This window comes from Lysobacter sp. yr284 (assembly GCF_900107375.1).
Classification (GTDB): Bacteria; Pseudomonadota; Gammaproteobacteria; order Xanthomonadales; family Xanthomonadaceae; genus Lysobacter.
In genome coordinates, this window is the sequence record NZ_FNPT01000001.1 from 911503 (window position 1) to 1137996 (window position 226494).

Genomic DNA, 226494 nt, shown 5'->3' on the forward strand with positions numbered 1-226494 from the left:
CGGGCCAGGCCTTCGACCAGGACGAGCTGGATGCGCTCAATGCGCGCTACCGCTGCTTCGGCTGGTACCGCACCGATACCGTCGCGGAAAGCGCGTGGTACGTCTACGCCGACGAGGACGGCCGCTTCGGCGCGCTGTACTACGACCAGGACGACTTCGGCGGCGTGCGCCGCGAGCTGCGCGCGATGCTGGCGGCGAGCCCGGCCCGGCAGACGCTGGAGGACGCGTTGTGCGAGGGCGTGGAGCGCGCGCAGCGGGCGATGGTCGAGTGGAACGGGGATGGCGACGAGGACGAAGGCGTCGTCTGATGCGTGCGGCTTGAGCGGTTGCGGGAAGGGCCTCAGCCGCGACGCTTCTGTGCCGGGTCGCCGCGACCGGAGCCGAAAGCGTCGGGACTGAAGTCCCTCCCACACGAGCGCTGAAGCCCCTCCCGCACGAGCGCCGAAGTCCGTCGCGCACGAGCGAAAACCGCTCCCCGAAAACGATCGCCCCCGCACTGGGCGGGGGCGAAGGTCTTACTCGGCCGAGGCCACCTTGGGCTGTTGCTGCGCCGGCGGCGTCTGGTAGATCAAGTACGGCTCGGACTTGTGCTCGATGACCGACTCGTCCACCACCACCTTGCTGACGTTCTCCAGCGACGGCAGTTCGTACATCGTGTCCAGCAGCACCGATTCGACGATGGTGCGCAGGCCGCGCGCGCCGGTCTTGCGCTTGAGCGCCTTCTTGGCGATCGCCGAGAGCGCGTCGGGGCGGAACTCCAGCTCGACGTTCTCCATCTCGAACAGCTTGCGGAACTGCTTGGTGATCGCGTTCTTCGGCTCGGTCAGGATCGAGATCAGCGCCGGCTCGTCGAGTTCCTCGAGCGTGGCGACCACCGGCAGGCGGCCGACGAACTCGGGGATCAGGCCGAACTTGATCAGGTCTTCCGGCTCGACCTCGGCCAGGATCTTGCCGATGTCGATCTTGCGCTCGGCGCTCTTGACCTTGGCGCCGAAGCCGATGCCGCCGGCCTCGGTGCTGCGCTGCTGGATGATCTTGTCCAGGCCGGCGAACGCGCCGCCGACCACGAACAGGATGTTGCGCGTGTCGACCTGCAGGAATTCCTGCTGCGGATGCTTGCGCCCGCCCTGCGGCGGCACGCTGGCGATGGTGCCCTCGATCAGCTTGAGCAACGCCTGCTGCACGCCTTCGCCCGACACGTCGCGGGTGATCGACGGGTTGTCGCTCTTGCGCGAGATCTTGTCGATCTCGTCGATGTAGACGATGCCCTGCTGCGCCTTCTCGACGTCGTAGTCGCACTTCTGCAGCAGCTTCTGGATGATGTTCTCCACGTCCTCGCCCACGTAACCGGCTTCGGTCAGCGTGGTGGCGTCGGCGATGGTGAACGGCACGTTGAGCAGCCGCGCCAGCGTTTCGGCGAGCAGGGTCTTGCCCGAACCGGTCGGGCCGACCAGCAGGATGTTCGACTTCGACAGTTCGACGTCGTCGTTCTTCTGCCGGCTCTCGATGCGCTTGTAGTGGTTGTACACGGCGACCGCGAGCGTGCGCTTGGCGCGCGTCTGGCCGATCACGTACTGATCGAGCACCTCGAGGATCTCGCGCGGCTTGGGCAGGTGGCTGCGCGCCGACTGCGCCTTCTCCTCGAGTTCCTCGCGGATGATGTCGTTGCACAGCTCCACGCATTCATCGCAGATGAACACGCTCGGGCCCGCGATCAGCTTGCGGACTTCGTGCTGGCTTTTACCGCAGAACGAGCAATACAGGATCTTGTTGCTGTCGCCCGTGCTGCGTCCTTGTCGTTCGTCGGTCATGCTTGGTTTGGCCCGTTGGTGCTCAGTCTTGTGGTGCGCGTTGGCTTCTTAATATGCCCAAAACGCCTGGGCGGCAAGCGCCGCCGAGGCTTGTTCAGGCGGCTCGGACCGAGGATAGCACAGCGCCCCGGACCGTCCCTTTCGCCAGTTACCGCAGTGCGATCAAGGGTTTGCGCGCTGTGTCGGCCCGCCCGGCGGCGTCCTTACGAGGCCTGGATGGTCTCGTCGGGACGGCGCTCGAGCACCTGGTCGACCAGGCCGTAGTCGCGCGCGGCCTCGGCGCTCTTGAAGTTGTCGCGCTCGGTGTCGCGGGCGATGGTCTCCAGCGACTGGCCGGTGTGCTTGGACAGGATCTCGTTCAGGCGCTGGCGCAGGGTCAGGATCTCGCGCGCGTGGATGTCGATGTCGGTGGCCTGGCCCTGGAAGCCGCCCAGCGGCTGGTGGATCATCACCCGCGAGTTCGGCAGCGCCAGGCGCTTGCCCTTGGTGCCGGCGGCGAGCAGCAGCGCGCCCATGCTGGCGGCCTGGCCGATGCAGATCGTGCTCACGTCCGGCTTGATGTACTGCATGGTGTCGTAGATCGCCATGCCGGCGGTGACCACGCCGCCCGGGGAGTTGATGTAGAAGTTGATGTCCTTCTCGGGGTTTTCGGCCTCGAGGAACAGCATCTGGGCCACGATCACGTTGGCGACGTGGTCGTCGACGCCGCCGACCAGGAAGATCACGCGCTCTTTGAGCAGGCGCGAGTAGATGTCGTAGGCGCGCTCGCCGCGGCTGGTCTGTTCGACCACCATCGGCACCAGATTCAGGGCTTTGGTTAGGTTATCCATGGGTTGAACGGCACCTGTGGCTGACGTAGGGGGGCGCTGGGTTGCTTGCGCGGTTCCGCCCAACTTGGGGCCGGTCGCGGCGCAGCGCAAGAGGCGCGATTGCCAAAAACGCGGCGCGGGCGCCGGCCGGCGGGGTTGCGTGCCGGACTTGCCCGCGATCCGGGCCGATGCCGCCGGCCGCGGCGGCGAAGGCCCTGGCGCGCAGGGCCCGAGGCGGGTGCGCCGGACGCGGGCCGCCGGACTGCGGCCTCCTCGCCCGGGGACCTCGCAAAGCAAGCGGCCCGCGGCGAAGGCCGCGGGCCGGTGCGATCGCTCAGTTCGGACGGATCGCGTCGCTGAACGACAGCGGCTGCTCGGTGTGCTGGGCGCGCTCGGCGATCCAGTCGATCACCTGCTCTTCCATCACTCGGTTCTGCAGGCCGGCCATCAGCTGCTGGTCGTTGCGGTACAGGTCGATCACCTGCTGCGGCTCCTCGTAGGTCGAGGCGATCAGGCGCAGGGTCTCGTTGACGCGCTTGGGCTCCAGGCGCAGGTCGTTGCGGCGGGCGATCTCGCCGACCAGCAGGCCGACCAGCACGCGCTTGCGCGCGGCGTCCATGTAGTTCAGGTGGGCGTCGTCCGGCGCGGTGACCTGGCGGCCCTGGCGGCGGGCCTGCTCGACGGTCTGCCAGACCATGTTGCGGGCTTCCTGCTCGACCAGCTTCGGCGGCATTTCCACCGACTCGTAGGCCTTGACCAGCTGCTCGCCGACTTCCTGGCGCAGGCGGTTCATCAGCGCGCCCTTGAGCTCGCGCTCCAGGTTGGTGCGGATGTCGGCGCGGAACTGCTCGGCATCGCCGCTGCGCACGCCGAAGCTCTTGATGAACTCGGCGTCGACCACCGGCAGCACCGGCTCGGACACGTGGTTGAGCTTGAGGTGGACGTCGGCGGTCTTGCCGGCGACCTCGGCGGCGCGCCAGTCGGCCGGGAACTCGACCTGGGCGACCTTCTCCTCGCCGGCCTTGACCCCGACCATGGCGTCTTCCAGCGGCTTGAACATCGCGCCCGAACCGATCTGGGTGCTGCCGTACTCGGCGCCCTCGGCCGGCATGCGCAGGCCGTCGATCTCGGTCCAGGTCTCGACCTCGACCACGTCGCCTTCCTGGGCGCCGCGCTCGACCGACTGCAGGGTGCGGCGCTGCAGGCGCAGGTTCTCGATCATCGCGTCGATGTCGGCGTCGGTGACCTCGGCGGCGTGGCGCACCACTTCCAGCTTGGCCATGTCGATGTCGCCGAAGTCCGGCACGACTTCGAAGGTGGCCACGTAGGACAGGGTGCCCTCGGCCTCGCCGGCCGGCTCGATGCTCGGGTTGCCGGCGATCTGCAGCTGCTCCTTGCGGATCGCGTCGCCGAAGCTCTCGCGCAGCATGCCGTCGAGGATCTCGGCGCGGACCTGGGCGCCGAAGCGCTGCTCGATGATCTTGGCCGGCACCTTGCCCGGACGGAAGCCCTTGATGTTGGCGCCGCGCGCGATCTCGCGCAGGCGGCCGCCGACCTGGTTCTCCAGATTTTCGGCCGGCAGGCTGAAGGTCAGTCGGCGCTCCAGCGAGCCCAGCGATTCCAGCGAAACTTGCATATCCACTCCTGCGACCGCGGCACCTGCCGCGGCGACGATGTTGTTGATCCGGTCCGGCCGCCGGCCCGGGGGTGAAGCTCGCCGGCCGGCGGAACTTGCTAGTTTGGCCGATTACGCGCTGGCCTGCCAGCGTTGCGGGGCGCAAAGGCCGGCGGGTGGCGGGTTTTGGGGTCGCGGGCCGGGTTTTGCGCAGGCGTCGCAGGAGGCGATGGGACGCGGCCGGGGCGTCGCCGCAGCCGGGAGCGTGGCCGATGCCGGGACGGAGCGGCGGGCCGGGCGGCAATGGCGCGGTTCGGGCTGGCGGCGAACGTCGTTGTGCGAGCGCCGGGACCAGCGGCCGCGCGCTCGTCGGCCGCAGCCAGGGACGCGGATGCCGGCGCCAGCGCCGGCGGACTCGTCCTGCCGCCGGGGCGGCAACGGCAGCGGTTTTTCCTGCGCGAGGCCTTGGTGCGAAAGGCGGGACTCGAACCCGCACGGTGTGAACCGCTGGAACCTAAATCCAGTGCGTCTACCAATTCCGCCACTTTCGCAAACGCCGGCGCGGGGCCGGGTCCGCATTCTAACGGCGCGCGGACGCAAAAGCCGAGTCCTCGCCGGACGGCCCGGCGGCGGCGGCGGGGAGCGAAAGGCCCCGGCGCCACGTCCCAGGCAGCGGCTCGGCGCAACGCCCGGACGCGGCCGCGAGCCCGCTGCGCGACGCCGCCGCAAGCGCCAGCGCCGGCAAGCCGGCGACCGGCGTGCGCGGCTATGCTGCCCGCCTCCCCTTCCGCCGGCGACCGCCATGCGCGAGCTGTATCCCGAGATCGAGCCCTACCGCACCCACCGCCTGGCCGTGGACGCGATCCACGAACTGCATGTCGAGGAATGCGGCCATCCCGACGGCCTGCCGGTGCTGTTCCTGCACGGCGGCCCCGGCGCCGGCGTGTCGCCCTATCACCGCCGTTTCTTCGATCCGGCCCGCTACCGCATCGTGCTGTTCGACCAGCGCGGCGCCGGCAAGTCCACCCCGCACGCGGAACTGCGCGACAACACCACCTGGGACCTGGTCGCCGACATCGAACGCATCCGCGCGCTGCTCGGGATCGAGCGCTGGGTGGTGTTCGGCGGCTCGTGGGGCTCGACCCTGGCGCTGGCCTACGCCCAGACCCACCCGCAACCGGTGATGGCGCTGGTGCTGCGCGGCATCTTCCTCGGCCGGCCGCCGGAACTGCGCTGGTTCAACGAACTCGACGGCGGCGCGCGCTGGATCTTCCCGGAGCGCTGGCAGCGCTATCTCGACTACATCCCCGAGGAGGAGCGCGGGCAGATGGTCGAAGCCTACTGGCGGCGGCTGGACAGCGACGATCCGCAGGTGCGGCGCGAGGCGGCGATGGCCTGGAGCGATTGCGAAGGCGGCAGCACCACCCTGCTGCACGATCCCTTCGAATCGGGCATCCACGGCGACACCGATTCGGCGGTCAGCGTCGCCCGCGCCGAAGCGCACTACTTCCGCCACGATGTGTTCCTGGAGCCCGACCAGTTGCTGCGCGACGTCGACCGCATCCGCGACATCCCGGCGACCATCGTGCACGGGCGCTACGACATCATCTGCCCGGTCAAGAGCGCGGTCGATCTTGCCGCGGCCTGGCCGCAGGCGGAGCTGCGCATCGTCCTGGCCGGGCACAGCGCGGCCGATCCGGCGATCGTGGATGCGCTGGTGACGACGACCGACGCGCTGGCGGAGCGCTTCGGCCCGCGCTGAGGCGGGCGCCGGCCGCAGCCAGCGCGCCGCCGACCGCGAACGCCGGCACGACTCGCGCGCCGGCGCGCCCGGCGCGATCGCGACGAGCGCAACGGCCGCCGGCGATCGCAGGCAGGCGACGCGGCAGGCCGCCGGCGCGCCGGGCCGAAGCCGAACCGGCAACGACCGGCTCCGGCCGCGGCAAGGCTAGGCCGACACCGCCGCCAGGATCGGCCACTGCGCCGCGCACGCCGGGCAACGGCCGCTGCCGAACAGGTGCGCGATCCAGGCCTGCAGCTCATCGTCGCCGTGGCCCTGCGCGCCGCGCCACAGCCATTCGCCCACCGGCGGCAGCGCGGCCGGATCGGCCGGCACGATCGGCGCGGAGCGCTCGTTCTTGCCATGCACCCATTCCTGGTCGGTCAGGAAAAACCCGTACTCGCCGATCACGACCATCAGATCCGTCGCGCAGGCCGGGCACGAGCCGTCGAGTTCGCCGCTCAGCAGACGATCGTAATGCTCCGCCCACGGCTCGCCGTCTAGCAGCAACACCGCCTGTTGCAGGCAGACGATGTCCGCGCGCGGCAACCCAGGCGCCTGCAGCGACTCGGCGGCCAGCGAACGCAGCTGCGCGGCCAGCGCCGCGTAGCGCTCGCGCTCGCCGGGGCCGGTTTGCGGCGAGGCGAGAATGGTCGCCGCCAGCGAAACCGGCATGACCCGCGCCGACGGCGCCCATCCGCGCGCGGCCTCGAACAAGAACGGCAGCGCCGGATAGCTCGCCGAATAGACCGTGCCCTGGTGGCAGATGCGCGACCACAGTTCGGTCCAGACCTGCGCGGCGGGGTCCGGGTCCAGCGCAGCCAACAGCGCCGGCACCTCGTCGGCAGGGCCGTAGGCGTCCTCCAGCGCGCTCCAATCGGTCATTCGCTCTCCTGTGCGCTGCGTGCGCGCAGCCGCTGGCGGAACCGCACGATACGCAAAAACAGCCGCTCGCGCCGATGTCCGGCGACGTCCGCCGCGGCGGCCGAACGCGCAGCCGGTGCGCTCGCGCAGACACGACCCGCAAACAAAAACGGACCTGCCGACTGCGCAGTCGACAGGTCCGTCGGTTACCGGAATCGCGGCCGGGCCGGCGCTCGCGCGTGCGGCGCGAGAACCGCCCTCGCCCTGCGGCGCGGCCGCAACCCGCGAAAACTCCGATCAGAACACGCAGTGTCCGCCGCCGACCGGGCAGGCCTTGACGAAGACCCACTTGTGGTTGCTGCAGGTGTAGTAGTTGCGCCAGCTGCCCTGCACGATGTTGGTCGTGGCGCCGTTCGGATTGCAGTACGCGCCGCCGATCTGCGCATTCGCCACGCCGACGCCGCCTACCAGACCCACCGCGAAAACCGCAGCCGCCAACTTCATCATCGTCCGCTTCATGAACTTCTCCTTTTCGTAAACATGATGCCGCTGGAGTTTCGCCGGCCTGCGCATGCGCAACGATGCGCGCGCGCCGGCCGGGGCGGACAGCCAGCGATTCTGTCCGCCGTTGGGGGATCGGTGCTTCTCGGTGGGGATGCAACGATGAAAGCCGGGGCTATCGAAGCCGCGCGGCCTGTGCTGCATGGATAACGGATTTCCCCTGCGCTGTCCGCAGATTCGCAGCCGATGTCGCAGCCGAACTGTGATCCGGCCCGACACTTCTCGCGCTTCATGCGGACCGGCCCGACGATCGGTCACAACCGCTTGCGGAACCACCGCGCATTCGCGATCCGCACCCGTTCGCACATCGCACGAACGGCGCGTCTATGCGGCCCTGGATCGCGAACGCTTGCGGCCAGCCCGGTCCCCACCGGGCCGACCGTCACGGCGAGCGGCGCCGATTACTGGTTCATGCACACCCATCGCGTGCCGACCCAGCCGCAGGTGCTGACCAACTGCCAGCCGCTGCCGTCGCATTCGTACTTGTAGGCGATGTCGCCCCCCCATTCGGTCCTGACCGCGCCGACATGCTCGCTGTCGCAGGTGCCCGGCGGGACCGCGCCCGCGCTCGCGCCCAACACCGCACCCATCGCGAACAACCCCATCGCGATGCCCTTGATCGTCATGTTCATGGATCCAGTCTCCCTTGTTCTGAATGGCCTGCGGCTGCGTTGCCCAGACTCGCTGCGTCCGGTCGGTGTCCCTGCGTCTAAGGCTGGCGCGACAACGCTAGTCGGTGAGCGTGTCGCGCGCACGCTGCGAGGCACAAAAATTGCGCCGAGAGGCCGCGCTGCGCACACGCACGATGAGGATGCAGCGCGGGGTTTGAGCGGCATCTCGCTTCGATGCGTTCGCGCGATGGCCGCTGTTCGAGGGCGGCAACGGTGCGTCGATGGCTGCGCGCGACTGCACATGCGGCGCGGACGAGGTCCAAACGTTGCGGCCGGATCGATGACTTGCGCAACGAGTACGACCTGCGCGATTCGGAGCGCGGCGCGGTCGGCGACGGCACGCGCGGCAATCGAAAGCGCAGTCGCCGCAGCGCCGGGCGAGCGCTCGCGAGTGGCGGCCGATGCAAACGGATCGACTCGCATCGCCCTCGCGCGGTCGTCCCGTCCGCGTCAGCGAGGAACCCGCGCGGAAACGCCCGCGAACGCTTTTCGCGAGGCAAAGAAAAAGGGACCTGGCATCGCTGCCAAGTCCCTTCTCTTTATTGGTGGGCCGTCAAGGATTCGAACCTTGGACCTATTGATTAAGAGTCAACTGCTCTACCAACTGAGCTAACGGCCCGGTAAAACCGAGGAGCGAAATCTTACACAACAACTTCGCTCCGCACAACACTTTCGTTACAACAAATTCCGTCGCAACGATTTTGATTGGGGTGGCTGAGGGGACTCGAACCCCCGACATCTGGAATCACAATCCAGTACTCTAACCAGCTGAGCTACAGCCACCACAGAAACACTTGCCAGCTGCGCATTATACCGCACAGCGCTTGCGAATTTGGCGCGCCCGGCAGGAATCGAACCTGCAACCACCGGCTTAGAAGGCCGGTGCTCTATCCGGTTGAGCTACGGGCGCCAGGAAAGTCGAATCTTAACTGACGGCCGGCCTGGACGATGGATGGTCGGGGCAGAGGGATTCGAACCCACGACATCCAGCTCCCAAAGCTGGCGCTCTACCAGGCTGAGCTATACCCCGGAACCGGGACTTCCGAAGCGCGCCAACGCCGCGAAAGGCCGCATAGTTTCGTCGCGGTTACCTGAACTGTCAATCCTGTCGCGCAATCCGCCCGCGCCGCCGGTCCGCGCCCGGCGGTCGCACACTTGGAAACATCCTGCCGCGGCCGGCCGCAAGCGCCGCCGTGTATGCTTTCGGCGGTCAGAAATCATTCTCATCCGCCGGCGCGGCCGGCGGTACGCGACGAAAAGGAGCTACACCGATGATGCGCAGCGGCAACCCCGCCCTCAAGGAATCCACCTTCCTCGACCTCGGCAGCGGCGCGGTCGTGACCGGCAACGGCCAGGCGATGACCCTGAACGGCACGGTCAACAAGACCGGCTTCCTGCTGCTGCTGACCGTGCTCACCGCCGCGTTCGCCTGGAACCAGATCGAGATCGGCCCGCGCGGCCAGGTCTCCGGCGCCGGCCTGTACCTGTGGGGCGGCCTGATCGGCGGCCTGATCATGAGCCTGGTGACCACCTTCAAGAAGGAGTGGTCGCCGATCACCGCGCCGATGTACGCGCTGCTGGAAGGCTTCTTCCTCGGCGCGATCTCCTCGATCTTCGAAGCGCGCTTCCCGGGCATCGTGATCCAGGCGGTGATGCTGACCTTCGGCACCCTGTTCGCGCTGCTGGCGGCGTACCGCACCGGCCTGATCAAGGCGACCGAGAACTTCAAGCTCGGCGTGGTCGCGGCCACCGGCGGCATCGCCCTGGTGTACCTGGCCTCGATCGTGCTGCGGATGTTCAACATCGAGATCCCCTACATCCACCAGTCCGGCATCATCGGCATCGGCTTCAGCCTGTTCGTGGTGGTGATCGCGGCGCTGAACCTGGTGCTGGACTTCGACTTCATCGAAAACGGCGTCGAGCAAGGCGCGCCGAAGTACATGGAGTGGTACGGCGCGTTCGGCCTGATGGTCACCCTGGTGTGGCTGTACATCGAGTTCCTGCGCCTGCTGTCGAAGCTGCAGTCGCGCAACTGATTGCGCAGCAAGACTCGCGAAAGGGCGCCTTCGGGCGCCCTTTTCGTTTGCGCGGCGCGCGTGCGCGCGGCTACAGCGGCAGTTCGTAGCTGCGCTTGACCACTTGGCTGGGCAAGTCGGTCTTGACGTTGGCGATGCCGTTGGCGCGGGTCAGGTGGGTGGTCTGGAAGCGGCGGTAACCGTCGAGGTCGGCGACCACCACGCGCAGCATCGCGTCGCATTCGCCGAGCACGATGTAGCACTCCATGACCTGCTCGAGCGCCTGCATCGCGGCGACGAAGCGGTCGATGGTCTCCGCGTCCTGGGTCAGCAGCCAGACCCGGGTGAACAGGGTCATGGACAGGCCGAGCCGGGCCGGCGCGAGCACGGCGACGTAGCGCTCGATCACCCCGGCCTCCTCCAGCAGCCGGACCCGGCGCAGGCACGGCGACGGCGACAGGCCGACGCGTTCGGCCAGCTCGGCGTTGGCGATGCGTCCCTCGCGCTGGAGCACGCGCAGGATGCGGCGGTCGGTCTCGTCGAGGCGCATCGGCATCTCCCGCGCCTATCGGCGCCAGTTGTGGCAGTTCCTGCCAATAATTCCGACAAACGCGGCATCCGCGCAACCCTGTGCCGGCCGGACTGGCCGACCATGGCGGGCATGGACCTGCACACCGCCCTGCTCTTCTGCGCCACCGTGTTCCCGCTGATCTGCACGCCGGGGCCGGACATGCTGTTCGTCGCCTCGCAAAGCCTCGGCGGCGGCGCCGCGGCCGGGCTGCGCGCCACCGCCGGGGTCTGCGCCGGCTACCTGCTGCATTCGCTGCTGGCGGCGCTGGGGTTGGCGGCGCTGGTCGCGGCTTCGCCGCTGCTGTTCCAGGCGCTGCGCTGGATCGGCGTGGCCTATCTGGCGTGGCTGGCGTTCAAGCTGCTGCGCGCGGCGCTGCGGCCCGGCGCGCTGGAGCTGCGCCCGGCCGGCGCCCGCGCCGACGCGCTGCGCCGCGGCTTCCTGACCGCGGCGCTGAATCCCAAGGGGATGATGATCTACCTGGCGATCCTGCCGCAGTTCATGCGCGCCGATGCGCCGGCCGCGCCGCAGGCGATCGCGCTGTCGGCGGTGTTCGTGGCGGGCTGCGGCCTGGTGTATGCGGCCTTGAGTTTGCTGCTCGGGCGCGGCGCGCGCGGCGGCGCCGGCGATCAGCCGAAACTGGGCGGACGGCGGCGGCGCTGGATCGATGGCGTCGCCGGCGGGTTGATCGCGGCGGCGGCCGGGAAGCTTGCGTTGAGTTGAGGCCGCGGTGCGACAGAAATCGCGTGGGCCGCGGTGCTGAAGGTCGCGCGGTATGTGCGGTGGCGCGGTCGCGGCTTGCGCCGCTCCTACAAACGGCGACGCGTGGGATCGGCACCATGAAAAACGGCGCCCCGAGGCGCCGTTTTTCGTATCGCGCTGCAGTGTCGCCGACGCGTCAGTAACGCTCGCCGTCGTCCGACTCGCGGCCTTCCACGCCTTCCGGCGGCGGCGGCTGGTCGCCGACGGTCCACAGGCGTTCGAGCGCGTAGAACTCGCGCACGCGCGGCAGCATGACGTGCACGACCACGTCGCCGAGGTCGACCAGCACCCATTCGGCCTCGCGCTCGCCCTCCACGCCCAGCGGCATGACATCGAGGTTCTTGGCGAACTTGACGACTTCGTCGGCGATCGACTTGACGTGCCGGGTCGAAGTGCCGGAGGCGATCACCATGTAGTCGGTGACGCTGCTCTTGCCGCGCACGTCGATTTCCACGACATCCTTGGCCTTGAGTTCTTCCACCGCGGCGTGGACCGTCTTGAGCACCAACTCGGTCGGCGGCGGCGGGTTCGGCAACTGGGTCTTGATGACTTGGGCTTGACTGGTCAAGAGGGTACGGCTCGTGGTTCGGAAGATGTGCGCCGATTATACCCAAGGCCCCCGCAGCGGCGCTGCGGACCGGGCGCCGGGGCGTTCAGGCGGGGGTCGCGCCGCGGCCGGCGACGACGCCGTAAAGGCCGCATTGCCGGATATAGGCGGCGACCGCGGGCGGCACGAAGGCGTCCCAGGGCCGGCCGGCGGCGATGAACTCGCGCACCTGGCTGGCCGATTCGGCGTGCAGCGGCTGCTTGAGCCGGTAGACGCGCCCGGCCGGGGCCTGGCGCAGGCTGGCCGGGTCGGCGGTCTCGCGGCCGGGTGCGATGGCTTCGATGCGGGCGGCGTCGAGCGGGCTGCCCGGTCGTTCGGCGACGACGAAATGGGCCAGCCCGAACAGCGCCTCCCATTCGCGCCACTTGGGCAGGTCGAGAAAGCTGTCGGCGCCGACCAGCAGCGCCAGCGGGCGCTCGGGGCCGAACTCCCGGCGCGCCTCGCGCAGGGTCTCGACGGTGTAGGAGCGGCCCTCGCGGCGCAGTTCGCGCCGGTCCACGGCCAGGCCGGCTTCGTCGGCCACGGCCAGGTCGAGCATGTGCGCGCGCTGCTGCGCGTCGGCGCCGGGCGCGGCGCGGTGCGGCGGGTCGGCGGCCGGCATCAGCCGCACCTGCGCGGCCAGCGCGTCGCGCGCGGCGCGGGCGACGGCGAGGTGGCCGTCGTGGATCGGGTCGAAGGTGCCGCCGTAGAAGACCGCCAGGCTCATCGCCGCCGCGCGCCGTTCAGTGCGCGGCGACCGCGAGCAGGCGCAGCGCGCGCGGCTCGGCCACCGCCAGCAGCAGCCGTTCCAGCGCGACCCAGGCGTCGCCGGCCTCGCGGCCCTTGGCCATGCGGTCCACGCGCCCGGCCTGGACCAGCAGCGCTTCCCAGCGGCGCGCGTCGTGGCGCTGCAGGGCGCGGCGGTACATCGGCTGCTTGGAATCCCAGATGCGCTGGGCCTTGAACTCGGACGACAGGTTGCCGCCGCGCGCCGAGACCCGCGCCAGCGCGGCGGTGCGCTGCAGTTCCATCACCACCATGCCCAGCAGCGCCGGCACCGCTTCGCCTTCGGCGCGCAACCCGGCGAGCATGCGCGAGACCTGCCCGCCCTGCCCGTTCATGGCCGCGTCGAGCACCCGGAACACGTCGAAGCGCGCCGCGTCGGCGACCAGCGCCTGCATGCGCTCGACGGTGAGGGTGTCGCCGTCGGACAACAGCGCCAGCTTGTCGACTTCCTGCGCGGCCGCGAGCAGGTTGCCTTCGACCCGGTCGGCCAGGCTCTGCACCGCGTCGCGGTCGGCGCGCAGGCCGCGCTGGCGCAGGCGGCGCTCGATCCATTCGGGCAGTTCGTGCGGCTTGATCGCCCAGGCCACGGCGATGTGGCCGCGGCGGCCGATGGCTTCGCTCCACTTGCCGCCGTGCTGCTTGCTCCATTCGCCGGCGGTGACCAGCAAGGTCGCGTCGTGCGGCGGATCGGCGCAGAAATCGGCGATGACTTCGGCCCCCTCTTTGCCCGGCTTGCCGCTGGGCAAACGCAGTTCCAGCAGGCGCCGGCTGGCGAACAGGCTCGGCGCGCGGAAGCTCGCCGACAGCGCGTTCCAGTCGGGCTCGCGCTGGTTGCCTTCGGCTTCGAACACTTCGCGCTCGCCGATGCCCTGGGCGCGCGCGGCGGCGCGCACGGCGTCGGCGGCTTCGAGCACGCGCAGCGGCTCGGGGCCGGCGATCAGGTAGGCCGGGCGCAACGGTTCCTGGTCGAGTTGGGCGACCAGGCGTTCGGGGGTGAGTTCCATGACGGCGGCCTCGCGCGTCGGGCGCAGCGCGGCGGGCGGCTCAGCGCCGCTCGACGACCGCGCCGCGCTCGGTCACCGCGCCGATCCGGCGCAGCACCGCCGAACTCATCTCGCGGCGCATTTCGCGCATGAGGATCTCGCGCTCGCCTTCGGTGCCGATCGCGTTGGTCGGGTTCGACACGTAGTCGCGCGACAGCTCGATGCTCTGGCGCGGCACCAGCGGCTTGCCGTCGGACTTGCGCAGTTCGAACACCACCGCGTAGCGCAGGCTGTATTCCTGCACGCGGCCGAGTTCGTCGAGCGCGGCCGGGGTGTCGCCCCAGCGTTCGGACATCAGGTCCAGCACCGCCACTTCGGTCGAGCCGTCCTGGGCCGGCACCGCGCCGGCGCGGGTCAGGGCCTGGGCCAGCGATTCGGCCAGCGGGCTGTAGCGGTCCACCGAGACCACCCGCACCGGGCCGAGGTCCGGCGGCAGGGTCAGGGCCTGGCGCAATTGGAAGCCGCAGGCCGACAGGGCCAGCACGAGAGCCGCAAGCGACGTGCGGGCGAGAAGGGAGCGAGGCGTCATGGGTCGAAGTCTGGACGAGGCGGCCGTGGGCAGCAATAGCGAAGGCTGAACCGTGCGACGCGGTGCGCGCGGCCGCCGCAGGGCCGCGCACGTGCCGGGCGCCGCCGCGGGCGGCAGCGCCCTTGCCGCGGCGCGGGCTCAGCCGGCGACGATGTTGACGATCTTGCCCGGCACCACGATCACCTTGCGCACGCTCAGGCCTTCCAGGTACTTGGCCGCGTTCGGCTCGGCCAGCGCCAGCGCCTCGATCTCTTCCTTGGCGGCGCCGACCGCGACCTCGATGGTGCCGCGCAGCTTGCCGTTGACCTGCACCGCCAGGGTCGCGCTGTCGCGGGTCAGCGCGGCCGGGTCGGCCTGCGGGAAGGCGATGTCCTCCAGCAGGGTCTCGGCGTGGCCCAGCGTCTGCCACAGCGCGTGGCTGGTGTGCGGGGTGATCGGGTTGAGCAGCAGCACGATCGCCTCCAGCGCCTCCTGGCGCAGGGCGCGGCCGTTGCCGCTGGCGTCGTCGAACTTGTACAGGTGGTTGAGCAGTTCCATCACCGCGGCGATCGCGGTGTTGAAGCTGTGGCGTCGGCCGTAGTCGCCGCCGACCTTCTGCACGGTCTCGTGGATCTGGCGGCGCAGGGTCTTCTGCGGCGCGGTCAGCGCGGCGGCGTCGAGCGCCGGCGCGGGGCCGGCGTCGGCGTGGCGCTGCACCGCGGTCCACAGCCGGCGCATGAACCGCGCCATGCCTTCCACGCCGGCCTCGTTCCACTCCAGCGACTGGTCCGGCGGCGCGGCGAACATCGAGAACAGGCGCACGGTGTCGGCGCCGAACTTGTCGACCATCAGCTTCGGATCGACGCCGTTGTTCTTCGACTTGGCCATCTTCTCGATGCCGCCGATCTCGACCGGCAGGCCGTCGGCCTTGAGCGTCGCGCCGACGATGCGGCCGCGCTCGTCGCGGCTCACCTCGACGTCGGCCGGGTTGAACCAGTCTTCCTTGCCCTTCGGCCCGCGGAAGTAGGTCTCGGCGATCACCATGCCCTGGGTCAGCAGGTTCACCGCCGGCTCGTCGCTGTCGACCAGGCCCTGGTCGCGCATGAGCTTGTGGTAGAAGCGGAAATACATCAGGTGCAGGATCGCGTGCTCGATGCCGCCGATGTACTGGTCCACCGGGGTCCAGTACTTGGCCCGCGCGTCGACCTGCTCGGCCGCGCCGGGCGAGGTGTAGCGCGCGTAGTACCAGCTCGACTCCATGAAGGTGTCGAAGGTGTCGGTCTCGCGCTCGGCGGCGCCGCCGCAGTTCGGGCAGGCGGTCTTGCGCCAGTTCGGATCGGCCTTGATCGGCGAGGCGACGCCGCTGAACTCGACGTCTTCCGGCAGCACCACCGGCAGCTGGTCTTCCGGCACCGGCACGTCGCCGCACTTCGGGCACAGGATCACCGGGATCGGGCAGCCCCAGTAGCGCTGGCGGCTCACGCCCCAGTCGCGCAGGCGGTAGTTGACCCGGCGGTTGCCGCGGCCTTCGGCCTCGAAACGCGCGGCCAGGGCGTCGAGCGCCTGCTGGAAGTCCATTCCGTCGTACTCGCCGGAATTGACCAGCCAGCCGCGCTCGGTCCACGGCCCGCGCTCGACGATGCCGCTGTGGAATTCCTCGACCACCTGCACCGCCGCGGCGGTGTCGTACACGTCCAGCGCCGGCGCGCCGCCCAGGGCGCTGGCCATCGGGTCGGCGTGCGCGGACAGGTCGCGGCCGATCTCGGCCAGCGCGTCGCGCACCGCGTCGGGCACGATCACGGTCTTGATCGGCAGCTGATAGCGCTGGGCGAATTCCCAGTCGCGCTGGTCGTGGCCGGGCACGGCCATGACCGCGCCGGTGCCGTAGTTCATCAGCACGAAGTTGGCCACGTACACCGGCAGGTGTTCGCCGGTGACCGGGTGCACCGCGCGCAGGCCGGTGTCGCGGCCGCGCTTTTCCTGGGTTTCCAGTTCGGCCTCGGACACGCCGCCCTGGCGCAGCTCGGCGATGAAGGCGGCGAGGTCGGAGTCGGTCTGCGCGGCGTGCGCGGCCAGCGGATGCTCGGCGGCGACCGATACGTAGGTCGCGCCCATCAGGGTGTCGGGACGGGTGGTGAACACCACCAGGTCGTTCAGCGCGGCATCGACCGGGCGGCCGTCGTCCTCGACCACGTCGAAGCGGATCTCCAGGCCTTCGCTGCGGCCGATCCAGTTGCGCTGCATGGTCTTGACCGCATCCGGCCAGCCCGGCAGCGCGTCCAGGCCGTCGAGCAGCTGCTGGGCGTAGTCGGTGATCTTGAGGAACCACTGCGGGATTTCGCGCTTCTCCACCAGCGCGCCGGTGCGCCAGCCGCGGCCGTCGACGACCTGTTCGTTGGCCAGCACGGTCTGGTCGACCGGGTCCCAGTTCACCACCGAGTTCTTGCGGTAGGCCAGGCCCTGCTTCATCAGCCGCACGAACATGCGCTGCTCGTGGACGTAGTAGTCCGGCGTGCAGGTGGCGAACTCGCGCGACCAGTCGATCGCGTAGCCCATGGTCTTGAGCTGCGCCTTCATGTGGGCGATGTTGGCGTAGGTCCACTTGGCCGGCGCGGTCTTGTTCTTGATCGCGGCGTTCTCGGCCGGCAGGCCGAACGCGTCCCAGCCCATCGGCTGCAGCACGTTGAAGCCGGTCATGCGCTTGTAGCGGCTGATCACGTCGCCGATGGTGTAGTTGCGCACGTGGCCCATGTGCAGCGCGCCGGAGGGATACGGCAGCATCGACAGGCAGTAGTACTTGGGCTTGGCCGAGTTCTCGTCGACCTCGAACGCGCGGGTCTGGTCCCAGTAGCGCTGGGCGGCGGCCTCGAGGGCGGCCGGCTCGAAGGGCCGGGAATCGTGCTGGGGGTCGTGCGGAGCGGGGGCGGCGGCGTCGGACACAGGCGTGGCGATGGCGATGGGGCAGGACCGGCAAGCCTACCGCAGCGCACAAAAGCCCGCCACGCATCGCGCCGCACGCGGCCGGCGCGGGACCGCCGGCGGCCGCGGCGCGACCGCCGGCGCGCCGTCCGCGCGGCGGCCCGGCCCGGGTATGGGAAGATGACCCGGTCGGACCGCCCCCGAGCCCGCCTTGGCCCAGCCTTCGCCGCCCGCGTCCCCTCCCCCGCCGCCGTCGCGGCTGGCGTCGCGCTATCGCGCCTACCGGCTGCCGGCGTTCGTACTGGCCGCGGCGCTGCTGGCCGCGGTCGGCGTGGCGACCGTGGCCGGCCTGCGCAGCTTCGCCAACAGCGCCGAGTGGGTCGAGCACTCCTACCAGGTCATCGCCGAGATCGAATCGACCCTGGCCGCGACCCGCACGGTCGAATCCAGCGCGCGCGGCTACCGCCTGACCGACCGCCCCGCCCTGCACGCCGAATACCTGGCCAGCATCCCCTCGGCGCTGAACCATTCCAGCGGCCTGATCGCGCTGACCCGCGACAACCCGCGCCAGCACCGCCTGGCCCGCGACGTCGAGCGGCGGGTGCGCCAGCGCCTGGCCGAGATCGACCGGCTGCTGGAAATGCACATGCGCGACCCGCAGCAGGCCCGGATCAGCAGCCAGACCAGCCACGGCGCCGAGCAGATGCGCGCGCTGACCGCGGTCGCCGACGCCATGCGCGAGTACGAGCGCGCGCTGCTGGCCGCGCGCGACGCGCGCACCGAGCGCAACGCCGCCCTGCTGACCGCGCTGGTGATCGGCGGCCTGCTGCTGGCGCTGAGCCTTTTGGCCCTGCTGATGCTCAACCTGTGGCAGGAGAACAAGCGCAGCCGCGCGCTCGAACGCGAGAGCCGGCAGGCGCTGGCCGAACTGGAGGCCTCCGCCGCCGAGCGCCAGCGCCTGACCGAGCGCCACCGCAGCCTGAGCCACTACGCCGGCCTGCTGCAGAGCTGCCAGACCCTGCAGGAAGCGATGGACATGACCGCCCACGTCATCGCCGACCTGATCCCGGAATTCGGCGGCCGCTGCTACATCCTGCGCGCCTCGCAGAACCTGGCCGAGACCGCCGCGCGCTTCGGCCGCGAGGCCATCGCCAGCGCCGACCTGCTGCACCCCGACGATTGCTGGGGGCTGCGCCGCGGCCGCCTCCACCGCAGCCAGGCCCACGACGGCGGCGTGCGCTGCGCCCACCTCGCCCGCGCCGACGCCGCTGCCGACGCCGCCGGCGGCGACCCGCGCTGGAGCCTGTGCGTGCCGCTGATGGCGCAGAACACCTCGCTCGGCCTGCTGTGCCTGAGCGGCGAGCGGCCGCCGCGCGAGGCCGACCTGGCCCTGATCCAGTCCATCGCCGAGCAGCTCAGCCTGGCGGTGGTCAACCTGCAACTGCGCGAGACCCTGCGCGTGCAGTCGCTGCGCGACCCGCTGACCGGGCTGTTCAACCGCCGCTACCTGGAAGAGAACCTGCAGCGCGAACTGCTGCGCTGCCAGCGGCGCAAGCTGCCGCTGTCGGTGCTGATGCTCGACGTCGACCACTTCAAGCGCTTCAACGATACCCACGGCCACGCCGCCGGCGACGCGCTGCTGGCGCGGGTCGGGCAGCTGATGCAGGAATTGGTGCGCAACGAGGACATCGCCTGCCGCTACGGCGGCGAGGAATTCACCATCGTCCTGCCCGAGGCCGACGCGGCGGCGGCGATGCAGCGCGCCGAGCAGATCCGCGCGGCGATCGCGGCGACCACCATCGTCCACCTGCGCCAGACCTTCGGCCCGGCGACCTGCTCGATCGGCCTGGCCACCAGCGCCGGCGACCGCGACACGCCGCAGCAACTGCTGCAGGCCGCCGATGCGGCGCTGTACCGGGCCAAGGCGGAAGGCCGCGACCGGGTCGTCGACGGCAACCGGCCCGCGGCGGCCCGCGCTTGAGCGCGGCCGCCGCCTGAGCGCCGCGACGCGCGGATGCGCGGGCGGCTGCAACCGTCGCGCTTTCGCGCCGGATCGCTGCGATACCGGGCGAACGCGCCGACGCTGAAACTTTTTCCGCGACGGCCCGGGGCGGCGAACCGCCCCGGGCCGGGATCGCGCGCCGCAGCGCGCTGGATCACACGCAGATGCGGGCGACCGGCTTGCCTTCCTTGTCGTACAGCAGCTTCTCGGTCTTGCCGATCGGGCACGGCACCGGCAAGGGCTTGAAGATCTGGGCGGCGGCGTGGGTGGCGAAGGCCAGCAGGCCGGCGGCGGCCAGGGCCGCGAAGAAACGCGATTTGCTCATGGGTGGTTCGACTCGCTGGGCGAACCGGAAATCTAGTGGCGATGACGTCGGAAGCCCCGGTCCGTATGGCCTCCCGCCGGCGCCCACCTTGCGCAAGCGCTGCCTTGCTGGCAAGTGCAACGGCTCAGGCGGACAGCGTTTTTTGGCAAAACCGGTTAAGGAAACGCAACCGCGCCGCCCCATCGCAAGCCAGCCCGCGACGGCTTCGCCGACCCTACGCCGGCGTGCGGCGACAACGCGCTCAGCCGGCCCGCGCCGGCGGCGGCGACGCGCTCGCCGCCCTGCAGGCCCACCGCAGCGAGCCGTCGGCCTGCGGCGCGGCGATGAGATGTTCGCCGCGGCGGCAGATCGCTGGTGTGTGCTTGGCCTGCTTGCCGCGGTCGGCGCCGCTGTTGCCTTCGCCGCTGGCCCAGGCCGCGCCGCAGGCCGCCAACGCCCGCAACGCGAGCGCCGCCACGGTGGTGTCGCGCATCGTCGTTCGCTCGCTCGAAGGCCGCGGCGGCCGCGGCGTGCGGCCAACCTGCGCGCCGGCGGCCGCAGCGGCAAGCGCCGGCGCGCGACAGCGGCACGCTGCCGCGCGGGCCGGCGCGCCGCGCGGGCGCCCTAGCCCGTTCGTCACGTTGACCCGCGGCCCGCGCGGCTTGCATGCTGGCCCGGCCCGGCGGCCGTGCAGGGGGATTCCGATGCGGCGCCGCGCGCCATGCTCCTGCGTTTCCACATCCGCGACGCGGCACGGACGGCGCCTCGCTGCCGCGGGCCTGCGCCCGCACGACGCCTCGCCCGCCCAAGACGGAACCGACCCGACCATGATCCGATCGCACGCCGCCGCACCGCTCGCCCTCGCCGTCCTGTCCTGCCTGTTCGCCGCCGCCGCGCACGCCGCGCCGGCGCCGGCCGAACCCACCGCGCTGCGCTGCGGCAAGCTGTTCGACGCGCGCAGCGGCAAGCTGCTGGGCGCGCACACCATCACCGTGCGCGACGGCAAGATCGCGCAAGTGCAGGCCGGCCTCAACGACGTCGCCGGCGCGCGCGCGGTCGATCTGTCGCAGCACACCTGCACCCCGGGCTGGACCGACCTGCACGTGCACCTGGGCGGCCAGTCCAGCGCGCAGAGCTATTCCGAAGGCTTCCGCCTGGACCCGGTCGACTTCGCCTTCCGCGCGGTCGGCTACGCCAACAAGACCCTGATGGCCGGCTTCACCAGCGTGCGCGACCTCGGCGGCGAAGTCAGCCCGCACCTGCGCGACGCGATCAACCAGGGCCTGGTCAGCGGCCCGCGCATCTGGGCCGCGGGCAAGTCCATCGCCACCACCGGCGGCCACGCCGATCCCACCAACGGCATGAACGATGCGCTGTCGCACCTGATCGGCCCGCCCGGCCCGACCGAGGGCGTCATCAACTCCATCGACGACGCCCGCCAGGCGGTGCGCCAGCGCTACAAGGAAGGCAGCGACGTCATCAAGATCACCGCCACCGGCGGCGTGCTGTCGTATGCAAAATCCGGCGACGCGCCGCAGTTCACCGTCGACGAGGTCAAGGCCATCGTCGACACCGCCAAGGACTACGGCTATCGCGTCGCCGCGCACGCGCACGGCGAGGAAGGCATGAAGCGCGCGGTGCTCGGCGGCGTCACCAGCATCGAGCACGGCACCTACATGAGCCCGGAGGTCATGTCGCTGATGAAGCAACGCGGGACCTGGTACGTGCCGACCATCTACGCCGGCCGCTTCGTCGCCGACAAGGCCAAGATCGACGGCTACTTCCCCGACGTGGTGCGGCCGAAGGCGGCGCGGATCGGCGCGATGATCCAGCAGACCGCGGCCAGCGCCTACAAGAACGGGGTCAAGATTGCGTTCGGCACCGACATGGGCGTGGGCCCGCACGGCGACAACGCGCGCGAGTTCGTTTACATGGTCGAAGCCGGCATCCCGGCGGCGGTGGCGCTGCAGGCGGCGACGATCCGCGCGGCCGAAGTGCTCGGCGTCGAGGACCAGGGCACGATCGAGGCCGGCAAGCGCGCCGACATCGTCGCGGTCAAGGGCGACCCGATCGCCGACATCAACACCGTGCTCGACGTGGCGTTCGTGATGAAGGACGGCACGGTGTACAAGCAGGCGCTGTAAGCCGCGCCGCATCCGCATCCAAACCCCGGTCGCGCAGGCGGCCGGGGTTTTTCGTTGCCGGCGCGAGCGGCGCGATCTGCGTCGAGAGCGTCGGGCCTGAAGGCCCTCGCGCAACGGCAGGCCAGAGCGTCGGCGTTTGTGGGAGGGCCTTCAGGCCCGATGCTTTGCGCTGCGTCCGCCGCGCCATTGCACACCGGCTTCACGCCCGCGATCCCAGTTCCGGCGATCGCGCCGCCGCCCGGCCCGGGCGCGTGCGCCCGGTCACGGCGAACGGCGGCGGCGCCGTGCCATAACCCAGTCGGCGCCCAGAGCGCGCCGTGCGCCGCAAGCCGCCTTCGCTCCGCATGCTCCCGCAGCCGCACCACCCGCAGAAACGGAATTCGCCGATGCCGCAACCGCGCGCCGCCGCGCCGTGCGGTCAGGACGGGTTCCCGCGCTGATCGATCGTTTCCATGCCGATGCCGCAGCAAGGTCCGCCGCGGGTGCGCCCGCGGCAGGCGCCGATTACGACCGACCTTGCTGCGGCGCCGGCGCCCGCCGCGGACGCCGCCCGCGTCCGCAGCGCATCGCCCGCCACCGCCCGCAACGAAAGGACTCGACCATGCAGCTGCGCCCTGCCTTCCCGCTGCGACGCGCGTCGGTCGCGCTCGCCGTCGCCGCGTTCGCCTGCGGCTTCGCCGCGGTGTCGACGGCCGCCGCGGCCTGTCCCTGCTTCGCCGAACAACGCCAGTGCCTGGCCGACGCGGCCTCGCCGCTGGAACGGCGCATGTGCAAGCTGGAATTCGACCGCTGCATGCAACGCGCCTGCCCGGCGCCGCGCGCGGGTTGAGCGCGACGCCTCAGCGCGGCGCGCGCGCCGCGGCGAGGTAGGCCGCCAGCCACGCCAGCAGGGCCACCCGCTGCGCCGGCGCCGCCGGCACCAGGCGCGCGTCGGCCGCGATCACCGCCAAGGCCACCACCGCGGCCGCGGCCAGCGCGATCGCGCCGAAGCGGCGCCACGCCGGCGCGGCCAGCGCGCTCCACGCCAGCAACGCCGCGCCCGGCGCGAACGCCAGCCACCACAGCAGCCAGGCCAGCGCGTGCAGGCGGCTGGCCTGCGCGTCGAGGTCCTGCGGGTCGAGCACGACGACGCCCTGCGCCGCCCACGCCAGCGCCGACCACAGCCACAGCCAGGCGCCGATCCGCGCCAGCGCGCGCTGGCCGCGCGCGGCCCCGGCCAGGCGCCAGGCCACCCAGGCCATCACCAGCCCCGGCCCGACAAAGCCCAGCAGGTTGAACGCCAGTGCGCGCGGAATGCCGCGCGCGCCGAGCAGGCCGGGCGGGTGCTGCCAGTGCGAATAGCCCTCCAGCGCCGCGCCGAAACCCAGCAACGCGGCCACGCAGCACAGCGCGGCGGCCAGCGCCAGCGCGAACGCGCGGGCGTCGCCGCCGGCGTTCGCGCCGATGGCGCTGGATCGTTCGGATTTCGAGCCGCCTGGGCGCGCGCCGGGAGAATCGGATGAGGCCTTCATCGCGACATGCTAGCGTGCGCGGCTCGCGGCGCGCTTGCCTCGCGCCGCCCGCGTCCCCACTTGTAGGGACGAATCCGCTATCGAGTCCACGAGCCCGCCGATGACCGCCAACGCCGCCACGCCCCACGTATTCGACGCCACCACCGAAGGTTTCCAGCAGGACGTGCTGCAACAGTCGCTGCAGGTCCCGGTCCTGATCGACTTCTGGGCCGAATGGTGCCAGCCGTGCAAGACCCTGGGCCCGATCCTGGAAAAGCTGGCCGGCGAATACAACGGCGCGTTCGTGCTGGCCAAGGTCGACGTCGAGGCCGAACAGCAGCTCGGCGCCGCGTTCCAGATCCGCTCGATCCCGACCGTGTACCTGATGAAGGACGGCCAGCTCGTCGACGGCTTCGCCGAAGCGCTGCCGGAAAGCGTGGTGCGCGAGTTCCTCAAGTCGCACGGCATCGAGCCGGCCGCGGCCGCCGAGCCGGAGCCGGTCGAAGCCGCGCCGGCGGACCCGCACGCCGAGGTGGTGCGCCTGCGCCGCGAGAGCGCCGAGCAGCCCGACAAGCCCGAGCTCAAGCTCGATCTCGCCCTGGCCCTGCTGGCCACCGGCGCCCAGGCCGAGTCGGAACAGCTGCTCGACGCGCTGCCGGCCAACCTCGCCACCGACGACCGCAGCGTGCGCGCCCGCGCCAAGCTCGGCTTCCTCGCCGTGGTCCGCGACGCGCCGCCGGCCGCGACCCTGGAAGCGACCCTGGCCGCCACGCCGGAGGATTCCCAGGCCCGCTACCTGCTCGGCGCGCGCCTGATCGCCGCCGGCCAGGACCAGGCGGGGCTGGAGCAGCTGATCGAACTGCTGCGCCGCGACCGCGGCTTCCAGGAAGGCCTGCCGCGCAAGGCGTTGATCGACGCGTTCCGGGTGGTCGCGGACGAGGACCTGGTCGGGGTGTACCGGCGCAAGATGTCGGCGCTGTTGTTCTGACGTTGAGGGTCGGCTCGGCCAAGCCCGACCGGGCTTGGCTGGCGGCTGGATCTGGTTCGGATCGTGCCCGCGTCCTGCGCAGCGGGATCGCCCGCTCGGCTCCGCGAGCGTCGTTGCGGCAAAAACCAGAACCCATTTCGACTTGGCGATGCTGTCTTCTGCCACTCGAAAGAGGCAATAGCTCAAGCCGTCCAGGCCGCCGCAAAACCCTGATTTTTATAGCCATAACGAAAGACGCGAGCTTATTCGCGCTTGCCCCGGCAACCGGCGCTCAAGCAAAGACCCACTCAAAATTGGATTTAGCTTTCGCCGCAACGGCGGTAGTCGGCGCGGCGGCAGAGGCCGGCCGGCTTGACCCCGCCTCGCCGCCACCGGCGACGCGGCGAACGCGCGCCGCCCAGCGCGCCGTGCCCGGACTTCCAACTATACGCATCCGTATGGCAGACTGACCGCGCCTCTCCCACGCCACGAGCGCATGAAAGCCAGCACCCTGCGATTCGGCCTCAACCTGTGGCCGCCGTTCCTGTTCACCGGCGTGCACGTCGCCGCGATCTCGCCGGACTACCGCCATGCCGCGGTCGAACTGCGCATGCGCCCGTGGAACCGCAACTACGTCGGCACCCACTTCGGCGGCAGCCTGTTCGCGATGACCGACCCGTTCTGGATGCTGCTGGCGATGAACGCCCTGGGCCGCGACTACATCGTCTGGGACCGCGCCGGCAGCATCGAATTCCTCAAGCCCGGCCGCGGCACCGTGACCGCGCGCTTCGACCTGTCCGACGAGATCCTGGACGAACTGCGCGCGGCGACCGCCGGCGGCGACAAATACCTGCGCTGGTTCGACAACGACATCGTCGATGCCGCCGGCGAGACCGTCGCCAAGGTCCGCAAACAGCTCTACGTGCGGCGCAAGCGCGACCGTTGAGCGGCCGGCGCCGCCGGCCAGGCGCATCCGCGACCCGCCTCGCCATTCCCGGTTGCGCCCTGCGGTATGGAAGCACTGTCAGAAACCACGCCTGGGCCCCACTCAGGCTTGTAAACGCGGGCACTTAAAAGCCACACTAATCGTCACGCGGGCACTGCCGCAGCGTTATGCTGCGCAGTCGCGACACGGGGCCGCGAATGTCCAACAGCACAATTCCATCCGATGCCCAACGCGCGCCGATGCCGGAGATCGCCGGCTATCGATTGCGCGAGATCATCAATCACGGCGGCTCGTCCACGGTCTACCTGGGCGAGCAAAGCGCATTGGGGCGCGAGGTCGCGATCAAGATCATGCTTCCGCACGCGCTGGCCGACGAGGTCAGCCGGCGCCGCTTCGAGAACGAAGTGCGCACCATCGCGCGGCTGGAACACCCGCACGTGGTCAGCATCCACGAAGTCGGCCGCACCCGCGACGGGCTGCCGTACTACGCCATGCCCTACCTGCCGCGCGGCCACCTGGGCAAGCGCATCGAGCAGGGCTTCGCCCGCGGCGAGGCCGACGTGGTGGCGATCGCCGAACCGCTGCTGGCGGCGCTGGAATACGCCCACGCCCGCGGCGTCGTGCATCGCGACGTCAAGGCCGAGAACGTCCTGTTCGACAACAGCGAACGGCCGCTGCTGGCCGACTTCGGCATCGCCCTGCGCCGCGGTTTCGGCGCGCGCATGACCGCCACCGGCCTGGCCGTGGGCAGCACCGCCTACATGGCGCCGGAGCAGGCCCGCGGCGAGGAAGTCGACGGCCGCGCCGATCTTTACAGCCTGGGCGTGCTGATCTGGGAAATGCTGACCGGCCGGCTGCCGTTCGAGGCGCCCGACGCGCTGTCGATGGCGGTGATGCACGCGCAGAACCCGATCCCGAAGCTGCCGCCGCCGCTCAAGCACTGGCAGCGCTTCATGAACCGCGCCCTGGCCAAGCAGCCCGAGCAGCGGTTCGAGCACGCCGCCGAGATGGCCCAGGCGGTGACCGAGATCAAGCAGCGCGGGCAGCTCAGCGGCGTCGGCCGCGCCCTGGTCGCGCTGCGCCCGCTCAAGCGCTGGGCCACCCCGGCCTGGGCCGGGCTGGCGGTGGCCGCGGTCGGCGTGGTCGCGGTCGGCTTCGGCCTCAACCAGGTCGAGAAGGACGGTTTCTTCCGGGTCGAGTCCAAGCCCGCCGCCAGCGCCGCGGCGCCGGCCGCGCCGGACCCGACCCAGGCGATGATGGCGCCGCTGCCGCAGGCGCCGCTGCAGGATTCGCTGCAGGCCGCGCGCAGCTACATCGCCGACGGCCGCCTGGCCGCGCCGGCCGACGCCAACGCCTACAACAGCCTGCTCACCGCCTGGCACCTGGACAGCACCAACCCGGAAGTGGCGGTGGTGGTCGAGGAACTCACCCAAGCCTTCGGCGAAGCGCTCGCGCGCGACCTGCGCGAGGGCCGCGACCAGCAGGCGCGCCAACACCTGGTCAACGCCACCGCGCTGGGCCAGCAGACCGGCACCGCCGACTCGGCCGCGCAGCGCGCGCTGCGCGAGAAGGCCGCGCAGGCGCTGCAGGCGCGGCTGGACCAGGCCGCGCGCCGCGGCGACGGCGGCGACGCCGGCAAGGTGATCGCGCTGGCCGACGAATTCGCCCTGCCGCGCACGGTCTCGACCAAGCTCATCGCGCAGGCGCGCGGCATCGCCGGCGACGGCACGGTCGCGCGCGGCGCGGTCGCGGCCGCCGCGGCGGCGCCGGCGGCGAGCGTGGCGGTCAGCTTCAACCCGCGCCCGGTCAGCCGCGGCGAGTTCGCCCGCTTCGCCAGCGCCAACCAGCGCTCGCCGGCGCTGTGCCGCGAACGCGCCTCGCTGCTGCGGGTGCTGGCGCCGAAGGACTGGAAGGCGCCGGGCTTCGACCAGACCGAATCCGAGCCGGTGGTGTGCGTGTCGATCGCCGACGCGGAAGCCTATGCGCAGTGGTACAGCCAGCAGACCGGCCGCCGCTACCGCCTGCCCACCGCCGAGGAAGCGCAACGCATGCCGCTCAGCGGCGGGCGCTCGCTGTCGATGTGGTCGGGCGACTGCGGGCGCAACTGCCAGCAGCGCCAGGTCGGCGGCAATTCCTGGCGCAGCGCGCAGGCGCAGCGGCCGCTGAGCGCGGGACGCGGGTACGACGACGTCGGCTTCCGCCTGGTGCGCGAGCGCTGAGGCCTGGCGGCGTCGGCAGGTGCGTGCGAAGCCCTCCCTCGCGGAGGGCTTTTGCTTTTGTGGCAGGGCCTTCAGGCCCGATGCCTTTCGCCCAGTTCGCGAAGGCCTGAGCGGAAAACATCGGGCCTGAAGGCCCTCCCACAACAGCGCGGCGCGACGACCTGGGCGAAAGGCTTCGGGCCTGAAGGCCCTCCCACAGAGGCCCGGGGCCTGAAGGCCCGCCGCAGGCAACTCCCGGCGCGCGCGCTCCCCTACAATCCGCGCCATGCGCCCGCCCAACCTGCAACGCCTGTTCCTCTCCGGCCTGTTGACCCTGCTGCCGATCTGGCTGACCTGGGTCGTGGTCAAGTTCGTGTTCGTGCTGCTGTCGGACATCAGCAAGCCGCTGGTGGAGCCGCTGCTGCGCGACGTCGCCCTCGCCCATCCGCAGGCGCTGGGCTGGCTCGGCGCGCAGTGGGTGCAAACCGCGCTGGCGCTGATCGCCACGGTCGCGGTGATCCTGCTCACCGGCGCGCTGGCCCGGCGCGTGGTCGGCCAGACCCTGCTGCGCTGGTTCGAATCGCTGATCCGCCGCATCCCGCTGGCCAGCACCATCTACGGCAGCGCGCGGCAGTTGCTCGACATCCTGCAGACCAAGCCCGACGGCACCCAGCGCGTGGTGCTGGTCGACTTCCCGCACACCGAGATGAAGTCGATCGGCTTCGTCACCAAGGTCATGCGCGAGGAAGGCAGCGGCCGCGAACTGGCCGCGGTGTACGTGCCGACCACGCCGAACCCGACCTCGGGCTACCTGGAGATCGTTCCGGTCGAGAAGATCACTCCGACCGACTGGAGCGTGGACCAGGCGATGAGCTTCATCATTTCCGGCGGCGCGGTGTCGCCGGCGACGATTCCCTTCTCCGTGCCCCCCGCGTCGGCCGCCAAGGCGGCCGCGCCCGACAAGGACGCCCCCCGATGACCCCACGTTCCGCGTTTTCGTTCTGCCTCGCCGCCGCGCTGGCGCTGCCCTTCGCCGCGGCCGCCGCCGCGCTGGCGCCGCATCCGGTCGCCCTCGACGACGGCCGCAGCTTCAGCCTCGACCTGCCGGCGGATCTCGAAATCGTGCCGGTGGTGCAAGGCCTCAAGCGCGTGCGCTTCTTCGCCCGCAGCCCCGACGGCCGCTTGTTCGTCACCGACCTGCACGACCTCAGCGACAACAAGCTCGGCCGGGTCTACGCGCTGGACGGCTGGGACGAAAAGAGCGAGCGCTACACCAAGGTCTCGGTGTACCTGGACAAGCAGCGCAATCCCAACAGCGTCGCCTTCCACACCGACGCCCGCGGCCAGCAATGGCTGTACGTGGCCAACACCGACAAGCTGCTGCGCTATCGCTACCGCAACGGCGACGTGAAGCCCTCGTCCGAACCCGAGACCCTGGCGACCTTCCCCGACTACGGCCTGAGCTACAAGTACGGCGGCTGGCATCTGACCCGCAGCCTGGCCTTCGGCGGCGGCAAGCTGTACGTGGCGGTCGGCAGCAGCTGCAACGCCTGCGTGGAAAAGGAAGAAGTGCGCGCGGCGATCGTGCAGATGAACCCCGACGGCAGCGGCCAGCGCACCTACGCGCGCGGCCTGCGCAACGCGGTCGGGCTGCTGTACCGCGACGGCCAGCTGTACGCGACCAACCAAGGCTCCGACCACCTCGGCGACGACAAGCCCGACGAGACCATGTTCGCGGTCAAGGACGGCGCCGACTACGGCTGGCCGTATTGCTACTTCAGCCGCGGCAAGGTCCTGGCCGATCCGAAGTTCCCGCGCAAGGAGGGCTGCGCAGCGGTGCCGAAAACCTTCGCGTATTTCCCCTCGCACGCCTCGGCGCTGGGGCTGACCTGGTTCCCGGCCAGCGACGGCGGCCAGCTGCGCGACGAGTTCGCGGTGGCGCTGCACGGCTCCAGCAAGCTCAAGCTCGGCCACGGCTACCGCATCGTCCGCGTCGGCGCCGACGGGCGCGCGCGCGGCGACCTGGTCAGCGGCTTCCTGCAGGGCGGCAAGTCCGTCGGCCGGCCCTGCGACGTGCTCGCGCTGGGCCGCGACAGCTTCCTGTTCACCGACGACAAGTCGGGGGTGATCTACAAGGTGAGGCCGAAGCGGTGAGCGCCGGCGAAAACAGCATCCCGTTCGCCACCGGCGAAGGCACGCGCACGCTGCAGGACCGCTCGCTGCGCTTGTTCATCGTGCTGTCCTCGTTCTTCTGCGTGAACGCGGCGCTGGCCGAGTTCATCGGGGTCAAGATCTTCGCCCTGGAAGACACGCTCGGGATCGCGCCGCTGCAGTGGAACCTGTTCGGCCAGACCGGCTCGCTGAACTTCACCGCCGGCACCCTGCTGTGGCCGGTGGTGTTCCTGATGACCGACGTCATCAACGAATTCTTCGGCCGCCGCGGCGTGCGCCTGATTTCGTGGCTGGCGGCGATGCTGATCGCCTACGGTTTCCTGTTCGCCTTCGCCGCGATCGCGCTGGCGCCGGCGGGCTGGTGGGTCACCGCGGCGCAGGCGCAGGGCGTGCCGGACTACCAGGCCGCGTTCGCGGCGATCTTCGGCCAGGGCATGTGGAGCATCGGCGGCTCGCTGGTGGCGTTCATGCTCGGCCAGCTGATCGACGTGGCGGTGTTCCACCGCATCCGCAGCGTCACCGGCGACAAGCACATCTGGCTGCGCGCGACCGGCTCGACCGCGGTGTCGCAACTGGTCGACAGCTTCGTGGTGCTGTACATCGCCTTCGTGCTCGGGCCGCAGCACTGGCCGATCCCGCAGTTCCTGGCGATCAGCACGGTCAACTACGGCTACAAGATGCTGGCGGCGTTCGCGATGATCCCGCTGATCTACCTGCTGCGGGTGTGGATCCACGGCTACCTGGGCCACGCGCGGGCCAAGCAGCTGCGCGACGAAGCCGCGGCGGACTGACCCAGAGCCGCGCTGGCAGGGGCTTCAGGCCCGGCACGAGGAAGCTTCGCACCGATGTGGGAGGGCCTTCAGGCCCGACGCCGTCCGATCCGACGGCCGCGATCCGCCATCGCGGCCGTCAGTAATCGCGCACCTCGTCGAACCACCGCTGCGCCTGTTCCTCGCTCACCCCCAGCGCCGCCACATGGGCGAGCTGGCTGAACTGCCACACCGCTTCGCCGATGTCCTCGCGCTCGCCGGTTTCGATGCCCTTGGCGCTGTTGAAGTGCGCGGCGAACGCGACGATGGCGGCCTTGGCCGCGTCTGCGTCGCGGGCCTGTTGCAGCGCCTGCAGCGCCGCGTCGTACGCGGCGTTCGCCGCCTTGGCGCTGCGGCCGCTCCAGCCCGCGAACGGCCGCCCGTATTCGCGCTGCCACCATTCGGGCTTGCGCAACTGGCTGACCGAGGTGTAGTCGCTCCACTCGCGCAGCTGCGCGCGCGCCTTGAGCTGCGCCTTCAACGATTTTCCGGCCGCCTCGTCGACGTTGTAGGCGATGAAACGGTCGAGCTTCGGCCAGCTCGCCAGCGCCGGCAAACCGCCCAGGTCGGGCGCGAAGCGGATTTCCAGGTTGTCCAGGTTCGGCAGTTCCGCCAGCGCCGCCCAGTCGCTGAAGCCGCCCCACAGCGACAGGCTCCGCAGCGCGGCGAAGCGCCCGATCCCCGCGAGCGAGATCGGCTGGCCCAGCGGGCCGGCGTGCAGCGACAGCGACCTGGCGCCGTGCAACAGGCCCAGCTCGGGCAAGACATACGGCGCATCGCTGCGGCGGCGCGACAGCGCCGGCAGCAGCGACAGCGTACCCGGCGCCGGACCCGCGGCGGTGAAGCGCGAAAGATCGCCGTACAGGCCCAGGCTGCCGCGTTCGGGCAGGGTCAGATGCAGATGCCCGGATACGCCGTCGAGCCGGATCTGCAGCGAGCGGATGTCGGCGCCGCCGCCATCGACGGCGCGCGCATCGGCGAACGCCGGCGCCCAGCTGAATTGCTCGATGCCGCGCTGCCGCGACCAGGCGAAGAAGCCGCTGTCGTCGCCGTGGTAGTCGATGTAGCGCGGCCACGCCGAGCCGGCCGGCGTGGCGAAAGGCTCGAACGCGCGCCAGTGGATCGGCTGGTCCGCGGCGACGTGCAGGTCGGCCTTCTTGCCCATGCGCGCCGGGCCGAGGATGAGATTGCCGCGACCGGGTTCGATGGTGAGGACGTGGCTGCGCGGCGCGGTCAGGTCGAGCAGGTAGCGGCCGACGTCGCTCACCGAGCCTGCGGGACGCGCGGACACATCGACAGGTGCGGGCATTGGGTTCTCCTTGGCGATGGCGCGATCGACCCGGCGGGCCGTGGGGACGCCGCGTTGCGGCATCGCCGCGCATGCGGATTTTTCGTCAATCCTCGGCCGTTGTCACGGCGCGCCCGCCGCTCCATCGCGCGACGCCGACGCGCCGGGCCGACGCCGCGCTTCGCGCCGACGCGAACGGCCATAGCAAGACGCCGGCCGCGCCTGCGCCGCGGCCGCCATGACCTTCGGCCCATGCCCCGCCCCTGCGCCCGCGCGAGCCTGCGGGTTCCTGTGTCCGGATCGACCTCATGACCGCCTCCCCGTTCCGCGCGTCCGCGCGTCCGGCCGCGCCGCTGCTCGGCGCGTCCCTGCTCGCCGCCGCCCTGGCCCTCGCCCTGCCCGTCGCGGCCTTCGCCGCGCCCGCCGCTGCCGCGCCCTCGCCCGGCGTCACTGTCGAAACCAAGGCCGCCAAGCTGACCCGCCTGTACGAGCAGTACTGGGAAGAGAACCTCAAGCTCAATCCGCTGATGGCCACCCAGCAGGGCGATCCGCGCTACAACGACCAGTTGCCGAACATCGCCGGCGCGCAGTACCGCCAGCAGCGGCGCGAATTCTTCCAGCGCTGGCTCAAGACGGTCGAGTCGGTCGGCGCGCAGGGCCTGTCCGCGCAGGACCTGCTGAGCTACGAGATCTTCGTGCGCAACGCCCGGCTGGAACTGGAATCGGACCGCTTCCCGAGCTGGCAGCAGCCGGTCAACCAGTTCCACAACTTCGCCGCCAGCGTCGCCCAGCTGGGTTCCGGCGCCGGCGCGCAGCCGTTCAAGACCGTCGCCGACTACGACAACTGGCTCAAGCGCGCGGCCAAGGTGCCGGCGATCTTCGACCAGTTCGTCGCCAACAGCCGCGAAGGCGCCAAGCGCGGCGTGGTCCAGCCCAAGGCGCTGATGGTCAAGGTGGTCTCGCAGCTCGACGCGCTGATCAAGGACAAGCCCGAGGACACCCTGTTCTGGACGCCGGTGGCGAAGTTCCCGGCCGGCTTCTCCGACGCCGACAAGCAGCGCCTGAGCGAGGCCTACCGCAGCGCGATCGCGACCGAACTGATGCCGGCGTATGCGCGCCTGCGCGACTACGTGCGCGACGATTACCTGGCCAAGGCGCGCGCCAGCGCCGGCCTGGGCGCCTTGCCGAACGGCGGCGAGTGGTACGCGTTCAACGCGCGCCGCTCCACCAGCACCGCGCTGACCCCGGCGCAGATCCACCAGATCGGCCTGGACGAGGTCGCGCGCATCCACGGCGAGATGGACAAGACCATCGCCGCGCTCAAGTTCAAGGGCGACCGCCAGGCGTTCTTCAAGTTCCTGCAGACCGACCCGCGCTTCACCTTCAAGGACGAGCCGGCGCTGCTGGCGCATTACCGCGGCCTGGAAGCGAAGATCGGCAAGCGCATCGCCGAGCAGTTCTCGCTGACGCCGAAGGCGCCGTTCGAGATCCGCCCGGTCGAGGCCTTCCGCGCGCAGTCGGCCGCCGGCGGCTCGTACATGCGCCCGAGCGAGGACGGCACGCGTCCGGGCATCTTCTACGTCAACACCTACGACCTGCCCACGCGCAAGACCTGGGACGCGGAGGACCTGTACCTGCACGAAGCGATTCCGGGCCACCACTTCCAGCTGGCGCTGCAGCAGGAACTCACCGACCTGCCCAAGTTCCGCCGCTTCGGCGGCGAGACCGCCTTCACCGAAGGCTGGGGCCTGTACGCCGAGTCGCTGGGCAAGGACCTGGGCGTGTACGAGAGCCCGTACGACTACTTCGGCTACCTGCAGAACGAACTGTGGCGCGCGATCCGGCTGGTGGTGGACACCGGCCTGCACAGCAAGGACTGGACCCGCGAGCAGGTGATCGAATACATGCTGGCCAACTCGGCCGAGAGCGAGACCCAGTCCACCGCCGAAGCCGAGCGCTACATGGCGATCCCGGGCCAGGCGCTGGCGTACAAGATCGGCGAGCTCAAGATCATGGAGCTGCGCAAGCGCGCGCAAACGGCGCTGGGGCCGCGCTTCGACGTGCGCGAGTTCCATGCGCAGATGCTCAAGGACGGCGCGGTGCCGCTGGAGATCCTGGAGCGCAAGATCGATCGCTGGATCCAGAGCAAGCGGGGCTGATCGCCGGCGGCGGCGGGCCTGCGCACCCGCCGCTCGCGCTGGGTGGGACGGTGTTCGGGCCCGATGCGTCCGGCTCGGTTCGCCGCGCGCGGACACGAAAGCGCCGGGCCTGCAGGCCCTTCCACCCAGGCCCGCCCGCGGCCCACCGACCGGAATGCGCGCGAGCCGCCGTTGCTGTGGGAAAGACCCGCCGCCACGCGTTCTTGCGTATGCCGGAGTCCTCGGCCCCGAAGCGTCTCCTGCGCGAGCGACTTCAACGCCGGCGCCTTGTTGTCGCAAGAGCTTCAACCCCCATGGCCTGTGTTGCAGGAGGAACGTCAGCCGCGAGGCTTTCTTGCAGGAGCAACTTCAACCCAAAAGCTTTCTTGCAGGACCAACTTCAGCCCCTAAGCATTGTTGTGGGAGGGGCTTCAGCCCCGACGCTTTCGTCTCCGCTCGCCATCGATCCGCATCGGCGGCGTCCCGCTGCAAGCGCCCGCTCGCACGCGCTACGATCCTGCGAAGGCACTTGAAGCACATCGAATACACAAGCTTTCGCGGCAGGAAGCCGCAGCGGACCGGAGCCGTCCAGCGACCGCCGCTCCCTCCAGATCCACCGCTCAACCGGCCCGAAAGCAGAAAAAATGTGACTGAGGGCGCATAATTAGGGGTTGCTGTGTCCCTCGCCCGCCGGCCGCGCGGCCGGTCTCCGCCGTCTCTCTCAGCCACGGATTACGGATGTCCCCCATCGCAGCCCCCGCCGCGTCCGCACCGTCCGCCGCATCGCCGGCCGCGCGCCCGCGCGCGCGCCGCTTCGTCTCCGCGCTGTTGGCGCTGTTCGCCCTGGCCGGCGCCTGCGCCGGCGCGCAGGCCCAGGACTGGAGCTACCGCGTGCGCCCCGGCGACACCCTGTGGGACCTCGGCGCCAAGCACCTCAAGACCGGCATCAACTGGCGCCGGCTGCAGGAGCACAACGGCATCGCCGATCCCTACCACCTGCCGCCGGGCACGCGCATGCGCTTCCCGATCGGCTGGCTGCGGATCCAGCCGGCCAAGGCTCGGGTGATCGCGGTACGCGGCGCGGTCAACTGGCTGGCCTCGGACGCCTCGCCGGCGCAACTGGTCGGCGAAGGCCTGCGCCTGGGCATCGGCAGCCGCCTGGAGACCGGGCCCGGCGCCAGCGCCACGCTCGAATTCGCCGACGGCTCGCGCATGACCGTGCAGGACAACAGCGCGGTGGTGTTCGACGAGCTCAGCAGCTACGGCAGCACCGGCATGGTCGATACGCGCATGCGCCTGCAGCGCGGGCGCGCCAGCAACCGGGTGATCCCGGCCCAGGGCCCGGCCTCGCGCTACATCATCCAGACCCCGTCGGCGACCTCGAGCGTGCGCGGCACCCGCTTCCGCATCGCCGCGGGCGAAGCCGGCGCGGCCGATGCGACCGAGGTGCTGGAAGGCAAGGTCGCAGTCGGCGCGCAACACGGCCAGGTGTTGGTGACGCCGGGCTACGGCACCCTCGCCGGCCGCGGCGCCGCGCCGTCGGCGCCGATCGCGCTGCTGGCGGCGCCGCAGCTCGATCCGGCCGCCACCGTGCTCGACCAACTGCCCGCGCGCGCCGGCTGGAACGCGGTGCCCGGCGCCAGCGGCTACCGGATCGAAGTGGTGCGCGACGATGCGCCGGAAGTCCTGCTGTTCGAGCAGTCCACCGCCGACACCCATGTGCGCATCGACGACCTGCCGCCCGGCCGCCAGCGCCTGCTGGTGCGCGCGGTCGCCGGCAACGGCCTGGGCGGCCACGACCTCGTCCAGGCCTTCACCGTCGACGCCGGCCCGGCGCCGCCACTGACCCTGGCCCCGCTCGACGGCCAGCGCGTGAGCGTGCCGCGGCCGCGCTTCGACTGGGCCAAGGTCGAAGGCGCCGCCGCCAGCCGCGTGCAGATCGCCCGCGACGCCGACTTCGCCCAGCCGCTGCTCGACGAAACCGTGCGCGGCCAGCGCTGGCGCCCCGAGCGCGCGCTCGACCCGGGCGACTACTTCTGGCGCGTAGCCTCGCGCGACGGCGACGGCCGCCTCGGCCGCTTCGGCAACGCCTTGCCGTTCCAGGTCAGCGATGCGCCGGCCGATCCGGGATTGCAGCCGCCGCAGTCGGCGCAGGGCAAGCTGACCCTGCGCTGGCAGCGCGGCGAGCCCGGCCAGCGCTATCGTGTGCAGATGTCCCGCAAGGCCGACTTCTCCCAGTTGCTGCTGGAGCGCGAGGTGGATGAGCCGCAGATCGAACTCGACCGCCCCGGCGGCGGCGCCTGGCACGTGCGCGTGCAGACCCTCGAAGACGACGGTTACGCCGCGCCGTACGGCCCGGCGCAGGAGATCCGCCTGCCCTGCCGCCTGTGCTACGCCGCCGGCGGCGCCGGCGCGCTGTTGCTGCTGTTGGCGCTGTAGCCCGGCCACGGCGATGGGCGCGAGCGCATGAAAACCGGCGCGCTGTCGATCGCGCTGCGCGTCGGCGCGGCGCTGGCCGCGGCCGCGCTGACCGCGCTGCTGACCGTCAGCGGCGCGAGCTGGCGGCTGGACGATTTCCTCTACGACCTGCACCTCTCGCACTGGGGCTACCCGCCCGACGGCGACGTGGTGGTGGTCGCCATCGACGACCGCAGCCTCAACGAACTCGGCCAATGGCCGTGGCCGCGCGACCTGCACGCGCAGATGTTCGATCGCCTGGGCTACGCCGGCGTGCGCGGCGTGGCCCTGGACCTGGTCCTGGCCGAACCCGACCGCAACGGCGACGACCGCGACCGCACCCTGGCCGCGGCGATGCGCCGGCTCGGCCGCGTCGCCCTGCCGGTGGTGACCGCGCCGCTGCGGCAGAACGCGCCGCCGGTGGAAGTGCTGCCGACGCCGGCGATCGCCGCCGCCGCCCGCACGCTCGGCCACACCGACATCGAGCTCGACGCCGAAGGCACCGCGCGCGGCCTCTACCTCAAGGCCGGCCTCGGCGACGCGCGCTGGCCGGCGCTGGGGCTGGCGCTGATCGGCCTGGACAAGAACGCCGCGCCCGATCCGCTGCCGGGCCTGCGCCGGCCGCCGTCGCAGCGCGGCTCGCCGTACCTGTGGACGCGCGACCACTACGTGCGCATCCGCTACGCCGGCCCGCCCGACACCTTCAGCCAGGTCTCCTACGCCGACGTGCTCGGCGGCCAGGTGCCGGTGGAATTGCTGCGCGACCGCTGGGTGGTGATCGGCGTGACCGCGACCGGCCTGGCGCCGCGCTACCTCACGCCGATGTCCGACGAAGTGCGCATGCACGGCGCCGAGTACCAGGCCAACGTGGTCGAGATGCTGCTGCACGACCGCGCGATCGTGCCGCTGGCGCCGCTGTGGCAGGCGCTGCTGGCCGCGACGATGCTGCTGGCCGTGGTGCTGGCGATGCTGCACCCGCGCCTGCAGCGCCCCGGCCTGGTCGCCGGCAGCGCCGTGTTGCTGGCCCTGGCCGGCAGCGTCGCCCTGCTGCGCCTGGCCGACCTGTGGTTCCCGCCGGCCGCGACCTTGATCATGATCGGCGCGGCGTACCTGGCCTGGCTGATCGTGCACCTGCGCCACTGGCGGCGCGAAGCCAACCTCGACACCCTGACCCAGCTCGGCAACCGCCGCCGCTTCGACCACGTCCTCCAGCGCGAACTCGCCAGCGCCCGCCGCACCCGCGCCCCGCTGTCGCTGGCGCTGATCGACGTCGACCACTTCAAGGCCTACAACGACGCCCACGGCCACCGCGCCGGCGACAAACTGCTGCAGAAGATCGCCGCCGTGATCGCCTCCCACGCCCGCCGCCCGCGCGACCTGCCCGCCCGCTTCGGCGGCGACGAATTCGCGGTGATCCTGCCCGACACCCACGTCGAAGGCGCCGCCCGCGTCGCCGACGCCATCCTCGCCGACCTGCGCAAACTCGACGCCCGCTACGGCGCGCGCGAAGACCAGCGGGTCAGTTTGAGCGTGGGTTTGTATACCTGCGTACCGGGACCGCATACGCATGCGCGCACGGTGTTCGACGGGGCCGACGCGGCGCTGTACCGGGCCAAGGAGAATGGGCGGGATCGGCGGGAGGTTACGCGGTTGGGGGAGGTTTGAGCGATGCCGCAGCCGCGTCGCCTACGCAATTCGTCGGTTGTCGGGCGGTTCGATCGCGGATCGCCTGAGTCCCGGAATTGAAAGCCGGGATGGCGCGCTGATGTCGTTGTCGACGTGTTGATGTAGCGGGACGACTCGAGTCGATCCTTCAGCGAACGATATTGGCTGGAAGAAGGAAGGATTCCGCCTCGACGACCAAAGCGTCTCCGGACTGCATCATGAGCGACATTCTGGAGAAACCGGCGTCGACTTCCACGGGACCGATTGCCTCATATACACGGGACCGATTGCCTCATATAGAGAACTGCTTTCGCCCCAAGCATGACTTCTCTCAAGCCGGAACGCACGCATTCCACTGGCTTTGATCTCGACCGGCGTGGATCTGGCATCCACGAGACTGATGACCAGCTCGCCCTTCGACCATTCGACTCCGATCTTGAGCAAAACCCAGTCGTGCATATTCATGGCCTCTCAACACCCCTGCCCTGCAGCCGATGTTCGATCATTGCACGTAGCGAAAGAAGATGACATCGGGGGACCACATCTGGCCGGACTAAAAATCAAAAGCCGGAACGCTCGCCGGTGAAACCCTTACCTCCACGTGGCGCCTTCCCTACGGACTGAAGCGCCAATGCATTCAGATTCCGGATGTAGTCGTCCGTCCCCCATCGCTGCGCTCGCTCCAACAACTCGTCCAACAGAACGTCGAAATCCTCGCGAGTGGAGCGACGGAGCAATCCCATCGGCAAGTTATGAAAAATATCGGAAATCTTCTTCGCCGCATTCAAGGATTCCGCCGCCCGAATTTCAACCAACGACACGTGCAGCATGTAAAGCAACACGTCGCGCTGGATCCGTGCCCCTGTCGCTTCGTCCATATCGAAGTCCATTGAAAATTAGACAAATCTTCGGTTCGCTTGCTCGTCGCCCTCCGACTTGGAGGGAAAATTGCACCGCATCAATTCCATCGTTGTCGCCAAACGAAGCAGCGCCCACTTCACAACCCGCGGCCATTAATCCGAGAGATGGGCAAAGCCCCTGCGCGACCGCCTCGCAAGAACGCCTCATGCAGTGCCGATGCGGATCCTTTTCCTGTGGGATTCGTCGAACGCAACCTCGGTCAACGCCACTCTTTCGTACCCGGACCGGTCCACGCCGAGCGGAATAGCGACACGGCCTTCGAACTGTCGCAAGGCTTCGTCCCATTCCAACCCGACGCATTTCATTATGAGGTGATCCCGATACTCGTCCGCCTCGTCGTCGAACGACCCGTCGAAGATCCAATACAGCCCCTGGCCGTCTCTGGCGAGGATGTATCTGGGGAAATCGTAGAAATCCCTATAAACCGTTATATCCAGCCAACCCGCGGGTTGTCGCTTCATCGTCACCTCCGTCGCTACCGACCGGACTCGCGGCCGAACGCCAAAACGAATGAATATTTCAACCCTAGGAGCGCAACGCCGACCTGCTCCGGGACCGCACCGCAAGAGTAGGCCTCAACACCGTAACTTCTCACTGAAAACCAGTCGAAGAACGCGGACACCAAAATTTCCAGGCGAGCGCTGTTGACCGCGATTTCGGAATAGGGAAGCAAGGCATGAAAAGCCTCTCATACGACCCCTCCATCTCTGTGGACACAAGAAAAATCCAATCAACTGATCGACGATTCGACCGTGTTCAAGCCCGCAGACGATGTCATGAGAGGTTAGATGCCTCATCACGACAGTTGAGGCGGCGAGTTGCCCATTTACCGGCCCGCGAAGTTGCCGATACAGATTAGCGCCCTCATTCGCCATTCCTTTTGACACACATAATAAACACTCTGGAGTTCACTGACTGTAGTTTTTTTTCAGGAATCACTGTAAGCGCCTCGCCCTTGAACTTTATGACAACCCCCTGCATATTTTTCTCACCGATGAACACGCCAACCGGTTTACCGCGAGAATCAAGAATAACTCTAGCTTCTGCTGGCTTGTCGAAACCCAGCGATCTGGAGTCCAAATCGAAAGGGATGGCATAGTCGCCAGGCATATCAATCTTGCCGTTACCCACCCGCTTCCATCGTGGCCCGGCGCTCATGGGTACGGCATCGGCCCAATTCATAACTCGTTCGGCGACACCTGGCCGCTTTATTATTTCCTGAAAATCGCCGCACCCTTGCTTCGCGCATGATGAGCAGACAAACCCAACAGCCAATAAAAACACCAGTTTAGTTTTCACGGCTGGGAATCGTCCTTTCGTAACTTATAGTATTCGTACCCGAATTCAGCCCATTGTCCTGCATGCGGGATTTGGCTGAAGTTGCGAACACCCTGCCCCATGATCCCTTGCGCTGCATTCCAGCCGGAAACCGCCCCATACATCGCTGGCTTCGAGTACCCGCCAGCAGCCCAAGACATGCCTTGCATCATGTAGTTAATGTCGGTACCAAGGTGCCTGCCACCAAACGCTCCAGGCACTCCTTCGACCACGAACATTTGCTCGGCCCAAAGCAGGAAAACACTGTCTCCATGCCCGCCCTGCACCTGACTTGCAAACGAGCGGAAAGACATATCCTTGTACGCGCCTGCATCCAATTCTCGCTGAGCAAGAAGCATCATCGAATGTTCTGCCAGAATGCCGAGCTCGCCAGCGGACAATTGGATATCACCCTGCGGCTTTGCATTAATATCCCGCGCGATCCTCTCGATGACCCCCTTAGACGCAACATTTCTATCGGCAACTGAAAACCCATTGACTGTTTGATCGCCCCCAGCCTTGGCAAAAGGCGAAGGCACGCAGTCTCTGGAACCGCTATCGCATGCATCTCGCCCGTCAGGATCGCGGAACCGATAGGGATTACCCTCGGCGTACCAGTACCGATTAAAATTGCCGACACCAATCGCACTCGCAGCAACCGGGTCACTGCTTAGAAAACGACCGACACTGGCATCATAATACCGCTGCTGCATGTAAGTGAGCCCACTGCGCCCATCCATCACATGCCCGGTATACCCCACCCCGTTATACGCCGGCTTCCCGATCGCCGCCCCATACGGCTCCCAATCGGTCCGCTCCACCACCTGCCCCGCCTCGTTCGTCACCGCCACCGGGCTACCTAGCGCATCGGTGTGGTAGTACTTGGTCTGAGCCGTCTGCGTCGCCCGATTCCAGTCGACCGTCGCCAGCAGACTGCCGCCCAAGTAGACATGCGGCCGGTTGATCTCGGGATAGTTGTCGTTCGTGGCCTCGTTGGCGTGGCCCTTGTAGCGGAACAGCAGTTGCCCGTCCAGGTTGTAGAACGAATTTACGAATGTCGTATCCGGTCGGTCGAACTGGCCCAAGCGGCGTCCGTGGGCGTCGTAGGCATAAGCTTCCTTGCCCACCACTCGGCGCAGGCGGTTGCCGTAGTCGAAGCGGAATTCCTGGCCGTTCTTGTTGCCCAGGTTGCCCTGATCGTCGTAACCCAGGCCGATCACGCTCGGGCCGGAGCTGCCGTCGCGGATGTTGGTCAGGTGGTTCTTGGCGTCGTAGACGTAGTGGTGGTTCTTGACGCCGGCCAGCGACCAGCTGCGCAGGTTGTCGATCGCGTCGTAAGTGAAACGATGCCAGCAGTCGCCGCCGAAGATGCATGAGCCGGCCGCGGTGAGACGGTCGAGGCCGTCGTAGCTCATCCAGCGGTTGTACTGGTACTGGCCCTGGCTTTCGCGCTGGCGATCGAGCACCTGGGCGGTATTGCCGTTGTGGTCGTAGCCCGTTTCCAGGTCGATCGTGCCTGCGTCGGTGCTGCGCGACGGCAGTTGCCGGGCGTTCTGCTGCAAGGTGTGGACGATGCCGTTGCCGTAGGTGAACTGCCGGATCGCGCCGTTCGGGTAATAGCGGACGTTGCTGGCGTAGGTCCTGCCGGTCGAACTCACGCCGGTCTGCTGGCCCAAAGCGTTGACCGCGTAGTTGACCTGCAAGCCGTCGGGAACGACATAGCTGATGCGATTGGCATTGGCGTCGTAACCGTTGGCGCTGTTCCACACCGTGCCGTCGCGCAGCGTGACCGACTCCGAACTCAGCAGGCGGCGCTTGTTGTACTGGTAACGATTGACGACGACGCCCTGCCCGTTGCCGTCGTTGTCGGTCGCGACCTCGCGGGCGAGGCCGTCGGGATGGTAGTTCCAGGCCTGGTTGCCGCGCCCATCCGGGAAGGCCATCGTCTTCAGACGGCCGAGCGCGTCGTAACTGCGTACGACCGCGCGCCCGGACGCCGCCGCCTCGGTGCGATTGCACGAAGCCGGATCGGGGAGACTCAAGCCCGCCGCCGTCCACGCGACATTGCCCGCGGCATCGTAGTCGACCACCGTCGCGCCGGTTTCCGGCTCGATCGTCTTGCACAGCCGCTGTTGGGCGTCGTAGACATAACTGCGAGCGACGCTCCCGGCGCCCACGGCGCCGACTACGACGGAAACGGACGCAGAGGTCGCGCTCGCTCCGAGATTGTCGGTGACCTTCGCGCTCAGCGCGTAGCTGCCCGCGGACAATTGATCCAACATCGCCGAGTAAGGCGCGCTGGTCGCCGTGGCGAACTTGGCGCCGTCGACGAAGAACTCGACCTCGCTCACCGAGCCGTCGCCGTCGGCCGCGTCGGCGGCCACCGCGAAACTGCCCGGCGCCGTGCGGAACGCACCGGACAACGGCGAGGTCAGCGCCACGGTCGGCGGCCGGTTGACGACGATCTGCACCGGCGCGGAATCGGTGTACGCGCCGCGGGTGTCGAAAGCGCGCGCGACAACGCTGTGCGTACCCGCCGAGGCCGTCCAGTGGACCTGGTAAGGCGGCGCATCCATGTTCCAGACCTTGACCCCGCTGATCAGGAACTCGACCCGCTGCACCGCGTCGTCGCTGTCGCTGGCGCTCGCCTGCAGCAACGGGAAGTCGCCGACGAGGAATATCTGCCCTTGCGCTGGCGAGGTCACCTGCACGGATGGGGGAATATTGACCGCAGGATTGGCGCGCGCATCCACATTGGCCAGCACCTGTCCGCCGTTCTTGAGTTGGAAACGCGAACCGGCCGCGGTGATCGAAGCGGCTTGCGACCCGCTGGCGCCCTGCGCGAACACGGTCGGGTTCTCACCCGCCAGACCACTGACCCACAGCTGCGCATTGGGCGCGTTGCTGCTCCACTGCACCGTGGCGGTACAAGCCGAACCGCCCCAGGGAATCGTGCACGGGTTCGGAGATGCGCTCAGCGCGCCGGTCGGCGCGGACACGGTGATGCGTACCGTCGGCGATTGGATCTGCCGCAAACGTTCGCTGCCGTTGACGTAACTGACCGCGACGCCTTTCACCACATAGTCGTAAGTGCCCACGGCCAGACCCGATTCGTAGCGGTCCTGGGACACATCCGGCTGCAACTCGATGAATTCGCCGTTACGAAGCAAGTAGATCGAGCTGGCATCCACGTCCTCCTGGACACCGTTATTGAAATCCCCCAGCAACTGGATACGCAGTCGAAACGACGCCGGAGCGACTTGATCGACGGCATCCAGCGCCGTGAGCCGGATGCTCGCCTGCGCCCAGGAGTTGGCGCTCGCCAACATCAGGGCCGCGAACAGGGCCAACGCGCGAAGAGCGTTCTTCCACCCGCAGTCCACCCAATCCCGCAAGCGGCGGTCTACAACGGCGCGGCCGGGCTTACTTTGCGGCGCGCTCATTGGCTGACTCCCGAACGGACGATCTTCAAGGGTTTTCCGTACGCGTCCCGATCGATTTCGGTATGCACGCCTTCAGGCTGGTCGACGCTCACCGGCCAATCGAAGACCGGTTCGTCGAACGCCATGTAGCGGGTCAGGGTGGCGTTGCCCTTCGGATCGGTCAGCTTGGTCTGGAAGCCAGGCAGATACTCGCGGACGGTATCGAGCGGCCCCAGTTCGGAGTCCTGGCGGGTGCGGGTGATGCGTCCGAGCACGTCGTAGCTGGTCCAGGTACCGCTCGCCGCCGGGATCGCGTCGGCGCTCGGATAGGATTGGAACATCACGCGTCCTTGGGTGTCGTAGGCCATGCTCGTCGCGCGCAGCGTCGCCGTCTTGTCGCTGCTGTCGTATTCGTGGGTCAGCACCGGCCGCCACATCGCGTCGAAGTATGTTTGCCTGGCGTAGTTGCCTTGCACGATCGATTCGCGCCACTGGCCGTCGACCACGCCCGGCGGCTTGGCATCGGCACCGGTCAGCGCCCGGAATTCGGCGCCCTTGGACGTCCACGCCACCGTGTCTCCGCTCGGGTAGGCGATGCTGGATACGCGTCCCATCGCGTCGTAACCATAGCCGGTGCTGTAACCGTTCTGGTCCGTGGTCGATGCCAACCAGCCGCGACTGTCGACGCTCGCGGTCTTGGCAGTACTGTCTGGGTACTGGATGGTCTGTGGATAGCCGCGCTTCCAACCCGACAGCAGCGCGGTGGTGTCCAAAGCGGCCGAATCGCGGCCATCGGACACGCTGGCGATGGTTCCGTCGGCGTTGTAGGTCAAGGTCTGCAGCAACGCGCCGAACGAATAGAAACGCACGGGCAGTGCCTTGGCGCTGTCGAACTCCTTGTTCAACATGACCTGGCCCGCGCAGCTGGCCGGCGCGGCGCAAGTGATCGTGCGCACCTGTCCCAACGTCCACTTGGCCAGATCGTCGTAGTAGGCGATCGTCTCGTTCCGGCTGTAGCCCAGCGAACTGAACTTGGCGATGCTGAGCGGCCGCGCGAAGTAGTCGAACGAATCGACTCGCTCGGAAAACCTGGCGCCTTGGAGGCCGATCTCGGTCGCGACCAGAGGGCGGTGGTACTCGCTCTGGAATCCGTCCTCGCTGAAACGGGTGCTGCGCCCATACCGCGCCGGATAGGCCTGGGGCGCGAGGCTCAGGTCGTATCGCTTCACTATCGTTTGCAGGATATGCGCTGCGTCGCTGCCGGCCTCTTCCTTGACCAGCTTGCCCTCGTTATAGCGGAAGGTGTTGCCGTAGCTGTAGCGCCGCCATTCGCCGTTCGGCCCGGTCACCGTGGTTACGCTGGCCCGTGCGCAGCTCTCCGAGGTGCACGGCGGCAATGCGCATTGGGCGACACTGCTGTACGGACAGACCGGATAGGCATCGGTCGTCCCGGGATAGCGCACGAAGCTGATGTTCGGTTCATAGGAGTAGTTCCATGTCGCCGCCTCCAACCCTGGGCCGGAAATGGTTTTCTTCTTCAAGGTGAAGTCGAATGCGGCTATCGGATAACGCGGTGTGTCGTCGGTTGGATCGTTGCCATAGCCCCAATACGGCGGATTGGCGCCTACCGAGGTAATGCCATCGCAATCCAGCGGCACGCTGCTGCGGCCGTGACGCTGAAGGTCGACGGTGAACGTGGCCACCGCACCTGAGGGATGCTGCACCGTGCCGGTCAGTTCCTGGATCGGCGTAGCCATGCTGTTGATGTAAGGCCCGGCGTATTGCTCTGTGCAGTCGCGAAAGATCTCCATCGGCAGGATCACTTCACCGACCGGAAACCCTTCCGAGTTCATCGGCGGGCTTTCGTACTGAGGCTCGGGGTAATGGATTTCAGCGCTGGCCAGACGTCCAAGGCCCAGTTGCCAGCCGCTACCGTCCGGTAAGGCAACGGTGGCCAGGGACCTCTTGAACCCGACGCCGCCGACCGTGTAAGTCCAACTGCGGGTACCGTCGCTGACGCTGGAAACGAAATCGCCGGTATAGCTCAAAGTGAGTCGGCGCCCGTCGCTGGCCTGGATCGCGGTCAACTTGGCCGGCTGATTCCAGGCGTTGGCATAGGTGTATTCGACGTAGTTGCCGAAGCGATCCTCGACGCGGGTGGCGTACAACGCATTCCTGCGGCGATCCAGCTTGCTCGAAATCGGCCCTTCGACGGTGTAACCGATGGTCTTCTTGGTCACGCCTTCGCTGTTCTGCGCCATCCAGTCCAGCCAATACCGCGTTCCATCCGCGGCGATGGCCAGAAACCCCTCGCCGCTGCCGTTCTTGATGCTGTCCAGGCACGACAGGTAGACCTGGTTGCCTGCCATCCAGACATAGTTGCTGCCATCAGCGGGCAGGGTGTTTCCCGGGGCGATGCTGAGCAATTCGCCGCCGCCGGGCACTTCAACCTGGATGCCCTGCCAGAAATCCCGCACGCGATACTTGCTCGGCACAGAAGGGTCTTCGCCTACCGAGCAACGTTTGAGTGCATTGGCGGGCGTGGCTGCGACCCAATCCGGGGCGAACACACCGTTGATATTGGGCGCCTCGATCTGCCAATCGGCCAGCATGCCGTCGTTGCGCATGTCCTTGCGGTCGCGCACGACGAAGCTGCGGGTCAGCGCCACCGGCAGTTTGTCGTTGCCCGGCAGGCTCACGTCCGTCACCGAGAACGAGAGCGCGCCGTTGGACAAGCGGACTTCGTCGCCGGCGAGATTCGGGCCGAGCGGCTCGACTTTCTGGCTGGCCTGGAGCCGCTTACCCAGTTCGTCCCAGACGAACTGGCCGGTTTCCAGCGCCGATGCGGCGTGGCTGAACAGCGCCATCGCCATGACCAAAGCCGCCCCTGCGGCGCGGCCGATGCAGACGCCGCCGTCGGCGGGCCGGATTCCGGCTTCACTGGTGTATTTCACGGCGTTTCCCCTGCTCGATCCTTGTGCGCGCTGCACGGCGCGCGAGCGCCAGTCTTGCGGCCGCTCCATCGGCGAGTAACAGTTCAGCGAGCCGCTTTCAGAGCGTCCGGCCGCAAGCGGCCGGCGAGAAGCAGCGTCGCAGTCCCCTGTCGCGACTACCGGTATGAATCGGATCCACAAACCTGTGCGTCTTTATAGCAGGGCAAGCATCGCGACGGATGACGCCGGTCGAATCCCGACACATACATAAACAGTGAGTGCCGCACTTACTCATAGCTTGCGCACACACTGCTTGATGCGGCGCGCATCCCCGCGCAAAGAAAAAGGCCGGCAATGCCGGCCTTTTTCATCTACAACCAAGCGCAGCCGGTCACCCCGCGCTGCGATCCCGGCGCTGGCCCTGCTGCTGGCCGCCGCCGTTGCCGCCGCGGTGCTGCTTCGGGCCGGCGTGCGCGTGGCGCGGCGCGGGCTTGCCGTGCGGACGGTGCGCGGGCTTGCGCGGGGCGTTGTTGCCGCGGTTGTTGCCGCCCGGGCCCGGACGGCGCGCGCCGGGGGCGTCGGAGCCCATGCGCAGCGGGCGCGAGGGTTCGAAGCCGGCGACGCTGACCATCTCGATATCGTCCTTGAGGATGCGCTGGATCTGCCGCAGCAGGCCGGCTTCGTCCGGCGACACCAGCGACAGGGCTTCGCCGGTGGCGCCGTTGCGGCCGGTGCGGCCGATGCGGTGGACGTAGTCCTCGGCCACCATCGGCAGGTCGAAGTTGATCACCAGCGGCAGGCTCGGGATGTCCAGGCCGCGCGCGGCGACGTCGGTGGCGACCAGCACGCGGGCCTTGTTCGCCTTGAAGTCGCGCAGCGCCTTCTGGCGCTGGGCCTGGCTCTTGTTGCCGTGGATCGCGACCGACTTCAGGCCGGCGTCTTCCAGCTGTTCGGCCAGGCGGTTGCAGCCGTGCTTGGTGCGGCCGAACACGATCACCTGGTCGTTCGGGCGCGACGCCAGGATCTGGATCAGCAGGTCGCGCTTGCGGCCGCCGTCGACCGGATGCACGCGGTGGCTGATCGCGTCGGCGACGATGTTGTTGGCGGCGATCTGCACCTGCTGCGGCGCGCGCATGAACTCCAGCGCGAGCTGCTTGATCTGGGTTTCGAAGGTGGCCGAGAACAGCAGGGTCTGGCGGCTGGCCGGCAGGCGGCCGAGGATGCGCTTGATCGCCGGCAGGAAGCCCATGTCGAGCATGCGGTCGGCTTCGTCCATGACCAGCATCTCAACGGCGTCCAGCTTGGCGCTGCCGCGCTCGAGATGATCGATCAGGCGGCCCGGGGTGGCCACCAGCACGTCGACGCCGCGGCGCAGCGCGTCGAGCTGCGGGCCCATGCCGGCGCCGCCGTAGATGGCGTGGACGTTGAGGCGCAGGTACTTGGCGTAGCCGCGCAGGCTGTCGCTGACCTGCAGGGCCAGCTCGCGGGTCGGCGCCAGGATCAGCGCGCGCGGCTTGCGCGGGCCGCCCTGCGGCGCGGCGGTGGCCAGGCGGTGCAGCAGCGGCAGGCCGAACGCGGCGGTCTTGCCGGTGCCGGTCTGGGCGCCGCCGAGCAGGTCGTGGCCGGCCATCGCCAGCGGGATCGCTTCGGCCTGGATCGGGGTCGGGGTGGCGTAGTTCTGTTCGGACAGGGCGCGCAGCAACGCGGGCGCCAGGCCCAGGGATTCGAACGTCATAGCTTGGAACTCCAGAAGTTCGCGCCGACGTGCCGGCCGCGCCATCGGCGCGCCGGACCGGAATCGGTCGCGTGATCACTCCAGCGTTCCCTTGAACCGCGCTGCGAGTATCTATTTTTGACGGCGCCGGAAGCTCCGGGCCGTGTCTGCGCGACGAAAGACGTGCGGGATAAGAAGTCGCGCCGCGGCCGTGTCAGGCGTATGCGGGGCGACGGGCAACCTGGGAAACGTACCCTTGCGGGGAGGCAGCCGTGCGCTGAACGGGGCGGACTCTACGCTAAAACAGTCGCTTACGCCAGTTGTGCCGGGGCCGGCGTCAGCCGGCGCTCATTCCGGCCAAGCCGAGACAAGCCCGGCGCGGCCGGTTTGGCGGGTCCGGGCGGGGCGGCAGGCGCCGCCGCCATCGCCCGCCCGGCGTCCCGGCCGCGCCCGGCAGCCCGCTCATCCGGGCCGCGCCAGGGCGGCCGGCCGGCTCACAGCTTCTTGCGATTGTCGGTCGGCACCCGGTCGATCAGCTTGTTGTAGGGGTCGAAGCCGACCTCGTACGGCGCCTGGTCGACCACCGCGGTCACGCTGAACTCGCCTTCGACGACGCGGCGGCGCTGCAGGTACAGCACCTTCTCGTCCTCCTCCTTGCCCGAGGCGCCGCGCGCGAACACCCCGATCTCGATCCAGTCGTCCATCCGCCCGGGCGTCTCGCGGCCCTTGCCGTCGGCGTAGCGCTTGGCCGCCTGCAGCTTCATCGTCACCTCGTACTTGCCGTCGGCGCGTTTCTTCGACGAGGCCGACAGCACCCGGTTGTCGTAGAAGCCGATCTTCTCGAACAGGTCGGCGATCAACGCCTGCTGGTCCGGCCGCGCTTCGCGGCGCAGGTATTCCAGCAGCTCGGCCGAATTGGTGTACGGCGGCTGCTGGTAGCCCTTGTCGAGCAGGAAACGCTTGAGCGCGCGGTTGACCGCGTCCTCGCCGAGTTCCTCGCGCAGCCGGTAGAACACCAGCGAGCCCTTGCGGTAGTGGATGTAGGGCTGGTTCTCGACCCGGTACAGCGGCAGCTCCTCGACCCGCTCGCCGGCGCGATCGGACAGGTAGCGGTCCAGTTCGTACTTGAGGAAGCGACGCATCTTGGCGCGGCCGTATTCCTTCTCCATCACCATCAGCGCCGAGTACTGCGACAGCGATTCCGACAGCACGGTCGAGCCCTGCTGGTCGGCGCCGATCACCTGGTGCGCCCACCACTGGTGCGCGACTTCGTGCGCGGTCACGTAGAACACGTAGTCGATCGCCGCCGGATCGCGCAGGTCGGCGACGAAGCCGATCGATTCGGAGAACGGAATGGTGTTGGCGAAGCTCTGGGCGAAGGTCTCGTAGCCGGGGAACTCGATGATCCGCACCTGGCGGTGCTGGTACGGGGTGAAGTGGGCCTGGAAATATTCCAGCGAACGCTTGGTGCCGGCGATCATCCGGTCGACGTTGAACTCGTGCTTGGGATCGTAGTAGATCTCGATCGCGATCCCGCCCGGATAGGTGTCGCGCTTGACCTTCCAGCGCGCCGATAGGTACGAGTAGAACGGCAGCATCGGCCGGTCCATCGCGTAGTCGAAGCACTTGCGGCCGCCTCGTTCGTATTCGCGCACCAGATAGCCCGGCGACAGCGCGATCTGGTCCGGCGCGGTGCAGATCGAGGTCTTGAAGTCGATCCAGTCGGCGTCGCTGGCGATGTAGTGGTGGGCGCGCGCGGCCTGGTCTTCGAGCTTGGCCATGCGCGGCACATCGCCCAGGCCGCGCTTGCGCCGCTCGTTGCGGTCCTGCAGCTGACGGCCGGGGTCGTAGCCGAAATGCGGGAACGCGCCGGAGTTGAAGAAGCTGCCGTTGCCGACGATGGCGTGCTGGCCCGGTTCGTTGCTGAAGCCGCGCACGGCGCTGGACTGGACGAAGTCCAGCTCTCGCCGCTCGCCCGGCTGCATCGGCCGGTCGAGGCGATAGATGCGGTAGCCCAGGCGCTGGTCGTCGCGCAGCAGCCTGGCGCCGCCGAACGCCAGCTTTTCGATCTTCGAGTCCGGATCGACCTGAATATGGAACTCGGCGATCGGCGCGGCGTGCGGGTTGACGATGGTGTAGCGGCCGGTGGCGCTGACGCTGAGGGTTTCCGGGCGCAGGTCGACGCGGTTGTCGACCGCGACGATCTGCGGCTGCGGCAGGTCCTTGTACTTGCGGTAGTCCTTCTCGTAGCGCGCGCGCTCGTCCATCGCCACGTCCGAGGGCACGTAGCGGTTGAGCACGTTGGTGTTCCAGAAGATCCACGCGCCGGTCGCCGCCCACGCCAGCAGCGCCGCGGCCAGGGCCAGACGCGGCCCGCCGCGCAGGCGCTCGCGTGCCAGCCGCACCCGCTCGCGCCAGCCGCCGGGGATGCCGCGCACCCAGAACGCCGCGGCCACCAGCAGCAGCGCGCCCAGGAACAGGCCCCAATAGCCCTGGAACCACAGCCGCCCGGCGAGGAAGTGGCCGTAGCCGTTCATGTCCGAATACGGCGCGTCGGGCGCGTTGGCGTAGTTGTAGAGGTTGTGCTCGAAGTGCAGCATCCCCAGCGTCGCCTGCGCGACCACCACCGCGATGGTCAGGCCGTAGCCGATGAAGCGGTTGTTGCACAGCACCTGCAACACCAGCGCCAGCCCGCCCATCAGCACGAACGGGATCGAAGCCAGCAACAGGCCCTTGAGGTACAGCAGCGGTTCCAGCGCGGTATAGCCCTTGAACAGCTGCACGCCCATCGCCGCGACGCCGCCGATGGCCTGGAACGCCAGCACCACCGCGACCAGGGCGACGAACTTGCTCAGCATCGGCACCCAGTTCGGCACCGGCATCGCGTCGGTCACCTCGCCGAGCTTGGCGCTGCGTTCCTTGAACACCAGGTCGCCGGCGTAGAACATCGCGATCAGCACCAGCATGTAGCTGTAGCTGCCCTGCAAGGCCTGCAGCATCAGCGCGGTGGTCGGATAGACCTGGGTCCCGAACAGGCGCTGCATGCTGCTGGCGCCCATGATGAAGTTGAACGCGGCGAAGGCCAGCATGATCAGGAACGGCACGCTCTTGAACACGCCGATCGCGTCCAGCCGCACGCTGCCCCAGAACTGCGCGCGCACGGTCGCCGCGTCGAACGCCGGGCGCACCGGCGCGACCCGCGCGGACGCCGCGCGCGGCGCCGGCGCCGCGGCGGGCTTGGCCTTGCGCCGCAGCCAGCCGCGGCCGGTGCCGGTGCGCTGCGGCTTGAACAGGGCGAAGGCGGCGGCGATCATCGCCGCGCCCACGCTCAGCCACAGCGCGCGGTTGAGCAGCAGGTAGCCGGCCAGCTCCGGCAGCCGGCTGTTGAGTTCGGGCGCGGTCCAGTAGCGGGTGGTGCGCGCGAACGCGGTCAGGCCGAACGGGTCGATCATCGCCGAGAGCAGTTCGTTGTCGAGATCGCGCACCAGCGCGCTGGCCAGCGAGCGCAGCACGAAGAAGCCGATCACGCCCAGGTACACCACCAGCAGGCTGCGCCCGGTCACCGCCAGCAGCGCCAGCAGCGCGCCGATGAACACCAGGTTCGGCAGCACCAGCACGCCCATGCTCCAGGCGTAGGGGTACAGCGAGAACGCGCCGAGCCGCTCGGGGTCGATCCACGGCATCGCCGGCGCGATCATCAGCCCCAGCGTGACCATCGCGTAGACCAGCAGGCACGCCGCCATCGCCCCGGCGAAGCGGCCGATGAGGAAGTCGCGCTTGCGCATCGGGCTGGAGAAGAACAGGTCGGCCGTGCCCATCTCGAAATCGCGCAGCAGCGCGTTGGAGACGAAGGCGGCGATCACGAACAGGCTCAGCAGGCTCATGAAGCCGTAGAACATCGCGATCGTGGTCGGCGCGTTGCGGTTGACGTTGCCGACGCCGCCGCCGATCTGCACCGCGTCGCTGCTGGCGGCGGCGAAGGTCATCAACCCGAACATGATCGCCAGCACCCACAGCAGCGGCGAGCGCAGCTGCTGGCGCAACTCGAAGCGGAAGAATTCGTAGGTCATCGTGCGCGCCTCAGGCCGCGACGCGGGAATGCTTGCGCAGGCGCTGGAAGTACACGTCCTCCAGGTCCGGCGCGACCGGCTCGAAGCCCTCCTCCGGGGCGTCGGCGCTGAACACGTGGATCACCGGCTGGCCGCCGACCAGGCGGGTGGACAGCACGGTGAAGCGGGTCTCGTAGCTGTCGAGCTCGGACTTGGGCACCTGCCGCCGCCACACCTGCCCGGTCAGCGCGGCGATCGCCGCGTTCGGCTCGCCGCTGAGCAGCACCTTGCCCTTGTTGACGATGGCCATGGTCGGGCACAGGTCGGTGACGTCCTCGACGATGTGGGTGGACAGGATCACCGCCACGTTCTCGCCGATCTCGGCCAGCAGGTTGAGGAAGCGGTTGCGCTCCTCCGGGTCGAGGCCGGCGGTGGGCTCGTCGACGATCACCAGGCGCGGATCGCCGAGCAGCGCCTGGGCGATGCCGAAGCGCTGGCGCATGCCGCCGGAGAAGCCGCCGAGTTTCTGCTTGCGCACGTTCCACAGGTTGACCTGGTGCAGCAGGCCCTCGACCACTTCGCGCCGCTGCTTGCGTTCGCCCAGGCCCTTGAGCACGGCGAAGTGATCGAGCAGATCCAGCGCGCTGACCTTGGGATAGACGCCGAAGTCCTGCGGCAGGTAGCCCAGCAGGCGCCGCACCGCGTCCTTCTCGCGCAGCACGTCGATGCGCTGGCCGTCGGTCTCCAGCACCGCGCTGCCGCCGTCGGCCTCCTGCAGCGTCGCCAGGGTGCGCATCAGCGAGGACTTGCCGGCGCCGTTGGGGCCGAGCAGGCCGAACATCCCGCGCGGGATGTCCAGGCAGATGCCGTCCAGGGCGCGCACGCCGTTGGCGTAGGTCTTGGTGAGGTCGCGGATGGTCAGCATCGGATGGGGTCTCGGTCGGGCGGCGGACGGGCGGGGCGGAGGCGGCGCGGCGGCAGGCTCGGCACGATGCTAGCGGCGGGCCGGGACCGGCCCATGGCCGATTGGGGGGGATGACCGATGGCAGGGCCGGCGGCGGGCGTGCCCGGAACGGTGCGGTGGCGGCGATGCCGGGCGTTCGCGGCGGTGGGGTCGGCGCGTTGGGAGGGATCGGCGCGAGCGGATCGGAAGGCGTCGGGACTGAAGCCCCTCCCACAAAAGCCGCGGCTCCAGAACCTACGCACCGTCATCCCCGCGAAGGCCGGGATCCAGGGCCTCATCGCGGCAGGACGCTGAAGTCTCTGGATCCCCGCCTTCGCGGGGATGACGGCACACGGGACCCGCAGTGCCCGGCTCTTGTGGGAGGGACTTCAGTCCCGACGCCCCGCGATCGGCTCGCGACGATCCGCCCCGGACGCCCGTCCCGGACACTGCCTCAGCCCTGCCGCCGGAACTCGTTCGGGGTCAGCCCATAGCGTTTCTTGAACACCGCCGACAGGTGGCTGTGGCTGGAAAACCCGCTCTCCACCGCGATGGTGGCGATGTCGTCGCCGCTCTCGCGCAGGCGCAGGCAGACCCGGCGCAGGCGCTGCGCCAGCACGTACTGGATCGGGGTCAGGCCGAAGGCCTGGCGGAACGCGATCAGCAGCTGGTGGGTGCTCAGCCCGCCGAGCCCGGCCAGTTCGTCCAGGGTGATGCGCCGGTCCAGGTGGGCCTGGATGTGGTCCTCGATCCGCCGCCGCGCCGGTTCGGCCAGCCGCACCGGCGCCGGGGCCGCGCGCGCGGCCGCGCCGGCGCCGTGTTCGCGCAGCAGGTGCAGGCACAGCGCCTGGCCGAGCGACTCGCGCAGCATCGCGGCGAGGTCGTCGCGGGCCTCGCTGAGGTGGGCCAGGCGCGCGGCGATGCCGTGCACGAACGGGTCGCGGTGCTTCATCCGCGCCGCCAGCCCGGCGTTCTCGCCCAGGCCGGGCGCGAGCGCGGCGAAGCCGGCCGGGTCGATGTTGAGTTCGGCATAGGCGATCTCGCCGCCGAGCGCGCGGCCGAGGTAGCGGCGGCCGGCCGGGATCAGCCACCAGTCGCCCGCGGCCGGCGCGGCGCGCAGGCGGCCGGCGCCGTCGATGCGGGTCTCCAGCCGGCGCATCGGGCCGTCGAGGTGGACGATCAGGGTGTGGCGCGCGTGCTCCAGGCTCCACTGGGTGGGCTGGGCGATGTTCTCGGTAGCGAAGGCGAACTGCAGGCCGTGGCCGAGTTCGACCTCGTGGCGACGCTCGACCCGGCGCTGGCGCGCCCAGCCCTGCCCCGCCGCCTCGCCCAGCGCCGCGGCGCCGTCCAGACCGGCGCGCTCGGCCTCGCCGGCGCGCGGAGAAATTGACAGTGCCTCGGACATGTTGAAAGCGCAGCGGACCTGGGCCGATGTAAACATGACTTCGCTCACAAATGCGTCAAGGCGGTGTGTTTTCGATGCACGACTCGATCGGCCCCGCCCGCCTTCGCCTCCCGGTCCGGCCCGGCGCCCGCGCCTTCGCGCCGGCGTTGGCGCTCGCCGCCGCCCTGGCCGCCGTCGCGGCCCGCGCCCCCGCCCAGGAACCCGCAGCCATGCCCGCCCCCACCCTGCCCTCGCCCGTCGCCGAGTTCGTCGCCGCGGTCAACCGCGGCGACGCCGAGGCCGCGCTGGCCTTCTTCGGCCGCGACGGCGTGGTCGACGACTGGGGCACGCGCCATGCCGGCGCCGCGGCGATCGCGCGGTGGAGCGCGCGCGAGTTCGTCGGCGCCAAAGGCCGGCTGACGCCCACGCGGGTCGGCCGCGACGGCGCACGCATCGTCGTCGACGCCGGCTGGACCAGCGAGTTCTACAGCGGCGACAGCCGCTTCGTGTTCACCGTGGACGGCGCGCGCATCCGCGAGATGCGCATCGTCGGCCACTGACTGCGCGCCCCACCCTCACCCCAAGGAGATTTTCCATGCCCGACCGTTCCCTCACCGGCAAGCACGTCGTCATCGGCGGCGGCGCCAAGAACCTCGGCGGCCTGATCTCGCGCGAGCTCGCCGCCGGCGGCGCCGCCGGCATCGCCGTGCACTACAACTCCGACGCCACCCGCGCCGCGGCCGAGGAAACCGTGGCCGCGGTCAAGGCCGCCGGCGCCGACGCCTTCGCCCACCAGGGCGATCTGACCAAGCCGGCCGAAGTGGCCAAGCTGTTCGACGCGGCCAAGGCGAAGTTCGGCAAGCTCGACATCGCCATCAACACCACCGGCATGGTCATCAAGAAGCCGCTGGTCGAAGTGACCGAAGCCGAGTACGACACCATGTTCGCGGTCAATTCCAAGGCCGCGTTCTTCTTCATCCAGCAAGCCGGCAAGCAGCTCGCCGACGACGGCAACATCTGCACCATCGTCAGCTCGCTGCTGGCCGCGTACACGCCGTTCTATGCGGTGTATCCGGGCAGCAAGGCGCCGATCGAGCACTTCACCCGCGCCGCGTCGAAGGAATTCGGCGAGCGCGGCATCTCGGTCAATGCGGTCGGCCCGGGGCCGATGGACACGCCGTTCTTCTACCCGGCCGAGTCCACGGAATCGGCGGCCTACCACGCCACCGCCGCGGCGCTGAGCAACCGCACCAAGAGCGGCCTGACCGAAATCCGCGACATCGCCCCGCTGGTGAAATTCCTGGTCACCGACGGCTGGTGGATCACCGGGCAGACGATCTTCGCCAACGGCGGCTATACCACGCGCTGAGCCCGGGCGAGGCGTTCGTTGCGGACTGGCGGCGGCGGGGCGCGAGCGCTCCGCCGCCGCCGTCCGGCTGCGCGGATATGCCCGGCGAGGCAGGCGCCGATCTGCACGCGGCTTGCACGCGCGGCATCGAAAGATGCGCCATCGTTGCGGCGAAAGCCGGAATCCTTTCAGGCTTCGCCCCGGCTTGCTCCTCGCGGCGGGGGCGACAGCAAAATGGATTCCGGCGTTCGCCGCAACGACGGGGGCGTAATCAATCGCAGGGGCGTAATCGTCGGGGAGGCCTCCCCGCCGGCACCGCTTCAGCCGCATCGCCGCGAGACGCAGCGCCATCCAACGCACGGCTTTCCAACGCACCGCCATCGAACCCAGGGGAACCCGCATGCACACCGTCCTCGTCATCCTCGGCGGCTTCGTCCTGCTCGCCGTGTGCCTGCTCGCCGGCCGCGGATTCGGCGGAGCGGGCACGGCGCCGCTGATTCTGGCGATCAAGGCGTTCCTGCCGCTGTGGCTGCTCGGCGCGGGGCTCAACATGTACATCGGCGTCGCCCGCGCCGGCTACACCGTGGCCGAAGAGTTCCCGATCTTCCTGGGCGTGTACGCGGTGCCGGCCGCGGTCGCCGGCCTGCTGTGGTGGCGGCTGTCCAAGGCCGGATGACGGCCCTGCCACAACCGCCCGCACCGCCCGGCCTTCCCCTGCACACCGCCTGCGCGGACAACCGCGCTAGTGTGTCCCCGCCTTGTCCCCGACCTGCCCGCCCATGACCCTCTCCCGCCCCAGCCTGCTGCGCGTCCGCGAAGGCCAAGCCAAGGTCGGCTTCGCCGAACTGTTCTTCGACCTGGTGTTCGTGTTCGCCGTCACCCAGCTCTCGCACACCCTGCTCGAACACCTCGACCTCGCCGGCGCGCTGCGCACCGGGCTGCTGTTCCTGGGCGTGTGGTGGCTGTGGATCTACACCTCCTGGGTCACCAACTGGCTCGACCCGGAAAAGGTGCCGGTGCGGCTCATGATCTTCGCGCTGATGCTCGGCGGCCTGCTGCTGTCCTCGTCGCTGCCGGGCGCCTTCGCCGAACGCGGCCTGGCCTACGGCGCGACCTTCGCCGCGATGCAGGTCGGGCGCACCGCGTTCATGCTGTGGGCGCTGCGCGGCGGCCGCAGCCCCGGCAACTTCCGCAACTTCGTGCGCATCCTGATCTGGCTGTGCGTGTCGGCGGTGTTCTGGCTGCTCGGCGGGCTGGCCGAACCCGAGGCGCGGCTGTGGTGGTGGCTGGCCGCGGTCGCCATCGAATACCTCGGCCCGATCTCGTTCTTCCGCGTGCCCGGCCTGGGCCGTTCGTCGCTGACCGACTGGGACATCGAGGGCGGCCACCTGTCCGAGCGCTGCGGCCTGTTCGTGATCATCGCCCTCGGCGAATCGATCCTGATCACCGGCGCCACCTATGCCAAGCTCGACTGGAACCCGACCACGCTCGCGGCCTTCGTGACCGCGTTCCTGGGCAGCGTGGCGATGTGGTGGATCTACTTCGACAGCGGCGCGGCGCGCGGCGAACACCGCATGGTCCACGGCGGCGACGCGGCGCGGCAGGCGCGGCTGGCCTACACCTACCTGCACCTGCTGATCGTCGGCGGCATCATCGTGTGCGCGGTCGCCGACGAACTGGTGCTGGTGCACCCCGGCCACGCCGACGCCGGCGGGGTCGCCGCCATCGTCGGCGGCCCGGCGCTGTACCTGCTGGGCTGCGCGCTGTTCAAGTGGGTCACCAACACCCGCAGGTTCCCGCCGCTGTCGCACCTGGCCGGGCTGGCGATGCTGCTGGCGCTGTGGTTCGCCGCCGGCCCGCTGCACCTGTCGGCGCTGGCGCTGGGCGCGGCGACCACGACCGTGTTCGTCGTCGTCGCCGGCTGGGAAACCGCGGCGCTGCGCCGCGGCAACGCGGCCGCGCCGGCGCACTGAGCGCGCATGACCCAGAACATCTACGACGACGACGCCTTCTTCGCCGGCTACGCGCAATTGCCGCGCTCGCAACGCGGCCTCGCCGGCGCGCCGGAATGGCCGGCGCTGCAGGCGCTGCTGCCGCCGCTGGCCGGCGCGCGCATCGCCGACCTGGGCTGCGGCTACGGCTGGTTCTGCCGCTGGGCCGCCGAACAGGGCGCCGCGCGCGTGCTCGGCTTCGACGTGTCGCAGAAAATGCTCGAACGCGCCGAGGCGCCGCCGCGCGACAACCCGCCGTACGACCGCGTGTTCTACCAACGCGCGGACCTGGAGACCCTGCGCCTGCCGTCGCTGTCGTTCGAACTGGTCTACAGCTCGCTGACCCTGCACTACCTCGACGACCTCGCCGGCCTGGTCCGCAACGTGCGCGCGGCGCTGGTGCCCGGCGGCCGCTTCGTGTTCTCGATCGAGCATCCGCTGTTCACGGCGCCGTCCGCGCCGCAGTGGGCGCGCGGCCTCGACGGACGCCGCTGCTGGCCGCTCAACGACTACCAGCGCGAAGGCGAACGCATCACCGACTGGCTGGCGCCGGGCGTGCGCAAGCGCCACCGCACCCTGGCGACCGTGTTGAACCTGTTGATCGATGCGGAGCTGGCCATCGCGCGCGCGGTCGAATGGGCGCCGACGCCGCAACAGCTGGCGCAGCAACCCGAACTGGACGAAGAACTCGACCGGCCGATGCTGTTGCTGGTGTCGGCGCAGCGCTGAAGCGCCCGGCTGCAGCGGTTGTGGGAGGGACTTCAGGCCCGATGCTCTTGTGTCCGATCGCGGTGAGCTGAAACAAAAGCATCGGGCCTGAAGGCCTTCCCACACCAGCCGCGCAGCCTCGCAGCCGCACGCGGTCTTCGCGATGTGAAGGCCGAAAACGCGGCGTTTGCTACCATTGCCCGGTTCCGCATCCCGCACCGGACCCTCGCGTCCGCTTGCGCCGCCACCGCCGCGGCCATGGCTCGCGTCGCGGAACGCCTCCGTCGGTCCCTCATCGCCGCTGCCTCAGTCGGCTGCGCCCGCGTTCGCGGGCGTCCGGGCCGTGTCCGTCCGCTTCCGCGCGTTCCGCGCAGCGGCGCCCTGCGCGCGACCCGTTCGCGCGCCCGCATGGAGAGAGCCCTTTGGTTTTCCGATTGTCCATCGTCCTGCTCGCCGCCCTGGTCGCCGTCGGCGCGCTGATCCCGCAGGAATTCAACGCCGCCGCGCAATTCGCGCTGGCGCTCACCGTGGCCAAGGCCGGCTGGCTGTACCTGATCGTGGTGTTCGCCGCGCTGCTGTTCCTGCTGTATCTCTCGCTCGGCCGCTTCGCCGACCTGCGCATCGGCGGCGACGACGCCGAACCCGAGTTCTCGCGCACCAGCTGGCTGTCGATGTTGTTCGCCGCCGGCATGGGCATCGGCCTGGTGTTCTGGGGCGCGGCCGAACCCATCTCGCACTACCGCCACCCGCCCGAGGGCCTGACCCCGGAAAGCATGCAGGCCGCGCGCGCGTCGATGCGCTATGTGTTCTTCCACTGGGGCCTGCACCCGTGGGCGATCTACGCCCTGGTCGGGCTGGCGATGGCCTGGTTCCAGTTCAACCGCAACGGCCGCGGCCAGATCAGCGACCTGCTGCAGCCCGTGATCGGGCGCTGGCACCGGCGCTGGCCCGGCAAGTTGGTCGACGTCGCCGCGGTGGTCGCCACCGCGATCGGCGTGGCCACCACGCTGGGCTTCGGCACCATCCAGATCAGCGCCGGCCTGTCGCGCGTGTTCGGCCTGCAGGTCACCGCGGCGCTGCAGCTGTGCGTGGTCGCGGTGGCGTTCGTGCTGTACATGGCCTCCACCCTCACCGGCCTGCACCGCGGCATCAAATGGCTGAGCAACCTCAACCTCGCCCTGGCCGCGCTGTTGCTGGCCTTCGTGCTGGTGGCCGGGCCGACCGCGTTCGTGTTCGAGACCTTCACCACCACGCTGGGCAGCTACATCAACCAACTGCCGAACATGAGCCTGCGCATGGCCCCGTTCTCGCGCGATCCGTGGGTCGGCGAATGGACGATCTTCTACTGGGCCTGGTGGATCGCCTGGGCGCCGTTCGTGGGCAGCTTCATCGCCCGCATCTCGCGCGGCCGGCGCATCCGCGAGTTCGTGTTCGGGGTGGTGCTGGTGCCGTCGCTGATGAGTTTCCTGTGGTTCGCCACCTTCGGCGGCACCGCGCTGTGGGCGCAGATGTTCGCCGGCGCCGACCTCGGCGGCGCGCTGGCGCAGGGCTACGAACAGGTGCTGTTCTCGCTGCTCGACCAGTTGCCCGGGGCGCACCTGCTGGCGGTGGCGGCGATCGCGCTGCTGATGATCTTCTTCGTCACCTCGGCCGACTCGGCGACCCTGGTGCTGGCGAGCATGTCCAGCGACGAACGCGAAGACCCGCCTTTGTGGCGGCGCGCGGTGTGGGGCGCGATCCAGGCGCTGATCGCGGTGACCTTGCTGCTGGCCGGCGGGCTGGACGCGCTGCAGGGCGCGATCACCGTCGCCGCGCTGCCGTTCGCGCTGTTGCTGGCGCTGATCATGTGGTCGCTGTACCGCGCGCTGGATCAGGAATACGTACGCCAGCAGCGCGAAGCCGCGCGCTTCCGCCATGCGATGCAGCGCTGGCTGCAGCGCGAGGACGCCGGCGCCGAGGCCTCGGCGCAGCCGCCGCGCGGGTCCGCGCCGGCCGGCGCGTCCGCATGAAAAACGGCGGGAGCCGCGCCAGGCTCCCGCCGCGTCCGACGCTTCGATCTGCGCCCGGCCGCGACGGCCGGGCGCAGGCATCGGTTTACTGACGCGCCTCGCAAGTCGCCTGGTTCTGGTCGACGCGGACCTTGCGCTCCTGCGCGGTCAGTTGTTCCTGCAGGAAGTCGATCACGTTGTCGCGGTAAGCCGCGGCGGTGAAGCAGGCGTCGGCGTTGGCGTGGAAACGCACGCGCCCGTAGCCGTAGCTGCCGTCGAGGCCGGCCGCGCCGAGGTCGTTGCCGCCGCTGCGGCCGATCTGCTGCAGGCTGTCGCGGGTGGCGTTGGCCAGCGCCAGGCGCTTGGCCGCGGTGTCCTGCACGTCCGGCGGCGTTTGCGCGTCGCCCTGCGCCAGTTCGATCTGCCGCTGCAGCACCAGCGCGGCCAGGCCGGCCACGTGCGGCGTCGCCGAGGACGTGCCGTTGAACTCGCCCGGCCCGTAGGACACCGTGTCGACGTTGGCGAAGCTGGCGGCGTTGGGCTTGGGATTGGCGTCCGCGCCGTTGCCCGGCAACGCGCCGCCGGCGGCCAGCGCCGGCCCGCGCGAGCTGTAGTCCTCCAGCGCCGAATCGCCGACGTTGAGCGCGGCGATGGTCAGCACGTCGGCGGTATCGGCCGGGAAGCTCAGGCTGCGTTCGGGCACCGAGCGGCTGATGCCCCAGTTGGCGAACAGCTGCAGGTTGTTGTTGGCGCCGGCGGTGTTGCGGCCGACCCGCACCGCATACACCGCGCCGCGGTTGTTGCACTCGCGCGTGGCCTGGTTGGCCGGCGGCGCATAGTTGAAGCGCTCCACCGGCTCCTGGCCGGCGCCGCCGTTCTGGCGCGCGTCGACCGAGCCGACCAGCACCCACGACGCCACCCCGCGCGCGTTCGGATTGCCGCGGCGGTACAGGTGCAGGGCGTAGTCCTGGTCGGTGAGGTTGGCGGCGTTGGCGCCGCCGGCCCAGTCGTTCCAGAACAGCGACGCCGACAAGGTGTATTCGCCCCCCACCGGGAAGCACTGGCCGCTGTTGAGCAGGTTGTAGGTGTCGCCCGCCGCGTTCCAGCGCTGGAAGCCGTTGGCGTCGACGTTGGTCGCGCCGCCCCAGTGCTTGAGCGCTTCGTTGCCGGCGGCGTTGAGCACCACCACGCCGTTGGCGCGGGCCGCGCGGATCGCGTCGTAGAGCCCCTTGAGGAAGCCCAGGCGGCCGCTGCCGTCGCCGATGCTGCCGTTCTCGAAGCCGAGCGAGGCGGTGATCACCTGCGCGCGCGGGCGGCCCTGGGCGACGTTGTTCGCGTCGAGGTTGGCGGCGTGGCGCACGGCCGCGGCCCAGTCGTTGTTGTCGCTGGTGTCGTAGGCGATGAAGCTGGCCTGCGGGGCGAGGTCGTAGGCGATTTCGAGCACGGCGTTGCCGTGGCTGGAATCGTCGGAGCCGAAATCGCCGGCGGCGTCGCGGCGCTGGGTCAGGTGCTCGGCGTCGGGCCACTCGCCCGCGGCCTGCAGCGCAGCCACTTCGCCGTCGGTGTCGTCGAAGCCGTCGATCACCGCGATGGTGATGCCCTCGCCGTTGAGGCCAAGATCGTGCAGGCGCTGCACTTCGCTGGCGGCGGCGCCCTGGGTGGTCACGCGCTGCGGCGCCGCCTGGGCGAAGTTCGGCAGGGTCTTGAGATCCACGCGCGCGACCAGCGGCTGCGCGGCGACCCACTCCATGCGGTCCAGCGGCACGCTCGCGTCGAGCACCGCCGAGCCGGCGATCTGCTGCGCGCGGATGCCGGCGCGCTGCAGGCTGTCGGCCAGTTCGCCGCCGAGCCGCGCGAGCGCTGCGGGGCGTTCGATCTGCTCGGGCGTGGCGGCCAGGTCGATGTGCACCGACACGCGGTTGTCCTCGCGCAGTTTGGCCGGCACGCCGGCTTGGACCAACGCGGCGATCTGCACGGCCACGCTGGGCGCGGCGGCGCCGGCAGCGCCGCGCGCGCGGCCCGCGCCCGGCGCGGACGCGGCCGCTGCGCCCGGCGCGGCGGCGGCGCTGGCTTCGGCGGCCTGCAACGCCTGCAGCAACTGGCCGCCGAGCTTGGCCTGGGCGTCGTTGCGCGGCTGGGCGAAGGCGTTCAACGCCACCGCCAGCAGGCGCCCGGCCGGCGCCGGCGCGGCGCCGGTCGCGCTCGCGCCGCCGGCCGCCGCGCCCGCGGCGGCGACCGACGAAAGCGACGACGACGAGGACGAGGACAGGCCCGACCACAGCGCGCCGAGGCCGACCGCGACGCCGAGGGCGAGTGCGGCGTGACGGCGTTTTCCAGAGGGAATCTTCATGCAGGTGCGGCTCCGAAAGGGGAAGGTCGAAAAACGCCGGGCGCGCCCCGCTGGGGGTTGGCGCGGGTCACGCCCGACGTGATGAAAGGACATAAAAAGCGCGCCTTTCACTCGATCTAACGTCGCCCGCGAAGCCCCTCCCTACACCGATCTGAAAAAAAATCCAGAACTTTTTCTTATATCGAAAACACCCTACGTCGCCGCTGGCGACAGCGGCCGCCACAATGCGATGGACTGCGCAATTCGCGTCGTTGCCGCGGCCGCGCCAGCGATGCCGGATCATCGGCGGCGCCGCCGCCTCAGGCCCGTCCCAACCGCCGCAGCGCGATGCCCAGACCGAGGCGGTAGCTCGCGGCCAGGTCGCCGTTGATGACGATGGTCGCGATCGGCGCGGCGCGCGCGCGCAAGCGCTCGTCGAGCGTGGTGGCGCTGTCGGCATGCACTTCGATGTAGTCGCTGGGCAGTTCGTCCAGCGCCTGCCGCAATGGCTCGGGGCGGGCCAGCGCCTGCGGCGCCAGTTCGCCCGGGTCGAGCAGGACGAACTCGCAGCCGCGCCGGCGCGCCGCGCGCAGGCTGCCGATCAGTTCGCGCAGGTCGGCGCAGGGCCGCAGTTCGAGGTGGCGGCCGACCGCTTGCGCGAGCCGGCGCAGTTCGGTCAGCAGTTGCGATTGCAGCGGCGGCGCAGCGCGATGGCGGCCTTGCAGGATCAGGATGCTCATGCGTTCGTGGACACGACGGGACTGCGCGCAGCTTGCGCGCCGCGCGCATAAAGCCGCCATGCCGGCGACGGCGGCGCGCGTAAATTCTTCGCAATCGCCGCATCGCAACGCACCGATCGCGCGCTATCGATCGCGCCGGCATCCGCTCGCGTCGTCGCCGCGCCGCGGCGCCGGCTTGGCCGCTTCGGCGGCTGCGGCCTGGCGCAGCATCAGCGACTGTTGCGGCGTCGTCCGGTACGCGCTGCAATCGATGGCCTGCACCGGCGAGCCGCGGTTGCGCCAGATCTCGCGGTCCAGCGGCGCCAGGCTGCCCTCGAACACGATGTCCGCGTCCTCGTCGCGGCCGCCGGGCAATCCGTCGCGCCCCAGCGAGAACAGGGCGAAGCGGCCCTGGCGGTCGTCGGAGGCGTAGTAGAGCGCGCGGCCCCAACTGTCGGTCAGGTCGTACTCGTTCGCGTAACGGCCGTAAGGCAGGTCGCCGGCGGTCAGCGTCGACAGCGCCGCGGGCAGGACGCCGACGTCGCAGCGGAAGGCGCGGACCTTTTCGCCGAGTATCGCCACCTGCGCCCGCACCCGCGCATGCGGGGTGCAATGCGGTCCCAACAACAGGTGCAGCAGCCACAGGATCAAGACCACCGACCCGACCGCGACGGCCGCGCCCACGACGCACTTGCGCAACCGCACGTTCATGCCTGCCTCCTGCGATCCGTCCGCTTCCCTGCCCCCGCGCGCGCCGCGCGCCGCTAAACCAGCAGATCCTCGTAGAACGCCCCGAACGGCCGCTCGGGGTGGGCGATCTGGATTTCCAGGATCCACAGCCCCGGCGCTGGCGTGCCGGCGAATTCGCCGAGGTCGCCGGCGCGGTACACCGCATGCGGGAAGTCGCTGACCCGGTGGCCCTGGATGTCGAGGTTGAGCCGCCAACCCAGCGCCTGCGCGCGCTGCTGGGCGTAGCGGTACAACTCGGCGCCGCGCCAGCCCTCATGGCGCCAGCCCTCGCGCACTTCGTCGAACAGCATGCGCGCGCCCGCGGCGCAGGCGTGCATGTCGGCATCGTCGCCGACCACGAAGGTGTCGCCCGAATCGCCTTCGTGGCCGTCCCAGACCACGCCCATGTCGATGAAGTAGATGTCGTTCGCGCCCAGTTCCGGATCGTCCTGGGAACGCTCGCGGAAGGTCTTGAGGGTGTTGGCGCCGAATCGGATCAGCAGCGGATGCCAGATCCGGCCCATGCCCATCTCGACCAGGGTGCGCTGGCCCAGCTCGCGCGCCTGCGACTCGCGCATGCCCGGCGCGATCTGCGCGCGGATGCGCTCCAGCGCCTGCCAGGTCAGCTCGCGCGCGCGCAGCATCGCATTGGCGTCGAACGCCGCGCCGACGCGCTCCTTCGGGTCGATGCCGTCGGCACCGCTCGTGTTCGCAGGGGTATCGTTCATGGCTGGGTTCAAACCTCCAACGCCAGGCCCGGCCGCGCCAGCACCGCGCGGGTGCCGTAGCGCTGGCCGATCTCGCCGGCCAGCGCCTCGCGCGCCTTGTCCTCGCCGTGCACCAGCGCCAGCGGCGGATGCCCGGCGATCGCGCCGTACCATTCGATCAGGCCGTGCTGGTCGGTGTGCGCCGACAGCCCGCCGATGGTGTGGCGCTGCGCGCGCGCGCGGATGTCGCGGCCGTGGATGCGCACCCACTGCGCGCCCTCGACCAGGCGCCGGCCGATCGTGCCTTCGGCCTGGTAGCCGACGAACACCACATGGGTCTGCGGCTTGTCGAGGTTCTGGCGGAAGTGGTGCAGGATGCGGCCGGCGTTGGCCATGCCGGAACCGGCGATGACGATCGCGCCGCGTTCGATCGCGTTGATCGCCATCGAGTCCTGCGCCGATTCGGTGAAGCGCAGGTTCGGCAGCTCGAAGGGATTGGGTTTTTCCTTCCACACCTTGGCCGCGTCCTCGTCGAACAGTTCGGCGTGGCGGTCGTAGACGGCGACCACTTTCGCCGCCATCGGGCTGTCGAGGAAGATCTTCCAGCGCGAGAGCTGCCACTCGTCCCAGTACTTGGCGAACCAGTACAGCAGCTCCTGGCTGCGGCCGACCGCGAACGCGGGGATCAGCACGTTGCCGCCGTCGTTCCAGGCCGCGTCGAGGATGCGGCCGAGTTCGAGGATGGTTTCGCTGCGGTCCTTGTGCAGGCGGTCGCCGTAGGTCGATTCCATCAGCACCAGGTCGGCGGCGGCGATGGGTTCGGGGTCGCGCAGGATCGGCGTGCCCTTGGGGCCGAGATCGCCGGAGAACACCAGGGTGCGGCCGTCGGCGCGCAGTTCGACCACCGACGAGCCCAGGATGTGCCCGGCTTCGCGAAAGGTCAGCTGCACGCCGGGCAGGATTTCGCTGGCCGCGCCGTAGCGCAGCGGGCGCACCCGGCGCATGGTCGCTTCCACGTCCTCGCGGGTGTACAGCGGCTGCAGTTCCGCTTCGCCGGCGCGGCGCCTGCGGTTGCCGCGCTCGGCTTCGCTTTCGGCGATGGACGCCGAATCCAGCAGCATGATCCGCATCAGGTCGGCGGTGGCTTCCTGGGCGTGGATGTCGCCGCGGAAACCGCGCTTGAGCAGCAGCGGCACCCGGCCGATGTGGTCGATGTGGGCGTGGCTGATCACCAGCGCGTCGAGCGCGGCGGCGTCGAAGCCGAACGGGTCGAAGTTGCGGCGCTCGGCCTCGGGGCTGCCCTGGATCATGCCGCAGTCGAGCAACAGGCGATGGCCGGCGGCTTCGACTTCATGCAGCGAACCGGTGACCTCGCCGGCCGCGCCGTGGAAATGCACTCGCATCGGATTCGGCTCCTGCGCGCGGCGATGGGCCGCGGCGTGGGCTGAAATTACCACGCCGGTTTCGCCCGCTCGCGCGCGGCGCGTGCGCTGGCGGGCGCAGGCTTCAGCTTTTGCGGGACGGGCTTGAGCCCCGACGCTGTCGTTCCAGATCGCGGCGGCCGCGCGAAAGGCGTCGCGGCCGAAGCCCTGCCGCAAACGCCGTCCCCGCAGGCGCGGGGCCGGCCGCGCAAAACCACCGCCAGGGCAAAGCCGCCCGCCACCCCACGTGACTGAAGACACCCTCCCGCGGCCGCCGGCGGGTCCATCATCGCCGGGTCGCGCGCGTTCGCCGCGCCCGTTCCATGCCTCCAGGGAGTTCCAGCGATGACCGTCCGCCCCCGCCACCTGTTGCTGCCGCTGGCCCTCGCCGCCGCCGTGGCCGCCTGCGCCAAGCCCGAACCGACCGCGCCGGCCGCCGCGCCGCAGGCCGCCGCCGCGCCCGATGCCGGCGCCGCGCTCAAGCTCGACGAATCCAAGCTGCCGCAGCCGGTGCGGTTCGCCGCGACCGACCTGGACCCGGCCCGCAACGCCTGCGACAGCCTCACCGGTTACGTCAACGACAAGTGGTTCGCGGCCAACCCGATCCCCGGCGACCGCTCGTCGTGGGGCGTGTCGGACGTGCTCGCCGAGCGCTCGCTGGCGATCCAGCGCCAACTCGCCGAGCAGGCCGCCGGCGACGCCAAGGCCGCCGGCGTGGAGAAGCTGATCGGCGACCTGTGGGCCACCGGCATGGACGAGGCCAAGATCAACGCCCAGGGCCTGGCGCCGCTGAAGGACGAACTGGCGGCGATCGACGCGGTGGATTCGCCCGAGCGCGTGTCGGCCTACCTGCGCGACAGCGCCGCGCTCGGCCGCAACGTGCTGTTCGACTTCTCGCCGGAAGCCGACTTCAAGAATTCCGCGGTCAACCTGGCCTACGCCGTGCAGGGCGGGCTCGGCCTGCCCGACCGCGGCTATTACTTCGACGCCGACAAGCGCGACAAGCTCGCCGCCTACGGCAAGCACATCGCCAAGGTGCTGGAACTCGCCGGCGCCAACGCCGCGGATGCGCAAACCCAGGCCAAGGCCGTGCTCGAGTTCGAGACCCGGCTGGCGCGGGTGTCGCTGTCGAGCGAGCAGCTCTCGCGCGACGTCGCCCTGTACTACAACCCGATCAGCCCGGCCAAGGCCGACGAGCTGACGCCGAACTTCTCCTGGACCCGATTCTTCCAGGCCCAGGGCGTGGCCACGCCGAAGACGTTCTCGCTGGCCATGCCCGGCTTCCACCAGGAAGTCAGCAAGATGATCGCCGACGTGCCGGCCGCGACCTGGCGCGCGTTCCTGCGCTACCACGCCGTCGACAACGCCTCGCCCTACCTCGGCGACGCCTTCGTCGCCGAGAGCTTCGAGTTCCACGCCAAGACCATGCTCGGCCAGAAGGAGCCCAAGGCGCGCTGGAAGCGCGTGCTCGGCGGCATCGACGACCAGGCCGGCGAGGCGATGGGCCAGCTCTACGTCAAGGTCGCGTTCCCGCCGGACGCCAAGGCCCAGACCCAGGCGCTGGTGCAGCAGCTGCGCACCGCGCTGAAAGCGCGCATCGAGAACCTGTCGTGGATGAGCGCCGACACCAAGAAGAAGGCGCTGGAGAAGTGGGCCAGCTTCACGCCCAAGATCGGCTACCCGGACAAGTGGCGCGACTGGAGCGGCCTGGCCAGCGGCCGCGACAGTTACTACGCCAACGTCATGGCCGCCAACGAATTCAACTACAAGTGGCGCCTGGGCAAGATCGGCCAGCCGGTCGACAAGACCGAGTGGAACATGAGCCCGCAGACGGTCAACGCCTACTACAACCCGCTGCAGAACGAGATCGTGTTCCCGGCCGCGATCCTGCAGCCGCCGTTCTTCGATCCCAAGGCCGACGCGGCGATCAACTACGGCGGCATCGGCGCGGTGATCGGCCACGAGATGACCCACGGCTACGACGACCAGGGCGCGCGCTTCGACGCCCGCGGCAACCTCGCCGACTGGTGGACGCCGGCCGACGCCAAGGGCTTCGCCGCGCGCAGCCAGAAGCTGATCGAGCAGTTCGACGGCTACGAGGCGGCGCCGGGGCTGAAGGTCAACGGCAAGCTGACCCTGGGCGAGAACATCGCCGACCTCGGCGGCCTGGCCACCGCCTACGACGCCATGCACCTGGCCGTGGGCGACACGCCCGACCCGAAGACCGACGGCTTCAGCCGCGACCAGCGCTTCTTCATGAGCTATGCGATGAGCTGGCGCGACCGCTACACCCCGGACCTGCTCAAGGTGCTGGTCGCCTCCAACCCGCACGCCCCCAGCGACCAGCGCGCGATCGGCGCGCCGTCGAACCTGCCTGCGTATGCCGCCGCGTTCTCGTGCAAGCCCGGACAGGCGATGGTGCGCGACGGCGACCGCCAGGTGGTGATCTGGTGAGCGGCCGGGAATGAGGGCAACCAGGGAACCGCCGGATTCGCGCAATCATGAACAGGCTAAACATCCCGCGTTCGCCCTCGTTTCCACCCGGTCTTCGCGGCCCTGCCGCAACATTACGAAGCCGTCACACATGACCTTCGACACCCTGCGCGCGACCCGCGCGGGGCTATCGTCCGGCCGGTGTCCGGGCTGCGCGGCTGCCGCGCCGGCCCAGAATCGGCCACAATTCCCGCCTCGTTTCACGCCTACGCCTTACGGCCGGAGCCCGCTGTGACCCTCAAGAAACCGCAAGTCCTGTTGCTGTCCGTCGCTATCGCCACCGCCGTGGCGGCCTGCGGCGGCAAAACCGAAGCCCCGGCCGCGAACGCGCCGGCCGCCGACCAGGCCGCCGCCAAGCCGGCCGAGCCCGCCGCGCTGACCCTCGACGAGGGCAAGCTGCAGAAGGTCAACCGCTTCGAGATCGCCGATCTGGACAGCAGCAAGGACGCCTGCGTCGACTTCGCCGGCTACGCCAACGGCAAGTGGCTCGCCGCCAACCCGATCCCGGGCGACCGCACCTCCTGGGGCGCGTTCGAAATGCTCGACGAGCGTTCCAACGACGTCCAGCACCAGCTCGCCGAGCAGGCCGCGGCCGACACCAAGGCCACCGGGGTGGAGAAGATCGTCGGCGACCTGTGGGCCACCGGCATGGACGAGGCCAAGATCAACGCCCAGGGCCTGGAGCCGCTGAAGGCCGACCTGGCCAAGATCGACGCCATCGACAGCCCCGAGAAGATCGCCGCCTACCTGCGCGACACCGCCGCGACCGGCGACAATCCGCTGTTCGGCTTCGGCGCCGAGGCCGACTTCAAGGATTCGGCCAACAACATCGCCTACGCCTCGCAGGGCGGCCTGAGCCTGCCGGACGCGCCGTACTACACCGACGCCAAGTTCAAGGACAAGCTGGCCGCGTACGAACAGCACGTGGCGAAGGTGCTGGAACTGGGCGGCGCGAAACCCGAGGACGCCGCCAAGCAGGCCAAGGACGTGATCGCGTTCGAGACGCGCCTGGCCAAGGCCTCCAAGACCCGCGAGCAGCTCTCGCGCGACGTGTCGCTTTACTACAACCCGCTCAGCCCGGCCAAGGCCGACGAGCTGACCCCGAACTTCTCCTGGACCAAGTTCTTCGAGTCGCAGGGCGTGGCCACGCCGAAGATGTTCTCGCTGGCGGTGCCGGGCTTCCACCAGGAAGTCAGCAAGATGATCGGCGACACCCCGGCCGCCGCGTGGCAGGCCTACCTGCGCTTCCACGCGATCGACGGCGCCTCGCCGTTCCTGTCCGACGCGTTCGTGCAGGAGAACTTCAACTTCTATTCCAAGACCCTGCGCGGCCAGAAGGAAATGAAGGACCGCTGGAAGCGCGTGCTCGACACCGTCGAGGGCCAGGCCGGCGAAGCGATGGGCCAGCTGTACGTCAAGGTCGCGTTCCCGGCCGAGTCCAAGCAGCGCATGCAGGCGCTGGTGGAGAACCTGCGCCAGGCGCTGAAGGTGCGCATCGAGAACCTGTCGTGGATGAGCGCCGACACCAAGAAGAAGGCGCTGGAGAAGTGGGCCAGCTTCACCCCGAAGATCGGCTACCCGGACAAGTGGCGCGACTGGAGCGGCCTGGCGACCAGCCGCGACAGCTACTACGCCAACGTCAAGGCGGCCAACCAGTTCAACTACAAGTGGAACCTGAGCAAGGTCGGCAAGCCGGTCGACAAGACCGAGTGGGGCATGAGCCCGCAGACGGTCAACGCCTACTACAACCCGCTGCAGAACGAGATCGTGTTCCCGGCCGCGATCCTGCAGCCGCCGTTCTTCGATCCCAAGGCCGACGATGCGGCCAACTACGGCGGCATCGGCGCGGTGATCGGCCATGAGATGACCCACGGCTACGACGACCAGGGTTCGCGCTTCGGCCCGACCGGCAACATGGAAGTGTGGTGGGCGCCGTCCGACGCCAAGGCGTTCTCGGGCCTGACCGGCAAGCTGATCAAGCAGTTCGACGGCTACACCGCGATCGGCGGGCAGAAGGTCAACGGCACCCACACCCTGGGCGAGAACATCGCCGACCTCGGCGGCCTGGCCACCGCGTACGACGCGATGAAGAAGGCCGCGGGCGAGACCCCGGACCCGAAGACCGACGGCCTGACCCGCGACCAGCGCTTCTTCCTCAACTGGGCCACGGTGTGGCGCCGCAACTTCACCCCGGACGAGGAGAAGATGCGCCTGCAGACCGACGAGCACGCGCTGGCCAACTTCCGCGCGATCGGCGCGCCGTCGAACCTGCCGTCGTTCGCCGCCGCGTTCTCGTGCAAGCCCGGCCAGCCGATGGTGCGCGAAGGCGACAAGCAGGTGATCATCTGGTGATCGCGGCGGCGCGATGACTGCGCCGAAGCCGATGCATCGACGAAGGCCCGGGATTCCCGGGCCTTCGTTGTTTCGGGATTCGACAGCGGCTAGCCGCAACGTCGCGTCAAGAACGTCATCCCCGCGAACGCGGGGATCCAGAGACTTCAGAGTCATGTCGCGACGACGCCCTGGTTCCCCGCCTTCGCGGGGACGACGGCCGGTGGGCGCGCTGGCGTCCTGCCTGGACCCCGGACGCTCCGCCCGATCCCGAATCCCGGCCCCCGATCCCCGCCCCCGAACCGCAACCCCGTTCACCGCCATCCCACGCCGGATTGTTAAACTCCCGCATCCTCCGGATGGACTACGCGATGCTGACCCTACGCCCGCTTGCCTGCGCCCTCGCCCTGAGCCTGATCGCCGGCCTGGCCTCGCCCGCCGCCGACGCCGCCAAGAAGAAGGCGCCCGCCAAGCCCAAGGCCCCGGCCGTCGCCAACGCCTGCACCGACTTCTACGGCAACGCCAACGCCGACTGGCTGCGCGCCAACCCGCTGGCCGGCAACGCCTCGGTCTCGGCGCTGGAGACCCTGGCCAACAACGCCCGCCGCCAGCAGCTGGAACTGCTCAACACCGCGATGACCGCGCCGCAGGGCAACGTGCAGAAGCTGCTCGGCGACTTCTGGGCCAGCGGCCTGGACGAGGCCGCGGTCGAACGCGACGGCTCGCAGCCGATCGCCCCGCTGCTGGGCCGCATCAACGCGATCAAGAAGTCCAAGGACATCCCGGCCTCGATCGCCGCCCTGCACCAGGTCGGCATCCCGGTGCTGTTCAACTTCGGCGCCGACATCGACCTGCAGGACCTGGAACGCCACATCGGCTACTTCAGCCAGGGCGGCCTGGGCCTGCCCGACCCGGCCTACTACACCCGCACCGACAACGACACCCGCCAGCTGCTGGCGCAGTACAACGTCTACGTGCAGAAGATCCTGACCCTGACCGGCACGCCGAAGGACAAGCTCGCCGCCGAGTCGCAGTTGGTGATCGACCTGGAAACCCGCCTGGCCCGCGCCTCCAAGCCGCTGGCCGACCTGCGCGATCCGCGCGCCAACTACGCGCCGGTCGCCACCAACACCCTGGGCAAGACCTACAAGCGCCTGCAGCTGGGCGATTTCCTCAAGGCCCAGGGCGTCAGCGACGACAGCGTGTCGATGGCCAACCCGGCGCTGTTCGCCGAGATGGACAAGCTGATCGACCAGCTCAAGCCCGAACAGTGGAAGACCTACCTGCGCTGGCGCATCGGCGACTCGATGGCGCCGTACCTGGCCAAGCCGTTCCGCGACGCCGAGTTCGACTTCCGCGGCAAGATCCTGCGCGGCCAGCGCGAGCAGCCGGCGCGCCCGCAGGCGGTGCTCGACGCGATCACCCTGGCCGCCGGCCCGATGGTCGGCCACGAGTACGCCGCGCGCTACCTGCCCGCCGCCACCGACCAGCGCGCCGAGCAGATCGCCCAACAGGTGCGCGACGCGCTGGGCAAGGCCATCGACGCCGACACCCGCTTCGGCGAGGCGGTCAAGAACGAGGCGCGGGCCAAGCTGGGCAAGCTCAAGATCGAGATCGGCACGCCCAAGCGCGACCTCGACTACACCGTGCAGCCGATGGGCCGCGGCAGCTTCGGCAGCAACATGCTGGTCGCCTCGACCTGGCGCCACCGCGAGGAAATGAAGCGGATCGGCCGCGGCAACGCCGACCGCCGCTGGGACGTGCTGCCGCAGGAGCCGTCGCTGGCCTACGACATCGCCCAGAACCGGCTGATCGTGACCGCGGCGATGCTGCAGGCGCCGGTGCTCGACATGAGCCGCCCGGAGTCCGCGCAGTACGGCTCCTTCGGCGCCCTGGTCGGCGCCGAGCTGACCCACGGCTTCGACAGCCGCGGCCGCTACGTCAACGCCAAGCAGGAAGTGCGCGACTGGTGGACCCCGGCCGAAGTCTCGGCCTGGGACGCGCTCGCCGCGCGCGTGGCCGCGCAGTACAGCGCCGAATCCTGGCCGGGCCTGGGCTCGGTCAAGGTCAACGGCAACCAGGTGCGCGACGTCGCCGTCGCCGACCAGGCCGGCGTCGAACTGGCCTGGAGCGCGTACCGCGCCGCCCAGCCGGCCGCGAACAAGGACGCCAACCAGTCCTTCTTCAAGGCCTGGGCCGGCGTGTGGGCGCAGCAGCTGAGTCCGGAAGCGGCGGCGCAGCGCGCAGCCTCGGGCATCCACGCCCCCGGCCAGTGGCGCACCAACCTGCCGCTGTCGAACCTGCCCGCGTTCGCCGAGGCTTACGCCTGCAAGGCCGGCACCGCGATGACGCGCAAGGCCGACCAGCAGATCAAGGTTTTTCCCTGATCGCGGCATCCAGGCATGAGCGATGAAAAAGCCCGGCGCCTGCCGGGCTTTTTCTTTGCGGCGGCCTCCGACGGCGCCGATGTCGCGCCGCCTCCCGCAGCCGCGGCGCGAGCCGCGAGCAACCGCAAAGATTCGCGCAAGCGCCATTGCCGAAGCCCGGCCAACCGGCGCAGCGCGCAGCCCGCGCCACGCGAAGGTTTTTGTAGGAGCGCAGCGAGCCGCGACCGCGACGATGTAGCCACGACGCAGCGTTCGGCGCAGTGCTTTGGCGCGTTCGCGGCTCGCGCCGCGCCTACACGGGACTGCGCAACCTCACCCCAGCCGCGCGCTGCGCACCTGCGAGGTCTCCGTCGCGATCGCCATCGCCCGGCCCTCGTCGTCGAACAGCACCAGCCGGTCGGACTGCTCGCGCGCGCGCAGCCGCGCCTGCGGCCAGTCGATCCGCGCCACGCAGCGCGCGAGTTCGTCGTTGCCGCGGCGGATCAGGTAGGCGCGCATCCGGTAGGCGCCGTGCAGCAGCACCAGGAAGCCGCGCGCCAGCGGGATCAGCGAGCTTTCGCACTCGCCGCTGCCCGGCTCCGGCGGTTCCAGGTCGATCGCGCAGGGGCGGCCGTTGAAGCGGAACGAGACGCGCACGCCGCCGTCGTCGTTGGCGCCGGTGGCGAGATCGGCGACGGTGTTGTGCGGGTCCAGCAGCATCCAGCCGTGCGCCGGCACTTCGACCGGTTCGCGCGAGACCAGCGCGCGGTTGGGATGGGTGCGGTAGTGCCAGACCGTGGTGGCGCCGCGGCCGGCGACCAGGAACAGTTCGTCGTGGCGCAGGAACCGCGCCTGGACGATGTCGCCGCCGAGGTCGCCGACGCTCCACAGCACCTGCAGCGGCCGTCCGCCCTCGCCGACCGGGCCGGCGTCGAAGGCGACGATGCGCTGGCCCGACACCGCCGCCCAGGCGACGCCGTCGAAGCGGTCGGCGAAGAACTGCAGCGGCAACGCGCCGAGGTCTTCGATGCGGTGTCCGGTCAGGTCGAGCCGGGCGATGCGCCAGACCGATTCGCGCCGCGCCAGCGCCAGCGCGACCTCGCCGCTGTCGCCGATCACCAGCCGGTGCGCGGGCACCGCGTAGCGCCTGAGGCAGCGCCCGGCGGCATCGAACATCGCCGCGCCGGCCTCGCCGAACGCGGCCAGCCAGCGGCCTTCGCCGAGCGCGGCCAGGTCCAGCGGCGCCTGCAGGCCGGGGTCGGCGTGCATGCTCGCCTGCAGCGTCGCGCGCCGTTCCCACAGCGGCAGCGCCGGCGGCGCCGGCGGCACGCCCCACGCGGGCAGGTCGGCGTCGAGCCAGGGATCGGCGGCGAGCATGCGGATGCGGTCGAGCTGGGCGCGTTCGAGCGCGTTGGCGCCGCTGGCGCGATCGGCCGCCAGCGCCGGCAACGCGCGCGCGGCCATCCGCGCCAGCGCGTCGTTGCGCTGGGCGTGCGCGATCGTCGCCAGGGCCAGGCCGAGCGCTTCGCGCGGCGCGGCCGGCGCGTCCGGGTCGGCCAGTTCGGCGACGCGCCCGGCGTAGTGCTGCAAGGTGTCGGGCAGCAGCGCGGCGCGGCGCACCAGCGCGCGCGCCGACAGTTCGGCGCCGCCGGCCTCGGCGGTCTGCAGCCAGCGCCCGGCCTGTTCGCGCGAATCCGGGTCCGGCCATACCGCTTCCACCGCTTCCAGCCAGCGCCCTTGCGCGGCCAGCGCGCGGCCCCATTCGCGGCGCAGGCCGCGCGCCTGCGCGCGGTGCCCGGACCCGCCTTCCAGCAGCGCCAGCGCCGTGGCGAAGGCGTTGTCGCGGCGCGCCACCAGCACCGCGCGTTCGGGATCGCCGGCCAGCATCAGCAGGCGGATGATGGCGTCGGCCGGCATGTCCCAGCCCAGCGCCAGCTCCGCCGCCTGCGCCGCGCGTCCGTGCTTGACCAGGTAATCCAGCGCTTCCTGGCGCGCGTTGAGCAGTTCGGCCAGCACGAACACCGCTTCGTCGATCTTGCCCGCGCCGTCGAGCCGCTCGAACGCGCGGCGGTAGCGCTGGCGCAGCAGCTCGCGGATGTCGTCGCCGGCGCCGATGCTCGAGCCGGCGCTGCGCTGCGTGCTCAGGCTGAAGTCGTCGCGGCGGCCGGGCGTGCCGAAGGACTGGCCGAGCGAATCGGCGCTGTCGCCGTCGATCGGCAGGGCATGGCGCAAGGCTTCCAGCGTGTCGCCATGGTCGAACTGTTCCAGCAGCCGGCGCAGGTACGCGCCCTGGCGCAGGCCGATCAGGCGCGCCGCACCGCTGGCCGCGGCCATGCGCGCGAGCGCGGCGCGCCAGCGCTGCGGCAGCGCGCGGCGGCGGCGCGCGGCGATGCCGCCGGCGGAAGCGGACGGCGCCGCATCGGCGCCGCCGCCGAATTCGAATCCGAATCCACCGCCAACACCGCCGCCGCCGAAGCCGACGCCCAGCCCGGGAAACCGGCGCAACAGCCACGCCGCGGCGCCGTCGCGCACGCCGGTCGCGCGTTCCATCAGCCCCGGCGTGCCGTCGCCGGCGTCGTCGCGGTTGCGGCCCAGCGCGCGCAGGAAGCGCTGGCGCTCCTCGCTCGGCGGCGCGATGCGTTCGCCGAGCAGTTCGCGCACCGCCTTGCCGGCGATCTTGTCCGGCTGCAACTTGGGCAGCGCGCGGTCGCAGGCGAAGGTGTCGTGCAGGGCGTAGTCGTCGAGTTCGATCGCCAGCGACGGATCCAGCGCCTCGCCGTCGGCCAGATCCAGCGCCAGCAAGTGTCCGCCCAACACCAGGCGCACGTCGGCCGGCGCCAGGCCTTCGCGTTCGCGCGCGGTCAGCGGGCCGGCGTAGAGCCCGTGCGCGCCGATCCGGCACAGCGGCGTGCCGCCGGCGGCGTCGCAATGCAGCGAGCGTTCGGCCTCGAAGCGCAGCAGGTCGCCGCGGGCCGGGCCGCGGTCGAAGCGCCAGGCGCGGCAGCCCGGCGCCCACCAGCGCAACAGGCGCTCGCCGCGCTGCTGCGCGCCGAGCAGGTCCGCCGGCAGCCACAGGCCGGCCACGGCCTGCTGGCCGCGCCACACCGGATACCGCACCTGCGCGCCCTGCGTGTCACTCATCTGCGCTCCCCCCGGCGTAGATCGTGGTGCCGGCGCCGCGTTCGTGCAACACCACCAGACGGCCGTCGAGGTCGACCAGGGCGATGGTCTCGCCGCCGCCGGCGACGCTGCCGACGCTGAGCCGGGTCGCCGATTGGTACAGGGTGCGGCGTTCTTTCTCGCCGATCGCCAGCAGCGCGGTGCGGTCGGGGTTGATCGCGATCAACGCGGCCGCGCCTTCGGGCGCGGCGTCGACCCCGATCACCTTCCACTCGCTCGGCAGGATGATCTCGAAATCGGCGGTCTTGTCCTGGTCCAGCCACTGCAGCACGCGCCACAGGCCGGCGCGATCGCCGCCGTGGCCGCCGATGCGCAACTCCACCGCGGCGGTGCGCAGGTAGCGACGGTCGACGCGCTCGGCGTGCAGCCAGCCCGACACCGGCGTGCCCGCGCATTCGGCCTTGGCCAGCACCTGCCCGCCGAATCCGGCGCGGGTGCAGCAGACCTGCAGTTCGTTCTCGCGCACGCGCAGGTAGTCGGCCCAGGCGCCGTTCATCGGCACGAACGCCAGCACGTTCTCCGAGTACGGCCCGTTGCCGAAACTGGCCGCGCGCGCGGCGTTCGGCTCCTGGCGCCAGCGCCACAGCTTGCCGCCGGCCAGCATCAGCAGTTCCGCCGGCGGCGAGGCGTCGTGGGCCTGGCGCTCGGGCTGCACCCGCGCCAGCGGCAGCCAGCGGCCCTGGCCGGGCGCGCTGTTGAGTTCGTCGGGACGGTCGCCGTGGCTGAAGCCGCTCAGCGACCAAAACACCAACCCCGCCGCGCTCGGCACCGCGCCGCCGAACTGGTGCTTGTGGATCGTCGCCGCCAGCAACGAGCGCGCCGAGCCCCAGCGCACCAGGCTCGGCGCGCCGAGCCGGCGCTTGCCGCTCAGGCGCTGCACATAGGCCGCGGCGTCGTCGAGCAGCGGCACCGCCACGTCGTGGCCGTCGGCCGAGAACAGCGGCGGCTGCTTGAGCGAGATCCGCTGCGGCAAGCGCACGATCCGCACCGGGCCGTCATGCTCGATCGCCGGCGCCAGCGCGGACGCGCGCGCCAGCACGAACTGCCCGCGCAGCAAGCGCGTCGCGCGCGCGGGATCGGGCAAGGCCAGCCTCGCCTCGCGCCGCGCCCGCGCCGCGCTCACCGTCACCGCCAGTTCGCCCGCCTCCGCCGCGCCGATGCCGACCCGATGGCCGAGCCCGTGGCCCGGCCCCGGCGCGCCGATCGACCAGCGCTCGCCCGGGCTCGGCTCCAGCGCGTCCAGGTGCTGCGCCCATTGTCGTTCCAGCGCCGCGCGCGCCTGCGCCGAGCCGGCATGGCCGGCGTCGGCGCGGAACCGCCATGCGCGCGCATCCAGCAGTTCGCGCAGGCGCTGCGCCGAATCGGCTTCGTGCAGTTCGCCGGGAACGCCGAGCACGCCCCACGCGAACCGCGCCCGCGCCGCCTGCGCGCGCTGCGCCAGCAGGATCCACAAGGCCAGGTGCAGCAGCCGCGGCGCGCCGAGCTGGGCCGGGCCGCTGTCGAACACCGCCACGGTCAGCGCGTCGGCCTGGCGCGCGACCAGCTTCGGGCTCAGGAACAGGTGCTCGCCGCCGGCGGCGCGGCGGTCGAATTCTTCCGGCGCGGCGTCGGCCAGCGCCCACTCGCTCAGCAGCAGGCGCTCGTAACTGCCGCGCCGGCGCAGGTCGTCGATGCCTTCGGGTTCCAGTTCGCCGCGCTGCGCGCGCAGGCGGAACGCGCCCAGCAGCGGATGCAGGCGCAGCAACAGTTCGCCGAGCGCGCCGGCCAGGTCCGGATCGAACCAATCCAGCCAGGGCCGCCAGGGCGCCAGGGTCGCGGGCAGGCGCATGCGCTCAGTCCTGCCAGCGCGCGCGGATCTGCGCGATCAGTTCGTCGCTGGCCGGCAGCGCGCGGTGCAGCGGCACCAGTTGCGCCGGCTCGCGCAGCATCAGCAGCGGCGATTGCCGATGCCGCCGCGCCAGCGCGCGCTGCAGCAGGTCCAGCGGCAACTGCGGGCGTTGCGTGGTCGGCAGCCACAGCGCCGGCGCGGGTTCGCGCGGGGCGATGTAGAGCACGCCCTCGCACCACGGCAGCGCCTCGGCCGGGCCGGTCGCGACCAGCACGTCGGCATTGGCGCTCAGCGCGAGCGCGCCGCGCCGCGCCGGCTCCAGCGCCTGCACCGCGGCCAGCAGCGCGCGCGAGACGGCGCGGCCGACGCCGGCCGCGCCCTGCGGCGGCGGCGGTTCCGGCTCCGGGCCCCACGACCACTTCATGCCGCCGCCGACACCCGCTCGGCCAGGCGCGCGCGTTCGCCGGCCAGTTCGGCCGGCAGCGCGTCGGCGTCGAAGTTGGCGTCGATCTCGCGCAGCAAGGCCTCGGCGATCGTGACCGCGCCGGGCGCATCGGCGGGGCCGGCCAGGCAAGCGCGCGCGGCTTCGAGCAGGCGCGCGACCCGCGACACCGGCTGCAGCGCGGCATGCTCGACCGCCGCGCGCAGGGTCGGGTTGGCCGCGGCGGCGAGCGAATCGCGCAGCACGTCCTGCGCCGCCACCTGCGCCTCGCGCGTGGGCAGCACGTAGAACAGCGGCCACAGGTCGGCTTCGGTGGCGTGGTCGCGCCCGGCCAGCACCGCGGCCGCGGCGATCAGGCGCTGGGCCTTGACGATGCGCCGGTCCGACAGGCTCAGACCGGCGCCGCGCAGCTTGCGGATCGCATCGGCCAGCGCGCCGCGCGCGCGCTCCATCGCCACCGCCGGCACCCGCCGGCTGAGTTCGTCGATGTCGCTCAGTTCGGCCTGGTGCGACAGGGCCAGGCGCTCGGCCTGCCAGCCGCCGGCCAGCAGGGCTTCGAGCTGGTGGTCCGGCACCGGCTCGACGAACAGGTGCAGCAGGAAGCGGTCGGCGAAGGCGGCCAGCGACTCGTCGTCGGGCAGTGCGTTGGACGCGCCGACGCAGACCCGCAGCGGGCACGCGATCTGGGTGTGGCCGCGGCGGAAGCGGCGCTCGTTGAGCACGCCCAGCAAGGTGTTGAGGATCGCGGTCGAGCCGAGGAACACTTCGTCGAGGAAGGCGACTTCGGCCTCCGGCAGCATGCCGCTGACGTCGGTCTCGACCACGCCCTCGCGCAGCCGGCGCAGGTCGACCGGGCCGAACAGTTCCGACGGCTCGGTGAAGCGGCCCAGCAGGTACTCGAAGTAGCGCCCGCCCAGCGCCGCGGCGACCCGCCGCACCACCGCGCTCTTGGCGGTGCCGGGCGGGCCGAGGATCAGCAGATGCTCCTGCGCGACCGCCGCCAGCACGATCAATTCGGCCAGTTGCTCGCGCTCGATCAGGCCGGTGGTGGCCGCATGCACGGCATCGCGGACGCGGGCCGCGGCGTGGTGCGCGGCGGAGGCTTCGGAACTGGAAGTCATGGCGGGAGCGGCCTGGGTCCTTGGCGGCGCGCGCGCGGCGGCGTTGCCGGCGCGGCGGGCGGGCGTGGAATCGGTAAGGGGTCGGCCGCGCGCGGGTGCCGCGGCCACAGCGCGCACTGTAGGCGCGGGCCGCGCGAAACCGCAACTGCGGTCGCGTTAGGATCGTGAGCGGCGCAGCGCTCGCGCGCCGTCGCCGCTGCGCGCGGCGGTTGGTTACCCTATCGCTCCCCTGCTCCATCAACCCGCCTCGCCGCGGCCCGGATGTCGCCATGCCCGATACGCCACCGAATGATCCCACCGCCGGCCTGCTCGCCGCGCTCGCCGCCGGCCCCGACAATCCGGCGCTGGCCCGGCTGGTGGTCGACGCCTGCCTGGCCGCCGCCGACGCGGCGGCGCTGGGCCGCGCGCTGGACCTGTCCGGCCCGGCCCTTCTCGCCGATCCGGCCCAGCGCGACGCCGCGCTGGCCCTGCTGCTGCGCGCCGGCGACGACGAACGCGCGCTCGCGGTCGCCGCGCCAGACTCGGCCGCCGCGCTGTACGCGCAGGCGCGGCTGAAGCTCGGCGAAGGCGCGCGCGACGAGGCCCGCGCGCTGTACCAGCGCGCGCTCGCGCTGAACCCGGCGCTGGAAGACGCGGCGCTGGCCTCGGAACTCAGCGGCAAGGTGGTCTCGTTCGCCGCCGCGCGCCGGCCCAGCCCCGGACCCGGCGCGCAGACCAGCATCGCCAACGCCGACACCGACGCCGACGACGTAGTGCGGCTGCTGCAGCCGGCGCAGGCGCGCATCGACTTCGCGCAGGTCGGCGGGCTGGACGAGGTCAAGCAGCAGATCCGCCGCCGCATCGTCACCCCGTTCCTGAAACCCTCGCTGTTCGAGCGCTTCAAGCGCCGCTCCGGCGGCGGCATCCTGATGTACGGCCCGCCCGGCTGCGGCAAGACCCTGCTCGCCCGCGCCACCGCCGGCGAATGCGGCGCGCGCTTCTTCAACGTCGCCATCACCGACGTGCTGGACATGTACATCGGCGAATCCGAGCGCAAGCTGCACGCGATCTTCGAGACCGCGCGGCGGCAGGCGCCGGCGGTGGTGTTCTTCGACGAGGTCGAGGCCATCGGCGGCAAGCGCCAGCACTCGCGCGAGGCCGGCGCGGCCAAGCTGGTCAGCCAGTTCCTGACCGAACTCGACGGCTTCGCCCAGAACAACAGCGGCGTGCTGATCCTCGGCGCGACCAACGTGCCGTGGGCGGTCGACGCCGCGTTCCGCCGCCCCGGCCGCTTCGACCGGGTGCTGTTCGTGCCGCCGCCGGACGAACCGGCGCGGCGCACGATCCTGCAACTGCTGCTGCGCGAGCGGCCGCAGGCCGACGGCCTCGACGCCGGCGAACTGGCGCGGCTGACCTCGGGCTACTCCGGCGCCGACCTGGGCCACCTGGTGGAGACCGCGGTCGACGAAGCCATCGAGGAATCGATCGAGCAGGGCCGCGAGGCGCCGCTGACCATGCAGCACCTGCGCACCGCGCTCAAGGACACCCGCGCGACCACGCTGGAATGGCTGACCACCGCGCGCAACCACGCGCGCTACGCCAACCAGGGCGGCCAGTACGACGAGGTGCTGGACTTCCTCAAACGCCACGGAGCCGGCTGATGGCCGAACGCGCCCTGTACCGCCTGCCCGACGAACCCTTGCCGTCGGGCCTGAGCCGCTACGCCACCGATCCGCTGTGGCCGCTGCTGACCCTGATGCTGGCCGGCGGCGGCTTCGGCCTGGCCTGGTTCGCGTTCAATTCCGCCGCGCTCGGCAGCCCGACGCGCACGCGCGAATGGAGCTGCGTCGCGCTCAGCCTGCTCGGCGCGCCGGCGCTGGTGATCGCGGTGACCGTCGCGGTCGGCGCGGGCTGGCTGAGCCCGGCGGCGGCGCCGTACGCGCTGCTGTCGGTGCTGCTGCTCAAGGTTACGGTGGCCTACGCGCTGTACCTGATGCAGCAACGCACCTTCGACATCTGGGAGCACTACGGCGGCGAGCCGCGCAACGGCATGCCGCTGACGATCCTGCTGGCCGTGGTCGGACGCGGCGCGCTCGACCTGTCGGCGCTGCCGCCGCTGCTGCGGGCGGCGCTGCAATGAGCGCCTACAGCCCCGACGCGCTGTACCGCATGGCCGAGCGCTACTACGCGCACGGCCAGATCGACTCGGCCATCGACGCGCTGCTGCGCCTGCTCGGCGAGGACCCCGACCACAGCGACGCGCACGCGTTCCTGGCGCTGTGCCTGGTCAAGCGCAAGCGTCTGCACGCGGCCGCGCTGGAAGCGCAGCGCGCGCTGGAGCTGACGCCCGAATCGGCGTTCGCGCACCTGGCCGCGGCCAGCGCGGCGACCGCGCAGCGCCGCTTCGCCGACGCCGAAGCGCACCTGCAGGCGGCGCGCGAACGCTCGCCGGAGGCGGCGCCGGTGGCCGACGCCTTCGCCCGCCTCTACCGCGCCTGGGGCCGCGACGCGCAGGCGCTGGAACACGCGCGCCGGGCCTGCGCGCTCGACCCCGACGATCCCGACTACCCCGCCCTGCTGGCCTGGCTGGAACTGCGCCGCGGCGACCGCGCGCAAGCCGAGCGGCTGGCGCGCGACGTGCTCGCCGGCCATCCCGAACACCTCGACGCGCTGTGCGTGCTCGGCCACTGCGAACTCGCCCGCGGCCGCGCCGACAGCGCCCGCGAGCACGCCGCCTGGGCCTTGCAGATCGACCCCACCGACGCCGACGCGCTGACCCTGATGGCCGCGGTGAAGGCGCGGCGCAGCCCGCTGCTGGGGCTGTGGTGGCGCCTGCAGAGCTTCCTCAGCGCCGGCTCGCGCACGCGCATGGTGTTGCTGCTGCTGGGCATGTTCCTGCTCTACCGCATCGCCCTGATCGCGCTGCCGCAGCAAGGCCTGGCGCAATGGGTCGGCCCGATCTCGTACGCCTGGCTGGCGTTCTGCGCCTACACCTGGGTCGCGCCGACGCTGTTCTGGCGCTCGGTCAAGAAGGAACTGGAACAGGTGCGGTTGCGCCCCGGTTTCTGAGCGACGCTTTTATGTAGGAGCGGCGCGAGCCGCGACCGCGACAACGCAACCATCGCGCAAGTTGCGGCGTAGGTGGGTTGTCGCGGTCGCGACTCGCGTCGCTCCTACAGGGAAACTGCCGCGGGTTACTTGACGGCGCGCAGCTTCGACGCCTTGCGCCGCGCGCGCAGCGCTTCGGCGCGCGGGTCGCGGCGCGGGCCGCCGCTGCCGCCGCGCGGCGGGTGCGAGCGCCACCAGCGGATCAACAGCCAGCCCACCACCATGCCGCCGAGGTGGGCGAAGTGGGCCACGCCGGTGCCGGTGGTGAACACGCCGTAGAACAGCGACGCGACCACGTACACGATCACCAGCGTGCGCGCCTTGAGCACGATCGGGAACGGCAGCAAGGTCACCTTGCGGTTCGGGAACATCACCCCGTAGGCCAGCAGCAGGCCGTAGATCGCGCCCGACGCGCCCAGGGTCAGCACCAACTGGCCCTGGTAGATGGCATAGGTGGCCGCCGCCAGCTGCAGCAAGGCCGAGCCGAGCAGGCAGACGACGTAATAGATCGTGTAGCGGCGCGCGCCCCATTCGTGCTCGATCGACGAGCCGAACATCACCAGCGCGAGCATGTTGAACACCAGGTGGCCGAGCCCGCCGTGCATGAAGCCGGAGGTGATCAACTGCCACGGCATGAAGCCCGGCCCGTCGACCTCGTACGGCGCCGGCACCCACGGCCACAGTTCGAACCACAGCGGCCAGGCGCGCGTGGCCTCGCTCGCGCCGGCGATGGACTGCAACAGGAAAACGGCCACGTTGGCGATCAGCAGCTTGCGCGTGACCGACGGGATGCTGGAAAAAAGCCTGGAAACCATCGCGACTCCTCGGATCGGGCGCTATGGTAGCCGCGCCCGGCCGCCGCGGAGGTGAGCGCGGCGTGCAGGCCGCGCCGCTCGTTCAGATCGGAATGCGGCGGCGGTCGCGGTCGCCGCGACCGCGCCGACGCGGCCCGTCCGCACCGCGCCGGTTCAGTCGCCCGGCCCCCAGATCTGCTCGTCCACGCTCGCCGCCGCGCGCTGGCCGCGCACCCGCCCGTTCTCGACCTTCACGCCTTCCGCGCGCAGGCGTTGGGATTGTTCGCGCCAGCCCTTGGAACCGTCGGGGAAGGCGATGCGGCCGTCCGAGCGCAGGACCCGGTGCCAGGGCAGCTTGGCGTCCTCGTTCTCGCCGAGCAGGCGCGCGACCAGGCGGGCGCGTCCCGGCAGGCCGGCGCGGCGCGCGACCTCGCCGTAGCCGGCGACTTCGCCGCGGGGAATCGCGCGGATCGCGGCGTAAATGCGTTTGGCGGCAGTTTCGCTGTCCATCGCGGTAGCATATGCCCTGTTGCGCGCAGGAGTCGCCCCCATGCAGTTCGACCGTATCCACAAGCATTTGACCCAGGCCGGATTCCGCCTGTCCGTCCACGACAGCGTGATCTGCGTCGAGCTCTCGCTCGAACAAGGCACCCGCCACCAGTCGATATTCCTGTCCGAACAAGAGGACGACGACGGCCGCGCGTTCCTGCGGGTGAGCACCGCGATCGCCCCGACCACCGGCCTGGACGCGCGCCGCGCGCTGGCGTTCAACTGGGAAAGCCACGTCGGCTACCTCGCCATCGGCAACCTCGACGGCGTGCCCTACCTGCAGCTGTGCGAGAACCGTCCGCTGGAAACCCTGGACGCGGCCGAAGTGCAGCGCCTGGTGCTGGAGATCGGCGGCGTCGGCGACAGCATGGAGCGGGTGCTGTCGGCGAACGGCGATTTGCTCTGATTCCACGCGAAGGGCGGTTTCGTCGTAGTTGAGTTTTCGCGGTCGCGGCTCGCGCCGCTCCTACAGGGGCTGCGGACGCCGCATGGGCTGCCTGTAGGAGCGGCGCAAGCCGCGACCGCGACACCGCAACGGCGACGCAACCCGCTGCCCAGGCGAAAAAAAGGCCCGCATCCGCGGGCCTTTTTCGTATCCGTCGCTGGCGCCGGACCTCAGATCCAGCCGAAGAACCGCATCGCCTCGAACAGGCCATAAGCGATGCCGCCGGCCGCCGGGATCGTCAGGATCCACGCCCAGATCATCTTCTCCACCACGGTCCACTTGATCGAGTTGAAGCGCTTGGCCGTGCCCACGCCCATGATCGCGGCGGAGATGTTGTGGGTGGTCGAGACCGGGATGCCCAGCGAGGACGCGGCCATGATCACCGAGGCGGCGCTGGTCTCGGCGGCGAAGCCGTGGATCGGGTGCAGCTTGACCAGCTTGTGGCCGAGGGTCTTGATGATGCGCCAGCCGCCGGCGGCGGTGCCGGCCGCCATCACCACCGCGCAGGTCAGCTTGATCCAGGTGTCGATGTCGTTGTTGGCGATCGCGCCCGGCGAGGGGTGCAGGAACGCCAGCCACGCCGGCAGGTTGTCGAGGGTGCCGGCCTGCTGCGCGCTGATCAGGGCCAGGGCGATGATGCCCATGGTCTTCTGCGCGTCGTTCATGCCGTGGGCGAAGCCCATGCCGGCGGCGCTGAGCAGCTGTGCCTTGCCGAAGAACCCGTTGACCCAGCGCGGCCGCGCGATCCGCCGCAGCACGCCGCCGCTGGCGGCCATCGCGGAGATGACCGCGAACAGCACGCCCATGACCAGGAAGCCGGCGGCGAAGCCGAGCAGCGGCGAGGTGAACATCGGCACGACCACCTTCCACAGCACGCCGGCGCTCTTCCAGATCGGTTCGGCCGGATGCGACCACACCACCGCGTGCCAGTTGTTGGAGGCCGCGGCGATCGCCGCGCCGCACAGGCCGCCGATCAGCGCGTGCGAGGACGAGGACGGCAGCCCCAGCCACCAGGTGATCAGGTTCCAGATGATGCCGCCGAGCAGCGCGCACAGCAGCAGCTGCGAGCCGACTTCGACCACGCCGGCGTCGATCAGGCCCGAGGCGATGGTCTTGGCCACCGCGGTGCCCCACAACGCGCCGACCAGGTTGGTCGAGGCCGCCAGCATCACCGCCTGCATCGGCGAGAGCACCTTGGTCGCCACCACCGTGGCGATGGAATTGGCGGTGTCGTGGAAGCCGTTGACGTATTCGAAGATCAACGCGGCCAGGATCACCACCAGGACGAGCGTAAGCATCGCGCGCGCCTCAGGAGTTTTTCAGGACGATCTGGTAAGCGACCACGCCGGCCTCGCGGCAGCGGTCGATCGCCTTTTCCAGGATCTCGAAGAACTCCTTGAGCAGGAACATCTGCAGGTTGTCGAGCTGGCCGGAATAGATGTCGCGGTACAGCTCCAGCATCAGCCGGTCGGCCTCGTTCTCCAGCGCGCGCAGTTGGTCGTTGAGCGCCTTCATCGGCTCCAGCTTCAGGTGGCGCAGCTGGTGGACCATCTTCACCACCACGCTGGCGGCCTGTTCCAGCATCGCCGCGCGCGGGGCGAAGTCGATGTGCTCCAGGTGGCGGGTGGCCAGCGAGTAGCGGTCGGCGAACTTCTCCACCTGCTTGGGGATCTTGTACAGCGCCGAGGACAGCGCCTCGATGTCCTCGCGCTCGATCGGGGTGATGAAGCTGTCGACCAACTCCTGGCTGATCTTGTCGGAGGTCTCGCGCTCGCGCTGGCGGGCCAGCTTGAACGCGTCCAGCGCCGGCTGGCGGTCGGCGGCCTTGAGCATCTCGTGCAGCGCCTTGGTCGCGTCGTGGGCGGCGACGGCCGCCTCCTCCAGCAGGGTATAGAACTGGTTGCCTTGGCCGAAAATCGTCTGCAGGGAGAACATGCGGGGAGCCTCTGGGCCGGTCGCGGCGAGGCCGTCCGGCGGGTTCGAATGGGGGTCGGCGACCGGCCCGGCCGGTGCCGCGCGCCGCCGCGCCGGGGACCGGAACGGGGCGTGCGGGCGCGATTATGACGCTTTGAAGACGGCCCGCCCACCTTGACGGGCCATCCGGGCGCCCCCAGAAGAGTACGGATGCGCACCGAGTTGGCGGTTCCGCGCGCCGGCCCGTCTTTCACGAAGGGGCGCCGCGCGGGCCTGCTAAGATCGGCCCCGCCCTGTCCCGCGCCCCGTGCGCCGGCCGCGGCGACCCTTCCTTCCCACGCACCACACCATGGACGACGACCCAAAACCGCCGCCCGGCCGCGCCCTGTCGGCCCCCCCGTACCACCCCGCCCCCTTCCGTGAATCCACCGGCCACAGGAGGCGCTGCCGATGCTGGAACTTCTGATCGTCGTGGCCCTGATCGTCGTCAACGCGTTCTTCGCGATGTCGGAGATGGCGCTGATGACCTCGCGCAAGCTGCGGCTCAAGCAGATGGCCGAGACCAGCCAGGGCGCGCGCACCGCGCTGGCGCTGGCCGAGCAGCCGGACAACCTGCTGTCGACCGTGCAGATCGGCATCACCCTGATCGGCATCCTGACCGGCCTGTTCGGCGGCGAGTCGATCGGCCTGATCATCGCCGGCTGGTTCGACTTCCTGCTGCCCGGCGACGCCACCCGCTACGCCCACACCCTGGGCATCGGCACCGCGGTGGTGCTGATCGCATCGGCGCAGGTGATCTTCGGCGAGTTGGTGCCCAAGCGCCTGGCCCTGACCAACCCCGAGCGCATCGCCAGTTCGGTGGCGATCGTGCTCAACGGCCTGGCCCGCGCGGCCAAGCCGGCGGTGTTCGTGCTCGGCACCATCAACCGCTTCGTCCTGCGCCTGCTCGGAATCAAGGACGACGCGCGCAGCGAGATCAGCGAAGAGGAGATCCGCCTGCTGGTCAGCGAAAGCCACGAGCAGGGCGTGATCGACGCCGACGAACGCAAGATGGTCAACCGCGTGCTCAGCCTCGGCGACCGCACCGCCGACAACCTGATGACGCCGCGCACGCGTATCGCCTGGCTCGACGCCGCCGCCTCGCTGGAGGAGAACCTGGCGATCATGCGCGAGTCGCCGTTCTCGCGCTTCCCGGTCTACCGCGGCAGCGACCAGGACGTGCTCGGCGTGCTCGAGGCCAAGTCGCTGTTGGCCGAGCTGGTCCAGGGCCAGGTGCCGGACCTGTTCGGCCAGCTCAAGGAAGCGCTGTTCGTGTCCGAATCCACCCACGCGCTGAAGCTGCTGGAGATCTTCCGCGAGGAACAGCAGTCGCTGGCGCTGGTGGTGGACGAATACGGCGACGTCACCGGCCTGATCACGGTCAACGACCTGATGGGCGCGGTGATCGGCCGGGTCCAGAACGCCGACTCCGACGACCAGCCCGGCCCGGTGGTGCAGCGCGAGGACGGCAGCTATCTGGTCGACGGCGCGCTGCCGGTCGAGGAGTTGCGCGAAGTCGTCGGCGGCGGACGCCTGCCGAACGAGGACGAGCACGACTTCAACACCGTCGCCGGCATGGTCATCGCCCACTTCGGCCGCATCCCGCACGTGGGCGAGCATTTCGCCTGGACCGGATGGCGGATCGAGGTGATCGACCTGGACGGCCCGCGCATCGACAAACTGCTGCTGCAGCCGCAGCAGCCCAAGCCCGCGGAATCCGGCGACGATGACGCCACCAGCGGCTGATCGCGACCCGCCCGGTCGCGGCGACGGCGGCCCGCGCCGCCGCGCCGGCGCGGGCGCCGCGCACGAGGCCGGCACCCGCGCGTTGCTCGACGCCATCGTCGCCGGCGATCCGGACGAGGCGGTCAAGTTCGGCGACGTGTTCAACGGCCTGGGCAACCGCTCGTTCGGCATGTTGCTGTTCGTCTCCACCCTGCCCGCCTTCATCCCGATCCCGGGCGTCGGCGGCGCGATCAGCGGCCCGCTGGTGATCCTGGTCGGCCTGCAGCTGCTGATCGGCCTGCGCAAGCCGTGGCTGCCGGGCTTCATCGCCCGGCGCGGCCCGCACCGCAGCGCGCTGGCCAGGTTCCGCAACCTGCTGGCGCCGTGGCTGACCCGGCTGGAACGCTTCGTCAGCCCGCGCCTGCCGGCGCTGCTCGACCACCGCGCCGCCAGCGCCTGCACCGGCCTGCTGGTGGTGCTGGTCGGCGTGCTGCTGTCGCTGCCGATCCCGTTCACCAACTTCCTGTTCGGCGCGCTGCTGCTGTTGTTCGCCTTCGCCCTGCTCGAACGCGACGGCAAGCTGATGCTGATCGCCTGGGCCGCCGGCGCGGCGGCGGTGGTGGTGTTCGGGATCCTGTCCGGCAGCCTGGTGCAGGCGATGACGGAGTGGATCGCGCTGGCTCGGGACAAGCTGGGCTGAGGACGTCGCGCAGGAAGCTTGCGACGTAGTCGGATTTGCGCAGTCGCGGCTCGCGCCGCTCCTACATGGGCTACCTGTAGGAGCGGCGCGAGCCGCGACCGCGAACCGACACCAACGGCGCAACCCGCCTACTTCGGCAACTGCGCCAGAAACTCCGCCGCCGGCACCGGGTGCCCGAGCCAATACCCTTGCGCCAGGTCGCAACCGCGCTCGCGCAGCACCGCGTACTGGCCTTCCTTCTCCACCCCTTCGGCCACCACGATCACGCCCAGCGAGTGGGCCATGGCGATGATCGCGGTGGTCAGGGCGAGGTCGTCGGGGTCGCGCAGCACGTCGGCGATGAAGCTGCGGTCGATCTTGACCCCGTCCACCGGCACCCGGCGCAGGTGGCTCAGGCCGGAGAAGCCGGTGCCGAAGTCGTCCAGCCAGACCTTGACCCCGCTCGCGCGCAGACGCGACAGCAAGGCGCTGGCGTGGACTTCGTCGCCGATCACCGCGGTCTCGGTCAGCTCCAGGTGCAGCCGCCACGGCGGCAGCTGGGTTTCCTGCAGGCAGGCGGCGACCACGTTGGGCAGGTCGCCGTTGCGCAGTTGGCGCGGGGAGACGTTGACCGAGACGAACAGCGGCTCAGCCTCCGGACGCGCGCGCTGCCACGACACCGCGTCCTCGCAGGCCGCGCGCAGCACCTGCGGGCCGAGGGTCTCGATCTGCCCGCTCTGCTCGGCCACGTCGATGAACACCGACGGCGCGATCAGGCCCTGCTCGGGATGCTTCCAGCGCAGCAAGGCCTCGGCGCCGACCATGACCCCGTCGCCGAGCCGGTACACCGGCTGGTAGGCCAGGCTCAGCTCGCCGCGGTCCCAGGCGCCGCGCAGCGCGTGTTCGAGCTGCACCCGCCGCTCCACCGCCTGGTCCATCGCGCGGCTGTAGAAGCGGTAGCAGTTCTTGCCGGCGACCTTGGCCTGGTACATGGCGATGTCGCCGTTCTTCATCAGCGAGGTCGCGCCGGCGGCGTCCTCGGGATACAGGGTCACGCCGATGGACGTGCCCAGGAACACCTGCCGCTCGTGCACCGCGATCGGCTGGCCGAGCTCGGCCACCAGCGCCTCGGCCAGGCGGGTCGCGGCCTCGCGCGCCGCGCCGGGCCGGCCGGCCTCGCCGCCGCCCTCCACCAGCATCACGAACTCGTCGCCGCCGAAGCGCGCCAGCAGCGCGCTGTCGCCGCCGACCCGCTCGACCGTGGCGGCGATGCGCTGCGCGCACTGCAGCAGCACCTCGTCGCCGGCGTCGTGGCCGAGGGTGTCGTTGACCCGCTTGAAGTCGTCGATGTCGGCGAACAGCAGCGCCAGCTGGCCGTGGCCGCCGTCGAGCTGCTGCAGGCGCTGGTCCAGCGCCTCGCGGAACGCCAGCCGGTTGGCCAGCCCGGTCAGCGAGTCGGTGTAGGCCATGCGGCGGATGTCGCGGTCGTGGCGCGCCAGCGACTGGCTCATGCGGCTGAAGGCGCGCATCAGGTCGCCGACTTCGTCGTTGTGGCGGGCCGCGTCGGAATCGTCGAACTGGCCGAAGCGGCCGTCCTCGATCGCGTGCGCGGCTTCGGCCAGTTCGCGGATCGGCCGCACCAGCCAGCGCTGGATCAGCCACAGCATCGCCGCGCCCAGCGCCAGCAGGCCCAGGCTCAGCAGCCCCACCCACAGCAACTGCAGCCGGCCGAGCGCGTCCAGGCGCTGGCGCAGTTCGTCCAGCGCGCTGTCCTGGTAGGCGCGCATGGCCTTGAGGTCGTAGCCCACGCGCACCCCGCCCAGGCGCTGCTGGCCGATCTTGATCGGCGCGGACACGTCGAAGTTGTTCTCGCCCCACTGCGCGAGCAGGCGCTGCGAGGCCACGATCCGCGCCGCCATCGCATCGTCCATGCGCTTGCCGTAGCTGGGGATCGCCTCGCTGCCGTCGTGGACGATGTTGCCGTCGTTGTCGTAGACCACGACATAGCGCACGCCGGGGTTGGCCATGGCCGCGCGGCCGAGTTCGCCGATCGCGTCGAGGTCGAAGTAGTACAGCGGATTGGTCAGCGAGCCGGCGAGCTGGGCCACCTCGCCCTCGCCGTGGCGGCGCAGGCTGGCGACGAAGCTGTCGCGCATCGCGTCGCGGCTGACCCCGACCACCGCGCTCTGGATCCGCTCCTGGCGCAGCAGCAGCAGGGTGATCAGCACCGCCACCACCAGCAGGGCCAGGCCCATGATCGACAGGAACTTGGCCTGCAGGCCGCGCGGCGATTTCATTCCACCTCCGCGCGCACCTGCGCCACGCCGTGGCCGATGCGGTCGAGCGCGCGCTGCGAGGCCGGATCGACCGGCATGAAGCGGGTGGTCTTGAAGAAACGCAGCAGCGCCTCGCCGGCGTCGGGATCGCCGGCCGCATCCAGCAGCACTTCGCGCAGGCGCGCGCTGACCTTCGGGTCCAGGCCCGGCCGCACCAGCTCCAGCGCGCGCGGGTAGTCGGCGCTGCGGCCGATCAGCACCAGGTCGCGGCGGAACGCCTCGGGCACCCGGCGCGGGTTGTCCCAGTCCAGGTTGCTCATGACCCCGGCATCGACCAGGCGCTTGTGCACCCAGGTGGCGATGTTGAGTTCCGAGCGCGCGAACAGGTAGCCGACCGCGCCGCGGTTGATGCGGTCGGTCGGCGACAGCAGGATCTCCAGGCGCAGGCCGCGTTCGAGCAAGGTCGCGGCGGGCACGAAGTAGGCGCTGGTCGAGGACGGGCGCTGGAAGGCGACGTTGTGGCCGCTGAGATCGTCGAGCGAGCGCAGGCCGCTGTCGCGGCGGGCGAAGAACACGCTGTGGTAGTGGCTCACGCCGTCGCGCTCGGTCAGCAGCAGCGGCTGCGCGCCGGCGCGCTGGCGCAGCAGCATCGCGGTGCCGGCGGTCTCGCTGACCCAGTCGACCCGGCCGCGGCGCAGGTAGCTGCCCATCTGCTGGGCGTCCTTGGCCATCAGGATCCGGCCCTCGCGGATGCCGACCCCGGCCATGCGCGGGACCACGTAGTCCAGCAACGGCTTGAGCTGCTCGTAATGGGCCTTGGGATCGTCGCTGATCCGGCCCAGCACCAGCACGTGGGCGTCGGGGTCGTCGCCGTGGCCGTGGCCGGCGCGCTCGTGCGGCGCCGGCGACGCGGCGGCCGGACCCCAGGCCCCGGACAGGACCAGTCCGAACAGCAACGCCAAACGCCAAGCTCTAGCGACCAATCGCATCATCCTCGCCGAGCGGATCGGCACACCGCAGCGGCAGCGTAATCGAAACGGCGGGGCGGCCGATAGTTCGGCCGCGCCGGCCCGCAGGGCGCGGCGCCGCGACCGGCGTCGCGGCGACCGCGGGGCCAACGCCGCCGGCGCGTCAGCGCTTGTTCGCGGCGGCCAGCAGCATCGCGGTGCGTTCCACGTCGGCCAGCACGCCGCGCAGCAGGCGCACCTCGCGCTCGTCGAGCTGCGCGCGCAGGAACAGCCGGCGCAGCTTGTGCATCGCCGCCTCGGGCGTGCGCCCCTTGTGGAAGTCGATCGCGTCCAGAGCCTGGCCGAGCTGGCCGAAGAAGCCTTCCATCTGGGCGTGGCTGGCCGGCGGCTCGCGGCGGTCGCCGCCGTCGCCCACGACCGCGGCCGCGACCGACGGCGCAGGCGCCGACGCGGACGCCGGCGCGGTCGCCGCCAGCGAGGCCATGCGCAGCTCGTAGCTGAGCACCTGCACCGCCGCGGCGAGGTTCAGCGAGCTGTAGGCCGGGTTGGCCGGGATGTGCACGGCGGCGTGGCACAACTGCAATTCGTGGTTCTCAAGGCCGGTGCGCTCGCGCCCGAACACCAGCGCGACTTCGCCGCCGGCGCGGGCGCGGGCCTCGCACAGCGCCGCGGCCTGGCGCGGGTCGAACTGCTCCAGGGCGATGCGCCGGCTGCGCGCGGTGCAGCCGAGCACGAAATGGCAGTCGGCCACGGCGGCGGCCAGGTCCGGGACGATGGCGGCCGCGGCCAGGACGTCGTCGGCGCCGGCGGCCAGGGCGTAGCTGTCGCGGTCCGGGGCCTTTTCCGGCGCCGCCAGGATCAGCCGCGACAGACCCATGGTCTTCATCGCCCGCGCCGCCGAGCCGATGTTGCCGGGGTGCTGGGTGCCGACCAGGACGACGCGGATCCGGGCCAGGGCCGGGTCGACGGCGGCGGGTTCCTCGCCGCCGGCCGGGCCGGGCGCGGGCGCCGGCGCAGCCTCGGGCGGGTTGGCGTTTTCGGTCGCCTGGGCGGCCGGGAAGGGTTCGCGGGGATCGTGATTCATGCGCAGATGGTAAACTCCCCGCCCCGGCCACAGGCGCCGGCCCGCTCTTTCCCCCCGTCAGCCGTCCCCACCTCATTCCGTCCGAGGCCGTAAAGCCATGCAGAAACCCGCCGTCACCCTCATGGTCAAGGCCGCCCGCGCCGCCGGCAACATCCTGTTGCGCCACATGCACCGCCTGGACGCGCTCAACGTGGTGGAGAAGGACCGCATGGACTACGCCAGCGAAGTCGATCGCTTGGCCGAAGCGGAGATCATCAAGGAATTCCGCCGCGCCACGCCCGACCACGCCATCCTCGGCGAAGAGCACGGCCCGATCGGCCAGTCGCGCAACACCTGGGTCATCGATCCGCTCGACGGCACCAGCAACTACCTGCACGGCATCCCGCATTTCTGCGTGTCGATCGCGCTGTGCGAAAACGGCGAGCCGACCCACGGCGTGATCTTCGACCCGCTGCGCAACGACCTGTTCACCGCCAGCCGCGGCAGCGGCATGCAGCTCAACGAAAAGCGCGTGCGCATCGCCGACCGCAAGGACCTCGGCGGCGCGATGCTGATCACCGGCTTCCCGCCGCGCGAACGCGCCCGCGCCAGCGCCCACCTCAAGTGCCTGGACAACCTGCTGCTCGACGCCGAGGACGTGCGCCGCACCGGTTCGGCCGCGCTCGACCTGGCCTACGTCGCCTGCGGCCGCGCCGACGCCTACTTCGAAGCCGGCCTGAAGCCGTGGGACGTGGCGGCCGGCGTGCTGATGGTGCGCGAGGCCGGCGGCAAGGTCACCGACTTCAAGGGCCGCGGCACCGGGCCGATGGACAACCGCGGCTTGCAGCCGCGCCAGATCGTCGCCGGCAACCTGCGCGTGGCCGAGGCGCTGCAGCAGCGGATCGTGAACACCGGCTACGCCGCCGCGTTCGACTGAGCCGGCGCGCCGGTCTGGCGCCATCCACGCGAAACCGAAACGCCGCGCCCGTCGCGGCGTTTTTCGTTGCCGCGCAGCTCAGCGCGGGTGCGGCGCGTCGGCGTCGTCCGACCGCAGCGAAGCGCCCGCGCCGGTCGATTCCGATTCATCGCCGAATCCGGTCCGCGCCATGGCGCCTCACCCCGCCCGCGCCGTCACCACCCAGATCGCCCCGCCGACTTCGAGCCCGTGGTCGTCGGCCAGTTCCAGCAACGAGGCGCGGATCGCGCCGCGCGCCTGGGCCTGGACCTGCTCGCTCTGCGGCTCCAGCAGCCGCGCGATCGGCCCGACCCGGAACACCTGCTCCATCGCGTCGTCGGCCATCGCCTCGCGGCTGGCGCCGCGGCCGAGGTAGAACGGCGTGGCGAACGGCGCCAGTTCGACCTGCGCGAAACCGGCCGCGGCCAGCACCTCGCGGATGTGGTCCGGATCGCTGAACGCGAACGGCCCCGGCTGGCGCGTGTCCACCGGCGCGCGCTCGAGGATGTGCGCGATCGCGGCCAGCGGCCGCTCGTACCAGTCGTTGAGTTGCGGGTCCTGCCAGCAGGCGAAGGCGATGCGGCCGCCGGGCTTGAGGGTCTTGTGCAGTTCGGCGAAGGCGGCCGCCGGGTCGTCGAAGAACATCACGCCGAAACGCGAGAACAACAAATCGAAGCGCTGCGGCGCGAACGGCGGCCGGCTGGCGTCGGCCTCGAGGAATTCGACCGCCAGGCCGAGCGCGGCGGCGCGTTCGCGCGCGCGGCCGAGCAAGGGCGCGGAGATGTCGATGCCGGTCGCCGCGCCGTCGGGGCCGACCGCGCGCGCCAGTTCGAACGTGGTCGCGCCGGCGCCGCAGCCGATGTCGAGTACGCATTCGCCGGGCTGCGGCGCGGCCGCGGCGAACGCGGCGCGGCCGTAGGCGGCGGTGCGTTCGTCGAGCCAGTCGTTGTAGGCCAGCCAGCGCAGGCCGACCGCGCCGTTCCAGTACTCGATCTGTTCCGCGTTCGGCGGCGCGTCGGGGATGGGCGTGTCCAAGTCGGTCTCCGTTGGCGCTCAGCGCTTGAGGGTGCGGGCGTGGGCGAGCAGCCCCGGCGTGGCCCGGATCCAGCCCACGCTGTCGTCGGTCAGGTACCAGCGCCCGTCGGGCGTGCGGCTGAGGTTGAGAATGTAGTCGCCGCCGTCGGGCGGCCGGCTCGGCTGCTCCTGGGTGACTTCGAAATCGAATTCGCCCGGCGGATCGCCCTTGAAGGTTTCCAGCGCGCGGGCGCGGATGCGGAACGTGCGATACCCCAGGCGGCCGTCGCTGCCGTGATGATCGGCGACGGCCTGCGCGCCGAGCAGGCGCGCATGCACGCTGAGCGCCGAACGTTGCTGGAAATAGGCGATGTCGCGCTTGAAGAACGCCTCGTCGTGCGCTTGCGCGAACGCGGCGCCGGCCGCGGCGAACGTCGCGGCGGCCAAGACCCAACCCAGCGCGTGCGCGCGCCCTCGCATCGCCGTCGTATCCGACTTCATACCGATCCTTGTGCGGCCGTAGCCGAAGCAGTCTTTCGCGAAGCGGCGGCGGGGTCAATCGCAGCGACGCCGCAGGCCAGCGACGGCCTCGCCGCGCAAGCCGCGACCGCGCAGCCCACGCTCGCGGCGAAAACCGCGCCGCAGCGGTGCCGTCGCGGTCGCGGCTCGCGCCGCTGCTACACCGGGGCGGCGGCTGCGTTCACTCGGCCGGGTCCTCCGTGCGACCCGGCCCCTGGCGATCGCGCTCGTAACGCCGGGTATGCGCGAACGCCGGCAGCCAGGATTCGCGGCGGATCGTCCACAACTCGTAGGTCGGCACGAACCGGTCCGGCGCGTCCATCGCGCCCAGGTGCACCTCGATCTCGTCGCCGGAACGGCCGAACACCGACGAGCCGCAGTCCGGGCAGAAGTGCCGGCCGGCGTAGGCGCGCGTCTGGCCCTCGATTGCGACGGCGGTGTCGGGGTAGATCGCCGAGGCATGGAACAGCGCGCCGTGGTGCTTGCGGCAATCCAGGCAGTGGCAGACGCCGATGCGGTACGGGCGGCCGCTCGCGACCAGGCGGACCTTGCCGCACAGGCAACCTGCAGTGACTGGGTCCATGGAGGCGCCTTCCGATCGGACGGCCCGCAGGCCGGTGCCGCCACCATAGCGCCGCCGCGATCGTGCGTGCGGGCCTGCGCCGCAGAACGGCCGCGCTAGGCAAACGCGGGCAGGGCCGCCATCCGCCCGCGCCAACGAAAAAGGCCGCGCTTGCGCGCGGCCTTTTCCGGGTTACGGATGCGAACGCCGCTTACGGCCGGCGCGCCAGCGCCGCGTCGTCCTTGGCTTTCGGCATCAGGTCCTGCTTGGAGACCTTGAGCAGGCCCAGGGTCAGCAGCGGACAGGCGACGAAGATCGAGGACACGGTGCCGATGATGATGCCCAGCATCTGCGACTCGGCCATGCCGCGCAGCGAGCCGCCGCCGTACAGGTACAGCGAGACCACGGTCAGGAAGGCCACGAACGAGGTGATGATGGTGCGCGACAGGGTCTGGTTGATCGACTTGTTCAGCACCGTCTCGGGGTCGGCGCGCATGGTGCGGAAGTTCTCGCGCACGCGGTCGAACACCACGATGGTGTCGTTGATCGAGTAGCCCATCACCGACAGGATGCCGGCCAGCACGGTCAGGTCGAACTCGTGCCCGCTGATGGCGAACCAGCCGGCCACCACGATCACGTCGTGCAGGGTGGTGATGATCGCCGCCACCGCGAACTTCCATTCGAAGCGGAAGGCGATGTAGATCAGGAAGCCCACCACCACGAACACCAGCGCGTACAGGCCCTTGAGCGCCAGTTCCTTGCCGACCTGCGGGCCGACGAACTCGTTGCGCACGATCTTGGCGCTGCCGCCGTTGCTGGCGATGGCCTTGGTCACCGCCTCGGCCGCGTGCGCGGTGGCGGCGTCGCCGCTCTCGCCCTCGCGCGGCTGCAGGCGGATCAGCAGTTGGTTGCCGGAACCGTAGGTCTGCACCTGGGCGCTGTCGTAGCCGTCGGCGGCGAGCTTCTCGCGCACCGCGTCCAGCGGCATCGCCTTGTCCAGCTGCGCCTCGATCAGGTTGCCGCCGGTGAAGTCCAGGGCGTAGTTGAAACCGCGCGTGCCCATCGCGCCGATGGCGACGAACATGATTATCGCCGCGACCGCGATGGAGATCCATCGCAGGCGCATGAAATCGATGTTGGCGTCGTTGGGCAGCAGCGTCAGCGGGAAAATCTTCATGTCAGGGTTCTCCCGTCAGATCGCGATGGACTTGAGCTTGCGGCGGCCGCCGTACACCAGGGTGGCGATGCCGCGCGACACGGTGACCGCGGTGAACACCGAGGTCAGGATGCCGATGATCATGGTCATCGCGAAGCCCTGCAGCGGACCGGTGCCGAACGCCCACAACGCGACGCCGGCCAGCAGCGCGGTCATGTTGGAGTCGAAGATGGTGCCGGAAGCCTTGTCGTAGCCGGTGGCGATCGCCGCCTGTGGCGGTACCCCGGCCCGCAATTCCTCGCGTATGCGTTCGTTGATCAGCACGTTGGCGTCGACCGACATGCCCACCGACAAGGCCAGGCCGGCGAAGCCGGGCAGGCTCATGGTGGCGCCCATCAGCGACATCAGCGCGACCACCATCAGCAGGTTCAGCAGCAGCGCCAGGCAGGTGATCAGGCCGAACACGCGGTAGTAGATCAGGAAGAAGCTCAGCGCGAACACGAACGAGTACAGCACCGCGGTGGTGCCGCGCTTGACGTTCTCCGCGCCCAGGCTCGGGCCGACCACGCGCTCTTCGACGAACACCATCGGCGCGGCCAGGGCGCCGGACTTGAGCTGGTTGGCCAGCGACTTGGATTCTTCCGCGCTCAGGCCGGTGGTGCGGAAGCTCTTGCCGAACACGCCGCGGATGGTCGCGGAGTTGATCACCCGCTCCTCGGTGCGGATCGACTGCACTTCCTTGCCGTCGACGATGCTGGTGGTCGGGATCTGCTCGACGTAGACGATGCCCAGGCGCTTGCCGACGTTCTCCAGCGTGTGCTCGAGCATGCGCTGGCCGCCGACGCTGTTGAGGTTGATGTCCACGCCCTGCTCGCCGGTCTGCGAGTCGGTGATCGGCTGGGCGTTGACCAGCTGATCACCGGAGACCAGCAGGCGCTTGGACAGCAACAGCGGGACCTTGTCCTGGGTGTAGTAGACGCGCGAATCCGGCGGGATGCTGCGGTCCTTCAGCGCGGCCTCGGCGGCGCGCTCGTCGCCGGTCACGGCGCGGAATTCCAGGGTCGCGGTGGCGCCGATCTGGCGCTTGGCCTCGACCGTGTCCTGCAGGCCCGGCAGCTGGATCACGATGCGGTCGGTGCCCTGGCGCTGGATCACCGGCTCGGCCACGCCGAAGGCGTTGATGCGGTTGCGCAGGGTGTTGAGGTTCTGCTCCACCGCTTCCAGCGCGATCCGGCTGAGTTCGGTCTGCGGCACTTCCAGGGCGATCGTCTGGCCGTCGAGGTTGATCGCCAGGGTCGGGAACGCGGTGCGCAAGCGCTGCTGCGCCTTGGCCTTGTCGGCGTTCTGGCCGAGGGTGGCGACCAGCGCTTCGTTGCCGCGGCGCACCACCGAGGTGTAGGGCACGCCGGCGTCGCGCAGGGTCGAGCGGATGTCCTCGACGTAGGCGTCCAGGCGCTTGTCGAGCGCGGCGTTCTGGTCCACCTGCATGACGAAGTGGACGCCGCCCTGCAGGTCGAGGCCGCGCGGCATCGGCTTGGCGGCCAGCGCTTCGAGCCACTTCGGCGCGGTCGGCGCCAGGCTCAGCGCGACCACGTAGTCGCCGCCCAGGCGCGGGCGCAGGGTGTCGGCGGCGCGGGTCTGCTGCTCGGTGTCGGCCAGGCGCACCAGCAGGTTGCCCTGCTCCTCCACCAGCACCGACTTGGCCGGAATCTTGGCCTCGGCCAGGATCCCTTCGATGCGCTTGGCCAGCGAGGCGTCGATCGCGGTCGTGCCGGTCTTGGCGGCGGAGACCTGGACCGAGGGGTCCTGCGGATAAGCGTTGGGCAGCGCGTAGATCACGCTGAGGATCAGGACCGCCAGGATGGCGAAGTATTTCCAGCGCGCGAAGGTCAGCATCGAAAACCCCTGCGACGGCCTCCCCGGCCGCCGCTTCTCAAGATGGCGTGGCGTCGGCTCAGGCCGACTTCAAGGTGCCCTTGGGCAGCACGTTGGCGATCGCGCCGCGCTGGACGCGGATGGCCACGTTCGGAGCGATCTCGACGGTGATGAAGTTCTCGCCGATGTTGGTGACGGTGCCGGCGATGCCGCCGTTGGTCAGCACCTCGTCGCCCTTGGACAGCTTCTCCAGCATCCCGCGGTGTTCCTTGGCGCGCTTCATCTGCGGGCGGAAGATCAGGAAGTACATCACCGCGATCAGCACCAGCGGCAGGACGAGGCCGCCGAAACTGCCGAGCGGGCCGGCCGAGGGCGCGGCGGCGGCCTGGGCGTAGGCGGGGGCGATCAGGAGGTCGAGCAGGTTCATCTGTGAAGTCCTGGAACTAAAATAGCCGGGGATTATGCCACGGCCGGGCCGGGGCTACGGCCGGCCCCGATCCGGGCGGAGCCGGGTCGAATCTGGGCCGGGGCGCACGCTTTCGGGGCGGGCCGGGGGCCGGCGCGGCCCGCGCCGTCCCTGTACGGGGCGGCGGGCGACGACGGCTGGGAGACCCTTACCCCTGCCCTCTCCCGCGGACGGGAGAGCAGGACAGAGAGTCCGCCCGCGGTGCCGGCGGACGGCGTCTTACATGCGTGCGGCGTAAAAGGACTCGCGGAAGGCGGCAAAGGTTCCCTGCTCGATCGCCGCGCGCATCTGCGCCATCAGCCGCTGGTAGTAGCGCAGGTTGTGCAGGGTGCCCAGCATCGGCCCGAGCATCTCGTTGCAGCGGTCCAGGTGGCGCAGGTAGGCGCGGCTGAAGCCGTTGGCGCAGGCGTAGCAGTCGCAGCCCTCCTCGATCGGGCGCAGGTCGCGCTCGTACTTGGCGTTGCGCACCCGCACCGTGCCCTGGGCGGTGAAGTAGTGGCCGTTGCGGGCGTTGCGGGTCGGCATCACGCAATCGAACATGTCCACGCCGCGCGCGACCGATTCGACCAGGTCCTCGGGCCGGCCCACGCCCATCAGATAGCGCGGGCGGTCTTCGGGCAGCTGCGGGCAGGTGTGTTCGAGCATCTCGTTGCGCTCGGCCTCCGGCTCGCCCACCGCCAGGCCGCCGACGGCGTAGCCGTCGAAGCCCAGCGCCTTCAGGCCCTCGGCCGAGCGCGTGCGCAGGCCGTGGTGGACGCCGCCCTGGACGATGCCGAACAGCGCCGCGTCGTTGCCTTCGTGGGCTTTCTTGGAACGCTCGGCCCAGCGCAGGCTCAGCTCCATCGACTTGCGCGCGACGTCCTCGGTGGCCGGATACGGCGTGCACTCGTCGAAGATCATGACGATGTCCGAATCCAGCACGCGCTGGATGTTCATGCTTTCTTCCGGGCCCAGGAACACCTTGCTGCCGTCCACCGGCGAGGCGAAGGTCACGCCCTGCTCGGTGATCTTGCGCCGGTGCGCGAGCGAGAACACCTGGAAGCCGCCGGAGTCGGTCAGGATCGGCCCGTTCCAGCGGGCGAAGCCGTGCAGGCCGCCGTGGTCGCCGATCACGTCCAGGCCCGGACGCAGGTACAGGTGGAAGGTGTTGCCGAGGATGATCTGCGCGCCGAGGTCGCGCACGTGCTCGGGCATGATCCCCTTGACCGAGCCGTAGGTGCCGACCGGCATGAACGCCGGGGTTTCGACCGTGCCGCGCGGGAACGTCAGGCGGCCGCGGCGCGCGGCGCCGTCCTGGCCGAGGAGTTGGAAGGACATGCGGCTCATGCGCGGGTTCCTTGGGTGGGTGGCGGGCGCATGGGCGACTCGCGGGGGATTCAGGGGGGCGGGTGTTCGGAATTCGACCGGCGCCTGAGCCGGACCTCCCGACTCCGTCATTCCGGCGAAGGCCGCCATCCATTCTGCCGTCGCTCCCGATTTGCGGCGGCAAGCGGCAAATTCAAAGCGGCGACGGCTGGGTTCGGGTCTTCGGGTACGGCGGCGGGGCTAAACCTCTGCGCTGGGCCACAGCAACATCGCGTCCCCGTACGAGAAGAACCGATACCGCTGCGCGATCGCATGCGCATAGGCCTCGAACACCCGGCCCTTGCCGGCGAAGGCCGAGACCATCATCAACAGGGTGCTTTCGGGCAGGTGGAAGTTGGTCACCATCGCGTCGACCGCGCGGATGCGATAGCCCGGCAGGATGAACAGCCGGGTCTCGCCGGCGTAGGGCTGCAGTTCGCCGCCGCCCTGGCGGGTCGCGCTTTCCAGCGCGCGCACCACGGTCGTGCCGACTGCGATCACCCGGCCGCCGGCGGCGCGGGTGCGGCGGATCTGCTCGACCAGGCCGGCGCCGACGTTGAGCCATTCGCTGTGCATCACGTGCTGGCTCAGATCGTCCGCGCGCACCGGCTGGAAGGTGCCGGCGCCGACGTGCAGGGTCACCTGGCCGAACTGCACGCCGCGCTCGCCCAGCGCCTGCAGCAACGATTCGTCGAAATGCAGGCCGGCGGTCGGCGCGGCCACCGCGCCGACTTCGCGCGCGAACACGGTCTGGTAGCGCTCGGCGTCGTCGCGGCCGGGCTCGCGCTGGATGTACGGCGGCAGCGGCAGGCGCCCGGCGTGCAACAGCCACTGCTCCAGCGATTCGGACACATGGAAGCGCAGGCGATAGAACTCGCCGTCGCGGCCGAGCACCTCGGCCTCGCCGCCGGCGTCCAGGGCGATGCGCGCGCCCTCTTTCGGCGATTTGCTCACGCCGAGCTGGGCGCGCGCCTCGTTGGCGCCGAGCAGCCGCTCGATCAGGATCTCGACCCGCCCGCCGGTGCTTTTCTGGCCGAACAGCCGCGCCGGGATCACCCGGGTGTCGTTGAACACCAGCAGGTCGCCGGGCTGCAGCAACTGCGGCAGGTCGCGGACGTTGCGGTCCTCGAGCGCGGCCGGCGCCGGCGGCACCCGCAGCAGCCGGCTGGCCGAACGTTCGGACAGCGGCGCCTGGGCGATCAACTCGGGCGGGAGGTCGTAGTGGAAGTCGGACTTTTTCAAAGGGAACCGGAGTGATTGAGCGCCAAGCGCCGCCCCTGCGAGGCCGGCCAATCGGCCGCGCTCCCGGCCGCGGGGCCGGTTCGGATCGGGGAGGAGAACGGGCCATTATCCGGGCTAATGCCCGCGAGCGCCAAAATCCGGGGCCAGGCCCGTCGCGGACGTAGCCCCAGGCGGCATCGAAGCCGCGCGATCTACCTGTAGGAGCGGCGCAAGCCGCGACCGCGGGGCTGCCGCTCGCGGCGGACGTTGCGCCGTAGTCGGATTGTCGCGGTCGCGGCTCGCGCCGCTCCTACAGGGGCTTGCGGCGCGGCTTACAGCCAGCCGTTCTGGCGCGCCCGCCGGTACGCCTCGATGCGGTTGCTGCTGTCGAGCTTGCCGATCGCTTCGGACAAATAGTTGCGCACCGTGCCCTGGCTCAAATGCAGGCGTTCGCCGATCTCCGCCGTCGACAGCCCCTCGCCCGCCAGCCGCAGCACCTGGCGCTCGCGCTCGGTCAGCGGGTCTTCGTCGCTCCACGCCGCCACCGCCAGTTGCGGGTCGATCGCGCGGCCGCCGCGGTGGACCTGGCGCAGCGCTTCGGCCAGTTGCCCGGCCGGCGCGTCCTTGAGCAGGTAGCCGCGCACGCCTGCGTCCATCGCCCGGCGCAGGTAGCCGGCGCGGCCGAAGGTGGTGACGATCACCACCCGCGTCGGCATGCCCGAATCGCGCACCCGCATGGCCAGGTCGATGCCGGTCATGCCGGGCATCTCGATGTCGGTGACCACCACGTCCGGCTGCACCCGCTTGACCGCCTCCCAGGCCTGGGCGCCGTCGCCGGCCTCGGCGATCACCTCGATGTCGGGTTCCAGGTTCAGCAGCGCGGCCAGCGCGCCGCGTACCAGGGCTTGGTCTTCGGCCAGGAGCAGACGGATCATGCGGTACCTCGTTCGAGCAGCGCCGGTTGGCGCACGGACCCGGCGGGAGCGGCCGACGCCGGCAGCCGGCGCGCGGCGCTGAGCGCCTCGCGCGACACCAGCAGGCTCAGGCGCGTGCCCGCGCCGGGAGGGGATTCGATTTCCAGCACGCCGCCGACCGAACGCAGGCGCTCGCGCATGCCGGTCAGGCCGTGGCCCTCGGCGGACACGCCGCCGCGGCCGTCGTCGACCACGCGCAGGACGATGCCGCCGCGCGGGTCTTCGGTCAGTTCGACCTCGACCCGGCGCGCGCGCGCATGCCGCAGCACGTTGGTGACCGACTCGCGCAGCGCCAGCGCCAGCGCGGTCTCCACCGCCACCGGCAGGTCGATCGGGTCGAGCCGCTGGTCCAGGCTGATCTCGCCGCCGAGCAGGGCCAGCCGCGCCGCCGCCAGTTCGGCCTGCAGGCCGTTGGCGCGGATCCCGGCGACCGCCTCGCGCACCTGGGTGAGCGCCTCGCGCGCGACTCGCTCGACCTCGCTGATCTGGTCCTGCGCCGCGCACTTGTCGTGCTCGATCAGGCGCGCGGCCAGCTGCGACTTCAGCACCACCACCGACAAGGTGTGGCCGAGCAGGTCGTGCAGGTCGCGGCCGATGCGCTCGCGCTCGGCCAGGCTGGCCAGCCGGCGCACTTCTTCCTGGGTCAGGCGCAGTTCGGCGTTGCGGCGCTCGCGCGAGCGCGCCGCCAGCACGCCGGTGAACACGATCGCCCCGACCAGGGCCTGGATCAGCACGCTGAACACCGGCGCGCCCTGCGCCGGCAGGGTCGCGATCGACTCGGCCGCGAACAGCGCGAACAGCGCCGCGGTCAGCGCCAGCCCGCGCCACAGCGGCAGGAAGCTGGCGATCATGCCGGCGGCGAAGATCAGGTAGGTGCCTCCGCCGATGCCGAACGGCACGGTGGCGAAGCCCAGCGCCGCCACCGCCAGCACCAGCCACAGCCGCAGCGTGGCGCCGCCGCGGTAGAACGCCCAGTACAGCGGCAGGAACACCAGCACCGAGCCGATCGCCAGGGCCAGGATCCACCACGGCGCCGGGAAGTTGAACACCGGGATGAACACGAAGCTCAGATAGAGCAACGAGGCCAGGTGCCACCCCAGCAGGTTGTCGTGGGCGTCGAGCGGTGGGCCGGGCGTGCGCATGAAGGCGGTGATCCTGGAAGTCGGGCGCGACCGGCCGGAGCGTGGGTCCGGCGTTCCGCCATAGCGGGCGGCGATCGCGGCGACCATCGCGGTGAATGGGGCGCGGACCGGCGATCCCTCCTCGGCGCGCGGCGCGGTAGCGGGAAATGAACGGTTCGGATGCACGCTGGCCACGAACGATGCGGACTTTAGCCGAGTTCGGCCACATCGGCCGCAACCGGGCGCGGCCCGGCGCAGACGATCACGACACGCTCCGCACGGCCGCCGCGGCCGTGCGCGCCGCCGCCGGCGCATGCGCCGGCGCGCGCTCGGCCCCGCGCACGCCGCGCGCCGGGGCCGGCACCGCGCGCAGCAGCGGCTCGGGCCGGGCCCGCCGCGCGATCGCGGCGACGACGTGATGAAAAGGATGGATCGCGCTCATGGGCTGCCTCGCCGGGGTCGACCCGCTGTGGCCGATGTTCGCCGCCACTGTCGGTTCCGCCGCCCGGGGCGGGCAGTGCAGCCCGCCACCGATCGCCGGTGACAAGCGTCATCCGCCCCTCCCTGCCCCGCCCGACAGCGCCACGCCAGCGGCCCGGCGCAGGGGGTTATCGACGCTGGACGGACGTGCTAGACTTCGTTAAATCATTGAAATGAAAAGAAAAATCATCAAAAGCCCTAGGGCTTGCGCAAAAATCTTGCGCGGTTTTTCGGCATTTCAACGAGTTAGCCCGAGTTAGCCGAAGCCTGGTCCGACGCGCCCGCCGACGACTCGGCCCGGCACCCATTCCCGTTGTGAGAGATGGCGCTTGGCGGCCGGGGAGGCCGTTGCAACTGCGAGGGTCCGGCCCACGGGGCGGACCGGTCTGCTCACGCAACAACCGGCAGGACGCCGACGAAACCGACACGCAGGAGATCCGCCATGACCCAGTTGCTCGCCACCCTCGCGCCGCTGCGCGCCCACGCCGGCAAGCGCCGCACCATCGGCCTGGACGACGACATCGTCGCCCGCTTCGCCGTCACCCACCCGGAACTGGGCGAGGCCATCGCCGCCGCCGCCGCCGAGTACGCGCTGATCCGCGAGCTCCACGCCGACCTGCTCGACCTCGACGAGGACGCGCAGATCCAGGCGATCCAGGCCGGCTACGTCAATTTCTACCCCGACGACGGCGTCAACCCCTACGTCGCCCTGACCGCGCGCGGCCCGTGGGTGATCACCCTCAAGGGCGCGGTGCTGCACGACTCCGGCGGCTACGGCATGCTCGGCTTCGGCCACACCCCCTCGGCGGTGATCGCCGCGATGGCCAAGCCGCAGGTGATGGCCAACATCATGACCCCGTCGCTGTCGCAGCTGCGCTTCGAGCGCGCCCTGCGCGGGGCCATTGGCGGCGAACGCGGCGGCTGCCCGTACGAGCGCTTCTTCTGCCTGAACTCGGGTTCCGAGTCGGTTTCGCTGGCCGCGCGCATCGCCGACGTCAACAGCAAGCTGATGACCGACGCCGGCGCCCGCCACGCCGGCCGCGCGATCAAGCGCCTGGTGATCAAGGGCAGCTTCCACGGCCGCACCGAGCGCCCGGCGCTGTACTCGGATTCCTCGCGCAAGGCCTACACCCAGCACCTGGCCAGCTTCCGCGGCGAGGACTCGGTGATCGCGATCGAGCCCTACGACGCGCAGGCGCTGAAGCAGGCCTTCGCCGACGCCGAGGCCAAGGGCTGGTTCATCGAGGCGATGTTCCTGGAGCCGGTGATGGGCGAAGGCGACCCGGGCCGCGGCGTGCCGGCCTCGTTCTATGCGCTGGCGCGCGAACTGACCCGCGACCACGGCTCGCTGCTGCTGGTCGATTCGATCCAGGCCGGCCTGCGCGCCCACGGCGTGCTGTCGATCATCGACTACCCCGGCTTCGAAGGCCTGGACGCGCCGGACATGGAGACCTACTCCAAGGCGCTCAACGCCGGCCAGTACCCGCTGTCGGTGCTCGCCGTGGGCGAGCGCGCGGCCTCGCTGTACCGCAAGGGCCTGTACGGCAACACCATGACCAGCAACCCGCGCGCGCTCGACGTCGCCGTCGCCGTGCTCGAACAGGTCGCCCCGCAGCTGCGCGCCAACATCCGCGCGCGCGGCGCCGAGGCGATCGAGAAGCTCGAGAAGCTCAAGGGCGAACTCGGCGGCCTGATCACCAAGGTCCAGGGCACCGGCCTGCTGTTCTCGTGCGAACTGGCCCCGCAGTTCAAGTGCTTCGGCGCCGGCTCCACCGAGGAATGGCTGCGCGAGCGCGGCATCGGCGTGATCCACGGCGGCGCCAACTCGCTGCGCTTCACCCCGAACTTCACCATCGGCAGCGACGAGCTGGAACTGCTGGTGTCGATGGTCGGCCGCGCCCTGCGCGAAGGGCCGCGGGCGCAGCAGGCCGCGGCGGCCTGAGGGCCGGCCGTCGGCGCATGCAAACCGGAGCCGGCGAAACGCTGGCTTCGGCTTTCGCCAGCGCCTATCTTTGCCGCTCGTCTCGCATCGTTTGAAGGATTGGCAATGATCCGTTTGTCCAACAAGGAAACCGGCGCCGACATCGGCGAGATCAGCGAGGAAGAACTGCAGATCCTGGTGCTGGCGCTGGAAGAGGAAGACAGCAAGGACCAGGACTACTGGATCGACCACGCCACCGTCGACATGATCGAGATCGACCATCTCAACGCCGGTTCGCTGATCACCGTGCTGCGCGCGGCGCTCGGCGACAGCGACGGCGTCGAGATCCGCTACGTGCGCACGGCCTGAGGCCGACGGCGCGCGCGCCGGCCGCGGCGACGCCGCGCGCCGGTTCGCGCCGCCCCGGCCCCGCACCGCCTGTCCGTCCATGGCGCTCGACCTGATCCAGGCCCGGCACGAACGCGAGATCCATCTCTCGCGCAAGCTGTTCGCCATCGACGAGTCGTTCCATGCGCAGTTGTTCGCCCGCGCGCCGTCCCAGCGCGAGTACCCGCTGCTGCACAAGCTGCGCGACTACTACGCCGACGCCACCTTGCTGCTCGGCGAACTGCCGCGGCTGCAGGCGGAACTGGAACGGATAAGCGAGCGGTTCGCCGAGCGCACGCAGATCCGCGCGTTCTCGCGCTTCGTCGGGCAGGCCATCGCCGACGGCGACAATCTTTACGCCAGCGCCGACTGAGCCGCTCCGGCGGCGCGGGCCATCGGCGGCAACCGCGATGCCGCAACCCTCGCAGGCGCGGCCGAGCCGGGCGCCCGGCTTTTCGCCTGCAGGACGCGCCCGCGACCGCGCCGGGTCGCGGATTGACACGCGCAAACCCCGCTGATTCCATCCATCGACGGCCCGCCGCCGCCCGCTGGAACCGCCAAGGAACCCAAACGCATGAGAAAGGCCCCCTCTTCCGCCCGCACGGCCGGCCGCCGCGGCACCACCCATCGCCTGCGTTGCGCGGCGCTGGCGCTGCTCGGCGCATCGCTTTGCGCCGCCGCCATCGCCGCCCCGGCCCGGAACGTACGCGATGCGGCCTATTGCGCGCGCGCGGGCGAATGGGCGGCGCGCGAATTCGACCTGCGCGTGCGCGACCGCAAGCGCACGCCGCAGGACGCCATCGACGCGCTCAAGCCGGAACAGCTGGCGTCGAAGGCGTTCTTCGCCAACTACGCCAGCCGCGTCATCTACGACGAGAGCTTCGAGGTCTACGACCGCGTCGCCAAGAGCGGCGACGCGCAAGGCGCCAAGAAACTCCTGGACTTCAAGCGCGACAGCATCCGCGAGGTCGCCCAGGAACTGTGCCTGGAGCCCGACGAGGGCTGAAACGCCGCAAGCCGCCTCGCCGCGCGCTTGCGCGCGTCGGCGTAAGCGCCGATCTTCTGCGGCAACCGCCGCCCAACCTTCTGATCCAGCCACGCCCATGAAAATCGTCGAAGTCCGCCACCCGCTCGTCCAACACAAGCTCGGCCTGATGCGCCGCGCCGACAACAGCACCAAGTCCTTCCGCGAACTGGCCTCGGAAGTGGCCACCCTGCTCACCTACGAGGCCACCGCGGACCTGGAGACCGAGGAAGCCGTGGTCGAGGGCTGGGCCGGGCCGGTGACCACGCGCAGGATCAAGGGCGCCAAGGTCACCCTGGTGCCGATCCTGCGCGCCGGCCTGGGCATGCTGCCGGGCGTGCTGGAACTGATCCCGGCGGCCAAGGTCGGCGTGGTCGGCCTGCAGCGCGACGAAGAGACCCTGCAGCCGGTCGGTTACTACGAAAAGCTCAGCGGCCGCATGGACGAGCGCACCGCGCTGATCCTCGACCCGATGCTGGCCACCGGCGGCAGCCTGATCGCCACCATCGACCTGCTCAAGAACGCCGGCTGCAAGCGGATCAAGGGGCTGTTCCTGGTCGCCGCGCCGGAGGGCCTGAAGGCGCTGGAGGCCAAGCACCCGGACGTGGAGGTGTTCACCGCCTCGGTCGACGAACGCCTCAACGAAGTCGGCTACATCCTGCCGGGGCTGGGCGACGCGGGCGACAAGATCTTCGGGACCAAGCACTACACCTGAGCGCGGCGCTCGCTCCCGCAGGAGCGGTCCGCGCAAGGCCGAGCCGCATCGGACACCGCGGCTTTCGCCATTCCCGCCGCGAACCCGCGGCCGCCGCCTGTAGGAGCGGCGCAAGCCGCGACCGCGGGATTGCAGCTTGCCTCGTATGCGCAGTGTCGCGGTCGCGGCTCGCGCCGCTCCTACAGGGGGCGATCGGTCCAGCGCGGGAGGGCGAGGCAAAAATCGAAATGGGTTCCGACTTTCGCCGGAACCCATTTTCCTAAGCGCTGCATCGGTTCGCTTGCGCCCTGCCCGCCTACGCCGCGCGCCTGCGCCGCCCGCGCAACCACATCAACGCCGCCACCGCCGCGACGACGCCCGCCACCAGCCACGCCCACGACCAGCGCTGGTCCTGCGGCAATTCGCCCAGCACCGTCGCGCTCGGCCGCGCCGGCGCGGCGTTGAGCGCGGCCGCGGCCGCCTCGGGCTTGAGCTGCCATGCGCCCTCGCGCAGTTCCAGCTTGCCTTCCAGCGCCGGCAGGCGCAGTTCGCGCCAGCTCACGCGCAGGTCGCCGATCTGCGGCGCCAGCGGATTCTCGGAACTGCCCAGGCCGTCGCCCTCGGGCTGGAACGTCGCCGCCAGGTTCGCCGGCAGGCGGCTGAAATTCGGCCGGAACACGCTCCATTCGCCCAGCGCGCGCAGCACTTCGCTGTCGAGCGGCTTGCCGTCCAGGGTCGCCGACTCCGACCACCAGCGCTTGTTCTCCAGCGGCAGGCGGGTCGGATTGACGTGGCCCGGCGCGAACTGCGAGGAATCGATCGGCGCCGAATTCCAGATCCGTTCGTAGCCGCCCTGCTCCGCGGCCGGGTCGGCGGTGCGCCGCCATTGGTACATCTCCACCCGCCGGTCCAGGCCGAACTGGCGGGTCAGCACGCCGAAATCGCGGTCGCGCAGGTCCTTGCCGGCGACCGGCTCGCCGATCGGCTCGCCGCTGTCCTCGTCCTGCGCCGCGGCCGGCAGCGCCGCGCAGCCCATCGCCGCGAGCGCGAATGCGAACAACGCGCGCGCCGCGACGCGACCAATCATGCCGCCAGCGCCCTGGCCTGCAGCTCGGCGACCTCGTGCGCGGTGCCGAACTTGCCCTTGTCGTCGCGCACCACCTGGGCCAGCGCGCAGCCGGGGTCGTGGGTGAAGAACAAATGCACGTTGCGCGCGAGCTTGTCGCTGAGGAAAGCGCGTTTCTCGTCGATCAGCAGTTCGGCGTTGCGGTCGTAGCCCATGGTGATCGGCACGTGCACCCACGGCCGGCCCGGGATCAGGTCGGCGCAGAACACCACGCCGCCGTGCGCCTGGCCGTCGACCGCGTCCGGGCCGACGATCTCGGCCAGCATCAGCCCCGGCGTGTGGCCGTCGCTGTAGTGGAAGCGCACGCTGTCGCCGAGCAAGCGCGAATGCCCGCCCTCGACCAGTTCCAGCCGGCCGGTGGCTTCCAGCAGCGCCGGAAGCTCGGGAATGAAACTGGCGCGGTCGCGCGGATGCGGGTGGCGCGCGCGCTCGTAGTGCTCGCGGCCGATCAGATAGTGCGCGTTGGGGAACAGCAGGCGCGGCGCCTCGCCCTCGGCCCACGGCGCCAGCAGGCCGCCGGCGTGGTCGAAGTGCAGGTGCGAGAGCACCACCACCTCGATGTCTTCGGGCTTGAAGCCGGCCTGCGCCAGCGAATCGACCAGCACGTGGCGCTCTTCGACCACGCCGTAGCGCTCGCGCAGCTTGGGTTCGAAGAACGCGCCGATGCCGGTCTCGAACAACACCGTCTTGCCGGCCAGCGGCGAGGCCAGCAGCGCGCGGCAGGCCAGGTCGATGCGGTTGTGCTCGTCCGGCGGCGCCCACTTGGACCACATCGCGCGCGGCGCGTTGCCGAACATCGCGCCGCCGTCGAGTTTCTGCGAATTGCCCAGGATCGACCAGAGTTTCATGGCTGCATCGCCCTCGCGGGCGTCGGCTGAGTGTGGGCTCGATTTTAGGCGGCGCGGCGTTAAGCGGGAAGAGAATCGGGTGCGGAAGGCCGCCGAGCCAGGGAATCCGGGAAAAACGGAACGAGAGTGAACGCGATCGCGCGCCGGTCCCTATCCCCGGTTGCGCTGCCTCACTGCGGCGTCGCCGCCGTGGCGAAGTGGAAGATGAACTCGCCGTCGCGCGGATCGGCCGCGACCACCTTCACCGGCGCCAGCGCGCGCTCGGCGACCAAAGTCGCGGTGCCGCTCGCCGACAGCTTGCTGATCAGCCCGCCGGAGCGGCCGCTGATCTTCACCAGCATTTCCTGGCCCGGCACCAGGGTGACCCGGCCCATCGACGGATCGCTGGTGCGCGGCGTGGCGATGCGGCTGTCCTCGGCGTCGTTGTAGTCGCGCGCGGGCAGCTCGAACAGGTCCTGGCCGCCGGCGCTGACGTCGAAGGTCCACGAGGTGCTGCCGCTGGTGCCGTCGTTGACGACTTCGATCTTCTCCAGCGTCAGCACCACCGAGTAGCGCGACGGCGCCTTGGGTTCGGCCGGCTTGACCTCCGGCGCCGGCGTGGCCGGCGCGGCGACGGCGACGGCCGGCTTCTTCTCCTTGAGCCCGCCGATTTCGCGCACGTTGTTGATCAGCGTGGTCAGGGTCACGAGGAAGGCGACCATCGCCACCGAAATCGTCGGCAGCCGGGTGTACCAGCGCTTGTCGTTGTCGTCGCTCACTGCCGTGGTCCCCTGTGCGGCCGCGTCCGGGTGCGGCCCATGCGGCGCAATCTACCTTGCGAAGGCAGAATCGGGAATGAGGGGAACCCGGCGGAACGAAGGCCACGGCCGCAGCCGCGAGGCGCCGCGCCCCCTCATCGCTTTCATCGCCTGCCGGTCAGGGCGTCAGCAGCACATCCGCCTGCCCCACCGGGTTGCGCGGATCGGTGCCGCCGGACAGGGTGCCGGCGGCCTTGTCCCACATCACCGTCTGCAGGTTGCCCCAGGTCGATTCGCCGGCGTTGACCTTGTGTCCCATCGCCTGCAGCTTGGCCACGGTGTCGGCGTCGAGCGCGCCGGCCTCGGCGGAAATGACGTCCGGCATCCACTGGTGGTGGATGCGCGGCTGCGCGGCCACCTGCTGCGGCGCCAGGCCGGCATCGTAAGCCAGCACCGCCAGCAGCACCTGGGTGATGATGCGGCTGCCTCCGGGCGCGCCGAGCGCGATCACCTTGTCCTTGGACTCCATGAAGCTCGGCGTCATCGAGCTGAGCATGCGCTTGCCCGGCTCCGGCGCGTTGGCGGCGAAGCCCATCACGCCGAAGGCGTTGGGCGTGCCCGGGCGCAGGGCGAAGTCGTCCATCTCGTTGTTGAGCAGCACGCCGGTGCCCGGCGCGACCATGCCCGAGCCGTACAGCAGGTTCACCGTCTGGGTCGCCGACACGCGGTTGCCCTGCGCGTCGATGATCGAGAAATGGGTGGTCTCGTCGTCTTCCAGCGGCGCCGGCTGGCCCGGCAGCAGGTCGCTGGGCGTGGCCTTGTCCGGATGGATGGTCGCGCGCAGGCCCGCGGCGTAGTCGGCGCTGGTCAGGCGCCGCAGCGGGATCTTCACGAAATCCGGATCGCCGAGGTAGATGGTGCGGTCGCGGTAGGCGCGACGCATGGCCTCGGCGAGGATGTGGGTGCGGTGCGCCGGGTCGAGCTTGGCCAGGTCCCAGCCTTCGAGCATCTGCAGGATTTCGGCGAACGCGACCCCGCCCGACGACGGCGGCGGCGCGGTGACGATGTCCCAGCCGCGGTACTTCAATCGCAGCGGTTCGCGCTCGACTACCTTGTAGCCGGACAGTTCCTCCGGCGTCCACTGCCCGCCCTCTTCCTTGACCGCGGCCAGCAGCTTGGCGCCGACGTCGCCGCGATAGAAGCCGTCGAAACCCTTGGCCGCGAGCAGCTCCAGGGTGCGCGCCAGGTCGGGCTGCTTGAGGATCTCGCCGGCCTTGGGCGGGTTGCCGTCGGCGAGGAACACCTCGCGGGTGCCGCGGTAGCGCTCCATCACCTCGCGCCGGCTGCCGTAGCCCTTCTCCAGGCGCGGATACACCTGGAAGCCTTCGCGGGCGATGCGGATCGCCGGCGCCAGCGAGGTCTTCAGCGGCAACTTGCCGTACTTCTGCGCCAGGTGCGCCAGCGCCGCCGGCAGGCCGGGAATGCCGGCCGACCACGGGCCGTTGGTGGCGCGGTCGCGGTTGAGTTCGCCCTTGTCGTCGAGATACGCCGCCGGGGTGGCCGCGGCCGGCGCGGTCTCGCGCGCGTCGAGGAACACGTCGCGGCCGGTCTTGGCGTCGTGCAGCAGGAAGAAGCCGCCGCCGCCGATGCCGGAGCTGATCGGCTCGACCACCGACAAGGCCGCCGACACCGCGATCGCGGCGTCGAAGGCGTTGCCGCCCTGGCGCACGATCTCCAGGCCCGCCTGGGTCGACAGCGAATGCGCGCTGGCGATGGCGGTGCCCGGCGGATGCGCGGCGGCGGTCTTGGCGGCCGCCGGCTTCATGCCCTTGGCCGGGGCCTCGCAGTACGCGGGCGCGGCGATCAGCAGCAACGCGGCCAGCAACCACGGGGACATCAGACCGGCTCGCGGCCGCAGCGCCTTGCGCATCGGGTTCACTCCTGTTGTAGGCGGCGCAGCTTGTCGAGCAACTGCGTTTCGGATTCGACGAATTCGGGATCTTTGTCGATGCACTCCACCGGGCACACCATCACGCACTGCGGCTCGTCGTAGTGGCCGACGCATTCGGTGCAGCGCGCCGGATCGATGACATAGATGGTTTCGCCCTGGGCGATGGCCTGGTTCGGGCAGGCCGGCTCGCAGACGTCGCAGTTGACGCAGAGCTCGTTGATCTTCAGCGACATGGCGTTCCGGGGGCGCCGGCGCTGTCGCGCGATTCGCGCTGCCGGCTCAGCGGCCAGTTTAGGCGCCCGCCGCCCCGGGGCATAGCCGCGCGCCGGGACGCAGCGTGCCGCGACGGGCGAATCCGGGCGCTGGCGCGGGCTTTCGCAAGGAAGCCGTGGCCAGCGACGGCCCAGGCCGCGCGGGCGCTTCGCGCGATTCGGGCCGCGCGCCAGGCGCCTTGGGCACCGCAAGACGATCCGGGCCGCGCGGGGCGGCTGCGTGCGTCGCGCAAGCGTCCGGGCCGTGCAGAACGGCCCGGCTGCCCTGAAACGACTCGGGCCGCGCAAGGCGGCCCGGGTTCTCCTAAACGATTCGGGCCGCGCAAGGCGGCCCGAATCGGCAAACCGGTCGCTCGCCGCAACGGCGGCGGTGCGGGCGGCTTACTTCGCTTCGACGAAGGTGTAGTTCACGCCGGCCGGGGTCACCGCGGCCTTGACCCGCTCGCTGTCGGCGGCGTCGCCGACGAAGATGAACTTCACGCCCTTCATGGTGTTCGGGTCGACCTTCTCGAACGAGGCCACGGCGAGGTCGGCCGACTTGGCCGAACTCGGCGAGCCGAACGCCACCAGGTTGCCTTCCAGCACGCCGCGGCTCATGTCGGCCTGGGCCTTTTCCAGCATGCGGTCGTAGTCGCCCTGAAAGGTCGGCGCGTCCGGCGCCGGCAAGGTGTAGACGTAGGTGCTGCCGGTCACGCCGTCGAGATTGCGCTTGATCACGTCGGTCAGGTACGCGCTCCAGGCGTTCTCGTCGCTGGTCTTGGGCGCCGACAGCGGCGCGGCCTGCGCGGCGACCTCCTTCTTCTCCTCTTTCTGGCAGGCGGCGAGCAACGGCAGCGCCAGGCAGGCGATCAACAGCAGACGGGAGGAAGTTTTCATCGGTAGGCCCCTTGGGTATCGGTTCGGTGTGGCTTGGGTGGAATAGGAATACGCGACGCGGCGGCGGCTCAGGGCTGCCTGCCCTGCCATTCGTCCTGCAGCGCCTGCACGACCGCCGGCGGCACGAAGCCGGAGACGTCGCCGCCCAGGCGCGCGATCTCGCGCACCAGCGAGGAGGAAATGAAGCCGTATTGCTCGGCCGGGGTCAGGAACAGGGTCTCGACGTCGGGAATCAGGTGGCGGTTCATGCTCGCCAGCTGGAATTCGTATTCGAAGTCCGAGACCGCGCGCAGCCCGCGCAGCAGCACCCCGCCGCCGACTTCGGCGACGAAATGCGCGAGCAGGCAGTTGAAGCCGCGCACCTCGACATGGGCGTGGTGGGCGACGGCCTTGCGCGCCAGCTCCACGCGGATGTCCAGCGGCAGCGCCGGGCCTTTGCCCGGACTTTCGGCCACGCCGATGATCATGCGCTCGAACAGCGGCGCGGCGCGGTCGACCAGGTCGATGTGGCCGTTGGTGATCGGGTCGAACGTGCCGGGATAGACGGCGGTACGCAGGCGGGCCGAGCTCATTCGTGGGGTCGTTCTTCGCGGGAAAGAGCGGGAGGCGCGCGGGCCGCCGCGCCGGTTGCGGCGCAGTGTAGCAGCCGTCCGCGCGGCGGGAACCTGCACGGGCGGGCGGATCGGCGCGGCCCCGGGCGGGGCCGCCGCCGGCCGCCGGCGCGCGCTCAGCCGGCGCGGCGGTACAGCGCGTAGCGCACTTCGCGGGTGGCTCCCTCGCGGTGCGGCAGCCACGGCGCGGGCAGCGCCAGCGGCGCGGCCAGCGGCGCTTCCACGTACAGCCAGGCCGCAGGCGCCAGCCTCGGCACCAGCGCCGGCCACACCGCATCCCACAATCCGGCGGCGAACGGTGGGTCGACGAAGGCCAGGTCGAAGCCGGGCGCGGCGCCGCCCTCGCCCGCGGCGACGGGTTGCTGCGCCAGCCACGCCAGCGCATCGGCCTGGACCACCTGGGCCGCCTCGCCGCCGGGCAGGCGCGCGGCCAGCGCGCGCAGCTGCGCGGCCAGGGCCGGATCGCGTTCCACCAGCACCGCGCCGGCGGCGCCGCGCGAGAGCGCCTCCAGGCCCAGCGCGCCGCTGCCGGCGAACAGGTCGAGCGCGCGCGCGCCGGGCAGCATCGGCTGCAGCCAGTTGAACAAGGTCTCGCGGACCCGGTCGGAGGTCGGGCGCAGGCCCGGCGCGTCGGCCACGTCCAGGCGGGTGCCGCGCCAGCGCCCGCCGATGATGCGGACCTTGCCGGCCGGGCCGCGCGCGGACGCGCCGGCGCCGGCCTTGTCGGCGACGGCGTTGGACGGGCCCGGGGATCGTGCGCCGGAGCGGCCGCGCTTGGACATGTTCATCTCGGACCGTGGTTCATCGGGGGCGGAGGGGGGCCGGTGCTAGCATGTGCGGATTCTCGCGCATGCCCCCATCTTCCGTCTCATGCTCAGTTTTTTCCGCCGCAAGAAGCCCGACGCCGGCAAGCCGTCCGAGCGCGAATACAGCATCGAGGAACTGGCCGCCGCCATTCCCGGCGCGCAGCCGCAGGCGCCGGCCGATCCGGCCCAGGCCGGCGAAGCCGAGCCAGCGGCGCAACCCGCGCAAGCCGCCCCGGCTGCGCAGGACGACGCCCGGCCCGCCGCGCCGCCGGCGGTCGAAGCCGCGCCGGCCGAAGCCGCTGCGGCCGAAGCCGCTGCGGCCGAGGTCGCGCCGGCCGCGGTTCGGCCGGCGGACGTCCAGCCGGACGAAGCGCGAGCCGCGCAAGCCGCGCCTGCGCCGCCCGCACCACCGCCCACCGCGACCCCGCCTGCGCCCGCGCCTATCAACGCGCCTGCCGCGAGCGCGCCGGCTGCGGTCGCCCTCGCGCCGGCCGCACCGGCCCCGGCAGAACCGCCGAAGCCGGCGCCGAGCGCGCCCGCAGTCGCGGCGCCCGCCCCGGCCGCACCGCCGCACGCCGCGCCGGCCGCGACCGCTGCGGTCGCAACCGCGCCGGCCGCGCCCGCCCCGGTGCCGGCCGCGCCGGCCGAAACCGCCCCGATCGAGTACGTCGACAAGCCCGCCGCCCCCGCCGGCAAGAGCGGCTGGCGCGAGCGCCTGCGCAACAGCACCTTCGCCCGCAGCTTCGGCGGCCTGTTCTCGCGCAACCCGCGCCTGGACGACGACCTGCTCGACGAGATCGAGACCGCGCTGATCACCGCCGACGTCGGCGTCACCGCCACCACCGCGCTGGTCGAGAACCTGCGCAAGCGGATGAAGTCGCGCGAGTTCGCCGACGCCAACGCGCTGCTGTCGGCGCTGCGCGCCGACCTCATCGGCATGCTGCAGCCGGTGGCCAGGCCGCTGGCGATCGACACCGCCGCCAAGCCCTTCGTGATCCTCACCGTCGGCGTCAACGGCGTCGGCAAGACCACCACCATCGGCAAGCTGGCCAAGCGCTTCCGCGACGAAAACCGGCCGCTGATGCTGGCCGCCGGCGACACCTTCCGCGCCGCCGCGGTCGCCCAGCTGCAGGCCTGGGGCGAACGCAACGGCGTGCCGGTGGTGGCGCAGGGCCAGAACGCCGACGCCGCCTCGGTCGCCTTCGATGCGCTGGCCGCGGCCAAGGCGCGCGGCACCCAGGTGCTGATCGCCGACACCGCCGGCCGCCTGCACACCCAGCAAGGCCTGATGGCCGAGCTGGGCAAGATCCGCCGAGTGCTGGCCAAGGTCGATGCGACCGCGCCCCACGAAGTGCTGATGGTCATCGACGGCACCACCGGCCAGAACGCGCTGTCGCAGCTGCGCCAGTTCCACGCCGCGGTCGGCGTCACCGGGCTGGTGGTGACCAAGCTCGACGGCACCGCCAAGGGCGGCGTGGTGTTCGCGCTGGCGCGCGAGTTCGGCATTCCGATCCGCTTCGCCGGCATCGGCGAGCGTCCGGAAGACTTGCGCGTGTTCGACGCCGAAGCCTTCGTCGACGCCCTGCTGCCCGAAGCGCTGGGCGGCTGAGGCGCCGCGCATGGCCGCCGCCGGAACGACGGCGCCGCCACGCCGCTCGCGCAAGCGGCTCTGGATCGCCCTGGCGCTGCTGCTGGCCGCGCTGATCGGCCTGCGCTGGGTCTCGCGGCCCAGCCAGGTCGGCTGGATCGTGCTGAGCCAGACCGGCCGCGCGCTCGGCCTGGAGATCAGCGCCAGCGGCGCCAGCGAGTACCGCCTGCGCGGCACGCCGATGCTGGAAGTGCGCGACCTGGTCGCGCGCGTTCCCGGCAGCGACACGCCGCTGCTGCGCGCCGGCCGGGTCTACCTGGCGGTGCCGTGGACGACGATCCGCGCCGCCGGCGCCTCGCTCGACGTCGAGCGGGTCGAACTCGACGCGCCGCAACTGGACCTCGGCGAACTCCAGCGCTGGCTGGCCTCGCGCCCGGCCTCGACCGAACCGCTGAAGCTGCCGCGCCTGAGCCGCGGCGCGCGCGTTCGCGACGGCCGCGTCGCCGGCGAGGGCTGGTCGGTGCAAGCCATCGGCGTGGAATTCGCCGAGCTCGATCCGGACAAACCCGTGCGCGGGCGCCTGCGCGGCCGCGCGCTCGCCGACGGCGTCGAGGTGCCGTTCGATCTCTACGCGACCCTGCAGCGCCCGGCCGCCGCGCGCGGCCTCGGCCTGGCCGGCGCGGTCGCGGTGCAGGCCAAGGACTGGCGATTGCCGATGCGCGTGCGCGCCGGCGCGCGCCTGCACGCCGGCGACGACGGCCTCGGCCTGGACGCGCTGCGGCTCGGCGCGAACGCGCGCTATCGCGCCGGCAGCGGCGCCGACGCCACCGCCCTGGCGTTCGCGTTCGGCGTGGCCGGGCCGCTGCGCTATCGCGACGGCGACCTCAGCCTGGCGCCGATGGGCGCCGCGCTGCGCGCCGCCGCCGACAGCGCCGTGCCCAACCTCGACGCCGGCGGCCGCTTCGGCTTCGGCCAGGCCTTGCATCTGCACTGGCGCGGCCGCATCCAGGCCTGGCCGCAGGCCTGGCCCGCGCTGCCGCCGCCGCTGGGGCAATCGGCCGCGCCGCTGTCGTTCCAGCTCGATTACGACGGCAAGGCCGACTTCTCCGACAGCGCCGAGCTGCGCACCCAGCGCGAGCAGACCGTATTCGAGGGCCGCTTCCGCCTGCCGCAGGTGCTGGCCTGGATCGATGCCAAGGACGGCCCGCCGCTGCCGCCGCTGGCCGGCCGCCTGAGCACGCCGAAGATCGAGATCTCCGGCGCCACCCTGGAAGGCGTGGAGGTGCAGATCGAAGACGATCCGCCCGCCGCCGCGCCCGCGCCGGCCTCCTGACACCGCAGCCGCAATGAACGCCCGTAGCCAAAGCGCCAACGCCCCCGCCCGCTCCCGCCGCAAGCCCGCGACCGCGGCCGCCGCAACCGCGCCGGCCGCCGCCGGCGACGACGCCTTCGCCGCGCGCCTGCTGGCCTGGTTCGACGTCAGCGGCCGCCACGACCTGCCCTGGCAGCATCCGCGCTCGCCGTACCGGGTGTGGCTGTCGGAAATCATGCTGCAGCAGACCCAAGTCAAGACCGCCGCGCCCTACTTCGAGCGCTTCGTCGCCCGCCTGCCCGACCTGCCCGCGCTGGCCGCGGCCGAACAGGACACCGTGCTCGGCCTGTGGTCGGGGTTGGGCTACTACGCCCGCGCCCGCAACCTGCACGCCGCCGCCAAACTGTGCGTGGAGCGCCACGGCGGCGAACTGCCGCGCGAGCTCGACGCGCTGACCGCGCTGCCCGGCATCGGCCGCAGCACCGCCGCGGCGATCGCCTCGCAGGCCTGGGGCGACCGCCACGCCATCCTCGACGGCAACGTCAAGCGCGTGCTCGCGCGCTACCACGGCATCGACGGTTTTCCCGGCCTGCCGGCCGTGGAAAAGCAGCTGTGGGCGCTGGCCGAATCGCACCTGCCGACGGCGCGCATGACCGACTACACCCAGGCGCAGATGGACCTGGGCGCGACCCTGTGCACGCGCGCCGATCCGGCCTGCATCCTGTGCCCGCTGCAAGCCGATTGCCGCGCCCGCATCGAAGGCCGCACCGCCGAACTGCCGGTGCCCAAGCCAGGCAAGGCGGTGCCGCAGCGGCATGCGCAGGTGCTGTGGCTGCTCGACCGCAGCGGCCGCGTGCTGCTGCAACGGCGCCCGCCGACCGGCATCTGGGCCGCGCTGTGGACGCTGCCGCAGCACGACGACGAGGAACAGGCCGAGCGCTGGTTCGAAACCCACCTCGACGGCGAATACGCCGACGGCGAAGCGCTGGCGCCGATCGCCCACGCCTTCAGCCACTACAAGCTGGAACTGCAGCCGCGGCGCTGGCGCGCGGTCGCCTTGCGCGCGCGGGTCGGCGACAATGACGGCCTGCGCTGGTTCGCGCGCGAGGAACTGGCCGCGCTCGGCATCCCCGCGCCGATCCGCAAGCTGATCGAAGCGGCGGGCTGAGCGCGGCGGGTCGCATCCCCGCCCGCTGCCGCCTCGCCGTTTCGTACCGTCCCCCTTCGCCGCCACCCCAGGATTGCCGATGAGCCGCAGCGTTTTCTGCCAGTACCAACAGCGCGAGACCGAAGGCCTGGATTTCGTCCCCTGGCCCGGCGAGATGGGCAAGCGCATTTTCGCCGGCATCGGCAAGGCCGCGTGGGCGGCATGGCTGGCCCACCAGACCATGCTGATCAACGAGAACCGGCTGTCGCCGATGAATCCCAAGGACCGCGCCTTCCTCGAAGCCGAGATGGAGAAGTTCCTGTTCGGCGGCGGCGCCGACAAGCCGGCCGGCTACGTCCCGCAGGCCTGAGCGCGCGAACCGCGACCGCGCGCCCGCCGCGGAACTGCGACAACGCTCACATCGCATACACGCTCGCGCCACAGCGGCTTTCGTGTTGAATCCAGGTTCCGGTCCCCTCGGCCGGACATCCAGACGCGCAGGGAAGCGCCGTATCGCCGCAGCCGCGGCGGCGTCGCGCCAGGCGCACCAACACAAGGAAGAGTCGATATGCAAAAGCCGTCCAAGAGCAAGCTCGCCCTGATCGCCTTCGCCGCCGGCATGACCCTGTCGCTGGCGGCCAACGCGCTGCCGTATCCGAATCCGGGCGAAAGCTACATCCAGACCTACTACAGCGACGCCACCTACACCGAGGTGGTCGGCGAACGCGGCTATGGCGATTGCCTCAACCCGCGCTGGGGCGTGAGCACCCGCTACGTCAGGCTGGTCCGGGTCGCCTGCCCGGTCGTCGAATAAGTTCATCGCGACGGCGGACCCGGTCCGTGCCGGGTCCGCCGCTCGCCTCGCGGCGCGCCGTCGCGCCGCGTAGTTCTTCGCTACGCCGCGTCGATACCGAACGCGGCCGGATAACGCACTTCGCCGGCCTCGCCGCGCAGGCCGCCTTCGGCCAGTTCCAGCGCCATGAACGCCTCGCCGGCGAACGGCGAAACCAGCTTGGCCGCCAGCGCCGCGCTGAAGCCGAAGCGCGGGTAATAGCCCGGATGGCCGAGCACGATCGCCGCTTCGCAGCCATCGCGCGCCAGCCGCGCCAGGCCTTCGCGCACCAGCGCCGAGCCGACGCCGGCGCCTTGCCAGTGCGGGTGCACCGCCATCGGCGCCAGCGCGACCGCATCGACGTCGCGCCCGTCGATCCGGGTCGGCAAGCCGGTGAACAGGATGTGGCCGACGACCTCGTCGTCGTCCACCGCCACCAGCGACAGCCGCACCAGGCCGTCCGCGCGCAGGCGTTCGACCAGGTCGGCTTCGTCGGCGCGGCCGAAGCCGGCGCGGTTGAGCGCGTGCACCTGCGCGCGCTGGGCAGGGGTTTCTTCGTGGATTCGCATGGATTCCTCCTGTGCGCACGGCAACGGGCCGCAACGGCCGGCATCGAACATGAGCAAGCTCAACATAGTCGTCACCGATTGTCGGGTTGCGGACGCACGCTGCGGCGCCCGAGTTGGCTGATGCGGTACGGCTGCCCGTCGTGCGAGCAGATCAGGCCGCGTCGTTTGAGTTTCTTGAACACCGCCACGCTGCAGTCGGTCAGGCGCAAGCCGTCGCGGTTGTAGCAGTCCACGGCGAGGATGGCCGCGCTTTCGTCGGCGCGGCGATGGTGGATGGCACCACCCTGAGCCAGCGCGTGCAGGACGCGCTGCTCGGATTTCGAGAGGTTCATGTCGCAGGTCGGTTGTGGCCGGAACGAACGCGACGGCGCGCACCCGCGTTGCGCGGATGGCGAACAGACTCGACGCGTTACCCACCTTCACTGAAAGCGAAGGTCAGCGGGTGGCCACAATCTCCGACATGCTTCCCTCTTTGACCGCCGGTCGGCGGGAGTACGGGGAAGCGAACCCTAGTTCGGCGCCATGCGCGTGTCAACCGCGCCGCCGGCGGCGTCCGAACCGACGCCGCGCCGCTCCCGCGAGGCTGCGGCCGCCCGCGCCGCCGGTCGCAGCGACCGCGCCGGCGATGCCGCACAATCGCAGGCGGCGCCCGCCCCGGGCCGGCGCCGCGGCGGCGGCCCCGTTCCGCCGCCGCGCAAGCGCAGTCCAATCGTCCGTTTACCAAGGAGAGAACGAATGAAAGGCTTGTCTGCCCGATCCACCCTGCTGTTCGTCGCCGTCGCCGTCGCCGCGTTCGGCTTCTCGGCATCGGTCTACGCCGCGTGCCAGGACCGCTGGTGCACCAAGAACTACAACCAATGCCGCCTGGATGCGCGCGCCGACGGCGTCATGACCGACGCCGAGTTCCAGAAGTGCTTCGACGAATGGAGCAAGTGCCTGCTGGCCAACGGTTGCCAGGCGCCGTAAGCGCCGTTGTCCGTCGACGTCCGGGCTTGCGCGCTCGCGCGCAAGCCCGGCGTCTGCGCAGCCGAAAGCTTTCGTTTCGCAAGAGCCCATGGCCTTGATCGCCAGTCCGCCGACCATCTCCGGGCGCCCGCGAACGCCTGGCATCGCGCCCGCAGCGCATCCCGCGAACGACACCCGACCCAGGTAACGCCCGCGCGCAGACCGGCGGCGCGCGGCTTGAATGCCTCCCTCCTTGCATTCGCCGTCGGGTGGCCACGCAATCCTGGGGCGGGTACTGTTGCGAGATCCCAGGGACTTCGGCCCGGCCCATGTCCAGAACCAGCGTGTTGGCGGTCGGCATCGCGTGCCTGAGCGCGGGGTTCGTGCTCGGCAACTTCGCCAGCCACGGCCGGACGGACGCTCATCCGTCGCAACGCGCGTCGTCCGACGCAGATGCGCCTTCCCCAAAGGACCCCGCGCAATCGTCGCGGGACGCAACCCCGCAGCCCATCGGCTCGCAACCGGTTTCGAGAGCCGACGCCAGTGCCGATTCTTCCGGCCGCCCTGCCGACCTGCGTGCGCTCGCGACTTGCGCCAGCCGCACAGAACCGAAAGCCGCAGAGCGTTGCCTGCAGCAACTCGACGCCATCGGCGTTCAGGACCCTGCGGTGCGCAGAACCTTCCTGCAATTGATTTCAACGCAGCAAGATCCGACCGCCAAGGCGCGGATCTTCGAGAACATCACGCCTGCGCCGCTACCGCCGGAAGACTTGATGCCGTTCCTCAAGGAACTGGAGTCGGTGCGAGGATCGTCCGACCCGGAAGTCCGCGCCGACGGCTTGATCCGTACCGCCGCCTGGGACCGCAGCGACGCCATTGCCGGCGTGCTCAGGGAGGGCTTGTACGACCCGAATGCGGAAGTCGTTCGCGCCGCAGCGACTGCGGTTCTTGTTTCGAACGTACGCACGCAAGACATAAAAGAGGCCCTGCTGGCACTGGCATCCGACGCAACGCCCGATTCGCAATTGCATCGCAGCGCACTGGAAGCGTTGGGCGACTTCTCGTTGAACCGCGAGGAGTACCTGATCTACCGGGCGGCTCGGGATCGCGTCGACGCCAAGTCACGTAGGTAAATCATTCAGCTCCCGCCGCACGGCCGTGTTGTTGCAGCGCTTGCGATGCTCTTATGCTTTTTCCCGTTGGGGATGCGCATCGCCCGATCTTCGTCGCCGCCGGTTTCGTCCGGCACGCACGCTTGCGAGCCCCGGCCTACGCAGCCGCGAAACGGCCGATGCAATGGAACGCACGCAGCCTCGAGCACTCGCTCCGTTCGCGCTGCTTTTCACGAACTGTCTTACGGAGGCACAAGGATATGCACCGATTGATCTGCTCCTTCGCTATCGTGCTGGCAGGCATCGCGTTCAGCGGTACCGCCCTGGCCCAGAGTTGCCCAGGAAAGCTCGTCGGGCTCAAACCGATCAAAAATCCGTCCGGACAGAAACTTGCGGAATTGCAGCTGTACTACGATGCGAATTCGGGAAAGAACTGCGCCCGCACCATGCATTCGAGCGCGACCTGGGGCCAGAACCGGCACACCACGGTGCTCTTGCAAACCTGCAAACAGGAAAACTTCCATCCACGCAACGGCTGCAGCAAACCGCTTCTCTATAACGAGGACTGGGGAAACCGCAAATACCAGGCCGGGCCGGTTTCTGTGGCGGGCGAGAACCGATGCGTTTTCGTCCAGGGCGGCATAGTCATGCCCGTCGCCGGCGGGCAGAAGGCCTACCGGGTCGAGATCAGCGGCCACTGCGGATAAGGCCGTCCGCGACACGACGGCGCCCCTGCCCGAGAGGCGGTGGCTACCAGCGCAACCCACTGGTCGCCCTGCCGGCGCGGCTTTTTCGAACCATGCCTGAGCCGAAGTTCGAGCGCCCGAGACAAGGAGGCACTCATCTCGCGCGTGACGGCAGAGAAGAGGCGCGGGCTTGTGCGATCGATCCCGACAGCTGCGGGGGATGGGGGCAGGATCGACGGCTTGCCGGCGATCGAGCTCTCAGAGAGTGGAAACCGAAGGAAAGCTGCCGTTGGCCGACTTACGACGAGACCCGTAGGCTCTATGCGGAGCTGGCGGCGCATTTTGCGGCCGCCTTCCTTTTCGCGCTGGCGACTGGGTGGCGCGTCCCGAACGTTTTTCGCCTTGAGTGGCTGCGAGCCGGACTTGGCGCCACCTGCGCCACACCTGGGCACATTGGTACGTCGCGGCCGCACTTGGATCCTTGATGGAACTTGGCGGCTGGAAGTCGCTGCAGTCGGCGCTGCACTACGGACACCTCGCGCCGGATCATCTCGCCCTGGAAGCGCCGCGAGTCGCCTCGGCGAACATCCGCGCAATTTCCGTGCGAGCTAAAAAAACAAAGGGCCTAGCTCGAAAGCTAAGCCCTTCTCGTAAATGGTGGCCGGGGAGGGAATCGAACCCCCGACACGGGGATTTTCAATCCCCTGCTCTACCAACTGAGCTACCCGGCCATTTCACGGGCAACCCGTGAGAGAGGCGGCATGATACGGACGGATGCAGCCGATGGCAAGCCTCCCCTGCGCTGAACGATGCCGGCGGGCGCTGCGCCCGTCGCGCGCACCGGGCGCATCATGCGGGCGATACCCCAGCGGCGGCGATGCCGCCATAAGGAAACGTCGATGAAACGCTCGCTTACCGCGATCCCGCGCGGCCGCGCCGCGCCGTTGTTGGCCGCCTGCCTGGCGGTCGCCGCGCTCGCCGGCTGCGCCAGCGCCGGTCCCAAGCTCGACGACGCCCAGCGCCTGGCGTTGTACCGGCAACATGTCGGCGCGCCAGTGGACAGCTTCCAGTACTTCGGCCGCATCGACGGCTGGACGCCGCTCGGCGACAGCACGCTGGGCCTGTGGACCAAGCCCAACCAGGCCTACCTGCTGGAGCTGCGCGGCAGCTGCCCGGGCCTCGACTTCGCCCAGGCGATCACGGTGACCAACCAGATGGGCCGCGTGCACCAACGCTTCGACAAGGTCGTGGTGCTCGATCGCCAGTCGATCAAGATGCCGTGCTTCATCGACCGCATCCTGCCGCTCGACGTCAAGGCGCTGAAACAGGCGCAGCAGGACCTGCGTTCGGCCGGGACGATGCCGGCAGACTCCAATCCCTGAGCGCGGCGATGCGCGGGCCTGCGGCGCGAGTATCGCGAGCGATGACTGCGCGCCAGGCCGGCATCGCACTGCCTGTCCGGCGCTCGCGCCGGTCGCGACGCCGGATCGCGGCCGCGTCCCTGGGCCGGCGCTTTGCGCATTCGCCGCGTGACACGTGTCAGAAAATTCCTACACGGCGCCGGGCCGTCGGCCTACTGCGCCGGCCCGGCCGGCGGGCGCAATCTGTGCGGGCCCCGGCAGCACGGCCATGCGACGACACGGACGCCGCTCAGCAATGGAACGAGGCCGCCGCCTTGAGCAAGCGCACCTGCGGAGCCTGGGGCTACTGATTACAGAAGTTGGGGAAGCGGTAATGCACTGCGAACAGGATGTTGCGCCGGCGGCCCGGATGGCCGGCCGGTTGCCCCCGCAGGGAATGCGCGGGGCGAGTGCATGAAGGCAGCGAATTGGGTCCAGGACACGTTCCGCGCGCTGCCACGCTATCTCTTCGTACTGACCGCCGTCTCGGCCCTGGCGTTGTTGGCCCGAGCGGCGGCTCCTTCTTTTCCGCGCGCATCCGTCGCGCACTCCGAATCCCTCGTCTCCGTTTCCGCGCCCCGCGCGTCTGTCGCTGCGCCGGCTTCGGGCGATGCCTCTTTGGCCGATGCCGCTTCGGCGGGCGCCGTGCCGGCGTATATCGCTGCAACGAACACGGCTTCGACGAATACGTCCCGGATGCACAGATCCCCGGCGGGCACAGCGCTGGCGGATACGATCGTCGCTGGCGCAGCCGCATCCAGACTCGTCGCCCAGGCGCGCCTATCGAAACCGGCGCGCTTCGGATCGCATTCGCCTGCGTCACGCGACTTTCCCGCCGAATCCCAGCTCAAGCGCGCGCACGCCATCGACTGACGCAACTGCCGGCATCCAGGGACAGCCGCGAATTTTCCGACCTTGCGCGCGACGACATCGATGCGCTCTAACGCTTTTGCGACGCGCCGCGGCGGCATCGCCACCGTCCATTCCCGCTTCCCACTACCGCTTCGATGCAGCCATCGCCGGCCGGCGCAGGCGCGCGATTCGACCGACCTTCCGACGACGCCGCGACGCACCTGGGGCCGGTCGCAGTCAGAGGCTCGGCCCCCGCTTGGGACCGGCCGGCTCCTGCGCCACGCCCTGATGTTCAAGCTGCTGAGCCTGGGCCTGCTGAGCCTGCTGCTGGTTGAGCTGCTCCACCCGATCCAGGCTTCTCTGCGCGGGAATCCGGGCGGCGTTGCCGGCGTCGATCGCCAGGTGATGGTGCGGCCCCGCAGGCCCGTGGGGCGAGGCGTACCCGATGAGGTTCGTGGCCCCATCCGCCCCTGTGCCGATCACGACCCCGGCGAGGTTCGTGCCCACCGTCGGGTCCGCCTTCACCGCCGCCACGCCGGCCGCGGCGAGGTTGCGCGCCTGCGCTTCGCTCCACCGGCCGTCCGCCGTGATCGCAGCATGGAACATCTGGAAGGCCCGATGGTCGGGATGACCGGGACCGTCCGCCCGCACCGCAGCTTTCTCGGCCACGGTGTCCTTAGGCATCTTGTCCACGCCTGAACTCGAGTCCCGGGCGGTCCGCAGCTCGAGCTTGCCGTGACTGGTGTCCGTGAAGCCCAGGCTCCTGCCGGGGCCGCCCAGGTCCAGGCCGTTGCGCTCCATCTGGCGCAGGTCGAGCTTCAGGCTGGCCAGGTCCAGGCGGACTTCGGGCAGGGCCTGGGTGCCGGACTGGCCCAACTCCGCTCGACGGGCCGCGATCGTCTCCAGCACGGTCCCGCCGTAGTAGTTGCGGTAGTTGGAATTGCCCTCGCGCCCCAGGCCGGCGCTCTTGTCGTAATGGCACGCGGCGACCGCTTCGACCGCGGGGCTGTCGAAGCGGTCGCCGGTGAGCTGCATGCCGTCGTTGCGCAGGCGGATCCCGGGCGCCAACGCCGGCGGCCGGTTCTCCCTGGGCTGATCGACGCAACGCGTCGTCGGCGCCGCGCGTTCCAGAAAATCGTCGACGTCGAACCGGCCCGGATGCGCGCCCGTCACCCGGCTCGCCAGGGCGTTCATGCCCACCAGTTCGGCGAGCGCTTCGTCCCTGCGGGTGAAGTCCAGGTAACGCTGCGCGTCGCGGGTCAGGTCGACATAGGACGCGTTGCCGGCGGCCTCGCGCAGCGCGATTCCGGTCGCGGCGGACAGGCGTTCGATCTCCATCGCGCGCGCCGACGCCGTGAGCGCGTGGCCGACCTCGTGCCCGATCGCGCTGGCGACGTTGTCGATGCGCGCCTGCGGTTCGATCGACTGGTGGGCGAACGCGTCGGCGCTCACGAACACCGTCTTCGAGGCCGTGTCGTAATGGCCGCCCTCGTGGGGCTGGTCGGTCACGCGCAGGCGGCTGAGCCGCCCTTGGTTCATGGCGTCGACCATGACGCTCGACAGGTAGGGCGAGGTGGCGATCGCCGCCTGCATGTCGGCCACGGCGGATGGCGGCAGGCCTTTCTGCTTCGCCAGGCCCTCGATCAACGGCCTCAACTCCGGGCGCACCTCAGCCATGGCTCAGATCCGCGCTGTCCGCGTCGATCTGCACGGAGAGCACGCAAGCGCGGCCCTCGGCTGTGCCGTCCTGGGCGCGGTAGAGGTTGGCCTTGATGTAGAAGGCGATGGCGTTGCGGGGGAAATCCTTGCGGAACGACCAGCGTTCGCGCTGGTGGGTCGGCCCGCGGGTGCGCGAGTAGCCCAGCTCGACCAGCGCATCGCTCAGCGGCTGGAAGGCCAGGCCGCAGGCGGTCGGCGCGCGCTCGGGATCGCGCGGGTCGCCGCGCCAGCCAGGCGGGATGAAGCGGACCTCGACGCGGCGCCCAGGCACGTCGGGATAAACCGAGCCGACCACGACGTGGTAGCGCCCGCCTTGCCCCAGCTCGCCCTCGGCGATCAGCCGATCCGGGTTCCGCGGGTCCGCGGCCAGCGGCGTGCCCAGCGCCTGCGCGACCTGCGGGCCTTCCGTCTGGACTGCCGTGCTCAGGCCTGCCACGAGCGTGAGCAGCCGCGTCTGCAGTTCGTCGGACGTCAGGGCAGGCCCGTCGGGAATCGAAACGCGTGCGGGAGCCGGGGTGGCGGGCGCCGCCCGGGGCGCCTGGCCCGCGGCCCGATCGGCTGCCGCCGCGGCGGCGTCGCCGGCCTGCTCCGGCGTGGTCGGGTGGGCGTGGTCGGAACCGGGGGCCGTCATGGCGGACTTCTCCTTGGGGGTGGCCGGGGCTGGGTCGGTGGCGGGCTGGACGCACGCCGTCAGCCCGGCCAGGGCCAGCGCCAAGAGGCGCCAGCGACTGCGCGAGCGGTGTTCGAGGGGGTGAAGGCCATCCGCGGGGCGGACGGCCGCATTGCCTGTCACGTCGGGGTCCGTCCTTCGCCGCGTCCAGCGCCTGGGCGCCCAGTGACGCCAACGATGCGCAGCCAAAGGTTGCACATCAAGTCCGCTTTTGAGGAGGCGATCAAGCCAGTAACGCGATGCGGAGCGCAGATCGAAAGGCCCGTTCGAGACACGTGTCCGTCAGGCACACGGGGTGCGCCCGGCGGCAAACGGGCCTGCGTGATCGGCCAAGGCCCGATCCGGATCGTCCGGGGTCGGGAACGGCTCACTCGTTGGTTTCGAGGTCCGCTGCCCCGCGCGAATCCGCCCCACCCCCTAGCCCGGCGTTGGCCGGTTGCGGCCACCGCTTTTCCCGCGGATAGCGAGGGCGGGCCCGTTCCGCGGGCGCGGAGCTGGGATTGATACGCAGCCCGGCGGTCGGTCGACTCGACGACGGTCGATGCCGCAAACCCCGCTCGCTTCCGTTCGGCAGCACAGGTCGAGGACAGCGCGATAAAAAAACGGATGCCCGAAACCTTCCCGGGCATCCGCTCATGACAAACGTTCGACGACTCGCTGGAGAGACCGCCCGCAGCGCCGGGGACGCGGCGCTGCGGGCGAAGGACGGACGGGGTTCGCCACCCGCCCGAACCGGTGACGGCCGGCCGCGTCGGCGCGGGCGCCGCGCGCGGCCGGTCCGGATCGATCAGTAGGCGTTGGCGACCCCCACCGCTTCGTAGGCGTCGACATGGCCGCTGCCGACTTCGAAACGCTGCCGCCCCGGCATCGGATCGGCGGTCTGGCTGAGGATCTGCTTGACCTCCAGCGGTTGCAGCGACGGCTTGGCTTCCAGCAGCAGGGCGACGATGCCGGCGACGTGCGGCGTGGCCATCGAGGTGCCGCTCATGTGGGTGTAGAACGGCGCGCGCGCGCCGAGCGCGGCGTCCTGCTGCGCCGCCAGCAACGGCAGCGCGCCGGTCGGCGCGCGGGTGGAGACGATGTCCACGCCGGTGGCGACCAGGGTCGGCTCGTTGACGTAAGTCCAGCGCTGTCCGTCGGGCATGACGAAGCTGCCGCTCTCGCCCGGATTGCCGCGCGAGGAGAAGTCGGCGAGCGTGCCGTCCTTGTTGCCGGCGCCGACCGAGATCACCCACGGCGCCTGCGCGTAGGGGTTGTGGGTGTTGGCGCCGGGGCCGTCGTTGCCGGCGGCGAACACGCTGACGATGCCGTGCTTGTAGGCCTCGTAGCTGGCCAGGTTGACCGGATCGGTCGGGTCGAACGCGCCCGAGGTGCCCCAGGAATTGGAGATCACCCGGATCGGCGAGGCGAAGCTGTTCTTGTGCGCGATCGCGTAGTCGTAGCCGCCGACCGCGTCGAGGATCGAGATCACCGCGCCGGAGCCGTAGCCGACCAGATCCGCGCCGGTGGCCACGCCGCGGTACAGGCCGGCGGAACGCGCGCCGCTGCCGCCGACGGTGCCGGCGCAATGGGTGCCGTGGCCGGAGCTGATGTCGGTGTTGAGCTGGTTCTCCAGCACCGTCACCGGCAGGAAGTCCAGCAGCGAATGCAGGTTGGTCAGCGCCTGCACGTTCTGCACCACGCGCTGGCCGTACTTGAGGTCGGCGTGGGTGGCGTCGATGCCCGAGTCGTTGATCATCACCGCCACGCCGCGGCCGGTGAACGGCACGCTGCGGCCGAAATCGCCGGGATGGGCCTGGACCCGGTTGACCCCGGACAACTCGCGCGCTTCCTGGTTGTAGTAGCGCAGCGGCCGGTTCAAATGGATCGAGCGCACGTCGGCGCGTTGGGCCAGGGCGCGGATCTGCGCCGGGGTCGCCAGCGCGCCGGCGATCGGCAGCGCGCGCATGCTCACGCCCTGGCCGATGCCGAGCAGTTGCAGCGCCTGCACCTGGGCCGCGCGCAGCGGGCCGGGCTGGTCGTAGGACACCACCACTCGAGCGGGGCGGCATCCGCGGCGCCGGCCAGGGCGCGCTCGAGCGCGGCGTCGAGGCGGGCGGCGGCGAGGCCGACGCCGCTGGCGGCCAGGCCCAGGGCCAGCGCGGTCAGTTTCAGAAGGGTGCGACGGTTGCGTTGCATGTCGTGCGGACTCCCTGCGTGCCCCCGGGGACCGGGTGGCCCACCTTGGCCCGGCGCGCGGGCGCGGCGACATCCGGGAGACCGCCCAGCCGGCGTGAGGGAAAACCCCTACAGACCGGCGACCGGCCGCACAGTAGGCTCGGATCGGCGTCGCCCTGCGCCGGCCCGATGGGCCGTCCGCGGGCCGGCGGCCGGTTCATGCGCGCGCGACGGGTTCCGGGTTACCGTCGCGACGGCCAGGCCGCCGCGGCCCGGCGCTGCCAATCCGCGACGGACAGGGGACGACACCGACATGCGCCACACCGACTCGATCCCGACCGGCTCGACTTCGATCGCCGCGCTCCTGCGCGCCGCGCGCCGCGCCCTGCCCCGGCTGGCGGCGTGGGTCGCCGCGGCGGGGCTCTCGCTCGGCAGCGGCGCGGCCGCGGCGCAGATTCCGTTGCCGGTGACGGTGGCCGCCACCGGCAACCACGCCGAGGCGACCGTGCGCCTGCCGTTCCTGCCCGGCTGGCCCGGCCCGGTCGTGGCCGAACTGCTGCTCGATTTCGAAGACGCCAGCGGGCTCAGCCCGGCCGCCCTCGGCGTCTCGGCCAAGACCGTGAGCCTGTACGACCCGAACCTGATCGCGCGCCTGCCCGATACCGACCTCACCACCTTGCCGGGCAGCCTGCCGATGCTGGTGACGGTGCAGCCGCCGCTGTCGGGCGGCCTCAAATTCAAGGGCAGCGGCCGGGTCGAGATTCACACCCACTGGCTGCCCTACGCCGCCGGCACCCGCCTGCGCCTGTTCAAGGCGCCGCTGGGCGGCGCGTTCTACGACGTCACCGACGAGATCGCCGCCGGCAGCGTGCGCGCGCGCGGCACCTACGGCGGTTTCTCGCAGTTCCTGATCCTCGCCGACGCGCGCCCGACGCCGCTGGTGATCGCCTCCAAGCTGCAGCGCCTGCGCGCGCGCGTCGACCTGCTGGCGCCGGCCGAGCGGCCCGGTTTCGACGCCCTGCTCGACGACGTCGAAACCGCGCTGGCGGTGCCCGACTACGCCGCCGCGCTGGCCGCCGCCGACGCCGTGCGCACGCGCGCGCAAGCCCGCGCCGGCGTCTACATCGACGACGAATGGCGGGCCACGCGCACGCACCGCAACGATGCCGGCGAACTCGCCGCCGGTGCGGCGACCCTGCGCTTCAGCGTCGCCTACCTGCGCGACTACGGCCCCTGAGCGCGCCGCCGCGTCCGCGCCGCGCCGGCATCGACGCGGGCGCGGGCGTTCCAAGTAAGATGCGGCCATGCCGGCGCGCCTGATCGTTTACCCGCCCGAAGCCGCAGCCATCAGCCGATGGATCCCCGCCGGTTCGCGCCTGCGCATCGGCCGCGATCCCACGTGCGAGCTGCGCATCGACCACCCTTCCGTCTCGCGCCAGCACGCCGAACTGGCGCACGGCGCGGACGGCTGGCGCTTGCTCGATGCCGGCAGCAAGAACGGTTCCCACGTCGACGGCATCCAGGTCGCCCAGGCGGTGCTCGAACGCAGCGAAGCCTGGCTGCGCTTCGGCGATGTGCTGTGCGAGTTCTCGCTGCACGACGAGGACGAGGCCCAGGCCTGGCAGGAACGCGAGCGCGAGCGCCGCGCGCTGTCGCAGGCCTGGACCCGGCGGCTGGAGGCCGGCGCCGCGCCGTCGGCCGAAGCCGCGGCGGCGGGCGGATTCGACGACGGCCTCGCCGCCGCCGACCTGCCCGGCGACATCCTGCGCGGCGTGGTCGAACTGGCCGGCTGCAGCCGCGGTTTCCTGCTGCTGGCCCAGGGCGAGGAATTCCTGGTCCAGGCCAGCCTGTCGCTGGAGCACGAGGACCTCAGCGCGCGCGCGTTCTCCGGCAGCGTCGGCGCGGTCCAGCGCTGCCTGCGCGAACGCCAGCCGGTGGTGGTCAACTGGATCGACGACGACCCGTGGCTGGCGCAGCGCTCCTCGGTAATCACCGGCGGCCTGCAAAGCCTGGTGTGCCTGCCGCTGCTGCACACCGGCCGGGTCCTGGGCGCGGTCTACGCCGACCGCCGCGGCGCCGGCGAGGCGATCAGCCAGTTCGACATGGAACTGCTGGCCGCCTTCGCCGACAGCGCGGCGTTGTGGCTGCTGGCGCAGCGCGCGTTCGACGCGCTGCAGCCGGCGGCCGCGCCGCTGCGCTGGAACCGGGTGCTGGGCGCGCAGGCCACCGCCTCGTGAGCGACACCACCGCGACCGGCCTGTACGCGGGCCGCGGGCTCGCGCCCGGCAGCCTGCTGGCCGGGCGCTTCCGAATCGAGGCCATGCTCGGCCTGGGCGGCATGGGCGAGGTCTACCGCGCCCTCGACACCACCCTGGGCATCCAGGTCGCGCTCAAGCTGCTGCGCCCGGAGCTGGCCGCGCGCGGCGACGCGTTCGAACGCTTCCGCCAGGAACTGCTGACCGCGCGCCAGGTGTCGAGCCCGCGCGTGGTGCGCATCCACGACCTGTTCCGCCATGAAGGCCAGTGGCTGATCGGCATGGACTGGATCGACGGCGAGGCGCTGGACCGGCGCCTGGACCGCGACGGCGCGCTGCCGATCGACGCCGCCGTGCGCATCGCCCGGCAGATCGCCGAGGGCCTGGCCGCGGCGCATGCGCGCGGCGTGGTCCATCGCGATCTCAAGCCGGCCAACGTGCTGCTCGACCGCAACGGCGAGGCGCTGATCGCCGACTTCGGCGTGGCCCGCTCGCTCGCCGGCAGCGGCCTGACCCAGACCGGCGCGATCGTCGGCACGCCCGATTACCTTTCGCCCGAACAGGCGCGCGGCGAAGGCGCCGACGCGCGCAGCGACCTGTACGCGCTGGGCCTGATCCTGCACGAAATGCTCAGCGCGCAGATGCCGTTCGCCGGCGGCACCGCCAGCGAAGTGCTGGCCCAGCGCATGCTGCGCACGCCGCCGCCGGTGAGCCGGCTGCGCGCCGACGCGCCGGCCTGGCTGGTGCGGCTGACCGACCGCCTGCTGCGCCCGCAACCGGCGCATCGGTTGGCCGACGCGGCGGCGGTGATCGCCGCGATCGACCGCCGCCACGTGCCGCGCGACTGGCGCCCGCGCCGGCGCGCCTGGATCGGCCTGGGCGTCGCCGCGACGCTCGCCGCGGCCGCCGCAGGCGCGTGGTGGCTGCGGCCCGCGGCCGCGCCCGTGGCGGCGCCGGCCGCGACGGCGCTGCCGGCCGCCGCGCCGCTGCAGCGGCTGCTGGTCGCGCCGCTGCAGGCCGCCGGCGACGACACCGAACGCCGCTACCAGCGCGCGCTCGCCGCGGCCCTGCGCCAAGCGCTGGCGGCGCGCGGCGCGGCCGTGGTCGACGACGAACGCAGCCAGCAGGCGCTGCGCCAGCTCGACCCCAGCGGCGCGGCGCCGCCGGCCGCGCAGCAAGCCGCACGGCTCGCCCGCGCCGAGCGCACGCTCGGTTTCGCGCTCGCGCACGACGGCGCGCAGTGGCGCCTGCGCGCGCGGCTGCAGGCCGGCGCCGGCCCGGCGCGCGAGTTCGCCGCGCAAGGCGCGACGCCGACCCAGGCGCTGGCCGCACTGCTGGACGCTGCGGCCTTGCGCGACGCGCTCGGTCTCGCGTCCGCCTCCGCCGCCGCGCCGCCAGCGGCGGCCGCCATCGCAGCCGAACCGCCCGCCGCGCTGGAAAGCTACGGCGCCGGCCTGATCGCCCGCGACCACGGCGATCTCGCCGCCGCGGTCGCCGCGCTGGAACGCGCCACCGCGGCCGCGCCCGGCTTCGCCGCCGGCTGGCTGGCGCTGGGCGAGGCGCGCAATGCCGCCGGCGACGCCGACGGCGCCTATGCCGCGTTCGAAAGCGGCGAACGCGCCGCGGGCGCGCCGCCGGCGGGCGCGACAGCGGCCGAAAAGGCCACAACGCACGGCGCCGCCAAGGACGCCGCGCCGAACGACGCCACCGCGGACGGCGCCGCATTTCGCCGCCGCTTCGCCGCCGAACGCGCGCTCCTCGACGGCGACGCCGAAGCCGCCGCGGCGTACTGGCGGCAACGCGCCCAGGCCGCCCGCGACGACACCTACGCGCAACTGGCGCTGGCGCGCGCGCTCGGCGCCGGCGGCGACGCGCCCGCGGCGATCGCGCAGTCGCGCGCGCTGGCCGCGCGCGACCCCGACGACCCGCGCGCCTGGTTCGAACTGGGCAAGTTCTCGATCCTGCACGGCCAGGCGCAGCCGGCGGTCGACGACTACCTGGTGCGCGCGCTGGTCCAGTACAAGCGCGGCGGCAACCGCTACGGCGAGGCCGAGACCCAGAACGCGCTCGGCATCGGCTACGCCCGCCTGGGCCAGAACGATCACGCGCTGGCCCAGTACCGCAGCGCGGTCGAACTGCGCCGCGCGGTCGGCAACCGGCGCGGGCTGGCGACCAGCCTGCGCAACCTCGGCAACGTGCTGGCGCTGACCGGCCGCTTCGACGAAGCCGCGCGCAGCCTCGGCGACGCGCGCGGACTCTACGCCGCGCTCGACGACCGCCACGGCCTGGCCGCGGTCGAGAACGAACTCGGCCTGCTCGCCGAGGAACGCGGCGACTACCCCGCCGCGCTGGCCGCGTTCCGGCGCGCGCTGGCGGCCTGGCAGCAGGCCGGCGACGCCGCCGGCACCGCCCAGGCGCTCAACGACATCGGCTTCGCCCACTACCAGCTCGGCGCCTACGACGACGCCCAGGCCTACCTGGTGCAGTCGCGCGAGGCCTACGCCAGGCTCGGCGACGAGACCGGCCGGGTGCGCACCGCGCAGAACCTGGGCCTGCTCGCCGCCGCGCGCGGGCAGTGGCCGCAGGCGCGCGAACTGCTCCAGTCCTCGCTCGACGCCGCTTTGGCCGCGCAGATGATGGAAGAAGCGGCGGTGGCGCGGCGCAACCTGGGCGAACTGGAACTGATGCAGGGCCGGATCGGCGCGGCGCTGGCGCAACTCGATGCCGCGCAGGCGCTGTTCGCCCAGCGCGACGACGCGCGCGGGCAGGCCGACGTCGGCCTGCTGCGCGCGCAGGCGCTGGCCGCCGCCCACGCCGGCGCGCAGGCGCGCGCGACCCTCGACGCGCTGGCGCCGCAGCTGGCCCAGGCCTCGTCCGAACAACGCGGCATCGCCGCGCTGCTGCGCGCGCAGCTCGACCGCGCCGGCGGCGAGCGCAGCGGCGAGCGCGCCGCGCTGGGCCAGGCGCGCCAGCACGCCGCACGCTCCGGCGTGCGCCTGCTGCAGTTGCAGGTCGCCGTGCAGGCGGCCGAGGCCGATGGCCGCTTCGAACCGGCGCTGCAACGCGACATCGACGCGCTCGGCCACGCCGGCCTGCGCCTGCAGGCCGCCGGCGCGCGCATGCGCCTGGCGCTGGCCGCCGCCGACGCCGACGCCGCGCTGCGCGCCTATCGCGACGCGCAACCGCTGCTGCGCCGCGGCGATCATCTCGAAGCGGCGACGCTGCACGCGCTGGCCGCGCAGGCGCAGCGCGCGCGCAGCCTCGATGCGGCCGCGAGCGAAGCGCGCGCGCTGGCCGAGCGGCAACGCCTGCGCGAACAACTGCCGCCGGCCCTGCGCGCGGGCTACGACCCGGCCCGCGCCCAGGCCGCCAACGCCGCCGCGCCCGCCGAGCCGGCGCGATGAGCGATCCGTCCGACCTGCGCACGCTCTACCAGGAACTGCTGCAACGGCTGCAACGCAACGAACGCGAGTTCCGCCGCCTCGGCCGCGCGGTGTGGCGGGTGCAGGAGGACGAGCGCCGCCGCATCGCCCGCGAACTGCACGACGGCGTCGGCCAGAACCTCACCGCGCTGAAGCTGCGCCTGCACGACATCCAGTCCGCGCTGGAACCGCAGCAGGCCGCGCTGCGCGACGGGCTGGCCCAGGCCCTGGCGCTGTGCGGCGACACCCTGGAAGACACCCGCGAACTCTCGCGCCTGCTGCGCCCGCCGATCCTCGACGACCTCGGCCTGGAAGCGGCGCTGCGCTGGCTCGCGCGCAGCCACGACGGCCGCGGCGGCGCGCGGGTCGAACTGGAACTGGGCGCGCTGCCCGAACTCGACGGCGAACTGCAGACCGTGCTGTTCCGCACCGCCCAGGAAGCGCTGGCCAACGCCGCCCGCCACGCCCAGGCGCGGCGGGTGCGGATCGGCCTGCACTGCCGCGGCGAGGAACTGCACCTGGACGTCCGCGACGACGGCCGCGGCTGCGATCCGGCCGCAGCCCTGGCCAGCGGCGGCAACGGCCTGAGCGGCATGCGCGAGCGCCTGCGCCTGTATGGCGGCCGCCTGGAGATCTCCGGCGCGCCCGGCGCGGGCCTGCGCCTGAGCGCCCGCCTGCCGCTCGACTACGCCTGATCGCGCGCGCGCTGCGTCCGACGCCTGCCCGCCCCGCCCGGACTTTGCCCACTGCCGGAGCGGGCGCGCAGTTGCAGCCGGGCGCGCCTGCAGCCACCCCGCGTCCGCGCCCGGCTTGACGCCCCGCGCCGCCCTGCGCACCCTGCGGCCATGCCCGAATCCAGCGTGCGCGTGCTCATCGCCGACGACCACACCATGGTTCGCGAGAGCCTGGCCGGCCTGCTGCGCGGCGCCGGCATCGACGTGGTGGCGCAGGCCGCCGACGGCGTGCAGACGCTGCAGCGCGCGCAGGAGCTGCAGCCGGACGTGGTCGTCACCGACCTGTCGATGCCGGGCCTCAACGGCCTGGAGGTGGTCCGCCGCCTGCGCGAACTGGCGCCCGCGCCGCGCGTGCTGGTGCTGACCATGCACCAGGAGGACGAATACATCCTGCAGGCGGTGCGCGCCGGCGCCGCCGGCTACGTGGTCAAGGACAGCCCGGCCGCGGAACTGCTGGCGGCGGTGCGCGAAGTCCACGCCGGCCGCGGCTACTTCGGCCCGCAGGCCGCGCGCGCCCTGGCCGAGCAACTGCGCCACCCCGGCCGCGACCTCGGCGATCCCTACGGCCGCCTGACCGCGCGCGAACGCGAAGTCTTCCACCTGATCGCCGACGCCCTGACCACCAAGGAGATCGTCCGGCGCCTGGCGATCAGCGTCAAGACCGCCGAAAACCACCGCGCCCGCGTGCTCGACAAGCTCGGCGTGCGCAACAGCGCGGAGCTGGTGCGCTATGCCTCGCGCAAGGGGCTGGTGGACTGAGTCGGCAGGCGTTCGGCCTTCGGCGCAGTTGGGTTGTCGCGGTCGCGGCTCGCGCCGCTCCTACAGTCGCAAACGAGCCGGCCGCAGTTCCTGTACGAGCGGCGCAAGCCGCGACCGCGCCACTCCAGCCACGGCGCCGCCCGCCCCTGCGCCGACGCCACAGCCGGCCCCGTCCGCCACACCGGCCGCCGCCCCGCTTCCCCGCCCCCGAACCGCCCGCCCCGAGGTCGCGACCGCCCCACCATTCGCCGTAGTATCCTCGGCATCCCAACAAGCGTTTTAACGGAGCAGCGGCATGAAGGCAGGCGTCTGGGTGCGGGTATTCGGTCTGGCGCTGCTCCTGGCGCTGCTGGCGGGCTGCAAGACCGGCCCGGTGCGGCGCGTGTCCGAGCCGGCCGCGCGCATCCAGCAGCTCACGGTCAAGACCGACGGCAGTTGGTCGGTGGACCTGCGGATCGAGAACTTCAGCAGCATCCCGATGCAGTTCGACCGCCTCGACCTGCAGCTCAAGCTCGGCGAGGAAACCGCCGGCCAGCTGCAGGCGCAGCCGGCGCTGTCGATCGGCCCGGAATCGGCCGACGTGGTCACCCTCGCGCTCAAGCCCGCCAGCGGCGCGCGCCTGGCCATCGCCGACGCCCTCGCCGGCGGCCGCAGCCTCAACTACAGCCTCAAGGGCGACCTTCTCGCCACCCCCAGCGAAGCCAAGCAGCGCACGTTCCAGATCGAGCGCAGCAGCGCGCTGAGCCCGGCGCCGGGCTTGCCCGGCGTGATGCGCTGAGGCCGGCATAGGGAACAAGCGATCGGCTAGCGCCGTCGCTTCCGGTTTCCGTCCCGCTCCTGCGTCCGCGCACCCGACTCCCAACTCCCATTCCCTTTCCGAACGAGCCCATGAGCACTTACAAAGCCCCCCTGACCGACATGCGTTTCGTCCTGTTCGACGTGCTCGGCGCCGAAGCGCAGTTCCAGCGCCTGGGTTACGCCGACGCCACCCGCGACGTGCTCGACGCGGTGCTGGAGGAAGGCGCGCGCTTCAACGAGACCGTGCTCGCCCCGCTCAACGCGGTCGGCGACCAGATCGGCTGCAAGCACGACAAGGCCACCGGCGCGGTGACCACGCCGCCGGGCTTCAAGCAGGCCTACGACCAGTTCGTCGACGGCGGCTGGTCCGGCCTCACCGCCGAAACCCAGTTCGGCGGCCAGGGCATGCCGCACGCCGCCGGCGTGCCGCTCAAGGAAATGATCGACGCGGCCAACCTGGCCTGGGGCAACTTCCCGCTGCTCTCGCACGGCGCCACCGAGGCGCTGCTGCACCACGGCGAGCAGTGGCAGCAGGAAGTGTTCCTCAAGCCGCTGGTGGAAGGCCGCTGGACCGGCACCATGTGCCTCACCGAACCGCACTGCGGCACCGACCTGGGCCTGCTCAAGACCCGCGCCGAACCGCAGGCCGACGGTTCGTACTCGATCAGCGGCACCAAGATCTTCATCACCGCCGGCGAGCACGACCTCACCGACAACATCATCCACCTGGTGCTCGCGCGCCTGCCGGACGCGCCGGCCGGCAGCAAGGGCATCTCGCTGTTCATCGTGCCGAAGGTGAAAGTCGCGCGCGACGGCAGCGTCGGCGACGCCAACGCGGTGCGCTGCGGCAGCCTCGAACACAAGATGGGCATCCACGGCTCGGCCACGTGCGTGATGAACTTCGACGGCGCCCAGGGCTATCTGATCGGCGAGCCGAACAAGGGCCTGATGGCGATGTTTACCATGATGAACACCGCCCGCCTCGCGGTCGGCCTGCAGGGCCTGGGCCTGAGCGACCGCGCGCTGCAGAACGCGCTGCGCTACTCGCGCGATCGCCTGCAAATGCGCGCGCTGTCGGGCACCAAGTTCCCCGAGCTGCCGGCCGACCCGATCATCGTCCACCCCGACGTGCGGCGCATGCTGCTGACCTGCAAGGCGCTGGTCGAAGGCGGCCGCGCGATGGGCTACGACGCCGCGCTGCTGGTCGACATCGCCCACGCCTCGCCGGACGAGAAGGAACGCGTCGAGGCCGACGCGCTGATCGGCTTCATGACCCCGATCGTCAAGGCCTGCCTCACCGAATGGGGCGTGGAATGCACCTACCACGCGCTGCAGTGCTTCGGCGGCCACGGCTACATCGCCGAACACGGCATGGAGCAGCTCGCCCGCGACGCGCGCATCACCACCTTGTACGAAGGCACCACCGGCATCCAGGCGCTGGACCTGCTCGGCCGCAAGGTCATGCAGCTGCAAGGCGCCGGCCTGCAGGCGATGCTGGCCAAGATCGAGGCCTTCTGCGCGCAGAACGAGAACAACGCGGCGGTGTCGGAATTCGTCGCGCCGCTGCGCAAGGCCTGCGGCGAGTGGCTGCAGCTGACGATGTCGGTCGGCAAGCGCGCGGCGGCCAACGCCGACGAGGTCGGCGCGGCTTCGTACGACTACCTGTTCTACTCGGGCTACGTCTGCCTCGCCTACTGGTGGGCGCGCAGCGTCGCCGCGGCCGAGGCCTCGGGCCAGAGCCAGGCGTTCAAGGACGGCAAGCGCGAGACCGCGCGTTTCTACTTCGCCCGCCTGCTGCCGCGCACCCAGGCGCACAAGGCCGCGATCGACAGCGGCACCGCGCCGCTGATGGCGCTGGCGGCGGAAGGCTTCGACGCGTGATCGCGCGCGGCGCGCGCGCGCAGCCGGCCACGCGCCGGCTGCGCGCCTGCGTCGCGATCATCGCCGCTGCGATCCTCGCGGCCTGTTCGCAACCGGCGCCGCCGCCCACCGAGTTTGCGGGCGGCATCGCCATACCGGCCGGCGCCGCCGGCCTGCGCGAGCACGTCGACGACGGCTTCCGCAGCATGACCGCGTACTACCGCTTCGAACTGCCGCCGCAGCAGTTGCCGGCGCTGACCGTGGCGCTGCGCTGCAGCCTCGGCGATGCCGGCACCGGTCCGCGTCCCGCGGGCGCCGGCGACCCCGCCTGGTTCGCGCCGGATCCGAGCCATCCGCATCGCCGCTGCCAGAGCCAGCTGGCGTCGGGCTGGTTCTACGAACTCGAGGTCGACCTCGCCCGGCCCGAGCGCTACGTCGTCTATCTGATCGCCTTCAGTTGAGCCGCCCGCGGCGGCCCGCAAAAACGCGTTCCCGACCGCTCGCGCACCGACCGCCGGCACGCCCGTCTACACAAAATGTAACCGACAGGGTATAAGCTCACTCTCCGATGGAGACCGATAGAGCGAAGATCCGCCTGGTCCGCACCGGAACCCACGCTGAAATGCTTCAGCGTGAGCCGGAAGTCTCCGGTGTCGGCGAGCCCTACTCGCCCTGGACCGGTCCGCGCGCAGTGCCGCGCAATCCCCTGGAACGCCTGAATTCGGTGCGGCTGCTGTCGCTCGATGCGCATGGGCGCGTGCTCGACTGGATGAACTGGCAGGACGCCGCCTGCCTGTACGCGCGCGGCGCGGTCGCCTGGACCCTCGGCGACCCGTGCCTGCAGGTGCACGGCGGCATCAACCGCTTCACCGGCGAGCGCAGCGTGCTCGAACTGCACCCGATCGTCGCCGCGCGCGGCCACGCCCGCCCCGGCGCGCTCGACCCGACCCCGGCGCTGACCAACGCCGCGCTGTTCGCGCGCGACGGCCACCTGTGCATGTACTGCGGCCACGATTTCCACCGCCCGCACCTCACCCGCGACCACGTCGTGCCGGTGTCCAAGGGCGGCCGCGACATCTGGGAGAACGTGGTCGCCGCCTGCTTCGGCTGCAATTCGCGCAAGGGCAACCGCACCCCGCAGCAGGCCGGCATGCCGCTGCTGGCGGTGCCGTACCGGCCGAGCTGGGTCGAGCACCTGATCCTGTCGAACAGGAACATCCTGGCCGACCAGATGGCGTTCTTGAAAAACCAGCTGCCGAAGAACTCGCGCCGGCTCGGATAGAAGCCGTGAACGCGGTCGCAGTATCGCGGCCGGCGTCACCGCCGATGTGCCGGTGTACGCGCATAAGCGACGCAAAACGCTCGTTGACGACATTACGGTCGTCCCGGACACTCGTCGCCATCGACTTACGGACACATTCGCGATGCCTTTGACCCTCGGTCTGACCGGAATGGACCCGGCGACGGAGTCTGCGCTGCAGACCGCTTTCAAGGTAGCCAACACCCGCCTGGGCAGCCGCTGGAGCCTGGTGCCGGAGCAGCAGGCCGATTTCGTGGTGGTCGACATGGACAGCATGTACGGACCGATGAGCTGGCTGCGCCTGCATGCCGCGGGCAAGTCGGTGATCGCGCTGACCGCGGCCCAGCGCACCCAGGCCGACTTCCTGCTCGGCCATCCCTTCAGCGCCGACACCATCGCCGAGCTGCTGGGCGAGATCGCCGGACAGAACGGCGAGCCGCTGCCGGCCGTCGCCGCGGCGCCCAAGGCGGTCGAGATCCCGCAGCAGCCGCGCACCGACCCGACCGCGGCGCTGCCCGACGTGGTGGTGGAACTGCTGCAGACCGACCTGGCCCAGGCCAAGGCGGCGGCGCCCGCGGCTGCGGCCGCAGCGGCCGCGCCTGCGGAAACTACGGCAGCGCCTGTCGCGCCGCCCGCACCCGTTGCGCCTGCCGCACCGGTCGCAGCGCCCGCCGTGGCCGCCGCGCCCGCGACGCCCGCCCCGGCCGCGCCCGCGACACCGGCCCCGGCCGCGCCGGCTCCGGGCCCGGTCGCGCCCGCCGCCGTTGCCGGCATCACCGCCCGCGGCGACGGCCTGCTCGACTGGCTGGTCGCCGGCCGCCTGCGCGGCTTGCTGCGCGTGGGCAGCGGCGAGGAGCGCCTGCTGATCGACGCCGACCAGCGCCGCTACCACGGCCCGGCCGCGCTCAAGCCGCTGGCGGGGCTGTTCGAACGCGGTTTCGCTTCGTCCGAATTCGAACTGCTGCCGGCCGCGCAGTGGGACGCCGCCGCCGCGCAGTTGGGCGCGCCGATGCCGCTGGCGCGGCTGGTGTGGTTCGGCAACCTGCTCGCCGGCCGCGGCCGCCTCGCCCCGGGCCACGACCCGGCGCGCCGCTACCGCATGACCAAGTGGCCGCAGACCGAGCGCGAGTACCCCAAGCACTTCCGCATCGCCACGGTGATGATGAAGGGCCTCTCGCACCTGTCCGAGATCGCCGAGGCCAGCGGCGTGAGCGAGGCCGAAGTCGCCGATTTCATCAACGCCAACCTCGCCACCGGCTTCGCCGAGCCCGAGGGCGATCCGCCGCCGGCCGAACAGGCCAAGTCCGGCGGCCTGTTCGGGCGCCTGCGCGGCCGCTGAGCGGCTGCGTCCGGGCGTCGCAGGCCTCGGTCGGGGGGGGTTCTCGCGAATGCCGGCCAACGCGCGCCAACGGCGCGCTACGGTCGTCAACAGCGGTATGGCGGGCTTGGCGCGCCGGCCTGACGAAATCTGGCCGAAGGCACCAGTCTGAACCTGGAATCGTCACACTTCTTGCCCGCCTCACACGTCGGCGGGACAATGCCCGACCAGCTGAACGCCCGTGGTCGTAATGATCGATTCGCAGCGCTACCCGCGTCTTTCCCGCATTCAGGTCCCCGCCGACCTGCGCCGCTTTCCTGAAGAGGAACTGCCGGCGATCGCCGAGGAACTGCGCGCCTATTTGATCGAGCAGGTCGCCCTGGTCGGCGGCCACTTCGGCGCCGGGCTCGGCGTGATCGAGCTTACCGTCGCCTTGCACTGGTTGTATGACACCCCGCTCGACCGCCTGGTCTGGGACGTCGGCCACCAGAGCTATCCGCACAAGATCCTCACCGGCCGCCGCGACAGCATCCACACGGTCAAGCAGAAGGACGGCGTCGCGCCGTTCCCCAAGCGCGACGAATCCGAGTACGACACCCTCGGCGTCGGCCACAGCTCCACTTCCATCTCGGCCGCGCTGGGCATGGCGGTGGCGCTGCAGCGCCGCGGCGACGACCGCAAGGTGGTGGCGGTGATCGGCGACGGCGCGATGACCGCCGGCATGGCGTTCGAGGCGCTGGCCCACGCCGGCGGCATGAGCGATCCGGAGCCGAACCTGCTGGTGATCCTCAACGACAACCAGATGTCGATCTCCGAGAACGTCGGCGGCGTCACCAAGATGCTCGGCCGGCTCACCAGCAGCCGCACCCTCAACGCGATCCGCGAAGGCGGCAAGCGCCTGCTCGGCGACAAGCGCAAGAAGCCCGCGGCCAAGTTCGTGCGCCGCTGGGAAGAACACTGGAAGGGCATGTTCGTGCCCTCGACCTTCTTCGAGGAAGTCGGCTTCCACTACACCGGCCCGATCGACGGCCACGACCTGCCGGCGCTGCTGGGCGCGATGAAGACGCTCAAGGGCCTCAAGGGGCCGCAGCTGCTGCACATCATCACCACCAAGGGCAAAGGCTACGAGCTCGCCGAGGGCGACCAGATCGGCTACCACGCGGTCGGCCCGTTCGATCCGGAGAAGGGCCTGATCAGCAAGCCCGGCGCGAAGAAGCCGAGCTATACCGACGTCTTCAGCGACTGGCTGTGCGACATGGCCGCCGCCGACGAGCGCCTGATGGGCATCACCCCGGCGATGCGCGAAGGCTCCGGCCTGGTGCGCTTCAGCAAGGAATACCCGCAGCGCTACTTCGACGTCGCCATCGCCGAGCAGCACGCGGTGACCCTGGCCGCGGGCATGGCGATCGAAGGCGCGAAACCGGTGGTGGCGATCTACTCGACCTTCCTGCAGCGCGGCTACGACCAACTCGTGCACGACGTGGCGATCCAGGACCTCGACGTGCTGTTCGCGATCGACCGCGGCGGCGTGGTCGGCCCCGACGGCGCCACCCACGCCGGCAACCTCGATCTGTCCTACCTGCGCTGCGTGCCGAACATGGTGGTGATGGCGCCGGCCGACGAGGACGAGTGCCGCAAGATGCTGTCGACCGGCTTCCAGTACCGCGGCCCGGCCGCGGTGCGCTACCCGCGCGGCACCGGCCCGGGCGCGGCGATCCAGCCGGGCCTGGACACCTTGCCGATCGGCAAGGCCGAACTGCGCCGCAGCGGCAAGCGCATCGCCCTGCTCGCGTTCGGCGCGATCGTGCCGGCGGCCGAGCAGGTCGCCGCCGAACTCGGCCTGACCCTGGTCAACATGCGCTTCGTCAAGCCGCTGGACCGCGCGCTGATCCTGGAGCTGGCGCAGAGCCACGAAGGCTTCGCGACGATGGAAGACAACGTCGTCGCCGGCGGCGCCGGCAGCGGCGTGGCCGAGTTGCTGGCGGCCGAGGGCATCGTGCTGCCGGTGCTGCACCTGGGCCTGCCGGACGAGTTCCAGCACCACGCCAGTCGCGAGCAGCTGCTGGCCGAGGCCGGGCTGGACGCCGCCTCGATCCGCGCCAGCCTGATCAAGCGCTGGCCGCAGTTGGCGGCGCAGCCGGCGCCGCAATCGGCCGCGGGCTGAGCGCAGCGCGCAACCCAAAACGCCCGGCGCTGAGCTGGGCGTTTTCGTTTGCGGCCCCTGATTCGGTCGCAGCCTTTGTGGGAGGGACTTCAGTCCCGACGCTTTCCGCTCCGGTCGCCTTGTTGCCCAGCGATCTGATACCAGAGCGTCGGGACTGAAGTCCCTCCCACAAAAGCCGGGCTCAGCCGATCCAGAACGGCATCGCCACGAACGCGCTGACCAAGGCCGCCATCGCGATCTTCGTGCTCGCCTTCGGCGCCATCGTCATCACCAAGGTCCACGCCAGCGCCGACACGATCAGCGCCGCGGTCCAGAAGATCAGCCCCTGGGCCCAGCCCCAGCCGCGCACGAACAGGCCGAAATCCAGCGCCAGCAGCGCCCAGCCGGCGCCGCGCAGCAGTCGCGCGCGCGCCGGGCGGAACGCGCCGGCGAACACCTGCTGATGGTGCTTCTCCAACCCCAGGCTCAGCAGGCACCACGCCGCCACGCCCAGACACAGTCCCAACCAAAGCATCGATGCACGCTCCTCAGCGATCGGCCAACGCAGGATTGCCGCCGGCGGGCCCGCCGGCGCGTTCGCGCCGCGGCTTGCGCTCGGGTACCGGCTGGCGCGCCTTGACGAAGCTGCGCCGCGCCAGCAGCGCGAAACCCAGCGCCAGCGCCAAAGCGGTCAGGTCCACCGCCGCCAGCGTCCAGTCGCCGCGCGCGAGGGTCGCCAGCAGGTGGCTGTTCGGCGCGGTCGCGAAATTGACCAGCGGCACCAGCGCGAACGCGACGGCGTTGAGGGCGAAGAACTGGCCCCAGCCGCGCTTGTGCACCGCCGGGATCGCCGCGTACAGGGTCGCCGCGATCCACACCGCGCAGAACACGGCGATTTCCGCGTTCGCCCGCGCGGCGGCGTCGGCCGGGATCAGGCGGTTGCCGATCACCATCGCCGCGCTCGCCAGCGGCAGGCCGCCGACCACGCCCAGGTTCAACGCCTGCACCAGGCCGTAGCCCGACAGGCTGCCGGCCTCGGCGATCTTCTTGGCGCGCTTGTTGACCCACACCTGCATGCCGCTGGCGATCATCACGCAGCCGGCGATGCCCATGACGAAGTACAGCCAGCGCAACGCGCTGCCGCCCCACTGCGCCATGTGCATGCCGCCGATGAAGGTGTAGGTCTTGTAGCCGGCCGCCATCGGCCCGCTGACGTGCAGGAAGCGGCCGTCGTTGGCGTCGTAGAACACCTGACGGAAATTCCAGGCCACGTCCTTGCTGTGGTCGCCGCCGAAGGAGATCGTGGCGCTGGTGTCGTCGGGATGGTGCACGCTGGCCCAGGTCACCGGCTGGCCCAGGCGCGTGCGCGCATCGGCGATCAGCGCGTCGAGCGAATGGATCGACTTCAGCGGCTGGTGGGTTTCCGGCCGCTCGTAGCTGTCGGAGGCTTCGACGAAGAATTTCTCGACATCGCCGTTGAAGGCCGAGTACAGCCCCGCCGGCATGTAGTTGGCGACGAAGATCGCCACGCCGGTGTAGGCGATCATCAAATGGAACGGCAGCCCGAGCACGCCGGTCAGGTTGTGCCCGTCGAGCCAGGCGCGCTGGCCGCCGTTTTTCGGGCGGAAGGTGAAGAAGTCCTTGAAGATGCGCTTGTGGATCACGATGCCGGTGAAGATCGCGATCAGCATGAACATCCCGGCCAGGCCGACGATGTACATGCCCCAGGTCGGCGAATGCAGGTTGAAGTGCAGGGTGAAGAAGAACTCGCCGCCGGCGGTCTCGGGCACCGGCTTGCCGGTCGCCGGATCGAGGTTGAACAGGTCCGGGTCGCCGACGTCGTAGTAGACACCGCCCTGCAGCGACTTGCTGCGCTCGCCCGGCAGGGTGATGTAGTAGGCGTGCGGATGCTCCTTGGACACCTTCTGCAGCTGCGCGACCGCCGCGTCCAGATCGACGCTGTCGGCGCTGCGCTCGTGGCCGTGCAGCGCCGGCTGCATCCAGTGGGTGAGTTCCTTGTCGAAGCAGGCGATGGTGCCGCCGACGAAGATCACGAACAGCAGCCAGCCGATCGTCAGCCCGGCCCAGGTGTGCAGCCACGCCATCGCTTGCGAGAAAGTGTTCTTCATCGTCCCGCCTCAGGCCGCCGGCGCCGCGGCGGCGGAAAACAACGCGGCCGCGCCGCACAGCTTGGCCGCCCCCAGCAACAGCGCCGCGCCCAGCGCCGGCGCCCAGCACGCGCGCCAGGCGCTGCGCGCGGCGAAGGCGTACATCGCCACTGCGCACCAGACGAAGAAGCTCAGCAGGCTCGCCGCGATCACGCTGTCCACCCGCGAGAACGGCAGCGCCAGGCTCAGCAACGCGGTCAGCGCGTAGGCGAACAGGTAGCCCAGCACGATCGCCGCGAACGCGCGCGCCGCGACTTCGCCGCGGTAGCGCCACGACAAGGCCGGGCGCGGCTTGCGCGCCGGCGCGGCGGCGCGCGGGTCGGGACCGGCGCGCATGGCGGCGACCGGAGTGGCGGAGCGTTGCGTCATTGCGGCGTCGGGTCGTGGGGCGGCCGGTGGCGTCCTGCCGGGCCGGGGTGGTGCGGGAAGCCGGAAACGGCGCCGGGGCGCCCGCCTGGGGCGCGCCGGCCCGCCCAGTCTAGTTGGCAATGGTTCTCATTTGCAAACCACGCCGGCGCGCGGCGAACGGCCGCGCCGGCACCGCCGAAGCGCCGGGGCGTGTTACGCATGGCGCATACCACCGACGCGGCAGACCGGCTACGATCCGCTCGCCGACACCGTCGCCCTCCCCCACCTTCCAGAGAACGCCAAGGATGCGCCGCGCCCTCACCGCCCTCGCCCTGTTGGCGCTGCTGCCGGCCGCAGCGGCGCAAACGCCGACGCCGCCCGCCGCCGGCGACATCCGCGACCTCGACACCCTGGTCGTCACCGGCGAACAACCCGGCCCCGGCCTGTGGAAGGTGACCCGCGGCGGCCACGTGCTGTGGATCCTCGGCACGGTCACCCCGCTGCCCAAGGACATGACCTGGCTGTCGCGCCAGGTCGAGGCGACCATCGCCGATTCGCAGGAAGTCATCGCCCCGCCCTCGGTCAGCTTCGGCACCGAGTTGGGCGTGTTCCGCACCATGATGCTGATCCCCACGGCGCTGAAGGCGCGCAAGAACCCGGACGGCAAGACCCTCGAGGAAGTCGTGCCGGCCGACCTGTACGCGCGCTGGAGCGCGCTCAAGGCGCGCTACATCGGCCGCGACGGCGGGGTCGAGAAATGGCGGCCGATCTTCGCCGCGCAGGAACTCTACGAAGCGGCGATCAAGCAATCCGGGCTGTCGCTCAAGGGCGTGGTCCAGCCGCTGGTGGAGAAGGCCGCCAAGCAGCACGGCGTGCCGGTGATCGAGGCGCGGGTGACGCTGAAGATCGACGACCCCAAGGCCACGCTCAAGGAATTCGCCGACAGCGCGATGGACGACCGCGAATGCTTCGCCAAGACGCTCTCGCGCATCGAGACCGACCTGGAAGCGATGCGCGCGCGCGGCAACGCCTGGGCGGTCGGCGACATCGCCACCCTGCGCACGCTGCCGCAGGGCGACCAGTACCGCACCTGCCTGGAAGCGCTGGCCGCGACCGGCGTGGCCCGGCGCCTGAACCTCGGCGACCTGCGCCAGCGCGTGAGCGCGAACTGGCTCGAACGCGCGCAGGAGGCGATCGCCAGGAACAACAGCACCTTCGCCTCGCTGCCGGTGGCGGATCTGCTGGAGAACGGCGGGCTGCTCGACAAGCTGCGCGATGCCGGATACACGGTCGAGGATCCCTGAGTTTCGCGCGACCGGATCGGAAAGCATCGGGCCTGAAGGCGCTCCCACTAGAGCCCATCGCGCCATCGGCGAAGCGGGCTGTCGTGGGAGGGCCTTCAGGCCCGATGCTTTCCGCTCAGCCGCCGCGGCCCTGCCGGCTCAGCCGGCCGCCTCCGGCCCGCTCCGCCCGAACACCTCATAGATCCGCCGCAGCAACGCCGGCGTGTCGTCGAACACTTCATGGCGCAGGCGCAGGCCTGCGCCTTCGCGGGTCCAGAACTTGAGCACCCAGCCGTTGTCGGTGCGCTCGAATTCGCCGGTGCGTTCCAACGGCGTCGGGGTCATCGGGGCTTCCTCGCAGCGCCGGCATCGGGCCCCGCCGGCTCGGGGACGCGGCCTGGCGGCCGGTCCGCCATGGTCGCGCGCGGGCTTCGCAGCGGCTGCGATGCCGCCTCAGGGAAGCTGCAAGCCGCGTCGCCGCGGAGCCCAACGCATCGGGCCTGACGGCGCCGCAACGGACAGCCTGCCCCGGAAACGAAAAACCCCGGCGTTCGCCAGGGTCTCGGTACTGCGTTTCGCAAGATGGTCGGGACAGCCGGATTTGAACCGACGACCCTCTGCCCCCCAGGCAGATGCGCTACCAGGCTGCGCTATGCCCCGACGTCGCTTGCAAGGTCCGCTCGTGCGAGCGGGCGGCAAGTATAGCCGCTTGTGGCTTGAATGGGGAACCGGAACCCAAGCGCGGGACCGATGCCCGACCGGCGCTTCCGGCTTCCCGGCGTTTCAGCGCCGCAGCAGCTGCAGCACTTCTTCCAGTTCCATGCGCACCTGCTTGACGATCTGCGACGACAGCGCCGATTCGTCCTTGGCCGCCTCGCCTTCCAGGCGCAGGCGCGCGCCGCCGATGGTGTAGCCCTGTTCGTACAGCAGGCCGCGGATCTGCCGCACCATCAGCACCTCGTGGCGCTGGTAGTAGCGGCGGTTGCCGCGGCGCTTGACCGGGTTGAGCGTCGGAAACTCGGTCTCCCAGTAGCGCAGCACATGCGGCTTGACGTCGCACAGCTCGCTGACCTCACCGATGGTGAAGTAGCGCTTGGCCGGAATCGGCGGTAGTTCGCGGTTACTGCCCGGATCCAGCATGTTCGCCTCCGCTGTACGCCTCGACCCGCTCCTTGAGCTTCTGGCCCGGGCGGAAGGTCACCACTGTGCGCGCGGAAATCGGGATCTCCTCGCCGGTCTTCGGATTGCGGCCCGGACGCTGGTTCTTGCGGCGCAGATCGAAGTTGCCGAAACCCGACAGCTTGACCTGACGCCCCTGCTCCAACGCTTCGCGCAACGCATCGAAGAACGCGTCGACGAACTCCTTGGCCTCGCGCTTGTTCAGTCCGACTTCGTCGAACAGACGCTCCGCCATTTCCGCTTTGGTAAGTGCCATGGTGACCTCTGAATAACGTCCGGACCGTGACGGCCGCGCGAGGCGTCAGGCGCGCAGCCTGGCGCCATGTTCGCGCTCCACCGCGGCGGTCACTTCGGCCACCACGGCATCCACGTCCCGGTCGGTCAGGGTGCGCGATTCATCCTGCAGAATCAAGCCCATAGCGAGACTCTTGAATCCGGTTTCCACGCCCTTGCCCTGGTAGCGGTCGAACAGCACCAGCTCGCGCAGGCTCGGCCCGGCGGCGGCCTGGACGGTGGCCTGAATGGCCGCCCATGGCACCGTATCGGCGACGATGAACGCGCGATCGCGGCGCACCGACGGGTACTTGGACTGCGCCCCGGCCTTGGCCACGGCGCGCTCGACCAATCCGGCCAGGTCCAGCTCGAAGGCGAGCACCTCGGCGTCCAGGTCCAGCGCGCGCTGCAGGCGCGGATGCAGCTGGCCGATCCAGCCCAGGCGCAGCTCGCGGCCGCCGTCCACGCGCCAGACATCGGCGCTGCGGCCCGGGTGCGCCCAGGACGGCGCCGCCGGACGGTAGTCCAGGCGCGCGCCGGCCGCGGCGGCGAGACTGTCGAGGTCGCCGCGCAGGTCGTGGAAGCCGACCGGCTGCGCCGCCCGCCCCCACTGCTCGGCGCGGGCGTCGCCGCAGACCGCGGCGGCGATGCGCTGGGTCTCCAGCGGCGCGCCGGCCGCGGCATGGAACACGTTGCCGAGCTCGAACAGGCGCACCCGCGCCTGCTGGCGCGCGGCGTTGCGCGCGAGCGCGGCGACCAGCCCCGGCAGCAGCGTCGTGCGCATCACCCCGAGCTCGGCGCTGAGCGGGTTGGCCAGCGCCACCGCGCCCTCGCCCGCTTGCCACAGCTGCAGCCAGGCGGCGTCGACGAAGGCGTAGTTGACCGCCTCCAGGTAGTCGCGCGCGGCCATCTGCCGGCGCACCGTCGGCGCGTCGACGCGGGTCTCGCTCGGCGCGATCAGGCGCGAGGCGCCGCCCGGCAGCGTGGTCGGGATGCGGTCGTAGCCGTGGATGCGGGCGATCTCTTCGATCAGGTCCTCTTCGATGGCAATGTCGAAGCGGCGGCTCGGCGCGGTCACCCGCCAGCCGTCGTCGCTGCGCTCCACCGCCAGGCCCAGGGCCTGCAGGATGCGTTCGACCTCGGCGTCGGCCACGCTCAGGCCGAGCACGCGCGCCAGGCGCGCGCGGCGCAGCGCCACCGGCCGCGGTTGCGGCAGGTGCTCGGGCAGCGCCGATTCGACCAGCGGGCCGGCGGCGCCGCCGGCGATGTCGAGGATCAGCCGGGTGGCGTACTCGATCGCGGTGCGCGGCAGCTCCGGGTCGACGCCGCGCTCGAAGCGGTGGCCGGCGTCGGTGTGCAGGCCGAGCTTGCGGCCGCGGCCGATGATCGCGGCCGGGGCGAAGTGCGCCGCTTCCAGGAATACGTTGCCGGTGGCGTCGGTGACGCGGCTGTCGTAGCCGCCCATGACCCCGCCGAGCGCGACCACGCGCTGGGCGGCGCCGGCGCCGTCGGTGATGACGATGAACTGTTCGTCCAGCGCCACTTCCTGGGCGTTGAGCAACTGGGTCGCCTCGCCCTTGCGCGCGCGCCGCGCGCCGACCGGGCCGGCCAGGGTGTCGCGATCGAAGGCGTGCATGGGCTGGCCGATTTCGAGCATCACGTACTGGGTGACGTCGACCAGGAACGACACCGGGCGCACGCCGCTGCGGCGCAGGCGCTCGGCCATCCACACCGGCGTCGGCGCGGTCGCGTTCACGCCCTCGATCACCCGGCCGCAGTAGCGCGGCACGTCCGCGCCGGCGTCGAGCTCGACCGCCAGGGCCGAGTCGATCGTCGCCGGCACCGGCTCGATCGCCAACGGCGCGACCTGGCTGCCGGTGGCGGCGGCGACGTCGAAGGCGATGCCGCGCACGCTGAAGCAGTCGGCGCGATTCGGGGTCAGCTTGATCTCGATGCTGGCGTCGGGCAGGCCCAGGTACTGCGCCAGCGGCTGGCCGACCGGCGCATCGGCCGGCAGTTCCAGCAGGCCGGACGCATCGGCGTCGATGCCCAGCTCCTTGGCCGAGCACAGCATGCCGAAGGACTCCACGCCGCGCAGCTTGGCCGCCTTGATCTGCAGGCCGCCGGGCAGCGACGCGCCGACCGTGGCCAGCGGCGCGACCAGACCGGCGCGCGCGTTCGGCGCGCCGCAGACGATCTGCACGGTGCCGCTGCCGGTCTCGACCGAGCACACTTGCAGGCGGTCGGCCTCGGGATGCTTTTCGGCGCTGACGATGCGCGCGACGACGACGCCGTCGAGCGCCGCGCCGAGCGCGGTCACTTCTTCCACTTCCAGCCCGATCGCAGTCAGGGTCGCGGCGAGCTCATCGCGCGTGGCGGCGGTCGGGACGTGCTGGCGGAGCCAGTTTTCGCTGAATTTCATGGGGATGGGCCGTGAATCGAAAATGGGGGATCTAGCAGCGGTCGGCGGTACGCGTAATCGGGAGGGATCGCCGGAATCGAAGCGCTCGCGCTTGCGACTCCCATGCCCGCTCCCGATTCGCGCCTCAGGCGAACTGCCTGAGGAAGCGCACGTCGTTCTCGAAGAAGCTGCGCAAGTCGTCGACGCCGTAGCGCAGCATGGTCAGCCGCTCCACGCCCATGCCGAAGGCGTAGCCGGTGTAGCGCTCCGGGTCGATGCCGACATTGCGCAGTACGTTCGGATGGACCATGCCGCAGCCCAGCACTTCCAGCCAGCGGGTGCTGCCGTCGGCCTGCTGCCAGGCGATGTCGACTTCGGCCGAGGGCTCGGTGAAGGGGAAATAGCTCGGGCGGAAGCGCATCTCGAAGTCGCGCTCGAAGAACGCGCGGACGAATTCGGCCAGGGTGCCCTTGAGGTCGGCGAAGCTGGAATGCTCGTCGATCAGCAGGCCTTCGCACTGGTGGAACATCGGCGTGTGGGTCTGGTCGCTGTCGCTGCGGTAGACCTTGCCCAGCGCGATCATGCGCAGCGGCGGCTTGTGCTGCAGCATGTAGCGCACCTGCATGCCCGAGGTGTGGGTGCGCAGCAGGCGGGCGACGCCGGCGCCGTCGGGCGGGAAGTAGAACGTGTCGTGCATCGCCCGCGCCGGATGGTGCGGCGGGAAGTTGAGCGCTTCGAAGTTGTGCCAGTCGTCCTCGATCTCCGGGCCGTCGGCCAGTTCGAAGCCGAGCCGGCCGAAGATGTCGGCCATGCGCTCCATCGTGCGGCTGACCGGGTGCAGGCCGCCGCGCGCGGCGTCGATGCCCGGCAGGGTCACGTCGATGGTTTCGGCGGCCAGGCGCGCGTCGAGCGCGGCGTCGTCGAGCGCGCCCTTGCGCTGCGCCAGCGCGTCGGTCAGCGCGTCGCGGGCCGTGTTGATCGCCTCGCCGGCGGCCTTGCGCTGCTCCGGCGGCAGCGCGCCGAGCTGCTTGAGCTGGGCGGTGACGCTGCCGGACTTGCCGAGCAGCGACACGCGCAGCGCCTCGATGGCCTCGGGGGAATCCGCCGCCGCGATCTCGGCCAGCGCGTGCTGGGTCAGTTGCTCGATCTGCGCCATGTGCTCAGGGTTCCTTTCACTTGCCTTGCGTTGAATTGCCTCGCGATCGCCGGCCGCGGAGCTCGTCCGCCCAGGTCCGCGCCTGTTCGCTGCCCGCCTCGACCGACTGCCGGGCCGCATCGTCGCAGTTCGCCGCCGATGCCGGCTCGCCGGTCGCGACCGTCGCATTGAGCGCCACCCCGAGCAGTTGCTGGGGCGACACCCGCTTCTCCAGCTTCTTGAGGATCGCGGTGACGTCGTCGTCGAGCTGTTTGGTGCGCGCTTCGTCGAGCACCTTGCACTGCTCGTTGCGGCCCTTGGCCAGCATCACCCCGGCGAAGCGCTCCAGGGTCTGCGCCTGCTCGGCCGCGCTATCGCGCGCAACCGCGGCCGTCGAACCCGCCATGCCGCCCAACAGCGCCAGCATCCACGCCATGCGCCGGCCGCGCCTGGAAATTCCGTTCATCGCATCCTCCTGGGTGGAGCCGACGGCCCGGCGTTTCGGGCCCAGAAACGACAATGGGGAAGGACTCGCGCCCTTCCCCATGCCTTGTGGTTCCTCTTCAAAAGCCCGCGCACGGATGCGCGGGCTCTTGCGGAGGGACCCGCATTAAGCCGCGAGCGCGCTCTTCGCCTTTTCCGCCAGAGCCGCAAAACCCTTCGCGTCGTGCACGGCGATGTCCGCCAGCACCTTGCGGTCGAGGGTGATGCCGGCCTTCAGCAGGCCGTTGATGAAGCGGCTGTAGCTCATGCCGTTGATGCGGGCCGCCGCGTTGATGCGGGTGATCCACAGCGAACGGAAATTGCGCTTCTTCTGCTTGCGACCGATGTAGGCGTACTGCAGGGCCTTCGTGACCGCCTGCTTGGCGACGCGGAAGACCTTGCGGCGGGCGTTGTAGTAGCCCTTGGCCTGCTTCAGGATTTTCTTGTGACGGCGACGCGCCGTAACACCACGCTTAACTCGTGCCATTTTTCAGTCTCCTCACAAATACGGAAGCATGCGGTCCAGACGGCCCGCGTCCTCGGCACGAACATGGTTCGTCTGCCGCAGGTTGCGCTTCCGCTTGGTCGCTTTCTTGGTGAGGATGTGGCTCTTGTTGGCGTGGCCGCACTTGTACTTGCCGGAAGCGGTCTTCCGGAAGCGCTTGGCCGCCGCCCGATTGGTCTTGATCTTGGGCATTGCGATGTCCTTTCGGATGGTTTTATGTCACTGGCCTGGGCGGTGGCTGGGCACGGCATGCGTGCGGCCACTCTTTCCGTCCTGCCCTTGCCGGCTTGTAAGTCGCTGATTTACAAAGAATCTACGACAGGTCCGTGCATCTGCATACAACAAACCCGGCGAACCGGGCCGCATAGTATGCGGGCTGGAAGCCGGGCTTGCAAATATCTTCAGGCAAATCAGGGGATTGGGAGGCGCGCTCCCACCCCGACCGCGTCCGCAGCCCTTCCCCGGGGACGGGGAAGGACCCGGTTCAGGTCTTCTTCTTGGGCGCGATCATCATGACCATCTGCCGCCCTTCCAGGCGCGGACGCGACTCGACCACGATGTCCTCGCCCAGATCGGCCTCGATCCGCGCCGCCATCTCGCGACCGAGCTCCTGGTGGCTCATCTCGCGGCCGCGGAAGCGGATGTTGACCTTGACCTTGTCGCCCTCTTCCAGGAAACGGCGCATGTTGCGCAGCTTGATCTGGTAGTCGCCCTCGTCGGTGACCGGACGGAACTTGAGTTCCTTGATCTCGACCTGCTTCTGCTTCTTCTTGGCCTCGTTGGCCTTCTTCTGCTGCTCGAAGCGGAACTTGCCGAAATCCATGATCTTGCAGACCGGCGGATCGGCGTTGGGCTGGATTTCGACCAGATCCAGGGCTTCCTCTTCGGCCATGCGCAGGGCTTCGTCGCGCGTGAGCACGCCGATCATCTCGCCGTCGCTGCCGATCACGCGCACGCGCGGGACGCGGATTTCCTGGTTCTTTCGATTCGGCTTCTCAGGGGTACTGATTGTTGCAATCTCCAATAAAAACGCGATGTTACGCGCCTAGGGCCGTCCCGGCCTGACCGGGACGGAGGTTGTAGCGCTGCGCGCGGGCGGCGGCTGGCTCTGGGTCAGGCTCGCTCGCTCATAAGACGCGAAGCGAACTCGGCGACGGTCATCGTCCCCAGGTCCTCCCCACCCCGCGTGCGCACCGCGATCGTGCCGGTTTCCTTCTCGCGGTCGCCAGCGACGAGCAGGTACGGCACGCGCTGCAGCGTGTGCTCGCGAATCTTACGGCCGATTTTTTCGTTTCGCAAATCGGCCTCGACCCGGAACCCTTGATTTGCAAGGAGTTTCCTGACCTCCTCCACATAATCGCCCTGGGCATCGGTGATATTGAGCACCGCGGCCTGGATCGGCGCGAGCCAGGCCGGGAACTGGCCGGCGTGGTGCTCGATCAAGATGCCGATGAAACGCTCCATCGAACCGACGATCGCGCGATGCAGCATCACCGGCGTGCGCCGCTGGCTGTGTTCGTCGACGTACTCCGCGCCGAGGCGGCCCGGCATCATGAAGTCGACCTGCATCGTGCCGAGCTGCCAGGTGCGGCCGATCGCGTCCTTCAAGTGGTATTCGATCTTCGGGCCGTAGAACGCGCCTTCGCCCGGCAGTTCCTGCCACTGCACGTCGCACGCCGACAACGCGCTGCGCAGCGCGCCTTCGGCCTTGTCCCAGGTGGCGTCGTCGCCGAGGCGCGACTCCGGGCGCAGCGCGATCTTGATCTGGATGTCGTCGAAACCGAAATCGGCGTACACCGCCAGCGCCTGCCGGTGGAACGCGGTGACTTCGGCTTCGATCTGGTCTTCCAGGCAGAACACGTGGCCGTCGTCCTGGGTGAAGCCGCGCACGCGCAGGATGCCGTGCAATGCGCCGGAGGGTTCGTTGCGATGGCACGAACCGAATTCGCCGTAACGGATCGGCAGGTCGCGGTAGCTGTGCAGGCCCTGGTTGAACACCTGCACGTGGCCCGGGCAGTTCATCGGCTTGAGCGCGTAGGTGCGCTTCTCCGACTCGGTGAAGAACATGTTCTCCTGGTAGTTGTCCCAGTGGCCGGACTTCTGCCACAGCGACACGTCGAGGATCTGCGGGCAACGCACTTCGCCGTAGCCGCTGTCGCGGTAGACGCGGCGCATGTACTGCTCGACCACCTGCCAGATCGACCAGCCCTTGGGATGCCAGAACACCAGGCCCGGCGCCTCTTCCTGCAGGTGGAACAGGTCCTGCTGCTTGCCGATCTTGCGGTGGTCGCGCTTCTCGGCCTCTTCCATGCGCTGGATGTAGGCGGCGAGCTGCTTCTTGTCGGCCCAGGCGGTGCCGTAGATGCGCTGCAGCTGTTCGTTCTTGGAATCGCCGCGCCAGTACGCGCCGGAGATGCGGGTCAGCTTGAACGCCTTGAGGAAGCGCGTGTTGGGCACGTGCGGGCCGCGGCACATGTCCACGTATTCCTCGTGGTAGTACAGGCCCATCGCATTCTCGTCGGGCATGTCCTCGACCAGGCGCAGCTTGTAGTCCTCGCCGCGCGACTGGAACACCGCGACCACTTCCTCGCGCGGCGTGACCTTCTTGATCACGTCGTAGTCCTTGTCGATCAGCTCGATCATGCGCGCTTCGATCGCGGCCAGGTCGTCCGGGGTGAACGGGCGCTCGTACCAGATGTCGTAGTAGAAGCCTTCCTCGATGACCGGGCCGATCACCATCTTCGCGGCCGGGTACAGCTGCTTGACCGCGTGGCCGACCAGGTGGGCGCAGGAGTGGCGGATGATCTCGACGCCTTCGGGGTCCTTCGGCGTGATGATGCGCAGCTTCGCGTCGTGGTCGATGCGGTCGCTGGCGTCGACCAGCTTGCCGTCGACTTCGCCGGCGACGGTGGCCTTGGCCAGGCCGGCGCCGATCGAGGCGGCGACGTCCATGACGGAAACGGGGTGGTCGAATTCGCGGCGGCTGCCGTCGGGGAGGGTAATGGCGATCATGGCTTCGTGGTTCGCAGGGCGTGGGTCGGGGGCGCCGGCGCGCGCGGCCGGAGTTGCGGCGCGGCGGGCGGGGGCGCGGCTTGCGCCGCGGCCACAGGGGCGTTCGGTGTATCCAGGGAACCGGACAAGAAAAAAGCGCCGCGAGGGCGCCTGCGTGAGCGGGGCCTGCGCGGGGATCAGCGGTGGGTGCGGGTAGTGTCCATGTCGCACGCTCGGCCGGCGCGTTGGCGCGGGCCACCTGGGCTCTCGTGAGGACACGGCCGGATGCCGCGTCGCAGGCGCTAATAGTTGGGGACGCGGCGGGGGCAAGTCAACCATGCCTGGGCGGTAAAACCGCCAGGGGCGGCGCGGCGGGGACCGCGACGGGCCGCACACGGAAAGCGCGCGGCGTTGCGTTAATGTGGATGCATCAAGGACGCCATCTGCGTGGGGACGTGATGGAAATCAGGGAAGCCGGGCGCGCCTGGCGCGGCCGCGCGGCGCCGCGGCCGGCATCGATGTCGGGCCGCTGCGCGCTCGTTCGCGACGGCACCGGGCACGCCCAGGCGCGGTCGCGCCGGGCCGCTTTCAATCCGCTCGCCTTCGCGCGATCCGCTACCCAGCGGGCGGTGCCCGGCGCGACCGCCTGCGCGCGGCAAGCGTCCAGCCATCCGCGTCGCGATCGCGCGCCCCGACCCGGCGCCGCCCCGGGCCGCGCCGCCGATCCGTCCGCCACCTGGACGACGGCGCCCGCCGCCGGCCTGCTCCCAACGCCCCCGCGCGACGGCGGCCGATGAGCGCCGAGACGCCCGCCCCCTCCTCCGCCGCGCCGACCGCCAGCGCCTCCGCCTTCGCGGTGCTGCGGCGCCTGCTGCCGACCGTATGGCACTACCGCGGCCGGCTCATCGCCGGGCTGCTGCTGGTGCTCGGCACCAAGGCGACCCTGGTCGGGCTGCCGCTGCTGCTCAAGGAACTGATCGACGCGCTCGACCTCAAGCCGACCCCGCTGACCGTGCCCGCGGCGCTGCTGATGGCCTACGGCGCGCTGCGGCTGGCCTCCTCGGTGCTGCAGGAACTGCGCAACGTCGTGTTCGCGCGGGTGATGGCGCGCAGCTCGCGCGAGGTCGCGCTGCGGGTGTTCGAGCACCTGCACGCGCTGAGCCTGCGCTTCCACCTGGACCGCCGCACCGGCGCGGTCGGCCGCGACCTGGAGCGCGGCATGGGCTCGATCTCCGAGCTGCTCGACACCGTGCTGTACATGGTCGTGCCGACCCTGGTCGAACTGGCGCTGATCGTCGCGATCCTGGTCGCCGGCTACGACCTCTCGTTCGCGGGGATCACCCTGGCCACGCTGGCGGTGTACATGGCGTTCACCTACCGCATGACCGAGTGGCGGCTGCGCTGGTACCGGGAAATGAACGAGGCCAACACCGAGGCCAGCGCCGGCTCGGTCGACTCGCTGCTCAACTACGAGACGGTCAAGTACTTCAACAACGAGGCCTTCGAGACCGAACGCTTCGACCGCCGCCTGCGCACGCTGGAGGACAGCGCGGTGCGCAGCCTCAAGGCGGCCTCGCTGATGGGCATCGGCCAGTCGGCGCTGATCGCGGTCGGCCTGACCGCGCTGCTGTGGCGCGCCACCGACGGCGTGGTCGCAGGGCGCATGAGCCTGGGCGACCTGGTCCTGGTCAACGCCTACCTGCTGCAGCTGGCCGCGCCGCTGAGCTACCTGGGCGTGGTCTACCGCGAAGGCAAGCAGATGCTGGCCAACCTGGAGCGCATGTTCGCCCTGCTCGACGAACCGGTCGAAGTGCTCGACCGCCCCGGCGCGCCGGCGCTGCAGGTGCGCGGCGGCGAGGTCCGGTTCGAGAACGTGTCGTTCCGCTACGGCGAGCGCGAGATCCTCGCCGGCATCGACCTGATCATTCCCAGCGGCCATACCGTGGCGGTGGTGGGCAGCACCGGCGCGGGCAAGTCGACCCTGGCGCGGCTGCTGTACCGCCACTACGACCCCGACGGCGGGCGGGTGACCGTCGACGGCCAGGACCTGCGCGAGGTGACCGCCGACTCGCTGCGCCGGCGCATCGGCGTGGTCCCGCAGGACACCGTGCTGTTCAACGAATCGCTGTACTACAACATCGCCTACGGCCGCCCCGGGGCCAGCCGCGAGGAAGTGCTGGAGGCCGCGCGCGCCGCGCGCATCCACGACTTCATCCAGACCCTGCCGCAGGGCTACGACACCGGCGTGGGCGAGCGCGGGCTCAAGCTCTCCGGCGGCGAGAAGCAGCGCATCGCCATCGCCCGCACCCTGCTCAAGCGGCCGGCGATCCTGATCTTCGACGAGGCCACCTCGGCGCTGGACGCGCACACCGAAGGCGAGATCCAGCGCGAGCTGCGCCAGGCCGCGCAAGGCCGCACCGCGCTGGTGATCGCCCACCGCCTGTCGACCGTGGTCGACGCCGACCAGATCGTGGTGCTGGAGGCCGGCCGCATCGCCGAGCGCGGCGACCACGCCGAACTGCTCGCCGCCGGCGGCCGCTACGCCGCGCTGTGGGCGATGCAGCAGCGCCGCCCGCCCGGCCCCGCGCCCGCGCCCAGCGACGACGGCGCGCCAAGTGCCCGGTACGCCGACGAACACCCCGCCCTTACCGATTGAAGGAAACCCGCATGACGACATTGATTGTCTCCGACCCCTGGGACATCCACGCCAGATCGGTGGCCTGGGCGCTGGAGAACGAAGGCGAACGCGTGCACGTGTGGTACACCCACGACTATCCGCAAAAACACGGCGTCAGCCTGCGCACCGGCGGCGGCCCCGCGGCGGTATCGCTGTATTGCCTGCGCCACGAGCGCGACTTCGATACCGCCGACGTCGATACGGTGTGGCTGCGCCGCTGGTACCAGCCCGAGCCCTCGGCCCAGCTGCACCCGGCCGACATCCGCTTCTCGCAGCTGGAATCCACCGAGTTCGTGCGCGCCACGATCAACCTGCTCGAAGCCCAGCGCGAGCGTTTCTGGATCAACCCGATCCAGGCCAAGGCGCTGGCCGACCGCAAGGCGGTGCAGTTGCACCACGCCGCCGCCGTGGGCCTGGACACGCCGCCGACGCTGATTTCCAACGATCCCGGGGCGATCCGCGCGTTCTACCGCGAGCACGGCGGCCGCGCGATCTACAAGCCGATCACCGCGGCGGCCTGGATCAGCGAAGGAGAAGAAAAGGTGCGCGGCACCTTCACCACGCCGCTGACCGAGGAACTGCTGCGCGAAGACGCCGCGCTGTCGAACGCGCCGGGCATCTACCAACCGTTGCTGGACAAGGCCTACGAGCTGCGGGTGACGGTGATGGGCCGCACCGCGATCGCCGCGCGCCTGCACTCCCAGCGCGAGGGCGACTACCTCACCGATTGGCGCGCGAACGAATTCGACGAACGCATGGGCTGCGAGCGCTACGCCCTGCCCGAGGCGGTGCAGGCGCGCTGCCTGCAGGTCATGGCGCGGCTGGGACTGGTGTTCGGCTGCATCGACATCGTGGTCACCCGCGACGGCCGCTACGTGTTCCTGGAAGTCAACGAGATGGGCCAGTTCATGTGGCTGGAGGCGATCAACCCCGGCCTGCAGCTGATGGACTGCGCGGTCGAATTCATCCGCAGCCGCGACCCGGGCTTCGTCTACGACTGGCGCGAACCGGCCTATCGCTACCGCGACTACTGGGAATCGCGCGGCGAACGCGGCGAGGCCGAGCCGGACGCGCGGCGCCACGTGCCGCTGCCGCAGGTGTTCCAGATGCGCGAATGAGCGCCCGGCGGCGCGCAGTCGCCGCGCGCCGCGCCCCCGTACAAACGAACGGGCCGGGAGGCGTCGCCTCCCGGCCCGCTTTGTTTCGCGTAGTCCGGCGTACCGGGTCGCGCCCGGCAGGCGCGTACCGGATTACGGGATCTGGTCGCCGTTGTCGGCGAAATCGATCTCGTTGAACGGGCTGGTGCGGCGATAGGTCGTCGCGGCCACGAACGCGGCATTCTGCTCGGCGCCTTCCATCTGCTCGGATTCGATCGCGACCATGCGGCCGATCAGGCGGGTCTGTTCGCTCATAACCTACTACTCCGTTAGCAAGGCGGCGGATCGCCGCCATCCGAAGATAGGAAGCCGCGTTCGCAGGCGGCAAGACGCCCGCGCCTGTCAATTGTTCCAGCACGCGCCGGCGCGCCCCAAAAAAGCACGATGGGGCAAGCAGTTAGCCACAACAAAAGCACCCAATCCGCAAGCCAAACTCGGCAAAGAAAGCCACCACAATGCTTGCCGACCGTGAAGAAAAAGTGACGGTCGTTGAGGGCTGCGCGAACGCCGGCCGCGGCCGGGAAAACCCCAGGTTTTCCTGAAAAAACCCGGCCGCGAGCGGGGCCCCGGCCGGCACGCGGCGGCGGCCCGGGGGCCGCGCGGGCGGCGGCACGCCGCTTCGGGATCGCCCCGGACTGCGGCGCCCCGGACCCGGCCGCGCACAGCAAAACGGCGAAGCCCGAGGGGCTCCGCCGTTCGCTTTCCAAATTGGTGGGCGATACAGGGTTCGAACCTGTGACCCCTACCATGTCAAGGTCCCGTAAGTAGAGGGATTTCAGCGACATAGCGCGACACGAAAAGACAGGCGGAAACAGACGGATCAAGCACTTACACCCCATCTCGATGCCAGACTGATGACACCCCGCGCAGCACGCCCGGGGTGTCATCGCTACCCTTTGAAGCCGGCCGTCACGTTGAACAGGTCTCTCGCCACCCCTGCGAGGGCTTCCGAGCACTGCTCACGGGCAGCTTCCAGTTCCTGCTGCTTTTGTCCGAGGGCGTCAAACTCCTTCGCAATCAGTTGCTCGTTTTCCGGCTTCTGACGCGACCAGAAATAGCATGCGATTGCCATTCCTGGTAGCGCCTCTACCGCAAGCTGGAAAGCCTCTAACGATGCCCCAAGCTCGGGGTAGTAGAGCTTTTGCAGAGTTCGAAGTCGAATTGATACTCCGGTGCCGAGGTGGGTCAGATCTTCTTGCGAACCAGTTAGGGTGGCGTGCACCGCCGTCTGAGCGTCTTCGTAGCTCTGCTGGAGTCCAGCCTCGAAAGTCTCGAGGTTGCGAATTCGAGCCGCCTTCCACTCCCGCGCTATCCAGTCGTCATGGGCGACTGCTGCCCGCGTCTCCTCAAAGCGCTTGAGCTGCCTTACCGCTTCGACCAGGTCCTCCTTGGTGGCTAGGTTCTCGCCCTTTTTTCTGGCGTAAGCATCGCCGCCAGCGGCTATGCGCTTCAGAACCCACTGCAATGCAATAACTGCAACCACTGCTCCGGCCCCGAGCCCAAACGGCGCCGCTAGCAGCGCAACTACGTCTTTCAGTTCCATGCCCTGTCCCTAGTTATGGCTGGAGTTTCCAGATTCGATATTTTTCGGCTGAATGGCGTAAGCGAGACGCTAAGGCATTGTTTGAAAGGCCGTCGCGGATTCGATCCTTGGCGTTATTTATTAAGAGTCAATGGATCAGAGCCGTAAAAACAATAACTTAGCCACCGGAATTTTCAGGAGTTCCGATTCTGATGCCTATGCGCGCCAGGGCTGGCGCATTCAATTTTTAGGGGCCTCAGGCGGCCTACCGAAGATCTGTCGGATGACCTGGACAGCAGCCGCATCCAGCTCAGCGCGCCGCTGTACAACCAATTTTCGCGCGCGCATGATCCCCGCGTTGTGCTGCTGCATGAGGAGGTGCGAATCGAGGCCGCCAGCTTCGGCATTCGCTAATGCGAAGTCGTAAAGGGTCATCGCCGCATCTCGCGCGCATTTGGCGAAAACACTTGCCGGCACTTCGAGTTCGGGAAAGTACAGCGCCGCCAAGACTTCGAACTTGTCCAGCGGCATGATCGGCACTCTGTGAAACTGCTGGGTGGTCAGTTGCCCGCGGTGGTGATCCAAGAACGCTTCAACAGCCCCCGCCTCGGCAAGCATTTCCTCCAGTTTTCGCTGCCGGATAGATTTCCACTCGCGCGCCGACCAGTCTTGGTGCCCCAGATTGGTCCGAATCTGCTCGGTGGCCTGGGTGGTCAGCTTCACCTGGTCGAGAAGCTGGGTGAAGTCCTCTTTCGTGGCCAGGTTCTCGCCCTTACGCTTGGCGTAGGCCTCTCCAGCTGCCGTGAAACTGTCGACCGCCTTCTTCGCCAACCACCAACCGACCAAGGCGATGATTCCGATCAGCGATCCGCCGGCCAGCAGGTTGTTCAGTATTGCGTCCACGCCACCCCTGTTCATCCTCCGGGCAATCCCGGTTTCGTGGGGATTTTCACCGTTTAGGACGCCCGGCGATAGCACCGCCGGCATGCCCTCAATACCGATTAGCCCCTAAGCGCCCGAGCACGCGACCGAAGCATCAAGCTCGTATTCACCCCCGACACCGGCCAGGACATGGCGATCGCCTGCCTGTAAGCGCACCGGGTCAACCCGGACCGACGGCGACATCCTGTGGTCATTCGCCTTCGTCACGACGGATCTGGCGCCGAAGGTCGCCACAGCCGCGCACGACCGCTGCATCATGCTGATCAGACCCGAGAACATCGACCGCTGGCCGCAGCCGGCGCCTAACGACCTGGCCAAGTTCTACGAGATCTTGGAAGATCGTGAGCGCCCTTACTACGACCATGCGGTGGTCAAGGGAATCGACTAACTAAAGCTCTCAGGGAGGAGCACTTTCCATGATGAGAATTATGTGCGCTTGCGCTACTTGCCTCGCATCTGCAACGAGCGGCAGTCCCGCAGACCAACTTGATGCTTTCGCAGGATCCACCTCCCACGTACCCACAATGGGATTCTTGCTCCCCGAGAACGATGGCGTCTACCGGTTCACCTGCCCTCGCGGCCACGAGAACATTTACCTTCACCAGTCAGAGAAGTTTGAAACACTTTTTGAAATCTCGTTGCACGCAATCATTGACGGCTATTACCGCGAGGCGATTGCGACTTTCGGGGCTGCCCTCGAGCGATTCTATGAAGCGGCGATTGACGTACTCCTAATTGCACGCTCCATACCGGACAATGAGCGTTCCGTAAGTTGGAACAAGATCAAAAAGCAATCGGAGCGACAGCTCGGGGCGTACGTTTTCACATGGCTTGCAGTTGCGGGCGATCTCCCCCAGACACTCAGCGACAACGACGCAAGCTTTAGAAATGAAGTTGTGCATCAGGGAAGGATCTGCACAAAATCCGAGGCAATCAGGTTTGGCAACCTTGTGAGAGTAATCATCGAGCAAGGAATCGAATCCCTTAAATCCAAGTTTAATGATGCAGTCGAACAGCGACAGTTCGAACAGAGCGCCAAGCTGCGCAACATCGCAGGCGTCAACAACGCCGTTGTGACCAGGAGCACTGGCGCAGTTTCACTCTCGGGGCAGGTGTCTAAAACCGTAGAAGAGTGGCTGAAGGACCGGTGGGCCTATCGTCAGGTGACCGACGAGGCCATGCGCGCCCTGACACCTCTCGGACTGATAATTCAGCCTTCTCCAGATCCTTCATTTCCTAGCGCGAATGATTGAGAGCTACTCATCCCCGACAGCCTCACGCACTTGGGCCGCCAGGCGCGCGTTGAGCACCACGCCCCCTCCGCTTTCGCGCTGTAACTGGCCCGCGCCCCGAGGCTCCGGATGATCGAGGTGTTGCTGATCGCGATCGCCGGGTTGGCTTGGTTGAACGCGCGGATCTTAGCCAGCACGGCAACGCTGTCGTCGCCGGTGTGGCAGGCCATCGCCAGGATATCCATCAGGTGAGCACGGCGATTAAGCAAGGCCTGCTCGTAGTTCTTAGGCGCGCTGTTGCGCTTGTATCGTTCCGAGACCTTGTTGGACGTAAAGCCGTCGAGCTGCAGCAGAGTGTCGTACAAAGTGCCGTCGTTGATCAGCGGATCCCCGCGGAGCGTGTTGACGCCCTCGCTGGCGTACCGGGCGTCCTTCATCATGTCCTTCAGCGACTTCGGCAGCATGGTCTCGACGCCGCGCCACGGGTGGCCGTCGTCGATCAGCCCTTGCTACGAGCTCGCTCTTCAGGACGCCCCCATCGGCCCGGCCGCCTGCTCCAGCAGGTTGTAGTAGGCCCCGCGTCCTTCGAGCTCGCGATCGGCATCGCGGAACCACAGATCGGACAGCCCGACGCGGCCGGCGATGTCGGCGCCGGTGACCTGGTTGACCAGTCCGCGCAGGATCGTCGCGGTCGTGGTCTGGCCGAGCATCCTCGACATGAACGCGCGCATCTCGGTCTCGGCGTCCCAGGGCTCGCTGCCGCTACCCGCACCGGGCTTCAACGTGCGCGAGCTGCGCCTGGCCTGGGACCGCGACCAGGCCGGAAGCGATGCCAGTTCGATGACACCCAGGCCCGCAAATGAAAACGGCGGGACCCCGAAAGGCCCCGCCGTTCAATCACTTAAATTGGTGGGCGATACAGGGTTCGAACCTGTGACCCCTACCATGTCAAGGTAGTGCTCTACCGCTGAGCTAATCGCCCGTCGCCGAATCTTGCGTGAAGCTCCCCGGCGAAGGGAGCGCAGTCTAGCCCAGAGCCCGGCGCGGGACAAGCGTTTTTTGCGTCGCCGCATCCTTGCGGCCGTCCTCGCCCCGCCGCCGCACGCCGACGGCGAAGCGGCGGATCAGGAGCCGAAGCCGGCGTCCTTGAGCTGGCGCAGTTGGTCGCGCACTGCCGCGGCCTGCTCGAACTCCAGGTCGCGCGCGTGCTGGTACATCTGTTGTTCGAGCTGCTTGATCCGGGCCGAGAACTGCGCCGGCGACAGCGCCGCGTACTCGGCCTGCTCCTCCGCCGCCCGCCGCGCCCTGCCGCGCGCCTTGAGCGCCTCCGGATCGACCCGCGCGCCTTCCATGATGTCGACCACGGCCTTGGCCACCGACTTGGGGACGATGCCGTGCTGCTCGTTGTACTCGACCTGCTTCTGCCGGCGCCGGTCGGTCTCGTCGATCGCCTTGCGCATCGAGTTGGTGATGCGGTCGGCGTAGAGGATGGCCTTGCCGCGCAGGTTGCGCGCGGCGCGGCCGATGGTCTGGATCAGCGAGCCGGTCGAGCGCAGGAAGCCTTCCTTGTCGGCGTCGAGGATCGCCACCAGCGACACCTCGGGCATGTCCAGGCCCTCGCGCAGCAGGTTGATGCCGACCAGCACGTCGAACTTGCCCAGGCGCAGGTCGCGGATGATCTCCACGCGCTCGACCGTGTCCACGTCCGAGTGCAGGTAGCGCACCTTGACCCCATGCTCGCCGAGGTACTCGGTGAGGTTCTCGGCCATGCGCTTGGTCAGGGTGGTGATCAGCACGCGGTCGCCGATGGCCACGCGCTCGCGGATCTCGCCGAGCACGTCGTCGACCTGGGTCGCGACCGGGCGGATCTCGACCTGCGGATCGACCAGGCCGGTCGGGCGCACCACCAGCTCGGTGATCTGGTCCTCGGACTTGCGCAGCTCGTATGGCCCCGGCGTGGCCGAGACGAAGATCGAGCGCGGCGAGCGCCCTTCCCACTCCTCGAAGCGCAGCGGCCGGTTGTCCAGCGCCGAGGGCATGCGGAAGCCGAACTCGACCAGGGTTTCCTTGCGCGAGCGGTCGCCTTTGTACATCGCGCCGATCTGCGGCACGGTCACGTGCGATTCGTCGACCACCAGCAGCGCGTCGGGCGGCAGGTAGTCGAACAGGCACGGCGGCGGCTCGCCGGGCATGTGTCCGCTGAGGTGGCGCGAGTAGTTCTCGATGCCGTTGCAGTAGCCGACCTCGGCCAGCATCTCCAGGTCGAACTGGGTGCGCTGGGCCAGGCGCTGGGCCTCGACCAGCTTGTTGTTGGCGTACAGGTACTCCAGGCGCTCGCGCAGCTCGGCCTTGATCGTCTCGATCGCGTCGAGCACGGTGCGGCGGGTGGTGACGTAGTGCGAGCCGGGGTAGATCGTGTAGCGCCCCACCTTCTCCAGGCTCTCGCCGGTCAGCGGGTCGAAGATGGTCAGGTTTTCGATCTCGCCGTCGAACAGCTCGATCCGCAGCGCCTGTGCATCGCTTTCGGCCGGGTGCACGTCGATGACTTCGCCGCGCACGCGGTAGGTCGCGCGGCGCAGCTCGGTGTCGTTGCGGTCGTACTGCATCTCGGTCAGGCGGCGGATCAACTCGCGCTGGTCGATGCGCTCGCCGCGGACCATGTGCAGGACCATGCGGAAGTATTCGTTCGGGTCGCCCAGGCCGTAGATCGCCGAGACCGTGCACACGATCAGGGCGTCGCGGCGTTCCAGCAGGGCCTTGGTCGCCGACAGCCGCATCTGCTCGATGTGCTCGTTGACCGAGCTGTCCTTCTCGATGAAGGTGTCGCTCGACGGGACGTAGGCCTCGGGCTGGTAGTAGTCGTAGTAGCTGACGAAGTACTCGACCGCGTTGTGCGGGAAGAACGCCTTGAACTCGCCGTACAACTGCGCCGCCAGGGTCTTGTTCGGCGCCATCACCAGGGTCGGCTTCTGCACCCGCTCGACCACGTTGGCGATGGTGTAGGTCTTGCCCGAGCCGGTGACGCCGAGCAGGGTCTGGTGGGCCAGGCCGTTGTCGAAGCCCGCCGTCAGCCGCTCGATCGCCTGCGGCTGGTCGCCGGCGGGCCGGTACGGAGCCACCAGTCGGAAACCGCTGGGAGCGCTGGAATCGTTCATCGGAGCCGGTCGCGAAGTCGGGGGAAGGCCCGTACCAGATGGGGACGGTGCGGGCGACTTTCCAGCTTACCCCACTACGCCGGCGCGCTCCCGCGGCCGCCAAAACGCCGATGCCCGCCCCGCGGCGGCGGGACGGGCATCGGCGGCGCAGGCGCCAGCGCGGGGGCTTACCAGCAGTCGGTGCGGCTGGAGCTGGTCGTCCTTTTACCGGTCGCATCGATGGACAGGTTCTTGCACGCGTCCTTGGCCTGGTCGCCCTGGGCCGTCGCGGTCAGGGTAAAGGTGCTGGCGGCGGTGTCGGCGGCGCCGTCGCGGGTGATCACATAGAACGCCTGGTCGCGCGGCTTGGTGCGCGGCGAGTAGTCCATGTTGTCGGCCTTGACCTTGGTGAAGAAGCCAGCGTAGCTGTTGTTGGCCGTGTACCAGCGCTCGGCGAGCTGGGTCAATTCGGCCAGGTCGACCTTGGCCTGGGCCCGGCGCGACTTGCGCACCGAGTCGTTGTAGGCCGGATAAGCGATGGCGGCCAGGATGCCGACGATCGTCACGGCGACCATCAATTCGATCAGGGTGAAACCCCGGACCCTGCGAGGCAGGGTCCGGTGGCGCGACACGGAAGCGGCGTTGCGGGTCATGACGTATGTCCTGGCAAGAATCAGCGGACCTGGCGCCACGACTGGCGGCCGCAGGGACGGGGCAGGTACAGCGGATCGGCGCCGGCCGCGGTCAGCACCAGGCTGCACTGCTGGGCCTGCAGTTGCCCGCGCAGCTTGTCGGCGGTGCACTCGGCGCCGTTGCAGTTGACGATGTCGCGCTGCTTGGGCTGCGGCAGCAGCAGGTTGGTGTTGCGCGTGGGCGGAGAGCGGTCTTCGCCGTTGTTGAGCGACAGGCCGCCGGTCTGCGAGGTGCCGACCGAGGCGCCGCCCGGCGAGGTCGCCACGCCTTCCATCGCCGCGCCGCCGGTCAACACGTTCATGCCGTACAGCCAGTTGACGCCGAGCGGGTTGCAGATCTCGCCGGTGGGCTCGTAGCTGGTGAAGAACACCCGGCCGTTCTGCAGGCGCGGCGTGCCGATGAAACGCTCGCCCTTGGCGTTGCCGTCGACCACAAGATCGACGAACCAGCCGCGCTTCTCCGGATAGTTGACCGCGTTGCGGGTGATGTTGCGGGTGCTGTAGATGCCCGACAGGCCGGCGGAGGTGATGGTCTGCTGCACCATCGGCCAGGACGCGCGGTTGCTGCTGGGAATCGCGGCGCTCAGGTTGTCCCAGATGCCGTAAAGCGACTGCACCTTGGTCGAGGTGATGTTGTCGCCCTTGGCGAAGTACTGGCCCGTGCCGAAGAACAGGGTCACGCCGCCGCCCGGGCCGCGCGAGGCTTCGATCGCGCCGGTGATCGGCTGGCCGTTGCCGTTCGGATCGCGGGCGGTGAACAGCGGCGCGCCCGAGTAGGCGATGCTCCACGCGGACGCGGTGGCGCTGGACAGATCGTACTTCCAGACATTGCCCTGCATGTCGCCGCCGTAGACCGTGTCGGCCAGGCCGTCGGTGTTGTTCAGGCCGACCGCGACGATGTTGATCAGGCCGTTGCGGGTGGCGTAACCGGCTCCGGTCGGCTTGATCTGGCGCAGCACGTCGCCGGTCTTGATGTCGACCACGAACAGCACCGGCGCGCCGGAGTTGGAATTGACGCCGTTGCCGAAGATCGCCACCCACTTCGGTCCGGTCGCGGTATTGATCGGCGCGATGGTCGGCTTGCCGAGCACGTGGCCCAGGTCGGGCAGTTGCTCGCCGCTGACCTCCCACAGCACGTTCGCCGGCTTGAAGCCGTTGGTCTGGTCGGCGCTGGTCACGTCCAGCGCCGAAATCGAACGCCCGCCCGCGCCCATCGCCGCGACCAGCACGGTGCGCCAGTCGCCTGCGGCGTTGAACGCCACGTCGCCGCTGGTCAGCGCGCCGTCCATGTAGTACTGGTGCGCGTAGTCGGGATTGGCCAGCTGGCCCATCTTGCGCAGCGACTGCGACGGGATGTAGGCGAGCATCTCGGTGCCGCCGGTCGCGTCCGGCGTGGCGTCGATGCCGTGGACCATGCCGTCGTTGGCGCCGACATACACCATCGGCTTGCGCCCGGGCTGCCGCTTGGCCGCGAGGTAGGCCTTGTACGAGTCGCCCAGGTCCTTGCGCCAGCCCGAGGAGACCGAGTACGACCAGGTGCCGTAACCGTAGTCGGCGCGCAAGGTCACCACTTCCGCGGCGGAATTGATGATGTCGCCGAAGTTGGTCGCGCGGGTGCGGAACGGCCCCTTGGCGGATTGCTCCTTCGACTTGGTGCCGCGCAGGTAGTTGACCACGTCGTCGCCGGTCACCGGGGCGGTGTCCCAGAAACGCCGGCCGCTGGTCAGGCCGAGCGCGTTGAAGCGCGCGTCGTCGTTGGCGCCCAGGTTGGTCGCGGTGAAGTTCTTGGCCGCTACCGCGGTGGCGTTGCCGGCCGTGTTGTAGGTGGTCGGCGCGACCATCGCCGCGATGTTGCGCGCGGCCGGCAGCTTGGCCGCCGCGTCCCACAACGGATTGGCGGTATCGGTGACGCCGTTGGCGTCGATCTTCAAGCCGCGCACGGTGCCGGTCCAATCGTTGTTGGTGCCGATGTTGTAGCGCGCCTCGATCGTGAACGAGCCGTCGCTCAGGCGCGCGCCGGAGGTCGAGCTGTCGGTCGGGCGGTTGCCGTCGTTGGCGACGCTGTCGAAGATCTTGCGCAGCTCTTCCTTCAGGCGCGACGGGTCGCGGGCGAGGAAGAAGTTGTCCGGGGTGCCGGCCACGCGCGTATCCCACTCGCCCGCGTCGGGCACGCCGTTGCCGTTGGCGTCCCTGAAGCTGCCGTACTTGGCGGCGTAGAACAGCGGATTTTCCAGCAGCTTGGCGCCCGAGCTGCCGAGCTTGTACTTGATCACCTGCGGCCGGGTCCAGCTGCCGGGCGCGTCGTCGGAATTGGTCAGCACGCTGCCGTTCTGGTTGCCCGGACGCAGCGCCACGCGCTGCTGGCCGTCGTTGTTGGAACCGGTCACGCCGAAACCGGTGAGCATGGCGTTGCCGGCGTAGGCCGACAGGTTCTCGATACGCACCAGCGCCTCGTCGGCGCCGACGGTCGGATTGCCGCCGGAGCACGCGGCCGACGGGGAGTTCCAGCAAATGTGCTGGCGCGTGCTGCGGAAATCGCCGCAGGTGGCGCCGACGCAGTACGACATCAACGAGACCACGTCGTTGTCGTGGTCGTTGCCCCACAGCGAGTCTTCCCACACCAGCGAGAAGCTGCCGGCCTTGCCGTCGTCGGCGAGCGGCCGGCCGTAGACATAGCGGTTGCCCTTCACCGAAGTCTTGGTGCCGATGCCGACCGCGCCGAGGAAGCAGCTGCGCCAATTGGCGGTGCCCGCATTCGCCGAGGCGCTGTCGTGAGCTTGGCAAAGCGGGGTCAGAGTGATCCTCCCGTTGCCGATCGGGATGTCGAATTTCGGCAGGTTCTCGGCCAGCGCCACCGCGAAGGTACGCGCCTTGACCGATTCGCTCGCCGGCTTGCCCGGCAGCCCCGGGCGCTGATCGGTGGTCCAGGCCTTATGGGCCATGCCGGAGATCAAGTAACTGCCTTCCATCGACGGAATGTCGGGACACATACCGCGCACCCGGCCGAGGCTGGACACGGTCTTGGCGGTACACATGTCCTCGTAGGTGTTGACGCTCTTGCCGACGTCCAACTCGGCGGCGTCGGCCACCACGCGGCCGACCACGTAGCTGCCGTTGTTGACCTTTTCGTTTGCGCCGAGCGCATCGGTCGCCGTCACCGCGGCGTCGCGCATATTGCCCAGCTCATCGCTGTCGAACGAGCTCAACCCGGTCGACAGCACCAGGATGTTGCATTTGGCGCAGTAGCTGTTGCCGCCCGAGTCGGCCGAACGGTACGGATCGAGCCAGCTCGGCGCGGGCAGACCCGACAGATCGGTGCCGGCATTGAAAGCGCTGGTCCTGCTTTCGGCCTTGATGTAGCGCAGAGCCTCCGCATACATTTCGCTGAGCGGATTGCCCCAGCCGCTGCAGCTCTGCCCGCCGTTGTTGCCTGAGCCGGGGTTGCGGAGAAAGCCGTTGCCGACCGGCATGCCGTTTCGGTTCAGGATGCCCCAGGTGTTGCAGTCCGACCAAGTGCCGTTGTTCCACTGCTCCAGCTTGAAACGCTCGATGGTCTTCACCACGCTGCCGGAGGCCGCATCGGCGGTCGGGCAGAAAATGCCGGTGGTGGTGTCGACTTCGTCGCCGGCCTGGCAGACCTGGTCCGCCACGTTGCCGGCGAAGCGGCCGATGTTGCGGCGGAGCACGCCGCCGGAGCGCGGCGCGGAGTAGCTGCCCGAAATCAGGCCGAAGCGCACGCTGCCGTTCTCGCCGTAAGTCTGCAGCAGGCCGATCGGCTTGTAGGTGGTCGCGGTGCCGCTGCCGTACTTCTGGCAGAAGCTTTCGCGCACCGCGTTGTTGGCCGGGCTGCAGACCTCGACGCTCACGACGTAGTCCTTGGTCGAACCAGGACTGTCCTGCTTGGCATCGTCGTTGGGCGCCTCGCTGTCGGTCGCGCACTGCAGCACCGAGGTCGAGGCCCATTCGCTCCAGTTGCCGCTGGCCACGCGCATCAACGGCGAACCGGTGTTGCCCTTGGACATGTTGCAGAACGACTGCGTGCCGCTCAGCGGGGTGTACTTGTTGATGTCGGTCGCGCTATAGACCTTGACCCAGGCATGCAGATCGTTCGGGATGTGCGCGCGGGTCAGCACCGTGGTCGTCGCGTTGTCGACCGAGCGCGAACCTCCGTACAGCACGTAGCGAACGATATCCAGACGGCTCATCGTCACCCAGTTGAGGAAGTTGCCGCTCCACTGGCCGCTGCACTGGTGGTTGGTCGCCGCACCGCTGGCCTTGAACCGGCCGGTGCCTTCGCTGTAGCAAAGATCCGGATCGAAATAGCCGGAATAGGAGAACTTGTTCTGGTACGTCGTATCCAGCAGACCGTCCCCGTCGAGGTCGGTGTAGTCGGCATACGCCTTCATGAACAGCTGCTCGTCGCGCGACATCACCATCATCATCAGCGGCGGCTGCACGCCCTTGATGAACAGCGGCGCCTGCTCGATTTCGTAATCGTTGACGCCGGCGACGAGATCGTCGCCGCGGGACATCAGCACGCCGATGCCGAGCAACAGGCCAGCGATCTTGATCAAATGAGGAATTCGCATGGGAGTCTCTCGCCGCCGTCAGGGGATGAACACGGTGTCGATCACCGCGATCGAGGAGGCATTGGCATCGCGGTCGCCGCCCAGGGCGCTGACCTGGTAGATGTTGCTGGTCTCTTCGCTCTTGTTGTTGCCGACCTTGATGCTGGAGCCGGCGAAGCACTTGTCGATGCGTCGGGTGAAAACGTCCTTGCTGTTGGTATTGGTCGCCGGGTCCGACCAGGTCATCGGGTCGAACGGCGGCGAGCACATTTCCTGGTTCGCCTCGTACACGCCGCTGCCGGCGAACAAGGTCTTCTGGATGTCCGCCTCCTTGACCCGGGCGCCCTGTTCGGCGGCCTGGAAAGCGGCGTTGACGTTGCTGTAGTTGGTCGACATGCGTTCCTGCAGGCCGCTGACCTTCATTCCGACCAGGCCGAGCAAGGCCAGCAGGATCAGCATGATCAAGGCGATGTAGAGCACCGCGCCGCGTTGGCGGCGGGGAGAACGGAGCGATCCGTGGCGCAAGCGGTTGTTCACGACGGAGTTCTCCTCAGTTCCCGTACAGGCGGTTGCGCATGGCGATCGTGGTTTCGTACACGGCGCGGTAGCGGGTATCGGTGGGCGGCGTGACCTGCACGCCGAGCAGGCGCGGCAACTCGGCCGGCGCGAGCGCGGCGGACGGAGTGTTGGCGCGGCTCAACAGCGCCACCTGGACCAGGCCGACCCGGCGCCACGGCACGGTCGCCGCGCCGGTCTGGACCTTGTCGGCGACCATCTGGCTGGCGATGAAGCCGGTCGGCGGCAGCGCGCTGTTGGCCTGGCTGTCCATGCCGTAGATCAGCTGCATGTTCTCGATGCCGCGCACCAGTTCTTCGATCACCGGCGTCACCGCCGTGCCGTTCTTGGTGGCGCTGAAGCGGGCGCGGAACAGCGCCGGGTTGCCGTCGGCGCGATAGGCGACGTAGAACACCTCCGACTCGGCGCGGTACAGCATCGCCTGGCCGGTGGTGAAGTTGTCGGTGATCATCGACGACTTGTTCAGGCCGGTCGCCGCGACCGACACCGTGACCTTGCTCGCCGAGGCCTGGATGGCGCTGGCCTGGAACGTGGTCGCGCTTATGCAATCGGCCACGCCGAGGATCGCCGGCTCGGTAATGCCGCTCGAGGCGATCACCTTGTCCCAGCGGGCCTTCTCCACCGTCATCGTGGTGGTGGTGCCGGACGCGAAGGTCTCCAGCGGCACGCCTTCGGGCGAGAAGTAGCGCAGCACGACGACGTCGCTGCCGGCCGCCGGCGCAGGGCTGAGATTCTGGATGTAGGTCGGCAGCGCCGGCGAACCGGCCCAGGTGCCGCTGGTCGGCAGGGTCACCGAGCCGCCCGGGCCGGTGCCCTGGGCCTCGTAGCCCTGCACCGACACCTGGAACTGCAGCTGCGGCGCGGCCGCGGCGAACTGCGCTTCGGTCGGCTGGGTCTCGGCGACGAACGTGCTGCGGAAACCGGCCGGACTGGTCAGGAACCGCGCCTGGTCGTTGACGCAGCCCTGGTGGCCGACCATGCGCAGGTCGCGCTGCATGTAATCGACCGCGAAGCGCGCGTTCTCCTGCACCCGGGCCAGGCCTTCGGACAGCTGATACGCCGCGCGCGAAGCCGAGAACACCTGCAAAAGACCGAGCACCAGCATGGCGCCGATCGCCAACGCGACCATCAATTCGATCAGCGACAGGCCGGATTGAGCGTGGGAAGTCTTCACAGTTCGGTCTTCACGTTGATCTTGCCGTTGTAGTAGCCGTCTTGCTTGCCGACGCCGCCCTGCAGGTCGCTCCACGCGATTTCGATGCTGTATTCGTTGCTGTTGCGGCGGACGATCGCGTACGCCTCGGGCCCGAGCGCGGCGCGCACCTGGCAGCGCCAGCGCATCGCGTTCTGCTCGGTGGTGATCAGCCCGTCCTGGGTGGTGATCGGGCGCGTGCACTGCTTGCCGGTCACGCTGGCGAAGCTCTCCTTGGTCACGCTGTTCTCGAACTGCAGGGCCAGCGCGCGGTTGGCGCGGATCTGGTCGAGCAGGTCGTAGGCCAGGTTGGTGGCGCGGGTGCGATAGTTGGCGCTCTGCGCGTAGCGCACGTTCAAGGTCTGCAGCATCGCCAGGCCGAGCAGGCCCAGGCCGAGCACCAGGACCGCGATCAGCACCTCGATCATCGAGAAGCCGCGCTGGCTGCGCGCGCGGGCGACGCCGGCGCGACGGACGGTGACGATCATGGGCACTTGTCCTTTTCCATGGTGACCTGTCCGGTGGTCGACAGTTCGAACTTGCGCAGTTGGTTGGCGCCGCTGCGGCAGGACGCGGCCTTGAGCACGAACTCGCGCTTGCCGCCTTCGCTGAGGCGGCCGCGGTTGTCGAACTTCAACGTGGTGGCACTGCCGCCGGCGAGCGCCGTCCCGGTCAGGTCGACGTCGCGGATGCTCTCGGTGCGGCGCGGCCGCTCGTCGGCGTCGGCGGCGGCGTTGTTGTTGAGATCGGTCCACACCAGCCAGCCGTCGTTCCACTGGCCGCCGCAGCTGGTGCCGTTGATGCTCGCGCACATGTAGCCGATGCGGCCGCTGCGGATCGCCTCGCTGCGCGCCAGCGCCACCGAGGCGGAGAACTCGTTCGCCGCCGAGGTCACCCGGCTGGAACGTATCGCATCGGTGAAGCTGGGCATGGCCAGGCCGATCAGAACCGCGCCGATGGCGATCGTCACCAGCAACTCGATGAGGGTGAAACCGGCAGTTCGCCGCCTGCTCATGGACGCGCGCTTCCCCATTACAAGACGGCTCGGATGCTAACAGTCGGAATTACCTACAAAAGGTGCCACACCGACGAGCGGTCAGGCGGAGTAAGTCAGTGGTTTTTGAGCCTAGGAATAGTCCGACAGGCGTCACGGCTTAGCCCTACCGGCGGTTGCGCGCTGCGCCGCTGGGCGCCGGCGAGCGCGGCCGGCCAAGCTTCCAGTCCGCGCAAGGATGCGTGCCCGCCAAGGAAAGGCCCATGCGAATCAAGACGTTGGACGCCTACGAATTCATCGCCGCGTTCCTGCTCGCCAACCTGCTGAGCCTGCTGGTCAGCCCGGGACCCAGCGCCAGCTTCCACCACCTGTCGGCGCAGTCCTTCGCCCAGGGGCTGGCCGGCCTGTACCGGCAGGCCGGCGCGCACGCGGCGGACACCGGCGCGCCGGTGCTGCTGTGCCCGGTGCGCTGGATCCACTTCCGTTGCCGCGACCAGCTCGACTGGAGCCGCGGCCTGATGGCCTTCGCCGACCGCAACCGCAACCGGGCCTTCGACTCGCCCGACGAACTGCTGCGGCGCGAACTGCCCCTGCCCTCGCACCTGCGCCTGCGCGCGCTGCGCGGCCCGGTACTGGTCCGCTTCGAAGCCGGCAGCGGCCGCGTCCTGGCCGACACGCCGTGGCTGCTGTGCGACCTGCGCAGCGATGCGCGCGCCTGGGTGCTGCGGCGCGTCGGCGGGTACGGTTTCCAGGTGCGCGATGCCGGCGCGGCGGATGCCGCGCGCTGCCGCGAGGAGTGAGCGCGCGCGATGCCGTGGCGCTGCAGCGTTGTGGCCGGTGCGGCGCGGGCGGCGCAAAGCCGCCGGCTCCGGCGTGGGTCAGTCCCGCAGCGCCGCAGCGCTTTCGCGGACGCAAAAAAGAAGGCCGCGATCGCTCGCGGCCTTCTCGAATCTGGCGCCCGAAGTTGGACTCGAACCAACGACCCCCTGATTAACAGTCAAGTGCTCTAACCGGCTGAGCTATTCGGGCGGGGCTGCATATGATGCTGATTCAGCACCCCGGCGTCAACACTTCACGGTGATGAAGCTGCGTCGCCGCCGGAGCCCGGCATCATACCCGTTCAGGTCACCACGCGGTAGCAGGGACGGTACTCGCCGGCGATCTTCATCCGCCGCTGCTCGACGAAAGCGCGCAGCAGTTCGTCCAGCGACTGCATCATGTCCGGGTCGCCGTGGATCTCGAACGGGCCGAATTCCTCGATCCGGCGCATGCCGTCTTCCTTGACGTTGCCGGCGACGATGCCCGAGAACGCCCGACGCAGGTCCGCGGCCAGTTCGTGCGGCTTGCGGCCGTGGTGCAGGTCCAACGAAGCCATCGCCTCGTGGGTCGGCACGAACGGCTTCTGGAACGTCAGCGGGATGTCGATCGACCAGTTGAAGAAGAACGAATCCTTGTGCTCGATGCGGTACTCGCGCACCTTGCGGATGCCCTGCGACATCGCCCGGGCGACGCGCTCGGGGTCGCCGACGATGATCTCGTAGCGCTGGGTCGCGACCTCGCCCAGGGTCAGGCGCAGGAACTTGTCGATCTGCTCGAAGTACGGCGCCGACGCGGTCGGGCCGGTCAGGATCAGCGGGAACGGCAGGCCGGCGTTCTCCTCGCGCAGCAGGATGCCGAGCAGGTACAGGATCTCCTCGGCGGTGCCGACGCCGCCGGGGAACACGATGATGCCGTGGCCCATGCGGACGAAGGCCTCCAGGCGCTTCTCGATGTCCGGCATGATCACCAGGTGGTTGACGATCGGGTTCGGCGACTCGGCGGCGATGATGCCCGGCTCGGTGATGCCGATGTAGCGCATCGCGCGGCGGCGCTGCTTGGCGTGGGCGATGGTCGCGCCCTTCATCGGGCCCTTCATCGCGCCCGGGCCGCAGCCGGTGCAGATGTCCAGGCCGCGCAGGCCCAGCTCGTAGCCGACCTGCTTGGTGTAGATGTACTCGTCGCGCGAGATCGAGTGGCCGCCCCAGCACACCACCAGGTTCGGGTCGGCCGGGTGCAGGATGCGGGCGTTGCGCAGCAGGCCGAACACCGAGTCGGTGAGGCCGTCGCTGGAATCCAGGTCGCGGCCGCCGCCCTTGCCGAGCTCGATCGCGGTGTAGGCCAGGTCGCGGACCACCGCGAACAGCAGCTCGGCCACGCCGCGGATGATCTCGCCGTCGACGAAGGCCATCGCCGGCGCGCGGGTCAGGTCGATGCGCATGCCGCGGTCTTGCTGGTGCACTTCGATGTCGAAGTCGGGATACAGCTCGCGCGCGGCGCGCGGGTCGTCGGAGGCGCTGCCGCTGGTCAGCACCGCCAGGGCGCAGCGGCGCAGCAGATCGTGCATGCCGGTGGAGGCATCGCGCAGGCGCGCGACCTCGTCGCGGGACAGGACATCGAGCCCGCCCTTGGGGTAGATGCGGGCGTTGACCGTCGGCAGGACGGTCGCGGTGGGGGTTGCGGTCATTGCGTTTTTCTCGGCTTTTTCGTCGATTCGTGGGTTGGGACTCTAGCAGTTCGGCCGCCGCCTCCGGTATCCGCGGGCGGCCGCCCCGGCGCGGCTGCGCGGCCGTCGCGGCCAACCGCCGGGCCATGAAAAAAGCCGGGACGCGCCCGGCTGTCCGGATCACGCGCAAGCCCGCGCCCGACCCTGCCGGGCGGGCGCGGCTGCGCTCAATGCGCCAGGTAGCCCAGGCTCTGGCAGGCCTCGCGCAGGCGCGGCGGCACGCTGTCGCCGGCCGGCAGTTCGCGCGAGGCCTGGATCCGGCCGGAGTGGATGCGCTCGCTGTTGTCGCCGAGGAACACCTTGAACGGACCGTGGTCGACCCGGCCGTACTCCATCATCTCCGACTCCCACTCCAGGCCCAGGAACCGGCAGACGTCCTGGGTCACCCGCGCCGGGTCGGCGGTGAGTTCCTCGTAGCGCACGGTCAGGCCGGGCAGCGCCGCGCGCGCCTGGATCACCCCCGACAGTTGCGGCAGCAGCATGGTCTGGGCCGAATCCGGATTGCCCCAGCGTTCGTTCTGCTCGCCGAAGCGTTCCTTGAGCTCCTGGCCGAGCGCGCCCTTGGCCGCGGCCAGCATCGAATCGAGCACATGGCTGGGATGGCGGACCAGGAAGATGAAGCGCGCCTGCGGCCAGCACTGCGCCAGGCGCTGCCAGCGCAGGGCGTTGGCCGGGGTCTTGTCGACGATGGTGTGCTTGCCGCTGGCGGCCAGCAGGCGGTGCAGCAGGCGGTCCCACAGCAGGTGCTCGACCTCCGCCAGGTCCAGGCCCATCGCCTCCATCGAGACGTTGGCCTGCAGGGTGTCGAGCTGGACCTGGAAATCCGGCAGGTGCAGCTCGTGCGGCGCGCAGATGCGCGAGTGGGTGTCGAGCACGCAGCGCAGCAGGGTCGAGCCGCTGCGGACGGCGGAAATCACGAAAACGGGCGAAGCGACCAGGCGCGACGGCGCCGGCGAGGCGGTGGTTCTGTCCATAGCGATTGTTTCTCCAGTGCGCGGACATTCATTGGTGGCGTCAATCAATGCGTTGCGGCGTAGCGGTATCGGCGGCGGCGTCCCCTCCCCTGGCGCAAAGCCCTGCGCGCGCAGGGCGAAACGGCCGCGCGACGGCGGCGGCGCTGGGATCATAGCGCTGCGATTGCTGCGAACATGCGACCGAACCGCGGCCGATCGCGCCGGCGCCGCGCGGCCGCCCGGACCCATAAAAAAAGACAGCCGGGCGAACCCGGCTGTCTTGGGTGGAGCGTCCGACCGCGTGGATCAGAACTTGTAGCGGAAGCCCAGCTGGACCGACCACTGCGACACACCGACGTTGAAGCCGTCGGCGTCGGCGTTGGCCACGGTCGGCGCGTCCGGGGTGGCGAAGTTGTACACGTACTTGCCGTTGTACATGCCCTGGATCGCGGCGACGCGCTGGCTGGCGAAGAAGCCGTAGTCGTAGATGTGGCCCCAATCCTTGTTGATCAGGTTGCCCACGTTCTGGATGTCCAGCCAGATCTCGGACTTGTGGTCCTTGAAGAAGCCGGGCAGTTCCTGGCTGATGCGCACGTCGAAGGTGTTGACCCAACGCGCGCGGCCGGCGTTCTGCGGCGCGGAGCGGCCGGCGTAACGGCCCAGTTCCGGGTTCGAGGCCAGCCAGTCGAAGAAGCGCTTCTCCATGGCCGGGTCGGCGGTGAACTGGCCGGCCGGGCTGAGCGAACCAAACAGCACGTCGCCCGGGCCGCTGGGCACGTAGAACAGGTCGTTGCCGGAGCGGTTGTCGCCGTTGACGTCGTTGGAGTAGACGTAGCTGAAGGGACGGCCGCTGCGGCCTTCGTACACCAGGCCGACGCGGGTCTCGTAGTCGCCGAAGAACTTATGCTTCCAGTCCAGGGTGCCGATGATGCGGTCCTTGATCTGGTAGCGCGAGGTCGAGGCGGTCTCTTCGTTGGCGTCGAACAGGTAGTTGTAGTTCCAGCCGGAGGTCGCGGTCGAGCTGGTCAGGCCGCTGACTTCGGTGGCGTGGGTGTAGGTGTAAGCCAGGCTCCAGGACCAGTCGCTCTCGACGCCGAAGGGCTTGCTCAGGCCGACGGTGAACTGCTGGGTCTCGCCCTTGTCGGTGTTGTCCAGCAGCAGGACCTGGTCGAAGCGGCGGTCGCGGGCGAAGCGGTTGTTGCCCGACGACCACGGACGGTTGCGCAGGTTCGCGGCCTGGCTCCAGAACAGGTCGCGGCCGTCCTGGCCCTGGGCCTGCGGGGTGCCGAGGTTGAGGTTGCGGTAGAACAGCGCGTTCTTGACCTTGGTCACCAGCAGCTCGGCCGAACCGACCACGCCGTACCACGGCAGCTCATGCTCGAACGCCAGGTTGGCCTTCCACACCGACGGCTGCTCGAAGTCGGGGTTGATGACGTTGACGTTCTGCAACTGGCTGCCGGCGCGCGACGGGATCGGCGGGTTGAGGCCGTCGCCGTTGAACTTCAGGTTCTGCCAGTTCTCGCTCGACGCCAGGTTCTGCGAGTACTGGATGTAGTTCAGGCCGGTGGTGTTGTAGGCGTTGGTCAGCCACACCTGCGGCGACTCGCCCTGGAACAGGCCGAAACCGCCGCGCAGCTGGGTCGGACGCTCGCTGTCGAAGGTGTAGTTGAAGCCCACGCGCGGCTGGATCAGCCACTTGGAGTTCAGCACCTTGCGGGTGTCGTAGCCGAACACCTGCTGGACCAGCGGGTTGTAGTCCGGGTTCTTGTTGACTTCCGGCTTGTCGGCGCGCAGGCCGAAGTTCACCGTCAGGTTGTTGTTGACGAACCACTCGTCCTGGATGAACAGGCCGTACTGCTTGTACTTGAACGCGCCGGCGACGCTGTCGATGCCCGCGCCCGGCTGCGGGGTGCGCACGTCGTACTTCAGCCAGCGGCCGGCCTGGTAGTTGTCCAGGCCCCAGAACTCGTACACGCCGTAGACCTGCGGTCCGAACAGGTTGTAGACGTCGTTGTTGCTGTAGTCGAAGCCGAACTTGACGTTGTGGTCGCCCAGCGCCAGGGTGCCCGAACCGAACGCGTTCCAGGTCTTGGTGTAGAGCTTGTTGGCCTGCGAGTTGCTCTCGGTGCCCAGGAACAGCGAGTCGCCGCCCGGATTGCCTTCGGTGCCGCCGAACCAGATGCGCACGCTGGGCGCGGTGCCCGGGGTTTCGCGCACGGCCGAGTAGTCGCGGTAGGAGACCTTGAACTCGGTGGAGAAGTTGTCGGTCCAGTCGCTGAACAACTGGCCGACCCAGCTCTCGACCGACTTGGTGTGCTGGTACCAGTACGAGTTCAGCGAGATCTGGCTGCTGTTGATGCCGTTGATGCGCAGCTTGCTCTGGTCGAGCTTGCTGTAGCGCAGGCTGGCGCGGTGCGCGTCGGAAATGTTCCAGTCGATCTTGAGCGCGTACTCTTCCAGGTCGGTGTTGCCCGAGCTGCCCAGGCCGCCGGCGTCGAAGCCGTAGCCGCTGGAGATGGTCTGCGCGCGCGACAGGTCGTTCTGGGTGATCACCGCGCCGCGGCGGCCCAGCGCGCTGCCCGGGATGTCGGCGCCCGGAGCGGCCTGCTTGAACTTCTCGTAGTTGGCGAAGAAGAACAGCTTGTCCTTGACCAGCGGGCCGCCGAAGGTGGCGCCGTAGGTCTCTTCCTTGTCGAAGCCGTTGAACTTGGTGTCGGTCGGATCCTTGCCGAACCAGCCGCCGTCGCGGTAGCTGCCGTAGATCGAACCGTGGAACTCGTTGGTGCCCGACTTGGTCACCGCGTCGACCACCGCGCCGGTGGCGCCGGTGATGGTGACGTCGTAGCTGGCCAGGTCGACGTTGATGCCTTCGATGGCTTCCATCGACACCGGCTGGCGGCGGGTCGGCATGTTGTTGCCTTCCAGGCCGAAGGTGTCGCTGGCCGACACGCCGTCGATGCGGATGGCGTTGTAGCGCGGGTTCTGGCCGCCGGCGGTGATGCCGCCCTCGGCGCGGTTGACGTAGGCCACGCGCGGGTCGAGGCGGACGTAGTCCTGGATGTTGCCGCCGATCGACGGCAGCGCTTCGATGGTCTGGCGGGTGACGTTGGTGCCCGAGCCCATCTTGGTCGCGCTGAACAGTTCCGAGCCGCCGGTGGCGACCGCGGTGACCGAGCCCAGGGTGGTCACGTCGGCCGGCGACAGCGCGGCATTGATGGTGTTGCTCTTGGCCAGATCGAGGTAGACGCCGTCCTCGGTCTTGGTGCCCTCGCCTTCCTTGGTGATGTTGATCGTGTACGGACCGCCGACGCGCAGGCCGCGGGCGTTGTAGCGGCCGCTGGCGTCGGTGGTGGCGCGACTGACCGTGCCCGACTCGACGTGGGTGATGGTCACTTCGGCGCCGACGACCGGCTGGCCGTTGGCGCTGGTCACCGTGCCGTTGACGCCGGCGGAGGTGGACTGGGCGAACGCCGGTGCGGTGGCGAGTACGGCGAGCAGGCCAAGCGTGAGCTTGGACATGCGGACGCGGTTCTGATAGGTCATTACGATGGCCTCGGTACAGTGGAATGCGTGGCGGAGTCGGCCGGCCGGCGCGGCTTCGCGCCGCGCTCGTACCAGGTCCGTTTTGATGGCTAGCCCCTAGACCCGCGCGGCGCCGTGGCCGCCGGGGTTAACAGCAGTTTAACAGGCTAGGCAGGGTGTGTGACAGAGACGTGACCGGCATCAAGCCTTGTCACACGGTGACTGCGTCCACACCTGAACTGCCATGCAGCGCAAAGTTGTATAAGCCGGTGCCGCGCCGCGTCCCCATGCGCCTGCGAATGGGCGCCGGCCAACATACGCCAGGCACCGGATCGCCACTCGAAATCGCGGACCGGCGTCGTGCGGCGGCACTCGCATGGCGCGCGCGTCGCGCCGTTCGTCGGCAACCCGCGTGATCGGGCCGGTCGGCGCGGGGTCATCGCGCTCTGGCCGCGGGCAATCCGCCAGGTCGGGCCGGCCGAGACAGGCCCGCCCCGAACGAGCGGGCTTGGGCCCCGGCCCGAGCCCCGCGGTTCGCTTACGGCGGCCCCGGCAGGTAGGCGCCCAGACCGTCGAGGATCATCTGCACCGAGATCGCGACCAGCAGCATGCCCATCAGGCGTTCGATCGCGATCAGCGCGCGCCGGCCGAGCAACTTATAAAGAATGGTGGCGCAGAACAGGATCGCCGCGGTCGCGCCCCAGGCGATCAGCAGGGCCAGGCTCCAGTCGCCGAGCCGGGCCGGGTCGTTGCTGCCCATCAGCATCACCGCGGCCATGCCCGAGGGGCCGGCCACCAGCGGGATCGCCATCGGCACGATGAAGGGCTCGCCGTCCGGGATCTCGCCCATCAGCCCTTCCGGCGGCGGGAAGATCATGCGGATGCCGATCAGGAACAGCACGATGCCGCCGGCGATGGACACCGACTCCTGGCGCAGGTGCATCAGCTCCAGCGCGTACTTGCCGCCCCACAGGAACACCATCAGCACGCCCAGCGCGATCAGCAGTTCGCGCGCGAGCACGATGCGCTGGCGCTTGGGCGGCAGCCCGCGCAGCAGGCTCAGGAACACCGGGATGTTGCCGAGCGGGTCGAGGATGATGAAGAGCAGCAGCGCGGCCGAAGCGATGGTCATGGCGGCGGGCTCAGGCTTGCGGCGCCCAGACCGTGCCGCGATGGCCCGCGCCGGCGGCCGACAGCAAGGTCACGCAGGCCTGGGCGTAGGCCGAGGGCTCGCGCGCGGAGCGGTCGCTTTCTTCGACATAGGCGCGCGCGCGCAGCGGCGTGCGCATCGGCCCAGGACGCAGCCCGGCCACGCGCACGCTGGAATTGCCCAGCTCGGCGTGCAGGATCCCGACCAGCGCGGCCAGCCCGTGCTGGGCCGCGCCGTAGCCGCCCCAATAGGCCTGGCCGACCCGCGCGGGATCGTCGAGCGCGAACACCAGGGCGGCGTCGCCGGCCTTGGCCAGCAGCGGCAGGCAGGCCTGCGACAGCCACCACGGCGCGGTCAGGTTGACGTGCACGGCGCGCGCGAACGCGGCCGGGTCGGTCTGCAGCAGCGGGGTCAGGCCGGGGAAGTCGGCGGCGCAGTGCAGCACGCCGTCGAGGCGGCCGAGTTCGGATTCGATCCGCTGCGCCATCTCGGCGTAATCGTCGGGCTGGGCGCCTTCCAGGTCGAGCGGGTACAGCAACGGCTCGGGCCCGGCCTGGGCCGCGGCGTCGTAGACCCGGTTCAACTTCGGCAGCTTGCGCCCGAGCAGGACCACGGTGGCGCCGGCGCCGGCGCAGGCCACCGACGCGGCCGCGCCGAGCCCGCCGGTAGCGCCGGTGACCAGCACCACGCGCCCGGCCAGCGCCTGCGCGCCGGCCTGCGGATCGTTCGAGCGGGCGGCGGCCTCGGTCACTGCGACTGGGTCTCGCTGATCATGCGCGCCAGTTCGCCGGACTCGTACAGCTCCAGGGTGATGTCGCAACCGCCGATCAGCTCGCCGTGGATGAAGAGCTGCGGGAAGGTCGGCCAATTCGAATAGCGCGGCAGGTTGGCGCGGATCTCCGGGTCTTCGAGCACGTTGACGGTGTGCAGCGCCGTCGCGCCGGCGGCCTTGAGCGCCTGCACCGCGCGGCTGGAGAAGCCGCACATCGGGAACTGCGCGGTGCCCTTCATGAACAACACGACCGGATGGGACTCGACCTCGGTCTGGATCCGTTCGATAACCGACGACATGGGTGCTGCTCCTGACGAGGTTTGTTGCCGAGTTTGACGGTTCGGCAACCTTGGGTGGGGATAGAATGTGAATTGTAAGCCTTCGCGGCGTCGCCGACGCGCCCGTTCCCGGAACCCAACGGTCCACGACCGCGCGGCCCCGGGCCTGGAGCGCCGGCCGCGGCGCCCTCCGCTAGCCAGCCCCCTCGCATCTTCAGGAGCCCGCCAATGGCCATCGAATTGCCTGCCCTGCCCTACGACCGCACCGCGCTGGAGCCGACCATCTCGGCCGAGACCATCGACTACCACTACGGCAAGCATCACAAGGCCTACGTCGACAACCTCAACAAGATGATCGAAGGCACCGAGTTCGCCTCGCTGTCGCTGGAAGAGATCATCAAGAAGTCGCAGGGCGGCATGTTCAACAACGCCGCCCAGATCTGGAACCACACCTTCTACTGGAACTGCCTGTCGCCCAAGGGCGGCGGCGAGCCGACCGGCAAGCTGGCCGAACTCATCAACAAGGCCTTCGGCGACTTCGCCAAGTTCAAGGAAGAGTTCACCAAGACCGCGGTCGGCACCTTCGGCTCGGGCTGGGGCTGGCTGGTGCAGCGTCCGGACGGTTCGCTGGCCCTGGTCAGCACCCCCAACGCCGCCACCCCGCTGACCGGCGAAGACACCGCCCTGCTGACCTGCGATGTGTGGGAACACGCCTACTACATCGACTACCGCAACGCCCGCCCGAAGTACGTCGAGGCGTTCTGGAACCTGGTCAACTGGGACTTCGTGGCGTCCAACCTCAAGTAAGCCGCCGCGGCATCGCGACACCGAAAACGGCCGGGGAAACCCGGCCGTTTTTCGTTGCCCGAGAATCCACCCGCTTTTTGTAGGAGCGGCGCAAGCCGCGACCGCGCCACCGCAGCAACGACGCCCCTCCCCTCGCCCGCGCATTCCGCCAGGCGGCGCTGCCCGCACGCTTGCGCAAGCCGGCCTCCCACGCGCAAGCTCGTGCCGCCGCGCACCGCGGCTCCCGGAACCGCGCCCCATGGCCTCGCCGATCGCCGCCACCGCACCGTACTGGGTTCCCGCGCTTTCGATGCTGATGATCTACCGGCGCGTGCGCCGCAACTTCGGCGTGCAACCGTGGCGGCCGGTGCGCAACGGCATCCGCCTGGGCTTCCTGGCGCTGGTCGCGGCGATGCTGTGCGTACTCGGCGCGTTCCAGCCGCAGCTGGCGCCGGGCCTGGGCATCGGCGCGGCGCTCGGCGCCCCGCTCGGGCTGCTCGCGCTCAAGCACACCCATGTCGCCTGGCGCGACGGCCAGCGCACCTACACCCCGAACCCTTGGATCGGCGGCGCGCTGACCGCGTTGCTGGTCGGCCGCATCGCCTGGCGCTACACCCACGAAGGCGTCGCCGCGGCGCAGGCGCCGAGCGCGCTGACCCTGGGCATGGCGACGGTGTTGATCGGCTATTCGCTGGTCTATGCGATCGGATTGATGGTGCAGATGCGGCGGCTGGCGGCGCAGCGCGACGCGGCCGATCCGCCGGCGCCCTGATCCGCGCGCGTCGCCGCGGCGGCGGCGCGCCTCAGCCGCGCTCGAACCGGCACCCCTGCGGCGCGAAGAAACGCCAGCGGAAGTAGAAGCCCAAACGCCCGCGGCGGTAATCGCATACCGCGCGATCACCGGCGCGCAACGCGTCGTACTCGCGCTTGTGGATGCGCAGCGACACCAGCGCGCCGCTGCGCGTATCGCGCAAGCGCATGCCGTGGATGCTCGCGCGGCCGGCGCTTCGCCAGCGGCCGACCACCTCGCCGCCGAAACTCGCCGGCCGGCTGCCGGCGACGGCGTTGACGGCCTGCAGGTAAGGCCAGGTGAACGCCGCAAGCAGCACTGCGAGCACGAACGGCGCCAGCACCGCCGCCCACCACGACGAACCGCGGCGCCACCGGCGCCACTGCGCGAGCAGCGAAACCGCGGCCAGCGCCAACCAGGGCGCCAGCAGCCACCACAAAACCTGCTGGCCGACCGGGCCGTCCGGTTCGAACCGGCAGCAGGCCGGATCGACGAACGACAGGCACAGCAGCGCGCCGATGAAGTAGGCGAACACCAGCAACGCGGACGGCCCGGCCCGCACCAGCGACGCGGCGCCCCGCCCAGAACGCGCAGAGCGCGGCCTGGTCGGGATGATGATCAGGTCAGCCTCGCGATCACCGGCGCGACCTGCTCCTGGCGGCCGAGCGCGACGCCGACCCGGGCCAGCGCCTGCGCCAGTTCCTGCGCCGAATCCGCGCGCAAGGTCGCATGCCCGACCTTGCGCCCCTCGCGCGGCGACTTGCCGTAGTCGTGCCAGTGCCCGCCGGCTTCGGCCAGCACCGGCGCGGCGTCCGGCATCGCGCCGATCCAGTTGAGCATGCAGGCGTGGCCGAGCATGCGCGTATCGCCCAGCGGCAGGCCGAGCACGGCGCGCAAGTGGTTCTGGAACTGCGAGGTTTCCGCGCCTTCGATGGTCCAGTGGCCGGAGTTGTGCACGCGCGGGGCCAGTTCGTTGGCCAGCAGCACGCCGTCGCGGCAGAACAGTTCCAGCGCGAACACGCCGACGTAGTCGAGCGCGTCGGCGAGCTTGCGCGCGTGGGCGACCGCGGTCGCGGCCAGCGCGTCGTCGGCGACGGCCGGCGCCAGGCTGGCCGAGAGCACGCCGTCGACGTGCCAGTTCTCGGTCAGCGGCCAGGCGCGGAACTCGCCGTCGCGGCCGCGCACGGCGACCACCGACAACTCGCGCTCGAAGCGCACGAAGCCTTCCAGGATCAGGCCGACGCTGTCGGCCTGGGCGCCGAGCGCGGCCCAGGCGGCGTCGGCGTCGGCCGGGGTCTTGATCCGGAACTGGCCCTTGCCGTCGTAGCCCAGGCGGCGGGTCTTGAGGATGCACGGCGTGCCGATGGCCGCCAGCGCGGCGTCGAGGCCGGCGCGCGAGTCGATCGGGGCGAAGTCGGGCACCGGAATGTCGAGCTCGCGAAAGAGCGTTTTCTCGGCGAGGCGGTCCTGCGCCACCGCCAGCGCGCGCGGGCTCGGGAACACCGGCCGGCGCTCGGCCAGCCAGCGCGCCGATTCGGCCGGCACGTTCTCGAAATCGAAGGTGGCCACGTCGATCGTCGAGGCGAACTCGTCGAGCGCGGCCTGGTCGGTGTAGTCGCCGACCACCATCGGCGCGAACTGGCCGGCGCAGGCGTCGGCGGTGTTGTCCAGGACCAGGAAGCGCAGGCCCAGCGGCGCGCCCGACAGCGCCAGCATGCGGGCCAGCTGCCCGCCTCCGAGGATGCCGACGGTGGTCATTGGCGCGGGTCGTCGTGGGCCAGCACCTCGTCGGTCTGGCGCGCGCGGAACGCGGCCAGCGCCGCGCCGATGGCCGGGTATTCCGGCGCCAGCACGGCGGCGGCGAACAGCGCGGCGTTGGCGGCGCCGGCGTTGCCGATGGCGAAGGTCGCCACCGGGATGCCGGCCGGCATCTGCACGATCGACAGCAGCGAATCCATGCCGTTGAGCGCCTTGGACTGCACCGGCACGCCGAGCACCGGCACCGCGGTCTTCGACGCCAGCATGCCCGGCAGGTGCGCGGCGCCGCCGGCGCCGGCGACGATCGCGCGCAGGCCGCGGCCGGCCGCGCTTTCGGCGTACTGGAACAGCACGTCCGGGGTGCGGTGCGCGGACACTACGCGCACTTCGTGCGGCACGCCCAGGGCTTCGAGCTTGGCGGCGGCGTGCTGCATGGTCTCCCAGTCCGAGCGCGAGCCCATGACGATGCCCACGAGCGGGGCGGGACCGGCGGCGGCGGACGAGGGGCTTGGATCGGACGAGGCTGGGGACATGGGGCGTGCCTTGGCGCAAAGACGTATTCTAACGCCCTGTCCCGTCGTACCGGCATCAAACCGTATGGATCGCAAACTGCTCGACTTGCTCGTCTGCCCGACCACCCGCCAACCGCTGCTGCCGCTGGACGGCCGCGGCCTGCAGGCGCTCAACGCCGCCATCGCCCGCGGCGGCGTGGTCCGCGGCGGCGGCGAGGCCCAGACCCAGGCGCTGCGCGAGGCGCTGGTCACCCGCGACCGCAAGACCGTCTACATCGTCGACGACGGCATCCCTCTGCTGGACGCCGAGAACGCCCTGGCCACCGCCCAGGTCGAGGGTTTCCCCAGCGCATGAACGCCGCCGCCCGCGACCTGACCCCGCCGCCGGCGGCCGAGATCGAAGCCGACGTCGCCGACGCCTTGGCCGAGGACCTCGGCAGCGGCGACGTCACCGCCGAGCTGCTGCCCGACAGCGCCGACATCGCCTACCTGCTGTGCAAGGAAGACGCGGTGATCTGCGGCCGGCCGTGGTTCGACGCCTGCCACCGCGCGCTCGACCCGCAGGTCGAGATCGACTGGACGGTGGCCGAAGGCGACCGCGTCGCCAAGGGCACGGTGCTGGCGACCCTGCGCGGCCGCTCGCGCGCGCTGGTCAGCGCCGAGCGCGCCTCGCTGAACTTCCTGCAGACCCTGTCGGGCACCGCCACCGTCACCGCGCAGTACGTGGCCGCGGTGGCCGGCACCGGCACCCGCATCCTGGACACCCGCAAGACCCTGCCCGGCCTGCGCCTGGCGCAGAAGTACGCGGTGCGCTGCGGCGGCGGGGTCAACCACCGCATCGGTCTTTATGACGCGGTGATGCTCAAGGAAAACCACATCCGCGCGGCCGGTTCGCTGGTCGCGGCGATCCGCCAGGCACGCGCGCGCCACCCCGCGCTGCCGCTGATCGTCGAGGTCGAGACGCTGGACCAGCTGCGCGAGGCGCTGGGCGAAGGCTGCGACCGCATCCTGATCGACGACTTCGACGCCGCCACCCGCCGCGAGGCGGTGCGGATCGCGCGCGCGGCGCCGTTCGACGGGCGCATCCCGCTGGAAGTCTCCGGCGGCGTCGACCTCGACGGCCTGCGCGCGATCGCCGAGGACGGCGTGGACTGCATCTCGATCGGCTCGCTGACCAAACATGTGCGCGCCGTCGATCTTTCGCTGAAGCTCGGGCCGCCGCCGGTCCGGCCGTAGCGACCGCGGGCGCCCGCCCCCTTGCGTAGCGCCGACTCCGCCGCCAAGAAAACGCCATGCCTACCCTGATCCTGCTGATGATCTTCGGCGCCGCCGCGTTCTCGTTCTGGAGCGCCGGCCGCGCCGCCGCCGAACGCGCCGAAGTCGTCGGCCGCGACGCCTGCCGCTCGGCCGGGGTGCAATGGCTCGACCAGAGCGTGCACGCGATCGGGCTGCGGGTGATCCGTCACGAGAGCGGCTGGCTCGGGTTCGAACGCACCTTCCGCTTCGACTATTCCATCGACGGCGAAGACCGCCACATCGGCCGGCTGGTGTTGCGCGGCGACAGGCTGGTGGCGTTCAGCGGGCCGGTCACGCGCGAGCCCTCGCAGTTGCACTGACGGGGTCGCCTGCCCCGGCCGGCCTTGGGCATCGCGGGATTCGCCTGCCCCGACCGGCCCTGCGCGCATGCACGCAGCGCTTGCTGCGGCCGCCCCCTGTAGGAGCGGCGCAAGCCGCGACCGCGCCACTGCGATCACGGCGCAACCCGTCCAACCCCGTCGTTCCCGCGAAGGCCGGAATCCATCGCCGTTGCGTCCGCTCACGCCGCAACGTCCGGGGCGCAAGATCAAAATGGATTCCGGCTTTCGCCGGAATGACGGGCCGGCGGCGGGCGCGCCGTAATTGAATTGGCGCGGTCGCGGCTTGCGCCGCTCCTACAGGGGGCGGTCGCGCGTGCGTGGCGGCTGGATAGGTTCGGGCACCCGCCGGAACGACGGGCAGGTGCCTTGTTGCGCCGTCGTTTTCCTGGCGCGGTCGCGGCTTGCGCGGCTCCTGCAGGGAGCTAGCGCGCGCCGGCGCAGCCGGTTACTTGACGATGCGCAGGTGTCCGCCGCGTCGCGGGGTCGGGGTGTGCGGGCCGTCGTCGTCGCCGTCCGGCGGCGGGTCGCTGGGCACGGCGCTGAGCTGCGGCGACGGCGCGGCCGCCTCGGGCGGATCGGACGCGTCGTCCAGCGCGGTCTCTTCCAGGCTGGCGTCTTCCGGCAGGGCCATGCCCTGCCCGGTCTCGCGCGCATAGATCGCCAGCACCGCGCCGACCGGCACGTTGACCGGATGACTGACGCCGCCGAAGCGCGCGCTGAAGCGGATGAAGTCGTTGCCCATTTCCAGGTGCGAGACCGCGCGCGCGGCCACGTTGAGCACGATCTTGCCTTCCTTGACCGCGTGCGCCGGCACCTGCACCGCCGGACGCGTGGCGTCCACCAGCAGGTGCGGGGTCATGCCGTTGTCGGCGATCCATTCGTACAGCGCCCGCAACAGATAGGGGCGGTGGCTGGTCATCGAGGTGCTGCTTTCGCTCATGCGCGCAGTTTACCGCCTGGCGCGCCCGGACAGAAAATTTCGCCGCGCATCGGCGTGCGATCGCGCCGTCCGTCCGCCCCGGCCCGCGCCGCCCCCCGTGCGGCCGCGGCTGGCCGCGCGCGGCGCCGTCCGCGCCGCCCCGGCGCGGTCCGCGTCATGGCCGTCGCCGCAGCCGGCGACGCCCGCGCGGCCCGCGCTTACATCGGCATGTCGCGCAGCTTGCGTTCCTGGTCGGTGAGGCTGCGCGAGAAGCCCGGATTGCGGAAGATGCGGTTGCCGTAGTCCTCGATCGCCTTGCCGTCCTTCGGCAGCGGCACGTCGAGCGAGGGCAGGCGCCAGATGATCGGCGCCATGGCGCAGTCGGCCAGGCTCATTTCCGGGTTCAGGAAGAACTTGCTGGCCTTGAACAGCGGCACCGAGGCGGTCAGCAGTTCCTTCAGGCGTTTGCGCGCGGCTTCGGCCTGGACCTTGTTGCCCATCTGGATCGCCTGCACCTGCGGCACCCAGTCGTGCTCCAGGCGCAGCATCGCCAGGCGCAGGCGCGCGCGAGAGAGCGGATCGACCGGCATCAGCGGCGGGTGCGGATAGCGCTCGTCGAGGTATTCGCTGACCACGCTGGCCGCGTACAGGACCAGGTCGCGCTCGACCAGGGTCGGCACCGAGTGGTAGGGGTTGAGGTCGACGAGGTCTTCCGGCGGATTCTGCGGATCGACCGGGATCAGGTCGTAGGTGACGCCCTTGGCCGCCAGCACCAGCCGGACGCGGTGGCACAGCACGCAGTCGGTAGACGAAAACAGAGTCAGGGCATTACGCATACGGGGGCTCGCCGCCATCATCGACCTCTCCAACGACCGGAATCCGCCAGTCGCAAGACGCCCTCCACCCTGTGTGGAAGGTCGTCACGGCCTCGAGCCCGCACACCCCGGCTTTGCACAGATTGCCGGCTCGCCAGACCGTCAACCCTAACGGAAAACCCGCGCTTGTGGCGCGGGTTTTCCAGGCGAACTCCGTCAATGTTCCACGTCGCGCCAGTACTCGGTCTTCAACAAGTAGGCCAGGAAGGTGAACAGAGCGAGGAACAGGATCACCCAGACGCCCAGACTCTGGCGCTTGAGCGCCGCCGGTTCGCCGGCGTACTCGAGGAAAGCGGTGATGTCGCGGGTCGCGGCGCGGAAGCCGGCCTCGTCGAGCTTGCCGGCCTGCTCGACCTTGAGGCCGTGCACCGGACGATCGCCCGTGGTCTTGTCCTTCTCGCCGTACTCGGCGTGCTGCAGGCCCTGCAGCTCCCACAGCGGGTTGGGCATCGAGGCGTTCGGGAACAGCTTGTTGTTCCAGCCCAGCGGCCGCGACTCGTCCAGGTAGAACTGGTTGAGGTAGGTGTAGACCCAATCGCTGCCGCGCACGCGGGTGATCAGGCTCAGGTCCGGCGGCATCTTGCCGAACCACTGGTTGGCGTGTTCCGGGGTCAGGTTGACCTGGATCTGCTCGCCGAACTTGGCGCCGGTGAAGTTGAGGTTGTTCATCACCTCGTCTTCGGTCAGGCCCAGGTCCTCGGCCATGCGCGAGTAGCGCAGGTACTTCAGCGAGTGGCAGCCCGAGCAGTAGTTCATGTACAGCTGGGCGCCGCGCTGCAGCGAGGCGCGGTCGCTCAGGTCGGTGCCCGACTGCAGCAGCGCGCCGCCTTCGGAGGCGTAGGCGGTGACCGACACGAGCAGGCCGGCGACGAAAGTGGCGAGCTTCTTCACGATGCGGGTCTTCCGGAGAGGCTGGCTGTGGTTAGTCATGCATCGTCACCCGTTCCGGCACCGGCTTTGTCTTGTCCAGCTTCGTCCACACCGGCATGGTGATGAAGAAGGCGAAGTACAGGAAGGTCAGCACGCGGCCGATGATGGTCTCGACCGGGTCGGTGCCCGGGCCGGCGCCGATCTTGCCCAGCCACACGAAGCACACCGCCAGCAGCATCAGCATGAACTTGCTGATCAGGCCGCGGTAGCGCACCGACTTGACCTTGCAGCGGTCCAGCCACGGCACCAGGAACAGGATCGCGATCGCCAGGAACATCACGATCACGCCGCCGAGCTTGTCCGGGATCACCCGCAGCATCGCGTAGTACGGCGTGTAGTACCACACCGGCTTGATGTGCTCCGGCGTCACCAGGCGGTTGGCCTCGGTGAAGTTGTCGTGCTCCAGGAACCAGCCGCCCATCGCCGGGGCGAAGAAGATGATGAAGGCCGCCAGCATCAGGAAGAAGCCGACGCCGAACAGGTCCTTGACCGTGTAGTACGGGTGGAACGGAATGGTGTCGATCGGCTTGTTGGCGTCCCAGCGGTTGCCCTTCGGGCCGTGCTTGGTGTCGACGCCCTCGGGGTTGTTGGAACCCACTTCATGCAACGCGCCCAGGTGCAGCACGACCAGCAGCAGCAGCACCAGCGGCAGCGCGATCACGTGCAGGGCGAAGAAGCGGTTGAGGGTGGCGTCGCCGGGCAGGTAGTCGCCCATGATCCACTCGGTCAGGCCGTTGCCGATCACCGGGATCGCGCCGAACAGCGAGATGATCACCTTGGCGCCCCAGAACGACATCTGGCCCCACGGCAGCACGTAGCCCATGAAGGCTTCGGCCATCAGCACCAGGTAGATCAGCATGCCCAGGATCCACACCAGCTCACGCGGCTTCTGGTAGGAGCCGTAGAGCAGGCCGCGGAACATGTGCAGGTACACGACGATGAAGAACAGCGAGGCGCCGGTGCTGTGCATGTAGCGGATCAGCCAGCCCCACTCCACGTCGCGCATGATGTATTCGACCGACGAGAACGCTTCGGCCGCGGACGGCTTGAAGTGCATCGTCAGGAAGATGCCGGTGACGATCTGGTTGACCAGCACCAGCAGCGCGAGCGAACCGAAGTAGTACCAGAGGTTGAAGTTCTTCGGCGCGTAGTACTCGCTCATGTGCTTGCGGTACATCGGCATCATGCCGGGCGCACGGTCGGTGACCCAGCCGAAGACGTTGTTGGCGGTACGCGTGAGGATGTTGGCCATGGCTTATGCCCCCTTCGCCGGATCGACGCCGATCACGATCGTGTTGTCGTTCTCGTAGTGGTGCGGAGGCACCAGCAGGTTGATCGGCGCGGGCACGCCCTGGAACACGCGGCCGGCCATGTCGAAGCGCGACTTGTGGCAGGGGCAGAAGTAGCCGCCCTTCCATTCCGGATCGAACGGCTCCGGGCGGATCTCGGCCTTCATCTCGGGCGAGCAGCCCAGATGGGTGCACAGGCCGACCAGGACCGAGATGTCGGGCTTGAGCGAGCGCAGTTCCGGGCTCGCCTTGAACACGTACTCGGGCTGCTGGTCCTTGTTTTCGGACTTGGGATCGCGCAGGTGGCCGTCCAGCGTCGGCAACGCGTCGAGGATGGCCTTGGAGCGCTTGACGATCCAGATCGGCTGACCGCGCCACTCCAGGATCAGGCGCTGGCCTTCGACCAGCCCGGTGATGTCCGCGGTCACCGGCGCGCCGGCGAGCTTCGCGCGGGCGCTGGGATTCCAGGACTTGATGAAAGGCACTGCCACAAAACCGGCTCCGACCGCCCCGACCACCGCGGTGGTGGCGGTGAGGAACCGACGTCGGCCCGTGTTGATAGGATCGTTGACCCCTTGGTTGGCCATCCGGCACTCCGCGAAATCTGCAATGCGAGGGTAACGCCGCACAACCCGGAACCGATGGCTATAAACCAAACACAACCACTGGCGAAAGGCTGGCGGCTCAAAAGACGGGGAAGTGTAGCGGAACCGTTAAGGGCGCGACAATCCGCGCTCTTGCAAAACCGCCACCGGCCCCACCCGGACGCGACCGTGCGCACAAGCCCCGGATTCGCAAGGCGTTTGCGCGAGGCGCCCGGACCCGCCGCGCGCGCGGCCCGGGCGCCGGCGCGGCCGCGATGCGCGAACGGCTTTGCCGAGGCGGCGCGCAGGCTTGGCCGGATCGGCGCGGGCGGCGTGCGCCGCGGGGGCGCTCGCACAAGGACGTTCAGGCCACCGGGCGCGCCCGCCACGGGGGCGCAGCGCCGGTGCGGCGCCCGGCTCAGCGCTGCACCACGCCGGCGGAGCGGTAGCGCTGGGCCAGCACCGCGACGCGCTGGACGTAGCGCTGGGTCTCGGAATACGGCGGCACGCCCTTGTACTTGTCGACCGCGCCCTCGCCGGCGTTGTAGCCGGCCGAGGCCAGGGTCAGGTCGCCGTTGAAGCGCTTGAGCAGCCAGGCCAGGTACTGCACCCCGCCCTGGATGTTCTGGCCGGCGTCGAAGGCGTTGCCGACGCCGAAGCGGCGCGCGGTGGCCGGCATCAGCTGCATCAGCCCCTGCGCCCCGGCGCGCGACAGCGCATTGGGGTTGTAGGCCGACTCGGCGTGGATGATCGCGCGCACGATCGCCTCCTCGACCCCGTGCTGGCGCGCGGCCGCGGCGATCTCGGCCGAGTAGGCCGCGGTGTTGAGCCGCAGCGTGCCGAAGTTGACCCCGGGCTGGGCGGCGCAGGCGAAGCAGGTCTCGATGAAGCTGTAGCGGATGGTCCGCATCTGGGTGGCGTTGGCCAGCCCCTTGGGCCGCTTGCTGACGTAGTGGCGGACCCCGTCCTGGACATAGGAATAGATCTGGCCCTGCACCAGCCGGGTCGGCGCCTGCGCCGGCACTGCCGCGACCGGCACGACCGGCGCCGCGGGTGCGGCGGCCGGCGCGCTCGCCGCGGCGCCGGCGCTGATGCCGCCGGCGACCAGGGCGGCGGCCGCGCCGGCATAGGTCGCCGGCGGGTTGCTGTGGGCCGAGGCCGGGATCGCCGCGTCGGTGCCGGCGCCGAGCGAACCCATCGCCGGCGCCGGCTTGGGCGGGGCGTAGGCCACCGGGGCCGGATCGCGCGGCCGGCTCGCCTTGTTGGTGTACTGGCTGACGACGGTGCAGGTCGCGCCCTTGACCTTCTTGCTGACGTAGCTGCGCTCGCCGTTGGGGCCGTCGCAGCGCCAAAGCGTGCCGGCCGCCGCCGGCGCGAACGCCAGCAACCCCAACACCCCCAGCAGCAGCGAGCTCCCCCTCATCCGGCGCAGTGTCCCCCGCCCGGGCCGAAGCTGCCAAGGGGGCCGGCGCAGAATGTGACGGGGGCCGCGGCTTGGGGCGGGGGCCGGCGCCCGCGGCTATACTTGCGGCGCGGGCGCAGGGCCGCGACGGGCGACAGGCGGCTTCCGCCCGCTCCCGGCGCCTCTGCCCCCGCCCCTCACACAGCCCCTCCGGCGCGGAATAACCGCCGCCCCTCCCGGACCCGCCATGACCGACCTGCATCCCCTGCCCGCCCTGCCGGGCGCCGCCCCGCCGTCCCGGCCGGGCGCCAAGAAACTCTTCATCGAGACCCACGGTTGCCAGATGAACGAGTACGACTCGGCCAAGATGGCCGACGTGCTCGCCGCCAGCGACGGCCTGGAACTGACCACCGACGCGTCCGAAGCCGACGTCATCCTGATCAACACCTGCTCGATCCGCGAGAAAGCGCAGGAAAAGGTGTTCAGCCAGCTCGGCCGCTGGAAGCAGCACAAGCAGGGCGAGCGCCAGGTCATCATCGGCGTCGGCGGCTGCGTCGCCTCGCAGGAAGGCGCGGCGATCGTCAAGCGCGCCCCGCACGTGGACCTGGTGTTCGGCCCGCAGACCCTGCACCGCCTGCCCGAGCTGATCCGCGCCAAGCGCGAGACCGGGCTGCCGCAGGTCGACATCAGCTTCCCCGAGATCGAAAAGTTCGACCGCCTGCCCGAGCCGCGCGCCGAAGGCCCGAGCGCGTTCGTCTCGATCATGGAAGGCTGCTCGAAGTACTGCTCGTTCTGCGTGGTGCCCTACACCCGCGGCGAGGAAGTCAGCCGGCCGTTCGAGGACGTGCTGGTGGAAGTGGCGCAACTGGCCGCACAGGGCGTGCGCGAGATCAACCTGCTCGGGCAGAACGTCAACGCGTATCGCGGGCCGTACGGCGAAGGCGAGATCGCCGACCTGGGCCTGCTGATCCGCACCATCGCGCAAATCGACGGCGTCGACCGCATCCGCTTCACCACCTCGCACCCGCTGGAGTTCTCCGACTCGCTGGTCGAGGCGTACCGCGACGTGCCGCAGCTGGCCGACTACCTGCACCTGCCGGTGCAGGCCGGCAGCGACCGCATCCTCTCGGCGATGAAGCGCGGCTACACCGCGCTGGAGTTCAAGCAGAAGATCCGCAAGCTGCGCAGCGTTCGGCCGAACATCTCGATCTCCTCGGACTTCATCGTCGGCTTCCCCGGCGAGACCGAGGCCGACTTCGAAAAGACCATGAAGCTGATCGAGGACGTCGGCTTCGACCAATCGTTCTCCTTCATCTATTCGCGCCGCCCGGGCACCCCGGCCGCCGACCTGGAAGACACGGTGACCGGCGAGGAGAAGCACGCGCGCCTGTCGCGCCTGCAGGCGGCGATCAACGCCAACGCGGCGAAGATCTCCCAGGCCATGGTCGGCAGCGTGCAGCGGGTGCTGGTGGAAGGCCCTTCGCGCAAGGATCCGGACGAACTCACCGGCAAGACCGAGAACATGCGCTCGGTGAACTTCCCGGCGCCGAAGCGGCTGATCGGCCATTTCGTCGACGTGACGATCACCCAGGCGCTGTCCAACTCGCTGCGCGGCCGCGTGCGGCTCGACGACGACGCACACACCGCGGCCTGAGCCGCGACGGAGACAGCGATGGACCGCGACTTCGACATCCGCGAGATCGGCCCGGAACACTTCCACCTGGCCTGGCCGATCTTCCGCGAAGTGCTGGCGCGCGGGGAGAGCTACAACTACGCCGCCGACCTCAACCTGGACGGCGCGCGGGCGATGTGGACCACCCCGCCCTACCGCATGTTCCTGGCCCAGTCCGGCGACGACGTGCTGGGCTGCTACAAGCTCGGCCCGAACCAGCGCGGCCGCGGCGACCACGTCGCCAACGCCAGCTACATGGTCGCCGAGAGCGCCTGGGGCCAGGGCGTGGGCACCGCGCTGTGCGAGCACTCGCTGATGCAGGCGCGCAAGGCCGGCTACCTGGCGATGCAGTTCAACTATGTGGTCAGCACTAACGCGGCCGCGGTGCACCTGTGGATCAAGCACGGGTTCGCCGTGGTCGGGCAGGTGCCGGAGGCGTTCCGGCATCCGACGTTGGGGCTGGTCGACATCTACGTCATGCACCGGATGCTGTGAGCGCGCGATCGCCGTTGCGCAATGCCCCCGATCGCTGCGCCGCCGCGGACGCTACCTGTAGGAGCGGCGCAAGCCGCGAGTGCCCGAAGCGACGCAGCGCCGCCGCGGCCCGCCGCCCCCGACCCGTTATTGCGGCGAAAGCCGGATGACCGTATAGCGCGCCGGCAGCACCGGCCGTCCGCGGGGCAGAATGCGCGCGCATGACCGCACTGGAAGCCGCGGGACGGACGCCGGCTGCGGTCACAGCAATTCGCGCTTCGCGCCCGGCGTGCGGCCGGCCTTGAGTACGACCTCGCCGGCGCGCAGATAGCGGGGCACGGCCGAGCCCCGCTCGCCCGGCAACAGTTCGACCTCACGCGCCGACACGCACTGGCGCCGATCGGGCAGGAACGGTGCCCGCGGCGTGCGAAAGCAATGCCAGCGCGCGTCGCTGCGGTATACCTGCCAGTACGAATATGAATTGCGGTCGGACTTCCTCAGCTCATGCGCGAATTCGTCACCGCTGAGAGTCTGCGCGAACAGGCTGGGCCACAGCACCGCCAGCACCACCGCCGCGAGCGCCGCGATCTGCCACAGCGCGCTGCGCTCGCGCAACGGCGGCCGACCGTTGTAGGAATCCGTTCCCTCCGAGCCCATCGGTTCCCCTCCGCGACCGGGCCGCGTCAACGATCCGAAGCGCGCCGTTGCCATACCGGCGCACCATCCACATACGTGCCCAGCAGGGTCAATTCGCGCAAGGCCTGCGGCTCCACCGCCAACGGGTCCTGTTCGAACACCACGAAGTCCGCGCGCTTGCCCACCGCCAGGCTGCCGACGTCGTTCTCGGCGAAGCCGGCATAGGCCGCATCGAGGGTGAAGCCGCGCAAGGCTTCGTACGCGGTCAGCTTTTCCTCCGGGTGCCAGCCGCCCAGCGGCTTGCCGGCGGCGTCGGTGCGGGTGGCCGCGGCGAACAGCCCCAGCCGCGGATCGACCGATTCGACCGGGAAATCCGAGCCCAGCGCCAGCCGCGCGCCGCTGTCGCGCAGCTGCCGCCAGGCGTAGGCGCCGTTGATCCGCACCGGCCCGAGCCGGTCTTCGGCCCAGGGCATGTCGCTGGTGGCGTGGGTCGGCTGCATCGAGGCGATCGCATGCAGCGCCGCCAGCCGCGGCAGGTCCTGCGGGGCGAGGATCTGCGCGTGCTCGATGCGCCAGCGGTGGTCGCGCCCGGCCGCGTCGTCGCCGAGCGCCTGGGCATAGAGATCGAGCACTTCGCGGTTGCCGCGGTCGCCGATGGCGTGGGTGGCGACCTGCACGCTGCAGCGCTTGGCCTTGGCGATGGCCCGCGCCATCGCCTCGGGCGACATCCGCAGCAAGCCGCGGTTGCCGCGTTCGTCGCTGTAGTCCTTCAGCAGCGCGGCGCCGCGGCTGCCGAGCGCGCCGTCGGCGTAGAGCTTGACCGTGCGCATCTTCAAGCGCTCCGAAGGATGCTGGTACAGGCCGTCGCGGCACAGCGATTCCAGCGCGTCGCCGTCGCCGGCGGCGAAGGCGGTGATGCGCAGCGGCAACTGGCCGCGGTCGCCCAGGCGCTGGTAGGCGCGCAGGGTGTCGAGATCGACGCCGGCATCGTGCACGCCGGTCAGGCCGTGACGCACCGCGGCCTGCATGCCCAAGCTCAGCGCCTGCTCGACCGCGGCCGGCGCCAGCGGCGGACGCGCGCGCTCGACCAGCGCCATCGCGTCGTCGATGAAGACGCCGGTGGCGCGGCCGGTGGCGTCACGCACGATGCGCCCGCCGTCGGGCTGCCAGTCGCCGCCCAGTTCGCGCCCGGCCGCGCGCATCGCCGCGCCGTTGGCCCAGCCGGCGTGGCCGTCGATGCGCTGCAGCCAGACCGGGCGCTCGGGGAACTCGGCGTCGAGATCGGCGGCCTCGGGGAAACGCGCGTCGGGCCAGTCGTTCTGGTCCCAGCCGTGGCCGACCAGCCACTGCCCGGCCGGCAGCGTGCGCGCGAACTCGCGCAGGCGCTGCAGCGCCTCGGCCTTGCTGCGGGTGCCGGTGAGGTCGGCCTGGAGTTGGTTGATGCCCAGCTCGAACACGTGCGCGTGGGCGTCGATCAGGCCCGGCACCAGCGTGGCCTGGCCGAAGTCGATGTGCTTGGCATTGGGATACAGGTGCAGCAGGTCCGCGCGGGTGCCGACGGCGAGGATCTTGCCGGCGTCGTCGAAGACCAGCGCCTGCGCGCGCGGCTGGGCCGGGTCGAGGGTATGCACCTGCGCGGCGCTGACCACGGTCGCCGCCGGCGCCGATGCGGCGGCGCAGCACGCCGCCAGGGTAAGGGCCCACGCCGACCATCGCCGCATTGCGCGCATTCCCGCTCTCCGTCTGCCCGGACTGTAATGTCCGAAAGTGGCGAATGTGCGAGAAAGCGCCGCACCGGCGCAAGTGCGGCGACCGCGTCCGCGGTCGCGACGCGCGCCTGCGGGGCCCGCCGCGATGCGCGTCGCGCCGGCCGCAAGGCTCAGCCCATGAAGCCCAGATTGCGCAGCGGGAAATTGCGCAGGTTCGGCAGGATCAGGTCGATGTCCTCGTCGGCGACGCCGAACCAGCGCGCCAACGTGCCGGCGTACTGGTCGACCGAAGTGGTCGGAATGATCCGCCCCTGCCCCGCGTCGTCGGCGCTGTCGGCGCTCAGGTCAGGCATGCGCCCGTAGAAGCGTCCGCCGCGCACCGCGCCGCCGACCACGAAGTGATGCGAGCCCCAGCCGTGGTCGGAGCCGTCGCCGTTGGACGACAGCGTGCGGCCGAAGTCCGAGCCGGTGAACGCGGTCACGGCGTTGGCGACGCCGAGCTCGACGGTGGCGTCGTAGAACGCGGTCAGCGCCTGCGCCAGCGTACTCAGCAACACCGGATGGTCGATTAACTGATCGTCGTGGGTATCGAAACCGCCCAGCGACACGCTGTAGATCTGGCGGCGGTGGCCGAGCGCGGTGCGCGCGGCGATGGTGCGGGCCACCATCCGCAGCGCGCCGCCCAGGTCGGTGGCGGGAAACGGCGTACCCAGCTCCTGCACGCCGGCCAGCGCCTGTGCGATCGCGCGCCCGTTGGCGTCGGCGCGGCGCAACGCGCCGGCGTAGCCGCGTTCCAGGACATGGCCCTGACGGTCGGCCTCGACCAGCGCCTGCAGCGTCGCGCGCAAGCCGGCATCGTCGGGCTGCAGCAACAACGGCCCGGTCTGGTGCAGCACGTACTGGCCGACATCGGCCGCGCGCGCCAGGGTCGAGGCGGAGTTGATCGAAATCGTCATCGGCAACGCCGCGCCGCCGTTGACCGGGTTCAGCAGGTCGGCGATGCGGCCGCCCCAACCGAGTTTGCGCGGATCGTCGGCGCGCGAGATCTGCCAGTACTGCGACTGGTCGATGTGCGAGTACAGCTGCGGCGGCAGCGATGCGCCCGGGCGGGCGTAGTCGTCCTTGCCGGTCGGCCGGATCAAGGCGCCGACATTGCCCAGGATCGCGGCGCGGCCTTCGTCGAACAACCGCTGCAGGCCGCGGGTGCCGACCGTTTCCACCGCGTCGATGCCCGATTGCAGGCCGTAGCGCGCGCCGTCGGAGGCGCCGCCGCCGGCTTGCGGCGTCAGCGCGAGCAATTGCGACTGCGGCAAGGCCAGGGTCGCGCGCGCGGCGGCGTAGCGGTCGTAGGACGCGCCTTCCAGCGGCACCACGGTATTGAACCCGTCGTTGCCGCCGTTGAGGAACACCATCACCAGAGCCTTGTAGTCGTTGAAACTGCCGGGGCCGTAGCTGTTGATCGCCGCGCCGAGCAGGTTCAGCCCGGACGGGGTCGCATACGCCGCGGCGCCGCCGAGGGCGGCCTTGAGCGACTGGCGCAGGAAATTACGTCTATCCATGGCGGCGGCTCACTTCTGCACGTTGTATTCGGGCGAGTTGAAGATCAGGTACAGCGCGCGCCGCACCCGGTTCACCCCGCCATCGTTGTTGCGTACGCCGTTGAGATGGCTCGACAGCGCTTGCCGCATCGCCGGCGACATCTGCCCCGACAGAAACAGCAGGTCGTAGCGGTCCAGCAACGCGCCCGGATCGGCGGCCAGCGGCAGGTCGCGGGCGAACGCCGGGGTCGCTTCGGTGTGCATGCGTCCGAGGATGAACCACCAGTAATTGTTGGTGGCCGGGATCTGCGAATCGTTGGCCAGCGTCATTTCCGGCGCGACCAGTCCGAGTTCGCCGACCTCGCCCTGCGGCGCGTAGTCGGGCCGGAAGAAGTTGAACACCGACGGCGAGCCCAACGGAACCTGGCCCAACTGGCGTTGGTAGTAGCTCGGCGCGGACGCGACGAAGCGGCCGCCGTCGCCGCGCAGGTTCAAGGCCCGGTACAGGTGGGTCAGGCGCAGCATCGGTTCGCGCACCTTGCCGAAGTGCGGCGGCTGCGCCGACGGCGTGCGCGCCTCGGCGTCGAGCAAGATCGCCTTGACCACCGCCTTCATGTCGCCGCGCACGCCCTGGCCGTTGTCGGCGAACTTCGCCGCCACCCGCGCCACGTAGGCCGGGCTCGGATTGCTGGTGACCAGGCGCTGGATCATCTGGCGGCCGATGAACGGCCCGACGTTGGGATGCTGGAAGATGTTGTCGAGCGCCGCGGCCAGGTCGCTCTGCGCGCTGCCGCCGGCCGGCAGCACGCCGCCGGCCAGCGCCACGCCCGGATACGCGAGCAATTGCTTGGACTGCGTGCTGGCATGGAACTGCGGATACGCCGCCATCGGCCGCTCGCGCGCGGGATCGAGGCGGCCTGCGCCGCAACCGCGGAAGTTCTTGCAGCCTTGGTACGACCAGCCGGTGAACACGTGAGCGAAGCCCTGGATCGTGTCCTGGCCGTAAGTCGGCAACGTCTGTCCGCCGTCGAGCGCCGGCGTACCGTCGGCGTTGAGCCGCACCAGTCCCACGCTGAACAGTTGCATCACCTCACGCGCATAGTTCTCGTCCGGCCGGATGTTGAGCGCGGCGTCGGGCTTCTCGTTGCCGAGCATCGACAGGTAGGTGCCCATCGCCGGATGCAGGGTGACGTCTTCGAGCAACTGGCGGTAGTTGCCCAGGCCTTGGTGGACCAGCACGTCGTAGTAGCTGGCGGCGCCGGTGCCGAAGCGCAGTTGCCCGTTGTTCGTGGAGATCACCATGATCTGGCTGAGCGCGAACGCCACGCGCTGGCGCAACTGGTCGCGATGATCCAGGCCCGGAACGAGCGCGTCGGGACCGCCGATCGCCATCTGCAGCCAGGCTTCCAGGCGCTGCTCGCCGACCGCGCCCTGCCCGGTCGGGTTCGGCACCAGCGTCTTCAGATAGGCCAGGTGCGAAGAGGCCGGCAATGCGAACTGCTCGTCGATCCAGCGCTCGTAGGTGCCCAGCGCGCGCAGGTGGGCGATGTCTTCAAAGGTCGGCCCGAACGTGGCCTGGGCCAGGAAGCGTGCGGCGGCGGCGTCGGACTCGACCGCCATCGGCGCGGCGGGGCCCGGAACGCCCGGATTGGTCGGCGTACCCGGCACGGGCGGGCCCGGCACGGGCGGGCCCGGCGTCTGCGGTGCGGTCGGCGCGGGCTGGGCGCCGCCGGCGGACCTGGAACCTGCGCCGCCGCAACCCGACGCGGCGAGCGCCAGCGCCAGCGCGGCCAGCGCGACGCCGCGGCGCGCAGCGGCGCCTGTGTGTCTGATCGGCATGATCTATCCCTGTCGGTCGATGTCGTGCGCGGCGGCCGCCTGCGGCAACCGCGGGCGCACACGCTACCGCTATCGACACGCCGGGCGACGAGAGGACAGTCGCATTCCTGCGGCGCTTTCGAGCCGATTTTCGCCTGGTGCTGGCTCAGTGAATGCGCAATGCACGCAGAATGCATCCTCATGCGATGGCCGACGCATTCCGCCGCGCTACCGATGCCCGCAGCGACGCAAGGCGACGATGCGCGCCGCGCGCCGCCGGCTCCGGCGCGCAGCGGGACGCGCCTCGCTCAATCCAGCCGCTTGCGGAACCGCGCCACCGCCAGGCTCATCATCACCACGATGAAACCCAGCAGGTAGGCGACGTCGCGCCACAGCTCCAGCAGTCCCGCGCCGCGCAGCATCACCCCGCGGATCAGGCGCAGGAAGTGGGTCATCGGCAGGATCTCGGCCAGCCATTGCGCCGGCGCCGGCATGCCGGCGTAGGGGAACATGAAGCCCGACAGCAGGATCGAGGGCAGCAGGATGAAGACGGTCATCTGCATGGCCTGGAACTGCGAGGCAGCCTTGGTCGAGATCATCAACCCCAGCGCGAGGTTGGCCAGGATCAGCAGCACCGCGGCGGCGTAGACGTCGAGCACGCTGCCCTTGACCGGCACGTCGAACAGCCACAGCCCGAGCAGCAGCACCACGCTGGTCTGCAGCAGGCCGATCACCGCGTACGGCAGGACCTTGCCGACCATCAGCTCGGTGCGGCTCACCGGCGTGGTGATCAGCAGTTCCATGTTGCCGCGCTCGCGTTCGCGCACGATCGCCACCGCGGTGAACATCACCATGGTCATGGTCAGGATCACCCCGATCAGCCCCGGCACGATGTTGACCGGCGAGCGCCGCTGCGGGTTGTAGAACGCGACCACGCCGATCGCGCCGGTATTGGGCGCGGCCCTGCGCGGCGCGGCGGCGGAACTGTCGACCGGCGTCTGCGCCAGTTGCGCGGCGGCGCTCTGGACCACGGTATCGCTGCCGTCGACCATCACCTGCAGCACCTCGCGGCCGTCGATGCGGCGGCGTTCGAAGTCCGGCGGCACCGCGATGCCGACGCTGATCTCGCCGCGCCGGAGCATGCCGACCAACTGCTGCGGCGTGTCGGCGTGCGCGACCGTGCGAATCACGCCGGTGGCGACCATGTCCATGACCAGCGCGCGCGAGGCGGCGGTGCCGGCCTGGTCGGCGACCGCGGCGGTGAGGCCGCGCGGGTTGAGGTTGATGGCGTAGCCGAACAGCACCAGTTGCCCGACCGGGATCATCACGATCATCGCCAGGGTGATGCGGTCGCGGCGCAGCTGCCGCACTTCCTTGAGCACGATCGCCCACAGCCGGCGCAGTTTCATGCGCCCTCCCCGCGCGCCGGCGCGGCGCGCGGCGCCTCGCCGCGGGTGGCGGCGACGAACACGTCTTCCAGGTTGGGCTTGGCCTTGGCCACCTGCGCCTCCAGCCCGGCGGCGCGCAACGCGTCGGTCAGGCCTTGTTCGGCGGTGTCGGCATCGGCCAGCAGCACGCGCAGGTCGTTGCCGATCTGGGCCACGCTGAGCACGCCGGGCAGGTCGACCAGCGCGCGCTGGGCCTTGCGCGGCTGCGCGGCGCGCACTTCCACCGCGCGGCCTTGCAGTTCGCCGGTGAGCTCGGCCGGCGTGCCGTCGGCGACCAGCGCGCCGCGGTCGAGGATGGCCAGGCGATGGCAGCGTTCGGCCTCGTCCATGTAATGGGTGGACACCAGCAAGGTGGTGCCGGCATCGGCCAGTTCGAACAGTTTTTCCCAGAAGTCGCGGCGCGATTCGGGATCGACCGCGCTGGTGGGTTCGTCGAGGAACAGCAGCTCGGGCTCGTGGATCACCGCGCCGGCCAGGGCCAGGCGTTGTTTCTGGCCGCCGCTCATGGTGCCGGCGAGCTGGTCCTGGCGGTCGCCGAAGCGGTATTGCTCGATCAACGCACCGATGCGCTTGCGCGCGGCGGCCTTGGGGATGTCCTGCACGGCGGCGAGGAATTCCAGGTTCTCGCGCACGCTCAGGTCTTCGAACAGCGAGAACTTCTGGGTCATGTAGCCGATGCGCCGGCGCAGCGCTTCGGCCTGCGTCGGGATCTTCAGGCCCAGCACTTCGATCTCGCCCTCGCTCGGCGTCAGCAAGCCGCACAGCATGCGGATGGTGGTCGACTTGCCCGAGCCGTTGGGGCCGAGGAAGCCGTAGACGCAGGCGCGCGGCACGGTCAGGTCGACCCGGTCCACCGCCAGCAGCTCGCCGAAGCGCTTGCTCATGCCGCGCGCGCGGATCGCCGGCGCCTCGGCCGTCGCCGGAGCCGCCGTCGCGCGCGGGGCCGCGGCGGCGCTCACGGCGCGAACTCGGCCCGCACCGGCAGGCCGGCCGGCAGTTCGACCGCGTCGGCGTCGGTCAGCTCGACCTCGCACAGATAGCTCAGGCGCGCGGCGTCCTCGCCGGTCAGCGCGTAGTACGGGGTGAAGCTGGATTCGCTGCGGATCATGCGCACGCGGCCGTTCCAGGCACGCTCGCGGCCTTCCACATAGACCTTGGCCAGGCGGCCGACGCGCACGTCCTGGCGGATCGGCTCGGGCACGTACACGCGCGCGAACGGGCGCGGGCCGACCAGCATCACCGCCAGCGGCGAGCCGACCGGGGCCTGGTCGCCGAGCTTGTACGGCAGGCTGTCGACCACGCCGTCGCGCGGCGCCAGCACGTCGAGCTTGGCGAAGGTCGCTTGTTGCACCGCCGCCTGGGCCTGCGCGGCAGCGAGCGCGGCGCGGCCCTGGGCGATGTCTTCGCGGCGGTTGCCGCGTTCGAGTTCCAGCAACGCCGCTTCGGCCGCGCGCACCTGCGCCAGCGCGTTGCCGGCGGCAGCGCGGGCGCGGTCGACTTCGGCCGCGGCGATCAACTGGCGCTGGCCGAGCGGACGCACGCGCTCGAAATACGCGCCGGCGTCGCGTTGCTGCGCCTGCGCGGCGGCGAGGTTGGCGCGGGCCTGGTCGATGGCCTCGCGGCGCGGGCCGGCCTCCAGTTCCGCCAGCGCCTGCGCCGATTGCTGCGCCTGCGCCTGCGCGGCCTGCAGTTGCGAGCGGCCGCGGTCGGGTTCGAGTTGCAGCACGCGCGCGCCGGCCTTGACCCGCTGGCCTTCGCGCACGTCGATGCGCACGACTTTCTCGGCCGCGGGCGCGGGCAAGGTGATGCGGTCCCATTCCAGCGTGCCCAGCGCCTGCGGCGGCTGGCGCGCGCAACCGGCGAGCGCGAGCGCGGCGAGCACGCACAGGCCGGCGCGGCGGCGCGCGGCGCGGTCGCGCGGCGCCGCGGCGGTTTGCTCGCGACTCGGCGCGCGCGCGGCGGCGGACGGCGCCGCAGCGGCGTCCGTCGATGCGGCTGCGGCCAGGGCGCGGCTGCGCAGCGGGATCCAGGCGGCCGCGCACGGCGCGGTGCGGGTGTGGGCGTGGCGGGCGTCGCGCTGCGCGCTCATGGCGTCAATCCCCGGTCGAGCAAGGCCAGTGCGTGGCGGCGCTGCGCCGCCAGGTCGAGATCGTCGGCGCCGAACAGGTGCCGCCAGATCGGCGCGCTCGCCGCCGGGAACAGGGTCAGGCCGATCAGGCTGACCATCAGCAGGCGCGGGTCGAGGTCGGCGTTGATCCGGCCCTGCGCCTGCGCCTGGGCGAAACGCGCGGCGAGCATGCGCGGCAGCAGCGGGCCGATCTTGTCGTACAGCAGGGTCTGGCGCAGCGCCCCGCCCTCGCACAGCACCTCGCGCACCCACAGCGACGGCAGCCACGGATGGGTTTCGATGATGCGGCCGATGTTGGCGACGAAACGGCCGACCAAATCGAAGACGTCGTCGCCGCCGTCGGCCAGTCCCTCGCGCAGACCGACGATCAGCGGGAACAGCCGTTCGTTGCTGACCGCCTCCTGCAGTTGCTCCTTATCGCCGAAGTAGTAATGCAGCAGGGCCGGATTGACCCCGGCCTCGGCGGCGATCGCGCGCAGCGAGGTCGCGGCGATGCCCTGGCGGGCGTAGCAGGCGATGGCCGCGTCGAGCAGGCGCTCGCGCAGGTCGGGGCTGTCGGCGGCGGCGGGTCGGCCGGGCGCGCGCTTCGGCGCCGCGGTCTTGCGCGGACGGCCGCGCCTGGCAGGCTTGGGGGTGTCCATGGGATATATTTAATTCAGTGATTAATTAGTTAGCAAGCGCGGGCCGACAAACGGTTGCCCTGCCCTGCGCCTGCAGCCCTGTAGGAGCGGCGCGAGCCGCGGCCGCGGGGGTGCCGCACGCGGCGAAGGCTTCCTCGTAGTTGCGTTGTCACGGTCGCGGCTTGCGCCGCTCCTACAGGAGGCTTCGGCCGCCACGCGATCTGCCTGTAGGAGCGGCGCGAGCCGCGACCGCGGGGGCGCCGTTCGCGGCGAAGGCTTCGTCGTAGCCGCGTTGTCGCGGTCGCGGCTTGCGCCGCTCCTACAGGGGGCCGCGGCGGTTCAATCGGCCGCGTCGAGCACCGCGTGCGGATGGCGCTGGCGCCATTGCGCCAGCGTGTCGGCGCAGTGCGAGGGGATCACCCAGGCGCCGTGGTGGGTGTCGCGGAACCGCGCCAGCCGGCGCAGGGTGTCGAGGTAGGCGCCGGCGTCGTCCATCGCCAGTCGCTGGGTCAGCCACGGCAGCGCCTGCGGCCGGTCGAGCTGTTCGCGCCGCCAGAACGCGTCGGCGGCGAGCACCACGCGTTCGCCGTCGCGGGTGCGCAGGGCCAGGCCGATCTGGCCGCGGGCGTGGCCCGGCAGCGACAGCGCGTGCAGGCTGCCGTCGCCGAACAGGTCCCAGCCCTCGCCGAGGCCGGCCAGGTCGGCCGCCAGCGGGCGCCGGCCGTCCTCGTCGAGCAATTGCAGGCGCCCGGCGAAGTCGGCCGGCAGCAGTTCCTTCCATATCTGCGCATGCAGCAGTTCCAGCCAACCGGCCTGGCCGATCCGGCGCCAGCCCTGGGCATGGGCGACGAAACGCGCGTTGCGGAATTCGCCGAGGCCGCCGATGTGGTCGGGATGGAAGTGGCTGATCACCAACAGGCGCACGTCGTCGGCGTCGAGGCCGCGCTGGCGCAGCAGGTGCGCGGCGTCGGCGTGCGGCGGGCAGCAGGCGTGGATGGCGCGGCGATAGACCCAGCGCAGGCCGGCGCGCATCGCCTCGCGCGCATCGGGGCCGTAGCCGCAGTCGAACAGGATCGCGCCCTGCACCGGATGCTCGATCAGCGCCCAGCCCGCGGGAAAGCGCATGCGCGCGCCGGCGGCGAGGCCGAGATGGCGCGGATCGGCGCAGCTGTGGCCGGACGCGGCCAACGTCAGCGCCACCTCGCCGCTCACGTCCGCCGCTCCGCGCGCGCCAGTTCGCGCAAGGTCTTGTCCAGCGCTTCGTCCATGTTCACCCGCGGACGATACCCCAGTTCGTCGCGCGCGCGGGCGATGTCCAGGGTCATGTCGACGCTGAGCAGCTCGACGCCGTAACGCAGCAGCGGCGGTTCGGTGTCGGGCCGGAAGCGGCGGTGGAACGCTTCCACCGCGCTCGCCAGCGCCAGCGCCAGCGGCTTGGGCACGCGCTTGCGCGGGCGCGGCAGCGACAGCGAGTCGGCGAGGCGGTCGATCACGTTCCAGATCGCCACCGGTTCGCCGTTGCTGATGTTGTAGACGCGCCCGCCCAGCCGCCACGAGGCGTCCATCGCCAGCACGGTCGCGTCGACCACGTTGTCGATGTAGCTCAGATCGACCCGGCACTGCTCGTCGCCGATCCGTCGCAGGCGGCCGGCGCGCAATGCCTGCGCCAGGCGCGGCAGGATCGCGCTGTCGCCGGGGCCGAAGATCGCGCGCGGCCGCAGCGCCAGCGCCGACACGCCGCCAGCGGCGCAGCGTTCGAACACCAGGCGTTCGGCGACGAGCTTGGTCGCGGCGTAGTCGTTGACGGGCTTGGCCGGCAGGCGATGGTCTTCGCCGATGCCCAGGTGCGGCGCGCCGTCGTGGTAGATGCCCGGCGTGGAGATGTGCACCAGCCGCCGCACCTGGCGCGCGATGCAGGCGCCGACGACGTGTTCGGTGGCGGTGATGTTGGCGGCGACGAAGGCCTCGCGCCGGCCCCACGGGCTGGACAGCGCGGCGCAATGCACGACGGTGTCGGCGCCGCGCAGGACCCGGTGCACCGCGGCTTCGTCGGTGAGATCGAGCGCGTGGAACTCCACCCCTTGCGCCTGCAACGCGCGGCCGCGACCGGCGTCGCGCCCCAGCCCGACCACCTGCTGCCACGGCCGCGTCGCCGCCAGATGGCGCGCGAGCGCGCCGCCGAGGAACCCGGTGGCGCCGGTGACGACGATGCGGCGTTCGGCGGTCATGGATGGCGGCCTGCGCGTGATGCGTAGCGACGAGGGGAGCGCGCAGTATCGGCGGACGAGGCTTCGGCTGGGGTGCGGCTCGGGTCGTTTGCCGCGATCTGAGCGAAGAGCGTCGGGCCGGAAGGCCCTCCCACAGAAACACCCATGGCCCGGATTGCCGTTGTGGGAGGGGCTTCAGCCCCGACGCCTTTCGATCCCTTCGCTGCGATCCGGCCGAAGAGCGTCGGGCCTGAAGGCCCTCCCACAAAAACACCCGCGGCCCGGATTGCCGTTGTGGGAGGGGCTTCAGCCCCGACGCCTTTCGATCCGCTCGCCGCGATCTGGGCCAAGAGCGCCGGGCCGGAAGGCCCTTCCGCACGCGATGCGGTTTTCGCCGTGTCCCGCGCGGTCCGCATCCTGGTCCGGGCTCAGTAGGTCAGGGTCAGGCCGACGCCGGACAGGCCGGCGCCGGTGCCGAGCAGGACGCCGGGGTCGCCGCGCCGGATCAGGCCTTCGCGCACGCCCTGTTCCAGCGCCAGCGGGATCGAGGCGGCGATGCAGTTGCCGGTGTGCTCCAGGGTGCGCACCATCGCCGCGCCCGGGAAGCCGATCTGCTCGATCACCTCCAGCGCGGCGCGGCTGGCCTGGTGCGGCGCGACCCAGCGCAGCGCGGCGCGCGCGGCCATGTCGTCGAGGCCGAGCCGGCGCATCACGTACGGGACCAGGCGGATGCCGCTGCGCAGCGCGGCCTGGCCCTGCATCGAGAACAAGGCGTCGGCCGGCTGCGTGCTCGGCCCCAGCGGCGGCCGCCAGCTGCCGCCGCCGCGCAGGGTGGTGATCTCCACGCCCTCGCCCATCGTGCGCCAGGCGATGCGGTGGATGCGGCTGGGGCTGTCGTGGGGCGCGCGTTCGAGCACCGCCGCCGCGGCGCCGTCGCCGAACAGGGTGCAGACCTCGGGATTGGCGAAATCCAGGCCGACCGAGGCGATCTCGCTGCTGACCACCAGCGCGCGCGCGATGCGGCCGTGGTGGATGCGTTCGGCCGCCAGTTCCAGCGCGGCGACGAAGCTCAGGCAGGTGGCGTGCACCGACAGCGACGGGATGCCGGAGCGGCCCAGGCCGAGTTCGCGCTGCAGCAGCGGGCCGCCGTCGGGAATCGCGCGCTCGGCCGAACCGGAGGCGTTGACGATCAGGTCCAGCTCGGCCGGCGCGACGCCGGCGCGCTCGCAGGCCTGCAACGCGGCCTGCGCGCCCATCCAGCTGGCGCGCTCGGTTTCCGGCTCGGCCCAATGGCGGAACGCGACGCCGCTGTTCTCCAGCGCCCAGCCGCGCGGCAGGCCGACGCGGTCCTCGATCTGCGCGCTGTCCACGCGCTGGCGCGGCAGGTAGCGGCCGAGACCGGCGATGCGCACGCGCCAATCCAGGTCGGGCGTGGCGCCGGGACCGCGGCGTTCGCCGGCGGCGTTCGCCGTCGCTGCGGCCGGCGGGTTGTGCTGCGTGGTTCGGATGTCCATGTGCGGGCGCAGTATGCGTCAGTGCGGCGGCTTTGCCGATAGCGGGCGGGGGAGCGCAAGGATCGCGGGGCCTGTGTGGGATGTGGGGTTCGTGGCTGTGGCTGTAGTAAGTAACGAATGGCCGTGGCAGCGGTGACGGTGACAATGGCAGTGGCGGCGACATTGGCGGCGGTGGCGGTGGCGACGATCGCGATTGAGTAATGCGGGCCTGTTGTGGGAGGGACTTCAGTCCCGACGCTGTTCGATCCGCTCGCAGCGACCTGAACGCAAAGCGTCGGGACTGAAGTCCCTCCCACCACATCCCCAGCGTCTGCGACGGTGCCGGCGCAACCCGATCCGCCGCCGGACCGCGCCCCATGCAGCCACCGCGACGATCCGCCCCTTGCCTGCGCGCGGCCGGCCCGCGATCCTGTCGCCACCGCCGGGTCCGCGCCGCATCGCGGGCCGAAGGAGTCCGCCGATGCCGCCATCGCCCGCCCCTGCCCCGCCGCCGCCCGCCTCCGGCCTGCTGTCGCGCGAGGCGCTGGGCTTCTGGTTCCTCGGCCTGGGCGCGCTGGGGCTGGTGCGCGCGTGGATGCGCGCGGCCCGCCACGGCGGGTTCGCAACCGACACCGTATCGCTGCTGTGGCTGGTCGGCTCGGCCGTGTTGGTCGTGGTCGGCGCGGTGCGGATCTGGCGCGCGCTGCGCAGCGCGCGCCGCTGAGCCTCGCCGAACCGCCGCTGCGGCGCCGGCGCGAGCGCACCGCCCCGATCGCATCGATTCGGCCCGACGCCCCGCTGCGTCCCGTTGGCGATCCGCCGCGTCCCGCCCGCCGCGGCTTTGCGAAAACCGGCCGACAGGCGCAAGCTGTGACACCCCAGCACGCCTCGCGTGCACGATCCGCCTACGCTTCCGCCATGCCCGCACGCACCGCCTCCGAATTCACCCTGGACCCCGCCGACAGCGAGCGTCTGGCCAACCTCAGCGGCCCGTTCGACGGCCACCTGCGCATGATCGAACTGCGCCTGGGCGTGGAAATCGCCAACCGCGGCAACATCTTCCGCATCGACGGCCCCGACGGCGCGGTCGGCCAGGCCGAGAAGCTGCTGCGCCGGCTGTGGAAGGACGCGGCCGAGGAAACCCTCGACGACAACGCGATCCACCTGGCGCTGACCGAAAGCGGCGCCGAACAGGTCGCGCAGCAGGACTTCGAACCGCAGGAAGTCGCGATCCGGGTCAAGCGCGGCACCATCCGCGGCCGCGGCGCCAACCAGGCCAAGTACCTGCACGCGATCGCCACCCACGACATCAATTTCGGCATCGGCCCGGCCGGCACCGGCAAGACCTTCCTGGCCGTCGCCAGCGCGGTCGAGGCGCTCAACGAATCGCGCGTGCAGCGGTTGATCCTGGTGCGCCCGGCGGTCGAGGCCGGCGAGAAGCTCGGCTTCCTGCCCGGCGACCTGACCCAGAAGGTCGACCCCTACCTGCGCCCGCTCTACGACGCGCTGTACGAGATGTTCGGCGTGGAGAAGGTGGTCAAGCTGCTGGAAAAGAACGTCATCGAGATCGCGCCGCTGGCCTACATGCGCGGGCGCACCCTCAACGACGCCTACGTGATCCTGGACGAAGCGCAGAACACCACCATCGAACAGATGAAGATGTTCCTGACCCGCATCGGCTACGGCAGCACCGCGGTGGTCACCGGCGACCTCACCCAGATCGACCTGCCCAAGCACGTCAAGTCGGGCCTCAGGGACGCGCTGGACGTGCTGCGCAACGTCGACGGCATCAGTTTCACCTTCTTCGAGGCCAAGGACGTGGTCCGCCACCCCATGGTCGCGCGCATCGTCAGCGCCTACGACGCCCGCGACGCCAAGGACGCGCAGACCGGACCGGCCGCCTGAGGCGACGGCCCGGACGCCCGCGCGCCGCCGGTTCGGCTGCGGCGACCGCGCAGGCAGCGGCGCGACCGCGGCCGCGCAGGCTGCACCGCGACGGCCAGGGCCCGGCCCCGGCCGCCGCACCACGAGCGCCGGCCCGCGGCTGCAGCTGCGTCGCCGCCACCGCACCACCCGAACCTTCGCATTGCCAGTGAGCGCCACGATGACCAAAGGTCCCGTCCGACTCGATGTCGCCATCAACTACGCCCTGCCGCGCAAGGGACTGCCGGCCGCCACCAGCTTCCGCAAGTGGGTCGCCGCCGCGCTCGACGGCCGCATCCGCGAGGCCGACCTGGCGATCCGCCTGGTCGACAGCAAGGAAGGCCGTTCGCTCAACCGCCACTACCGCGGCCGCGACTACGCCACCAACGTGCTGAGCTTCCCGGCCGACCTGCCCGAGGGGCTGCCCGAAGGGGTCAAGCTGCCGCTGCTCGGCGACCTGGTCATCTGCGCGCCGGTGGTCGCGCGCGAGGCGCGCGAGCAGAAGAAGGCGCTCAATGACCACTACGCGCACCTGACCGTCCACGGCGTGCTGCATCTGCTCGGCTGGGACCACGAGGACGAGCGCGAGGCCGAATGCATGGAACAGTTGGAGCGCGAGATCCTGGCGACGCTCGGCGTGGCCGATCCCTACCTGGACGATTGACCCCGGGCGATCGCCGGCGCGCAGCGCGAACGCCGCGCGCCGCGAACGCCGCTGCGGCCGGCGCGGCTCAGAGGCAGTCGGCCAGCCCGTCGTAGATGGACCGCGTGGTCCCCGGCAAGGTCGCATACAGCGGGCGTTCGCCCGTCAGCGCTCCCAGCAAGGCCTGTACGGTGGTTTTTCGCGCCAGCGGCGCCCGGCATCGCCAAGCCTTGGGCGCGACCGCAACCCGGCCGGTCGCGACATCGACCTCTTCGTGGCTGGCCGCGAAGGCCCAGATGCATTGCCCGAGAACGCCGCTGCCGGCTTCGACCGAGCAGACGAAACGCAGGGCCTGGATGTTGCTGTAGTCGCCCTCGCAAAAGGTGTCGCCGCAGATCTCGTCGAAGTTCTCGCGCAAGCGATACAGCAACTCGTACCAGGCGTTGATCTCGGCTTCGCTGCGCAGATAGCCGCCGACTTCGATGTAGTTCGAAGCCGCCGCTTGCGGCTCGACTTGCGCCGCCTGGGCCCGACTGCATTGCCCGAACGAACCTAGCGCCAACACCACGCCCCACCAACAACCGCCGATTCGCATCGCATTCCTCCTTGAAAACCGCTCCTTGGGATCGCCGGCGAGCGGATGAGCCGCACCGGCGAAAGCGATGCTCGGCTATCCGCCGCCCGCTGTCCGGCGGTCTTCGCCCCGCACCGGGGTAGGAATATGCCGCGCCTGGATGCGGCCGCGCCGGCCGGCGATGACCGTCACCAACACCGCGCCGGCTCCATCGAACCGGAGATGGAGCGGGCGCCGGCCTGATTGATGCTCAGCGTTCCGCATCCGCTGTCGGCCGTCTGCGTTCCCGTAGGCGTCGCCGACAAGCTGAAGGCATTGGCGTCGGCGTCGCCCGAGGTGCGCTCGAGCAGGTAGAAAGCCTGCCCGGCCCGCGGCGAACGCTTGTCGCCCGCCGGCACGCTGGCCCAGAACCCCGCGTAGGTGTTGTTCAAGGTGTAGAAGCGCTCCGCGCGCTGCGCCAGTTCCACCAGGTCCGCCTTGGCTTGTGCGCGCCGCCCCTTGCGTACGCTGTCTTCGTAGGCGGGATAGGCGATCGCCGCCAGCACGCCGACGATCGCCACTGCGATCATCAGCTCGATCAGGGTGAATCCCGCGTGCGCCCGCGCGCGATCGCGGGCGCCGCGCGCGACATCATGAACCGGCATGCCGGAGTTCTCCATGCTCGTCGACGGAACCATCAGCGCACCTGTCGCCACGACTGCCGTCCGCAGGGACGCGGCAAGTACAGCGGGCCCGAACCGTTGCTGCGCAGGACCATCGAGCACTGCTTCGCGGCCAGTTGCTCGCGCAGCGCGGCCTCGCTGGAGCAATTCGGATCGGTGCCGCACGCGACGATCTGCGAGCCCGGCGGCGGCGGCAGCAAGACCGTGGTGTCCTTGGCCGGCGCGCTCACCTTGTTGTCCAGCGACACGCTGCCGCAATCGCCGCTGCATACGCTGCTGCCGCCCGGCGAGGTGCTGACGCCGGCCATCGATCCGCCGCCGGAGTACATGTCCACTCCGAACAACCAGTTGCGGCCGCCGGCCTCGCAGTCGTTCCCCAGCGGCTCGAAGGTGGTGAAGAACACCTTGCCGTTCTGCAGCCGCGGCCGGCCGATGAAGCGTTCGCCGACCGCGGTTCCGGCCTTGAGGTCGATGAACCAGCCCGCCTGCTTGGGTTCGTTGCGGCTCACGTTGCGCACGCGGTAGCCGGCGCTGTTGGTGCCCGCGCTCAGCACCTGCTCGCCCAGCACCGCGGTCCGGTCGCCGCGCACCGGCGTGGCGCAGGCGGCGCTCGCGCAGCGATCGAAAATCCCGTACAGGCTCTGCACCTGCGGATTGCTGCCGACGATGTTGTCGCCGACCGCGAAGTAGCGGCCGGTACCGAAATACACCGCCGCGCCTCCGCCGGGGCCGCGCGCCACTTCCAGCCCGCCGGTGATGGGCTGGGCGACGCCGGCCGCGTCCTTGGCGCTGAACAACGGTGTCCCGCCGAAGGCGACCGACCAACGGCCGGCCGCGCCCGCGGACAAATCGAACTTCCACACATTGCCCTGCAGGTCGCCGCCGTACACCGTGTCGACCAGGCCGTCGCTGTTGTACAGCGCGACCGGGGCGATGTTCATCAGCCCGTTCCTGACCGCGTACGCCGCGCCCGCCGGCTTCAGCCGCGCCAGCACCTCGCCGGTGTTCGCATCGACCACGAACAGCACCGGCGCGCCGGTGCTGGCGTTGACGCCGTTGCCGAACAAGGCGACCCAACGCGGCGCGCCGGCCGCGCCATCGCCGACGATCGGCACGATCGCCGGCCGCCCGAGGACATGCCCGAGGTCGTCGGTCGCCGCGGCGCTGCCGTCGCCGTCGGTTCCGCGCAATTCCCACAACACCGAGGCGCTGCCGAATCCGTCGGGATCGGTCGCGTCGAGCGCGGACACCGAACGGCCGCCGGCGCCGGCGCTGGCCACCAGCAGCGTCCGCCATCCGCCGCTGGCGGAGGTGGGGACGTCGCCCGACACCACGTCGCCGTCCATGGTGTAGCGATGATCGTATTGCGGGTTCGCGAGGTCGCCCATGCGCGAGAGCGCCGCCGACGGGATATAGGCGAAGCGTTCCCTGCCGCCGCTGGCGGTCGCGTCGAAGGCATGCAGCATGCCGTCGTTGGCGCCGACGTAGGCGGTGTTGCGCGTCGCGCTCTTGCTCTTGACGAAGGTCTTGTAGCTGCTGCCGAGCGTGCTCTTCCATCCCGGCGACGCCTGCAGCGCCCAGTCGCCCCAGCCGAAGTCGTCCTTGGACGAAACGATCTCCAGGGTCGAGTTGACGATGTCGCCCAACACCTCGCTGCGCCTGCGGAACGGCGCGGCATTGGTCGCGCCCCTGAGATACGCCACCACATCGGCCGCGGTCTTGCCGGCCATCCAGCTCTCCGCGCCGGTCAGGCCCAGGCGCTGCAACGGCGCGATCAAGGGGTTCGCAGCGAGCTCGCTCGCGGTGAAATCGCGCACCGCGACGGCGGCCCGGACCGCGCCGTTCGCGCCGACCTTGGTCGGCTCCAGCGCCATGCGGATCTTGCGCGCCCCTGCGGCGGCCTGCGCAGTCAACAGTTTCGCGGCGCTCCAGCGCTCGCCGCCGAGGCTGCCGTCTTGATTGAGGCCGTACGCGGACAGATTCCCGACCCAGTCGTTGGTCGCCTTGGTCGTCTCCATCTTGAACGAGGCATCGATGACGAAGGAGGCATCCGGGGTCAGGCGCGCGCCCGCGGCGCCGCCGCCGCTGACCGACGGCGGCGCCGCGGCGTCTTCGATCAGCGCGCGCAGTTGCCGTTTCAACTTGGCCGGATCGCGGGCGATGAGGTAGTTGTCCGGCTCGCCGTCGCCGTCGTTGTCCCAATCCGGGTTGGTATCGTTGTCGGCGCTGTCGCCGATCTGGGTGCCGTACTTGGCGGCGAACCACAACGGCGATTCGAGCGAGCCGGACGCCTGGTCGGCCGCGGTGAACTTGCGCACCACCGGCCGCCGCCACTGGCGGTTGAAGGCGTTGTTCATCGGCCAACGCACCTTGTCCGGGGACTCGCCGGTCAGCAGGTTGAAGGTCGCGCTGGGAGGACACACCGCGCCATTGGGCCTGCGGCAATTGCTTGCGCCTTCGGGCGGGTCGTGGCGATAGACGCCCGGATAGGCGCCGTTCCCGGACAGCGCGCCGGCGACGCCGAATCCCATGTGGAAATGCCCGCCCGAGGACGAACCGATGCCTTCCACCCGCACCAACACCTCGTTTTCGGCGACCACCGGCCGTTGATTGCCCGCGGTGCAAACCGGCGCCGATTGCACTGCGGTGTCGCTGTCGATGCCGGTCCCCCAGCACACGTCGTAGCCGGCGAAGCCGGCGGTCGTCTCGACGCTGCAGGCCGAGCCGACGCAGTAGCTGATCATGAAGGCGACGTCGCGGTCGTTCGCCTCGCCGGCCAAGGCGCCGTCCCAGGTGTACATCAGGCTGCCGGCCCTGCCGTCGGTGCGGAAATGCCGGCCATACACGCGGCCGTCCGCGCCGGCCTGCTGGCCGGCCTGCGTGTCGATCAGCTGGCAACTCCTGCCGGTCGAGAAATCGTCCGCCTTGCAGATCGGCGACAGGGTGATGGTTCGCGCCGCCGCGCCGGTTCCGCCCATCTCGATTTCGATCTTCGGCAAGGTATCGGCCAGGGCGACGGCATAGGTGACGACGTTGTTGATCCTGCCGGCGGGGCGGCCCTTGTTGGCCAGGTCCGGACGCAGGTCGCGCTCGTAGGCGGTCTTGGCCAGGCCGGCGACCATGTAGCTGCCTTCGCGCTGCGGCGCGTCGTCGCAGATGCCGCGCACCCAGGCCAGGTTCGAGATCGTCGTGGCCGTGCAGACGAAGGTGGCCGACGACTGGGACAGGTTCGCCGGCGGCGCCGTGGCGCCGAAACCGACGAAATAGCGCTTGCCTTCGAGCCCTTCGGTCTGTCCCAAAGCAGCGGTCGCGACAGCCGCGGAGTCCAGTCCGGACGGCGAGGCGGGGATATTGTTGCCGTCGTAGGTATTGGTGCCGCTGGACAGGATCATGATCCGGCAACTGGCGCAGTAACCGTTGCCGCCGCCGTAGGCTTGAGCCGGCCCGTAGGGATCGACCCAGGCCGGACGTGGCGCTCCGGTGACATCGCCGACCGTGGATACCGTCGCGAAGGTCCCGGTGGGCTCGCTCCCGGCGAAGTAACGCAAGGCCTCGGCGTACATTTCGCCGATCGGGTTGCCCCAAGGCGTGCATGCGTAGGCGGTGGCCGGGCCGGGATCGACGATCATCGAATTCGAAAGGGCGCCGCGACAGTCGCCGTTCCAGTTGTAGGTGAGATTCCAACGTTCGTCAGGGTCGCTGCTCGCAATGTTGGTCGAGTTCCAGCCGATGCCCCGGCCGTCCCAGTTCACCAGCCTGAAGCGGTCGAGGGTATTGACGATGCCCTGGCTGCCATCGACCTGATTGCAGAACTTGCCGTTCGCCAGATCGACCTCATCGCCCGCCACGCAACCGCTGGCGGCGGCGCCGTTGCCGGCGAACAGGCCGATGTTCTTGCGCAGCACGCCGCCGTCGCGCGGCCGGCTGTAGGTCCCCGAGATCAGGCCGAAGCGGAGCCGCCCGGTTTCGCCGTATTCCTGCAGCAGGCCGGCCGGCTTCCAGGAACTGCCGCCGTAGGGCTTGCAAAAGTACTCGCGGGCGTCGGCGGCGGCGGCGGGATCGCACACCTCGATCCGCACGACCCTGTCGACGATGGCCGCGCGCGCCGGCCGGTCGCCGTCGCCGTCGGGCGGGCCGCCGCGAACGTTCAACGGCGCCAGCTTGGCTACGCACTGGGCGTACTCGGTCACGCCCCAGCTGGGATACGCCCCGGACGCGTATCGCAGCAACGGTGCCCCCTTGCCCGTGCTGTCGAGCTCCAGCGGCCCGTCTTGCAGACTGACGTTGCAGAACGTCGTAGGCGCGCTCGCCCCCGGAACGTAACTGGCGATGTCGCTGCCGCGATAGACCTTGGACCATGCGTGGCTGTCGCTGGGCAGGTGGGCGCGTTCTATGACCGTGAGGCCGGCCGAGTCGGTGGAACGCTTGCCTCCGTACAGCACGTAGCGCAGCAGGTCGAGCCGGCTCATCGCGACCCAGTTGGCGAAGTTGCCGCTCCATTGGCCGTTGCATTTGTGGTCTTTCTTGCGTCCGGGCGCCGCCTTGAAGACCTTCTTCGCGGTGTCATATGCGTAGCACAACTCCGGATCGAAGTATCCCTCGTAGGTGATCGCGTTGTCGTAGGTCGGATCGAGCAGGCCGTCGCCGTCGGCGTCGGTCAGGTTCGAGTAGTCGCTGTAAGCCCGCTCGAACAGTTGCTCGTCGCGCGACGCCACCATCATCATCAGCGGCGGCACGGAATTGGCCGTGTACAACGGCTTCTCGGCCATCGGGTAATCGTTGATCGACGCCCGGCTGTCGCCGGAATGGCTCAGCCACAGCCAGCCGGCGACCGCGCACGCGGCGACGGCGAAGCAGGCGGCGTTGCGCAATTGGGTCTTGGAATTCATGTCGTAACCCGCCCGATCAGGGAATGAAGATCGTGTCGATGGCGGCGCTGGCGCCGGCGTTCGCGTCCAGGTCGCCGCGCAGGGCGCTGATCTGGTAGATGTTGCCGGTGTCTTCGTTCTTCTTGCCGCCGACGACCAGGCTGGAGGCGGACAGGCATTTGTCGATCCGGCGGGTATGGGTGGCGCTGTCGGATGCGGCCGCATTGGCCCAGGTGGACGGGTCGTAGGCGGTCGAACACAGCTCCTCGTCGGCCTGGAACGTGCCGCCTGCGCCGTACAGCGCCGAGCGGATCGCGGTCTCGCGTTGCCGGGCGAGCGCTTCCGCGTTCTGGAACGCCGTATTGACGCGCCCGTAGTTGGCCGACATGCGCTCCTGCATGCCGGTCACCTGCATGCCCACCAGGCCCAGCAAGGCCAGCAGGATCAACATGATCAGCGCGATGTAGAGCGCGGCGCCGCGTTGGCGCTGGGGCGGCGTCGGATGAAGGCGGTTGGAGGACATGCGGCGTGCTCCCGGTCAGTTCCCGAACAGTCGGTTGCGCAAGGCGATGGTGGATTCGTACACGGTGCGGTAGCGGCCGTCGTCGGCCGGCGCGGTCTGCACGCCGAGCAACCGCGGCTTTTCCGCGATCAGGTTCGCGGCCGTGCCGGCGCCGTCGGCGCTGCGCAGCAGCAACCCGACCTGGACCAGTCCGACCCGCCGCCACGGCAGCGGGTCGGCGCCCGGCTGCACCGCGCTGGCCACGGCCTGGCGAGATACGAAACCGGTCGGCTGGCGCGCCTGGTCGGTCTGGCTGTCCAGGCCGTAGATCAACTGCATGTTCTCGACGCCTTCGACCAGCGGCTCGGGCGCGCCGCCGACCAGCGTCGTCGCGGCGGCGCCCGGTTCGGCGGTGAAGCGCGCGCGATACAGCGTCGGTTCGTTGCCGGCCTGGGGGTTGGCCGCGACGTAATACACCATCGTCTCGGCGCGATGGAGCGTGGCTTGGCCGGGCGAGAACGGCGCCTCGCCGAGGTCGGAGCGGTTGAGCCCGGACACCGTCACCGCGATGGTCGTATCGGCCCCGCCCTCGGCGACCGAGGTGGCCTCGAAGCTGGTCGCGTTCTGGCAGTCGGCGATCGCCAGCAGTCCGGGGCGCGCGTAGCCGTTGGCGGCGATGACCTGGTTCCAGCGCGCGCTGTCGACGGTGATGCTCGACGCGGAGACGGCCTTGACCGGGACGCTCTCGGGCGAGAAGAAGCGCACCGCGACCACGTCGCTGCCCGCCATCGGCGCCGGCGTCAGCGCGGCGATGTAGCCGGGCAGGTTCGGCGCGCCGGCCCAGGCGCCGCTGGCCGGCAGCCCGACGCTGCCGCCGGGCGCGGTGCCGCTGGCCTCGAACCCCTGGATCATGTGGTTGAAACGCAATGCATCGGGCGCGGCGTCGAGTTGCGCCGCGCTGGGCCGCTGCTGGGCGACGAACGCCGAGCGGAATCCCGCCGGCTCCGACAGGAACCGGGTCTGGTCGTTGAGGCAGCCCATGTGCCCGGCCATGCGCAGGTCGCGCTGCAGGTAGTCCATGGCGAAGCGGCCGTTTTCCTGCACCCGCGCCAGGCCTTCGGAAAGTTTGTAGCTGGCCCGCGATGCATCGAAGATCTTGAGCAGGCCCAGGACCAACAGCGCGCCCAGGACCAGGGCGACCATCAGTTCGATCAGGCTGAAACCGGAAACGCGGCGCAGGCGGGTCATAGCTCGGAACTCACCGCGACCCGCCCGTTGGCGTTGTTGCCGACCGCGCCGACGCCGGCGCGCGCGTCGGACCATTGGATCGCCACCGTGGTGCGCGCGCCGTCCTGGGTCACCACCGCGAACGCGCCGGCGCCGAGGGTCGAGCGCACCTGGCATTTCCAGCGCGCGGCGCTCTCGGCCGGGCCGACGAAACCGCTGACCGCGCGCGAACAGTTCTTGCCGGTCACGCCGCTGAAACTGCCTTCGTCGATCTGGGCGAATTGAGCGGACAAGGCGCGGTTCGCGCGAATCTGGTCGAGCAGGTCGTAGGCCAGGTTGAAGGCCTGGGTCCGATAGTTGGCGCTTTGCGAGTAGCGCACGCTCAGGGTCTGCATCATCGCCAGGCCGAGCAATCCGAAACCGATCACCAGCATCGCGATCAGCACCTCGATCAGGCTGAAACCGCGCTGGCGCGCTGGCGCGGCGCGCATCCGGCGCCGCGAACGAACCCGTGCCAGCGCTACGGACATGTCTTTCGCTCCATGCGCACCTGGCCGGCGACGCCCAGGCTGATCTCGCGCATCAACCCGGCGCCCGCGGCGCAGTCCGCCGGCTTGAGGGTGAAGCGGCGCGGATAACCGTCCTTCAAGCGTCCGCGCAAGTCGAAAGCAAGTTGGGCGGCATCGCCGCCGGTCGCCGCCGCATCGATCTCGACCTGCGGATTGGGCGCGAAGTAACGCAACACCTCGTCGGACTGCGGCGCGTCGTTGTTGTTGCGGTCGGTCCACACCATCCAGCCGTCGCTCCAGCTTCCGCCGCAGCCCAGGCCGTCGCGCGAGGCGCAGACATGGCCGCCGCGCGGCGTGCGCATGGCCTCGCTGCGCGCCAGGGTCAGCGCGGCCTGCATTTCGTTCGTCGACGTCGCGATCCGGTTCGAGCGGATCGCGTACTGGAAGCTCGGCAACCCCAGCCCCAGCAGGATCGCGACCAGCGAGATCGTCACCAGCAGTTCGATCAAGGTGAAGCCGCGTACGTTGCATGCGCGCACGATCGTTTCCCCTCGGTTGCGACCGGGACGAATCGTCGATCCCTCGACGTCGGCTGGGAACACAGCGACCGATCGGCGGTCGGCGAACGAAGACGGGCGGAAGAGATTCAGTAGAAAGCGTGCGCGTCCATCACAAGCATTCCGTCCAAGTTTCTTCGCTTTGCGCGAAGCCCTGGATCGCCGCGCCGACGGCGTCCGCAACTTCGTCGGCGATGCGGCGCGCGGGCACTTGCGCGCGGCCCCGCCCCGCTCCCGATACGGGCATCGGACGGCCGATCGTCGCAGTCGCAGGCCGCGTTCCCAGCGGACATCGCGGCCGACTCCGAACCGCGGATCGGAACTTTCCTATTCGCCCTCGCCGTAGCGGCGGCGACACTGGCGCCTCGCACGCCACGCCAAGGAAGGCGCATGAAAACAATGCAGGGAATCTCCGTCGTCGAAGTCGTACTGGCCCTGGCGATCGCCGCGCTATTGGCGGGCGTCGCGGCGCCGGCCGCGTTATCGGCCTTTCTCGCGGTCCGATACGCGAGCGTTCGCGCCGCCCTCGGCGAGAGCGTGCTGGTGTCCAACCGGCTGTCCGCCGCCAGCGGCGGGGTCGCGGTGCTGTGCCCCAGCGATCCGCGCGGGCATTGCCGCGACGGCACGGACTGGAGTTCGGGTTGGCTGGTCTATGCCGACATCGACCAGGACCGCAGCTTCGGCGCCCACGACATCCTCCTGCAGCGCCAGCCGCCGCTGGCCGAAGGCTTGCGCCTGGTCAGCACCGACGGCCGCCGGCGGATCGTCTTCCATCCCGATGGCAGCAGTTCGGGCAGCAACGTTACCTTCAGCCTG

General features: G+C 70.2%; 197 protein-coding genes, 9 tRNA genes and 1 pseudogene (2 of these 207 cut by a window edge). 75 read left to right on the plus strand and 132 right to left on the minus strand.

Translation table 11 applies throughout. The features are described 5' to 3' along the window. Positions 1–308, plus strand: partial view of an SMI1/KNR4 family protein gene (locus BLV01_RS03700; RefSeq protein ID WP_091794116.1) — the 3' end only. It extends 346 nt beyond the left edge of the window; 308 of the gene's 654 nt are visible here — the last part of the coding sequence; the start codon falls outside the window, past its left edge; its stop codon occupies positions 306–308. 207 nt (positions 309–515) lie between these two features. Here the strand turns inward: BLV01_RS03700 and clpX are convergent, their stop codons facing one another. The 4 genes from clpX to BLV01_RS03720 all read right to left on the minus strand — a co-directional run bounded on the left by clpX (position 516) and on the right by BLV01_RS03720 (position 4786). Next, entirely contained in the window at positions 516–1811 is a 1296-nt protein-coding gene (gene clpX / locus BLV01_RS03705; RefSeq protein ID WP_091794118.1) for an ATP-dependent Clp protease ATP-binding subunit ClpX, read from the minus strand. A 203-nt stretch (positions 1812–2014) separates the two neighbouring features. Then, positions 2015–2641, minus strand: a complete 627-nt coding sequence (gene clpP / locus BLV01_RS03710; RefSeq protein WP_091794120.1) for an ATP-dependent Clp endopeptidase proteolytic subunit ClpP — start codon at positions 2639–2641, stop codon at positions 2015–2017. Between the two features lie 313 nt (positions 2642–2954). Continuing rightward, complete coding sequence (tig, locus tag BLV01_RS03715) at positions 2955–4256, minus strand: trigger factor (RefSeq protein WP_091794121.1); 1302 nt, start codon at positions 4254–4256, stop codon at positions 2955–2957. A 445-nt stretch (positions 4257–4701) separates the two neighbouring features. Continuing rightward, positions 4702–4786: transfer RNA gene (locus BLV01_RS03720), tRNA-Leu, on the minus strand. Between the two features lie 251 nt (positions 4787–5037). Here BLV01_RS03720 and pip point away from each other — a divergent pair. Next, positions 5038–5997 carry a prolyl aminopeptidase gene (gene pip, locus BLV01_RS03725; protein WP_091794122.1) on the plus strand — a complete coding sequence of 320 codons (960 nt, stop codon included), beginning with the start codon at positions 5038–5040 and terminating at the stop codon, positions 5995–5997. A 186-nt stretch (positions 5998–6183) separates the two neighbouring features. Here pip and BLV01_RS03730 read toward each other — a convergent pair whose 3' ends face one another. From BLV01_RS03730 to BLV01_RS03760, 7 genes are all read right to left on the minus strand, one after another. Further along, a complete protein-coding gene (locus tag BLV01_RS03730; protein ID WP_091794124.1) occupies positions 6184–6900 on the minus strand; it encodes a hypothetical protein in 717 nt (238 codons plus the stop codon). Between the two features lie 276 nt (positions 6901–7176). Continuing rightward, the gene (locus tag BLV01_RS26565) at positions 7177–7398 is read right to left on the minus strand and encodes a hypothetical protein (RefSeq protein WP_091794126.1); all 222 of its coding nucleotides are present in this window, start codon (positions 7396–7398) and stop codon (positions 7177–7179) included. 443 nt (positions 7399–7841) lie between these two features. Continuing rightward, positions 7842–8072, minus strand: coding sequence for a hypothetical protein (locus BLV01_RS03740; RefSeq protein ID WP_091794128.1), 231 nt, complete (start codon positions 8070–8072; stop codon positions 7842–7844). A 582-nt stretch (positions 8073–8654) separates the two neighbouring features. Further along, positions 8655–8730: transfer RNA gene (locus BLV01_RS03745), tRNA-Lys, on the minus strand. A gap of 87 nt (positions 8731–8817) precedes the next feature. Continuing rightward, positions 8818–8894 (minus strand) — tRNA-His (locus BLV01_RS03750). A gap of 50 nt (positions 8895–8944) precedes the next feature. Continuing rightward, positions 8945–9021 (minus strand) — tRNA-Arg (locus BLV01_RS03755). A gap of 43 nt (positions 9022–9064) precedes the next feature. After that, positions 9065–9141 (minus strand) — tRNA-Pro (locus BLV01_RS03760). 244 nt (positions 9142–9385) lie between these two features. Here BLV01_RS03760 and BLV01_RS03765 point away from each other — a divergent pair. Next, on the plus strand, positions 9386–10147 hold the full coding sequence (locus BLV01_RS03765) for a Bax inhibitor-1/YccA family protein (protein WP_091794726.1): 762 nt from the start codon (positions 9386–9388) through the stop codon (positions 10145–10147). Between the two features lie 70 nt (positions 10148–10217). On the opposite strand, the gene BLV01_RS03770 is transcribed toward BLV01_RS03765, so the two are convergent. After that, positions 10218–10682, minus strand: coding sequence for an Lrp/AsnC family transcriptional regulator (locus tag BLV01_RS03770; protein WP_217633435.1), 465 nt, complete (start codon positions 10680–10682; stop codon positions 10218–10220). Positions 10683–10787: 105 nt separating this feature from the next. Between BLV01_RS03770 and BLV01_RS03775 the strand changes: the two genes are divergently transcribed. Continuing rightward, positions 10788–11417: a LysE family translocator gene (locus BLV01_RS03775; protein WP_091794732.1), complete on the plus strand. Its 630-nt coding sequence runs from the start codon at positions 10788–10790 to the stop codon at positions 11415–11417. Between the two features lie 175 nt (positions 11418–11592). Here the strand turns inward: BLV01_RS03775 and rsfS are convergent, their stop codons facing one another. From rsfS to leuS, 5 genes are all read right to left on the minus strand, one after another. After that, a complete protein-coding gene (gene rsfS, locus BLV01_RS03780; RefSeq protein WP_091794130.1) occupies positions 11593–12024 on the minus strand; it encodes a ribosome silencing factor in 432 nt (143 codons plus the stop codon). Positions 12025–12109: 85 nt separating this feature from the next. Continuing rightward, a complete protein-coding gene (gene nadD / locus BLV01_RS03785; RefSeq protein ID WP_091794132.1) occupies positions 12110–12769 on the minus strand; it encodes a nicotinate-nucleotide adenylyltransferase in 660 nt (219 codons plus the stop codon). A gap of 16 nt (positions 12770–12785) precedes the next feature. Next, entirely contained in the window at positions 12786–13832 is a 1047-nt protein-coding gene (gene holA, locus BLV01_RS03790) for a DNA polymerase III subunit delta (RefSeq protein WP_091794134.1), read from the minus strand. Positions 13833–13872: 40 nt separating this feature from the next. Then, positions 13873–14355: an LPS-assembly lipoprotein LptE gene (gene lptE / locus BLV01_RS03795; protein WP_231736133.1), complete on the minus strand. Its 483-nt coding sequence runs from the start codon at positions 14353–14355 to the stop codon at positions 13873–13875. 183 nt (positions 14356–14538) lie between these two features. After that, positions 14539–17319, minus strand: coding sequence for a leucine--tRNA ligase (gene leuS / locus BLV01_RS03800; RefSeq protein WP_091794139.1), 2781 nt, complete (start codon positions 17317–17319; stop codon positions 14539–14541). Between the two features lie 190 nt (positions 17320–17509). Between leuS and BLV01_RS03805 the strand changes: the two genes are divergently transcribed. Then, complete coding sequence (locus tag BLV01_RS03805) at positions 17510–19279, plus strand: sensor domain-containing diguanylate cyclase (protein WP_091794141.1); 1770 nt, start codon at positions 17510–17512, stop codon at positions 19277–19279. Positions 19280–19454: 175 nt separating this feature from the next. Here the strand turns inward: BLV01_RS03805 and BLV01_RS26085 are convergent, their stop codons facing one another. Both BLV01_RS26085 and BLV01_RS03810 read right to left on the minus strand, forming a co-directional pair. Continuing rightward, the gene (locus tag BLV01_RS26085; RefSeq protein ID WP_175485761.1) at positions 19455–19625 is read right to left on the minus strand and encodes a hypothetical protein; all 171 of its coding nucleotides are present in this window, start codon (positions 19623–19625) and stop codon (positions 19455–19457) included. A gap of 241 nt (positions 19626–19866) precedes the next feature. Then, positions 19867–20097, minus strand: coding sequence for a hypothetical protein (locus BLV01_RS03810; RefSeq protein ID WP_091794143.1), 231 nt, complete (start codon positions 20095–20097; stop codon positions 19867–19869). A gap of 334 nt (positions 20098–20431) precedes the next feature. Between BLV01_RS03810 and BLV01_RS03815 the strand changes: the two genes are divergently transcribed. Together BLV01_RS03815 and BLV01_RS03820 are read left to right on the plus strand one after the other, a co-directional pair. After that, positions 20432–21748, plus strand: coding sequence for a metal-dependent hydrolase family protein (locus BLV01_RS03815; RefSeq protein WP_091794145.1), 1317 nt, complete (start codon positions 20432–20434; stop codon positions 21746–21748). A gap of 601 nt (positions 21749–22349) precedes the next feature. Then, complete coding sequence (locus BLV01_RS03820) at positions 22350–22577, plus strand: hypothetical protein (protein ID WP_091794147.1); 228 nt, start codon at positions 22350–22352, stop codon at positions 22575–22577. A gap of 10 nt (positions 22578–22587) precedes the next feature. Here the strand turns inward: BLV01_RS03820 and BLV01_RS03825 are convergent, their stop codons facing one another. After that, positions 22588–23259, minus strand: a complete 672-nt coding sequence (locus tag BLV01_RS03825; protein WP_091794149.1) for a DUF998 domain-containing protein — start codon at positions 23257–23259, stop codon at positions 22588–22590. Between the two features lie 100 nt (positions 23260–23359). On the opposite strand from BLV01_RS03825, the gene BLV01_RS03830 reads away from it, so the two are divergent. The 6 genes from BLV01_RS03830 to BLV01_RS03855 all read left to right on the plus strand — a co-directional run bounded on the left by BLV01_RS03830 (position 23360) and on the right by BLV01_RS03855 (position 30312). Next, on the plus strand, positions 23360–24226 hold the full coding sequence (locus tag BLV01_RS03830) for a tetratricopeptide repeat protein (protein ID WP_091794151.1): 867 nt from the start codon (positions 23360–23362) through the stop codon (positions 24224–24226). A gap of 475 nt (positions 24227–24701) precedes the next feature. Further along, complete coding sequence (locus tag BLV01_RS03835; RefSeq protein WP_091794153.1) at positions 24702–25151, plus strand: DUF4442 domain-containing protein; 450 nt, start codon at positions 24702–24704, stop codon at positions 25149–25151. Between the two features lie 197 nt (positions 25152–25348). Then, positions 25349–27370 (plus strand): bifunctional serine/threonine-protein kinase/formylglycine-generating enzyme family protein, encoded by a 2022-nt coding sequence (locus BLV01_RS03840; protein ID WP_217633436.1) that lies wholly within the window; start codon positions 25349–25351, stop codon positions 27368–27370. Positions 27371–27635: 265 nt separating this feature from the next. Beyond that, on the plus strand, positions 27636–28328 hold the full coding sequence (locus BLV01_RS03845) for a DUF502 domain-containing protein (protein ID WP_091794157.1): 693 nt from the start codon (positions 27636–27638) through the stop codon (positions 28326–28328). Next, positions 28325–29503 (plus strand): PQQ-dependent sugar dehydrogenase, encoded by a 1179-nt coding sequence (locus BLV01_RS03850; RefSeq protein WP_139178429.1) that lies wholly within the window; start codon positions 28325–28327, stop codon positions 29501–29503. Before BLV01_RS03845 ends, BLV01_RS03850 begins: the two co-directional genes overlap by 4 nt. Next, positions 29500–30312 carry a queuosine precursor transporter gene (locus BLV01_RS03855; protein WP_091794159.1) on the plus strand — a complete coding sequence of 271 codons (813 nt, stop codon included), beginning with the start codon at positions 29500–29502 and terminating at the stop codon, positions 30310–30312. Before BLV01_RS03850 ends, BLV01_RS03855 begins: the two co-directional genes overlap by 4 nt. Before the next feature lie 118 nt (positions 30313–30430). Here the strand turns inward: BLV01_RS03855 and BLV01_RS03860 are convergent, their stop codons facing one another. After that, positions 30431–31639: a hypothetical protein gene (locus BLV01_RS03860; protein ID WP_091794160.1), complete on the minus strand. Its 1209-nt coding sequence runs from the start codon at positions 31637–31639 to the stop codon at positions 30431–30433. 287 nt (positions 31640–31926) lie between these two features. Here BLV01_RS03860 and BLV01_RS03865 point away from each other — a divergent pair, with 287 nt between their 5' ends. The 3 genes from BLV01_RS03865 (at position 31927) to BLV01_RS03875 (ending at position 37878) form a co-directional block, all read left to right on the plus strand. Further along, positions 31927–33777, plus strand: a complete 1851-nt coding sequence (locus tag BLV01_RS03865) for a DUF885 domain-containing protein (protein ID WP_091794162.1) — start codon at positions 31927–31929, stop codon at positions 33775–33777. 717 nt (positions 33778–34494) lie between these two features. Further along, entirely contained in the window at positions 34495–36195 is a 1701-nt protein-coding gene (locus BLV01_RS03870; RefSeq protein WP_091794163.1) for a FecR family protein, read from the plus strand. 27 nt (positions 36196–36222) lie between these two features. Beyond that, a complete protein-coding gene (locus BLV01_RS03875) occupies positions 36223–37878 on the plus strand; it encodes a CHASE2 domain-containing protein (RefSeq protein ID WP_091794165.1) in 1656 nt (551 codons plus the stop codon). Positions 37879–38438: 560 nt separating this feature from the next. Here BLV01_RS03875 and BLV01_RS03885 read toward each other — a convergent pair. The 9 genes from BLV01_RS03885 to BLV01_RS03920 all read right to left on the minus strand — a co-directional run bounded on the left by BLV01_RS03885 (position 38439) and on the right by BLV01_RS03920 (position 54582). Beyond that, positions 38439–38756, minus strand: a complete 318-nt coding sequence (locus BLV01_RS03885) for a hypothetical protein (RefSeq protein ID WP_139178431.1) — start codon at positions 38754–38756, stop codon at positions 38439–38441. Between the two features lie 186 nt (positions 38757–38942). Then, the gene (locus BLV01_RS03890) at positions 38943–39260 is read right to left on the minus strand and encodes a hypothetical protein (RefSeq protein WP_091794170.1); all 318 of its coding nucleotides are present in this window, start codon (positions 39258–39260) and stop codon (positions 38943–38945) included. A 403-nt stretch (positions 39261–39663) separates the two neighbouring features. Next, positions 39664–40098 (minus strand): hypothetical protein, encoded by a 435-nt coding sequence (locus BLV01_RS25145; RefSeq protein WP_139178433.1) that lies wholly within the window; start codon positions 40096–40098, stop codon positions 39664–39666. Beyond that, the gene (locus BLV01_RS26090; protein WP_175485762.1) at positions 40095–43559 is read right to left on the minus strand and encodes an RHS repeat domain-containing protein; all 3465 of its coding nucleotides are present in this window, start codon (positions 43557–43559) and stop codon (positions 40095–40097) included. Before BLV01_RS26090 ends, BLV01_RS25145 begins: the two co-directional genes overlap by 4 nt. After that, positions 43556–46492: an RHS repeat protein gene (locus BLV01_RS03900; protein ID WP_175485763.1), complete on the minus strand. Its 2937-nt coding sequence runs from the start codon at positions 46490–46492 to the stop codon at positions 43556–43558. Before BLV01_RS03900 ends, BLV01_RS26090 begins: the two co-directional genes overlap by 4 nt. Positions 46493–46862: 370 nt before the next feature. Further along, positions 46863–48206, minus strand: coding sequence for a DEAD/DEAH box helicase (locus BLV01_RS03905; protein ID WP_091794175.1), 1344 nt, complete (start codon positions 48204–48206; stop codon positions 46863–46865). A 473-nt stretch (positions 48207–48679) separates the two neighbouring features. Beyond that, positions 48680–52255, minus strand: a complete 3576-nt coding sequence (locus BLV01_RS03910) for an ABC transporter permease/M1 family aminopeptidase (RefSeq protein WP_091794177.1) — start codon at positions 52253–52255, stop codon at positions 48680–48682. A gap of 10 nt (positions 52256–52265) precedes the next feature. Continuing rightward, positions 52266–53159: an ABC transporter ATP-binding protein gene (locus tag BLV01_RS03915; RefSeq protein WP_091794179.1), complete on the minus strand. Its 894-nt coding sequence runs from the start codon at positions 53157–53159 to the stop codon at positions 52266–52268. A 472-nt stretch (positions 53160–53631) separates the two neighbouring features. Next, on the minus strand, positions 53632–54582 hold the full coding sequence (locus tag BLV01_RS03920) for an AraC family transcriptional regulator (protein ID WP_139178435.1): 951 nt from the start codon (positions 54580–54582) through the stop codon (positions 53632–53634). 209 nt (positions 54583–54791) lie between these two features. Between BLV01_RS03920 and BLV01_RS03925 the strand changes: the two genes are divergently transcribed. From BLV01_RS03925 to BLV01_RS03950, 6 genes are all read left to right on the plus strand, one after another. Beyond that, positions 54792–55121 carry a nuclear transport factor 2 family protein gene (locus tag BLV01_RS03925; protein ID WP_091794743.1) on the plus strand — a complete coding sequence of 110 codons (330 nt, stop codon included), beginning with the start codon at positions 54792–54794 and terminating at the stop codon, positions 55119–55121. A 35-nt stretch (positions 55122–55156) separates the two neighbouring features. Next, complete coding sequence (locus BLV01_RS03930) at positions 55157–55930, plus strand: SDR family oxidoreductase (RefSeq protein WP_091794183.1); 774 nt, start codon at positions 55157–55159, stop codon at positions 55928–55930. 379 nt (positions 55931–56309) lie between these two features. Then, positions 56310–56585: an uS9 family ribosomal protein gene (locus tag BLV01_RS03935; protein ID WP_091794185.1), complete on the plus strand. Its 276-nt coding sequence runs from the start codon at positions 56310–56312 to the stop codon at positions 56583–56585. Between the two features lie 103 nt (positions 56586–56688). Beyond that, positions 56689–57882, plus strand: a complete 1194-nt coding sequence (locus BLV01_RS03940) for a low temperature requirement protein A (RefSeq protein ID WP_091794187.1) — start codon at positions 56689–56691, stop codon at positions 57880–57882. Between the two features lie 6 nt (positions 57883–57888). Beyond that, a complete protein-coding gene (locus tag BLV01_RS03945) occupies positions 57889–58629 on the plus strand; it encodes a class I SAM-dependent methyltransferase (protein ID WP_091794189.1) in 741 nt (246 codons plus the stop codon). 401 nt (positions 58630–59030) lie between these two features. Continuing rightward, positions 59031–60617 carry a BCCT family transporter gene (locus tag BLV01_RS03950; RefSeq protein ID WP_091794191.1) on the plus strand — a complete coding sequence of 529 codons (1587 nt, stop codon included), beginning with the start codon at positions 59031–59033 and terminating at the stop codon, positions 60615–60617. An 85-nt stretch (positions 60618–60702) separates the two neighbouring features. Here the strand turns inward: BLV01_RS03950 and BLV01_RS03955 are convergent, their stop codons facing one another. The 5 genes from BLV01_RS03955 to BLV01_RS03975 all read right to left on the minus strand — a co-directional run bounded on the left by BLV01_RS03955 (position 60703) and on the right by BLV01_RS03975 (position 66483). Further along, on the minus strand, positions 60703–62946 hold the full coding sequence (locus BLV01_RS03955) for a S8 family serine peptidase (protein ID WP_091794193.1): 2244 nt from the start codon (positions 62944–62946) through the stop codon (positions 60703–60705). A 299-nt stretch (positions 62947–63245) separates the two neighbouring features. Beyond that, positions 63246–63665: a hypothetical protein gene (locus BLV01_RS03960; protein WP_091794195.1), complete on the minus strand. Its 420-nt coding sequence runs from the start codon at positions 63663–63665 to the stop codon at positions 63246–63248. Positions 63666–63788: 123 nt separating this feature from the next. After that, the gene (locus tag BLV01_RS03965) at positions 63789–64355 is read right to left on the minus strand and encodes a type II secretion system protein GspG (RefSeq protein ID WP_091794197.1); all 567 of its coding nucleotides are present in this window, start codon (positions 64353–64355) and stop codon (positions 63789–63791) included. 53 nt (positions 64356–64408) lie between these two features. Next, positions 64409–65101: a M24 family metallopeptidase gene (locus BLV01_RS03970; protein ID WP_091794199.1), complete on the minus strand. Its 693-nt coding sequence runs from the start codon at positions 65099–65101 to the stop codon at positions 64409–64411. Positions 65102–65109: 8 nt separating this feature from the next. Beyond that, on the minus strand, positions 65110–66483 hold the full coding sequence (locus BLV01_RS03975; RefSeq protein WP_091794201.1) for an MBL fold metallo-hydrolase: 1374 nt from the start codon (positions 66481–66483) through the stop codon (positions 65110–65112). Between the two features lie 363 nt (positions 66484–66846). Here BLV01_RS03975 and BLV01_RS03980 point away from each other — a divergent pair, with 363 nt between their 5' ends. The 3 genes from BLV01_RS03980 to BLV01_RS03990 all read left to right on the plus strand — a co-directional run bounded on the left by BLV01_RS03980 (position 66847) and on the right by BLV01_RS03990 (position 73712). Beyond that, on the plus strand, positions 66847–68955 hold the full coding sequence (locus BLV01_RS03980; protein ID WP_091794203.1) for a M13 family metallopeptidase: 2109 nt from the start codon (positions 66847–66849) through the stop codon (positions 68953–68955). A 294-nt stretch (positions 68956–69249) separates the two neighbouring features. Further along, positions 69250–71346 carry a M13 family metallopeptidase gene (locus tag BLV01_RS03985; RefSeq protein ID WP_091794746.1) on the plus strand — a complete coding sequence of 699 codons (2097 nt, stop codon included), beginning with the start codon at positions 69250–69252 and terminating at the stop codon, positions 71344–71346. 350 nt (positions 71347–71696) lie between these two features. Beyond that, the gene (locus BLV01_RS03990; protein WP_091794749.1) at positions 71697–73712 is read left to right on the plus strand and encodes a M13 family metallopeptidase; all 2016 of its coding nucleotides are present in this window, start codon (positions 71697–71699) and stop codon (positions 73710–73712) included. Between the two features lie 312 nt (positions 73713–74024). On the opposite strand, the gene BLV01_RS03995 is transcribed toward BLV01_RS03990, so the two are convergent. Genes BLV01_RS03995 through BLV01_RS04010 form a run of 4 tightly spaced genes read right to left on the minus strand, consistent with a single transcriptional unit; the run spans position 74025 to position 80262 of the window. Beyond that, on the minus strand, positions 74025–76832 hold the full coding sequence (locus tag BLV01_RS03995) for a bpX6 domain-containing protein (RefSeq protein WP_091794205.1): 2808 nt from the start codon (positions 76830–76832) through the stop codon (positions 74025–74027). After that, positions 76825–78699, minus strand: coding sequence for a hypothetical protein (locus BLV01_RS04000; RefSeq protein WP_091794206.1), 1875 nt, complete (start codon positions 78697–78699; stop codon positions 76825–76827). The genes BLV01_RS03995 and BLV01_RS04000 overlap by 8 nt, the downstream gene beginning before the upstream one ends. Positions 78700–78703: 4 nt before the next feature. Then, positions 78704–79123, minus strand: a complete 420-nt coding sequence (locus BLV01_RS04005) for a bpX5 domain-containing protein (protein WP_091794208.1) — start codon at positions 79121–79123, stop codon at positions 78704–78706. After that, complete coding sequence (locus BLV01_RS04010) at positions 79120–80262, minus strand: AAA family ATPase (protein ID WP_091794210.1); 1143 nt, start codon at positions 80260–80262, stop codon at positions 79120–79122. The genes BLV01_RS04005 and BLV01_RS04010 overlap by 4 nt, the downstream gene beginning before the upstream one ends. Positions 80263–80531: 269 nt before the next feature. Here BLV01_RS04010 and BLV01_RS04015 point away from each other — a divergent pair, with 269 nt between their 5' ends. The 3 genes from BLV01_RS04015 to BLV01_RS04020 are packed head-to-tail and all read left to right on the plus strand — an operon-like array spanning position 80532 to position 83310. Further along, positions 80532–81902 (plus strand): ATP-binding protein, encoded by a 1371-nt coding sequence (locus BLV01_RS04015; protein ID WP_091794212.1) that lies wholly within the window; start codon positions 80532–80534, stop codon positions 81900–81902. After that, a complete protein-coding gene (locus tag BLV01_RS26095) occupies positions 81902–82381 on the plus strand; it encodes a hypothetical protein (protein ID WP_175485764.1) in 480 nt (159 codons plus the stop codon). Before BLV01_RS04015 ends, BLV01_RS26095 begins: the two co-directional genes overlap by 1 nt. Then, a complete protein-coding gene (locus tag BLV01_RS04020; protein ID WP_175485765.1) occupies positions 82378–83310 on the plus strand; it encodes a tetratricopeptide repeat protein in 933 nt (310 codons plus the stop codon). The genes BLV01_RS26095 and BLV01_RS04020 overlap by 4 nt, the downstream gene beginning before the upstream one ends. Positions 83311–83435: 125 nt before the next feature. Here BLV01_RS04020 and BLV01_RS04025 read toward each other — a convergent pair whose 3' ends face one another. After that, on the minus strand, positions 83436–84164 hold the full coding sequence (locus BLV01_RS04025; RefSeq protein ID WP_091794216.1) for a rhomboid family intramembrane serine protease: 729 nt from the start codon (positions 84162–84164) through the stop codon (positions 83436–83438). A gap of 153 nt (positions 84165–84317) precedes the next feature. Further along, positions 84318–84653 (minus strand): MGMT family protein, encoded by a 336-nt coding sequence (locus BLV01_RS04030; RefSeq protein WP_254782490.1) that lies wholly within the window; start codon positions 84651–84653, stop codon positions 84318–84320. Between the two features lie 40 nt (positions 84654–84693). Between BLV01_RS04030 and BLV01_RS04035 the strand changes: the two genes are divergently transcribed. After that, a complete protein-coding gene (locus BLV01_RS04035; protein WP_091794220.1) occupies positions 84694–85098 on the plus strand; it encodes a hypothetical protein in 405 nt (134 codons plus the stop codon). Positions 85099–85307: 209 nt separating this feature from the next. Here the strand turns inward: BLV01_RS04035 and BLV01_RS04040 are convergent, their stop codons facing one another. After that, positions 85308–86435, minus strand: a complete 1128-nt coding sequence (locus BLV01_RS04040; RefSeq protein WP_091794222.1) for an inorganic phosphate transporter — start codon at positions 86433–86435, stop codon at positions 85308–85310. A 10-nt stretch (positions 86436–86445) separates the two neighbouring features. After that, the gene (locus BLV01_RS04045; RefSeq protein ID WP_091794224.1) at positions 86446–87072 is read right to left on the minus strand and encodes a DUF47 domain-containing protein; all 627 of its coding nucleotides are present in this window, start codon (positions 87070–87072) and stop codon (positions 86446–86448) included. 429 nt (positions 87073–87501) lie between these two features. Between BLV01_RS04045 and BLV01_RS04050 the strand changes: the two genes are divergently transcribed. Continuing rightward, on the plus strand, positions 87502–88836 hold the full coding sequence (locus tag BLV01_RS04050) for a hemolysin family protein (protein ID WP_091794226.1): 1335 nt from the start codon (positions 87502–87504) through the stop codon (positions 88834–88836). Further along, positions 88817–89515 carry an exopolysaccharide biosynthesis protein gene (locus BLV01_RS04055; protein ID WP_091794228.1) on the plus strand — a complete coding sequence of 233 codons (699 nt, stop codon included), beginning with the start codon at positions 88817–88819 and terminating at the stop codon, positions 89513–89515. Before BLV01_RS04050 ends, BLV01_RS04055 begins: the two co-directional genes overlap by 20 nt. Positions 89516–89643: 128 nt before the next feature. On the opposite strand, the gene BLV01_RS04060 is transcribed toward BLV01_RS04055, so the two are convergent. The 3 genes from BLV01_RS04060 to BLV01_RS04070 all read right to left on the minus strand — a co-directional run bounded on the left by BLV01_RS04060 (position 89644) and on the right by BLV01_RS04070 (position 93822). Continuing rightward, the gene (locus BLV01_RS04060) at positions 89644–91791 is read right to left on the minus strand and encodes a putative bifunctional diguanylate cyclase/phosphodiesterase (protein ID WP_091794230.1); all 2148 of its coding nucleotides are present in this window, start codon (positions 91789–91791) and stop codon (positions 89644–89646) included. After that, positions 91788–92759 carry a phosphate/phosphite/phosphonate ABC transporter substrate-binding protein gene (locus tag BLV01_RS04065; RefSeq protein WP_091794752.1) on the minus strand — a complete coding sequence of 324 codons (972 nt, stop codon included), beginning with the start codon at positions 92757–92759 and terminating at the stop codon, positions 91788–91790. Before BLV01_RS04065 ends, BLV01_RS04060 begins: the two co-directional genes overlap by 4 nt. A gap of 142 nt (positions 92760–92901) precedes the next feature. Then, complete coding sequence (locus BLV01_RS04070) at positions 92902–93822, minus strand: RNA methyltransferase (protein ID WP_091794232.1); 921 nt, start codon at positions 93820–93822, stop codon at positions 92902–92904. A 97-nt stretch (positions 93823–93919) separates the two neighbouring features. Here BLV01_RS04070 and BLV01_RS04075 point away from each other — a divergent pair, with 97 nt between their 5' ends. Next, positions 93920–94738, plus strand: a complete 819-nt coding sequence (locus tag BLV01_RS04075; RefSeq protein ID WP_091794234.1) for an inositol monophosphatase family protein — start codon at positions 93920–93922, stop codon at positions 94736–94738. 177 nt (positions 94739–94915) lie between these two features. Here the strand turns inward: BLV01_RS04075 and BLV01_RS04080 are convergent, their stop codons facing one another. The 11 genes from BLV01_RS04080 to BLV01_RS04130 form a co-directional block, all read right to left on the minus strand. Next, on the minus strand, positions 94916–95791 hold the full coding sequence (locus BLV01_RS04080; protein ID WP_091794236.1) for a class I SAM-dependent methyltransferase: 876 nt from the start codon (positions 95789–95791) through the stop codon (positions 94916–94918). 18 nt (positions 95792–95809) lie between these two features. After that, positions 95810–96271, minus strand: a complete 462-nt coding sequence (locus BLV01_RS04085) for a hypothetical protein (RefSeq protein WP_091794237.1) — start codon at positions 96269–96271, stop codon at positions 95810–95812. A gap of 199 nt (positions 96272–96470) precedes the next feature. Then, entirely contained in the window at positions 96471–96872 is a 402-nt protein-coding gene (locus BLV01_RS04090; protein ID WP_091794239.1) for a GFA family protein, read from the minus strand. A 190-nt stretch (positions 96873–97062) separates the two neighbouring features. Beyond that, a complete protein-coding gene (secF, locus tag BLV01_RS04095; RefSeq protein ID WP_091794241.1) occupies positions 97063–98028 on the minus strand; it encodes a protein translocase subunit SecF in 966 nt (321 codons plus the stop codon). Positions 98029–98043: 15 nt separating this feature from the next. Beyond that, positions 98044–99903, minus strand: coding sequence for a protein translocase subunit SecD (secD, locus tag BLV01_RS04100; RefSeq protein ID WP_091794243.1), 1860 nt, complete (start codon positions 99901–99903; stop codon positions 98044–98046). Positions 99904–99961: 58 nt separating this feature from the next. Next, entirely contained in the window at positions 99962–100309 is a 348-nt protein-coding gene (yajC, locus tag BLV01_RS04105) for a preprotein translocase subunit YajC (protein ID WP_091794245.1), read from the minus strand. A gap of 258 nt (positions 100310–100567) precedes the next feature. After that, positions 100568–101674: a tRNA guanosine(34) transglycosylase Tgt gene (tgt, locus tag BLV01_RS04110; RefSeq protein WP_091794247.1), complete on the minus strand. Its 1107-nt coding sequence runs from the start codon at positions 101672–101674 to the stop codon at positions 100568–100570. A gap of 219 nt (positions 101675–101893) precedes the next feature. Further along, positions 101894–102934, minus strand: coding sequence for a tRNA preQ1(34) S-adenosylmethionine ribosyltransferase-isomerase QueA (queA, locus tag BLV01_RS04115; protein ID WP_091794249.1), 1041 nt, complete (start codon positions 102932–102934; stop codon positions 101894–101896). 311 nt (positions 102935–103245) lie between these two features. Beyond that, positions 103246–103848 carry a response regulator transcription factor gene (locus BLV01_RS04120; RefSeq protein ID WP_057948350.1) on the minus strand — a complete coding sequence of 201 codons (603 nt, stop codon included), beginning with the start codon at positions 103846–103848 and terminating at the stop codon, positions 103246–103248. After that, positions 103845–105029, minus strand: a complete 1185-nt coding sequence (locus BLV01_RS04125; protein ID WP_175485766.1) for a sensor histidine kinase — start codon at positions 105027–105029, stop codon at positions 103845–103847. Before BLV01_RS04125 ends, BLV01_RS04120 begins: the two co-directional genes overlap by 4 nt. Before the next feature lie 241 nt (positions 105030–105270). Next, complete coding sequence (locus BLV01_RS04130) at positions 105271–105450, minus strand: hypothetical protein (RefSeq protein ID WP_091794253.1); 180 nt, start codon at positions 105448–105450, stop codon at positions 105271–105273. A gap of 480 nt (positions 105451–105930) precedes the next feature. Between BLV01_RS04130 and BLV01_RS04135 the strand changes: the two genes are divergently transcribed. The 5 genes from BLV01_RS04135 (at position 105931) to upp (ending at position 109535) form a co-directional block, all read left to right on the plus strand. Continuing rightward, positions 105931–107430, plus strand: a complete 1500-nt coding sequence (locus tag BLV01_RS04135; RefSeq protein WP_091794255.1) for an aminotransferase class III-fold pyridoxal phosphate-dependent enzyme — start codon at positions 105931–105933, stop codon at positions 107428–107430. Between the two features lie 105 nt (positions 107431–107535). Next, positions 107536–107778, plus strand: a complete 243-nt coding sequence (locus BLV01_RS04140; protein ID WP_091794257.1) for a hypothetical protein — start codon at positions 107536–107538, stop codon at positions 107776–107778. A gap of 79 nt (positions 107779–107857) precedes the next feature. Next, positions 107858–108169 carry a hypothetical protein gene (locus BLV01_RS04145; protein ID WP_091794259.1) on the plus strand — a complete coding sequence of 104 codons (312 nt, stop codon included), beginning with the start codon at positions 107858–107860 and terminating at the stop codon, positions 108167–108169. A 201-nt stretch (positions 108170–108370) separates the two neighbouring features. Next, positions 108371–108802: a hypothetical protein gene (locus BLV01_RS04150; protein WP_091794261.1), complete on the plus strand. Its 432-nt coding sequence runs from the start codon at positions 108371–108373 to the stop codon at positions 108800–108802. A gap of 97 nt (positions 108803–108899) precedes the next feature. Further along, entirely contained in the window at positions 108900–109535 is a 636-nt protein-coding gene (gene upp / locus BLV01_RS04155) for a uracil phosphoribosyltransferase (RefSeq protein WP_091794263.1), read from the plus strand. Positions 109536–109830: 295 nt separating this feature from the next. On the opposite strand, the gene BLV01_RS04160 is transcribed toward upp, so the two are convergent. The 8 genes and pseudogenes from BLV01_RS04160 to rsmD form a co-directional block, all read right to left on the minus strand. Continuing rightward, positions 109831–110601, minus strand: coding sequence for a TMEM43 family protein (locus BLV01_RS04160; protein ID WP_091794265.1), 771 nt, complete (start codon positions 110599–110601; stop codon positions 109831–109833). Next, positions 110598–111488: an MBL fold metallo-hydrolase gene (locus tag BLV01_RS04165; protein WP_091794266.1), complete on the minus strand. Its 891-nt coding sequence runs from the start codon at positions 111486–111488 to the stop codon at positions 110598–110600. The genes BLV01_RS04160 and BLV01_RS04165 overlap by 4 nt, the downstream gene beginning before the upstream one ends. 170 nt (positions 111489–111658) lie before the next feature. After that, positions 111659–112246, minus strand: a complete 588-nt coding sequence (locus BLV01_RS04170; protein WP_091794268.1) for a hypothetical protein — start codon at positions 112244–112246, stop codon at positions 111659–111661. A gap of 157 nt (positions 112247–112403) precedes the next feature. Continuing rightward, entirely contained in the window at positions 112404–114050 is a 1647-nt protein-coding gene (gene ggt, locus BLV01_RS04175; protein ID WP_254782514.1) for a gamma-glutamyltransferase, read from the minus strand. Between the two features lie 110 nt (positions 114051–114160). Next, a complete protein-coding gene (locus tag BLV01_RS04180) occupies positions 114161–114409 on the minus strand; it encodes a YfhL family 4Fe-4S dicluster ferredoxin (RefSeq protein WP_091794270.1) in 249 nt (82 codons plus the stop codon). Between the two features lie 420 nt (positions 114410–114829). Beyond that, complete coding sequence (locus BLV01_RS04185) at positions 114830–115324, minus strand: hypothetical protein (RefSeq protein WP_091794271.1); 495 nt, start codon at positions 115322–115324, stop codon at positions 114830–114832. Positions 115325–115392: 68 nt separating this feature from the next. After that, a complete protein-coding gene (gene coaD, locus BLV01_RS04190) occupies positions 115393–115896 on the minus strand; it encodes a pantetheine-phosphate adenylyltransferase (RefSeq protein ID WP_091794273.1) in 504 nt (167 codons plus the stop codon). A 155-nt stretch (positions 115897–116051) separates the two neighbouring features. After that, positions 116052–116662, minus strand: a pseudogene (gene rsmD / locus BLV01_RS04195) (16S rRNA (guanine(966)-N(2))-methyltransferase RsmD); the annotation flags it as partial. Positions 116663–116805: 143 nt separating this feature from the next. On the opposite strand from rsmD, the gene ftsY reads away from it, so the two are divergent. From ftsY to BLV01_RS04220, 5 genes are all read left to right on the plus strand, one after another. Next, the gene (ftsY, locus tag BLV01_RS04200; RefSeq protein ID WP_091794275.1) at positions 116806–118350 is read left to right on the plus strand and encodes a signal recognition particle-docking protein FtsY; all 1545 of its coding nucleotides are present in this window, start codon (positions 116806–116808) and stop codon (positions 118348–118350) included. A 10-nt stretch (positions 118351–118360) separates the two neighbouring features. Next, complete coding sequence (locus tag BLV01_RS04205; protein WP_091794277.1) at positions 118361–119662, plus strand: hypothetical protein; 1302 nt, start codon at positions 118361–118363, stop codon at positions 119660–119662. A 13-nt stretch (positions 119663–119675) separates the two neighbouring features. Further along, entirely contained in the window at positions 119676–120809 is a 1134-nt protein-coding gene (gene mutY / locus BLV01_RS04210; protein ID WP_091794279.1) for an A/G-specific adenine glycosylase, read from the plus strand. A 79-nt stretch (positions 120810–120888) separates the two neighbouring features. Beyond that, positions 120889–121158: an oxidative damage protection protein gene (locus BLV01_RS04215; protein WP_091794282.1), complete on the plus strand. Its 270-nt coding sequence runs from the start codon at positions 120889–120891 to the stop codon at positions 121156–121158. A 198-nt stretch (positions 121159–121356) separates the two neighbouring features. Beyond that, entirely contained in the window at positions 121357–121602 is a 246-nt protein-coding gene (locus tag BLV01_RS04220) for a DUF6289 family protein (protein ID WP_091794284.1), read from the plus strand. Positions 121603–121682: 80 nt separating this feature from the next. Here the strand turns inward: BLV01_RS04220 and BLV01_RS04225 are convergent, their stop codons facing one another. Continuing rightward, positions 121683–122189: a GNAT family N-acetyltransferase gene (locus tag BLV01_RS04225; protein WP_091794761.1), complete on the minus strand. Its 507-nt coding sequence runs from the start codon at positions 122187–122189 to the stop codon at positions 121683–121685. Between the two features lie 71 nt (positions 122190–122260). Continuing rightward, positions 122261–122521: a YjhX family toxin gene (locus BLV01_RS04230; RefSeq protein WP_091794286.1), complete on the minus strand. Its 261-nt coding sequence runs from the start codon at positions 122519–122521 to the stop codon at positions 122261–122263. A gap of 403 nt (positions 122522–122924) precedes the next feature. On the opposite strand from BLV01_RS04230, the gene BLV01_RS04235 reads away from it, so the two are divergent. The 3 genes from BLV01_RS04235 (at position 122925) to BLV01_RS25150 (ending at position 124953) form a co-directional block, all read left to right on the plus strand. Further along, a complete protein-coding gene (locus tag BLV01_RS04235) occupies positions 122925–123155 on the plus strand; it encodes a hypothetical protein (protein WP_091794288.1) in 231 nt (76 codons plus the stop codon). Positions 123156–123463: 308 nt separating this feature from the next. Further along, positions 123464–124267, plus strand: a complete 804-nt coding sequence (locus BLV01_RS04240) for a hypothetical protein (protein ID WP_091794290.1) — start codon at positions 123464–123466, stop codon at positions 124265–124267. Between the two features lie 239 nt (positions 124268–124506). Beyond that, entirely contained in the window at positions 124507–124953 is a 447-nt protein-coding gene (locus BLV01_RS25150; protein WP_139178437.1) for a hypothetical protein, read from the plus strand. Positions 124954–125587: 634 nt separating this feature from the next. Here BLV01_RS25150 and BLV01_RS04245 read toward each other — a convergent pair. After that, positions 125588–125663 (minus strand) — tRNA-Phe (locus BLV01_RS04245). A gap of 168 nt (positions 125664–125831) precedes the next feature. Here BLV01_RS04245 and BLV01_RS04250 point away from each other — a divergent pair. Further along, positions 125832–126314: a DUF6491 family protein gene (locus BLV01_RS04250; protein WP_091794291.1), complete on the plus strand. Its 483-nt coding sequence runs from the start codon at positions 125832–125834 to the stop codon at positions 126312–126314. A 432-nt stretch (positions 126315–126746) separates the two neighbouring features. After that, positions 126747–127205: a hypothetical protein gene (locus BLV01_RS25155; RefSeq protein WP_139178439.1), complete on the plus strand. Its 459-nt coding sequence runs from the start codon at positions 126747–126749 to the stop codon at positions 127203–127205. A 216-nt stretch (positions 127206–127421) separates the two neighbouring features. Here BLV01_RS25155 and BLV01_RS04255 read toward each other — a convergent pair whose 3' ends face one another. The 3 genes from BLV01_RS04255 to BLV01_RS04265 form a co-directional block, all read right to left on the minus strand. Further along, positions 127422–128861 carry a hypothetical protein gene (locus BLV01_RS04255; RefSeq protein WP_139178441.1) on the minus strand — a complete coding sequence of 480 codons (1440 nt, stop codon included), beginning with the start codon at positions 128859–128861 and terminating at the stop codon, positions 127422–127424. Continuing rightward, on the minus strand, positions 128854–129534 hold the full coding sequence (locus BLV01_RS04260) for a hypothetical protein (RefSeq protein ID WP_091794295.1): 681 nt from the start codon (positions 129532–129534) through the stop codon (positions 128854–128856). The genes BLV01_RS04255 and BLV01_RS04260 overlap by 8 nt, the downstream gene beginning before the upstream one ends. A gap of 826 nt (positions 129535–130360) precedes the next feature. After that, positions 130361–131602, minus strand: a complete 1242-nt coding sequence (locus BLV01_RS04265) for a S8 family serine peptidase (RefSeq protein WP_254782491.1) — start codon at positions 131600–131602, stop codon at positions 130361–130363. A gap of 441 nt (positions 131603–132043) precedes the next feature. On the opposite strand from BLV01_RS04265, the gene BLV01_RS04270 reads away from it, so the two are divergent. From BLV01_RS04270 to dxs, 11 genes are all read left to right on the plus strand, one after another. After that, positions 132044–132967 carry a DUF6689 family protein gene (locus BLV01_RS04270; RefSeq protein WP_091794296.1) on the plus strand — a complete coding sequence of 308 codons (924 nt, stop codon included), beginning with the start codon at positions 132044–132046 and terminating at the stop codon, positions 132965–132967. A gap of 67 nt (positions 132968–133034) precedes the next feature. Then, positions 133035–133967, plus strand: coding sequence for a GAF domain-containing protein (locus BLV01_RS04275; protein ID WP_091794298.1), 933 nt, complete (start codon positions 133035–133037; stop codon positions 133965–133967). Further along, a complete protein-coding gene (locus BLV01_RS04280; protein ID WP_091794300.1) occupies positions 133964–137389 on the plus strand; it encodes a serine/threonine-protein kinase in 3426 nt (1141 codons plus the stop codon). The genes BLV01_RS04275 and BLV01_RS04280 overlap by 4 nt, the downstream gene beginning before the upstream one ends. Then, positions 137386–138102 (plus strand): sensor histidine kinase, encoded by a 717-nt coding sequence (locus BLV01_RS04285; RefSeq protein ID WP_091794302.1) that lies wholly within the window; start codon positions 137386–137388, stop codon positions 138100–138102. The genes BLV01_RS04280 and BLV01_RS04285 overlap by 4 nt, the downstream gene beginning before the upstream one ends. A 150-nt stretch (positions 138103–138252) precedes the next feature. Beyond that, positions 138253–138900 (plus strand): response regulator, encoded by a 648-nt coding sequence (locus tag BLV01_RS04290; RefSeq protein WP_091794304.1) that lies wholly within the window; start codon positions 138253–138255, stop codon positions 138898–138900. Between the two features lie 295 nt (positions 138901–139195). After that, positions 139196–139678, plus strand: coding sequence for an LEA/WHy family protein (locus BLV01_RS04295; RefSeq protein ID WP_091794306.1), 483 nt, complete (start codon positions 139196–139198; stop codon positions 139676–139678). Between the two features lie 110 nt (positions 139679–139788). Further along, on the plus strand, positions 139789–141579 hold the full coding sequence (locus tag BLV01_RS04300) for an acyl-CoA dehydrogenase C-terminal domain-containing protein (protein ID WP_091794308.1): 1791 nt from the start codon (positions 139789–139791) through the stop codon (positions 141577–141579). Next, positions 141576–142019, plus strand: coding sequence for a hypothetical protein (locus tag BLV01_RS04305; protein ID WP_091794310.1), 444 nt, complete (start codon positions 141576–141578; stop codon positions 142017–142019). Before BLV01_RS04300 ends, BLV01_RS04305 begins: the two co-directional genes overlap by 4 nt. A 161-nt stretch (positions 142020–142180) precedes the next feature. Continuing rightward, on the plus strand, positions 142181–142840 hold the full coding sequence (locus BLV01_RS04310) for an HNH endonuclease (RefSeq protein WP_091794312.1): 660 nt from the start codon (positions 142181–142183) through the stop codon (positions 142838–142840). 142 nt (positions 142841–142982) lie between these two features. Continuing rightward, on the plus strand, positions 142983–144197 hold the full coding sequence (locus tag BLV01_RS25165) for a hypothetical protein (protein ID WP_139178445.1): 1215 nt from the start codon (positions 142983–142985) through the stop codon (positions 144195–144197). Positions 144198–144426: 229 nt separating this feature from the next. Next, a complete protein-coding gene (dxs, locus tag BLV01_RS04320) occupies positions 144427–146340 on the plus strand; it encodes a 1-deoxy-D-xylulose-5-phosphate synthase (RefSeq protein ID WP_091794314.1) in 1914 nt (637 codons plus the stop codon). A gap of 181 nt (positions 146341–146521) precedes the next feature. On the opposite strand, the gene BLV01_RS04325 is transcribed toward dxs, so the two are convergent. The 3 genes from BLV01_RS04325 to BLV01_RS04335 are packed head-to-tail and all read right to left on the minus strand — an operon-like array spanning position 146522 to position 148856. Then, positions 146522–146854, minus strand: coding sequence for a DUF3325 domain-containing protein (locus BLV01_RS04325; RefSeq protein WP_091794316.1), 333 nt, complete (start codon positions 146852–146854; stop codon positions 146522–146524). A 13-nt stretch (positions 146855–146867) separates the two neighbouring features. Next, on the minus strand, positions 146868–148448 hold the full coding sequence (locus BLV01_RS04330) for a PepSY-associated TM helix domain-containing protein (RefSeq protein ID WP_091794317.1): 1581 nt from the start codon (positions 148446–148448) through the stop codon (positions 146868–146870). Between the two features lie 9 nt (positions 148449–148457). Next, entirely contained in the window at positions 148458–148856 is a 399-nt protein-coding gene (locus BLV01_RS04335; RefSeq protein WP_217633437.1) for a hypothetical protein, read from the minus strand. A gap of 284 nt (positions 148857–149140) precedes the next feature. On the opposite strand from BLV01_RS04335, the gene BLV01_RS04340 reads away from it, so the two are divergent. Beyond that, positions 149141–150139 carry a TraB/GumN family protein gene (locus BLV01_RS04340; RefSeq protein WP_091794319.1) on the plus strand — a complete coding sequence of 333 codons (999 nt, stop codon included), beginning with the start codon at positions 149141–149143 and terminating at the stop codon, positions 150137–150139. 138 nt (positions 150140–150277) lie between these two features. On the opposite strand, the gene BLV01_RS04345 is transcribed toward BLV01_RS04340, so the two are convergent. The 11 genes from BLV01_RS04345 to thrS form a co-directional block, all read right to left on the minus strand. Beyond that, positions 150278–150463, minus strand: a complete 186-nt coding sequence (locus BLV01_RS04345) for a hypothetical protein (protein ID WP_091794321.1) — start codon at positions 150461–150463, stop codon at positions 150278–150280. A gap of 238 nt (positions 150464–150701) precedes the next feature. Continuing rightward, positions 150702–150778: transfer RNA gene (locus BLV01_RS04350), tRNA-Pro, on the minus strand. Between the two features lie 123 nt (positions 150779–150901). Continuing rightward, positions 150902–151258, minus strand: coding sequence for a MerR family transcriptional regulator (locus tag BLV01_RS04355; protein WP_057948383.1), 357 nt, complete (start codon positions 151256–151258; stop codon positions 150902–150904). Beyond that, positions 151239–151553, minus strand: coding sequence for an integration host factor subunit alpha (locus BLV01_RS04360; protein ID WP_036101930.1), 315 nt, complete (start codon positions 151551–151553; stop codon positions 151239–151241). The genes BLV01_RS04355 and BLV01_RS04360 overlap by 20 nt, the downstream gene beginning before the upstream one ends. A gap of 45 nt (positions 151554–151598) precedes the next feature. Beyond that, the gene (gene pheT, locus BLV01_RS04365; RefSeq protein ID WP_091794323.1) at positions 151599–153992 is read right to left on the minus strand and encodes a phenylalanine--tRNA ligase subunit beta; all 2394 of its coding nucleotides are present in this window, start codon (positions 153990–153992) and stop codon (positions 151599–151601) included. 124 nt (positions 153993–154116) lie between these two features. Then, entirely contained in the window at positions 154117–155127 is a 1011-nt protein-coding gene (gene pheS / locus BLV01_RS04370) for a phenylalanine--tRNA ligase subunit alpha (RefSeq protein ID WP_091794325.1), read from the minus strand. 16 nt (positions 155128–155143) lie between these two features. Beyond that, a complete protein-coding gene (locus tag BLV01_RS04375) occupies positions 155144–155542 on the minus strand; it encodes a hypothetical protein (RefSeq protein WP_091794326.1) in 399 nt (132 codons plus the stop codon). Positions 155543–155716: 174 nt separating this feature from the next. Further along, a complete protein-coding gene (gene rplT, locus BLV01_RS04380; RefSeq protein ID WP_057948387.1) occupies positions 155717–156076 on the minus strand; it encodes a 50S ribosomal protein L20 in 360 nt (119 codons plus the stop codon). A gap of 12 nt (positions 156077–156088) precedes the next feature. Then, positions 156089–156286 (minus strand): 50S ribosomal protein L35, encoded by a 198-nt coding sequence (rpmI, locus tag BLV01_RS04385; RefSeq protein ID WP_027083463.1) that lies wholly within the window; start codon positions 156284–156286, stop codon positions 156089–156091. 292 nt (positions 156287–156578) lie between these two features. Further along, positions 156579–157103 (minus strand): translation initiation factor IF-3, encoded by a 525-nt coding sequence (gene infC / locus BLV01_RS04390; RefSeq protein WP_074872510.1) that lies wholly within the window; start codon positions 157101–157103, stop codon positions 156579–156581. 104 nt (positions 157104–157207) lie between these two features. After that, a complete protein-coding gene (gene thrS / locus BLV01_RS04395) occupies positions 157208–159106 on the minus strand; it encodes a threonine--tRNA ligase (protein ID WP_091794328.1) in 1899 nt (632 codons plus the stop codon). A 772-nt stretch (positions 159107–159878) separates the two neighbouring features. Here thrS and BLV01_RS04400 point away from each other — a divergent pair. Beyond that, a complete protein-coding gene (locus tag BLV01_RS04400; RefSeq protein ID WP_091794330.1) occupies positions 159879–161741 on the plus strand; it encodes an ABCB family ABC transporter ATP-binding protein/permease in 1863 nt (620 codons plus the stop codon). Between the two features lie 11 nt (positions 161742–161752). Next, positions 161753–162880: an MvdC/MvdD family ATP grasp protein gene (locus BLV01_RS04405; protein WP_139178447.1), complete on the plus strand. Its 1128-nt coding sequence runs from the start codon at positions 161753–161755 to the stop codon at positions 162878–162880. A gap of 132 nt (positions 162881–163012) precedes the next feature. Here BLV01_RS04405 and BLV01_RS26100 read toward each other — a convergent pair whose 3' ends face one another. From BLV01_RS26100 to BLV01_RS04415, 3 genes are all read right to left on the minus strand, one after another. Beyond that, positions 163013–163174: a hypothetical protein gene (locus tag BLV01_RS26100; RefSeq protein ID WP_157490410.1), complete on the minus strand. Its 162-nt coding sequence runs from the start codon at positions 163172–163174 to the stop codon at positions 163013–163015. Positions 163175–163808: 634 nt separating this feature from the next. Then, positions 163809–164462, minus strand: a complete 654-nt coding sequence (locus BLV01_RS04410) for a hypothetical protein (RefSeq protein ID WP_139178449.1) — start codon at positions 164460–164462, stop codon at positions 163809–163811. Between the two features lie 219 nt (positions 164463–164681). Continuing rightward, positions 164682–165344: a hypothetical protein gene (locus BLV01_RS04415; protein WP_139178451.1), complete on the minus strand. Its 663-nt coding sequence runs from the start codon at positions 165342–165344 to the stop codon at positions 164682–164684. A gap of 295 nt (positions 165345–165639) precedes the next feature. Between BLV01_RS04415 and BLV01_RS27035 the strand changes: the two genes are divergently transcribed. Next, entirely contained in the window at positions 165640–165771 is a 132-nt protein-coding gene (locus BLV01_RS27035) for a hypothetical protein (protein WP_256375568.1), read from the plus strand. A gap of 145 nt (positions 165772–165916) precedes the next feature. Then, complete coding sequence (locus BLV01_RS25170; protein ID WP_217633438.1) at positions 165917–166636, plus strand: hypothetical protein; 720 nt, start codon at positions 165917–165919, stop codon at positions 166634–166636. Here BLV01_RS25170 and BLV01_RS04420 read toward each other — a convergent pair. From BLV01_RS04420 to BLV01_RS04465, 10 genes are all read right to left on the minus strand, one after another. After that, on the minus strand, positions 166594–167118 hold the full coding sequence (locus tag BLV01_RS04420) for a PLxRFG domain-containing protein (protein WP_343124239.1): 525 nt from the start codon (positions 167116–167118) through the stop codon (positions 166594–166596). The genes BLV01_RS25170 and BLV01_RS04420 overlap by 43 nt on opposite strands. Before the next feature lie 21 nt (positions 167119–167139). After that, positions 167140–167346 (minus strand): hypothetical protein, encoded by a 207-nt coding sequence (locus BLV01_RS04425; RefSeq protein WP_139178455.1) that lies wholly within the window; start codon positions 167344–167346, stop codon positions 167140–167142. Between the two features lie 176 nt (positions 167347–167522). After that, a tRNA-Val gene (locus BLV01_RS04430) sits at positions 167523–167597 on the minus strand. A 142-nt stretch (positions 167598–167739) separates the two neighbouring features. Next, a complete protein-coding gene (uvrB, locus tag BLV01_RS04435; protein WP_091794341.1) occupies positions 167740–169770 on the minus strand; it encodes an excinuclease ABC subunit UvrB in 2031 nt (676 codons plus the stop codon). A 167-nt stretch (positions 169771–169937) separates the two neighbouring features. Then, positions 169938–170402, minus strand: a complete 465-nt coding sequence (locus BLV01_RS04440) for a type IV pilin protein (RefSeq protein ID WP_091794343.1) — start codon at positions 170400–170402, stop codon at positions 169938–169940. A gap of 20 nt (positions 170403–170422) precedes the next feature. Further along, on the minus strand, positions 170423–175015 hold the full coding sequence (locus tag BLV01_RS04445) for a pilus assembly protein (RefSeq protein WP_254782492.1): 4593 nt from the start codon (positions 175013–175015) through the stop codon (positions 170423–170425). Between the two features lie 33 nt (positions 175016–175048). Next, a complete protein-coding gene (locus BLV01_RS04450; protein ID WP_091794345.1) occupies positions 175049–175489 on the minus strand; it encodes a pilus assembly PilX family protein in 441 nt (146 codons plus the stop codon). A 70-nt stretch (positions 175490–175559) separates the two neighbouring features. After that, the gene (locus tag BLV01_RS04455) at positions 175560–176759 is read right to left on the minus strand and encodes a PilW family protein (RefSeq protein ID WP_343124236.1); all 1200 of its coding nucleotides are present in this window, start codon (positions 176757–176759) and stop codon (positions 175560–175562) included. Continuing rightward, positions 176756–177265, minus strand: coding sequence for a type IV pilus modification protein PilV (gene pilV / locus BLV01_RS04460; RefSeq protein ID WP_091794347.1), 510 nt, complete (start codon positions 177263–177265; stop codon positions 176756–176758). Before pilV (BLV01_RS04460) ends, BLV01_RS04455 begins: the two co-directional genes overlap by 4 nt. Beyond that, positions 177262–177792, minus strand: a complete 531-nt coding sequence (locus BLV01_RS04465) for a GspH/FimT family pseudopilin (protein WP_175485767.1) — start codon at positions 177790–177792, stop codon at positions 177262–177264. Before BLV01_RS04465 ends, pilV (BLV01_RS04460) begins: the two co-directional genes overlap by 4 nt. A gap of 242 nt (positions 177793–178034) precedes the next feature. On the opposite strand from BLV01_RS04465, the gene BLV01_RS04470 reads away from it, so the two are divergent. Beyond that, the gene (locus BLV01_RS04470) at positions 178035–178571 is read left to right on the plus strand and encodes a GspH/FimT family protein (protein WP_091794351.1); all 537 of its coding nucleotides are present in this window, start codon (positions 178035–178037) and stop codon (positions 178569–178571) included. Between the two features lie 152 nt (positions 178572–178723). On the opposite strand, the gene BLV01_RS04475 is transcribed toward BLV01_RS04470, so the two are convergent. The 7 genes from BLV01_RS04475 to grxD form a co-directional block, all read right to left on the minus strand. Beyond that, positions 178724–178800: transfer RNA gene (locus BLV01_RS04475), tRNA-Asn, on the minus strand. Positions 178801–178891: 91 nt separating this feature from the next. Then, positions 178892–180274, minus strand: coding sequence for a nucleotide 5'-monophosphate nucleosidase PpnN (gene ppnN / locus BLV01_RS04480; RefSeq protein WP_091794352.1), 1383 nt, complete (start codon positions 180272–180274; stop codon positions 178892–178894). Between the two features lie 206 nt (positions 180275–180480). Further along, positions 180481–181287, minus strand: coding sequence for a sulfotransferase family protein (locus tag BLV01_RS04485; protein ID WP_091794354.1), 807 nt, complete (start codon positions 181285–181287; stop codon positions 180481–180483). A 285-nt stretch (positions 181288–181572) separates the two neighbouring features. After that, positions 181573–184809, minus strand: coding sequence for a TonB-dependent receptor (locus tag BLV01_RS04490; RefSeq protein ID WP_254782493.1), 3237 nt, complete (start codon positions 184807–184809; stop codon positions 181573–181575). Between the two features lie 517 nt (positions 184810–185326). Further along, on the minus strand, positions 185327–185920 hold the full coding sequence (locus BLV01_RS04495; RefSeq protein ID WP_091794356.1) for a YhgN family NAAT transporter: 594 nt from the start codon (positions 185918–185920) through the stop codon (positions 185327–185329). A gap of 10 nt (positions 185921–185930) precedes the next feature. After that, on the minus strand, positions 185931–186689 hold the full coding sequence (locus BLV01_RS04500) for an SDR family NAD(P)-dependent oxidoreductase (RefSeq protein ID WP_254782494.1): 759 nt from the start codon (positions 186687–186689) through the stop codon (positions 185931–185933). Then, positions 186686–187009: a Grx4 family monothiol glutaredoxin gene (gene grxD, locus BLV01_RS04505; RefSeq protein WP_057948398.1), complete on the minus strand. Its 324-nt coding sequence runs from the start codon at positions 187007–187009 to the stop codon at positions 186686–186688. The genes BLV01_RS04500 and grxD overlap by 4 nt, the downstream gene beginning before the upstream one ends. Before the next feature lie 207 nt (positions 187010–187216). Between grxD and BLV01_RS04510 the strand changes: the two genes are divergently transcribed. Both BLV01_RS04510 and BLV01_RS04515 read left to right on the plus strand, forming a co-directional pair. Beyond that, the gene (locus tag BLV01_RS04510; protein ID WP_057948399.1) at positions 187217–187795 is read left to right on the plus strand and encodes a superoxide dismutase; all 579 of its coding nucleotides are present in this window, start codon (positions 187217–187219) and stop codon (positions 187793–187795) included. 238 nt (positions 187796–188033) lie between these two features. Beyond that, positions 188034–188546, plus strand: a complete 513-nt coding sequence (locus tag BLV01_RS04515; protein ID WP_091794358.1) for a CcdC protein domain-containing protein — start codon at positions 188034–188036, stop codon at positions 188544–188546. A gap of 31 nt (positions 188547–188577) precedes the next feature. Here BLV01_RS04515 and BLV01_RS04520 read toward each other — a convergent pair whose 3' ends face one another. Genes BLV01_RS04520 through purE form a run of 3 tightly spaced genes read right to left on the minus strand, consistent with a single transcriptional unit; the run spans position 188578 to position 190855 of the window. Then, positions 188578–189126 (minus strand): hypothetical protein, encoded by a 549-nt coding sequence (locus tag BLV01_RS04520; RefSeq protein WP_139178457.1) that lies wholly within the window; start codon positions 189124–189126, stop codon positions 188578–188580. 56 nt (positions 189127–189182) lie between these two features. Beyond that, positions 189183–190322: a 5-(carboxyamino)imidazole ribonucleotide synthase gene (locus BLV01_RS04525; protein WP_091794361.1), complete on the minus strand. Its 1140-nt coding sequence runs from the start codon at positions 190320–190322 to the stop codon at positions 189183–189185. Further along, positions 190319–190855 carry a 5-(carboxyamino)imidazole ribonucleotide mutase gene (gene purE, locus BLV01_RS04530; RefSeq protein WP_091794363.1) on the minus strand — a complete coding sequence of 179 codons (537 nt, stop codon included), beginning with the start codon at positions 190853–190855 and terminating at the stop codon, positions 190319–190321. The genes BLV01_RS04525 and purE overlap by 4 nt, the downstream gene beginning before the upstream one ends. Before the next feature lie 64 nt (positions 190856–190919). On the opposite strand from purE, the gene BLV01_RS04535 reads away from it, so the two are divergent. From BLV01_RS04535 to BLV01_RS04545, 3 genes are read left to right on the plus strand one after another with little or no spacing between them, the layout of a single operon-like run. After that, the gene (locus tag BLV01_RS04535) at positions 190920–191189 is read left to right on the plus strand and encodes a Trm112 family protein (RefSeq protein ID WP_091794365.1); all 270 of its coding nucleotides are present in this window, start codon (positions 190920–190922) and stop codon (positions 191187–191189) included. After that, on the plus strand, positions 191186–192070 hold the full coding sequence (nadC, locus tag BLV01_RS04540) for a carboxylating nicotinate-nucleotide diphosphorylase (RefSeq protein WP_091794367.1): 885 nt from the start codon (positions 191186–191188) through the stop codon (positions 192068–192070). Before BLV01_RS04535 ends, nadC begins: the two co-directional genes overlap by 4 nt. 56 nt (positions 192071–192126) lie before the next feature. Then, positions 192127–192450: a DUF3301 domain-containing protein gene (locus BLV01_RS04545; RefSeq protein WP_091794369.1), complete on the plus strand. Its 324-nt coding sequence runs from the start codon at positions 192127–192129 to the stop codon at positions 192448–192450. A gap of 466 nt (positions 192451–192916) precedes the next feature. Here BLV01_RS04545 and BLV01_RS04550 read toward each other — a convergent pair whose 3' ends face one another. The 6 genes from BLV01_RS04550 to BLV01_RS04575 all read right to left on the minus strand — a co-directional run bounded on the left by BLV01_RS04550 (position 192917) and on the right by BLV01_RS04575 (position 198491). Then, on the minus strand, positions 192917–193411 hold the full coding sequence (locus BLV01_RS04550) for a ClpXP protease specificity-enhancing factor (RefSeq protein WP_091794371.1): 495 nt from the start codon (positions 193409–193411) through the stop codon (positions 192917–192919). Between the two features lie 197 nt (positions 193412–193608). Then, the gene (locus tag BLV01_RS04555; protein WP_091794781.1) at positions 193609–194244 is read right to left on the minus strand and encodes a glutathione S-transferase N-terminal domain-containing protein; all 636 of its coding nucleotides are present in this window, start codon (positions 194242–194244) and stop codon (positions 193609–193611) included. Between the two features lie 177 nt (positions 194245–194421). Next, a complete protein-coding gene (locus BLV01_RS04560) occupies positions 194422–195195 on the minus strand; it encodes a cytochrome c1 (RefSeq protein WP_091794373.1) in 774 nt (257 codons plus the stop codon). Then, positions 195188–196447: a cytochrome b gene (locus BLV01_RS04565; RefSeq protein WP_091794375.1), complete on the minus strand. Its 1260-nt coding sequence runs from the start codon at positions 196445–196447 to the stop codon at positions 195188–195190. Before BLV01_RS04565 ends, BLV01_RS04560 begins: the two co-directional genes overlap by 8 nt. Before the next feature lie 3 nt (positions 196448–196450). Then, the gene (gene petA, locus BLV01_RS04570; protein WP_091794377.1) at positions 196451–197071 is read right to left on the minus strand and encodes a ubiquinol-cytochrome c reductase iron-sulfur subunit; all 621 of its coding nucleotides are present in this window, start codon (positions 197069–197071) and stop codon (positions 196451–196453) included. A 415-nt stretch (positions 197072–197486) separates the two neighbouring features. Continuing rightward, positions 197487–198491, minus strand: coding sequence for a lytic transglycosylase domain-containing protein (locus BLV01_RS04575; protein WP_091794379.1), 1005 nt, complete (start codon positions 198489–198491; stop codon positions 197487–197489). Positions 198492–198717: 226 nt separating this feature from the next. On the opposite strand from BLV01_RS04575, the gene miaB reads away from it, so the two are divergent. Together miaB and BLV01_RS04585 are read left to right on the plus strand one after the other, a co-directional pair. Continuing rightward, the gene (gene miaB, locus BLV01_RS04580; RefSeq protein ID WP_091794380.1) at positions 198718–200124 is read left to right on the plus strand and encodes a tRNA (N6-isopentenyl adenosine(37)-C2)-methylthiotransferase MiaB; all 1407 of its coding nucleotides are present in this window, start codon (positions 198718–198720) and stop codon (positions 200122–200124) included. Between the two features lie 18 nt (positions 200125–200142). Beyond that, on the plus strand, positions 200143–200637 hold the full coding sequence (locus tag BLV01_RS04585; RefSeq protein ID WP_091794383.1) for a GNAT family N-acetyltransferase: 495 nt from the start codon (positions 200143–200145) through the stop codon (positions 200635–200637). Between the two features lie 240 nt (positions 200638–200877). Here BLV01_RS04585 and BLV01_RS04590 read toward each other — a convergent pair whose 3' ends face one another. From BLV01_RS04590 to BLV01_RS04640, 11 genes are all read right to left on the minus strand, one after another. Further along, the gene (locus BLV01_RS04590; RefSeq protein ID WP_139178459.1) at positions 200878–201273 is read right to left on the minus strand and encodes a hypothetical protein; all 396 of its coding nucleotides are present in this window, start codon (positions 201271–201273) and stop codon (positions 200878–200880) included. Between the two features lie 26 nt (positions 201274–201299). Further along, a complete protein-coding gene (locus BLV01_RS04595) occupies positions 201300–202982 on the minus strand; it encodes an amidohydrolase (RefSeq protein WP_091794387.1) in 1683 nt (560 codons plus the stop codon). A 149-nt stretch (positions 202983–203131) separates the two neighbouring features. Continuing rightward, a complete protein-coding gene (locus BLV01_RS04600) occupies positions 203132–204520 on the minus strand; it encodes a DUF1501 domain-containing protein (protein ID WP_091794389.1) in 1389 nt (462 codons plus the stop codon). Between the two features lie 9 nt (positions 204521–204529). Continuing rightward, positions 204530–206338, minus strand: a complete 1809-nt coding sequence (locus BLV01_RS04605; protein WP_091794391.1) for a DUF1800 domain-containing protein — start codon at positions 206336–206338, stop codon at positions 204530–204532. A 287-nt stretch (positions 206339–206625) separates the two neighbouring features. Further along, the gene (locus BLV01_RS04610) at positions 206626–207726 is read right to left on the minus strand and encodes an ABC transporter permease (protein WP_091794393.1); all 1101 of its coding nucleotides are present in this window, start codon (positions 207724–207726) and stop codon (positions 206626–206628) included. Beyond that, positions 207723–208664, minus strand: coding sequence for an ABC transporter ATP-binding protein (locus tag BLV01_RS04615; RefSeq protein ID WP_091794784.1), 942 nt, complete (start codon positions 208662–208664; stop codon positions 207723–207725). Before BLV01_RS04615 ends, BLV01_RS04610 begins: the two co-directional genes overlap by 4 nt. A gap of 56 nt (positions 208665–208720) precedes the next feature. After that, positions 208721–209854, minus strand: coding sequence for an HlyD family secretion protein (locus BLV01_RS04620; RefSeq protein WP_091794394.1), 1134 nt, complete (start codon positions 209852–209854; stop codon positions 208721–208723). Continuing rightward, positions 209851–210534: a TetR/AcrR family transcriptional regulator gene (locus BLV01_RS04625; RefSeq protein ID WP_091794396.1), complete on the minus strand. Its 684-nt coding sequence runs from the start codon at positions 210532–210534 to the stop codon at positions 209851–209853. Before BLV01_RS04625 ends, BLV01_RS04620 begins: the two co-directional genes overlap by 4 nt. 318 nt (positions 210535–210852) lie before the next feature. Beyond that, entirely contained in the window at positions 210853–211725 is an 873-nt protein-coding gene (locus BLV01_RS04630; RefSeq protein WP_091794398.1) for an MBL fold metallo-hydrolase, read from the minus strand. Then, complete coding sequence (locus BLV01_RS04635) at positions 211722–212741, minus strand: NAD-dependent epimerase/dehydratase family protein (protein ID WP_091794400.1); 1020 nt, start codon at positions 212739–212741, stop codon at positions 211722–211724. Before BLV01_RS04635 ends, BLV01_RS04630 begins: the two co-directional genes overlap by 4 nt. A gap of 407 nt (positions 212742–213148) precedes the next feature. Next, entirely contained in the window at positions 213149–214234 is a 1086-nt protein-coding gene (locus BLV01_RS04640) for a 3-oxoacyl-[acyl-carrier-protein] synthase III C-terminal domain-containing protein (protein WP_091794402.1), read from the minus strand. 460 nt (positions 214235–214694) lie between these two features. Between BLV01_RS04640 and BLV01_RS04645 the strand changes: the two genes are divergently transcribed. The 3 genes from BLV01_RS04645 to ybeY all read left to right on the plus strand — a co-directional run bounded on the left by BLV01_RS04645 (position 214695) and on the right by ybeY (position 216800). Further along, a complete protein-coding gene (locus tag BLV01_RS04645) occupies positions 214695–214937 on the plus strand; it encodes a hypothetical protein (protein WP_091794404.1) in 243 nt (80 codons plus the stop codon). A gap of 194 nt (positions 214938–215131) precedes the next feature. Further along, complete coding sequence (locus tag BLV01_RS04650; RefSeq protein WP_091794405.1) at positions 215132–216118, plus strand: PhoH family protein; 987 nt, start codon at positions 215132–215134, stop codon at positions 216116–216118. A 199-nt stretch (positions 216119–216317) separates the two neighbouring features. Further along, positions 216318–216800 (plus strand): rRNA maturation RNase YbeY, encoded by a 483-nt coding sequence (ybeY, locus tag BLV01_RS04655; protein WP_091794407.1) that lies wholly within the window; start codon positions 216318–216320, stop codon positions 216798–216800. A 67-nt stretch (positions 216801–216867) separates the two neighbouring features. Here the strand turns inward: ybeY and BLV01_RS04660 are convergent, their stop codons facing one another. The 7 genes from BLV01_RS04660 to BLV01_RS04690 all read right to left on the minus strand — a co-directional run bounded on the left by BLV01_RS04660 (position 216868) and on the right by BLV01_RS04690 (position 225660). After that, the gene (locus BLV01_RS04660; protein WP_139178461.1) at positions 216868–217374 is read right to left on the minus strand and encodes a hypothetical protein; all 507 of its coding nucleotides are present in this window, start codon (positions 217372–217374) and stop codon (positions 216868–216870) included. Between the two features lie 167 nt (positions 217375–217541). Beyond that, positions 217542–217997, minus strand: coding sequence for a type IV pilin protein (locus BLV01_RS04665; RefSeq protein WP_091794787.1), 456 nt, complete (start codon positions 217995–217997; stop codon positions 217542–217544). Between the two features lie 32 nt (positions 217998–218029). Beyond that, positions 218030–222904: a pilus assembly protein gene (locus tag BLV01_RS04670; RefSeq protein ID WP_091794411.1), complete on the minus strand. Its 4875-nt coding sequence runs from the start codon at positions 222902–222904 to the stop codon at positions 218030–218032. A 16-nt stretch (positions 222905–222920) separates the two neighbouring features. Beyond that, a complete protein-coding gene (locus BLV01_RS04675; protein WP_091794413.1) occupies positions 222921–223406 on the minus strand; it encodes a pilus assembly PilX family protein in 486 nt (161 codons plus the stop codon). Positions 223407–223421: 15 nt separating this feature from the next. Continuing rightward, positions 223422–224633 carry a PilW family protein gene (locus BLV01_RS04680; protein ID WP_175485783.1) on the minus strand — a complete coding sequence of 404 codons (1212 nt, stop codon included), beginning with the start codon at positions 224631–224633 and terminating at the stop codon, positions 223422–223424. Further along, positions 224630–225142, minus strand: a complete 513-nt coding sequence (gene pilV / locus BLV01_RS04685; protein ID WP_254782495.1) for a type IV pilus modification protein PilV — start codon at positions 225140–225142, stop codon at positions 224630–224632. The genes BLV01_RS04680 and pilV (BLV01_RS04685) overlap by 4 nt, the downstream gene beginning before the upstream one ends. Next, a complete protein-coding gene (locus tag BLV01_RS04690; protein WP_139178463.1) occupies positions 225133–225660 on the minus strand; it encodes a GspH/FimT family pseudopilin in 528 nt (175 codons plus the stop codon). The genes pilV (BLV01_RS04685) and BLV01_RS04690 overlap by 10 nt, the downstream gene beginning before the upstream one ends. Before the next feature lie 408 nt (positions 225661–226068). On the opposite strand from BLV01_RS04690, the gene BLV01_RS04695 reads away from it, so the two are divergent. Beyond that, on the plus strand, positions 226069–226494 hold the 5' portion of the coding sequence (locus BLV01_RS04695) for a GspH/FimT family protein (RefSeq protein WP_091794420.1). The gene runs 108 nt beyond the window's last position; the window shows 426 of its 534 coding nt (coding positions 1–426); its start codon is at positions 226069–226071; the stop codon falls past the right edge of the window.

Coding starts and splice junctions, on each gene's coding strand:
- BLV01_RS04310 (WP_091794312.1), top strand. CDS start 142,181: ATGCTTCAGCGTGAGCCGGAAGTCTCCGGTGTCGGCGAGCCCTACTCG.
- BLV01_RS04675 (WP_091794413.1), bottom strand. CDS start 223,406: ATGTCCTCCAACCGCCTTCATCCGACGCCGCCCCAGCGCCAACGCGGC.
- BLV01_RS04440 (WP_091794343.1), bottom strand. CDS start 170,402: ATGACCCGCAACGCCGCTTCCGTGTCGCGCCACCGGACCCTGCCTCGC.
- BLV01_RS27035 (WP_256375568.1), top strand. CDS start 165,640: ATGCTGATCAGACCCGAGAACATCGACCGCTGGCCGCAGCCGGCGCCT.
- BLV01_RS04275 (WP_091794298.1), top strand. CDS start 133,035: ATGCCGGCGCGCCTGATCGTTTACCCGCCCGAAGCCGCAGCCATCAGC.
- BLV01_RS04465 (WP_175485767.1), bottom strand. CDS start 177,792: ATGAGCAGGCGGCGAACTGCCGGTTTCACCCTCATCGAGTTGCTGGTG.
- BLV01_RS04400 (WP_091794330.1), top strand. CDS start 159,879: ATGAGCGCCGAGACGCCCGCCCCCTCCTCCGCCGCGCCGACCGCCAGC.
- BLV01_RS04060 (WP_091794230.1), bottom strand. CDS start 91,791: ATGAAATCGCCGCGCGGCCTGCAGGCCAAGTTCCTGTCGATCATGGGC.
- BLV01_RS25155 (WP_139178439.1), top strand. CDS start 126,747: ATGAAGGCAGCGAATTGGGTCCAGGACACGTTCCGCGCGCTGCCACGC.
- BLV01_RS04360 (WP_036101930.1), bottom strand. CDS start 151,553: ATGGCACTTACCAAAGCGGAAATGGCGGAGCGTCTGTTCGACGAAGTC.
- BLV01_RS04595 (WP_091794387.1), bottom strand. CDS start 202,982: ATGCGCGCAATGCGGCGATGGTCGGCGTGGGCCCTTACCCTGGCGGCG.
- BLV01_RS04590 (WP_139178459.1), bottom strand. CDS start 201,273: ATGGGCTCGGAGGGAACGGATTCCTACAACGGTCGGCCGCCGTTGCGC.
- uvrB (WP_091794341.1), bottom strand. CDS start 169,770: ATGAACGATTCCAGCGCTCCCAGCGGTTTCCGACTGGTGGCTCCGTAC.
- BLV01_RS03770 (WP_217633435.1), bottom strand. CDS start 10,682: ATGCCGATGCGCCTCGACGAGACCGACCGCCGCATCCTGCGCGTGCTC.
- BLV01_RS03935 (WP_091794185.1), top strand. CDS start 56,310: ATGCACACCGTCCTCGTCATCCTCGGCGGCTTCGTCCTGCTCGCCGTG.
- ftsY (WP_091794275.1), top strand. CDS start 116,806: ATGCTCAGTTTTTTCCGCCGCAAGAAGCCCGACGCCGGCAAGCCGTCC.
- BLV01_RS04345 (WP_091794321.1), bottom strand. CDS start 150,463: ATGACCCCGACGCCGTTGGAACGCACCGGCGAATTCGAGCGCACCGAC.
- BLV01_RS03835 (WP_091794153.1), top strand. CDS start 24,702: ATGAAAGCCAGCACCCTGCGATTCGGCCTCAACCTGTGGCCGCCGTTC.
- BLV01_RS04495 (WP_091794356.1), bottom strand. CDS start 185,920: ATGACCATCGCTTCGGCCGCGCTGCTGCTCTTCATCATCCTCGACCCG.
- petA (WP_091794377.1), bottom strand. CDS start 197,071: ATGGCCAACCAAGGGGTCAACGATCCTATCAACACGGGCCGACGTCGG.
- BLV01_RS03820 (WP_091794147.1), top strand. CDS start 22,350: ATGCAGCTGCGCCCTGCCTTCCCGCTGCGACGCGCGTCGGTCGCGCTC.
- BLV01_RS04470 (WP_091794351.1), top strand. CDS start 178,035: ATGCGAATCAAGACGTTGGACGCCTACGAATTCATCGCCGCGTTCCTG.
- BLV01_RS04330 (WP_091794317.1), bottom strand. CDS start 148,448: ATGAAGAACACTTTCTCGCAAGCGATGGCGTGGCTGCACACCTGGGCC.
- pheS (WP_091794325.1), bottom strand. CDS start 155,127: ATGGCGCAGATCGAGCAACTGACCCAGCACGCGCTGGCCGAGATCGCG.
- BLV01_RS04565 (WP_091794375.1), bottom strand. CDS start 196,447: ATGGCCAACATCCTCACGCGTACCGCCAACAACGTCTTCGGCTGGGTC.
- BLV01_RS04070 (WP_091794232.1), bottom strand. CDS start 93,822: ATGAATCACGATCCCCGCGAACCCTTCCCGGCCGCCCAGGCGACCGAA.
- BLV01_RS04640 (WP_091794402.1), bottom strand. CDS start 214,234: ATGGACATCCGAACCACGCAGCACAACCCGCCGGCCGCAGCGACGGCG.
- BLV01_RS04125 (WP_175485766.1), bottom strand. CDS start 105,029: ATGCGCACGCCCGGCCCACCGCTCGACGCCCACGACAACCTGCTGGGG.
- clpX (WP_091794118.1), bottom strand. CDS start 1,811: ATGACCGACGAACGACAAGGACGCAGCACGGGCGACAGCAACAAGATC.
- BLV01_RS04300 (WP_091794308.1), top strand. CDS start 139,789: ATGAGCACTTACAAAGCCCCCCTGACCGACATGCGTTTCGTCCTGTTC.
- ppnN (WP_091794352.1), bottom strand. CDS start 180,274: ATGACCGCAACCCCCACCGCGACCGTCCTGCCGACGGTCAACGCCCGC.
- BLV01_RS04240 (WP_091794290.1), top strand. CDS start 123,464: ATGTCCAGAACCAGCGTGTTGGCGGTCGGCATCGCGTGCCTGAGCGCG.
- BLV01_RS04230 (WP_091794286.1), bottom strand. CDS start 122,521: ATGAACCTCTCGAAATCCGAGCAGCGCGTCCTGCACGCGCTGGCTCAG.
- BLV01_RS04225 (WP_091794761.1), bottom strand. CDS start 122,189: ATGCGAATCCACGAAGAAACCCCTGCCCAGCGCGCGCAGGTGCACGCG.
- BLV01_RS03775 (WP_091794732.1), top strand. CDS start 10,788: ATGGACCTGCACACCGCCCTGCTCTTCTGCGCCACCGTGTTCCCGCTG.
- BLV01_RS03970 (WP_091794199.1), bottom strand. CDS start 65,101: ATGAACGATACCCCTGCGAACACGAGCGGTGCCGACGGCATCGACCCG.
- BLV01_RS03830 (WP_091794151.1), top strand. CDS start 23,360: ATGACCGCCAACGCCGCCACGCCCCACGTATTCGACGCCACCACCGAA.
- BLV01_RS03975 (WP_091794201.1), bottom strand. CDS start 66,483: ATGCGAGTGCATTTCCACGGCGCGGCCGGCGAGGTCACCGGTTCGCTG.
- BLV01_RS03995 (WP_091794205.1), bottom strand. CDS start 76,832: ATGAGTGACACGCAGGGCGCGCAGGTGCGGTATCCGGTGTGGCGCGGC.
- BLV01_RS04075 (WP_091794234.1), top strand. CDS start 93,920: ATGCAGAAACCCGCCGTCACCCTCATGGTCAAGGCCGCCCGCGCCGCC.
- BLV01_RS04610 (WP_091794393.1), bottom strand. CDS start 207,726: ATGAAACTGCGCCGGCTGTGGGCGATCGTGCTCAAGGAAGTGCGGCAG.
- secD (WP_091794243.1), bottom strand. CDS start 99,903: ATGCTGACCTTCGCGCGCTGGAAATACTTCGCCATCCTGGCGGTCCTG.
- clpP (WP_091794120.1), bottom strand. CDS start 2,641: ATGGATAACCTAACCAAAGCCCTGAATCTGGTGCCGATGGTGGTCGAA.
- BLV01_RS04405 (WP_139178447.1), top strand. CDS start 161,753: ATGACGACATTGATTGTCTCCGACCCCTGGGACATCCACGCCAGATCG.
- BLV01_RS03940 (WP_091794187.1), top strand. CDS start 56,689: ATGACCCTCTCCCGCCCCAGCCTGCTGCGCGTCCGCGAAGGCCAAGCC.
- BLV01_RS03840 (WP_217633436.1), top strand. CDS start 25,349: ATGTCCAACAGCACAATTCCATCCGATGCCCAACGCGCGCCGATGCCG.
- BLV01_RS26095 (WP_175485764.1), top strand. CDS start 81,902: ATGGCCGAACGCGCCCTGTACCGCCTGCCCGACGAACCCTTGCCGTCG.
- BLV01_RS04645 (WP_091794404.1), top strand. CDS start 214,695: ATGCCGCCATCGCCCGCCCCTGCCCCGCCGCCGCCCGCCTCCGGCCTG.
- BLV01_RS04515 (WP_091794358.1), top strand. CDS start 188,034: ATGGCCTCGCCGATCGCCGCCACCGCACCGTACTGGGTTCCCGCGCTT.
- BLV01_RS04045 (WP_091794224.1), bottom strand. CDS start 87,072: ATGTTCTCCCTGCAGACGATTTTCGGCCAAGGCAACCAGTTCTATACC.
- BLV01_RS04090 (WP_091794239.1), bottom strand. CDS start 96,872: ATGGACCCAGTCACTGCAGGTTGCCTGTGCGGCAAGGTCCGCCTGGTC.
- BLV01_RS03810 (WP_091794143.1), bottom strand. CDS start 20,097: ATGCGCGACACCACCGTGGCGGCGCTCGCGTTGCGGGCGTTGGCGGCC.
- BLV01_RS04340 (WP_091794319.1), top strand. CDS start 149,141: ATGCGCCGCGCCCTCACCGCCCTCGCCCTGTTGGCGCTGCTGCCGGCC.
- BLV01_RS04625 (WP_091794396.1), bottom strand. CDS start 210,534: ATGGACACCCCCAAGCCTGCCAGGCGCGGCCGTCCGCGCAAGACCGCG.
- BLV01_RS03850 (WP_139178429.1), top strand. CDS start 28,325: ATGACCCCACGTTCCGCGTTTTCGTTCTGCCTCGCCGCCGCGCTGGCG.
- upp (WP_091794263.1), top strand. CDS start 108,900: ATGAAAATCGTCGAAGTCCGCCACCCGCTCGTCCAACACAAGCTCGGC.
- BLV01_RS03885 (WP_139178431.1), bottom strand. CDS start 38,756: ATGGACGAAGCGACAGGGGCACGGATCCAGCGCGACGTGTTGCTTTAC.
- BLV01_RS04670 (WP_091794411.1), bottom strand. CDS start 222,904: ATGAATTCCAAGACCCAATTGCGCAACGCCGCCTGCTTCGCCGTCGCC.
- BLV01_RS04545 (WP_091794369.1), top strand. CDS start 192,127: ATGCCTACCCTGATCCTGCTGATGATCTTCGGCGCCGCCGCGTTCTCG.
- BLV01_RS03865 (WP_091794162.1), top strand. CDS start 31,927: ATGACCGCCTCCCCGTTCCGCGCGTCCGCGCGTCCGGCCGCGCCGCTG.
- BLV01_RS04325 (WP_091794316.1), bottom strand. CDS start 146,854: ATGCTTTGGTTGGGACTGTGTCTGGGCGTGGCGGCGTGGTGCCTGCTG.
- BLV01_RS04250 (WP_091794291.1), top strand. CDS start 125,832: ATGAAACGCTCGCTTACCGCGATCCCGCGCGGCCGCGCCGCGCCGTTG.
- BLV01_RS04485 (WP_091794354.1), bottom strand. CDS start 181,287: ATGGACAGAACCACCGCCTCGCCGGCGCCGTCGCGCCTGGTCGCTTCG.
- BLV01_RS04205 (WP_091794277.1), top strand. CDS start 118,361: ATGGCCGCCGCCGGAACGACGGCGCCGCCACGCCGCTCGCGCAAGCGG.
- BLV01_RS03965 (WP_091794197.1), bottom strand. CDS start 64,355: ATGAACGTGCGGTTGCGCAAGTGCGTCGTGGGCGCGGCCGTCGCGGTC.
- BLV01_RS03730 (WP_091794124.1), bottom strand. CDS start 6,900: ATGACCGATTGGAGCGCGCTGGAGGACGCCTACGGCCCTGCCGACGAG.
- BLV01_RS04165 (WP_091794266.1), bottom strand. CDS start 111,488: ATGAAACTCTGGTCGATCCTGGGCAATTCGCAGAAACTCGACGGCGGC.
- BLV01_RS03915 (WP_091794179.1), bottom strand. CDS start 53,159: ATGCTGACCATCCGCGACCTCACCAAGACCTACGCCAACGGCGTGCGC.
- BLV01_RS03930 (WP_091794183.1), top strand. CDS start 55,157: ATGCCCGACCGTTCCCTCACCGGCAAGCACGTCGTCATCGGCGGCGGC.
- BLV01_RS04355 (WP_057948383.1), bottom strand. CDS start 151,258: ATGCTGGATCCGGGCAGTAACCGCGAACTACCGCCGATTCCGGCCAAG.
- thrS (WP_091794328.1), bottom strand. CDS start 159,106: ATGATCGCCATTACCCTCCCCGACGGCAGCCGCCGCGAATTCGACCAC.
- BLV01_RS04425 (WP_139178455.1), bottom strand. CDS start 167,346: ATGCGCGCGTTCATGTCGAGGATGCTCGGCCAGACCACGACCGCGACG.
- BLV01_RS04295 (WP_091794306.1), top strand. CDS start 139,196: ATGAAGGCAGGCGTCTGGGTGCGGGTATTCGGTCTGGCGCTGCTCCTG.
- BLV01_RS03980 (WP_091794203.1), top strand. CDS start 66,847: ATGACCGTCCGCCCCCGCCACCTGTTGCTGCCGCTGGCCCTCGCCGCC.
- coaD (WP_091794273.1), bottom strand. CDS start 115,896: ATGAGCTCGGCCCGCCTGCGTACCGCCGTCTATCCCGGCACGTTCGAC.
- BLV01_RS04680 (WP_175485783.1), bottom strand. CDS start 224,633: ATGACCCGCCTGCGCCGCGTTTCCGGTTTCAGCCTGATCGAACTGATG.
- secF (WP_091794241.1), bottom strand. CDS start 98,028: ATGAAGATTTTCCCGCTGACGCTGCTGCCCAACGACGCCAACATCGAT.
- BLV01_RS04180 (WP_091794270.1), bottom strand. CDS start 114,409: ATGTCGCTGAAGATCAACGAGCTCTGCGTCAACTGCGACGTCTGCGAG.
- BLV01_RS04015 (WP_091794212.1), top strand. CDS start 80,532: ATGCCCGATACGCCACCGAATGATCCCACCGCCGGCCTGCTCGCCGCG.
- BLV01_RS03920 (WP_139178435.1), bottom strand. CDS start 54,582: ATGTCCGAGGCACTGTCAATTTCTCCGCGCGCCGGCGAGGCCGAGCGC.
- tig (WP_091794121.1), bottom strand. CDS start 4,256: ATGCAAGTTTCGCTGGAATCGCTGGGCTCGCTGGAGCGCCGACTGACC.
- holA (WP_091794134.1), bottom strand. CDS start 13,832: ATGGAACTCACCCCCGAACGCCTGGTCGCCCAACTCGACCAGGAACCG.
- BLV01_RS04335 (WP_217633437.1), bottom strand. CDS start 148,856: ATGACGCAACGCTCCGCCACTCCGGTCGCCGCCATGCGCGCCGGTCCC.
- BLV01_RS04035 (WP_091794220.1), top strand. CDS start 84,694: ATGCAGTTCGACCGTATCCACAAGCATTTGACCCAGGCCGGATTCCGC.
- BLV01_RS04555 (WP_091794781.1), bottom strand. CDS start 194,244: ATGGCGGCGAGCCCCCGTATGCGTAATGCCCTGACTCTGTTTTCGTCT.
- BLV01_RS26090 (WP_175485762.1), bottom strand. CDS start 43,559: ATGAGCGCGCCGCAAAGTAAGCCCGGCCGCGCCGTTGTAGACCGCCGC.
- BLV01_RS04140 (WP_091794257.1), top strand. CDS start 107,536: ATGATCCGTTTGTCCAACAAGGAAACCGGCGCCGACATCGGCGAGATC.
- BLV01_RS04510 (WP_057948399.1), top strand. CDS start 187,217: ATGGCCATCGAATTGCCTGCCCTGCCCTACGACCGCACCGCGCTGGAG.
- pilV (WP_254782495.1), bottom strand. CDS start 225,142: ATGTCCGTAGCGCTGGCACGGGTTCGTTCGCGGCGCCGGATGCGCGCC.
- BLV01_RS03815 (WP_091794145.1), top strand. CDS start 20,432: ATGATCCGATCGCACGCCGCCGCACCGCTCGCCCTCGCCGTCCTGTCC.
- BLV01_RS04145 (WP_091794259.1), top strand. CDS start 107,858: ATGGCGCTCGACCTGATCCAGGCCCGGCACGAACGCGAGATCCATCTC.
- BLV01_RS04020 (WP_175485765.1), top strand. CDS start 82,378: ATGAGCGCCTACAGCCCCGACGCGCTGTACCGCATGGCCGAGCGCTAC.
- purE (WP_091794363.1), bottom strand. CDS start 190,855: ATGTCCCCAGCCTCGTCCGATCCAAGCCCCTCGTCCGCCGCCGCCGGT.
- BLV01_RS26100 (WP_157490410.1), bottom strand. CDS start 163,174: ATGAGCGAACAGACCCGCCTGATCGGCCGCATGGTCGCGATCGAATCC.
- BLV01_RS04410 (WP_139178449.1), bottom strand. CDS start 164,462: ATGGAACTGAAAGACGTAGTTGCGCTGCTAGCGGCGCCGTTTGGGCTC.
- BLV01_RS04235 (WP_091794288.1), top strand. CDS start 122,925: ATGAAAGGCTTGTCTGCCCGATCCACCCTGCTGTTCGTCGCCGTCGCC.
- BLV01_RS03875 (WP_091794165.1), top strand. CDS start 36,223: ATGAAAACCGGCGCGCTGTCGATCGCGCTGCGCGTCGGCGCGGCGCTG.
- BLV01_RS03890 (WP_091794170.1), bottom strand. CDS start 39,260: ATGAAGCGACAACCCGCGGGTTGGCTGGATATAACGGTTTATAGGGAT.
- BLV01_RS03860 (WP_091794160.1), bottom strand. CDS start 31,639: ATGCCCGCACCTGTCGATGTGTCCGCGCGTCCCGCAGGCTCGGTGAGC.
- BLV01_RS26565 (WP_091794126.1), bottom strand. CDS start 7,398: ATGAAGCGGACGATGATGAAGTTGGCGGCTGCGGTTTTCGCGGTGGGT.
- BLV01_RS04285 (WP_091794302.1), top strand. CDS start 137,386: ATGAGCGATCCGTCCGACCTGCGCACGCTCTACCAGGAACTGCTGCAA.
- BLV01_RS04255 (WP_139178441.1), bottom strand. CDS start 128,861: ATGGCTGAGGTGCGCCCGGAGTTGAGGCCGTTGATCGAGGGCCTGGCG.
- BLV01_RS25165 (WP_139178445.1), top strand. CDS start 142,983: ATGCCTTTGACCCTCGGTCTGACCGGAATGGACCCGGCGACGGAGTCT.
- pheT (WP_091794323.1), bottom strand. CDS start 153,992: ATGAAATTCAGCGAAAACTGGCTCCGCCAGCACGTCCCGACCGCCGCC.
- BLV01_RS03740 (WP_091794128.1), bottom strand. CDS start 8,072: ATGAACATGACGATCAAGGGCATCGCGATGGGGTTGTTCGCGATGGGT.
- BLV01_RS04000 (WP_091794206.1), bottom strand. CDS start 78,699: ATGCGCCTGCCCGCGACCCTGGCGCCCTGGCGGCCCTGGCTGGATTGG.
- BLV01_RS04065 (WP_091794752.1), bottom strand. CDS start 92,759: ATGCGATTGGTCGCTAGAGCTTGGCGTTTGGCGTTGCTGTTCGGACTG.
- BLV01_RS04160 (WP_091794265.1), bottom strand. CDS start 110,601: ATGATTGGTCGCGTCGCGGCGCGCGCGTTGTTCGCATTCGCGCTCGCG.
- dxs (WP_091794314.1), top strand. CDS start 144,427: ATGATCGATTCGCAGCGCTACCCGCGTCTTTCCCGCATTCAGGTCCCC.
- BLV01_RS04055 (WP_091794228.1), top strand. CDS start 88,817: ATGACGCCACCAGCGGCTGATCGCGACCCGCCCGGTCGCGGCGACGGC.
- BLV01_RS04215 (WP_091794282.1), top strand. CDS start 120,889: ATGAGCCGCAGCGTTTTCTGCCAGTACCAACAGCGCGAGACCGAAGGC.
- BLV01_RS03960 (WP_091794195.1), bottom strand. CDS start 63,665: ATGAGCATCCTGATCCTGCAAGGCCGCCATCGCGCTGCGCCGCCGCTG.
- BLV01_RS26085 (WP_175485761.1), bottom strand. CDS start 19,625: ATGAGCAAATCGCGTTTCTTCGCGGCCCTGGCCGCCGCCGGCCTGCTG.
- BLV01_RS04490 (WP_254782493.1), bottom strand. CDS start 184,809: ATGACCTATCAGAACCGCGTCCGCATGTCCAAGCTCACGCTTGGCCTG.
- BLV01_RS04620 (WP_091794394.1), bottom strand. CDS start 209,854: ATGAGCGCGCAGCGCGACGCCCGCCACGCCCACACCCGCACCGCGCCG.
- BLV01_RS04010 (WP_091794210.1), bottom strand. CDS start 80,262: ATGACTTCCAGTTCCGAAGCCTCCGCCGCGCACCACGCCGCGGCCCGC.
- BLV01_RS04290 (WP_091794304.1), top strand. CDS start 138,253: ATGCCCGAATCCAGCGTGCGCGTGCTCATCGCCGACGACCACACCATG.
- BLV01_RS04550 (WP_091794371.1), bottom strand. CDS start 193,411: ATGAGCGAAAGCAGCACCTCGATGACCAGCCACCGCCCCTATCTGTTG.
- rpmI (WP_027083463.1), bottom strand. CDS start 156,286: ATGCCCAAGATCAAGACCAATCGGGCGGCGGCCAAGCGCTTCCGGAAG.
- BLV01_RS25150 (WP_139178437.1), top strand. CDS start 124,507: ATGCACCGATTGATCTGCTCCTTCGCTATCGTGCTGGCAGGCATCGCG.
- BLV01_RS04185 (WP_091794271.1), bottom strand. CDS start 115,324: ATGAAAACTTCCTCCCGTCTGCTGTTGATCGCCTGCCTGGCGCTGCCG.
- BLV01_RS04270 (WP_091794296.1), top strand. CDS start 132,044: ATGCGCCACACCGACTCGATCCCGACCGGCTCGACTTCGATCGCCGCG.
- BLV01_RS04635 (WP_091794400.1), bottom strand. CDS start 212,741: ATGACCGCCGAACGCCGCATCGTCGTCACCGGCGCCACCGGGTTCCTC.
- BLV01_RS04260 (WP_091794295.1), bottom strand. CDS start 129,534: ATGACGGCCCCCGGTTCCGACCACGCCCACCCGACCACGCCGGAGCAG.
- mutY (WP_091794279.1), top strand. CDS start 119,676: ATGAACGCCCGTAGCCAAAGCGCCAACGCCCCCGCCCGCTCCCGCCGC.
- BLV01_RS04575 (WP_091794379.1), bottom strand. CDS start 198,491: ATGAGGGGGAGCTCGCTGCTGCTGGGGGTGTTGGGGTTGCTGGCGTTC.
- rplT (WP_057948387.1), bottom strand. CDS start 156,076: ATGGCACGAGTTAAGCGTGGTGTTACGGCGCGTCGCCGTCACAAGAAA.
- BLV01_RS04130 (WP_091794253.1), bottom strand. CDS start 105,450: ATGAGCGCGATCCATCCTTTTCATCACGTCGTCGCCGCGATCGCGCGG.
- BLV01_RS04030 (WP_254782490.1), bottom strand. CDS start 84,653: ATGGACAGCGAAACTGCCGCCAAACGCATTTACGCCGCGATCCGCGCG.
- BLV01_RS04605 (WP_091794391.1), bottom strand. CDS start 206,338: ATGCCGATCAGACACACAGGCGCCGCTGCGCGCCGCGGCGTCGCGCTG.
- pilV (WP_091794347.1), bottom strand. CDS start 177,265: ATGATCGTCACCGTCCGTCGCGCCGGCGTCGCCCGCGCGCGCAGCCAG.
- BLV01_RS03845 (WP_091794157.1), top strand. CDS start 27,636: ATGCGCCCGCCCAACCTGCAACGCCTGTTCCTCTCCGGCCTGTTGACC.
- BLV01_RS04025 (WP_091794216.1), bottom strand. CDS start 84,164: ATGGTTTCCAGGCTTTTTTCCAGCATCCCGTCGGTCACGCGCAAGCTG.
- ybeY (WP_091794407.1), top strand. CDS start 216,318: ATGACCAAAGGTCCCGTCCGACTCGATGTCGCCATCAACTACGCCCTG.
- BLV01_RS03905 (WP_091794175.1), bottom strand. CDS start 48,206: ATGACGTTCGAATCCCTGGGCCTGGCGCCCGCGTTGCTGCGCGCCCTG.
- tgt (WP_091794247.1), bottom strand. CDS start 101,674: ATGAGCCGCATGTCCTTCCAACTCCTCGGCCAGGACGGCGCCGCGCGC.
- miaB (WP_091794380.1), top strand. CDS start 198,718: ATGACCGACCTGCATCCCCTGCCCGCCCTGCCGGGCGCCGCCCCGCCG.
- BLV01_RS04585 (WP_091794383.1), top strand. CDS start 200,143: ATGGACCGCGACTTCGACATCCGCGAGATCGGCCCGGAACACTTCCAC.
- BLV01_RS04040 (WP_091794222.1), bottom strand. CDS start 86,435: ATGCTTACGCTCGTCCTGGTGGTGATCCTGGCCGCGTTGATCTTCGAA.
- BLV01_RS03910 (WP_091794177.1), bottom strand. CDS start 52,255: ATGACCTACGAATTCTTCCGCTTCGAGTTGCGCCAGCAGCTGCGCTCG.
- BLV01_RS04560 (WP_091794373.1), bottom strand. CDS start 195,195: ATGACTAACCACAGCCAGCCTCTCCGGAAGACCCGCATCGTGAAGAAG.
- pip (WP_091794122.1), top strand. CDS start 5,038: ATGCGCGAGCTGTATCCCGAGATCGAGCCCTACCGCACCCACCGCCTG.
- nadD (WP_091794132.1), bottom strand. CDS start 12,769: ATGAGCCTGGCGGTCTTCTACGGCGGCACCTTCGACCCGATCCACGAC.
- BLV01_RS03925 (WP_091794743.1), top strand. CDS start 54,792: ATGCCCGCCCCCACCCTGCCCTCGCCCGTCGCCGAGTTCGTCGCCGCG.
- BLV01_RS04525 (WP_091794361.1), bottom strand. CDS start 190,322: ATGACCACCGTCGGCATCCTCGGAGGCGGGCAGCTGGCCCGCATGCTG.
- ggt (WP_254782514.1), bottom strand. CDS start 114,050: ATGAAGCCGGCGGCCGCCAAGACCGCCGCCGCGCATCCGCCGGGCACC.
- BLV01_RS03870 (WP_091794163.1), top strand. CDS start 34,495: ATGTCCCCCATCGCAGCCCCCGCCGCGTCCGCACCGTCCGCCGCATCG.
- BLV01_RS03945 (WP_091794189.1), top strand. CDS start 57,889: ATGACCCAGAACATCTACGACGACGACGCCTTCTTCGCCGGCTACGCG.
- BLV01_RS03955 (WP_091794193.1), bottom strand. CDS start 62,946: ATGAAGATTCCCTCTGGAAAACGCCGTCACGCCGCACTCGCCCTCGGC.
- BLV01_RS04220 (WP_091794284.1), top strand. CDS start 121,357: ATGCAAAAGCCGTCCAAGAGCAAGCTCGCCCTGATCGCCTTCGCCGCC.
- BLV01_RS03765 (WP_091794726.1), top strand. CDS start 9,386: ATGCGCAGCGGCAACCCCGCCCTCAAGGAATCCACCTTCCTCGACCTC.
- BLV01_RS04650 (WP_091794405.1), top strand. CDS start 215,132: ATGCCCGCACGCACCGCCTCCGAATTCACCCTGGACCCCGCCGACAGC.
- BLV01_RS04120 (WP_057948350.1), bottom strand. CDS start 103,848: ATGATCCGTCTGCTCCTGGCCGAAGACCAAGCCCTGGTACGCGGCGCG.
- grxD (WP_057948398.1), bottom strand. CDS start 187,009: ATGTCGTCGGTTATCGAACGGATCCAGACCGAGGTCGAGTCCCATCCG.
- BLV01_RS04150 (WP_091794261.1), top strand. CDS start 108,371: ATGAGAAAGGCCCCCTCTTCCGCCCGCACGGCCGGCCGCCGCGGCACC.
- BLV01_RS04085 (WP_091794237.1), bottom strand. CDS start 96,271: ATGAAGTCGGATACGACGGCGATGCGAGGGCGCGCGCACGCGCTGGGT.
- yajC (WP_091794245.1), bottom strand. CDS start 100,309: ATGAACCTGCTCGACCTCCTGATCGCCCCCGCCTACGCCCAGGCCGCC.
- BLV01_RS03990 (WP_091794749.1), top strand. CDS start 71,697: ATGCTGACCCTACGCCCGCTTGCCTGCGCCCTCGCCCTGAGCCTGATC.
- BLV01_RS04135 (WP_091794255.1), top strand. CDS start 105,931: ATGACCCAGTTGCTCGCCACCCTCGCGCCGCTGCGCGCCCACGCCGGC.
- BLV01_RS04535 (WP_091794365.1), top strand. CDS start 190,920: ATGGATCGCAAACTGCTCGACTTGCTCGTCTGCCCGACCACCCGCCAA.
- BLV01_RS04600 (WP_091794389.1), bottom strand. CDS start 204,520: ATGGATAGACGTAATTTCCTGCGCCAGTCGCTCAAGGCCGCCCTCGGC.
- BLV01_RS04665 (WP_091794787.1), bottom strand. CDS start 217,997: ATGCCGGTTCATGATGTCGCGCGCGGCGCCCGCGATCGCGCGCGGGCG.
- BLV01_RS04660 (WP_139178461.1), bottom strand. CDS start 217,374: ATGCGAATCGGCGGTTGTTGGTGGGGCGTGGTGTTGGCGCTAGGTTCG.
- BLV01_RS04005 (WP_091794208.1), bottom strand. CDS start 79,123: ATGAAGTGGTCGTGGGGCCCGGAGCCGGAACCGCCGCCGCCGCAGGGC.
- BLV01_RS04375 (WP_091794326.1), bottom strand. CDS start 155,542: ATGGCGTGGATGCTGGCGCTGTTGGGCGGCATGGCGGGTTCGACGGCC.
- nadC (WP_091794367.1), top strand. CDS start 191,186: ATGAACGCCGCCGCCCGCGACCTGACCCCGCCGCCGGCGGCCGAGATC.
- BLV01_RS03825 (WP_091794149.1), bottom strand. CDS start 23,259: ATGAAGGCCTCATCCGATTCTCCCGGCGCGCGCCCAGGCGGCTCGAAA.
- BLV01_RS04050 (WP_091794226.1), top strand. CDS start 87,502: ATGCTGGAACTTCTGATCGTCGTGGCCCTGATCGTCGTCAACGCGTTC.